The organism is Comamonas serinivorans (genome assembly GCF_002158865.1).
GTDB lineage: Bacteria > Pseudomonadota > Gammaproteobacteria > Burkholderiales > Burkholderiaceae_C > Comamonas_E > Comamonas_E serinivorans.
Map to the genome: position 1 here is coordinate 512,616 of NZ_CP021455.1, position 229,384 is coordinate 741,999.

Sequence of the window (229,384 nt, forward strand, 5' to 3'; positions counted from 1 at the left end):
CCACGGTGGGGGGAATCCAGCTCACGCCCACGAAGGCGGCCTGGTCGATGTTGATCACGTTGAACATCAAGGCAAGGTCGCGCCACTCGAAATTGCCGGCCACGTGGTTGTCGGACACATGCAGCGCGGTGGACACCGAGTACGAGCCCAGGCCGATGTTGGCCGGGAAGGACAACTCCAGCGTGACGCGCTCACCGGCACGCAGCCGTTCGATGGGCTGCCCCAGGTGGTGGGTGTTGGTGCCGAACACGGGCTGGCCCAGCCGGTCTTTGATCATGTAGCCAAAGACCAGCTCGGGCAGGTCGGCGTGCAGGCGGATGTCCACCTTCAGGCGCACCGGCTGGCCCACGTTCACGCAATCCACGGGCGCGCCGGCTTCGTCCAGCAAGGTGATGGCCTCCAGCCGCGCCTCGCCCGTGCCCGAGTGTGTCTGCGCGCGCCCATCGGCCAAGCGGTTGACGGTGACCGTGGCGTTTTCGCGTTCGGCGATCAGCGCGTTGTAGAAGTCCATCACCTCTTCGGGCGGGCCGTCCCGGATGACGAAGCCGCGTTCGAGCAGGATGGCGCGGTCACACAGGCTCTGGATGGCGCCGCGGTCGTGCGAGACGATGAGCAGCGTGGTGCCCTGCTCGCGAAAGGCGCGGATGCGGTTGAAGCTCTTGTGCTGGAAGTAGGCGTCGCCGACCGACAGCGCCTCGTCGACGATCAGCACATCGGGCCGCACGGCCGTGGCCACGCTGAAGGCCAGGCGCACCTGCATGCCGCTGGAGTAGGTGCGCACCGGCCGGTCGATGTAGTCGCCAATCTCGGCAAAGGCCTCGATGGCCGGCATGCAGGCGGCGATCTCGCCCTGGGCCAGGCCCAGCAGCTGCCCGGCCATGTAGGCATTCTGGCGCCCGGTGAAGTCGGGGTGGAAGCCCATGCCCAGCTCCAGCAGGGCCGCGATGCGCCCGCTTCGGGTCACTGCGCCCTGCGTGGGCTGGGTGGTGCCCGTGATGAGCTTGAGCAGGGTGCTCTTGCCCGCGCCATTGACCCCCACGATGCCCACGGCCTCGCCGGGCTGCACGGTGAAGTGGATGTCCCGCAGCACCCAGGTCTGGGTGTGCGTGGGGCGGCGGGTCAGCCATTCCCGGATGCGCGCCCATTTGCTGGGGTAGCGCTTGTAGGCCTTGCCGAGGTGGGAGACGGTCAGTGTGCTCACGGCGTCGCCCTCACAGCTCGTCCACCAGCTCGCCCACCCGGGCCAGGAAGAAGCTGCCGCCCAGCACCAGCACGACCAGCGTCAGCGCGGCCAGCGGCAGCAGCGGCCCCACGGCCGGCCAGCTCTGGTCGAGGAAGATCTGCTGGTACGCCGACACCAGGGGCTGCATGGGGTTGAAGGCCAGCAGGCTGCGCACGCGCTCGGGCAGGGCCTGCATCGTGTAGACGATGGGCGTGAGCCAGAACCAGAACTGCAGCGCCACGGTGGTCAGCTGACCCACATCGCGAAAGAACACGTTCAGCGTGCCCAGGAACACGCCCAGGCCCAGCGTGAACAGCAGCTGCAAGGCGAGCAGCGGCAGCACGGCAAGCAAGGGCCAGCCCGGCCAATGTCCGATGAGGGCCAGGAAGGCGAGGAACAGCCCGAGGACGATGCCGAAGTTGATCAGGGCCGACAGCGTGGCGATGGCGGGCAGGCACACGCGCGGAAAGCTGGCCTTCTTGATCAGGTTGCCATGCTGGATGAAGACCCCGTTGAGGCGGCTCAGCATGTCGGCGAACAGGTTCCAGCTCGTCACCCCGGCACACAGGTAAATGCTGAAGGCGAAAGGCGTCTGCTCGTGGCCCGGCAGGGTGTGGCGCATGAGCTGGCCGAACACCACCGTGTAGATCACGATCAGGGTCAGCGGGTTGGCCACCGACCAGCAGGCGCCCAGCAGCGACTCGCGGTACTTGCCGTGGAACTCGCGCAGGACACTGCTCCAGACAAAGCCGCGGTATGCCCACAGGGCGCGGATCATGGAAACACCAGGCATGAAAACAGAATGATGTATCCATCAATGCTCGTTTAAAAATAAACGGGCATTGATGGATACTGGTTGCTCAGAGGACTTGCGCGGACGTGCGGCCGTAGGTGTCTTCGAAGCGCACGATGTCGTCTTCGTGCAGGTAGCTGCCCGACTGCACCTCGATGATCTCCAGCGGCAGCTTGCCCGGGTTCGCCAGCCGGTGGACCTGGCCGACGGGGATGAAGGTGGACTCGTTCTCGCCCAGCAGGAAGGTCTCTTCGCCCCGGGTGACCTCGGCCGTGCCCCGCACGACCACCCAGTGTTCGGCACGGTGGTGGTGCATCTGCAGGCTCAGCGTGGCGCCGGGCTTGACCACGATGCGCTTGACCAGGAAGCGCTCGCCTTGGTCGAGGCAGTCGTACCAGCCCCAGGGGCGGTGGACCTTGCGCGGTGCCTCGGTCAGCGCGAGGTCGGAAGCCTTCAGCTCCTCCACCAGCTGCTTGACCTGCTGCGAAGCGTCCTTGTGGCTGACCAGCACGGCGTCGTCGGTTTCGACCACCACCACATCCTGCAGGCCCACGGCGGCGACGAGGCGGCCGCTGGAGTACAGCAGGCAGTTGCGGGAGCCGACCTGGCGGGTGATGCCCACCAGGGCGTTGCCGGCCTCGTCGGTGTCGTAGAGCTCGCCCACCGCGCTCCAGGCGCCCAGGTCGGACCAGCCCGCGTCCAGCGGCACCACGCGCGGCGGGATGCCCCAGGCCGGGTTGTTGCCCAGGTGCTCCATCACGGCGTAGTCGATGGAATCGGCGGGGCAGGCCTCGAACGTGTCGGTGTCGGGGCGGATGAAATCGGTGTCGGCCTGGCCCTGCGCCAGGGCGTCGCTGCAGGCCTGCAGCATGTCGGGGCGGCAGTGCCTCAGGGCGCGCAGCCAGGCCTCGGCACGCACCATGAACATGCCGCTGTTCCAGACGTGGCGGCCGCCGTCCAGGTAGGCCTGGGCGGTCGTGGCGTCCGGTTTTTCGGCAAAGCTGACCAGCTCATGGCTGCCGCTGGCTGTCGCGGTGCCCATCTCGATGTAGCCATAGCCGGTTTCAGGCCGGTCGGCGCGGATGCCGAAGGTCACCATCGCGCCCTGGCAGGCGTCTGCCCAGGCGATGGCGATGGCCGCGTGCAGGGCCGGCAGGTGCTGGATGACGTGGTCCGCGGGCATGACCAGCAGCACGTCGCCGGGTTCGGCCTGCAGGGCCGCCAGCGTGAGCGCCGGCGCCGTGTTGCGGCCGACCGGCTCGAGCACCACGCGCGGCGGCTGCGTGCACACCTCCTGCAACTGCTGCGCCACGATGAAGCGGTGCGCCACATTGGCCACGGCGATGGGTCGTGGGTGGATGGGCAGGTCGGCGTCCAGACCGTTCAGCCGCAAGGCGGTTTCCTGCAGCATGGTGTGCGCAGCCTGACCCAGGCGATGGAACTGCTTGGGGAAGGTTTCGCGCGACAAGGGCCACAGGCGAGAGCCCGTGCCGCCACAGAGGATGACCGGCTGAATGGGGTGTTTCATGGGGTTTCAGGCGGGGTCGTCGACGCCGCTCGGGCGTCTTCAAGGTGTTGCAAACGTTGCTCTTGCAGGGCAAGGCTCTGGTTCAGGCGGCGTAGATTGCGGCGCATGCGGGTGTTCACCAAATCGCTGTGCAGGGCCTTCACCAGCAGCACGAGCACGGCCAGCAGCAGCAGGAAGGCCGGCGGGTAGAACACCCCGGTCCACGTCGCCAGCCGATCGATGAGGCGGGGCCACAGCCCCAGCACCATCGCCGCCACGGCCACGGCGATCCAGAACAGGCCATGGCCCAGGTAGAGCTGATCGCGCCGGATCCACCGCAGGATCAACACCGCGAGGCCGAGGCCGAGGAGCGCGGTGGTGATGTGGAGGGCAGACATGTCGGCAAGGATGCGGAGGCAGGAAAAGGCCACACTGTAGGAAGGAATTGCGCGTCAGGTGTTACCAGCCATGACGCGCCAGCTCACGCGCGCCGGGCCATTGTGCGGGCGATGGGGGCGGCTGCGCCGGCGGGGCGGTCAGGTCGCGGCGATGTCCTGCATGGCCGTGGGCCACGGGATGCGGGCGCGGTGCGGCGGAGGTCTTGGCCTGCGGGATCTGGCCTGTTCATGTCCCGGTCCGCGGGTGTTCGCCACGATGCAGCGGGATCGGCCAGGCCGTGGCCACGGTGTGGCCGGCGTGTGCTGCGCCGTGGACTCGGTGAGTAGGTAGTATGGGGCGATGTCCGATGCCAATGAATCGGCTGCGGCGCAATACTGCTGTTGGATGGCGAGCCATGCTGCATGAAAGCGTTGCCGCAGTGCCGGGCGACTGCAGATCCTCGTGGGCAGGCGCCCAGCGCATGGCGTTCCAGGCCCGGTTCGCGTGCCGCGAATCAGCGGCTTTGCTTGGCGTCGATGAACGCGGCGTATTCGCGGATGTAGTCGCCCGCGTCGTAAGGGTGCGACGCGAACACCAGCAGGCAGGCCTGGGCCGAGTACTTGTACTGGATGCCCCAGGTCATGGGCGGCAGGTACAGGCCCAGGTCGGGCGAGTCGAGCAGGATCTCGCGCCGCGTCTGGCCGTCGTCCACCACCACGGCGCAGCTGCCGCTCACGCAGAGGAGGAACTGGTGGCACTCGCGGTGGGCGTGCTCGCCACGCGTTTCTTCGCTGGGCACGTTGAAGACCAGGAAGTAACGCTGCGGCGCAAACGGGATGTCGGCCGGGAATTCGCCGACCGACAGGTCGCCGCGCATGTCGCGCACGCATTTCATGCGGTGCAGCGTGACCGCGCCCACGCCGACGGGCACCACCGCGTCGTGCTGGGTGGCCGCCTGCGGCGCTGCGGCACGCTGGCCCTGGCTGTCCACATAGCCCACGATGCGCGCCGGTGAGCCGGCCACCACCGCATAGGGCGGCACCGACTGGGTGACCACCGCGCCGGCGCACACGCGGGCGCCGCGGCCCACGGTCAGGCCCGCGAGCAGCGTGGCGCCAGCGCCGAGCTGGGCCCCGTCCTCGACGCGCGTCGTGGCCGGTCCGGCGGCCGGGGCCTGGTCCTGGGTGGCTTCGGGGGCGAAGGTGACGTGGGGGCCCACCAGCACCTGCGCCCCCAGCACCACGCCGTGCGCCAGGTAGGCGCCGGCGCCCACGCTGCAGTGCGGGCCCAGCACGGCGCCGCGCTCCACGCAGGCGTGGGCGGCGATGCGCACGCCGACGCCGAGCTGCGCGCCCGGGTCCACCACGGCGGAGGGCGCGAGGGTGGCATGCACAGCGGGTTCGAGGGGGTTCACGGGGTCATGCCTTGTTACAGCAAAGGTGTAAATTTTGGCGCACTCAATGGGGCTGCGGCCAGGCATTGACGGCATCGATCACGGCCTGCACCTGGTCCGCCGTCATCTCGGGGTAGCACGGCAGCGTCAGCACCTGGGTGCACAGGCGCTCGGTGTGGGGCAGTTGCAAGGCGGCGAAGCGCGTGCCGAACACCGGTTGCCGGTGGTCGGGCACGGGGTAGTGCACGTCGCTGGCGATGCCCTGCTGGCGCAGGTGCTCGCGCAGGCTGTCGCGCGCCTCGGCGTGCTGGCAGCGCACGACGTACAGGTGGGCCACATCGTCCTCGCCGTGCCCGCCCGGCGCCGTCACGGCGGGGTGGGTGATGCCGGCGCCGTAGCGGCGGGCCACGTCGCGCCGGCGTGCGTTGTCGGCGTCCAGCCCGGGCAGCAGGGCCGAGAGCACGGCGGCCTGCAGCTCGTCAAGGCGGCTGTTGCGCGCCCCGGCCAGGCTCACGGTGTACTTGCTCGTCCAGCCGTACTGGCGCAGCCGCGTGACGGCCTCGGCCACGTCGGCATGGGGCGTGACCACGGCGCCGCCGTCGCCCAGCGCGCCCAGGTTCTTGGTGGGGTAGAAGCTGAAGCTCGCCGCGTCGCCAAAGCTGCCGACGCAGCGGCCATGCAGGCGCGCGCCATGGGCCTGGGCGCAGTCTTCGAGCAGGCGCACGCCCTGCGCCGCGCACAGGCGGGCGATGGCCTCGATGTCGGGGGCCGCCCGGCCGTACAGGTGGGTGATGACCACGGCGCGCGCGCCCTCGGCCACGGCGCGCTCCACCTCGGCCAGGGGCACGGTGTGGCTGGCCGGGTCCACGTCGAGGAACAGCGGTTGCGCGCCCAGGGGCGCCATGGCCGTGGCTGCATACAGGCTGGCGTTCGCCGCCGTGGCGACCGTGTCACCGGCCTGCACGCCCAGCGCGCGCAAGGCCAGCTCGATGGCGTCCGTGCCGTTGGCCACGCCCACGGCATGCGCCACGCCCACGTAGCCGGCAAAGGCGGCCTCGAAAGCGCGCACCTCCGGCCCCAGGATCAGCCAGCCGCTGGCGATCACGCGTTGCACGGCGGTGGCAATGGCGGCGTGTTTGGCCCGCACGTGGGCCTGGAGGTCATTGATCTGCATGGTGGGGCGGTGCGCGGGCCCGCGAAACAGCCTCGGGGACTCCGCTGGGCGGGATTCTAGCGAGCGGTCCCGCGCGGCCAGCGTGCGGCACGGATGCGTGGCATGGATGGCTGGCAGGGCACCGCAGGGCGGGGTCTTCCCCGGGATTGCGGTGTGATCGTGCAGGCATGGCCCGCGGGCAGACGGAACGTAGAACAAGGCGATCCGAAACGGGCCGAAGCCGCCCGCCATGCGGGAACATAGCGGACAGCGCAGCTTGCACCGGCGTGCACCCTGCGCGCGCCACATGCATGGCTGCGGACTGCGGCCAGCCGCGCCTGGGCCCCCGTCAGCGCAGGGCCTGCAGCAGTTGCGCCAGGGCGCTCAGCCGCTGCACGTCGCGGCCCCAGCGTCGGCCTTGCGGCAGGCCTTGCAACCAGTGCGTGCGCTGTGCGATGTCGGCCATGGCCTGGCGCGTGCCGGGGTCTGCCTGCTGCAGTTGGTCGGCCATCATCTGGCCGGCGGGGGCCAGGGCCTGGGCTTCGCGCAGCAGCTGGGCGGTGGCGTGCAGGTAGCTCAGCCAGTCGCGGGCCTGGCACTGGGGCAGGGGCAGCACGTCCTGCGGCCGGTCTTCGAAGTCCAGGCAGCCGATGCCGCCGTCGGGCCGGCGCACCATGTTGCGGGCGAAGGCCTGGCTCAGGCAGGTGCCCCGGGCGTGAAACCCGGCAATGGCCTGCAGGCCGTCCCGCCAGGCGGGCAGCAGCGCGTCGGCGCCCCGGGGCGCCAGCAGGGCCAGCTCATCGCCCAGGCTGCTGGCGGGCTCGCGGCCCTCGGTCAGGTCGGTCATCAGCAGGCCGGACGGGCTGTGCGCCAGCAGCTCGGGCACGGGCAGGCCCAGGGCGGTCAGCTCGCGCAGGCGACCGGCTTCGTGCGCAATGGCCTGCGTGCCGCCCCGGTTGGGCACGGGCGCCAGGGCGTCCAGGCCCAGGCTGCGGGTCAGCAAGCCCTGGATGCGGTAGCGCCAGATGCTGTGCGGCGCGTTGGCCTTTTTCAGCCAGACGAAGCGCCCATCGGGCAGGCGGTGACGCGCGACGTTGCTGGCCTGCAGCGGCAGCGTGTGGTTCAGGAACGCCAGGGCGTCCCCGGACTCGGGTGATGAGGACATGGGGTATGGGTTGCCTGTCGTTTTCAAGCCAACGGCAAGCAGTGGATACTGTCGAATGGGTGAGTGAGCGAGGCGTCACACCGCATGAATCGGGATGACGGGCCGCTGGTTCACCAGCGCCGTCTGCTCGGGGCCAGCGCGAAGGTGTCGGCGCTGGCGCGTTGCCAATAATTGTCCAGCACCGGCACGCCCGTGGAGCCGCCCTGCAGGATGCTGCCGGTGGGCACCTGCGGCACCAGACTGGAGAGCAGGCGCACGTCGTTTTCGCCCAGGCGGCGCACGATGTGGTCGGCTGTCATCTCGCTCGGGTGGTTCAGGCCGGCGGCTTGGATCAGGTCCTTGAACGCCTCCAGCGTGTGGCGGTGGAAGTTGTGCACGGCCTCGGCCTTGTCGGTGACGACCAGCGCCTTCTGCCGCAGCGGGTCCTGCGTGGCCACGCCGGTGGGGCAGGTGTCGTTGTGGCAGTTCTGCGACTGGATGCAGCCCAGCGCGAACATGAAGCCGCGTGCCGAATTGCACCAGTCGGCGCCCAGCGCCATGGCCTGGGCGATGTCGAAGGCGCTGATGATCTTGCCCGAGCAGCCCAGTTTGACGCGGTGGCGCAGGTTCACGCCCACCAGCGTGTTGTGCACCAGCAGCAGGCCTTCCTGCAGTGGCGTGCCCACGTGGTCGCAGAACTCGAGCGGCGCCGCGCCCGTGCCGCCTTCGCCGCCGTCGACGACGATGAAGTCGGGCGTGATGTCGGTCTCCAGCATGGCCTTGACCAGCCCGAACCATTCCCAGGGGTGGCCCACGCACAGCTTGAAGCCCACGGGCTTGCCGCCCGAGAGCTGGCGCAGGCGGGCGATGAAGGCCATCATCTCGCGCGGCGTGCGGAAGGCCGAGTGCGAAGACGGCGACACGCATTCCACGCCCACGGGCACACCGCGCGCGGCGGCGATCTCGGGCGACACCTTGGCGGCCGGCAGCACGCCGCCGTGGCCCGGCTTGGCGCCCTGGCTCAGCTTGAGCTCGATCATCTTGACCTGTGCGCTGTTGGCGTTCTCGACGAAGCGCGCCTCGCTGAAGGTGCCGTCGTCGTTGCGGCAGCCGAAATAGCCCGAGCCGATTTCCCAGATCAGGTCGCCGCCGTGCACGCGGTGGTGGGCCGAGATCGAGCCCTCGCCCGTGTCGTGCGCGAAGCCGCCGCGCTTGGCCCCGGCGTTGAGCGCCAGGATGGCGTTGGCCGACAGCGCGCCAAAGCTCATGGCCGACACGTTGAACACGCTGACGGCGTAGGGCTGGGTGCAGTCGTCAGCGCGGGCCGTGCGGCCCGGCACCGCCGCGCCCACGAGCACGCGGAAGTCGTGCGAGGGCAGCTGCGTGGGCATCAGCGAGTGGTTGATCCACTCGTAGCCTTCGGCGCCCACGTCCTGCGTGGTGCCGAACGGGCGGTTGCCCATGCCGCTGCTGGCGCGCGCGGCGACCAGCTGGCGCTGCGCATGCGAGAAGGGCACGGCGTCGTTCTCGCCCTCGATGAAGTACTGGCGGATCTGCGGCCGGATCGCCTCGAGCAGGAAGCGCAGGTGGCCCACGATGGGGTAGTTGCGCAGCACCGGCTTGTCCGCCATGCGCAGGTCGTACACGCCCAGCACCGTGAGCGCGGCGCACACCACGAACACCCAGAAGCCGGCACCGGCCGTGAGCAGCGTGATCAGCGACAGCGCCGTGCCGGCCACGGCCAGGCCGAACACGGTGTAGCGGATGGGGTAGAGGTGGTTGAGGCGGTCGATGGCGTGCATGGCGGTCCGGTCGTGGGATCAGTCGTGGGGCAATCGGGCACGGCGGGGCAGGGCCAGGGGGCCACCGGCCCGCCGCCTGCCCCCGGCGCGCCAAAGGCGCACCCCCAGCAGGGCGAGTGCGAATTCATCATACTGAGCGCCGCTGTGGGCGCCCGCCGCGGGGTGAATGGGCCGGCGCTACCATGGCGAACGTTCCAACGGCGCGGGCGCCGCGGGGCGCGAATCCGTCGCGCGCCTGCGGCCGCGCCGCGTCTGAGGTGGTTCATGGTGAAGATGATCGTGTTGGCCGTGGTGGCCGTGTTTCTGGCCTGCGGCATGGTCATGCACCTGCGCGGCAAGGTGCGCCACAAGCTGCTGCGCCAGCTGTTCGACCACTCCACCTTCATGGCGCCCATCAACGTGTTCATGTTGGCGTTCTCGAAGGTGCCGCGCACGCCTTACCTGCCGACCAGCACCTTTCCCGAGCTGGCGCCGCTGCAGGCCAACTGGCGCGAAATTCGCGAAGAAGCCATCCACCTGCAAAAGAACATGCAGATCAAGGCCGCCGCCAACAACGACGACGCCGGCTTCAACTCCTTCTTCAAGAGCGGCTGGAAGCGCTTCTACCTGAAGTGGTATGGCGATGCCCACCCGTCGGCCATGGAGCTCTGCCCCAAGACCACGGCGCTGGTGAAGTCCATCCCCAGCGTCAAGGCCGCCATGTTTGCCGAGCTGCCGCCCGGCGCCAAGCTCAACCTGCACCGCGACCCCTACGCCGGCTCGCTGCGCTACCACCTGGCCGTGCTGGCGCCCAACGACGACCGCTGCCTGATCGAGGTCGATGGCCAGCCCTACAGCTGGCGCGAGGGTGAGGGCGTGATCTTCGACGAGACCTACATGCACTGGGCCGAAAACCGCAGCGAGGGCAACCGCATCGTGCTGTTCTGCGACGTGGAGCGGCCCATGAAGGGCCGCCTGTCGCAGGCCGTGAACCACTGGCTGGGCGAGCACCTGGTGGCCGCCGCCAGCTCGCCCAACAACGCCGGCGACCCCACGGGCATCATCAGCAAGCTGTTCAAGGTGTCGTTCTACGCCGGCCAGTACCGCCGCCGGTTCAAGGCCTGGAACCCCACGGTCTACAAGCTGACCAAGTTTGGCCTGCTCGCGGCCGTGGTGGTGGCGTTCGTGGTCTGGTGACCGGGTCTGTTTCATGAATTGGGTAGTATGGGTGCGCCTCCGTTGATTGAGTGACGGCAATGGCTGCATACTGTATGTGATGTGGTTCGCATAACGCCAGGCTGGGATGAGGGCCAGCCAACCCGGCGTCGCGCACCGCGCGGCACGAACAGCTTTCACCGCAGGACCTGTCCGCCGGAACGGCTGCCCTGGCCTGGTCACCCGGTCACCCGGTCACCTGGCCCGCCTTGACGCCACGCCGGGGCCTTGGGATGCCCCGCCGATAACGCAGCCCACCCGCATCGCTGGCTGCGGGCCCCATCACAGCAGACAGCGCCCGTCCCCATGACCAGGCGGGGCGCCGGAGCCAAAGCCCCCGGCGGCGGCCCGAGTTCCTGGTTAACACGGGCGTCGAGCCCCCCGAGGCATGCTGACGCCTTGGTGCCCGCGCGGCGTCGGCGCCAGGGGCCACAATCGGCCGCATGCTCACCCCCACCCTTGCCAGGACCTGGCGCATGACGGAGGCCCGCCATGGCTGATGCGCCCCTGCCGGCCTCCGTGAACCCGGCCGCCAGCCGGGCCCCAGACCCCGTGGCCGGCGCCGAGCCCGCGAGCGCCGCCGAACAGAGCCGGCGCCGCACCCTGGCCATGCTGGTGGTCCTGCTGGGCCTGGGCGTGGTGGTGGTCGACTCCACGCTGCTCAACCTGGCGCTGCCCAGCATCGCCCGGCAGATGAACGCCACGGCCGCGCACTCCATCTGGGCCGTCAACGCCTACCAGCTGGCCACCCTGGTCTGCCTGCTGCCGTTTGCCAACCTGGGCGACCGCCTGGGCTACCGCCAGGTCTACCTGGGCGGCACCGTGGTGTTCGTCGCGGGTGCCGTGCTGGCGGCCTTTTCACAGAACCTGGCCATGCTGGTCTTCGCACGCGCGCTGCAGGGCGTGGGCGGCGGCGCCATGATGAGCGTGAACACCGCGTTGATCCGGCTCATCTACCCGCCCGACCGCATCGGTCGCGGCATCGCGCTCAACTCCATGGTGGTGGCCATGTCCTCGGTCGCGGGGCCGACGATCGCCGCCCTGGTGCTGGGCGTGGCCTCGTGGCGCTGGCTGTTCTTCATCAGCATCCCGCTGGCGGTCACCGTGCTGGTGCTGGGCCGCCGGGTGCTGCCGCTCAACCCGCACCGCCGGCCGGCCGAGGCCATGCACAAGCGCGACGTGGTCTTCAACGTGCTGATGTTCGTGCTGCTGTTCGTCGGCGCCGACCTGCTCGCCATGCGCGGCACCAGCGGCGAGGCCGACTGGCGCACCCTGGGCCTGGCCATGATGGCCGCCGCCGTGGTCGTGGGCGTGTTCTACATGCGGCGCCAGGCGCGCCTGAGCACGCCGCTGTTCCCGGTCGACCTGATGCGCATGCCCATCTTCGCGCTCTCCATGGGCGCCTCGGTCAGCGCCTTCGCGGCCATGTCGCTGGCCACGGTGTCCATGCCCTTTCTGTTGCAGGACGGGTTCGGCAAGACGCCGTTCCAGGCCGGCATCCTGCTCACGGCCTGGCCGGCGGCCATCGTCGTCATGGCGCCACTGGCGGGCCGGCTCATCGGCCGCGTGCACAGCGGCCTGCTGGGCGGCATCGGCATGACGCTGATGGCGCTGGGCATGCTGGCGCTGGCGCTGCTGCCGGCGCACCCGGGCGACTGGGACATCGCCTGGCGCCTGGCCCTGGCCGGCGCGGGCTTTGGCCTGTTCCAGTCGCCGAACAACCACACCATCGTCACCTCGCCGCCGCCGCACCGCGCCGGCGCGGCCAGCGGCATGCTGGGCACCGCACGCCTGACCGGCATGACGCTGGGGGCGGTGGTCGTGGCGCAGATCTTTGCCACCTGGCCACCCGCGCAAGGCGTAGGGCCGCACATCGCGCTGTGGGTGGGGCTGTGCGCCAGCATCGTCGCCGGCCTGTGCAGCGTGGCCCGCGTGCGCACGGCGGTTCAAACGGCATGATGGGCAGTATGGTGCAATTGTCGTTGATTTGAAATCGGCAGTGGCTTCATACTGCTGATGATCTGCGGCGAAGATGCGCCTGACTGCCTTGGATGCAGCCCATGGTCGCCAGGCCGCCGGCGCAGCGGTCCGGGGCCTGTTCACCGGGTTCATGCCATGTGCCATGACGTGTGCCTTGTCCTGCGCCTTGGCGTGGGGGCACGAGATCGGCCACCCTGCCTTCGGGCTTTGGTTGCCTTCGGCCCCTGTCAACCCGGTGATGTGCCCGCCCCGCATCGTTGGCGCCCGCTGTGGTTGGCAGCTCATCGCGTTCCGCCGCACAAGCGCCTCTCCGGCCGTGGCACAGTGATCGCCTGTCCACTTTGCAGGGAGCGTCCATGGCCGGCTGGCAAGCCCTCACCGACCGCGTGTTTCAGGTGCCCGGCGCCCTGACGGCCACCGACTGCGCTGCCCTGATGGCGCTGGCGCAGGCCCACGGCTTCGAGGCGGCCCAGGTGCGGGCCGAGGCGGGCACCCGGGCCATGCCCCAGGTGCGCAACAACCAGCGGGCCCAGCTGCCCGCGCCCGACTGGGTGGCCCGCCTGTGGCAGCTGCTGCAGACCTGGCCCTTGCCCACGCTGCAGGGGCAGCACCCCGTGGGCCTACCGCGCGACCTGCGCTTTTACGCCTATGCCCCGGGGCAGCGCTTCAAGATGCACAAGGACGGCCCCTGGCGCGAGGATGGCCGGGTCAGCCAGCTCACCCTGCTCGTGTACCTGAACGACGATTTCGAGGGCGGCGCCACCGACTTCCGCGACTTTGCGGTGGTGCCGCGCACGGGGGATGCGCTGCTCTTCGTGCACGACACCTGGCACGAAGGCCAGGCCGTGACGCGTGGCCACAAGTACGTGCTGCGTTCGGATGTGATGTACGGCTGAGGGCTGGGGGGCTTAGGGCTGGCCGGTCCGGTCTCAGGGGTGTCGGGTCCATGCCCACCCTCCGGCAAACGCTTCGGCGGCCAGGGCTGGCTCGGTGGTGGCGATGGGCACCGCTTGCACACCCTCAGCGGCCAGGCAAGCGGCTCGCGTAACGGGCAGGCACGGCTGACCTCGGAGCGTTCAGGTGTTGGCCGTGTTGGTGATGAGTATGTGCTCATGATCGATGATGAGTAATCGATAATGAGTGGGTACTGCGTCTAGGCGGCCTTGAAATATCGCCTGGCAAAGGGCCAGCCCGGGGTGACACCCGGCCTGCGCACGTCGGCCGGGCGGGGTGCACGTGCCCGATCTGGGCGCAGCGCGGCGCAACCCCCGCGCCCGCCGAGAGCACCACCCGCGCCGTCCAGGCGGTGTGGGTTCCGCGCGACGCCGCAGTTGTGCCGGGCACGGGGCGGCCATACACTCGCCATCCTTCTCGCATCCCGGCCCGTTGGCCGGTGCAAGGCCTGTTCCGAACGGCCCTGCTGCGATGCCTCCCACCGGGCCGCCCTGGCCCACCGCAAAGGAGAACCCCATGTCGACATCGACCCGTTCCTTTGCAGTCGTGTTCGCCTGAATCCTCCGCTGACACGCTGCCGGAATCACGCCGTCAAGCCCCTGTGGGGTGCTTGACGCGCCGGCATGCGCGCCCGTGTTCCACGGCAACCTGGAGCGGTCTGATCGAACAGCCGACTGCGTGCACACGCATTTCCCTGTTTTGATTCACAAGGCTAGAACCATGGGCCATTCCCTGTTGGACACCCGCGTTCGGGTGTTCGCCAACGACCGCGTCTGGATGGAGGACGCGGCCCTTCAACAACTGCACACCACCGCTGGCCTCGCGGGCATGCGGGCCGCCGTCGGCCTGCCTGACCTGCACCCCGGGCGCGGCTACCCGGTGGGCGCCGCCTTCTTTTCGGTCGGCCGGCTGTACCCGGCCCTGGTCGGTGGCGACATCGGCTGCGGCATGGCGCTGTACGAGACCGAGCTGAGGCCCCACAAGACCTCGGCATCCCGGCTGGCGCAGGCGCTGGGCTGCATCGATGGCCGCTTGCCCGACCACGCCGTCTCGCCCGAAGCGCGCGCGGCGTTGCACGACATCGCCCAGCGTGCGGAGCTGTTCACGGCCGACGAGCTGGTCGCCAGCCTGGGCACCATCGGCGGCGGCAACCACTTTGCCGAGTTGCAGGTGGTCGATCAGGTGCACGAGCCCGGCGTGGTGGACGCCAAGCGCGTGCACCTGCTGGTGCACAGCGGCTCGCGTGGCCTGGGCAGCGCCATCTTGCGCGCCCACATCGACGGCTACAACCACGGCGGTCTGGCGGCCGGCGACGAGGCAGCGCGGCAGTACCTGGCGCAGCACGATGCGGCGCTGGCCTTTGCCGAGCTGAACCGCGCCCACATCGCCCAGCGCATGGCGCAGGCGCTGCGCACAGACCTGCGGCCCGTGCTGGCGCTGTCGCACAACCACGTGCTGCCGCATGTCTGGGGTGGCGAGGCGGGCTTTCTGCACCGCAAGGGCGCCACGCCGGCCGACCAGGGCCTGGTGGTCATTCCCGGTTCGCGCGGCGACCACAGCCATGTGCTGCGGCCGGTGGCGGGCCGCCACGAGGCGCTGGATTCGCTGGCGCATGGCGCCGGCCGCAAATGGGCCCGAGCCGATTGCCGGGGACGGCTCAAGCCCCGCTTCTCGCTCACCGAGCTGCTGCAAACGCGGTTTGGCAGCGCCGTGGTCTGTGCCGACAAGGCGCTGGTCTACGAAGAAGCGCCCCAGGCCTACAAGGACGTGGACGCCGTGGTCGCCACGCTGATCGAGGCCGGGCTGGTGGTGCCCGTGGCCCGGCTGAGACCGCTGCTGACCTACAAAAAGGGCGCGCTGGATCAGCCCGACGCCGAAGACGAGGCCGGCCGCCGGCCGCGCGACGGACGCGGACGCCCGGGCAAGGCATCGAACCACGCGTCGGGCCAGGTGTCAGGCAAGACGCCGCGTGGAGGGCTGCCATGCTGCTGATCCAGATCACGGCCGCGCACGGCCCGGCGGAGTGCGAGCGTGCGGCGCAGCTCACGCTGCGCGCGCTGTTGCGCGAGGCCGCCGGGGCCGGCATCGCGTTCGACGTGCTGGCGTGCGTGGACACACCGGCTGGCTGCCAGTCGGCCCTGCTGCGCAGTGCGCACGAGGCGGCGCTGCCGTGGGTGACGCCCTGGTTGGGGACCATCCAGTGGACCTTCGCCAGCCCGTTTCGCCCCCACCACCGGCGCAAGAACTGGTTCGTGGCGGTGCAGCGCTGTGCGCTGCCCGAGGCCGTGCCCACCGAAGGCGAGATCCGCTTTCAGGCTTGCAAGGCCTCGGGCGCGGGTGGCCAGCACGTCAACACCACGGACTCGGCCGTGCACGCCACGCACGTCGCCAGCGGCTTGTCCGTGAAGGTGGGTACCGAGCGCAGCCAGCACGCCAACAAGCGGCTGGCTCGGGAACTGCTGGCCATCAAGCTGGCGCAACGCCAGGCGTCGCTGCTGGACCAGGCCCGCGAGGCCCGCGCCCGGCTGCACGGCCAGGTGGCGCGAGGCGACCCGGTCAAGGTGTTCCACGGGCCGCCGGGGCGATGAGCCGCGCGGGCGCGTCGATGCGCGATGCGGTGGGTGGGGGCCGGCTGGCCTGCTGGCCCGTGCGTCGTCGGTCGTGCCCGGCGCCCACCGCCAAGCTGGGTCGGGTGGTGCAGCGCCGCGGGGGTCCGCTGGCAGAGGCGCAAGTGCGAAGTACCAAGTGCCACGAGCGCGGCAGGGCGACGGGCGCGTCAAGGCGCGAAGGCAGGTCATGGTGCTGGGCGGTGTATGGGGGGGCGGTGCGCCGGGCACACGCCGCTGTGCAACACCCGGCGCGGGTGCGCCGAGGCGCTGCGCCACAATCGCCGCATGGTGCTCAACCTCATCTGGGTCGGTTTTTTCCTCGTCGCCATCCTCACGGCGCTGGTGCGGCTGCTGCAGGGCGATGCGGCGGTGTTCCCGGCGCTGATGGGCGCGATGTTCGATTCGGCCAAGACCGGCTTCGAGATCTCGCTGGGCCTGGTCGGCGTGATGGCGCTGTGGCTGGGCATCATGCGGGTGGGCGAGCAGGCCGGCGTCATCGACGCGTTCGCGCGCCTGGTCAACCCGCTGTTCTCGCTGCTGTTTCCGTCGGTGCCGCGTGGCCATGCCGCGCAGGGTGCGGTGATGATGAACGTCTCGGCCAACCTGCTGGGGCTGGACAACGCGGCCACGCCGCTGGGCCTCAAGGCCATGCGCGAGCTGCAGACGCTGAACGCCGTGCCCGCGCGTGCGAGCGATGCGCAGATCATGTTCATCGTGCTGAACACGGCCGGGCTGACGCTGATCCCCACCGCGGTCATCGCCATGCGGCAGACCATGGCAGCCAAGCAGGGGCTGACGCAGTTCAACGCGGCCGACATCTTCCTGCCGACGCTGATGGTGACCGCAATCGGTCTGCTCACCGCGCTGCTGGCGGTGGCCTGGGTGCAGAAGCTGCCGATCTGGCGGCCGCGCTTCGCGGCCTTCGTGCTGGGCCTGGCGGCGTTCGTCGGCACGGCGCTCTGGGGCCTGTCGCAGCTGCCCCCCGAGGTCGCGGCGCGCGTGGTCGGCACCGTGGGGGCGGTGGTGGTGATGGGCGTGGTGGCGCTGTTTTTGGCCGCCGGGCTGATCCGGCGCGAGAACTGCTACGAGGCCTTTGTGGAGGGCGCCAAAGAGGGCTTTGGCGTGGCCGTGCAGATCATCCCCTACCTGGTGGCCATGCTGGTGGCGATCGGCGTGTTCCGCGCCGCGGGCTGCATGGACGTGGTGCTGGACGCCATCGCGGTCGGGGTGCGCGCGCTGGGGCTGGACACGGCCTTTCTGCCCGCGCTGCCGGTGGGGCTGATGAAGATCCTGTCGGGGTCGGGCGCGCGCGGCCTCATGGTCGACGTGTTCGCCACCTATGGCGTGGCGTCGTTCCCGGCCAAGCTGGCCGCCATCATCCAGGGCTCGTCCGAAACCACCTTCTACGTGCTGGCGCTGTACTTCGGCAGCGTGGGCGTGAAGGACACGCGCCATGCCTTGCCCTGTGCGCTGCTGGCCGATGGGGTGGGCATCGTCGCGGCCATCCTCATCGCCTATGCGATGTTTTGATGGGGTATGAGGAAGTTGGCGATCATGCTCTATCGGCAGGCGATGCATACCCCGGGTGTGCTGTTCTCGCTTTGGCGCGCATCAGGCGTGTGTGCCGTGTTGTTGAGAAGGCGGTTCAGCGGGCTGTTCCGTGGGGTGCTGCGCCTGCCGCTGTGGCTGGCACTGGCCGGCCTGTGGGCCGGTGTGGCGCTGCCGGCGCTGGCTGTGCAGCCCGTGCCGGCGCTGAGTTCGCGCGTCATCGACCAGACCGGCACGCTGGCGGCCGACGAGGCGCAGGCCATCGCGGCCAGCATCGCGCGGCTGGAGCAGGACACCGGCACCCAGCTGGCCGTGCTCCTGGTCGCCAGCACAGCGCCCGAAGACATCTTTGCCTACAGCAACCGCGTGGCCAACACCTGGAAGCTGGGGCGCGCCGACGTGGGCGACGGCCTGCTGGTGGTAGTGGCCAAGGACGACCGGCGCATGCGCATCGAGGTGGCCAAGGCGCTGGAAGGCGCGGTGACCGACATCCAGGCCGGCCGATTGATCAACGAGGTGATGGCGCCGGCCTTCAAGCGCGGCGACTACGGCGGCGGCCTGTTGCAGGCGGTGCAGGCGCTGGGGCAGCTGGCGCGGGGCGAGGCCTTGCCGGCGCCGGCGCAGCAGGCCTTGGGCTGGGCGGACTGGAAGCAGCGCGCCCTGATCGCGATGTCGGTGTCCATGTCGGTGGGCAGCTGGGCCGGCCTGCTGTGGTTCGCGTTCGGGCCACGGCAGTGGTCGGGGGCGCGCAAGCTGGTGAGCTTTCTGCTGGCCAATGGGCTGCTGTCGGCGCTGGTGGCCTGGAGCGTGTGGAGCCCGGTGCTGTTCCTGATCGGCCTGGTGCTGGCCGTGCCCGTGGGCGTGTGCTGCTGGGGTGCGGTGGCGTTCTTCCGCGCCATCGGGTCGGGGCAGGACGTGACGTCTGTGGGCGGCACGACGCGGCGCAGGCGTTTCGAGGACTCGGGCTGGGGCAGCAGCCGGTCGAGCTCCAGCTCGTCCAGTTCGAGCTCGTCGTCGAGTTCCTCGAGTTCATCCAGCTCGGGCGGCGGGGGCAGTTTTGGCGGGGGTGGTGCCTCGGGAAGTTGGTGATCATTGGATGGGGTATGGGGCTGTTGCCGTTTCAATCAAAACGGCAATCGATGCATACCCAGCGCCATGAATGGGTTGGAGCTTCTGATCCGTGCCAGCCTGATCGGCCGTCACGGGGCCTCGACCAGCCAGCCGCCGTGCCGGGTCGGCCCTGAGCCCGCGGCGTGTCAGCGGTCTTGGACGAGCCAGCGCTGGGCCAGCTCGACCCAGTAGGCAGCGCCCAGCGGCAGCAGCGCGTCGTTGAAGTCGTAGCTGGCGTTGTGCAGCTCGCAGGGCCCGGCGCCATGGCCGTGGGCGCGGTGCGTGCCGTCGCCGTTGCCGATGAAGAGGTAGGCGCCGGGTTTGGCCAGCAGCATGAAGGCGAAGTCTTCGGCGCCCATGACGGGCTCCTGCGCCAGCGTCTGCGCGTCGCCGATCAGGTCGCGCATCACGCCCTGGGCGAATTCGGCCTCGGCCGCGCTGTTCACCGTGGGCGGGTAGTTGCGCTTGAACGTCAGCTCGCCCTCGCAGCCGAAGGCCAGTGGCAGCTGCTGCACCAGCTCGCGCATGCGCTGCTCCATCTGATCGAGCACGTCCAGCGTGAAGGTGCGCACCGTGCCCTCGATCGTCACCTGGCCCGGCACCACGTTGGTGGCCGTGCCGCCGTGGATCATGGTGACCGAGAGCACGGCCGGGTCGATGGGCTTGACGTTGCGGCTGACGATGGTCTGCAGCGCCAGCACCAGCTGGCAGGCCACGGGCATGGGGTCGAGGGTGGTGTGCGGCAAGGCCGCGTGCCCGCCCTTGCCGCGCAGGATGATCTCGAACTCGTTGCTTGAGGCCATCACCGGCCCCGCACTGACCGCCATGGTGCCTTGGGGGTACCCGGGCCAGTTGTGCATGCCGAAAACGGCCTCCATGGGGAACTGCTCAAACAGGCCGTCGTCGATCATGGCCTGGGCGCCGGCGCCGCCTTCCTCGGCGGGCTGGAAGATCAGGTAGACCGTGCCGTCGAAGTCGCCGTGTTTGGCCAGGTGTTCGGCCGCGCCCAGCAGCATGGCGGTGTGCCCGTCGTGTCCGCAGGCGTGCATGCGGCCAGGGTTCTGGCTGGCGTGGGCAAAGGTGTTGACCTCCTGCACGGGCAAGGCATCCATGTCGGCGCGGATGCCCACGGCGCGCGTGCTGCTGCCGCGTCGCAGGATGCCGACCACGCCGGTCTTGCCCAGGCCGCGCACCACGGGAATGCCCCAGTCGGTCAGCCGCTGGGCCACCAGGTCCGCGGTGCGGACTTCTTCATAGCGCAGCTCGGGGTGGGCGTGGATGTCGCGGCGCACGGCGGTCAGGTCGGCCGATTTGGCCTGTAAGGCCTGCACGGTGGGGTGGGGGGCAAGGGATGTGACCATGGCAGAAATCTCCTGGGAGGCAGTCTAGCCACGAATCGCGGGCGGGATGCGGCAGCAGGCTTTGGCCCGATCCACCGCCCCCGGCGCGTGCCGATTCGGCACGAGGGTGTCGGGCTGCTGGCACCATGTGGCCTGGGCCGCGCGCCGGCCAGACCATCATCCCCCACACCATGCGTCACCTTCGCCGACCACTCGCCCGCTTCCGCCGTGTCCTGCTGGGTGCGCTGGTGCTGGCCGCGCTGGCGGCGACAGGGTGTCAGTCCCTCGGGTATTACGCGCAGTCGGTCAACGGCCACCTCACGCTGATGAACGCGGCGCGTCCCGTGAACGACTGGCTGCAGGACGAGCGCACGCCGCCGGACCTGCAGGCCAGGCTGCAGCTGGCGCAGCAGCTGCGCGGCTTCGCCAGCCAGGCGCTGCACCTGCCCGACAACGCCAGCTACCGCCGTTATGCCGACCTGCGGCGGCGCGCCGTGGTGTGGAACGTGGCGGCCGCGCCACCCGATTCGCTCACGCTCAAGTCGTGGTGCTTCATGGTGGTGGGTTGCGTGTCCTACCGCGGCTACTTCGACGAGGCCGAGGCGCAGGCCCTGGGCCGGCAGCTGGCGCAACAGGGCTGGGAGGTCGACGTCTACCCGGTGCCCGCCTACTCCACCCTGGGCTGGCTCAACTGGCTGGGCGGCGACCCGCTGCTGTCCACCTTCATCGTCTATGGCGAGGGCGACCTGGCCGGCCTGCTGTTCCATGAGCTGGCCCATCAACAGGTGTACGTCGACCACGATTCGGCCTTCAACGAGTCCTACGCCACGGCCGTGGAACGCCTGGGCGTGCGCCAGTGGCTGGCAACGCGGCCGGCCGAGGTGCGCGAGGCCCATGCGCGCGGTCAGCGCCACCGGCGCGAGTTCCGCGCCCTGCAGCAGCGCACGCGCGAGGCGCTGGCGGCGCTGTATGCGCGGGGCGGTGGCGCGCCCCACGCTGCCGCAGCGTCAGCCGCTGAGCGAGGGGCCGGCCCGGAACCGGATGCCTCCAGACGCCAGGCGACAGCGTCCCAGGCATCCGCGCTGGGGGCGAACCGGACGAACGAGTCCGGCCTTGCCGGTGCGGATCGGCCCGCGCCGCCGCTGACAGCCGGCGATTTGAACCAAGCGCCGGGTGAGGGCGAGAACGGTCCGCTGGACCGGGCCGCGCTGTTGGCGCGCAAGACGCAGCTCATGCAGGACTTTGCCGCGCAGTACCGGGCGCTTCAGACCGATTGGGCGGCGCGTGGCGAACCCGATGCGCGCCACGACCGCTGGGTGGCCAAGGCCAACAACGCCAGCTTTGGGCTGCAGAGCGTGTACCAGGGCTGGGTGCCCGCGTTCGAGGCCTTGTTCGAGGGCCAGGGCTGCGACTGGCCGCGCTTCCACGCCGCCGTGGCCGAGCTGGCCCGGCAGCCGCGCCCGGCGCGCGATGCCGCCTTGTCCCGGTTGGCCGAGGGCGCCGCGCCGGCGGCGGTCCGGCAGCCGGCCTTGGCGGCCTGCCGGGTCTTTGGGTCGTCTGTGTTTTGATGTTGGGAGTATGGCGTCATCGTCGTTTCGGAATCAACGGCGATGTCTGCATACTGCATGTATGCTCAGCGCAAGGACTCGATGAGGTCGATGTAGGCCTGCATGGCCTCGTCGGCGGTGGTGCCTTCGAGCTTGGTCCAGGCGTCCCACTTGGCGCGGCCCACCAGGTCGGTGAAGCTGGGCTTGGGCGCGTCGTTGTCGCCTTCGGTCGCCTGCTTGTACAGCGCGTAGATTTTCAGCAGCGTGGGGTTGTCGGGGCGCTGGCTCAGGTCCTTGGCCGTGGCCACGGTGTGTTCAAACTGGGCTTGGAGGTCAGACATGGGATGCGGCAAAGGTCAAGCGAATGCGGTGGGCGACATGCCGCACCGTGGGTCATTGTCGGCGATGTGGGTACGCGCTGCGGTCGCCCGCCCTGCCAGACAGGCCATGGGTGACGCGGCGGAAACAGGGGAGTATGGGTTGGGTGGACGCCAGCCTCTTTGTGAATCAGCCATTCCTGACCCGCGCCGTGGGCTGATGGTTGCCAAGTTTGGGGAACCTTGAAGCCGCGGCGCGCCAAGACGTCCAGCACCGCTGCATCGCTGATCGGGCGGCCATGCAGGCCCAGCAATTCGTCGTGGATCCAGGTTGGGGGTTGTGCGTCGCACATGGGGATTCCCCGTGGCCAAGCAGGTGGCGCCGCGCGCCACGGGACGGCGATTGCTGCATCGCCGTGACGGCACTATAATGGCGGGCTTTGCAGCGAATTTGCCCCGCGGCAAAAGCAAGTCTTGTGGTGTGTTCGTTGGCCTTGGCCGACGCGTGCGGCACCGGACGAGATACCCCACCTAAGAGCGCGCTCAATGTATGAAGCGCGCCGACCGTGGAAAAGGGCAGCCTCAAACCCTCCTTTGTTAGGAAAACTCATGTCTACATTCAGCGCAAAGCCCGCTGAGGTCGTGCACGAGTGGTTTGTGATTGACGCGACCGACAAGGTCCTCGGACGGGTAGCCAGCGAAGTTGCCCTCCGTCTGCGCGGCAAGCACAAGGCCATTTACACGCCTCACGTCGACACCGGCGATTTCATCGTGATCATCAACGCTTCCAAGCTGAAGGTCACGGGCACGAAGTCGCTCGACAAGATCTACTACCGTCACTCGGGTTTCCCGGGTGGCATCACTGCCACCAACTTCCGCGATCTGCAAGCCAAGCATCCTGGCCGCGCACTCGAGAAGGCCGTCAAGGGCATGCTGCCCAAGGGTCCTCTGGGCTACGCCATGATCAAGAAGCTGAAGGTCTACGGCGGCGCTGAGCATCCGCACACCGCCCAGCAGCCCAAGACGCTGGACATCTGAAGGAGCCGCACATGATTGGTGATTGGAACAACGGCACGGGCCGTCGCAAATCCAGCGTTGCACGCGTCTTCCTGAAGAAGGGCAGCGGCAAGATCACGGTGAATGGCAAGGCCATCGAAGAGTACTTCGGTCGTCAAACCTCCATCATGATCGCCAAGCAACCCCTGGTGCTGACCGAGAACGTCGAAACCTTCGACATCCAGGTCAACGTGCACGGCGGTGGCGAATCGGGTCAGGCTGGCGCAACCCGCCACGGCATCACCCGCGCGCTGATCGACTACGACGCGAACCTGAAGCCCGCACTGAGCCAAGCCGGCTTCGTGACGCGCGACGCTCGCGAAGTGGAACGTAAGAAGGTCGGCCTGCATTCCGCACGCCGCGCCAAGCAGTTCTCCAAGCGTTAAACTGCCGCCATTCCCGATCCTGTTTGCCATCGGGCCAACATTTCGGGCATGCGCCACACAGGCCGCACCGGCACTGCCGGGGCGGCTTTGTTTCATCTGCTCAGCCCTTTCTTGGAGTTGCCATGTCTGCCATGACCTTGCCCACCCCATCGCAAGCGCCCCGAGGTTTGCTGCCCAAAGGCTCGCAACTGCGGGGCGAGCTGAACGTGGCCCAGGGTCTGCGCATCGAGGGCGAGCTGTATGGCAACGTGCGCGCCCTGGACAGCCAGGGCGCCACCGTGGTCGTGGCCGACGGCGCGACGGTGATCGGCGCCATCGAGGCCGCACACGTCATCGTGCAGGGCCAGGTGCAGGGGCCCATCGTCGCGACCCAGCAGCTGCAGGTGCTGGCCGGCGCGCAGATCGATGGCGAGTTGCATTATTTGCACCTGGATTTGCACCCGCAGGCCTTGGTGCGGGGCAGTTTGATCCCCATCTTGGGGGTGTCCGATGCGCAAGCGCTGCCGTCAACCACGGCCGGCGCCAGCGATGAGGGCGCGGCCGCCGATGCGGCGCCGGCCCAGGCGGACGACGAGGCCAAAGGCCCAACCGCCCGCGCGGTTAAGGGCGAGGCCGACCCTGAAGCCGAGGGCGGCGCCGTACCATCGACCCCAGCCCACGTTTGATTTGGAGAATTTCATGAGTGAAGTGGCAGAAGTGGCCGTGAGCGAAGTGCCCGCCATGCCCGAACCCATCGTCTTCACCGACAGCGCCGCCACCAAGGTGGCTGACCTGATCGCGGAAGAAGGCAACCCCGATCTGAAGCTGCGCGTCTTCGTGCAAGGCGGCGGCTGCTCGGGCTTTCAGTACGGTTTCACGTTCGACGAGATCACCAACGACGATGACACCGTGATGAGCAAGAACGGCGTGTCGCTGCTCATCGATCCCATGAGCTACCAGTACCTCGTGGGCGCAGAGATCGACTACAAGGAAGACCTGCAAGGCGCGCAGTTCGTCATCAAGAACCCGAACGCCTCCACCACCTGCGGTTGCGGGTCGTCGTTCTCGGTCTGATCATCGGCATGGGCCTCAGTGCCCATGAGTGTTTGGATGTAAGCAGTATGACCCTGTTGCCGTTCAACATTGAACGGCAACAGGGTCATACTGCCTTTGTCGTGGGGATGACGCAGCCGAGCGTCTGAACGGCAAGCCGGAAGGGTCCAGTATGACCGCCTGCCCCGGGCGATGTGGCTGAACGTGTCAGCGGCACAGGGCGCGACGGGGCATGGGTCACGCATCTGGGCCACAAGGGTGGCGCTTGGCGGCTGTTCAGCACTGTGGGTGGATAGGCCGGCCGCATTTGAGCTGCCTCACCGACCGCTGGGCTCCACGCCAGCGCGCCGCTTGCGCTCAAGCGGCTTTCTGTCCCCGCACCAGCGCCATGACCTCGTTCAGGTTGATCGTCTTGGCCTTCTCGCGCATGTCGGGCAGGTATTGCGTTTGCAACTGCTGGCCTTGGCCCAGGACGTTCTGGTAGGCGTCCTTGAGCATCTGGGTGGACAGCTGCCGGCCGCCTGCGTAGTACTGCAGCGCCACATGGCCCAGCGCGTAAGTGGTCGCGAAGCTCATGCCCGAGCTGATGGCCTGCTTGCCCACGCCCCCCAACACGCCGCCGATGGCCCCGCCGCCCACTTTGCGCAGCAGGCCGCCCAGCAGCTTGCGGCCCGCCTGCTCGAGGTATTGCGAGGTCAGGCCCACGCCCAGGGTGGCGAGGAAGTCCTTGATGTGCGAGCTGTCCAGCTCGTAGCCGTGCGCCTTGCCGATGGCATAGACCAGCCGCATCTGCAGCGGGATGATGGCCATGGTGGAGAGGGTCTCGGGCAGCAATTCCAGCGCGCCATTGGTGATGGCGGCGTTGCGGATCTGGCGCTCGAGCGCGGCCCGGTCCACCGACGCCTGCGGGGTTGCAGGGGCTGCGGTGCTGGCGGCTGCCGCCGCAACGAGGGGCACGGCTGCCGTGGCGGCTGGCACGGCGGGCGTGGCCGCGGCGGACAGGCCAGTGGCCTGGTCTTCAAACGCCTGGGCGGCGGCGCTGCCCAAGCCCAGCTGCTGGGCCAGCTGCTGCAGGAACGCGTGTTCCGCAGCGCTGGAGCTGCCGTCGGCATCGCACACGCAGACGGCCATTTCATACGCCAGCTGTCGGGCCTCGGCGCTGCTCAGCTCGCGGCTGGCCTGGGCCAGGTCCACGCGGCCCAGCATCACGTCCTGGTACAGCAGGGGCAGGTTCACGCCGGTCGAGGCCCCCAGGCCTTGCGCGATGTCGCGGATGGCGTCGCGCTCGCGCGCATGCTTGTCGCCATCGACGAACGCGGCGAGGAGGGCGATGCGCAGGATGTTCTGGGTGTCGCTGGTGCTCAGGCTCATGGGGGTCTTTCCTGTCAAACAAGGGAGAAGGCCGCTGTGCGAACAGCGACTGGCTGGGAGTGGGGGCCACCGGCGTTGGTTCCCGTCGATGGCCTCAGCGCGGTGCGGCGCCGGGTTGCTGCGTGGCGCAGCCGCGCGCGGTGCTGCGGTGTGCGATGCCGCTCGGCTGATGCCGCTGTCCGGCCGTCCAGCGCATCGGCGAGGCCGAGCCTGTGCTGAGGCCGACCGAGTCCCGCCCCAAGTCGAGCCAACGAAGAACGCCGTGCTCACGCCTGGTCGAACGGGATCAGGCGCGGTTGTCATCGCGTGAGTGCTGCCTGGGTCCAGCGCACGATGTCCACCAGCCCCATGGCGCCGGCCTGGCGCGTGACCTCCTGCCCGCCCTTGAACAGGGCCAGGGTGGGGATGCTGCGGATGCCGTAGCGGCTGCCCAGGCCCGGCTCGGCCTGGGTGTCCACCTTCAGCAGCCGCACGTGGGGCTCGAGCTGGGCGGCGGCCTGCGCGTAGGCCGGGGCCATCATGCGGCAGGGGCCGCACCAGGGGGCCCAGAAGTCGACCAGCAAGGGCAGGTCGCTTTTCGCCAGGTGGCGGTCGAAACGCGCCTCGGTCACGGCCAGCGGTTGGGCCTCGAACAGGGCCTGATGGCATTTGCCGCACGTGGGCGATTTGCTCAGGTCGGCGTGCTGGATGCGGTTGATCGCATCGCAGTGCGGGCACACCAGGTGCAGGGATTCGGACATGGACTCTCCAGGAAGCGAGGCGCGTGGCCTCCTTGATCCGGGGTAGATGTCGACGCCGGGCCGCAATTTCAAGCGCCGCACGCGTCTGGCGCATGGCAGGCGGCACTGCGCAGCTGCCCCCGGGTCGATCTCCGCCATCATCACCGGGGGCGTGACCCTGCACGATGGTCGCACCTCGTTCGGCATGACCAACGCCCCGAAACGCGTGTGCGCCCACTCTGGACAGGCGGCCTCGGCGCGGTGAACCGCGTGGACCGAGACCCGCAGCCCGGTGGGGCGCCGGCCGCCGTGTCACACTCCCGGTCATGAGTTTGTCGCCCACTCCGGGCATGCCCCCCGAGCCGCCCCGCGCGGCCCCCGCGCCTTCCCAAAGCGTCCGTGCCCAGGGCTGGCAGGCCCTGGCCTTGAGCGCCTTCGACGAGGTGGTGCAAGCCTCGTCGGGCTTCATGCCCCGTGCCGGCCAGCGCCAGATGGCCGAGCACATCGCCCACACCCTGAGCCTGGCCACGCTGCCCAGCGACCCCGCCGACAGCCTGAACCAGGGCGAACCGGTGGCCGAGCGCCGCGCCATCGCCGTCATCCAGGCCGGCACCGGCGTGGGCAAATCGCTGGCCTACAGCGCGACGGCCATCGCCATGGCGTTGGCGCGCGGCACGCGCGTGGTCATCTCGACCGCCACCGTCGCCCTGCAGGAGCAGCTGGTCAACAAAGACCTGCCCGCCCTGGCCGAGCGCCTGCCGGGCGGTTTTCGCTACGCGCTGGCCAAGGGCCGCGGGCGTTACGTCTGCAAGTTCAAGCTCGAACGCCTGGCCGCAGGCGCCGATGCCACCGAAGCCGAGGCCGACGCCGAGGCGGCCGATGACCTGTTCGGCGACGATCCGGCCTTTGGCACGCCGGTGGCCAGCCTGAGCACCGCCGAACGCCAGGCCCGCGTGCGCTTCTACAGCCGCATGGCCGATGTGCTGGCCGCCGGCCAGTGGGATGGCGACCGCGACAGCCTGGAGGTGCCGCCGGCCGGCGAGGTGTGGCAGCCCGTGGCCGCCGTGTCGCAGACCTGCACCGGCCGCCACTGCCCGGCCTTCGCCAGCTGCGTCTACTACGAACGGCGCAAGGCGCTGGTCAACGCCCAGGTCATCGTCGCCAACCACGACCTGCTGCTGTCGTCCATCGGCTCGCGCCTGCTGCCCGAACTGGGCCAGTGCCTGCTGATCTTCGACGAAGCGCATCACTTGCCTGCCACGGCGCTGGACCAGTTCGCCACCCGTGCCGACCTGAACCGCAGCGGCTGGGTGGACACCCTGGCCAGCCGCGCGCAGCGCGTGGGCGGCCTGCTGGGCGTGGGCGAGGTGACCGACGTCAGCACGCACGCCCAGGCCTTGACGCGCCACCTGCGCGACGCTGAACGCCTGGTCAGCGACCTGTTCGGGGCTCAGCTGACCAGCCAGGCCGGCGGCTGGGGCCCGCCGCGGGTGCGCCTGCCGCTGGGCGCGCTGCCCGAGGTGCTGGCCGAGCCGGTGCAGCGCATCGAGCACCACGCCAACGGCTTCCTCACCGCCTTGCGTGCCGTGGCCAAGGCGCTCAAGGCCGACATCAAGGACAAGCCCGACGAGGCGCGGCGCCTGTCCACGCTCTACGCCCAGATCGGCATGCTTGCGCCGCGCCTCGAAGAGTTGGCCGCCACCGCTTCGTCGCTGTTGCACTCGCCCGAAGAAGGGGCGCCGCCCATGGCCAAGTGGATCACGCTGAGCCAGCCGGCCGATGAGCGTGCGCCCGACGCCGGCAAGACCGGGCGCCGCGCCGCGGCCAGCGCGTTCACGCCCGTGCTCAGCCTGCATGCCAGCCCCATTCTGCCGTCAGTATCACTACACCACCGTTTGTGGAAAAACGTGAGCGGGGCCATACTCACGTCGGCCACCATGACCAGCCTGGGCAAATTCGATTTCTTCCTGCGCGATGCCGGGCTGGCGCAGGATGCCGCTGTCACCACGCTGGCCGTCGAGAGCCCGTTCGACTTCGCGCGCCAGGGCGAGCTGATCGCCGCCGCCACGCAGGCCGACCCGCGCCAGGCCGAGCGCTTCAACGCCGAAATGTGCACCCAGCTCATGCGCGACCTGCAGCAGGTCAAGGCCGGTGCGCTGGTGCTGTTCACCTCGCGCGCGCAGCTCACCCAGGCCGTGGCGGCGCTGCCGCCCACCCTGCGCAGCCGCACCCTGGTGCAGACCGAGCTGCCGCGCAGCCAGTTGCTCCAGCAGCACCGCGACGCCGTCGCCAAAGGCCAGCCCTCCATCATCTTCGGCATGCAGTCGTTCGGCGAGGGCCTGGACTTGCCCGGCGCGCTCTGCGAGTCGCTGTTCATCACCAAGCTGCCGTTTGCACCGCCCGACGAACCGGTGAGCGAGGCCCGCGCCGAGTGGCTGCGCAGCATCGCACGCGACCCCTTCATCGAGCTCGTCGTGCCCGCCACCGCCATCCGCCTGGCGCAGTGGATGGGCCGCGCCATCCGCACCGAAGCCGATCACGCCCAGGTCACGTGCTACGACAAGCGCCTGACCGGCACCAGCTACGGCCAGCAGCTGCTCAAAGGCGTGCCGCCATTCCGCCTGGTGCAGCGCGGGCCGGGTTGAGGGCGAGGGGGCGCCTTCGCGGCTGTGCTGAGGCGCATGCGGCGCGCCGCCCATGACCACCTTGGCGGAATGCTGTCGCGCTGGCGCCTGCACGCCGAGCGTGCCGCTCACGGCACCATGTTCGGCTACCCCTCGAAACGGACCTGCGCTTTGGCCGACCACATCGCCATCACATCGCGCCAGGTGTGTGGCTCGGCTGGAGACATGCCGCGCAGCGCATCCTCCATTGCCGCGCGCTCGTGGTTGGATGCGGTGCGCTGGTTGCTCCGAGTCATGTGCATCGGCTTCCCGCCACGAGGCTTGGCAGGTGCAGGCGGCAGATCGGATCTCAGCCCAGCGGCGCCAGCTGCACCTGCTTGAGTGCGCGCCGGTGCTGCGCGTAGTCGGGCATGACGCGCGCGACGATGGCCCAGAAGCGTGGGCTGTGGTTCATCTCGTGCAGGTGGGCCAGTTCGTGGACGATGACGTAATCGGCCAGCTCGGGCGGCAGCTGAATCAGCCGCCAGTGCAGGCGGATGCTGCCGTCGCTGCTGGCGCTGCCCCAGCGCGTGCGGGCGTTGGTCAGGCCCATGCGCTGCCAGCGCACGCCCACCAGCGGGGCGAAGTGGTCCAGGCGCGCGGCGAAGTGGCGGCGGGCCAGGCCTTGCAGCCAGCTCAGGACCGCGGCATGCCAGCGGGTGGCGTCGGCTTGAGCGGGCAGGCTGACGTGAAGTGTCAGATTGGATGGGGTGAGTATGGAGGCGTTGTCGTTGTTCGTGTCAACGGTGCTTGAGGGTACTCCGTGAGCAGAGCGTTCGCCTGCTGCCGTGCCTGACGCCGTGGCGTTCAACGCGGGCGCGCTGGATCCCGCCAGCAGGCGTGCGACAACGCGCATGCGCGCCGTGCCCGGGGATGCGCCCGGCATGCCCTGCACCTGCACGCGCCGGCCCAGCACGGCCAGCGTCTGCCCCGGATGGAACGCGGCGACCGCGGCCGGTGCGCTGGCGTGGTGCTGCAGCTTGTCCACGATCCACGCGGCCCGCGCCTGCAGGGCTTGCTGCACCTGGGCCTGGGTCGCCCAGCGCGGTGCCCGCACTTGCAGGCCCTGGGGGTTCACCGTCATGCCGATGGTGCGGCGGCGGCCGTGGGCGTAGTGGTAGGCCACGGGCAGGCCGGCCAGGGTGACCTGCCGGTTGGCTTGCGGATGACGGTGTTCGTGCAGGGCGGGGGCTGCGGCGGGTGCGGTGTCCGCAGCCAGGGGCGGGTCCACGGGCGTGGCGAGCAGCAGCGCGAGGTCGCCGGCCGGCCGTGGGGTGGGGGTGCCAAGGGCGAGGCCGGCCGCGCGGGGCGGGCCCGAGGGCGCGGGGTGTGGCGCGCGCGCTGTCGGGCCGAGGTCGTCCCCCCGATCGCCTGCTCGATCTGGGGCTGCCCCGGGTGTGGCGGCCGTGTGCGGGTTGCCCGGGGCCACGGTGTCGGGATGAGAGAGGGGGCTGAGCGCGGCGGGATCGGCCGTGGCGCCTGGCCAGGGCTCGGGGCTCAGCAGGTCGAGTTGGCGCATGGGCGAGGCCGCAGCTCGGCGGGGCTGGGGTTCAGGCCGATTCCTGCGCCGCCGCGGGCGCGTCTTCGCCGGCCTGGGCCTCGCGTTCGGCTTGACGTGCGGCGCGCAGCTCGGCCTTGCTCAGGCGCACATAGGGCGGCAGCGGCGGCTGGCCGACATAGGCCTCGGGGTCGAGCCGGCGCATCTCGGATTCGATCCAGTGCGCGACCTCTTTGTTGAGGTCGTCGGCACTGCGGCCGGCGGCCGCGATGGGCGGGCCGATGGAGATGTCGACGATGCCGGGCTTCTTCACGAAGGCGCCCTTGGGCCAGCATTTGGCGCTGGTCACGGCGATGGGGATGATCTGGGCGCCGCAGGCCACGGCCAGGCGCGCACCGCCGCTTTTGTAGTCGCCGGCTTCGCCGCGCCGCGTGCGGGTGCCTTCGGGGAACATGATGATCCACTTGCCCATGCGCAGCTGGCGCTTGCCGGCCGTCACCAGCTTGCGGAAGGCCTGCACGCCTTTGCTGCGGTCGATGTAGATCATGTCCATGGCGCCCATCACCCAGCCGAAGAAGGGGATGTAGAGCAGCTCGCGCTTGAACACGAACGCCAGCGGCCTGGGCATGACGGCCGCCATGGAGAAGGTCTCCCAGGTCGACTGGTGCTTGACCAGCAGCAGCGTGGGCGTGTCGTCGCCGGGCTGGGGCAGGTGCTCGGTGCCGCTGACGCGGTTGTGGATGCCCAGCAGCAGGGTGCCGCTGTCCACCGACAGCTTGAGCCAGCGCCGGCACGCGCCATACAGCTGGTCGCCGCGCACGAAGAGGCGGGCGATCAGCACGGCTGTGGCCCAGGGAATGAGGGTCACCACCATGAACAGCAGGTGCAGGACGGAGCGGATGAAAGCCATGGATGCGCGTGAACAGGAAGAGGGGCGAAGGGCGATCAGCCCAGGGACGGGCTGACGGCGGCCTGGCCGGTGGGCGGCGGGGCGCTGGGCGCTTGTGCGACCAGGGCCTGCGCCAGGGCGCCCAGGTCCGCGTGCACGTGCACGTCGTCGCCGAAGGCGGCCGGCAGGGGATCGGTGCTGTCCGGTCGGCCACGCCCGGTCAGCACCAGGTGCACGCGGCAACCGGCAGCGCGGGCGGCCTGCACGTCGGCCAGGCTGTTGCCCACGGCATGCACCTGGGCCAGGTCCACGCCGTAGCGCAGGCCGATCTGCGTGAACAGGCCGGGCTTGGGCTTGCGGCAATCGCACTGGTCTTCGGGCACGTGAGGGCAGAAGAACACCGAATCGATGCGGCCACCGGCGGCGGCCAGCTCTTTGTGCAGGCGGGCGTGGACCTCGTTGAGCGCCGCCATGTCGATCAGGCCGCGTCCCAGGCCGGGCACGTTGGCCGCGATCACCACGGTGTAGCCGGCCTGGTTCAGGCGGGCCACGGCCTCCAGCGCGCCGGGCAGGGCCTGCCATTGCTCGGGCCGGGCGATGAAGGCGTCGGTCTCGGCGTTGAGGGTGCCATCGCGGTCGAGGATGACGAGTTTCAGCATCGCGCCATTATCGGCCTGCATCCGCCGGCACAGCAGCCGCGCCACTCCAGGGCCGACGCCGGGCGGGCCGCGTGGCGGGCGCACGCGCGGCGGGGGCGCCCGGGTGTCGCGCTGCGGCCGGGGCGACGACGCGCGACCGGTCGCCTGGCCTGGGGTGTGGCGTGAATCATTTCAAAGGCAGTATGCCCCGCTTGTTGTTGGATTGAAAACGGGACGGGCTGCATACTGCCTGATGACCTCGTCAAGCCAGGCGGGACAGGTCGGCCACGCGGTTCATGGCCTGGTGCAGCTGCGACAGCAGCGCGAGGCGGTTGGCCTTGAGCGCGGGGTCGTCGGCGTTCACCATCACGCCGTCGAAGAAGGCGTCCACCGGCGCCTTCAGGGCCGCCAGCTGTTGCAGGTTGGCCGTGTAGTCGCCCTGCGCGAACGCGGCTTCGGCCTGGGGCGCCACGGCTTGCAGCGCCTCGAACAGGGCGTGCTCGGCGGCCTCGGCCAGCAGCGCGGGCGCGACCGTGCCGCTCACCTCGCCCTCGGCCTTCTTCAGGATGTTGCCCACGCGCTTGTTGGCCGCGGCCAGCGCGGGGGCCTCGGGCAGCTGGGCAAAGGCGCGCACGGCCTGCAGGCGCTGGGCCACGTCCACCAGACGCTCGGGGCGCAGCGCCAGCACGGCGTCCACTTCCTGGGCGCTGAAGCCGTCGTCGCGCAGGCCGCCGGCCAGGCGGTCGTAGATGAAGTCGGTGAGGGCGGCGGTGGCACCGTTGACCTTGGCGCCGAAGGCCGGCACGGCACCGGCCAGCAGCGCGCTCAGGTCCAGCGGCAACCGCTTCTCGACCAGCATGCGGATCACGCCCAGCGCGTGGCGGCGCAGCGCGAAGGGGTCGCGGTCGCCCGTGGGCAGGTTGCCGATGCCGAACATGCCGACCAGGGTTTCCAGCTTGTCGGCCAGGGCGACGACCACGCCGACCTCGCCGCGCGGCAGCGCATCGCCGGCGAAACGCGGCTTGTAGTGGTCCTCGATGGCGTTGGCCACGGCTTGCGGCAGGCCGTCGTTCAGGGCGTAGTAGCGGCCCATGGTGCCCTGCAGTTCGGGGAACTCGCCCACCATGTCGGTCACCAGGTCGGTTTTGGCCAACTGGGCGGCCTGGTCGACCTGCTGCAGCGTGTCGGCCGACAGGCCGAGCTGCGCGCCGATGGCCGCGGCAATCGCGCGCACCCGCGCCACGCGCTCGCCCTGCGTGCCCAGCTTGTTGTGGTAGACCACCTTGTCCAGCTGGGGCACGCGGCTGGCCAGCGACTTCTTGCGGTCCTGGTCGAAGAAGAACTTGGCATCGGCCAGGCGCGGGCGCACCACGCGCTCGTTGCCGCCGATCACGGCGCTGGCGTCCTGGGGGTTGATGTTGCTGACGACCAGGAACTGGTGGGTCAGCGTGCCGGCGGCGTCCAGCAGCGGGAAGTACTTCTGGTTGGCCTTCATGGTCAGGATCAGGCATTCCTGCGGCACGGCCAGAAACTCTTCTTCGAACGCGCAGGTCAGCACCTTGGGGCGCTCGACCAGGGCCGTGACCTCGTCCAGCAGCGCGTCGTCCTCGATCGGGCGCGCGCCCGCGCCCACGGCGAGGGCCGCCGCATCGAGCTGCTGGCGGATGTCGGCGCGACGCTCGCCAAAGCTGGCGATCACGGCGCCTTGCGTGCGCAGCTGCTCGGCGTAGCCGTCGGCGCTGGTCAGCACGATGGGGTCGGCGCTGGCCTCGAAGCGGTGGCCGTGCGTGGTGTTGCCGGCCGTCAGACCCAGCGCGCTGACGCCTTGCAGCACGGCGCTGCCGTGCAGGGCCACCAGGCCGTGCGCGGGGCGCACGAAGTTCACGCTGGACCAGCCCGGCAACTCGCAGCCCTGCTCGAGCTGGTAGGTCATCACCTTGGGGATGGGCAGCTTGGCGAGGGCGTCGCCCAGCGCTTTCTGCAGCCCGTCGGACAGCACGGCGCCCTGCAGCGTGGCGTCGTGGAACAGGCTTTCGGCCTTGCCCTCGCCCTCGCGCACCAGCTGGGGCACGGCCGAGGTATCGGCCCCCAGCGCGGCCAGCTTCTTGAGCAGCGCCGGCGTGGGCTGGCCGTTGGCGTCCAGGCCCACGGCCACGGGCATCAGCTTCTGGCGCACGGCGCGGTCGGGCGCCTGGGCCAGCACCTCGGTGATGTGCACGGCCAGGCGCCGCGGCGAGGCAAACGGCGTGGCGCGTGAGCCGGCGCAGGTCAGGCCCTGGGCCGCCAGGCCGTCGAACACGCCCTGGGCGAAGGCGTCGCCGAGTTTTTGCAGCGCCTTGGGCGGCAGCTCCTCGACGAACAGTTCAACCAGCAGATTGGGGGCAGCAGTCATTTTGAGATCCTGGTGTGACGCAGCGCGAAACCGCTCAAGCCGATGAGCAGCAGCGGCATCCAGATGTATTGAAATTCGCTCAGCAGCACCGCAGCGCCGCGCGAAGAAAGCAGTTGCGAGGCCGAGATGGGCGACACGCGCACGGGCCGCCAGGGCAGGAACTCGCGCGCATTCGACAGCGGCGCGAACAGCGCGATGCCGGCACCGCCGCTGGTCATCATGTCCAGCAGGGGGTGGCTGAGCGTGCAGGCCATGAGCCAGACGAAGCCTTGCCAGGGCTTGCCCTGCCACAGCCGACACAGCCACAGCCCCAGCACCCCCATCAGCACGGCAAAGCCCAGCGTGTGCGTGAAGCCGCGGTGGCCCCAGAACGAGCCATAGAGCGAGCTGGACAGCTGGGTCAGGTAGGCCAGGCCATCGAGGTCGGGCAGCACGGCCGCCAGCATGCCGACCAGCAGCATGCGGGGCGGCACGCGTGCACTGCCCAGCGCCAGTGCAGCGGCGATGGGCGGGGCAAGGTGCGTGAAGACCGTGGGCATGGCGAGGCTGAGGTATCAGGCTACTTCCGTTGTCATGTCAACGGGAATGGCGTGATACTGCGTATGAGTTAGCGGTGCCTCAGGCCTGCGCCTCGGTGGGCACGTCGAGCAGCTTGGCCTTGGCGAAATCGGCCATGGCCTGTTCGGTCCACGCCTTGGGCGCCAGCGGGAAGCCCAGGCGCGCCCGGCTGCCCAGGTAGCTGCGCGCCACGGCACGCGCCAGATCGCGGATGCGGCCGATGTAGGCTGCGCGCTCGGTCACGCTGATGGCGCCGCGCGCGTCCAACAGGTTGAAGGTGTGGGCAGCCTTCAGCACCTGTTCGTAGGCGGGCAGTGCAAGCTGCTTGTCCATCAGCAGCTTGGCTTCTCGTTCGTGGGCCGCGAAGGCCTGGAACAGGAAGTCGGCGTCCGAGTATTCGAAGTTGTAGGTCGACTGCTCCACCTCGTTCTGGTGGTAGACGTCGCCATAGGTCAGGCGGCTGCCGTCGGGCTGCTGGGTCCACACCAGGTTGTAGACGTTGTCCACGCCCTGCAGGTACATGGCCAGGCGCTCCAGGCCATAGGTGATCTCGCCCGTGGCGGGCTTGCAGTCGATGCCGCCAACCTGCTGGAAGTAGGTGAACTGCGTCACCTCCATGCCGTTGAGCCAGACCTCCCAGCCCAGGCCCCAGGCGCCCAGCGTGGGGTTCTCCCAGTCGTCCTCGACGAAGCGGATGTCGTTTTTCTTCAGGTCGAAGCCCAGCGCTTCGAGCGAGCCCAGGTACAGCTCCAGGATGTTGCTGGGCGCGGGCTTGAGCACCACCTGGTACTGGTAGTAGTGCTGCAGGCGGTTGGGGTTCTCGCCGTAGCGGCCGTCCTTGGGGCGGCGGCTGGGCTGCACGTAGGCCGCACGCCACGGCTCGGGACCGATCGCGCGCAGGAAGGTGGCCGTGTGCGAGGTGCCTGCGCCCACTTCCATGTCGTAAGGCTGCAGCAGCGCGCAGCCCTGGTCGGCCCAGTAGCGCTGGAGCGTGAGGATGATGTCTTGGAAGGTCAGCATGGTGTCGGTTGCGGCAGGTGGCCAACCCCGGGCAGCCACAGGCCGCCAGCAAGAGGGGCCGAAAGAAAGGCCGGGCGCCCACACGCACCCGCGGTGCAAGGGACGCAAACCGGCGATTTTAGCGGCGCGGGTCTGGGCGAAGGCGGCGATCCCGGTGCCCACCGGCCCGGCATCGGGCTGGCCCCAGAAAAAAGGCTGCCGAGGCAGCCAGGGGATGTGCGCGCGCGGCCTCAGGCGCGGCGGCGGCGGGCTGCTGCCGCGGCCGCGGCGGCCAGCAGGCCGCCCAGACCCAGCAGGGCCCAGGGGGCATCGACCGGCACCGGCGCGGGGGTCACCACGGGCGTCACCGGTGTGCGGCAGTCGTAGGTGAGGGTGAGCCGGGCATTCAGGCCCCACACCACGGCCCCCGTGTCGGCCACGTTCAGGTCGAGGACGTTGCTGCCCGCCACCAGCGTGGCTGCGACGGCGGGCACCGAACTGGCGCTCGAAAAGCCCCCGGCGTAGGGGCCACCCAGCGTGGTGCCATTGAGCACCAGGGACTGCAGCACGTCGTCCACCTTGAACTCGAGGGCGATCTGGGCGGAACCCAGCACCACGTTGGGGTCGGGCTGCAAGGTGGTCCGGAACACCTTGTTGACCGCGCCGCTGCTGGCGCCGGTGGCTGAGCTGCTGATCCACTGGGCCGGATAGCTGGGGTTGGTCCAGCCGGGGTTGGGGCTGGTGACGGCGGTTGCGGTCACGAAGGTGCCGGTGCCCGGGTCCACGTCCCACTCGGTGGTGTTGGTGCTGAGGACCACGGTGTTGGCGCCGTCAGGCACGGTGCAGCTCAAGGTGACCGGTGTGGCGGCCAGCGCCTGCGAGGCGCCTGCGAGCAAAGCCAGCAGCCCCAGGCCTTGTGAAATCTTGTGGCGTGACTGCATGCGTCCTCCAAACGATGAAGGGGTTGATTTTTTTCACGCGGGACGAACGGTCTGACAGAAGGGCTGAACGGGCGAATTCGGCGGGCAAACGGTTGGTTTGTGGATGAAAAGGATTGCAAATCAACCGCGCGCCTCGCGCATCCGGACCCTGCATCGCCGGCCGAGGGCACGTGTCAGCGGCGCGCCGACAGGCTGCTGGCAGCGGTGCAGGGTTTCACGGCTTGCCCGGCGCTCACAGTTCTGCGAACCCAAAGCGCTCGCACAGCGCCTCGAGGTCGTCTGGACGCAGGCAGCTGATGAACAGGTGCGCGTCGGTGTCGCCCGGGGCGGGGTCCAGCGACCACAGCATGGCCGCGCCCTGGCCGTTGAGGGTGAGGCCGTTGTGGCGCACCCACAGCGGCCAGCCCAGCTCGCGGGCGATGGCCTCGCGTTCGTCGGTCAGCTCGGCCGCGGGCAGCACGGTGTCGGCGCAGCACGGCCAGCCGCCTTGCGCCAGTTGGTAGGGCATGAGCACGGCGAGGAAGTCGTCCAGCCGCAGCGCTTCGGGGTGGACCGTGTCGTCCACCCCCATCCAGACCTGCCCGTCGGCGTCCACCTGCCACACGCAGACGCCCTGGTTTTCGTCGAGGAACACCAGCCGTCCCTGGTCCAGCTGCCAGTCTGCGGGTGCCAGAAACCGGTTGAAGTGCTGCATCAGGGGCGCGCAGCGGCCCAGGCGCAGGTGCAGTTGGCGCAAGGCCGGCGGCACGGCGAAGCCCTGTGCCGCCAGGCGGGCGACGGCTGCATCGACCTCGGCGGCCGGCAGGCCATCGCCCGGCTGCAGCGCGCGGCCCAGCCAATCGGGCACGTGGGACCACCAGTCGTTGAGGTGCACGGTGTCGCTCATGGGGCTCCCTGGGCCTGCATGGGGCAGGCAATTTCGGTTTGATGAAGTGCAGTATGCGGTCATTGCCGTTCAATTTTGAACGGAAAAGACTGCATACTCCTTTTGTTGTTCAAACGTCAGCTTGACGGCCCCACAGCTGCAGGCGCCAGAGGGCGCCTGCCAGCAAGCCCAGGCAGGCCAGCACCAGCGGCCACAGTCCCCAGGGGGCGACCCAGCGGGCGTACGGTGTGCGGCCGTCGCGGCCCTGCACGGTGACGTCGAGCACGCCGGCCGTCAGGCGCGGCAGGGCGCGCACGACGCGGCCGGTGTGATCGATGAGCGCGGTGGTGCCGGTGTTGGTCGCGCGCAGCATGGGGCGCTCGAACTCGAGCGCGCGCAGGCGGCTGATGGCCAGGTGCTGGTCGATGGCGATGCTGTCGCCGAACCAGGCGATGTTGCTCAGGTTGAGCAGCACCGTGGGCGCCGTGGCCGCATCGCCGAAGCCGGCGCCGATCTCCTCGCCAAACAGGTCTTCGTAGCAGATGTTGGGCGCGATGCGCTCGCCTTGCCAGGCCAGTGGCGGCTGCGGCAGCGCCCCGCGTTGAAAGTCGCCCAGGGGGATGTTCATCATCCGCACGAACCAGTGAAAGCCCGCGGGGATGAACTCGCCGAACGGCACGAGGTGGTGCTTGTCGTAGCGGTACTGGCCCGCTGGCCCCGCGGCAAACGTGCGCACGCTGTTGGTGTAGCCGGCTTCGATCGAGCCCAGCGGCACGGCCACGATGGCCGCACGCGCGCTGCCCGGCTGGGTGAACGGCGCCTGGATCGCCTGCCAGTAGCGGGTCGGCAGCTGCGTGGGCAGCAGCGGGATGGCGGTTTCGGCCGTCACCACCAGCGGGGCGGTGGACGACTGCAGGGCCTGGCCGTACCACGCCAGCGAGCGGTTGATGCCCGGGCCGAACTCGAACTTCTCATCCTGTGGGATGTTGCCTTGCAGCAGCTGCACCGACAGCTCACCCGTGGGCCGCGTGAACCCCCCATGCACCAGCCCCAGCACCGCGCACGCAGCCAGGCTGCCCGCCAGGGCCATGGTTTGCGAGGTGGTGAGGGCGAGGCCACGCAGGCCAGGCGCGGTGGGCCGCGTGCCGGACGCCAGGCGCACGAGCACCGCGGCCAGCAGGGCCGCCCACCAGGCGGCCACCCAGCCCATGCCATAGACGCCGACCCAGGGCGCCAGGCTGACCAGCGGCCCGTCGACATGGGCGTAGCCCGTGGCGCCCCACGGAAAACCGGTGAGCCAGGTGCCGCGTGCCCATTCCGCCAGGGTCCACAGCGCGGCAAACGCCAGGGGCAGCCACCAGGCGGCGCGGACGCGGTCCTGCAGGCCGCGCGCGCGCAGGGCCCGCAGCATGCGGTGGTACGCGGCAGCCGCCACGCCGTAATACAGCGCCAGGAAAGCGGCCAGGGCCAACACGGCCAGCGCGGCCAGGGGCGCCGCCAGGCCGCCATAGACGTGCATGGAGATGAACAGCCACCAGACGGTGGCGGTGAGCCAGGCCGTGGCATACAGCCAGCCCCAGCCAAAAGCCTGCAGGCTGCCGCTGCGGCGCAGGCCGAGCCAGGTGCGCCGCCAGCGCGAGGCAGCGGCCTGCTGCGGCCAAGTGTCAGGAGCCGGTTCGCGCAGGACCGTGTCGGCGTGGTGGTGCAGCAGCGCCACCAGGCCCGCCAGGCTGAGCAGCTGCAGCCACCAGACGGCCTGACCATGGCCCCACCAGGCGATGGAGGCCGCCTGGGCCACCCCCAGCCCCAGCGCCGCGATGAGCCGCAGGCCGCACGCCCGCCAACGGGGCATGGGGCTCAGAGGCCGGCCGCGATCTGCGTCGCGGTGTCGGCCGGCACGGCTGGCGACACCTTGAACCAGCGCACGGCGCCGGATTTGGTGTGCAGCACGAAGAAGTTGAGGTTGGCCAGCGTGATGAATTCGCCACGGCGCGGCACATGGCCCATGGCGTGGGAGACGAGGCCGCCGATGGTGTCGAAATCGGGCAGGTCTTCGTCGCCGTCCTGCGCGCGCACCGCCGCGGCCAGGTCCACGCCGAAGGCTTCGTTCACGCGCTCGATGGAGGTGTCACCGGCCACGCGGAAGGTCTTGTCGGTGAGGGCGAACACCTCGCCCTGGTCGCCGGCGTCTTCGTCGAATTCGTCTTCGATCTCGCCAACGATCTGTTCGAGCACGTCCTCGATGGTGATCAGGCCCGCCGTGCGGCCGAACTCATCGACCACGATGGCCAGGTGGTTGCGGCGCACCCGGAACTCGCGCAGCAGATCGTTCAGGCCCTTGGTTTCCGGCACGTAGACCACGGGGCGCAGCAGCGCGCGCAGGTTCAGCTCGGGCGAGCGCAGGAGCTTGAGCAGGTCCTTGGCCATGAGCACGCCGATGATGTTCTCGCGGTCCCCTTCGAACACCGGGAAGCGCGAGTGCGCGGTGCGGATGACCTCGTTCATCAAGGCCTTGAGCGGCGCCTCGATGTCCAGCAGGTCCATGCGTGGGGCCGCGACCATGGCGTCGCCAGCCGTCATGTCGGCCAGCTTGAGCACCCCTTCTAGCATGACCCGGCTTTCTGCGCCAATCACCGCCTTGTCTTCGGCTTCGGCCAGGGTGGCCATCAGCTCGTCGGTGGAATCCGGACCGGGTCGGATGAACTCGATCAGGCGTTGCAACAGGGTTCGGTTGTCATCGCGCTCGGCGCGCGCAGGGTGTGGGTCGGACACGGGTGTCGGTGGCTGGTGAAAGCCACAAGGATAGCCCATGCCCATGAAGGACCTGGCCACCCCCGGGCGCGCCCGTCCTCAGGCTGCGCTGCGGTGCCGGTTCGCGCGCAGCTCCACGCGGGTTTCCTGCACGATGGCCAGCAGGTCGCGCCATTGCTGGTGGTTGGCCTTCATGCCGTAGTCCAGGTGGGCCAGCTGGGCCTCGACCAGGTGCTGTACGCGCGTGTTCATGTCGGCCGGCGGCAGGCTCAGGTAGGCCTCGGCCTCCGAGCCCATGCGCTCGACCTTGGCGCCATGGCGGCGCGCAATGCGCAGCATGGCGGCGTTCTCGGTCAGGGCGTGGATGAACAGCTGATCCAGGCCATGCACGCGCGCGGAACGCACCGCATGCTCATACAGGCGCGAACCCAGGCGCTGGCCGCGCAGCTCGGTCTGCACCGAGACGCCGAATTCGGCGCAGCGGCCATGGGCCTCGCCGGGCAGGCCCAGCACGGCCTGGGCTTCACCCGGCAGCGGCAGCGCCAGGTGCGACACGGCCACGAGTTCGAGCCGGCGGTTGAAGATGCCGTGCAGCTCGTCGCGGTCGAAGTTCAGGCCGTTCACATAGCGCGTCATCTGCTCGTCGGTGGCCTGGTAGCCAAAGCGCAGGTAGCGGTCGCGGGCGGACAGGCGCATCAGGTGCGCCAGGATCTGCGGGCGGTGACGCTCGCTCAGGGGGCGGATGGCCACGAGCTCGAACAATCGACCCAGGCCAGTCTGTGCCGCGCCTTGTGGGCGCGGTGCGGCGGCCGGACGGGCCGCTGCAGGGGTGGGTGTAGCGATCATGGCGCTCATTATTGGTACAAACCCTAGGGTGTGCACCTCAATTCACGCCCTTGAAATGTGCGGGCGGTGCTCAGCGGTCGATCATGGGGCTCATGTCTTCGAGCCACAGCACCTTGTCGGCATAGGACTGCAGATCGGGCGAGAGGTTGGTCATCGAGCCGCAGAGCCAGATCTCCTTGCGTAGCTCGGACTTGACGTAGGAGATGGCGTCCTCGAAGTCGCCATCGCCGGCGCAGAGGATGAGCCGGTCGTAGGCGCCCTGGGCGGCCAGCTTGATGATGAGCGTGGCGATGCCCACGTCCACGCCTTTTTGCACCTGGCGGTCGAAGGTCTTGCCGCAGTCGGGGCAACGCAGGTGCATGGACTTGAGCTTGTAGAGCTGCACCCGGAACTTGGGGCCCTTGGGCGGCGCGCTCTTGAGCCAGTTGTAAAAGCCCTGCAGGTCGTCGCTCGAGGTGTCCTGGGCCGAGTTCAGGAAGTAGCTCTCGTACAGCGGTTCGCCGTTCAGCGTTTCCAGGTGGTTCTTCAGCTTCAGGTAGTCGAAGGGGCGCGACTTGCCGTGGTTGAACAGGTAGGCGGCGTCGATGATCCAGACGGTTCTCATGCCAGGCCTTTCTGGGTGGCCTGGGCCAGCGCCACGTACTCGGACACCGGCACTTCTTCGGCGCGGCGCTGTACGTCGAAGGTCCCGGCGAAGCCGCGCGCGTCCAGCCACGCGCCCAGGGTGTGGCGCAGCAGCTTGCGGCGCTGGCTGAAGGCGACCTGCACCAGGGCCTCGAGGTGGGGGCGGTCGATGGCCTCGAACGTGGTGCGCGGCACCATGCGCACCACGGCCGAATCGACCTTGGGCGGCGGGTCGAAGCTCTCGGGTGGCACGAAGAGGATGTTCTCCATCGCGTAGCGCCACTGCAGCACCACCGACAGGCGGCCGTAGTCGCTGGTGGCGGGCAGGGCCACCATGCGGTCGATCACCTCTTTTTGCAGCATGAAGTGCTGGTCCTGCACCGCGTCGACGAACTGCAGCAGGTGAAACAGCAGCGGCGTGGAGATGTTGTAGGGCAGGTTGCCGACGATGCGCAGCTTGTGAGATGGGGTATCAGCCGATTGCCGACTGTCTGACGTCGGTGATGGCTGAATACTGCTGTCAGGCGCTGCGGCCGAGGCGTGGGCGTGCGCGTCCTGGGCCAGGGTGGCGAAGTCCACCCGCAGCACATCGCTTTCCACCACGTACAGTCCCGCCTGCCGGCGCAGGCGCGCCGCCAGGTCGCGGTCGATTTCGACCACGGTCAGGCGGCCCAGGGCGTCGAGCAGGGGTTGCGTCAGCGCGGCGAGGCCGGGGCCGATTTCGACCATGGCCTGGCCGGGGCGCGGATCGATCTCGCGCACCATGGCGTGGATGATGGCTTCATCGGCCAGGAAGTGCTGGCCGAAGCGCTTGCGCGCGTGGTGGCCGCTGCCCATGGCGCCACGCGATGCGCCGGAGGGCGCGCCGTGCGAGGCGCCGCGGGGTCCGCGGGCGGGCGGTTTGGAAGGGCGCTGGGTGGACATGGGGGCTTTCTTCGGGGTTCGGCAAAACGAAACGCCACCGTCGGCGGGAACGGTGGCGTTCGTGGCTGGGGATGACCGCTTACTGCGGTGCTTCGCGCATCTCGACGAAGGCGCGGCCTCGCACCTCCTGGGCCCAGACGTCGTACTCCTCGGCCATCTTGCGCTCGCGCAGGATGTTGCGCGCCAGGGCACGTTGGTCGGTCTCGCTCAGCGGCTGTTCGCGGCGCTCGAGCACCTGGATCAGGTGCAGGCCAAAGCGCGAGCGCAGCGGCTCGCTGACCTGGCCCTGGGCCAGGCCGTTCATGACCTGCTCGAACTCGGGCACGAACTGGCCGGGGTTGGCCCAGCCCAGGTCGCCGCCGTCCTTGGCGCTGCCGTCTTTGGAGTACTGGCGCGCCATGTCGGCGAAGTCGGCCTGACCGGCGTCGACGCGGCGCTTGATGTCGCGCAGGCGCTCCAGCGCCGAGGCTTCGTCCGACGGCGAGCTGACGTTGAGCAGGATGTGCCGCGCATGCGTCTGGGGCACGGTCACCGTGGGCATGGCGCCCTTCTTGCGCTCGATCACCTTGAGGATGTGAAAGCCGGCGTCCGAACGCACCACATCGGTCACACCGCCCACGCCGAGCCGGCTGGTGGCGCTGACGAAGAGGGCGGGGTATTTGTCAACGGGCCGCAGGCCCAGCTCGCCCCCATCGCGGCCCTGGTTGGTGCTTTGGGAATACTCGGCCGCCAGCTTGGCGAAGTCTTCGCCGGCCTTGGCGCGCTTGTCGGCTTCGTCGGCGCGCTCGCGCAGCTTGGCCACCTCGGCGGGCGAGCTGTTTTCGGGCACGCGGATCAGGATCATGGCCAGGTTGACCTCGGGCACGGATTGCACGCCCTGCTGGACGGCCTGTTCGCGCAGGAAGCGGTCGATGTCGTTGTCCGTGACCTTGACGCGGGCTTCGACCGCGCGTTCGCGCAGGCGCTGCAGCAGGATCTGGCGCTGCAGGTCGGCGCGGAAATCCTGCACCGAGATGCCTTCGGCCCGGAGCGCCCGGTGCAGGGCCTGGGTCGAGGGCAGGTCGTTCTGCTGCGCCACCGAGGCCTCGGCCTGGTCCAGCGTCAGCTGATCCACCTGCAGCCCCATTTCCTTGGCCAGCTGCACCTGCGCACGCTCGGAGATGAACAGGTCCAGCACCTGCTTGCGCAGCACGTCTTCGGGCGGCATGGCCACGTTCCGCTGGCTCAGCTGCTGCTGCGCGCGCGCGATGCGGGCTCGCAGCTCGTTGTTGGTGATGGGTTCGCTGTTCACCAGGGCGACGATGTAGTCGGCCTGCCGTGGCTTGGCGCTGGGGGCTGCGGAGGCGCCGCTGGTGCCCGTGACGGTGGCGCTGGCTGCCGGCGCGGCCACCGCGGCTGCACCTGCTGCAGCGCCGGCGGCCTTGGCTTTGTCCGCTGTGCTGGCGCCGGTGGCTTTGCGGGCCGGCGCCTTGCGCGCCTGGGCCTTGGGTTTGGCGGCGGTCTTGGCTTTGGCCTGGGTCGGGGCCGGCTTGCTGGCCTGGTTGCCCGTCGATTGGGCCAGGGCGCCTGAGGCGCTCAGGCTGGCCAAGCCGGCCACCGCCAGCGCGACGGCATGCCGCACCAGCTTGCGTTGTAGGGAATCACTCATAGTTGCTGAAACGGCTTGGGGTTTCGACGGTCTCGCGCAGGTACTGGTAACGCGGCACGTTGTCCTTGAGGGTCTGCAGGGGGTTGGAGCCCACACGTGCAAAACCGACGAATTCGATCTGGAACAGCACCCGCTTGGTGGCGGTGACGGTGGTGCTCTGCAGGCGCTCGAACACCACGCGGCCAATCCAGCAGCAGGCGTCGTATTCAAAGCCGACCACGGCATCCACCAGGCGACTGTCGCGCAGACTGTAGTTCAAACGACCGACGCTGTACCACCGGTTGCTGCCTTGTCCGCGCCCTGCGCCCAGGTTTTCGCCCTTGTCGCCCCACAGGTCGTTGATGGGCCATTGCCAACCCACGTCGACCTGCTCGCTTTGGCCGCGCTGCAGGCGGTAGGCCATGCTCACGGTGCGGTAGGGGCTGGGCGAGTAGCGCGCACCAATGGTGCTGCGGATGGAGCGGTTGAGCTTGGGGTTGTACTGGACCACGGAGTCCACCGACCAGCGCGGGTTCCAGCTGACGCGGCCGCCCACGAGGATGTCCGACAGGCGTTCGCTGTAGGCGTCCACGCCGGGCATGGTCACGCGCTGGTCCTTGAAGCGGTAGCGCTGGGCGATGCCCACGGCCAGCTTCTCGGCGCCGGTTTCGGCGTCCAGCAGGCGCGACGTCACGCCGGTGGTCAACGAGTGGTTGTCGGCGATGCGGTCGTTGCCCACGAACGCGTTCTCGGTGTAGATGGTGGCGAAGTTGAAGTCGTAGGCGGCCGTGTCGTAGACGGGCAGCTGGCTTTGATCGCGGTATGGGGTATAGGTGTAGAACGACCGAGGCTCCAACGTCATCGTGTAGTTCTGCCCGCCAAACTTGGCTTCGCGTTCAAAGCGCAGCCCGCCGTCCAGGCTGAAGGTGGGCAGGCTGCGCGAGTAGCTGGTGCGGCCATCGGCCAAGGGCGCATCGAAGCGGTAGGTGCTGGCGTGGTACTGCATCTTGGGGGTGATGAACCAGCCCGGCTGCTCCCAGGGGCGGCTGATCTCGAAACGCGCGAACGATCGCTCGGCGTTGGGCTGGCCGGTGTAGGCGCGGTCGGCCCGGAACTTGGTGTAGTCCACGTCGACCGAGGCCTGCAGGCCGGGACCGAAGTCGGACTTGGCCCAGCGGCCGGCCAGCTGCGGCAGGCGGTCGTAGGGCGGCACGATGGGCGCGGACACGTCCTGCAGCGTCTGCCATTTCTGGGCCCGGGCCAGCAGCGAGAAGTCACCGCGGTTCCAGGTCAGTGTGCCTTCGCTGTTGAGCAGGCGCTGGGTCAGCACGCGCTGTGCGGCCGAGTTGTTCTCACGGGGAAAGTCGCGCCAATATTGGTCGTCGCTGACGCGGTTGAGGTTGAGGTTCAGCCCCAGGTTGCCGACCGCCTCGATCCCGGTCTGGATGTCGTGGCTGTGCTGCAGCGCATACGACCAGCGCGTGTCGTTGTTGGCCAGGCGGTCGCCGGGCAGCACGCTGGCGGTCAGCGAACCGCGGTAGTTGTCTTCCAGGTAGCGGAACTGGCCCCCGAGGTTGACGCCGCGCTTGCTCAGCAGGGTGGGGAACAGCATGGCATCGCGGTTGGGCGCGATGTTGAAGTAGTACGGCGCGGTCAGCTCGAAACCGCTGCGGTTGTTCAGGCCGAACGTGGGGGGCAGCCAGCCGGACTTGCGGTTGCTGGAGAGCGGAAAGCTCATGTTGGGCAGCGGCAGCACGGTCAGGCCGTAGAACTGCAGCTTGGCGCCCGAGGCGCGGCCCACCTGGGCTTCGGTGTCCAGCTCGATGTGATCGGCCGTCAACACCCATGGCGGGGGCGCGTTGGGGTCGGTCGGAATCGGGCAGGTGCTGTAGGTGGCGTTGTCGATCAGGGTGCGATCGCTGTCCAGGAACGTGGCCTGGCTGGCCACGCCGTGGGCGCCATTGGCGAGCAGCTTGTAGTTGACGTTGCTGAAGTCGCCCTGCGAGGCATTCAGGCGCAGGCGCAGGCGGTCGCCCGAAAACTCGTTGCCCTGCTGGTTGATGTGCACCTGGCCCGTGGCGGTGGCCTGGTCGCTGAACTGGTCGTAATGCAGCTCGTTGGCACGCACGCTCAGCCCTGGGCGGCGCAGCTGGGCGTTGCCGCGCACGCCCATCTCAAATTCGCTGCGGTTGGTCAGTTCGTCGCCCGTCACGATGAGCGCGCTTTGGCCTTCGGGCACCTGCTCCTGCAGGCTGGGCGTGGCACGCAGGCCCAGACCGCCAAAGGCCGGTTGTGCGCTGTCGGGCGCAGCCTGGGCGAAAACCGCTCCTGACACGCAGAGCAGCCAGCAGGCCAGGGCCGTTGGCGTCAGACACGAGGGGCGAGGTGGCGGGAGCGAGGCACGCATGTCAAGGCATAGGGAGGTTCGCATGGGTGACGAGGCAACGGGGCGTCCGGCGTCCCATGTGGGCGGCCAGGCCGCGGCAAGCCAAGGCATGGATTATCCATGAGGGTCCGGGGTTCCCAGGGATGGGCTCCAGGCAAGGCGTGACGAGGTGTTGTGGCGCGGGCCAGGCAGTTGGCTGGGCGCTTGTTGCGGACCAAACAGCGGGGTCGGCAGGCGACAATGCCGGGTGATGACGCGCGGCCACCGGCGCCGCTCCCTCAACCAACCATGGTGTGTTTCAACGTGTCCGCAGCAATTGACAAGCCCGTCTGGGACGATCCCGCGCGCCAGCAGGCGTTCGAGGTCTGGCTTCGTGCCATGACGGCGTCCTTTGACCTGAAGCCCGACAGCCTGCGGGTGGCGTCGGCCGATGCCAGCTTTCGCCGCTATTTCCGCATCGACTGCAGCGGGCAAACCGATGGCGCGATCACGCGCATCATCATGGATGCCCCGCCGGCCCGGGAGAACTCCGAACCCTTCGTGCGCATTGCCCGCCTGTTGGCCGACGCCGGCCTGAACGTGCCGACGATCCACGCCTGGGACGAAGCCCAAGGCTTCATGCTGCTGACGGACGTGGGCACGCAGACGCTGCTGCAAGCGGCAAACCTGGAGGACCCGGCGGCCAACCTGCCGCAGTTCCAGAATGCCCTGGACAGCCTGTTGCAGATGCAGCAGGCGTCGCGGCCCGGTGTGCTGCCTTCGTACGACGAGGCCATGCTGCGGCGCGAACTGCAGCTGTTCCCGGAGTGGTACATCGGCCGCCATCGGCAGGTGACCCTCGACGAGGCGCAGCAGCGCACGCTGGCGCAGGTGTTCGACACCCTGGTGGCCCAGAATCTGGCGGCCCCGCAGGTCTACGTGCACCGCGACTTCATGCCGCGCAACCTGATGCTGCCGCTGCGCGCCGACGAGCCCCGCCTGGCGGTACTGGACTTTCAGGATGCCGTCTATGGCCCCATCACCTACGACATCGCCAGCCTGATGCGCGATGCCTTTGCCAGCTGGGACGAGGAGTTCGTCATCGACGTGACCGTGCGCTACTGGGAGCGTGCGCGCAAGCTGGGCCTGATGGATTTCGAAGACTGGCACAGCGATTTCGGACGCTTTTTCCGGGCCGTCGAATGGATGGGGCTGCAGCGCCACCTCAAGGTGGCGGGCATCTTTGCACGCCTCACCATCCGCGATGGCAAGCCCAAGTACCTGGCCGACACGCCTCGTTTCCTGGCCTACATCCGCCATACCGCGGGCCGCTACCGCGAACTCAAGCCCTTGCTGCAGCTGGTTGACCAGATCGAAGGCACCGAGGCCGCCATGGGCTGGTCGTTTGGTCGCCTGTGACGGAGGGCGAGCCATGCCACGCATCCATTGCCCCAGCCCCCTGAGCGCCGGGGTCGAGCTGCGCCTGCCCGATGGGGCCGCGCGCCATGTGCAGGTGTTGCGCCACCAGCCTGGCGATGAACTCACCTTGTTCAACGGCGAGGGCGGGCAGTGGACGGCCCGCATCACGGCGATGGGCAAGTCCAGCGTGGACGTGCAGGTGCTGGCGCACGAGGCCGTCGAGCGCGAGTTGAGCCGCGCCGTGCACCTGTGGGTGGGGCTCACGGCCAATGAGCGCATGGACTGGCTGATCGAGAAAGCGACCGAGCTGGGTGTGGCGAGCATCACGCCGGTGATGGCCGAGCGCAGCGTGCTCAAGCTCAAGGGCGATCGCGCCCTCAAGCGGCTGGCGCACTGGCAAGGCATCGCGCAGGCGGCTTGCGAGCAGTGTGGCCGCAACCGGGTGCCCCCCATTCACGAGGCCGCCAGCCTGGCTGAGCTGTTGCAGCGCCCCGATGCGCTGAGCCGCGTGCCGGGGGTGCACAAAGCCGTGCTGTCTCTGGCGCCGCAACCGCAGGCGCTGGCCGACTGGTCGGGCCTTCAGGACACGGCGCCCGTGGTCTGCCTGTCCGGGCCTGAGGGCGGGCTCACCCCGAACGAAGATGCCCTGGCCCGTGCCCATGGGTTTGCGCCCATTCGCCTGGGCGCGCGCGTGCTGCGCGCCGAAACCGCACCGCTGGCCCTGTTGTCGGCGCTGGCGTTGTGGCATCCGTGATGCAGAGTATGGGTTCATTGCCGTTTTCCACGAAACGGGGAGGGCGCCATACTCCATTTTTTATGATGCGGATCACGCACCCTTTCAACCAAGTCCTCAGGAGCTGGACATGACAATCAAAACCGTGGTGGTGGCTGGCGTGCTGGCCGCGGCGGGCGTCTGGGGCGGTGCGCCGTACTACACGGCTCATCAGATCAAGCAGGCGGTGGAGCGCGGGGACGCGGCGGCTTTGGCCAAGCATGTGGATTTCGACCGCGTGCGCGCCAGCCTCAAGCGCCAGTTGACCGAGGGCGTCACCCGACACCTGCCCGAGGGGGCGCGGTCCGGGGTGATCGCCGACCTGGGCGGCCTGCTGGCCAGCCGGGCCACCGACGCGGCCCTGCAGGCCTTGATCACGCCCGAGGGGGTGACCGACCTGCTCGCGGGGCGCATGGTCAATCCCCTGGACCGGCCGAGCGCTGACCAGGGCGCGCCCGAGCCGGCACCAACGCGAGACGCCGACACTCCGCGGCCCTCCGCGGGCTATGTGGGCTGGGACCAGTTCCAGGTGCAGTTGCCGGCCAAGGGGCGCAACGTGAACCTGATGCTGACGCGAGAAGGGGTGCTGTCCTGGCGGTTGACGGACATCGAACTGCCGGATTTGTTGTGATTCAAGAGGTATGGTTGGCTTCTCGTTGTTCTAACAACGAGATTGACTGCATACCTCTCATTTGAATCGACATGATCTACAAAAAAAGCCGCTGGCAGGCCAGCGGCTTTTGTGCGTCTGAACGGGCGCCGTTCAGGTCAGCGGCCGCCCAGCAGCACCGAGGCGATGACGCCGGTCGCAATGCTGACCAGCAGGTAGTCACCGCCCACCTGCACCCAGTGCTGGCCGCGCGGGGGCGCTTTCAGGCCATGGGCGCGCCAGTTGTCCACCACGTAGTGGTGGCCGCGGTAGTCGTTGGGCAGGCGCTGGCCGCTGCGGAAGTCGTGGCGCTCGAAATGGGCCTGTGGGCCACGCGGGCCGGCGTCATGGCGTTGCTGCGGCGCAGCCGGACGATGGGCGGGCGCGCCGTGGGACTGCGACGGCCCGCGCTGCGCGTCGTGCTGGCTGTGGGGGTTGCGCTCCGCAGGGCGGGGCTGGGCTTGCACGGTGCCCGCCAACAGGGCGGCACTCAGGGCCACCAACAGGCTGTTTTTGATCCAGGTGTTCATCGATCTCTCTCCAACGTGGTTTGGCGATGAAGAGATGCTGCCCGGTCTGCGTGTCGCGCCGGTAAAGCCCGTGTAAATCCGCACAAGCAGGGGTGGCTGGCGCGGTACTTTGTCCCGGTTTGCGATCAGGCGAGGGCGTCCGCTTCGCGGGGGAAGCGCGCCGCGATGACCCCGCGCGGTGCCAGCGGCGCCACGGCCTGGCCGATGGCGGCGATGTGGTCCGGCGTGGTGCCGCAGCAGCCCCCCACGATGTTGACCAGCCCCTCTTGGGCGAACTGGTGCAGCAGCTTGCTGGTGTCGGCCGGCATTTCGTCGAAGCCGGTGTCGCTCATGGGTTGGGCAGGCCGGCGTTCGGGTAGCAGCTGATGAAGGTGTCCGGCGCGACCCGATTCAGCTCTTGGATGTAGGGCCGCATGAGGGCGGCGCCCAGGGCGCAGTTGAGACCGATGGCCAGGGGTTTGGCATGGCGCACGCTGTGCCAGAAGGCTGTCACGGTCTGTCCGCTCAGGATGCGGCCGGACGCATCGGTCACCGTGCCGCTGATGAGCAGGGGCAGCCGCTCGCCGGTCTGCTCGAACGCTTCTTCAACGGCGAACAGGGCCGCCTTGGCGTTGAGGGTGTCGAAAATGGTCTCGACCAGCAGCACGTCGGAGCCGCCTTCGATCAGCGCCACGGCCTGTTCGAGGTAGGCCGCGCGCAGGGCGTCGAACGTGACGTTGCGTGCGCCTGGGTCATTCACATCGGGGCTGATGCTGGCCGTCTTGGGTGTGGGGCCCAGCGCGCCGGCCACATAGCGGGGGTGATCGGGCGTGCTGTAGTGGTCGCAGGCCTGGCGGGCGAGCCGGGCCGAGGCCAGGTTCATCTCGCGGGCCAGCTCGGCCATGTCGTAGTCGGCCTGGGCCACCGACGTGGCGCCGAAGGTGTTCGTCTCGATGAGGTCGGCGCCCGCTGCCAGGTACTTGTCGTGGATGCTGCGGATCACGTCGGGGCGCGTGAGGCTGAGCAGCTCGTTGTTGCCCTTGACGTCCTTGTGCCAGTTCAGGAAACGCCCGGCGTAGGGGTCATCCGCAGGCAATGCGATGCCCCGATACTGATCTTCATCGAGCTTGAAACGCTGAATCATGGTGCCCATGGCGCCATCCAGGATCACCAGTCGACGGGTCAGGGTTTCCGGCAGTGCCTGCGCACGCGTGTATGCATGAGGGGTCATGGTCGAGATTGTAGGCAAGCTGTGGTGCGGAGGAGACAGCCGGGTTGGCGTGCTCTCCTGGGGCTGCAACCGTACACGCCGTTGTCAAGCCGGGAAATGCGTAGGTTTGGTGCAATTGCGTCAGCCGCGCGACAAAAGCACGCCTGTCCCATCCTATAATGAGGGGCTTTGCAGTCGTGACAGGTTGTGAGTGACGCGCTGACCCGCCGCGCGCTTTCATGGAAAGGCGCACGGTGATCCAACGGAGCTGTAGGCATGTCAACTGGGGATGAGGACTCGGAGTTCAAGCCCCTGACGGCAGAAGAAGCAGCGAGTTGGCGACAGCGGCAGCGACCGGTGTCGGTGATGCTGCCGTTGCTGTGGCAGCTGGCCCTGGGTGGGCTGGTGGTCCTGGTGGCCTGGGTCTGGTTTTCGGATCGGCCTGCGGTGGCGATGTCTGCCCTGTATGGCGCGTGCGCCGTGTGGGTGCCGGGGTGGGTGTTTGTGCGGGCCTTGAAGCGTCAGCAGCAGCGAGCTGCCCACGCGATGGCGGCCTTGTCGGCACTCATGCTGTGGGAAGGCATCAAGATCGTGTTGACGATTGCATTGCTCCTGGCTGCGCCGAGGGTGGTGAAGGATTTGAGCTGGCTGGCACTGCTGATTGCATTCGTGGTGACGGTCAAAGCGGCATGGCTTGGGTGGTGGTGGCAGATGCGACCGTCCAAGTCGGCAAAAGATTACTGAGAGAAATGGTGGCTTATGTCTGTTGAAACCGCTGGTCAAGCGCCGAGTGCTGGTGAGTACATTCAGCACCACTTGCATCATCTGCAAAAGAACTTCTCGTTCGAGAGCGTCACGCAAAAGAGCATCGTTGATTTCAGCGTGTTCAACCTGGACTCCGTGTTCTGGTCTGTGCTGCTGGGCGCCATCGGGTGCTACCTGCTGTGGGCGGGTGCACGCAAGGCCACCTCTGGCGTGCCGGGGCGCTTCCAGGCGGCGGTCGAGATCTTGTCGGAAATGGTCGAAAACCAGGCCAAGGGCGTGATCCACAACGCCAAGAGCCGCAAGTTGGTGTCGCCACTGGCGTTGACCGTGTTCGTGTGGATCTTTCTCATGAACGCGATGGACCTGCTGCCCGTGGACCTGCTGCCGCTGGCCTATCAGATGGCGGTGGGCGATCACCACGCCTATCAGCGGGTGGTGCCGACGGCTGACCTGTCAACCACGCTGGGCCTGTCGGTCAGCGTGCTGATCGTTTGCTTGGTCTACAACATCAAGATCAAGGGTGTGGGCGGTTGGTCGCATGAACTGGTGGCTGCACCGTTTGGCGACAAAGTGGCGCTGTACCCCATCAACTTCCTCATGCAGGTGATCGAATTCGTGGCGAAGACGGTCTCGCATGGCATGCGACTCTTCGGCAACATGTTCGCCGGTGAACTCGTCTTCATGCTCATCGCCCTGATGGGTGGTGTGTGGGCCTGGAACTTCAACCCGCTGTCGGGTGGTTTCTGGCTCGGTCTCGGGCACGTCGTGGCTGGTTCGGTGTGGGCCATCTTCCACATTCTGATCATTACGCTGCAAGCGTTCATCTTCATGATGCTGACGCTGATCTATGTGGGACAAGCCCACGATTCGCACTAAGTTTTGTTCTTTCCCTTCCTCTCATCTTTCTTCTAAGGAGTCATCATGGAAAACATTCTCGGCCTCGTCGCTCTGGCTTGTGGTTTGATCGTTGGTCTGGGTGCCATCGGCGCTTCGATCGGTATTGCACTCATGGGCGGTAAATTCCTGGAGTCGTCGGCTCGTCAGCCTGAGCTGATGAACGAACTGCAAACCAAGATGTTCGTGTTGGCTGGTCTGATCGACGCCGCATTCCTGATCGGTGTGGCCATTGCTCTGCTGTTCGCGTTTGCTAACCCCTTCACGCTGTAATTGAACGAACCCTTTCGGGGATGAAAGGAGTCGGAACGTGAATATCAACGCGACCCTGTTCCTGCAGGCCGTCGTCTTTGCGATCCTGGTGTGGTTCACGATGAAGTTCGTGTGGCCGCCGATCACAAAGGCCTTGGACGAGCGGGCTCAGAAAATCGCCGACGGTTTGGCTGCGGCTGACAAGGCCAAGACCGAACTGGCATCGGCCAACAAGCGCGTCGAGCAAGAGCTGGCTTCGTCGCGCAACGACGCGGCCACCCGCTTGGCTGAAGCCGAGCGTCGTGCGCAGGGCATTGTGGAAGAGGCCAAGGCTCGCGCCAACGAGGAAGGCAGCAAGATCATTGCTGCTGCCCGTGCGGAAGCCGAAAGCCAATTGGTGCAGGCCCGTGAAGCTTTGCGTGAGCAAGTGGCCGCCTTGGCGGTCAAGGGCGCTGAGCAGATCTTGCGCAAAGAGGTCAACGCATCGGTTCATGCCGATTTGTTGAACCGCTTGAAATCCGAGCTTTAACCAAGACGCGCGAGGTATCTAGACATCATGGCTGAACTTGCCACCATTGCCCGTCCCTACGCCGAGGCCTTGTTCAAGGCAGTTGGCGCTGGCACTGCACAAACTTGGCTTGATGCCTTGGCTCAAGTGGGCACCAACAGCGAGGTCATCCAGTTCGCGTCGGACCCCAAGGCCAATCGCGCGCAGGTGTTTCAAGTGATCTCCAGCGTGCTGCCCGAGGCTTTGCCGGAGCGCGGTGCCAACTTTTTGCGCACCATCATCGAGAACGACCGCTTGTCCGCTTTGGGTGAGATCGCGCAGCAGTATCGCGAACTCTCCAATGACCAACTGGGTGTTGCCGATGCCATGGTGGAAAGTGCTTTCCCGTTGGAAGCAAGCGCATTGGCCGATTTGAAGCCCATGTTGGAAGCTCGGTTCAAGCGTCGCCTGAATTTGCAGGTGGGCGTTGTGCCGGATCTGATTGGCGGCATCCGCGTGGTGGTGGGGGATGAGGTGTACGACACGTCCATCCAGGCCCAGCTTGAGCAGATGAAGATGGCCCTGACTGCCTGAGTGCGTTTGGTCTGAGTCCTAATTAAGAGAATTGGAAAGAGTCATGCAACTCAATCCCGCAGAAATTTCCGAGCTGATCAAAAGCCGCATTGAAGGTTTGGGTGCCAGCTCTGACATTCGCAATCAAGGCGCCGTGGTGTCCGTCACGGACGGCATCGTGCGCGTCCATGGTCTGTCTGACGCCATGCAGGGTGAAATGCTGGAATTTCCGGCAACGCCCGATGGTCAACCGACGTTCGGCCTCGCCCTGAACCTGGAGCGTGACTCCGTGGGCGCGGTGATCCTGGGTGCTTACGAGCACATCAAGGAAGGCGACACGGTCAAGTGCACGGGCCGCATTCTGGAAGTGCCCGTCGGCCCCGAGCTGATTGGCCGTGTGGTCAACGCCCTGGGTGAGCCGATTGATGGCAAGGGCCCGATCAATGCCAAGATGACGGACGTGATTGAAAAGGTCGCGCCTGGCGTGATCGCCCGTCAGTCTGTGGACCAACCGGTTCAGACCGGCCTGAAGTCCATCGACGCCATGGTGCCGGTGGGTCGTGGTCAGCGTGAATTGATCATTGGTGACCGCCAGACCGGTAAGACGGCCGTTGCAATTGATGCCATCATCAATCAAAAGGGCCAGGACATGATCTGCGTGTACGTGGCCATCGGTCAGAAGGCCTCGTCGATCAAGAACGTGGTCCGTGCCCTGGAAAAGGCCGGCGCCATGGCGTACACCATCGTCGTGGCCGCTTCGGCTGCCGAATCGGCTGCCATGCAATATGTGTCGGCCTACGCCGGCTGCACCATGGGTGAGTACTTCCGCGATCGCGGTCAAGATGCCCTGATCGTGTACGACGATCTGTCCAAGCAAGCGGTGGCCTATCGCCAAGTGTCGCTGCTGCTGCGTCGCCCGCCAGGCCGTGAAGCCTACCCCGGCGATGTGTTCTACCTGCACTCGCGCTTGCTCGAGCGTGCAGCCCGCGTGAATGCCGACTACGTCGAAGCCTTCACCAAGGGTGAAGTCAAGGGCAAGACCGGTTCGCTGACCGCGCTGCCCATCATTGAAACGCAGGCTGGTGACGTGTCGGCTTTCGTGCCCACGAACGTGATTTCGATCACCGACGGTCAGATCTTCCTCGAAACCAACCTGTTCAACGCCGGCATTCGTCCCGCCATCAACGCCGGTATCTCGGTGTCGCGCGTGGGGTCGTCGGCTCAGACCAAGCTGATCAAGGGCCTGTCGGGTGGTATCCGTACCGACTTGGCACAGTACCGCGAGCTGGCTGCGTTCGCGCAGTTCGCTTCGGACCTCGATGAAGCGACGCGCAAGCAGCTTGACCGCGGTGCCCGCGTGACTGAACTGCTCAAGCAGGCCCAGTACAACCCGCTGCCCATCAGCCTGATGGGGGCCAGCCTGTTTGCCGCCAACAAGGGTTACATGGATTCGCTGGACGTCAAGCAGGTGCTGCCGTTCGAAGCGGGTCTGCATGCCTACCTGAAGGACAAGCACGCCGCTCTGGTGTCCAAGCTCGAAAGCGAACGCGCATTGAGCAAGGACTCCGAAGCGGAATTGACCAGCGCCATCGAGTCGTTCAAGAAGAACTTCGCCTGATCGGCTGCGCAACACGAGGAGTGACGCATGGCAGTCGGAAAGGAAATTCGCGGCAAGATCCGCTCGGTGGAAAACACCAAGAAGATCACCAAGGCCATGGAAATGGTGGCCGCGAGCAAGATGCGCAAGGCGCAAGATCGCATGCGGGCGGCTCGCCCCTATGCGGAAAAAGTGCTGAGCATTGCGGCTCATTTGGCGGAGGCCAATCCTGAGTACGTCCACCCCTTCATGAAGGGCAACCCGGACGCCAAGCGTGCTGGTTTCATCGTGGTCACGACCGACAAAGGGTTGTGCGGCGGCATGAACACCAACCTGCTGCGTGCGGTGACGAATCAGATTCAGGACCTTCAAGCCAAGGGCGTGACGGTGGATGCCGTGGCCATTGGCAACAAGGGCCTGGGCTTCCTGAACCGCATCGGTGCTCGTGTGGTGGCCAGTGCCACCCAGCTGGGGGACACCCCCTCGCTGGACAAGCTGATCGGCCCCGTGCAGGTGCTGTTTGATGCCTACGCCAAGGGCGAGCTGAGCGCGGTGTACCTGTGCTATACGCGCTTCGTGAACACCATGAAGCAAGAGTCGATGGTGGCGCCCCTGCTGCCGTTGTCTGCTGCCAAGATGGCAATCGACGCCAAGGCCAACGGGTACACCCAGGATTGGGACTACCTGTACGAGCCGGATGCTCAGACGGTGATCGACGACCTGCTGACCCGCTACGTCGAGGCGCTGGTGTACCAGGCTGTGGCTGAGAACATGGCGTCCGAACAGTCGGCGCGCATGGTGGCCATGAAGGCCGCCACGGACAACGCCGGCAACGTCATTCACGAGCTCAAGCTCGTCTACAACAAGACGCGTCAGGCAGCGATCACGACCGAGTTGTCGGAAATCGTCGCAGGCGCCGCGGCCGTCTGACGGTTTTGATGAATTGAACAATTGGAGCGAATGAACATGGCTCAAGATATGGCTCAGCCGGGCGGCACGGGCAAGATCGTGCAGTGCATTGGCGCTGTGGTGGACGTTGAATTTCCGCGTGACAAGATCCCGCGCGTGTTCGATGCGCTGAAGATGAACGGCTCGGAGCTGACGCTGGAAGTTCAGCAGCAGCTGGGCGATGGCATCGTGCGCACGATTGCCCTGGGTTCGTCCGACGGCCTGCGTCGGGGTCTCGAGGTGTTCAACACGGGTGCGCCCATCACCGTGCCGGTGGGCCCGGCCACGCTGGGTCGCATCATGGACGTGTTGGGTCGCCCCATCGACGAACGCGGTCCCATCGACCAATCGAGCACGGCTGCGATTCACCGCAAGCCGCCCGCTTACGACGAGCTGTCGCCGTCGCAAGAGCTGCTGGAAACCGGCATCAAGGTGATCGACCTGGTGTGCCCGTTCGCCAAGGGCGGCAAGGTGGGTCTGTTCGGTGGCGCCGGTGTGGGCAAGACCGTGAACATGATGGAACTCATCAACAACATTGCCAAGGCCCACAGCGGTCTGTCGGTGTTCGCGGGGGTGGGTGAACGGACCCGTGAAGGCAACGACTTCTACCATGAAATGTCGGACGCCGGCGTGGTGAAGCAAGACAACCTGGCCGAATCGAAAGTGGCCATGGTGTATGGCCAGATGAACGAGCCGCCAGGCAACCGTCTGCGCGTGGCCTTGACCGGCCTGACCATGGCTGAAGCCTTCCGTGACGAAGGCCGTGACGTGCTGTTCTTCGTGGACAACATCTACCGCTACACGCTGGCCGGTACCGAAGTGTCCGCCCTGCTGGGCCGCATGCCGTCCGCCGTGGGTTACCAGCCGACGCTGGCTGAGGAAATGGGCCGCCTGCAAGAGCGCATCACCTCGACCAAGGTGGGCTCGATCACCTCGATCCAGGCCGTGTACGTGCCTGCCGATGACTTGACCGACCCGTCGCCTGCAACCACGTTCGCTCACTTGGATTCCACCGTGGTGCTGTCGCGTGACATCGCCGCACTGGGCATCTATCCCGCTGTGGACCCGCTGGACTCGACCAGCCGTCAGCTGGATCCGCTGGTGGTGGGTGAAGAGCATTACCAGGTGGCTCGCGCCGTGCAAGGCACGCTGCAGCGCTACAAGGAACTGCGCGACATCATCGCCATCCTGGGCATGGACGAACTGGCACCCGATGACAAGCTGGCCGTGGCCCGCGCTCGGAAGATCCAGCGTTTCCTGTCGCAGCCGTTCCACGTGGCCGAAGTGTTCACGGGTTCGCCTGGCAAGTACGTGTCCCTGAAAGAAACCATCCGTGGTTTCAAGATGATCACGGGCGGCGAGTGCGATCACCTGCCTGAGCAGGCGTTCTACATGGTTGGCACCATCGATGAAGCCTTTGAAAAGGCCAAGAACCTCTGAGGATGATCCTCAGGCTGGCGCTGTGTCGCATGCGGTTCGCGCCGGCCTTGCGTAACCCTGAGAGGAGATGAAATGAACACCATTCATGTGGATGTGGTCAGCGCCGAGGAGACGATCTTCTCCGGCGAGGCCCGCATGGTCGTGTTGCCTGGGGAATCGGGCGAACTCGGCGTCTATCCGCGTCACACGCCCCTGATCTCGCGCATTCGCCCGGGATCCGTGCGCATTCACCTGCCCGATGGCAAGGAAGAGTTTGTCTTCGTGGCGGGCGGCATCATCGAGGTGCAGCCCGATTGCGTGACGGTGCTGTCCGACACGGCCATTCGCGGCAAGGACCTGGACGAAGCGCGCGCCAACGAGGCGCGTGCGCTGGCCGAAGAGGCCTTGAAGAACGCGTCGTCCGAGGTGGACATTGCACGCGCCCAGAGCGAACTGGCCGTTTTGGCGGCAGAGTTGGCAGCTTTGCGCCGTTACCGCGGCAAGCGCTGAGCCCTTTCCAAGGCGGATGCGTCACAATGGCCCACATGCCCCAGCGGTATGTGGGCTTTGTTTTTTGCCTCGTCCAGCACGTGTGAGTGCCACACCTGAGAACCATGAACACCCAATTGGAGAACGCGCAAATCGCTCAGGCACGCGCCGCCGACATGCTGATCACCAAGGGTGCGCTGGTGGAGCTGAGCCATGAGGATGCGCGCGTGGTGGTCAACTACATGACGCCGCGTCGTTTTCCCGCGGGCACGGTGCTGATGCGCGAAGGGGACGAGGGCATCGACTTCATGCTGTTGGTGCTCGATGGCGAGGTGACCGTGGAGAACGCCGTGCACGGCGACGAAGAGGCCATGGTGGTGTCGGTGCTCAATGCCGGCAACCTCATTGGCGAGATGGGCCTGCTGGATGGTGGCAAGCGTTCGGCCACCTGCGTGGCCGCGTCCCATGTGAATGCCGCGGTGTTGTCACGGCAGCAGCTGACGGCGCTGATGGCGGACTCGCCTCAGGTGTCGGCTCGGCTGTTGTTGGCCATGGCCAAGCGGGTGGTCGAACACCTGCGTGAAACCAACCGCAAGCTGCTGACGTTTGCGCAGCTCAGCAAGGCGTTGCAACAGGAGCTCGATGGGGTGCACATCGCCAATCGACGCTTGCTTGAGGAGATCAACCGCCTCAAGGCCGTGCGCAACCTGGAAGACATGCCCAATCGCGCCATCTGGTAGGTATCGCTGTATCGCCGATGCCCCGCAATCGGCGGTTGGTCTATACATCTCCTGATTATCTGACAAACGGCGTAAGACGCAGGGGCTGAGTGCGCTCGCGTGATGGTGTCGCCAGCCCCTTTTCTGTCGGATATCCACTTTGCGGGGGGATGTCGCTTCGATCAATCGGTTTCACCATGCACAGGGTGCGGCTCGATGCAAGGCGTTGGCTACCGCACGCGCGGCCAGAAGACAAGCTTGTTGGGCGGGGGGAACGCTCGCCGCACTGTGAACGGACGACCTGCGCAGCGTCGTCCTTGTGCAGGTGGGGATGCCTCAGTCAGGTGGTTCGTTGATGCCGTTGAGTGCTTTGCATGAATGCAGTATCGCCCCAAATCCGTTTTATTTTGATCGGCTAAGAGATGATACTCTCGTATTTGACTGCATTCGCAGCTTGAGGCATTGGCGGTTGATGGGCGGTCATGGGCCCTGCCACAGGGACGACCCAGACCACTGCACCGTTCGCGCCGTGCTGGGCACCGCCACTCACAACACCAGGGGCGCGTCATCCAGTTCGTTGTGCAGGCTGCCGCCGGCGACGCGCGGGAAGGCTTGACGCAGCAGCTGGGTCAGGCCCGCGATGGCGTCTGCCATGCCTTGTTCAAACTGCCCTGCCCGAAAGGCGCGGGTCAGGCCCTGCGCCACCCCGTCCAACTCGTCCTGGCTCAGGTGAGCCACCACGCCGCGGTCGGCGACGATTTCGATGGCGTGCTCCACCAACAGCACATAGAGCAGAACGCCATTGCGCTGGTCGGTGTCCCAAAGGCGGAATTTGCCGAACAGGGTCAGTGCCCGGTCCCGGGCGGTGAGCCGGCGCCAGACGTAGCTGGTGGGCAGGCTGGCTTCGATGCAGATGCGCAGCTGGGCCGTGTGGGATTGCTCGGACGCCGCCACGGCCTGCGTGATGCGCTGCAAGGCTTCGGGCGGGAACAGGCGATGGACGTGGGCTTGATCGTGCCAGCGATGGCGCAGCAAGCGCGCCACGCGTCCGTGAGGGTTGGAAGAGGGCGCAGCCGTCATGATCCCACTGTACCAAGTCACCAGCTGCCCGAGGCGCCGCCGCCGCCAAAGCTGCCCCCGCCGCCGGAACGGAAGCCGCCCGAGCTGCTGTTGCTTCGGCTGCTGCCGCCAGAGCTCCAGCCGCCGCTGCCGCCCCCGTGCCAGCCGCCCGAGTTGGTGGCCACGGGCACCCGGGAGAACAAGCCCATGAAGGCCGCGACGAAGCCGGCCACGATGCCGATCAGCCACGACTGCATCAGCCAGCCGACCAGCAGGCCGGTGCTCACCCCCGTGGCGGCTGCCACCATGGCCGACCCTGTGACGCGGCGCAGCACCTGCATGGCCATGAACACGGCGAAAAAGACGAACGGCAGCAGCTCGCCCAGGCGCGTCTGGCCCGATTCGGGGGCAGTGGGAGCGGGCAGGGGCAGCGGTTCGTGGCGGATCAGGGCCGACACGGCGTCCACCGCGCCTTCGATGCCACCGGCGTAGTCGTTGGCCCGAAAGCGCGGTGCCATGATCTCGTTGACGATGCGGCCAGAGGCGATGTCGGTCACCGCGCCTTCCAGCGTTTTCGACACCTCGATGCGCATGCGTCGATCGGCCTTGGCCACCACGATGAGCAGGCCGTCACCCACGTCCTGGCGGCCGATCTTCCACGCATTGGCGACCCGGTTGCTGTAGCTGAAGATGTCCTCGGGCTGCGTGCTGGCCACCATGAGCACCACGACCTGGGAGCCCTTCTCGGCCTCGAGCGCCCTCAGCCGGGCGTCCAGCGTGGCCACGGCGGCGGGCGGCAGGCTGCCGGTCTGATCGATGACGCGTCCCGTCAGGACGGGAACGGGCTGGACCTGGGCCTGGGCGGCGGCCATCCACAGCACGAGCAGCAGCCCGCACAAGCCGCGCCACCAGGTGCAGGCCTGACGGCGCCGCGTTCGGCATGGAGGGCTGCGCATGGCACTCACTTGCTGAAGTCGACCTTGGGTGCGGTCTTGATCTGGGCTTCGTTGTCCACCGTGAAGCCGGGCTTGGGGGCGTAGCCGAAGACCTTGGCCGTCAGGTTGGAGGGGAAAGAGCGGGTCAGCACGTTGTACTGCTGCACCGCCTGGATGTAGGTGTCGCGGGCCACGGCGATGCGGTTTTCCGTGCCTTCCAGCGCCACGCGCAGATCGGCAAAGCCCTTGTTGGCTTGCAGGGTGGGGTACTGCTCCGCCACGACCAACAATCGTGACAGCGCACCGCTCAACTCCCCTTGGGCCTGCTGAAAGCGCTGCATTGCCGCAGGGTCGTTCAGCGTGTCCGGGGTCACCTGGATCGAGGTCGCCTTGGCGCGGGCCTCCACCACCCGCGTCAGGGTGTCTTGCTCGAATTGGGCCTCGCCCTTCACCGTGGCGACCAGGTTGTCCACCAGGTCTGCGCGCCGCTGGTATTGGTTGAGCACGTTTTGCCAGGCCGCGTTGCTGGCCTCGTCCAGCCGCTGGAAGTCGTTGTAGCCACAACCGCCGAGGCCCAAGGCCAGAACCAAGGCTCCCAAGAGCCAAACCAGTCGTTGCATGCGTGTGCTCCTCATCCAATGGAATGGGCTGACTATACGCAGCACGGCCATGGGGTGGGTAGGGGATTGTGACGCGGCCGGGCCAGCCTTCGGCAAGGCCAACTCTGGCAAGCGCAACCAGGGCACCGGGCCCAGAGGCAGGCACGAAGCCGACTACACTTTTTGGCCGGGCGGCAGGCGTTGTGCAACCGGTGCACAGGCGCCAGCCCGAAGGACTGCACATGAACCTCATCCCTTGGAGCCGACGGGGCTTGGCGGTTGCCGCATTGACCCTGTTCGCGGCCATGACCGCCGGCGCGCAGGCGCAGATCCTCACCGTGTCGGCCGCCGTCAGCCTGTCCGAGTCCTTCAAAGACCTGGCCAAGGTGTTCGAGGCCCAGAACCCGGGCGCCACCGTGCAGCTGAACTTCGGCGGCTCCGGGGCGCTGCTGCAGCAAATCCTCCGCGGCGCGCCCGTCGACGTGCTGGCAACGGCCGACGAGGCGACCATGGACCGCGCGCAACAGCACCAGGTGGTGCGCGCCGCGGATCGCCACGTGTTTGCGCAGAACAGCCTGGTGGCCATCGTGCCCGTTGGTGCGCGTTCTGCCGTGTCCAGCCTGGCGGATCTGCGGACGATGCAGCGCGTGGCCCTGGGCAACCCCGACAGCGTGCCGGCCGGGCGCTACGCGAGCGAGGCCGTGGCGCGGGCCGGGCTGGGTGACGTGCTCCTGGAGCGGCGCATCCTGGCGCAGAACGTGCGCCAGGTGTTGGACTACGTGGCCCGCGACGAGGTCGATCTGGGCTTCGTCTATGGCACCGATGCCGCCCTCATGCCCGACAAGGTGAAGGTGGCGTTCACGGTGGCCCTGCCCACGCCGGTGCGCTATCCGATTGCCGTGGTGCAGGCCAGCCCCGAGGCGCGGGTGGCTCAGCGCTTTGTCGACCTGGTGCTGTCGCCCCGCGGGCAGGCGCTGCTCGCGCGCCACGGCTTGCGGCCTGCGGCACCCCGATGAATCCTGCCTGGCAAGGCCCGTTCAGGGGAGCCCGGTGGTGAACGCCTGGGACGGGGTGTGGGTGCCCCTGATCCTGTCGCTCAAGGTGGCGTGCTGTGCGCTGGTGATCAGCGGCGTGACGGGCGTGATGCTGGGCTTTGCGCTGGCCCGCACCCGGCATTGGCTGGGCCATGTGCTCGACAGCCTGTGCACCCTGCCCATGGTACTGCCACCCACAGTATTGGGCTATTACCTACTGGTGGTGTTCGGCAGCAAGGGGATACTCGGTCAATGGTTGCAAGACGTGTGGGGCCTGAGCCTGGTGTTCAGCTGGCAGGGCGCCGTGCTGGCGGCGGCCGTCGTCAGCTTTCCCCTGGTGTTCAAGCCCGCGCGTGCCGCCTTCGAAGCGGTGGATGCGCGCCTGGAGCAGGCCGGCCGCGTGCTGGGCGTGGGCGAGCTGGGCATAGCCCTGCGCATCAGCCTGCCCCTCGCCTGGCGGGGCATCCTGGCCGGGCTGGTGCTGGGGTTCGTGCGGGCGCTCGGTGAGTTTGGCGCCACGCTCATGCTGGCGGGCAGCATTCCGGGCAAGACGCAGACCCTGTCGATCGCGATTTACGAGGCGGTGCAGGCCGGCCGCGATGGCCAGGCCCATGTGCTGGCGCTGGTCATCTCGGGCGTCTGCCTGGTGCTGCTGTGGTTCTCCACCTGGCTGTCTGCCGACCACCGCCGGAGGACCGGCACATGAGCGTGGCCTCGCCTGATGCGCTGTGGTGCGACCTCGACATCCGCAAGCGCTGGCAGTGGGCTGGGCGCGTGTTCGAGCTCGATGTGCAGTGGCAGACGGCCCATCGCCGCGTGCTGCTGATGGGCTCGTCCGGCATTGGCAAAACCATGGTGCTGCGGGCCATTGCAGGCCTGTTGGCGCCCGACGCGGGGCGCATCGCCATCGATGGGCAGGTGTACTTTGACCCCGCCCTGGGGGTGAACCTGCCGATCCGGCAGCGCAAGGCGGGCTACCTGTTCCAGGACCTGGCGCTGTTTCCCCATCTATCGGTGCTGGACAACGTGCTGTTCGGGCTGCGGCCGGGCCTGTGGTGGCGGCCGACGCGTGCCCACCGCGAGCTGGCCCTGCAGTGGCTGGATCGCCTGCAGGTGGCGCACCTCGCCCGCCATCGGCCTCACATGCTGTCCGGGGGCCAGCAGCAGCGTGTGGCCCTGGCTCGGCTGGCCGTGCTGCAGCCGCGCGTGCTGTTGCTGGACGAGCCTTTGTCGGCGCTCGACACGCCGTTGCGCCAGCACCTGCGCACCGAGATCCTGGCACTGGCCAGCGGGCTGAACGTGCCCTTGCTCATGATCTCGCACGACGCCCAGGACGAAGCGGCCTTCGATGCCCAGGTGGTGCGGCTGGCGACGCTGAACGGCAAGACCCGGGTGCAGGCCTGAGTGCCTGCGGCCTTGCGGGCGCTCATGGGGCGCGAAGGGCTTGGTCGGCCGCCTGCAGTGCCGCCAGGTCGTTGCAGTTGGCCAAGACGTCGGCATCGTCGAACAGCACGGCGCTGCTGCCCAGCGATGCCAGCCAGTGGCGCAGGCTGCGCGTGGCGGGCGACTGCAAGGCCCGCGGCAGCGACCAGGCCGCCAGCGGGCGGAACAGCGCAATGCCGGCGTGCTGGCCATCGGACGTGGTGGCCACCACGGCGGCGTGGCCCTCGGCTGCGAACAGCACCTGGGCCAGGCGGTGCACCAGGTCCGCGGGCAGAAACGGCGTGTCGCAAGGCACCGTCAGGATGGCATCCAGGTGGGCCGGGACATGCGGCAGGGCGCTGGCGATGCCGGCCAGCGGGCCCAGGCCGTGCCAGGGCGCTTCGTCGGGCACGACGGGGTGGCCCAGGGCGCGGTAGGCGGGCAGGTCCCGGTTGGCGCTGATCACCACCGCGTCGACCTGGGGCTGGATGGCCGCCAGCACGTGCTGGATCAAGGGCTGGCCCGCCAGGGGCTGCAGGCCTTTGTTGACGACGCCCATGCGCCGGCCGCGGCCGCCCGCCAGGATCACCGCGCCGATGCGGAGGTGGTCCAGGCGCAGCGGCGATGGCGCATCAGCGGCCCAGCGCTGCTGCGCCTGCTGGTCGCTGTCCCGGGGCTGGACCCAGGTGGCGCGGCCATCGACGAAGCCCTCCTGCTTCCAGAACGGGGCCTGCGTCTTGAGGTAATCCATGATGTAGGCGTTGGCCTCGTAGGCCGCGCGGCGGTGGGCGCTGGCCGTCTCCACGCGCACGACCTCCTCGCCCACCGCGATCCGGCCCACCCGGTGGATGACCACCACCCCGTGCAGGGCCCAGCGGTTGCACGCCTGGTTCACGATGCGCTCGATCTCCTGCTCGGTCACCCCGGGAAAATGCTCCAGCACCAGGTGGCTCAGGCTGTGGTCGGTGTTGGTGCGGGCGATGCCACTGAAGCGCACGCAGGCGCCGCTGAGTCCCGCCGCATCGACCGCCGGGCTGTGGTCGATGCGCTCGGTCTGAACGCGAATGCAGCGCATGGCTCAGCCCCCGGTGACCGGAGGGACCAGCCCCACTTCATCGCCCGGCCGGATCGGGGCGGCGGTGTGCAGCAACTGGCGGTTGAGGGCCAGGCGCAAGGCGCGCGGGTGCAGGGCCGCCGCCCATTCAGGGCCGCGTGCGCGCAGCAGCTGGAGCAGGTCGTCGGTGTCGCCGGCCGTCCACGGCAGGGCTTCGCTGCCGGATGGCACCAGGGTCTTGAGGGGGCCGAAAAAGAGGACGGTGATGGTGTCGGACATGGGGCGCTGCCGCCCGCGTCAAGCGCGGCGCCAGGGGGCAGGCCAACGGTGCGGGCGGGCGAAGTCCAGTGTAGCAAGCCCGGTCCGGCGGGACGGCGCGCAGCGCAGGAGACCAGGTGCCGCGTGCAGCACTGCCACAAGATGATGGCGCGGTGATGGGCCAGCGCCTTGGCACGCCGCGCGACGGGCGTCATCGTGTGCGTCAGGCGGGTGATGGCTGTGGGCAGTATGGCGTCATTGCCGTTCATCATGAATCGGGAGTGGCTGCATACTCCATTCTCAAAATTTGAGCGACTCCCGCGTGGAGCGCAAGGCCCAGGCGCTGACGCGTCGGCGTCCCCACGCCGAGCACGGCGGCCGAGGTGACGACGTCAGGCGCTGCAGGTTTGGGCGGCACGCTGATTCGGCGCGGGGCGCGCGTCGCCGCAGTCCAGGGTGGCCCGGATCTACGGGTCACTGGCCACGGGCCGGCCGCGCATGGCGCCCGGCCCGTTGCCCGAAGCGGGGCTCAGAACGCGATGCGCGCGACGCTTTCCGCACTGCCCTTGGGATCCTTCTCGCCGTTCTTGACGCTGACGTAGAGCACGTTGCGCTGCGTGTCGAGGGCCAGGCTGTTGGGGTGGCTGGGCAAGGGGATGGTCTGCAGCAAGGCCTGGCTGCGGCTGTCGTACACCGTCACGTTGCCGGCGGCGCGGTTGGTCACATACAGGCGCTGACGCGGTGCGTCGAGCAGCACGCCCATGGGGCCAGCGTCGGTGGCGATGCTGCCCAGCGGCTTGCCGGTCTGGGCGTCGAACACGGCGACGCGGTTGCCCGGGTGCTTGGAGGCGAAGCCCGGGATGCTCTTGGCCTGGTAGTTGCGGATGTTGTCGGCGCCCTGGTCGGTGACGAACAGGCGCTGCGAGGCCGGATCGAAGGCGATGTTCAGCGGCTGCTCGGCGTCGGTCTTCACGCGCTGGGCGATCTCGAGGGTGCGCGTGTTGATGGTGATCAGCTCGCCCAGCAGGTTGGTCACGAACAGGCGTTGGCCGGCGGCATCGAAGGCGAAGCCGGGCGCCTTGGCGTTGCCTAGGCCGGGCAGCACCTTGTCGACCTTGAGGGTCTCGGTGTTGACCACGTAGAGCACGCTGCCGTTCTCGCCGCCATGGCCGGTCAGGAACAGGCGCTTGTTGGCTGGGTCGACCGCCAGCTCGCGCAGGTCACGGGCGTAGCGCGCCACGTCCTTGCCGTCCTTGTCCTTGGACTGGACCTTCTCTTCCAGTTGCACCACGCCGACCACGCGGTTGCCCACGATGTCGACCACGGTCACCGACAGGTCGACCGTGTTGCCCACGTAGAGGCGGCCGGCGGCATCGTCCAGCGTGACGCCGAATGCCTTGCGCTCCAGCGCGATCTCGCCTTCCACGGCCAGCGTCTGCGGGTTCAGGCGCAGCACCTTGGCCCCATCGGCATCGGCCCCGAAGCCGCCGGACGACGCCACGAACACCGCGTTCTGACGGGGGCTGTAGGCCAGCTCATACAAGCCCTTGGCCAGGGCCTGGCGAGACACCTGCTGCGCGGGCTGACTGGCTGCTGCCTTGGATCCGGCATTGGCAGAGGTGCCCGGCTGGGCGCAGCCGGTGAGGGCCACCACCACGGCGACGGCAACGAGAGAAGACGGCTTGAGCAAGTTCATGCGAGGTTCCTGGGGGACAGACAAAGACAGCAGCGTGCAACCGCTGGCGGCGGTCCAACGACCGCGGGCCAGGGGGCCGCAGGGCGGCATCATATACGGATGAGAATTGTTCTTATTCAATGCTCAAGCGTCTGACCCCGACGGCGTCAGCGGACGCGCAGCAGCCGGGCCAGGTTCAGCAGTTCGCGGGGCAGGGCCTCCACGTCGCGGACCACGCGGTAGCTGTCGGGCTTGCACATGCGACGCAAATAGTCGTGGGCCGCACTGTCCACCGAGAGGTGGAAGGTGGCGATGCCGCCATGCTCGGCCTCGCGCAGGGCTTTGGCCGTGTCGGCCACGCCGTGGCTGGGGTCGTCGCGCCGCGGGCCGTAGTCGCGGTCCTGGGGGTAACCATCCGACAGCACCAGCAGCAGCTTGCGCCGCGTGGGTTCGCGGCTCAGGCGCAGGGCCGCGTGCCGCACGGCCGCCCCCATGCGCGTGGCGCCCCGCGGTGCGGCGGCCGCCAACGAAGCGGCCTGGGTGGCGGACCAGTCGGCCTCGAACGCCTTGATCTCCAGGAAATCGACCTGCTCGCGGCCGTCGCCGTTGAAGCCGAACACCGCAAAGCGGTGCCCCAGGCCCTGCAGGGCGTCGCACAGCAGGGCGACCGCGTCCTTGACCACGTCGATCACGCGGCGCGGCGCCTCGGTCGGGATCGGGGCGGGTGCGGCCACGCCCCACAGAGGTCCGGCGTCCAGGTCGGGCTCGGGGGCGGCTTCGGCGCTGCGCAGGACGAAGTTCATGCTGCCGCTCAGGTCCAGCAGCAGGGCCACGCTGACCTCGCGCCGCTGGCGGGCCTGGCTTTGGTAGACCCGGCCTTCGGGGCAGGTGCCGTGCCGGCGCTGCAGCCATTCGTCGAGGGCACTGTCGACGTCGATCTGCTCGCCCTCGGGGCGCCGTCGCTCGCGCAGCCAGGCATCGGCTTCGATGCCCTGGAAGCGGCGCCGGATCTGGCGGGCCAGGGCCGCATGCCGCTGGCGCACGCCGGTCAGGTACTGCAGGTCGTCTCCCACCACCGGCTGGGCGTGCACGGCGGCCCAGGCACGGCGATAGTGGCCCTGCTCGGCGTCCCATTCGTCGTGCCAGGTCACGTCGGCAAGCCGGGGCGCTCGGGGTCGGCTGGCTTGCAGCGGCGTGTCGTCATGCGTGGCGGCGGTGTCCGCCTCGGCCGCGTCCGCGCCGCCCGGCGGCACGGGTTGCGGGGGCGTGCCGTCGACGGGACCTTTGGCAAGGTGGTCGCCATCGCCGTCACCTGTGTCGGCCGGCGAGTGGCTTGCGGGCGCTGCGTGGTCCGCGGCATGGGCGTGGGCTCGCGCGGCGCCGGCCTGCGGGGACTGCAGGCCCGGGCTGGACGAGGCCGGCGCCTCGGCGTCGGTCGCGCTGCCGGGGCTGGCGCGGCCGGGCCGGGCCAGCAGCTGGTGGTGCAGCTGCAGCGTCAGGCGAAGGGCCGCTTCGGCATCGGGCAGCGGCGGCAGGGCTGGGAGGTCCAGGTGCGCCAGATGGGCGGGTTTGGGCGCGGGATCCAGGGGCAGGTCACGCCGTGCGCCTGCCCATCGCCGGGCCAGCGCCGCGTCCACGCGCTGGCCGTCCAGCCAGAGGAAGCTGCGCCGCAGCAGCACCGCTCGGGGCCAGCTGTTCAGGCACTCCGCCACGCCCAGCACCGGATCGCCGTCGCGCAGCCCGGGGCCCAGCAGGCCACGCGGGGCCGTGCGTTCGATGCGCAGCGACCACCGGCCCTCGGGCGCGTGATCGAGTGCGGCGCGCGCCACCTGCAGGCGATGCACGCGGTGCGCGGTGTCGGGCGCCAGCGTCAGCTGAAGGGCGCTGCCCAGCGGGCCGCGCCAGCGGCCTGCCGCCTGCGTGTCCCAGGCGATCGCCAGGCCGGGCGCACCGAGCGCCTGGGCCAGCCACACCAGCCGTGCCGTGTCCCCGTACGCCGGGAGCGGTGTCGGGCCAACGGGCGGGCGCGGGGTCATGGGAAGACCAGGTCCACCACGTCCAGGGCCGCTGCCCCTGCATCGGGCTCGTCGCCGAACACGCCCGCCAGCACCACCGCGCAGGCGCGCCGTGGCGGGATGCCGCGACGCATCAGCTGCCCGGCGTGCACCAGCGCCCGCGTGCTGACGTGGTCGCCCAGGCCGCCGTCCTGCATGGCGCGCAGGCGCTCACCCACCTGGGCCAGGGCCTGCGCCCAGGCCGGTTCGATGCCGGCTTCGTGGGCCACGATGGCCGCCTCCTGGGCGGGCGGCGGGTAGCCGAACGTGATCTCGACAAACCGCTGCCGGGTCGAGGGCTTGAGGGCCTTGAACGCGGCCTGGTAGCCGGGGTTGGTCGACGCCACGAGCAGAAAGTCCGGGTGCGCCTGCAGCAGCTCGCCCGTCTTCTCGATCGGCAGCAGTCGGCGGTGGTCGGTGAGCGAGTGCACGACGACCGTGGTGTCGCGCCGCGCCTCGGCCAGCTCGTCGAGGTAGCAGATGGCACCGCCGCGCGCCGCACGCGTCAGGGGGCCGTCGGTCCAGACGGTTTGCTCGTTCAGCAGCAGGTGCCGCCCCACCAGGTCATTGGCCGTCAGGTCGTCGTGGCAGGCGACGGTGACCAGCGCCACGCCCGGACCGGGATGGTGGCGGGGTTGCACCCGGGCCGCCATGTGCTCGATGAAGCGGGTCTTGCCGCAACCGGTGGGCCCCTGCAGCAGCACGGGCAGGCGTTCGGACCAGGCGGCTTCGAACAGGTCCATTTCGTCGCCAATGGGGTGGTACCAGGGAAGGCTCATGGTGTATCCATCGTCCGTCGTTGGTGGAGAAACGAGAAAACGATGTTACTGGGCAACTTCCTGTGCGGTGTGGCGAGCGCGGTCAGGGAGGCGACAGGTGGGTGATGGGCGCGCAGAGCGCGTCGGCAGGCGGTCGGGCGCATGGCCGCGGCCTGCGCTCACGGCGCCAGCCCGGGCTCAGGCTGGCCGCAGGCTTTCGGGCCACACCAGGGACCGATGCACCTGGGCGCCCGCCATGGCCCCGTGGCCCACGGCCAGCGACACCGAATGCGGGGCGCGTGCCACGTCCCCGCAGGCAAACACGCCGGGGACCGATGTTTTGTGCTCGGCATCGATCCGCACCTGCACGCCCATCGGCGAGTCCTCCAACGCGCAGCCCAGGGTGGCGGCAACCGGGCTGGCCGGCGAGGTGCGTGTTGCCGTGAACAGGCCGGCAAAGTACAGCCGGCGTCCATCGACCAGAACCACATCGGCGTGGCCATCGAGTTGCGCGATGAGGGTTTCTTCGAGCGTGACCCCACGCTGGGTCAGGTCGGCGCGCACGTCGGGCGTCAGCTCGCAGGCGCCGTTGGTGAACAGCGTCACCTCGCCCCAGTCGGTGAGGAGCGCCGCCTGATGGAGGGACAGCGGGCCGCTGCCGATGATGCCGATGCGGCCCTGGTTCAACTCGTAGCCATGGCAGTACGGGCAATGGAACACGGATGTGCCCCAGCGCTGGGCCAGGCCGGGGACGTCCGGCAGCTGATCGGTCACCCCCGTGGCGAGCAGGATGCGGCGCCCCTGTCGAGCGCCGCTGTCCGTGGTCACGCAGAACGCGTCCACCTCGCCGGTGATGGCCGTGGCCTGACCCTCCAGCCAGGTCAGCGTGGGGTAGGCCTCGAGCTGGCGACGCGCCAACTGCGCAATCTCGCCGGGCGGCACGCCATCCTGGCTCAGGAAGCCGTGTGCGTGGGCGGCGAAGCGATTGCGCCGCTCGCCGGCGTCGATCACCAGCACCGATCGGCGGGCTCGCACCAGTTGCAAGGTGGCGGCCATGCCGGCATAGCTGCCGCCCATGACGATGACGTCGTAGATCATGTTCGTGTCCGGGGGGGTTGGGCCGCCGCATGCCGGCGCGCAAAGTCAGCGGCCAGGTCGGCCAGGGTGATGGCTGAAAACCGCTGGATCAGCAAGGCCTCAGCCTCGGCCAAGGTGCCTGCCAACGCGGCGTTCACCGACTGCTCCACGAGGCAATCGGGTGATTCGTGGTGGTTGCCGATGGCGAACAGGGCGGGCTCGCCGAGGGCCTCGTGCAGTTGGCGCAGGGACACCATCGCCAGATCGGCACGGATGCGCCAACCCCCGGCATGCCCCCGATCCGAGGTGACGATGCCGGCGTTGCGCAGGTAGCCCATGGTGCGCCGAACGACGACCGGGTTGGTGCCCAGGCAGTGAGCCAAGGCTTCGGAGGTGATCGAGCCCTCGCGCTCGGCCATGTGCAGCAGCGCATGCAGGGCGGACGACAAACGGCTGTCTCTTTTCATGCAACTTATGTTGTTGCATGAAAAGAGACTTGTCAAGCGGCAGGATTAAGATTCGCCCGCCGGGTCAGCCCGGTGCCGGCAAGGCGTCTCGCCCGTTCAGCCCTGTTTGGCCGCGGAGTGGCCATGCAGGCGCCCTGCCAGAAAGCCAGCGGCGCCTGCAACACCATCACGTTGCCCTGCAGGATGCCCACGTTCCAGGCCGCGTGGCCGAAGCCCATGGCGCACCCAATCTGCAAAAAACGCCCCCTTGACCGATCACTGTCAAGTGGGCTGGGCGGTGGGGCAAAAAAAGAGCAGCCACCTTTCGGTCAGCTGCTCTGATGTGCAAGTTGCGGAATTGGTTGGCGCGGCTGGCGGGGATCGAACCCACGACCCTTGGCTTCGGAGGCCAATACTCTATCCACTGAGCTACAGCCGCATGTCAAGCGCGCATTATCGCTGATTCAGAACTGCCCCCAGGCCAGCGCCGCGCAGGAAGGCGTCCAGGCAGCAGCGGCTGGTTTCCTGCAGGTCAAACGTGGGGGTCAGCAGCCACTGGTACATCAGGCCAAACACCAGGCTGTGAAAGCCGTTGGCGATCTGCTCGGGCGTGGCATTCAGCGGATGAGCGCCGCACTGCGCCCACTCTCGCACGGCGTGCGCGATGCGCTGGATGTGGCGCTGGGAAGCCCACTCATGCCGTTCGCGAATCTGCAGGTGTTCAGGCACCAGTTCCACCATCATCATGGCCACGGTCAACACGCGCTGAAGCTGGGGGTCGTGGCTGAGTTGGTCCATGGTGAGCAGGGCATGATCGCGCATGGCCTGGATGGCGTCGGGTGAGCACATCATGGATTCGACCGCGGCCTCGAAGGGCAGGGTGATGCGATCCATCATGGCGTTGAAGAGATCGCCCTTGTCCTTGAAATGCCAATAGATGGCGCCGCGCGTGGTGCCGGCTGCTTGGGCGATTTGAGCCAGCGAAGTGCCGGAGACCCCTTGCTTCAGGAACAGGTGTTCCGCTGCATCGAGCAGCTTTGTCCGGGTCTCCTGTGCTTCTTCTTTTGTTCGCCGAGCCATCACCTAGCCTTTTGTCAGTCCGTAGCGCGTGAGCTCATACCAAGGCCTCGCTTCGCACGTATATTGATCGATTCATCGTGTCGGCAAACCCGCACGTTCGCGTAGGGATTTTAATACATACATTCTAGGATGTATGTAGAATGCCCGCTTCACTCGATTGACGTTGTTCCTCGACGCTGCAACTTCTCGGAAGAAGTGCGGCGTGTCTGTCGTTCCCCTTCAGGATGGGGCGACAGGTTGGGATTCACCTCTTCATTTGTGTCAGAGGAAACACATGACAAGACCAGATGCCTCGAATGTGCCTGTGGGCAAGCGTTCGCTTCAGTTGGCAATCCTGCCGTTGGCGCTTGCCATCGCCATGGGCCTGGCAGCTTGCGGACAAAAAGACGAAAAGCCACAAGGTCCGCCGCCGCCGCCCGAGGTGGGTGTGGTCACGGCCGAACCCACCACGGTGGGTTTGGTCAGCGACTTGCCCGGCCGCCTCGAATCTTCGCGCGTGGCGGAAGTCCGTGCGCGCGCCAGCGGCATCGTGCTCAAACGGGTGTTCCGTGAAGGCAGCGATGTGAAGGCTGGCCAGGTGCTGTACGAAATCGATCCCGCGCCCTACAAGGCTGCTCTGCAGAACGCCGAAGCCTCGCTGGCGCAGGCGCAGGCCACCTTGGCGCAGGCATCGTCGACTGCGGCGCGTTATCGCCCCTTGGTGCAGGCCAATGCCGTCAGCAAGCAGGAATACGACGTCGCCGTGGCCAACGAGAAGCAGGCGCGTGCGCAGGTGTCGGCAGGCAAGGCCGCCGTAGACACGGCCCGCATCAACCTGGGGTATGCCACGGTGACGGCGCCCATCTCGGGCCGCATTGGGCGCTCCCAGGTGACGGAAGGGGCGTTGGTGGGGCAGACCGATCAGACCCCGCTGGCAACCATCCAACAGGTCAACCCGCTGTACGTGAACCTCACGCAATCGGCCAGCGAGGTCTTGGCCTTGCGCAGCCAGTTGGCCGATGGGAAGCTGGCCAGCGCAGGGGCGGATGCGGCCAAGGTCAAGATCTTGGCCGAAGACGGCAAGCCTTACCCCCATGAAGGCAAGCTGCTGTTCTCCGACCTGACGGTGGACCCGGGGACGGGGCAGGTGAGCGTGCGCGCCGAGGTGGCCAACCCCGATGGCATGCTGTTGCCGGGCATGTATGTGCGGGTCCGCATCGAACAGGCCCAGATCGAGAACGCCATCCTGCTGCCGCAGCAGGCTGTCACGCGGGGTGCTCAGGACACCGTGATGATCATTGGCGACGACGGGTCGGTGACGCCTCGCACGGTCACCGTCAGTGGTCAAAAAGACGGGCAATGGATCGTGGTCGATGGCCTCAAGACCGGTGAAAAAGTCATGGTCGATGGCTTCATGAAGCTGCAAATGGGCACGAAGACGGTCAAGCCGGTGCCTTGGGCCAAGGGCGGTGGGGCGAATCCGGCGGCGTCGGGTGCCTCGGCCCCGGCCTCGGCGGCCAGCAAATAAAGGGCTCTCATGTCGAAGTTTTTCATCCACCGACCCATTTTTGCCTGGGTGATCGCGATCTTCGTGATCATCGCGGGCATCGTGTCGATCACGCAGCTACCGGTGGCGCAGTTCCCTTCGGTGGCGCCACCCACCATCAACGTGACGGCGACATACCCTGGCGCGACCTCGCAGGCCATGGATGAAACCGTCATCTCGCTCATCGAGCGGGAGATGAACGGTGCAGCCGGGTTGATGTACATGGAGTCCAAGTCGCCCGCAGGCGGCCAGGGCGAACTCACCATCACCTTCGAGCCCGGCACCAACCCGGACCTGGCTCAGGTGGACGTGCAAAACCGCCTCGCGCGCGTGTTGCCGCGGTTGCCCACGGTGGTGCAGGAGTTGGGCGTGCAAGTGGACAAGTCCATGAGCAACTTCCTGATGATCCTCACCTTCGAGACGCAATCGGAGCGGGTGACGCGCGATGACGTGGCGGACTACGTCAACCGCAACATCCTCCCCGAAGTCCAGCGCCTGGACGGTGTGGGCAAGGCCCAGCTGTTCGCCGCTGGGCGCGCGATGCGGGTCTGGGTCGACCCGGCCAAGCTGCAGGGCTATGGCATGTCGATCGCTTCGGTCAACGCTGCCATCCGTGCGCAGAACCAGCAAATTTCCGGGGGCGCCCTGGGCGATGTGCCCAGCATCCCGGGCACCGGGGTGACGGCCACCATCGTGGTGCCTGGCCAGCTCAGCACGCCCGAAGCGTTTGGCCAAGTGGTGCTGCGTGCGAATGCCGATGGTTCCACCGTGCGTCTCAAGGACGTTGCGCGCGTGGAACTGGGGACCGAAACCTACGCATTCAACTCGCGCTTGAATGGCAAGCCGGCGGTGGCGCTGGCGGTGATGCTGACCTCGACCGCCAATGCCATGGCAACGGCTGAACTCGTGCGCGATCGCATGGCCGAGCTGGAGCCGTTCCTGCCCGAGGGCGTGAAATGGGATGCCCCGTACGACACCTCCAAGTTCGTCAAGATCTCGATCGAGAAGGTGGTGCACACCCTGTTGGAAGCCATCGTGCTGGTGGTGATCGTGATGCTGCTGTTCTTGCAGAACCTGCGCTACACGCTGATTCCCACGTTGGTGGTGCCCATTGCCCTGCTTGGCACCTTTGCCGTCATGCTGGCGCTGGGCATGTCCATCAACATCCTGGCGATGTTCGCCATGGTCCTGGTGATCGGCATCGTGGTGGACGATGCCATCGTGGTGGTCGAGAACGTTGAGCGCATCATGGCCGAAGAAGGCCTGCCTCCCAAAGAGGCCACCATCAAGGCCATGGGCCAGATCTCGGGTGCCGTGGTGGGCATCACCGTGGTGCTGGTGTCGGTGTTCCTGCCGCTGGCCATGTTCTCGGGCGCAACCGGCAACATCTACCGCCAGTTCTCGTTGGTGATGGCGGTCTCGATCGCGTTCTCGGGCTTCTTCGCCCTGACGCTGACGCCGGCCCTGTGCGCCACGGTGCTCAAGCCCATTCCCAAGGGCCATGCCCACGACAAGAAGACCGGTCTGCTCGGCCCGTTCTACAACTGGTTCAACCGCAAGTTTGCTGCCGGCACCAAACGCTATGAAGGCGTGATGGTCAAGGTGATTCGCCGTTCGTTCCAGACCCTGGTGATTTACGCCTTGGTCATTGCCGGCGTGGTGTTCCTGTTCATGCGCATGCCCACGGGCTTCTTGCCCACAGAAGATCAGGGCTACGTCATCTCGCTGGTGCAGCTGCCACCCGGCGCAACCCAGGAGCGCACCAGCAACACCATGAAGGAAGTCGAAGACTACATGCTGGCGCAGCCTGAGGTGGCCAACATGGTCAGCATCATGGGCTTCAGCTTTGCGGGCACGGGACAGAACATGGGTCTGGCCTTCGTGATGTTCAAAGATTGGGCGGAACGGACGGCGCCGGGCTCGGATGCGCAGACGTTCTCGAACAAGGCCATTGGCGCCCTGATGAAGGTGCGCGACGGCTTCGTCTACACGCTGACGCCGCCGTCCATTCCCGAACTGGGCACCAGCAACGGTTTTTCGTTCCGCTTGCAGGACCGTGCCAGCAAGGGGCATGAAGCCCTGCTGGCGGCGCGCAATCAGCTGCTGGGCATGGCCATGCAAAGTCCCGTGCTGACCGACATCCGTCCTGACGGTGTGGAAGATGCGCCGCAATGGCAGATCGACATCAACCGTGACGCGGTGTACGCGCAGCAGGTCAACATGGGGGATCTTGCGACCACCCTGGCGACGGCGCTGGGTTCGTCCAATTCGAGCGATTTCCCCAACGACGGCTACATGCAGCGGGTCACCATCCAGGCCGATGCCAGCCGGCGCATGCAGCCCGAAGATGTGATGCGCCTGACGGTGCCCAACGCAAGCGGCCAGTTGGTCGAGCTGTCCACCATGGTCACGGCCAAGTGGATCACGGGGCCGATGCAGTTGACCCGCTACAACGGCTACCCGTCCATGAACATCACGGGCCAGGCCAAACCGGGCTACAGCTCGGGTGAAGCCATGGCCGAGATGGAACAGCTGGCGGCCAAGCTGCCCGAAGGTTTTGCCTTCGAATGGACGGGCCAGTCGCTGGATGAAAAGAAGGCGGGCTCCTCGGCCATGATCCTCTACGCCTTCTCGATCCTGGCGGTGTTCCTGTGCCTGGCGGCTTTGTACGAGAGCTGGAGCATCCCGCTGTCGGTGCTGCTGGTGTTGCCCCTGGGGGTGCTGGGCTCGCTGCTCGGCATGACCCTGCGCGGCATGCCCAACGACATCTACTTCCAGGTGGCTTTGATCACGGTGATTGGCTTGTCGGCCAAGAACGCCATCCTGATCGTGGAGTTTGCGAAGGACCTGCAAGCCGAGGGACACAGCATCGTGAAGTCGGCACTGACCGCCGCGCACCTGCGATTCCGTCCCATCCTCATGACATCCCTGGCCTTCATCCTGGGGGTGGTGCCGCTGTACATCGCGTCGGGGGCCAGTGCGGCCAGCCAGCGCGAGATCGGCACCGGGGTGTTCTGGGGCATGTTGATCGGCACCTTCCTCACGGTGTTCATGGTGCCGGTGTTCTTCGTGGTCGTGCGCAAGCTCTTTGCTGGCAAGTCCAGCACACAGACTGTGGACAACGATGACGACAATCTGGACGACAACCCACACAAAGGACCTTCGGAGGTCGCGATCCCATGAATTCCATGCGCATGAACCGTGAGGGGCTTCAGCCCTGGCGGTTGAAACCCGTGGTGGGCGCTGCGCTGACGGCGCTCGCACTCACCGGGTGCTCCCTGGCACCCAAGTACGAACGCCCTGCGGCGCCCGTGGCCACCCAGTGGCCCGCTTCGGCGGGCGCGGTGACGGCGTCGCAGGCTGCAGCGGCCGATCTGGCCTGGCAGGACTTCGTCACCGACCCGCAATTGCGCGAGTTGATTGGCAAGGCCCTGCACAACAACCGTGACCTGCGCATGGCGATTCAGTCCATCGAGCAGGCCCGTGCCCAGTACCAGATCACCCGTGCCAACCAGTTGCCCACCGTGGGTCTGAGCGGCAGCGGGACCCGGCAACGGCCCGGCAGCACGTACGCCCTGGGCGGGCCGCTGGTCGCAGACAGCTACTCCCTCGGGGTGGGCATCAGCGATTGGGAGATCGACTTCTTCGGCCGCCTGCAGTCCCTCAAGGATGCGGCGCTGGCGCAGTACCTGGCCACCGAAGAGGCGCGCAAGGCGGCTCAGATCAGCCTGGTGGCCAACATCGCCAGCACGTGGCTCACGCTCAAGACCGACACCGACCTGCTGGTGCTGGCCGAGCGCACCATGCTCACGCGCAAGCAGTCGTTCGACCTGACCAAGCTGCGTTTCGACAACGGCGTGTCGTCGGCCCTGGACATGCGCCAGGCCGAGTCGCTGCTCAGCACGGCCGAGGCGGCGCGTGCAGCCCAGACCCGGGCGCGCGCGCTGGACATCAACCTGCTGACGCTGTTGGTGGGGGAGCCCATTCCGGACACGCTGATCCCTGCGGTGCCAACGGTCGAGCCTTTGCCGGCCAGCGGCGACCTGACGCAGGCCAACGCGGCGCCCACGCTGCCCGACAACCGCGCGCAGTTCCTGCCGATCCCCGAGGGCCTGCCTTCCGATCTGCTGATTCGCCGACCCGACATCCGACAGGCCGAGCAGCAGCTGATCGCAGCGAACGCCAACATCGGTGCGGCGCGTGCGGCCTTTTTCCCGCGCATTTCGCTGACGGCCAGCCTGGGTCGCATCAGCAGCGATTTCGAAGGGCTGTTCGGCGGCGGCAGTTCGGGGCTGAAGTCCTGGAGTTTCGGGCCCACGATCAGCCTTCCGATCTTCGATGGGGGGCGCAACCGCGCCAACCTGGAGGTCAGCCAGGCCACGCGTGACATCGCCGTGTCCAGCTACGAGAAGGCCATCCAGACCGCCTTCCGCGAAGTGGCCGATGCCCTGGCCAGCCGCAGCGCCCTGGCCGATCAGGCCGCGGCCCTCCAGCGCCAGGCCGATGCCGAACGCGATCGCTTCCGGCTGGCCGACCTGCGCTACCGCAATGGCGTGGCCAACTACCTGGACATGCTCGACGCCCAACGCTCGTTGTTCGCCACCGAGCAGGAACTCGCCCAGGTGCAATTGGCTCGGCAGCAGAACGAGGTGTTGCTGTACAAGGCCCTCGGGGGCGGCTGGGGTCCGCAGGACGAAGCCGCTGCCCGCGAGGCAGCCGGTCAGCCGGTGTCGCGCGAGGCCACGGCCAACGCCCGCTAACCGCTTGTTTCCAGGCACAAAAAAGCGACTCCATGAGTCGCTTTTTCATTGGTGCGGAACAAGTCGCGCGCGTGCAAGCGTCCCCTTGGACGCTCCCTATAATCTCCCAATCTCCCCATAGCCATTGGGCCTTTTTGGTGGCGGGAGTCCACGATTGCAGTGATCTGACCCAGAGGATGACATGAGCGAAACCCCCGCAGTCAACGAGGAAGCCCACACAGGTCCCATTCACACCCCGCGGCAGATGCTGTGGGCCAGCGTTTTCGGCTTCGTCTTGCCTGTGCTCATCATCGTGGGCCTGGTGGCGTACGTCACATCGGCGCCGTCGCCGTCCAGCGTCGAGCGCAACGAGGACGCGCAGGTCAAGGCCCGCATCGCCAAAGTGGGCGAAGTCAAGCTCGGTGTCGATCCCGCCTTGCGGCCGCAGTTGAGCGGCGAAGAGGTCTACAAGGCCCAGTGCGCCACCTGCCATGCGGCCGGCTTGGCCGGCGCGCCCAAGTTCGGGGACGCGGCGGCCTGGAGTGCGCGCCTGGGACAGGCCTTCAACGTGTTGGTCGAGCATGCGGTGAAGGGCAAGGGCGCCATGGCGCCTCAGGGCGGCGGCGATTTCACCGATTACGAAATTGCGCGTGCCGTGGCCTACATGGCCAACCACGCGGGTGGCAAGTTCGACGAGCCCAAGCCGCCGGCAGCGCCCGCCAGTGGCGCGGCCAGCGGAGCGACCGCATCCGCCGCGGCCAGCGCACCTGCGACCACACCGGCTCCCGCCGCAGAGGCCGCGTCTGTCGCCGCCTCCGCGCCGCCTGCAGCCGCAGTGACCGAGCCCGCTGCCGCCGCGGCGCCGGCTGCGGCGGTCAGTGCCGATGCTGGCAAAAAGCTCTACGACCAGATCTGCGTGGCCTGCCACGTCGCGGGGGTGGCAGGCGCCCCCAAGCTGGGCGACAAGGCCGCTTGGCAGCCCCGCCTGGCCCAAGGCGTCGATGCGCTCACGGCCCACGTGATCGCGGGCAAGGGGGCCATGCCGCCCCGCGGTGGCGCCAATGCCTCGGATGCCGAAATCCATGCTGCGGTGGAGTACATGGTCAACGCGTCCAAGTGACCAACGCAGCCTGGCAGATACTGCCAGCACGTGAAGGACAAAGGCCGACATCGTCGGCCTTTGTCATGGTGCCGTCGGGGGACTGGTGTTGAAGGGCTTTGCTCGCCGGCCCGCGTGGGACCAGGCGGTTGATGGGGTGGATCGGTGACCAGCCGATCGCCATCGATGCCGAGCGGCTGCGCTGCCCGCCTGGCGATGAGCAGTGGGCTCCGGGCCGGCCTACTGTGCGCTTAAGGGTCTTGAGCGCAGAGTCCTTGATGTCCAGCCGATGATCCCGGGCGAAGCGGGCATGGCACACGGTGAGGTGTCGTCCGACCTGATGCGGTCAGGCCGCGTCTGAGGCCAGAGCCTGCGGGCTGGCCACAAAGCCGAAGCGTGGGCCCAGCTCGGCCTGGGTCAGGGCTTCGGGCTCGGGCCAATGGCCCGCTTCCAGTGCGTCGGCCAGCACGTGCATGTCCAGGGTGTGCACCAGGCCCAACCCGGCGTCGGTGTGGAGGTAGGCCTGGCCGTGCTCATCGATGAGGGGCGCCTGCGCCTGCACGGCACGACCGGTGTGGGTGTGCACCGTGAACCGGCCGGCCTCGTCGCGGCTCAGCCGCAGCACCCAGGGAGCGGCCTCGAGTTCGACGAACACGCGCTGCGGCCCGTTCTGGAACGACCAGCAGCCGCGCGCATCGCGGTCGTAATTGCGGCCGATGAACTCGATGAGCTTGGTCAGGCGAATCACGTCGCCCTTGGCGCCAGGGCGGCCGCTGGTGAAGGCGCCCTGAGCCTGGGCCTGCGCGTCACGCAGGTACCAGTCGCCGCGTGCATCCAGGCCCAGCCAGCCGTGGCAGTCGGGCACATTGGGCCACTTGGCCATGGCTTGTTTGACGATGTCATCCATGGCGGGATGATGCCTGAATCGCTGTGGCCCGGATCGGGCCTGCGGGCTGGCTCAATCGGCGTAGCTGGGGTCGATGCGGTCGAGCTTGCGCAGCAGGGCCGGCCAGGCCAGGTTGCCGCCGCCGCCACGCGTGGCGCCGCGGGCCTGCTCGGCGCTGGTGGCGATGATGTCGGGCGAGATGTGGATCAGCGGGCCGCCGCCGGCCTGCGCGCGGACCTGGATTTCGCAGGTGCGCTCGAAGGTGTAGAGCTGGCTGAAGGCATTGGCCACGGTGTTGGCCACGGTGAGCGTGCCGTGGTTGCGCAGCATCAGGAAGCGCTTGGTGCCCAGGTCGCGCACCAGGCGCGGCTTCTCGTCGTCGCGCAGGGCCACGCCCTCGTAGTCGTGGTAGGCCAGCTGCGGCAGCACGAAGATCGACTGCTGCGAAATCGGCAGCACGCCCCCAGCCTGGGCCGACACCGCAACACCGGCGGCCGTGTGCACGTGGAACACGGCTTGCGCGTCGTCGCGGGCGGCGTGGATGGCGCTGTGGATGGTGAAACCCGCGGGGTTGATGTCGTACTCGGAGGGCATCACCTTGTTGCCGTCCAGGTCGATTTTCACCAGGCTGGACGCCGTCACTTCCTCGAACAGCATGCCGTAGGGGTTGATGAGGAAGTGGTGCTCGGGGCCCGGAACGCGTGCCGACAGATGCGTGAACACCAGGTCGGACCAGCCGTGCAGGGCCACCAGGCGGTAGGCCGCCGCCAGGTTGACGCGCTGTTGCCATTCCTCGGCGCTGACCTGGGCGCGCACCGACGAGGTGCTGAGTTCGGTGTGGATGTCGCTGACGTGGTTCACGGTGTCTCCGGGCTCGTTGTGGGAGACGGCTAGCATGCCACCATCCCGGCCGCACGCCCAGCACCGCGTGCGACACGCCACGCGGGCCCGGGTGCTTTCCATGTGCAAGGCCTTCTGGGCCGGCTTCAAGCCAACAGGGCTTGGAGTATGTGGTCATCCCCGTTTGTGAGAAAAACGGGATGAGCTGATACTGCTGACACCACAGTTCGCCGGTGCGGCACCCAACGCACAGCGCCATGGGGGGCTTCTCAGCGTCTGGACCGGCCTTGCACCTGGATGCCTCGGATCGGCTCAGGTCGGCCGAGCGTCCCCTGGCGCGTTTGAGCTGCCTGACTGAGCACGGAGCGCCTGAGCCGGGCCCGCCTCAACCCATGCCCAGCAGGCGGCGGTAGCGGGGCGGCAGGTCGGCGATGTGCAGCAGGATGGGCAGATCGGCGGTGTTGAAGTGCGGATCCCAGGCCGGCGGGCCCAGCAGCCGGGCGCCCATGCGCAGGTAGCCGCGGATCAGGGCCGGCGCCTCGACGGCGGCCGCCAGAGCCGGATCCTGCAGCTCGTGCACCGGCAGGGGGTGGTGGGGTCGCACCCGGCGCTCGGGCGTGGTCAGGTGCTTGTCTTTCAGGCCATGCCAGATGGCCGCGGCGGCCGCGCCGTGTCGGGCCACGCCGGGCCAGTGCATGGGCACGCTGGCGCAGCCCAGCATCACGCGCAGCTGGTTGCGCGACATGAACGCCGCCAGCTCGGCCCATAGCGCCAGGATGACGGCACCGTTGCGCCAGTCGGCGTGGACGCAGCTGCGGCCCATTTCCACGGCCTGCGGCAGCCACTCGGCAATCGGGCTCAGGTCGAACTCGCCCTCGCTGTACAGGCCGCCCGCGCGCGCCGCCTGGGCCGGCGTCAGCACGCGGTAGGTGCCGATGACCTCGCCGCGCTCGGCGTCGCGCACCAGCAGGTGCTCGCAATAGTCGTCGAAGGCGTCGATGTCGTGGCCGGGCAGGGGGCTGTCGAGCGTGGCGCCCATCTCCTGCGCAAAGACGCGGTGGCGCAGGCGCTGGGCGGCCCGCAGCTCATCGAGGTGACGGGCCCAGCTCACCTGCAGCGGGACCGCGCCGTCCGGGCCGGCGGCAGGCGCTTGGGGAACGGGCTGCGGAGGCAGACCCGGCGTGATGGGCGCATGCCAGTCCATCACAGGGGTGGGGAGGACGTTGCTCATGCGGCCATGGTGCGAAGCGGGCATGACGGCCCTGTGACCGCGACATGACGCTTGTGTGTCCGGTGCCGTCGGTGCAGGTCGATCACACAGGCCGGCGCGCGTGGGTTGCGGGTGGCCGCACCGGGGCATGCCGTCACTGGCCGGCCATGCGTTCACTGCCGGCAGCGCGGTGCATGCCGAACATGATGCCGGCGCGGCGCGCGATGACCCGTCACGCCCCGGCCGGCACAATCGGCCCCATGACCTCTGTGACCCTGTACCACAACCCGCGCTGCAGCACCTCGCGCAATGCGCTGGCCTTGCTGCGCGAGCGCGGCATCGAGCCCACCATCGTCGAGTACCTGAAAACGCCGCTCACGCGGGCGCAATGGCAGGCCTTGGCGCAGGCCACGGGCGAGCCTGCGCACGCGCTGCTGCGCAGCAAAGAGCCGCTGTATGCCGAGCTGGGCCTGGACCGTGCGGACGTCAGCGAGGCGGCGGTGCTGGACGCGCTCGTGGCGCATCCGGCGCTGTTCAACCGCCCCGTCGTGCAGTCCGAGCGCGGGGCACGCGTGGCGCGGCCGATCGAGCGACTGCTCGAGGTGTTGCCCTGAAGGCGCTCAGCAACGCGCCTTGCGCTCAGCTCGGCAAGGAGAGCGGCTGCATGAGCGAGAGCTGAATGGCGTGACCCACAGCGCATCGCGCGCCTGGCACCAGCCCATGTCGACGCGCGGCGGTGTACCTCCTCGCGGCGATCTGGCGTGATGCGCGCTGTGTGGTGCGCCGCCGGGCTCGGACCGGTGAGCGATGGGGGGTATCGGTCAAGCTGTGGTGGCAGTACCCGGCCATGACCGTTCATGGCTGATCGGAAGTGGGGTGATACTGCGCCAATCTGCCTCGAATCCCATTGGCCGATCCGCCTCAGAGCCGATGAGGCATTCGCCACCCCGCCAAGCAGCATGCCACGCCGTGCCGGGCGTGTGAGGCTCAGGCCAGCTGCTCGCGCATGGCGTGGATGACCTGGCGGTAGTCGGCCTGGCCAAAGATGGCGCTGCCGGCGACGAAGGTGTCGGCGCCCGCGTCGGCCACGCGGCGGATGTTGTTCACCTTGATGCCGCCGTCCACCTCCAGGCGGATGTCGCGGCCGCTGGCCTCGATGCGCTTGCGGGCGGCTTCGACCTTGCGCAGCGCCGAGTCGATGAAGCTCTGGCCGCCGAAGCCCGGGTTCACGCTCATGATGAGGATGAGGTCGATGTCGTCGAGGGTCCAGTCCAGCACGTCCAGCGGCGTGGCCGGGTTGAACACCAGGCCGGCCTGACAGCCGGCGGCCTTGATGGCCTGCACGCTGCGGTGCACGTGGGGGCTGGCTTCGGGATGAAAGCTGATCAGGTCGGCGCCGGCCTTGGCGAAGGCCTGGGCCAGCTCGTCCACGGGCTGCACCATCATGTGCACATCCAGGGGCACGGGCGTGCCGTCGGGGCGCACGGCGTGGGGCTTGATGGCCTCGCAGATCATGGGGCCGAAGGTCAGGTTGGGCACGTAATGGTTGTCCATCACGTCGAAGTGGATCCAGTCGGCGCCAGCGGCGATGACGGTGCGGACCTCGTCGCCCAGGCGGGCAAAGTCGGCGGACAGGATGGAGGGGGCGATGCGGTAGGCCATGGCGATGCGGGATGGAGGCTGCGTGGGGCTGTGGAGGGGGCGCGCGGACCGACGGGGGGCTCGCGCCTCAGCGGCCGATTGTCGGCCATCTGCGCCGCCGGGCTCTGCAAGGGCAAGCCACGTGCTCCGGGACTGTGAACCGCGCGTGTCTGACGTCGGCCAGGATGGACGGCACCCGGACTCCGGCAGCCAGGGGCGTAGGGGCAGGCCATGAACCCCACGCACCTGGACCGGTCGGTGTTTTGCCACGGGGCCAAGGATTCGGCTGACCCCACGGGGTAGCCGGCTCAGCCGCGCTGCAGCCTTTCATTGACCGCTTCAACTGGCTGCGGCCACACTCCGCGCTCGGCCATCGGCCGCCCATCACACGCATCCCGGGTGCGAACAACCTGCTGAGAATCGACAGCTAAGCAGGGACCGCCGGCAGGTCGATGCTTGCGTGCCGCGTTGGGCCTGGCGCGCTGTGGGGCGCGGCGGTGACGGTGTGAAGCCTTGTTGCGCCCCCCGGCCACCTCATGATGCTGGCCGGGCTGCAACGGCTCACGCGCTCCGCTACCATTTGCGGCATGCCCAGCCATGCCTTTTCCGTCTCTGTTGAAGCGCGATTCCTGCCCGATCAATCGGATCTGGCGCAGAGCCAGTACAGCTTCGCCTACACCATCACCATCCAGAACGTGGGGCAGGTGCCGGCTCAGCTCATTGCGCGCCACTGGCTCATCACCCACGGCAGCGGGCTGGTCGAAGAGGTGAAAGGCCTGGGCGTGGTCGGGCAGCAACCGCTGCTGCAACCTGGCGAGTCGTTCGAATACACCAGCGGCTGCCGGCTGCGCACGCCCTCGGGCCGCATGGAGGGCAGCTACTTCTGCGTGGCCGAAGACGGCCACCGCTTCGAGGTCGACATCCCGGCCTTCAAGCTCGATGCCGACGACGGCGTGGTGGCTTCGGCATCCGGCCCGCGCGTGTTGCACTGACCATTTGAATTGAGCAGTATGCATCCATTGCTGTTGAAATTTCAACGGCGATGGGCTTATACCCCATGGCAATTGCGCGCAACCTTCAGCCCTGGAATCGGGCTGAGCCCCCGTGCCCACGCCTGAGTGCGTGCCGCTCAGCGCTGCGCTGGCGCCCCCGATGGGCGGCACTGATCTGCGCTGGGTGAACACAGCCTGCGCATGCTCGACGGCCGGTATCTGACGAGATGTGGTGCCAGGCCTGCGCGCGCTGAGATGGCGCGAAGGTGCTGCGCAGCCACGCCAGGTCACCGTCCGGCGTGACCGGGCAAAGGGGCATGCCGCCGCCCTCGGTGCTTCCATCAATAGACAGCGGCATACCCCCGTCCAGGTGTGGGCCTGGCTGCAGCGAATCAGGACTGCGCAGCTGCCTTGGCCTGGGCGATCCAGCCGTCGAACGTGGCCTGGTGCGCCTTGATCCAGGCGTTCACATGGCGCTCGATGTCGGCCGGCTTGTTCTGCCCGTCGTTGAGCAGGCGGTTCTGGGCGCTGATGTCGCCGATTGGCACGTGCATGAGCTCGAACAGCTTGGCGGCGGCCGGGTTTTTGCCGGCCCAGACCTTGTTCGCCACGATGTACTCGTTGTTGAGCGGGAAACCGTAGTTCTTGCCGTTGGGCAGCTTGGTGTCGGTGCCGGCCTGCACGCCGGGCATGGCGGAGTAGGGCACCTGCAGCCAGATCGAGTCCTTGCCGGGCACCAGCACGTTGCTCAGCCAGTGCGGCGTCCAGGCGTAGTACAGCACGGGCTTGCCGGCCTTGAAGCGCGCCAGGGTGTCCGAGATCAGGGCGGTGTAGTTGCCCTGGGTGTAGCGCACCGTGGCTTCCAGCTTGAACTCCTTGAGCTGGTGGTTGACCACGGCTTCGCCGCCCCAGCCGGCATTGGGGCCGATGAGGCTGGCCTTGCCGCTGCCGTTGGTGTCGAAAAGCCGGGCCAGCTTGGGGTCCTTGAGCTGGTCGATGTGGGTGATCTTGTGCTGATCGGCGGTCTTTTTGTCGATCATGTAGCCTTGCGCCGCGCCAGCGGTGAGCACGCCCTTGCGGTACAGCTTGGCGTCGCCGCCCGCGGCCTTGTAGAACTCGGCGTGGTGCGGGTTCCAGTGGTTGGCGATCAGCGTGGCATCGCCGTTGGCCACGGCCATGTGCGCCAGCGGGTAGTCCACTTCCTCGAACGGCTTGACCGTGTAGCCCAGGCGCTCCAGGGCCCGCATGACCAGCAGGGTCTGGAAGGTTTCTTCGGCCAGGTTGCTCTTGAGCGGCAGCACGGTGATGCCTGTGCCCGGCAGGTCGGCGGCCGTGGCCCAGCCGGGCAGGCCCAGGCCGAGGGCGCTGGCGCTCAAGGTCAGGAAGCGGCGACGCGAGGCGGCGAGGCGGGGAGTGGTGTGTGGGTCGAGGTGCAACGGTGCGGTCATGCGGGAAAGGTCTCCTGGTTGAAAGTCACGACAAACCCCCCGGACAGGACGCCCGGGGGGTGCGAAAGCGTGCAGCCGGCTGGTCTCGCCCGCGGGCGGGCCAGCGGCCACGCGTTCAAGGCTTGGCGGCGGCCCGGGCGGCAGCGATCCAGCCGTCGAAGGTGGCTTGGTGCGCCTTGATCCAGGCGTTGGTGTGGCGCTCGATGTCGGCCGGCTTGTTCTGCCCCTGGCTCATGAGGAAGTTCTGGCCGTTGATGTCGTTCACGCTGAGCTTCATGAGCTCGAACAGCTTGGCCGCGGCCGGGTTCTGGTCGGTCCAGGCCTTGTTGGCCACGATCTGCTGGTGGTTGGCGATGAAGCCGTAGTTCTTGCCGTTGGGCAGCTTCGTGTCGGTCTGGGCCTGCTCACCGGGCAGGGCCGAGAACGGCACCTGCAACCAGACCACGTCCTGGCCGGGCTTGAGCACGTTGCTCACCCAGTAGGGCGTCCAGGTGTAGTAGAGGACGGGCTTGCCGGCCTTGTAGCGCGTGATGGTGTCGGCCATCAGCGCCGAGTAGGTGCCCTGCTTGTGCGTGACGGTGTCGCGCAGCTTGTAGGCCGTGAGCTGGTGCTCGATGGCGGCCTCGCACCCCCAGCCCGGCGTGCAGCCGGTGAGGTCGGCCTTGCCGTCGCCATCGGCGTCGAAGAGCTTGGCGATGGCGGGGTCCTTGAGCTGCGCCAGGTTGGTGATCTGGTGGGCGTCGGCGGTCTTCTTGTCGATCAAGTAGCCCTGCGCAGCGTTGGCCGAGTACACGCCCTTGCGGTAGAGCTTGGCGTCGCCACCGGCGTTCTTGTAGTAGTCGGCATGCAGCGGGTTCCAGTGGTTGGCCATGAAGGTCGCGTCGCCGTTGGCGATGGCGATGTGGGCGGCTGGGTACTCCACCTCGCGCATGGGCTGCACGTCGTAGCCCAGCTTCTCGAGGGCTTTGGTGACCAGCAGGGTCTGGAAGCTCTCTTCGGCGATCGAGCTTTTGAGCGGCAAGACCTTCACGCCCTGACCGGGCAGGTCGGCCGCACCGGCGGCCAGGGCCGTGCCGGACAGGGGCAGCCAGGCGGCGCCGGCGATCAGGCAGGGGGCCAGGGCGAGGCGGAGGGTGCGTGCGAAAACAGGCATGGGGCGTCCTTTCCGTGTGGGGTGACGGCCGGCGTTCAAGCCTGACCTGCCAGGGTCTGGGGATGCGCGGGGCGCTGGGTGGGCGCGGCTGCGCCATCGGCGGCAGCCGTGCTCGTGTCCGACGCGACGCGGGCCGTGGCCGCCGCGGCGGATTTGCTGCGCAGGCGCAGCACCAGGCCGATGGGGCCGCTCTGCCACCAGTGCACGCCGCCACGCTGGGGCTCGCCCATGGCCTGGGTGATGCGGTCCAGCACGATGGCCAGCAGCACGATGCCCAGACCGCCGACGGTGGCCAGGCCCATGTCCAGGCGGCCGATGCCGCGCAGCACCATCTGGCCCAGACCGCCCACAGCGATCATGGAGGCGATGACGACCATGGACAGCGACAGCATCAGCGCCTGGTTGATGCCGGCCATGATGGACGGCATGGCCAGCGGCAGCTGCACCTTCCACAGCAGCTGGGCGGGCGAGGCGCCGTAGGCGCGGCTGGCCTCGATCAGGTCGGGGCGCACCTGGCGGATGCCGAGGTTGGTCAGGCGGATCAGCGGCGGCAGCGCGAACACGATGGTGACGATGACGCCGGGCACGTTGCCGATGCCGAACAGCATGACCACGGGCACCAGGTAGACGAAGGCCGGCGTGGTCTGCATCGCGTCGAGCAGCGGGCGCGTCAGGCGCTGGGCGCGGTCGCTGCTGGCCAGCACGATGCCTGCGGGCAGGCCGATCACCACGCAGAAGAACAGCGAGGTGAGCACCAGCGCCAGCGTGACCATGGCCTCGGACCAGATGCCGAGCAGGGCCACCAGCGTCAGCGACACCACGGTGCCGATGGCCAGTTTGCGGCCCGCGAACTGCCAGGCCAGCAGGGCAAACAGCGCGATCAGCACCGCGGCCGGTACGGTCTGCAGCACGTCGGTGACGCCGGTCAGCGTGGCGTCGATGGGGGTGCGCACGGCCTGGAAGAAGGGGCGGAAGTGCGCCACCACCCAGTTCAGGCCGTCGTTGATCGAGTCCTGCACGGGCAGGCCTTCGTGGGTGATCTGGTGCCAGAGCTGGGCCAGACCGTTGCTGGGGGCATCGGCCGCGTCGGGCGAGGTCGAGGTGCCCGAGGCGGCGTTGAGCCAGTCGGTGCCGGCATCGGGCGTCAGCGTGCCGGCGTCGCCGCCACTGGCCCAGGGGTCGGCGGTGGCCGCGTCGGCCATGCCCGTGGTCGGCGCGGTGTTGGCGGCTGCGCTGTCCGCCCAGGGGTCGACGCTGGCGGCGGCATCGGCGGTGGGGTTCAGGGTCGGGGCCGCATCGGCTCGGGGCGTGGTGGTCGCGCTCGCGCCCGCGCCCGCATCCGCCCAGGGATCGACAAACGTCTCGGTGGTGGGGGTGTCGTTCATGGGGGCCTCCTCAAGCGTGTGGGGTGGACAGGGCGGCCTGTGGGCTGCCGGCGGGGTATTGCGGGTTCAGCGTGACCGGGGGCACGTCCTGCTGCGGCGGCGGCACCGGCGGCGTGTCGCGGTCCAGGAACTTGAGCATGGTCGTTCGGCTGATCACCCCCAGGTATTGGCCGTTACCGTCGACCACGGGAAGTGGAAATGGTGGTACGGCCACCACGCCGAACAGGTCGGCAACCGGGGTGTCGCTGGCAATGGGCGCCACATCGGGGATGAAGGCGTGCTGCAGGCCCAGCGGGCCCTGGTGCCCGCGCAGGGCGTCGCGCAGCGACTGGGAGGACACCACGCCGAGGAAGCGCTTGCGCGCGTTCAGCACGTAGGCGTGGTCGCGGTCCGAGTCTTCGAGCAGGCGCAGCGCGGCGCGGCAGCCTCGGTCGCTGTGCTCGGACACGACCGTGAGCGCCTGGCGCGCGATGTCGGCGGCCTTGAAGACGGCGGCCGTGTCCACCCCGCGCACGAAGTGGCGGACGTAGTCGTTGGCCGGGTTGCGCAGGATCTCGTCGGGCGTGCCCACCTGCACCACCTCGCCGTCTTTCATGATGGCGATGTGGTCACCGATGCGCATGGCCTCGTCCAGGTCATGCGAGATGAAGACGATGGTGCGGCGCTTGACCTGCTGCAGGCGCAGCAACTCGCTCTGCATTTCGGTGCGGATGATGGGGTCCAGCGCCGAGAAGGCCTCGTCCATCAGCAGGATGGACGGGTCCGAGGCCAGGGCACGCGCCAGGCCCACGCGCTGCTGCATGCCGCCCGACAGCTCGTCGGGGTAGCTGGCGCCCCAGGCGCCCAGGCCGACCTGTTCCAGGGCATCCTGGGCCGCACGCTGGCGCTCGGCCCGGGGCACGCCGGCCAGCTCGAGGCCGAAGGCCGTGTTGTCCAGCACCGTCAGGTGCGGCATCAGGGCAAAGGACTGGAACACCATGGAGATGTCCTTGCGGCGCAGCGCGCGCAGGGCCTTGTCGTCCAGCTGGTTGATGTCGTCGCCATCCACGAGGATGCGGCCGCTGGTGGGCTCGATGAGGCGGTTGAGCATGCGCACCAGCGTCGATTTGCCCGAGCCCGACAGGCCCATGACGACGAAGATCTCGCCGGCTTCGATGTGGAAATGGGCGTCGAACACGCCGATGGATTGACCGGTCTGGGTCAGGATGTCCTGCTTGCTCACGCCTTGACGGGCGAGCTTGAGGGCGGTGTCGGGCTGGTCGCCGAACACCTTGAACACGTGGTCGATGTGAATCTGTTTGGCCACTGTGGCGCTCCTGGTGAGGGATGGAACACAGGCCAGCGCGCACGGCGGCGCGCTGGTACGCAAACCAAAGGCAGGCTTTGATGCGCCCCGATCGCCAGGGATGGGGCAGGGCGGGCATGGGTGCATGCCGGACGCCAGCCCGGATGGCGCACGGGGTGCGCGCAAGGGCTGAGCGGACGAGGGCTGCGCGTCGGGCAGCGTCTCCAGGCGGGCGGTTCCGGTGTCCCCGCAAGGGGACAACCGCCCAGACACCAAAGCCAAGATTGGCAAAGGGTGGCGAGGGCACGAGGCACGCCATCGGCGTGCAGCCCTCCGCCAGGATCACCCGTTGAACGGCGTGTAAGAACGCAGCGCCAGCGGATGATTACCTGCATCGCAGGTTGTAAAGACCTTTAAATTATAAGAAATCAGTTGCTAATTGTCAAAAGAAGGAAGGCGGAGCAACCTTCCTCCGGGGGACAAGCCCCGTAGACGCGTCCTCTGTTCCTGTGGCTGGGCACGGGGTGAGCGCGTCGCCGGATGCGCGTTGCACTGGACGCGGGTCTCGAGCGGGGGAGCCCGTGACGGCTGCGCACCTGGGGCTGAAGCGGCGTCGAAGTTGGTCAAGCGCTGACGTTCGGTGGACGTCAATCGGTGGGGTGCGTGCAGCACCAGGGGTCGCGCAGGTCGTGGCGTTGGCGTTAGGGCGTCGTCCGTCTTGAGCGCCAGCCCACAACGCGGATGGACAACACCCACATGGCGCAGAACGGCCCCCCGACGAGGACTGGATCGCACGGCCGTCACGCGAGGCGCCCGCTGTCACGCGGTGAGCATGAAATTTGAGGGTGCTGGAGTATCTGGTTGCTCCCGTTGTCGTTAAAACGGGAGTGAATCGATACTGCTGATCACTTCAGCGCGAACAGCAGCGTCATCACCACGCCCGTCACGATGACGATGGCGCGCACCCAGGCCATGGGCAGGCGCTTGGCCAGGCGGGCACCGGCCCAGCCGCCCAGCGTGGCCCAGACCATCATCCACAAGGCCTGGGGCCAGACGATGGCGCCCGCCACCGCAAACGCGACGACGGAGAGCACCGACAGCACCAGCGAATTCAGGTTCTTGAGCGCGTTGACGGTGTTCAGCTGGGTTTCGCCCAGCAGCAGGTACACGGCCATCAGCAGGATGCCCAGGCCGCCGTTGAAGTAGCCCCCATAGGTCGCCACCAGCAGGATGACGACGGCGCGCCACGGGCTCAGGTGGCCCGCATCGGGCGTGGACGGGTCGGTGGGGTGGCCGGGTTGGTGGCCCCGTGCCCAGGCCGTGAGCCGGGGGCCGAGCGCGAACAGCAGCGTGGCAAAGCCCAGCAGCCAGGGCACGATGCCGGAGAACACGTGGCTGGGGGTGACGAGCAGCAGCAGGGCGCCCAGCACCCCGCCCAGGGCGACGATGGCCATTTCGAGCCACAGCCGCCGGCGCGGCTGGGCCGCGATCTCGTCGCGAAAACCCAGGGTGCTGCCCAGGTAACCGGGCGCCACGGCCATGGCCGAGGTGGCATTGGCCACGATGGGGGGCACGCCCGTGGCCACCAGGGCCGGAAAGGTCAGGAAGCTGCCGCCGCCGGCCATGGCGTTGAGCACGCCGGCGCCCAGGGCGGCCACGGCCAGCAAGGCTAGGCTTAGGGTGTCCATGTCACGGCCTCACCGGGGGGCAAGAGGACGGGCGGGCGCGATCAAGGCCGAGGCGTCGGTGCAGAGCACGTCCAGCGCGTGGCGCCGGCCCGCCAGGTAATCCCGCACGCCGGCCATCACCATGGGGCTGCGGTGGCGGTCCGCGCTGGCGGCCAGTTCGTCGGCCGTGAGCCACAGCGTGCGCACGATGCCGGTGTCCAGCGCCCGCGTCGGGTCGGCATCGCCCACGCGGCCGCAGAAGGCAAAGCGCAGCCAGCTGGTCGGCGTGCCGTCCTTGTCGGGCGAGCTGGCCAGGTAGATGCCGACCAGGGCTTCGGGGGTGAAGGGGCGCGCGGTCTCTTCGAGCACCTCGCGCACCACGGCCTGCTGCAGCGACTCACCGGGTTCGAGGTGGCCGGCGGGCATGTTGAGCTTGAGGCCGGCCTCGGTTTCTTCTTCCACCACCAGAAAGCGGCCTTGGTGGACGGCGATGGCCGCGACGGTCACATGGGGCATCCAACGCGTGTTCATGGCCGGGATTATCTGGGCAAGCGCAGGCCAGGCCATTGGGGGCTGAGCACGGCGGGACACCGCTTCAGGCCGAGACATCCCCTCGGCGCTCGGGTGCTGCGTTGCCTTGGGCGACAATGCCCAGCATCGGCGATCCGCAACCCGAGCGGAGTCGCCCAGGAGATGTCATGCAGCCCTTTCGATTCGCCCAGACCCCCTGTCGCTCCACGCGCCCAACCTCGTCCGCCCGGCCCGGGCGCCTGGCGTGGGCGGGCTTGCTGGGGGTGGTGTGCCTGGGGCTGTGGGGCTGCGCCAGCCCCATGGTCCCGGGCGCGCCCACGGTGGGGCGGGTGAGCCTGGGGCTGCCGGCTGGCGACTGGGTGGACCTGGGCGGCGGGCAGGAATGGCTGCCTGCAGCGGGTCAGGGTGAGCCGGCCATTGCCCTGCAGTCGCGTGCCGTGGGCCTGCGCGGCAGCCAAGGCGAGGTGCAGGCCGTGGTGCTGGTGCTGGCCAACGTCAACAACAACGCGGCGCAGGTCACCCAGTGGGGCCAGGCCTGTGCGCAGGAGGCAGGCGTGCGTGTGGACGACGCGGCGCGCGGCAGCCCCGAGCGCGTGGATTGCCTGCGGCTGAAGCGGCGTGCCGAGGCGAGCGACTGGCTGGCCACGCGCGAGCCCAACGTGGATGCCTGGCTCAAGGCCCACCAGATCCCGCTGCCGTACGAGGCGACCTGGGTCAGCCACCAGTTCGCCAACAAGGCCGGCATGTACGTCGCCACCCATGTGTTGGCCGACGCGCGCCTGTTGGAGCCCCAGACGCGCAGCAGCAACGAGTTCCTGCAGGCCGGCTGGCCCGCGGTGAAGTGGTCGCGCGAGCTGGCCCAGGCCGTGCGCACTAGCACCGGCATGATCGACGGCCGCCTGAACATCCCGCCGTTTCCGCTGCCTCAACCCGAGGGGCCGGGCGGTGTGCCCGTCGAGGACGGCGACATCCCCGACAGCACCCAGGCCGAAACCACCCGACCGTTGCCACCGTTGCGCCAGCCGGCGCGCGAAGCCGAGCCGGAGCGCGCGCCCCGGCCGGTGCTGCAGGACCGCGGCTGATCGCCGGCAGTCGCTGCGCGGCTGCGGCTCCACGCCATGCCTTGATCTGCAGGGCATTGCTCTGTTGATGGCAGTATGAGGTGGTTGTCGTTAATTTCGTAACGAGGGTGGGGCCATACTCCTGACCGATGGGTCTGAAAACCCAAAGGGGCATGACGAGCCATCGGTGGGGTGCACGCGGGGCAGGGCGGCGGTGCGGGACTCGCGTGTGCCACAGCCGCGTGTTGGCTTGACGCATTGCCGATACCCGATGGCAAGGTCCATGCCGGCCTGAGCCCGTGGGTATCACCTCACGATGCTCAGGGAAAGACCTCGCGGCGCCGGGCACCTGGGCTTACATAATGCACCGCAGTATCAATCCAGCACCCAACACCATGAGCGATCGCATTTGGGAGGCCCACTATCCGGCCTCCGTTCCCAAGCACATCGACCTGTCGGCCTACACCAGCCTGGTGCACATGATCGACGAGCGCCTGAGCCAGTTCGCGTCGCGCACGGCCTATCGCTTCATGGGCGTGGACGTGAGCTTTGCCCGCGTGGATGCGGCCAGTCGCGCCATGGCGGCCTACCTGCAGAGCCTGGGCTGAAGAAGGGCGATCGCGTGGCCGTGATGATGCCCAACGTGCCCCAGTATGCGGTGGCGGCGGCGGCCATCCTGCGCGCGGGGCTGGTGCTGGTGAACGTGAACCCGCTTTACACGGCGCGCGAGCTGGAGCACCAGCTCAAGGATTCGGGCGCGCAGGCCATCGTCATCATCGAGAACTTCGCGAGCACCCTGCAGCAGTGCATCGCGCACACGCAGGTCAAGCACACCGTGCTGGTGTCCATCGGCGACGAGCTGGGCTGGCTCAAGGGCAGCCTGGTCAACTTCGTCGTGCGCAACGTCAAGAAGATGGTGCCGGCGTTCAGCCTGCCGTCCGCCGTGCGCTACAAGGACGCCCTCGCGGCCGGCGCGCGCGCCCCGTTCACCGCGCCACAGTTGGGCCTCGACGACGTTGCCGTGCTGCAGTACACCGGGGGCACCACGGGCGTGCCCAAGGGCGCCACGCTGCTGCACCGCAACCTGGTGGCCAACTGCCTGCAGGCTCACGCCTGGTACCAGCCCGTGCTGCAGCAGTTCAAGCCCGACGAGCAGATCACCATGGTGTGCGCGCTGCCGCTCTACCACATCTTCGCGTTCACCAGCAATTTCATGGTCGGGCTGTACGCGGGCGGGCGCAACATCCTGATCGTCAACCCCAAGGACCTGCCCGACACGCTGAAGACGCTCAGCAGCGAGACCTTCCACGTCTTCCCGGCCGTGAACACCTTGTTCAACGCCATGGCGCACCACGCCGACTTTGCGTCGGTGAACTGGTCCAACCTCAAGCTCTCGGTGGGCGGCGGCATGGCGGTGCAGGCGCCCGTGGCCAAGCTGTGGCTCGAGAAGACCGGCTGTGCGATCTGCGAGGGGTATGGCCTGTCGGAGACCTCGCCCGTGGTCAGCTGCAACCCGACCGACAGCAAGGCCTACACCGGCACCATCGGCCTGCCCATGCCCGACACCGACGTCGTGCTGCTGGACGACGCGGGCCAGGTCGTGGCCCAGGGGCAGCCGGGCGAGATCGCCGTGAAGGGCCCGCAGGTGATGGCCGGGTACTGGCAAAAGCCGGAGGAAACGGCCAAGGTCATGACGCCGGACGGCTACTTCAAGACCGGCGACGTCGGCATCATGGACGAGCGCGGCTATGTGCGCATCGTCGATCGCAAGAAAGACATGATCCTGGTCAGCGGGTTCAACGTCTACCCGAACGAGATCGAGGAGGTGGTGGCCTCGTGCCCCGGCGTGCTCGAGGTGGGCGCCGTGGGCGTGCCGGACGAGCACAGCGGCGAAATCGTGAAAGTCGTCATCGTGCGCAGCAACCCCGCGCTCACCGAAGGCGAGGTGCGGGACTTCCTCCAGGACAAGCTCACCGGCTACAAGCGGCCCCGCATCATCGAGTTCCGCAACGAGTTGCCCAAGACCAACGTGGGCAAGGTGCTGCGCCGCGAGTTGCGCGACGCGCCCAAGGCCTGAGCCGAACCTCACCGGCCAGACGTCATCCGCATCGGGATGCCAGGGGCTTGAGCGGCCCTGACCCCTCGGGCCACCGCAGCTCTTGGGCCGCGCCGAGGCGCGCGCCAGAACCTCTGGCAGCACCGTCGACCTTGGTTCGTGGAGTATGGACTTTGTTGCGATGATGTTTCATCGAGCGGCGCTGCATACTGTGCGCATGAGTGGTGCCGTGACGCGATGCCCCACCCGGTTCGAGTCCTGTTCGGGCTTGTGCTTGCCGACCCGCATCAGGCTCACGTGCACCCCCGGCTGCCGCCAGGACGGGCGCCGCGCCGCATCGCGTGCGAAGGAGGACACATCTTCTCGGCACGACTGGCGTTGGTTTGCGATGGCCGGGATGCGGCCGCCATCGGCTGGCGCAGCAGGCGCTGCTCGGCGACCGCTGCGCGCGGGCGACGCGGCGGCCGGCGCGGGCCTGCGAAGATCGCGGCCATGCTGTGCATGATGGAGTCGTGACGTGAGTAATCCCTTCAAGGCCGCGCTGGCGCGTGGCGAATCCCAGATTGGTTTCTGGCTCGGCCTGGGCCCGGGCCTGTGCACCGAGATTTGTGCCGGTGCCGGATTCGACTGGCTGCTGATCGACGGCGAACACGCGCCCAACGGCGTGGCCGAGATTGCGCGTCAGGCGCAGATCATCGCCGGGTATCCGGGCGTCAACGCCGTGGCACGGGTGCCGGTGGGCGAGACCTGGATCATCAAGCAGTTTCTGGACACCGGTGTGCAGACCCTGTTGGTGCCCATGGTCGACACCCCCGAACACGCGGCCGAGCTGGTGCGCGCCATGCGTTACCCGCAGGCTGACGGCCTGGGCGGTGTGCGCGGCATGGCCGGCGCGCGGGCCTCGCGCTGGGGGCGCCGCACCCAGTACGTGAGCGAAGCCAACGACGAGGTCTGCCTGCTGGTGCAGGCCGAAACGCGCGAGGCCATCGCCAACCTGGACGCCATCGCCCGCACACCGGGCGTGGACGGGGTGTTCATCGGTCCGGCCGACCTGTCGGCCTCCATGGGCTACCCCGGCCAACCCAACCACGCCGAGGTCCAGGCCATCATCGACGACGCCATCCGCCGCGTGCGTGCCGCCGGCAAGGCGCCCGGCATCTTGACCTCCGACATCGCGCAGGCCCGCCATTACCTGTCGTTGGGGGCCCAGTTCGTCGCGGTGGGCACGGACACCGGATTGCTCGCGCGCCAGACCAGCGCGCTGGCGCAGGCCTTCCAGGGTGAGGCGGTGCCGATCAAGGCGGCTGTGTACTGAGTGTGGCAGTATGGAGTGGTTGCCGTTCGTTGATGAACGAGAATCGGCAAATACTCCGTGCATGGAGGGGTGAGCGGTGCGTGCCGCTCGCCGGGGTGCCTGCCCTGCACCTGCCTTGAAGGCGGGCGCTCGGCGCCACGCTTGCCGGGTCGCGGCCGACACGTCGCGTGGGCAGGCGCTATGCTCTCGCGCCATGAACACCACCCCCCACGACGACGCAGCCTTGGCGCCCATGCAGCTGGACGATTTTGACCAGCTGGACGCCATCCTTGACGAGCTGCGCACGCGCTACGAACAGACCCCGCAATGGGAGTTCTGCGATGGCTTCCTGACCGCGCTGGTGTGCTGCCGGCGCGCGATTCCCGAAGCCGAATGGCTGCCCGTGCTGCTGTCCATGGGCGAAGCGCCCGACGAAGAAACCGGCGAACAGGCGAGCTGGGCCGATGCGGCGCAGCAAGCCACCTTCATGCGCCTGTGGCAGCAGCGCAGCGACGAGGTGCGCCAGGCCCTGGACATCGAGGTTGAAAGCCTGGAAGACGACCGCGCCTTCACACCCGAGGTGCTGGACGTGCGCGGCAACATCGCCGCCTTGCCGGAAGACGAGCGCCGCCAGTTCGACGGCGATGACCTGCCGTCGTTCGCGCAGGTCTGGGCGCTGGGGTTCATGTTCGCGGTCGAGAACTGGCCCGAGGAATGGCAGCCGCCGCGCGACCGCGAGATGGCCGAGGTGGTGGACGGCGCGCTGGGGGACATCGTGGTCCTGACCGAGGACGACGAGGAGGAGCCCACCTTGTCGGCCAGCAGCGAGGACGGCCCGCCCAGCGTCAGCCAGTCGCGCCTGGATGCGTATGCACTGGGCATCTGGGCCGTGTACGACCTGCGCGCCGTGTGGAAGCGCGTGGGCCCGCGCGTGGCGACGGTGCGGCACGAACAGCCGCTGCCGGGCCGCAACGACCCCTGCAGCTGCGGCAGCGGCAAGAAGTTCAAGAAGTGCTGCGGCGTGACCTGACCCGGGTGGCCTGAAGCGCCCTAAAAAAGCGCCCCGCGGGGCGCTTTTTGGATGGGCGTGTGGGGACTCAGTCGAGCACCACGCCGGTTTCCTTGGAGCTGCGCTTGATCACCTCGAAGTACTTCTCGAAGTGCGCCTGGGCCTGGTCCATGGGGTTGCCGGCCAGGTTGATGGCGACTTCCTTGGCGAAGGCCTGCATCTTGGGGGCCTGGGCGGCCTGTGCAAAGGCGGCGTTGAGCACCTGCAGGATCTCGACCGGCGTGGCCTGGGGCGCGAACACGGCAGTGGGGCCGTTCATGCTCCAGTACTCCTGCTTCAGGCCCTGCTCGGCCAGCGTGGGCAGGTCGGGGAAGGCGGCCGAACGCGTCGAGCCCATGATGGCGATGGGGCGCAGCTTGCCGCTCTTGACCTGCGGCTGCACGATCATGGCCGACAGCAGGGCCATGCTGACTTGGCCGCCGATCAGGTCGGTGACGATTTGCGACTCGCCCTTGTAGGGCACGTGCAGCACCTTGGCGCCATAGCGCGTTTCCAGCAGGTGCTGGGTCACGTGGCCCGCCGAGCCCGGGCCCCAGCTGCCGATGCTGAGCTTGCCGGGGTTGGCCTTGGCATAGGCGACCAGCTCGGTGGCGTTGTTGATCGGCAGGTCGCTGCTGACCGCCAGCACGGCATTGGACAGGTACAGCTCGGTGACGCACTTCAGGTCCTTGCCCGGGTCGTACTTCAGCTTGCTGTAGAGCGCGGCGCCCGTGGCGAGGCTGCCGCTCAGCATCACGGCGACGTTGTAGCCATCGGCGGGCGACTTGGCGACCAGCTCGGCACCCAGGTTGCCGCCCACGCCGGGCCGGTTTTCCACCACGACGGGCTGTTTGAGGATGGGCGAGGCGCCGTTGGCCGCATGGCGGGCCACGGTGTCGGTCAAACCGCCGGCCGGGTAAGGCACGACGATGCGAATCGGTTTGCTGGGGAAGGGGTCGGCCGCGGCAAACGCCGAGGGCAAGGCGGCGCCAGCCAACCCCAGGGCTGCCGATTGGCAGAACAAACGCCGTTGAAGCGTCATGCAAAGTCTCCTCAAGATGGAATGTGTCCGTCAGACCGCAACGGTGCCGCCCGCATTGGCGCATGAAGGCCCATGCCGGCGTATCGGGTCAATCCCAATGGCGGGCCGCACGGAGCGGTTTTTTGGCGCCCAGGTGACTGTGGGGGCGGTGGCGCAGGCGGCCACGAGCCTGGCATGCGTGAGGCGCGCAGCAAAAAGGGGCTGAATGCCTGGCATTCAGCCCCTGGGAATAAAAGCGGTTGGAAGCACCTCGGAGCCAAGGAGGAGGGAGGGAGGAGGATGAGTGCTCCGAAGCGTTCACGGGACGAATCCCTGGCTTCTCAACCGTAAGTCTTGGGTTAGTTGCGACTGTGCGCGGTAAGTTCAAGGGGGCTTACAAATCGAAACCAAGCCGGGCGCAACCCGGCCGTGCAGCCCAATGTAGCGGGGCCGCTCTGCCGTGGCTGTAAGCATTCGTCAGGGCGACCGGGCCGCGCGGCGCCAGCCCCCGCGTACCAGCAAAGCCAGGGCCAGGCCGGTCAGCGCGCCGCTCAGGTGCAGGGCGTACAGCACGCTGCTGTCCCAGCTCGGGCTGAAGAGCCGGGGCGTGGCCCAGCCGTGCTCGATGCCCAGTTTCAGCGCCAGCGCGAGCAGGGCGATCAGCGCCACGCCGCGGTGCCGGTCCAGCGCCCGCACGATGAGGATGGCGCCCGCCGCATGGGTCACGCCGGAGAGGCCCACCAGCCCGTTCAGCTCGGGCCACCAGCGCAGGCCCTGGGTGGCCAGCGGCCAGGCCAGCCACAGGCACAGCGCATCGCGTCGCTGGGCGCCCAGGCCGGCGCCGCAAACGGCCAGCAGCATGAGCAGCGCCAGGTTGGCGCACCACTGGCTTTTCGAGGCGTCGAACAGCGCGGCCGTCCACAGCGACCAGGGCTGTTGCAGTGCCTGGCCCCACTGCCAACCCAGCGTGCCGCGTTCGGGCGCGGGCACCAGGGCCATGGCGGCTGCGCTCAGCAGCGCCAGCATCAGGCAGCTGTGCGGCCAGGCGCGCGAGCCTGGCGGGCCGTCGGGGCACGCAGCGCTCATGCGCGGGCCAGGTCGTTGGTGCCGAAGACCGCCTGCCACAGGACGAGCACGGCGGCGTGTTCGCGGGCCACCCGGCTGGCCTCCACCGCCGTGCTGGTTTCGTCCAGGCGGGCCTTGTGTTGCAGCCGGCGCAGGTTGCGGTAGGCGTCGCCCGACTGCTGGCCCACGCCGGGCGGCAGCAGGCCCGCCTGTTCGGCCAGGCGCAGCAGGTGGATGTTGCCGAGGTTGGGCTGAAGCTCGGGGTGCACAGCAGAATGGGCCAGCACCAGGTACTGCACGGCGAACTCCACGTCCACCATGCCGCCAGGGCTGTGCTTGAAGTCGAACTGGCCGCCGCGCACCGGGTGGGCGCTGCGCACGCGTTCGCGCATGTCGAGGATCTCGCGCTGCAGGGCGTCGAGGTCGCGGGGCGCGGTGATGACGGCGCGGCGCACGGCCTCGAAACGTTCGGTGGACAGCGGGTGCGGCGTGTCGTCGGCCTCGCCAAAGCCCAGTTGCCAGCCATCCAGCACCCAGCGTGCGCGCGTCATGGCCTGGTGCTCCCAGGTCCAGGCCGTGTTGCTGCCGCGCTGGGTTTGGTAGAGCGCAAACGCGTCGAAGCTGGTCACCAGCAAACCGGAGTTGCCGTTGGGCCGCAGGGCCGTGTCGATTTCGTACAGGTCGCCTTCGGCGGTTTTGACCGTCAGCCAGTTGATGAGCCGGCGCACGTAGGCGGCGTAGACCTCGGGCGCCTCGGGCGCGTCGTCGTCGTAGACGAACACGATGTCCAGGTCCGAGCCATAGCCCAGCTCTTTGCCGCCCAGCTTGCCGTAGCCCACGATGCCGAACTGGGGCAGTTCGCGGTGGCGCTTGGCGAAGCGTTGCCAGCACCAGCGCGAGGTGATGCGCAGCACGGCGTCGGCCAGGGCCGAGAGGTCGTCGGCCACCTGCTCGACGCTGAGCAGGCCTTCGACATCGCGCGTCAGGGTGCGGAACTGCTCGGCGTGTTGAGCGCGGCGCAGCAGGTTGAGCAAGGTCTCGTCGTCGTCTTCACCCGTGATGGCCAGAGAGGTCCGCCTGGCTTCGACATCGCGTTCGAACTGCGCGCCCGAAAAACGCTCGTGCAGCAGGTTCGGCGAAGCCAGCTCGTCGATGACGCCGGGGTGCTGAATCAGGTAGCGGGCCGGCCACTTGGCGGCGCCCAGCAGGCGCAGCAGGCGCTCGTGCACGGCGGGCCGCTCCAGCAGCAGGGCCAGGTAGCTTTCACGGCGCAGCAGCGGCTCCAGCCAGTTCATCATGCGCAGCACGGCGGCCTCGTCGGTGTCGCCGTCCGACAACCACTGCAGCGAGCGCTGCATGAGCTGGTGCAGGCGCCGGCGCCCCTCGTCGCTCAGGCTTTGCACGCGCGGGCTGTCTTCCCACTGCTGCAGCTGCGCCTGCAGGCTGGCGGGCATGTCCTCGATCAGGGTGTCCAGCGACGCGCCGTCTTCCGGTTCGGGCACGTCGGCCTGGCCCAGCAGGGTGCCGAACTCGTGCGCGACCACGTCGCGGTGGGCGTCCAGCGCGCGCAGAAAGCCGGCCGTGTCGGCAAAGCCCAGGGTGCCGGCGATCCAGGCCAGGTCGTCGTCGCGCGTGGGCAGCGCGTGCGTCTGCTGGTCGTCCAGGTATTGGATGCGGTGCTCCACCCGGCGCAGGAAGTCGTAGGCCTGGGCCAGCTGATTGGCCGTGTCCTGCGGCATCAACCCGGCCTTGGCCACGCGTTGCAGCGCGGCCAGGGTGGGGCGCGTGCGCAGCTCGGGGAAATGGCCGCCACGCACCACCTGCAGCAGCTGCACGGTGAACTCGATCTCGCGGATGCCGCCGCGCCCCAGCTTCACGTCGTTGGCCCGCTCGGGGCGCGCCGCGCTGCGCCGGTTGGCCTGGTCGCGGATCTGGCGGTGCAGGTCGCGCAGGGATTCGAACACCGCGTAGTCGAGGTAGCGCCGGAACACGAACGGCAGCACCACGCCGCGCAAGGCCTGGGCCGAGCCGCTGGTGACGCTGCTGCGCGGCGCCACCACGCGGCTTTTCAGCCAGGCGAAGCGTTCCCACTCGCGGCCGTGTTGCAGCAGGTAGTGTTCCAGCGAATCGAGCGAGCAGACGCTGGGGCCGGAGTTGCCATTGGGGCGCAGCGCCAGGTCGACGCGGAACACGAAACCGTGCTCGGTCACGTCGCCGATGAGCTGGTAGATGCGCTTGACGACGCGGCTGAAGAATTCCTGGTTCGAGATGCGGCCGCGGCCATCGGCGGTGCCCGTGGTCTGGCCTTCGTCGTCGTAGAGGTAGATGAGGTCGATGTCGCTCGAGACGTTCAGCTCGCGCGCGCCGAACTTGCCCATGCCCACGATCCACAGCTGGGCCGGCTGGCCGGTCTGGTCGCCCAGTGGCTGCCCATGGCGCGCTTCAAGCTCCTGCTGCGCCTGGGTGCAGGCCACGTCCAGCGCCAGCTCGCCCAGCTCGGTCATGCCCAGGGTGACCACCTCCAACGGCGCGCCCTGTTCGCAGTCCAGCGTGGCCAGGCGTTCCATGACCAGCTGGCGCAACACGCGCAGCGCGCTGCCCGTGTCCAGCCCCTGGGCCTGCAGGGTGGCCAGTGTTTGCGCCATGGCGTCGCGCCGCGGGGCGCCTGGCGCCAAGCCAGGCAGTTGCTCGGCATACCGGCGGCGAATGCGCTGCACGTAGCGCGAATGGCCGGCGGTGCATGCCGGGGCAGGAAGGTGGGGAGAGGTCATGGGCTGAGCGAACGAAAAGCGCAATCGGGGACACGCGGTGGGCGTATCGAAACGTAGTTGCCGGCGGACCCCGAGGCGCCACGGATAATGCCCACACTGTGCCGCGGGCGCGGCCGGCTTGGACGGCAGCCCGGACAAGCGACACGGTGCCGCTTGTTCATGTCTGCTGCCATTTCCCCTCCTTATGTGCGCTGGTTGGCGCGCCTGTTGCGCTGGAGCCTGCGTGCGCTGGGCGTGGCAGCGGTGGTCACCGCGTTGGCCTGGGCGCTGCTGAGCGTCTGGATTGTGCCGCGAATCGACCAGTGGCGGCCTGAAATCGCCCACTGGGCCTCGCAACGTCTCGGGGTGCGTGTGGACATCGGCGCGATCTCGGGCAGCTCCAACGGCTGGCACTCGCGCTTCACGCTGCGCCAGGTGCAGCTCTTCAAACCCGGCAGCGAACCGACGGGCGCCTCCAGCGCGGCGCAGGCGGGCGCGGCCGCGCTGCAGTTTCGCGAGCTGCAGGTGGCCGTGACGCCGTGGTCGGCCTGGCAGCTGTCGTTCGATGAGTTGCGTGCGGTGCGGCCCGAGCTGGAGGTTCGCCGCGACACTGCTGGGCAGTATTGGGTCGGTGGGTTTGCATTGCCAACGACAAACCCCGATACCCCGAGTGACATGGCGTGGGCCGACCTGCTGCTCAAGCAGCGCCACCTGCAGATCCAGCAAGGGCAGGTGCGTTGGCTCGACGAGCGCCTGGGCGGCGAGCCGCTGCAGCTGCAGGCGGTGGACGTGAGCCTGGCCAACGAGCACCGACACCACCGCCTGGCTCTGGCGGCCACGCCGCCGCCGGCCTGGGGGCAGCGCTTCACCTGGCAGGCCGACCTGCGCACGCCGCTGTGGGCTTCGGCCGATGCGCGGCAGCTCAGCGGCCAGGTGTTTGCCGACTTTCCCAGCCTCGATGTCGCCGCGCTGCGCCGCCACGTCGACGCGGGCATCGACCTGCAGGCCGCCCAGGGCGCGGTGCGGGTCTGGTTCGATCTGAAGCGCAGCCTGCTGACGCAGGCCACGGTGGACCTCGATGTGCAGCGCGTGGCCGCCCGTTTCGCCAAGGATTTGTCGCCGCTGGACCTGCGCGACGTGGCGGGCCGCGTGGTCTGGCAGACGCAGGCCGAGGGCGAGGGTTTCGTGTTGCGTGGCGAGCAGCTGCGCTTTGCCACGGCGGATGGGCAGCGCTGGTCCGACGCCCGCGTTCGGCTGGCCACCCAGCGGTCGGACGGCAGCGTGGGTGAGCTGCAGGCCCAGCAGGTCAACCTGGCGGCCTTGCGGCAGGTGCTGAACGCGGTGCCGCTGGATGCCCAGGTGCGCGATGCCCTGCACGACCACCCCGTCAGCGGTCGCGTGCAGAACCTGCAGGCCCGTTGGCACCGGGAGGGCGGCCAGCCCCTGGCCTACAGCGCCCAGGGCAGCGTGCGCGCCCTGGCTGTGCCGGCGCTGCCGCCGGCTGTCGAGCACCACGCGGGCGTGCCCGGCCTGCGCGGTGCCGACGTGGACTTCGACCTGTCCGAACGCGGTGGTTCGGCGCAGTTGCGCATGCAAGGCGGCATGGCGAGCTTTCCGGGGGTGTTCGTCGAGCCGGACATCCCGCTCGACGCCCTGGCGGCCGATGTGAGCTGGACGCTGGCCGGTGACGACATCGCGCTCGAGGTCAAGGACTTGACGCTGCGCAACGCCGATGCGCAGGGGCGCTTCACCGCACGCTGGCGCACCAAGCCCAGCGCCAGCCTGGCGCCGGGTGAGTCGCGCTTTCCGGGCGAGCTGGACCTGTCGGGCGAGCTGAGCCAGGCCAACGGCGCCCGGGTGTACCGCTACCTGCCCAGCGCGGTGGGTGAGCACGCCTTGCGCTACGTGAAAGAGGCGGTGGTGGCGGGGCAGGCCCGCAAGGTGCAGGCCACGGTGCGCGGGGACCTGGCCCACTTCCCGTTTCCGGGCAGCAAGCAAGGGCTGTTCCGCATCGTCGCGCCGGTGGATCAGGTGGTGCTCAACTACGTGCCGCGCTACCTGCAGCATGCCCAGGAGCCGGCCTGGCCGGTGCTCGAACACCTGTCCGGCCACCTGGAGTTCGAAGGCGACAGCATGCGGGTGCGCGAGGCCAGCGGCCGCGTGCGGGGCTTTCCCAGCATCCGCTTCGCGCGCATCGAGGCCGGCATCGCCCAGCTGGAACACCCCGACGTGCGCGTGCAGGCCAAGGGCGAAAGCTCGGCGGGCGAGGGGCTGGCGTTCGTGCAGCAATCGCCCGTGGCGCAGTGGCTGCATGGCGCGCTGGAGGGCATGCAGGCCAGCGGCACCCTGGGGCTGGGCCTGGAGCTGGGCCTGCCGATTGCGCACATCGAACAGGCGACGGTGAAGGGCGAGGTCGGCCTGCGCGGCAACACCCTGCGCCTGCGCGACGACGTGCCCCTGCTCAGCCAGGCCCAGGGCCGGGTGCTGTTCACCGAGCACGGGTTCTCGCTGGATGGCGCCCAGGCCCAGGCCCTGGGCGGCGCGGTGGCGTTGACGGGCGGCACCCGGGCCCAGCCCGAGGGCACGCAAACCGTCATCGAGGCTCAGGGGCACGCCACGGCGGCTGGCCTTCGGGGCGACGACATGCTGCGGCCGCTGGCGCCGCTGCTGGCCCATGTCCAGGGCGACACCGACTACCGCGTGCGCTACGCCGTGCTGAACGGGCGCACCGAGGTCGATGTGAGCAGCAGCCTGCTCGGCATGGGCCTGGACCTGCCCGCGCCGCTGCACAAAGCGCCCGATGCGCGTTGGCCGCTGCACGTGGCCGTGACGCCGCGCGAAGGCGACGCCGATGAGCTGAACGTCACGCTGGCCGAGCTGGCCCACGCGCGCTACGCCCGCCACCACACGGCCACGGGCACCGAGGTGCGCGCGGGCCTCATCGGCCTGGGTGGGGCCGCGGCCGGCGTTGCCCAGGCCGACCTGCCACGCGCCGTGGGGGTGCGCGCCGAGCTGGACACGGTGGACCTGGACGCCTGGCAGCGCGTGCTGGGTCAGGCCACAGCACCCGCGGCCACGGCGGGGGCGACGGTGCCAGCGCCGCTGCCGGCCGCCTCGGCCCCCAGCCGCTTGGTGAGCGCGCCGGCGGCCGGTGGTTCAGCGCCCAGCACTCCAGCTGCTGGCGCAGCGTCTCTGGCCGGGCCGGCTCGCACCGAGGCCCCCAAGACCGGCTCAGACGCCACCCGTGCCACCGGACCGGCGCCACTCGGCGCCTCGCCCTATGCGCCCGTGGCGTTCGACGTGCAGGCCCGCCACCTGCAGCTCGAGGGCAAGTCGCTGGCCGACCTGCGCCTGCGCGGCACCCACCAGGGGCAGGAGTGGGCACTGATGCTCGATTCCGACGTGGTGGCCGGCCAGATCAGCTACCGCGATGACGGCGCGGGCCGCCTGCATGCACGCCTGAGCAAACTGCACGTGCCGGCCGGCAGCGCCGGCGCGTCGGAGGCGCTGGAGCCCGAGCCCGAGCTGCTGCGGCAGTCGCCCAGCCGCCTGCCGGGCATGGACTTGGTGGTGCAGGACCTGCGCATCGGCGACAAGCAACTGGGCCAGTTCACGTTCCGGGCCGCGAACCAGGGCAGCCAGTCCGGCCGCCACGTCTGGCAGATCGAGCGCATGAGCCTGGCCGGCCCCGGGGGCACCCTGCAGGCCAGCGGGGCCTGGCAGCCGGCCGATGTGCGCGGCCAGCGCCACACCGAACTCTCGTTCACGCTGCAGGTGGACGATGCCGGCCGCCTGCTGGGCCGCCTGGGCATGCCCGGCGTGCTCAGCCGCGGGCAGGGCGAAATCACTGGCGCGCTGTCGTGGGCCGGCTCGCCCTTGCAGCCCGATCCGGCCAGCCTGGACGGCCACCTCAAGGTCGACGTGGTGAAAGGGCAGTTCCTCAAGGCGGACCCGGGCCTGGCCAAGCTGCTCGGCGTGCTCAGCCTGCAATCGCTGCCGCGCCGCCTGTCGCTTGATTTTCGCGACGTGTTCAGCGACGGCTTCGCCTACGACTTCATCCGCGGCGACGCGCGCCTGGCCCGCGGCCAGGCCACGACCAACAACCTGCAGATGAAGGGCGTGAACGCGGCCGTGCTGCTCGAGGGCGAGGCCAACCTGGTCAAGGCCACGCAGAACCTGCGCGTGGTCGTGGCGCCCCGCATCGATGCCGGTGGCGCCGCGCTGGTGGCCACGGTGATCAACCCCGCCGTGGGCATTGGCGCCTTTCTGGCACAGCTGGTGCTGGGCAAACAGATCAACGAGGCGAACACGCGCGTGTTCCAGGTTACCGGCACCTGGGCCGAGCCGGAGGTGACGCGCCTGGCCACGCCGGCCGAGGTGGCCGCGCCGGGCGACGCGCGCCGGTGAGCGTCTGGCAGCCTGGACAGGCTTGGGCGCGGAACCTGTTGGCGACATTGGCCTGCTGGACGGCGGGCCGCGTCTCGCGTCGGGTGGTGTGTGTGAAGTCTGGATCGCGGGCGATGGGTGCTGCCCTCAACGGGCGATGTACCAGCTTGCAGCCATTTGGGTGACAACGAGAAGGACTTGATACCTCATGGTGAGGCGAGACGCCAGGTCGCCCGAAAACGCATTGCATCGCCACCCGGGATGCATGCTGGGCTTGGGCCAGCAGGTTGCCGTTGACATGCGCACGGCCCGCCGGTCTGGCTTGGTCCACCGCGCACGGTCCCGCCGTTCCCGCTGACCTGCGCGGCCGTGGGCCGCACGGGGCTGGCGCACAATTCGGCTTGCCGCTCCGGCCGTTGGGTCCAGGTGGTCCATGCATCCCGCCATGAAAGACGCGGGTCAGCGGGTGGCTGCCGTGGCCCTGTGTCGAAGCGTTGAATGAACATTCGTGGGGTATGGCCAATTTTCCGTTGTTAAAAAAACGAGGATGGCTTGATACCCCGTGGCATGAAGATGATCATGACGGAGTGGCCCGAGAGACCCGTTGCCGCCGACAGCCGGTGCCCTTGGCGCCCGAGCCATCGCCCCCAGAACCTGTTCACCTCCGTTCACCATGCGAGTTGCCGCCCTCCAAACCGTCTCCACGCCGCGTCTGACCGACAACCTGGCGCGTGCCGCCGAGCTGCTGGCCCTGGCGCGCGCCGCTGGCGCCGAGCTGGCGGTGCTGCCCGAGTACTTCGTGCTCATGGGATTGGCCGACACCGACAAGCTCGCGCTGGCCGAAGCGGATGGCGACGGCGGCCCCATGCAGACCTGGCTGGCGGCCCAGGCCCGCGAGCACGGGCTGTGGATCGTGGGCGGCACGGTGCCGCTGCGCGTCCCCGGCGACCCGCAGCGCGTGTTCAACAGCTGCCTGGTGCATGCGCCCGATGGCTCGCGGGTGGCGCGCTACGACAAGATCCACCTGTTCCGGTTCGCGACCGAGCACGAGGCCTACGACGAAGCGCGCGTGCTGCGCCGTGGGCAGCAACCGGTGTACTTCGACCTGCCCAGCCGCGATGGCCACCGCTGGCGTGTGGGCTTATCGGTCTGCTATGACCTGCGCTTTCCGGAGTTGTACCGGCAGTATGCCGATGCAGGCGTTGACCTGATCACGGTGCCGGCCGCATTCACCCACACCACGGGCCAGGCGCACTGGGAGTTGCTGCTGCGCGCCCGAGCGGTGGAAAACCTCAGCCCCGTGATCGCGGCCGCCCAGGGCGGTGTGCACGAATCGGGGCGCCGCACCTGGGGGCATGCCATGGTGGTGGGGCCCTGGGGCGAGGTGCTGGCCGTGCAGGCGCAAGGCTGGGGCATGGCCGTGGCCGAGCTGGACGCCACCGAGCTGGCGCGCTGCCGCAGCCAGCTGCCGGCGCTCAGCCACCGCACCGCGTTCTCGGCGCCGGTGAGGGGCGCGGCCGCATGAGCGAGTCGGTGAACCCCGTGGCGGCCATGTGGCGCTACGCGCGCCGCGTGGGGCGCCGCCTGGCCCGGGCCCTGACCGACGAGCGCTGGCGCCTGTGGCTGGTGCTGTCGGCCCTGGTGCTGACCATGATGGCGACCATGATCTGGCTGGCCCGCCTGCACGAAATCGACCAGGTGCAGGAAACCCTGGACCGCACGGCTGCCGATTCGGTGAGCAACCTGCGTGCGGCCCTGGCGCGCAACCTGCAGGCCGTGTACGCCTTGCCCACGCAGGACGCAGACCCCGATGACAACTGGCACGAGGCGGCCAACCAGCTGCTGCGCCGCCAGCGCGAGGTGGTGCGCCTGGAGTGGCGCGACCCGCGGCTGCGCCTGGTGCGCGCCGAAGACTCGCCCTACCGCAACCCCGTGTTCCGCGAAGACGCGCGCCAGGACGCCAGCAGCGAGCTGGCGCTGGCCTGCGCCTCGGCCGCGCGGCGTGGTTCGGCGGTCTACGGCAACAGCTATTTCCAGGCGCTGCAGGCCGGCTTCGGCCTGGAGCTGATGGACGTGTGCCAGCCGCACATGCTGTCGGGCCGGCTGATCGGCTATGCCGTGGCCACCTATTCGCTGCGCGGCCTGCTGCTGGAGACCGTGGACGAGCAGGTGCTGCGCCACCACGAGGTCGCGCTCAACGACCCCGACGGCACCCGGTTGTCGGCCGTGGGCGAGGTGCGGGCCGGGGCGCAGATGTTCGCCGCCCGCCACATGTTCGACGTGACCGGCGTGCCGCTGATGCTGCAGATCCACGGCTGGCGGCGTGCGCCCGATGTCATCCCCAACGTGATGACGGGCGTGGTGACCTTCATGTCGATTGCGCTGGTGACCGTGATGGTCATGCTCTCGCGCGACATCCGCCTGCGCGGCCGGGCCGAGCGGTCGCTGGAAGAGGCCTATGCCTTCCGCACCGCCATGGAGGATTCGCTGAGCACCGGCCTGCGCGCGCGCGACATGCAGGGACGCATCACCTACGCCAACCCGGCGTTTGCGCGCATGGTCGGGTTTTCGCCGGAAGAGCTTTTAGGTAAAGGGGATCCGGCGCCGTACTGGCCGCCGGACCAGTGGGCTGAATACGCGCGGCGGCTGAGCCTGCGACGCGATGGTCACCTGCCGCCGCGCGATGGCTTCGAAACCGAGTTCATGCGCAAGGGCGGTGAGCGCTTTCCGGTGCTGGTGATGGAGGCGCCGCTGATCAGCGGCACCGGCCGCCAGACGGGCTGGATGAGCGCCGTCATCGACCTGACCGAACAGCGCAAGGCCGAGGCCCTGTCGCGCGCCACGCAAGAGCGCCTGCAGGCCTCGGCGCGGCTGGCCAGCGTGGGCGAGATGGCGTCCATGCTCAGCCACGAGCTGAACCAGCCGCTGGCCGTCATCGCCAGCTACGCGAACGGCTCGGTGCACCTGCTCAAGTCGCGCCAGCACGACGAAACCGCCGACGAGCTGCGCCGCTTGCTGGCCGAGGTGCAGGTCGCCATGCAGCGCATCGCCGAACAGTCGGCGCGCGCCGGCAAGGTCATCAACACCGTGCGCGACTTCGTGCAGCGGCGCAGCCAGTCGCGCCGCGCCGTCACCCCGCGCACGCTGTACGAGGCCATCTCGTCGCTGGTGCTGATCCAGGCGCGCAACCTCGACGTGCGCATGGTGGCCAACGTGCCGGCGCACCTGCCGGCCGTGCTCTGCAACCGCACCATGGTCGAGCAGGTGCTGCTCAACCTCACGCGCAACGCCATGCAGGCCATGGAAGGCATGGAGCCGCGCGGCACCTGCACGCTGACGGCCAGCTACGTGGCGCCCCCCTGTGTGGCGGACGGCGGCGTGGGCGTGGGGCCGGCGGCGGGCCGCGGCTGGGTGGAGTTCTGCGTGGCCGACGAGGGGCCCGGCATTTCGCCCGAGCTGGCGGCCAAGCTGTTCACGCCGTTTTTCACCACCAAGCCCGAGGGCATGGGCATTGGCCTGGGCCTGTGCCGCACGGTGCTGGAGCAGCACGGCAGCGAACTGCAGCACCGGCCCAACAACCCGCGCGGCACGGTGTTCAGCTTCCGCCTGAGCGCGGTCTGACGACGGGTGTTGCCAGGCGGCGCCGGCGGGGTGCCTGCCCTGCACGGAGCGTTCACATCCCGACGGTCATCCGCAACGGGACGGCGCAGGCGCGCACCCCGACCTCAGCCTTGGCGCAGCCCCTGGTGGGTCGGGGCGGTGCCTGGGCGCCTTGAAGCATTGGGTCGACGGCCGGACACCGTGGCCGAAGCCTGCATGGCCTGATCCGGCGTGGGGCGATGCACAGCGGCTGTCCGCACGACGTGTTACTAAAATGACCGCATGGACTTCACACGGGCAACGGTTTACATCGTCGATGACGACGCGGCAGTGCGTGACGCGTTGGCGTGGCTGCTGCGCACGCGTCGCATCGTGAGTGAAGGCTTCGGCAGTGCCGCCGATTTCGACGCCATGCTGGCCGACCCGCAGCGCGGGCTCACGGCCACGGGCGAGCCACGCGACCCGGGCTGCATCCTGCTCGACGTGCGCATGCCCGGCGAAACCGGCCTGAGCCTGTTCCAGCGCCTGCAGCAGCGCGGCCTGACCACGCCCTGGCCGGTGATCTTCCTGACCGGCCATGCCGAGGTGGCCACCGCCGTCGAGGCCGTCAAGGCCGGCGCATTCGACTTTTGCGAGAAGCCGTTTTCAGACAACGAACTCGTCGAGCGCGTGGAGCAGGCGTTGCAGCTCTCGCTGGAGCGCTTTGCCGAGCACAAGGGCCGGCAAAGCCTGCGCGACAAGGTGGCCGCGCTGACCGAGCGCGAGCGTGCGGTGATGGGCCATGTGCTGGAGGGCATGCTGAACAAGCAGATCGCCGAGCAGCTTGACATCAGCGTGCGCACGGTCGAGGTGCATCGCGCCCGCGTGTTTGCCAAGATGGACGTCAAGTCAGCGGTTGAGCTGGCGCGGCTGTTGCATGGATTGTGAGGGGTATGGCCGTATCATCGTCATCCCCTCATCGGCATTCGGCTGATACCCCTAAATGGTTGAATGATGAGCGCGCGTGACTCAGTCACCGCCGCCGCCATCGCCGCCACCTCCACCGTCACCGCCGCCGTCTCCCCCTCCATCGCCACCCCCGTCGCCGCTTCCCGCATCCGATGCGCCGCCATCGGGGGCCGACGCGGCGTCCTGGGCGGCGCTGACCACACCCGCTGCGCCAACGGCCGCCACGGCTGCGCCGACGGCCGCGGCGGCCGTCCCGGCGGTGACACCGCTGTTGCTGCCCGGGCTGCTCGTCGTGCTGGACGACGATGGTGAGGGACCGTCGGCGCCGCTGTGCTGCGGCTCACGGCGCGGCGAGGCGGGCTGTCGGGACTTGGGCTCGCCCCGTTTTCGGCCCGAAAACATGGTCCACCACACGATCAGGACCAGCAGCAGCAGGGCCATCAAGGCTTCGAGGAAAATCAACCACATGAATCGTCGTTTTCGGATCGTCTTGGGAGCGCTCATTGTAGGAATGCTCGCCAGCTGTACCACGCGCCAGCCCGCACCCACGGGGCCGCGCGAGCCGCCACCCCTGACCACGCCGGGACCGGACACGGCGGTGCTCGGCCCACCGGTGAAAAAGACGGCCAGCCGCTGGACGCCGGTGCGCTGGTCCGACCTGCCCGGTTTCTCGCAGGACAACATGAGCGAGGCCTGGAACGCCTGGATCAAGAGTTGCGAGCGGCCCATGCCCACGGTGGGGCGGTTGTGCAACGACGTGCGCCGCCTGTCGCTGGCCACGGCCGACGAGCAGCGCGGCTGGATGCAGGCGCACCTGCAGCCCTACCGCGTCGAGCCGCTGGATGGCTCCAGCACCGAGGGCCTGCTGACCAGCTATTACGAGCCGCTGTACCAGGCCTCGCGCCTGCCCCTGTCGGGCATGAACGTGCCCTTGTACCGACCGCCGGCCGGGGTGGCGCCCAAGAAGCCCTGGTTCACGCGGCAGCAGATGGAGACGCTGCCCGAGGCGCGTGCGGCGCTGGCCGGCTCGGAGCTGATGTACCTGGCCGATCCGGTCGACGCCATGGTGCTGCAGATCCAAGGCTCGGGCCGCATGCTGGTGACCGAGCCCAGTGGCGCGCAGCGCCTGGTGCGCCTGGGCTTCGCGGCCACGAACGAGCAGCCGTACAAGAGCATCGGCAAGTGGCTGCTCGACCGCGGCGAGGTGCGCGACGCCACCTGGCCGGGCATCAAGGCCTGGATCTTCGCCAACCCCGACCGCACGCAGGAGCTGCTGTGGAGCAACCCGCGCGTGGTGTTCTTCCGCGAAGAGCCGCTGAGCGAGCTGGACGCCCAGTTCGGCCCCAAGGGCGCGCAAGGGGTGGCGCTCACGCCGGGGCGCTCCATCGCCGTCGATCCGGGCAGCATTCCGTATGGCGCGCCGGTGTGGCTCAGCACCACCGGACCGCAGGCCAACCTGCAGCGCCTGGTCATGGCGCAGGATACGGGCAGTGCGATCCGCGGCGCCGTGCGCGCCGACTATTTCGCGGGCTGGGGCGCCGAGGCCGGTGAGTTCGCCGGGCGCCTGAAGCAGAACCTGCGGCTGTGGGTGCTGTGGCCCAAGTGAGGGCAGGGCGAACCGAAGGCTTCACCGAGGTATGCATGCATTCCCGTTTCAGAGATAACGTGAATCGACTCATACTGCCTGTGTGGATGCTGGGGCTGCTGGCCGCCTGCACCACGCCGCGTGACATCGCGCCCTATGGCTATGCCTGCACGCATGGGCTGACCTTTCAGGCACGCCTGTACCAGGACATGGTGGCGCTGGATGGCGCGCGTGGCCATGACCTGCTGCCGCGCCTCAAGGACGGCAGCGATGGCAGTTTTCAGTTCGGCAACGACCGGGTGACGGCCGTGTTCGGCCTGGGGCTGGACCGCCGCCTGGCGACCTTGCGCTATGCGGACATCCCTCAGGCCATCCACTGTGAGCGCGCGCAGGTCCAGCTGGGCCATGCGCCTGTCGCCCTGAGCGGCGGCTTGGCCCCGGCGCTGTCGCCGGCCAGCGCAAGCGCCGGCGCCGGCAGCGCGCTGCCTCCGCTGGCGGTGTCGCCCGTGGCCGGACCCAAGGCCAAGGCGCCGCCGGAGCCGCCCGCCCCCGAGGACATGCAGTACACCAACATCCGGTTTGGTGGCGGCCCGGCCCCGAACTCGAACTGACGGTCGGTGCGGGACGTGGGCGCTTCGTGACGCTCGGCCGTGTGCGCCGGCAGCGCATGCCAATCCCACCTCACCTCGCGCGCCCGAACCCGCGCGGCGCCGTGTCAGGCGCCAGGCCGTGCCCGGTGGGCTGGGTCGCCACAAGTGGAAGGACGGCGAAAAGACGCTGGAGCCTTCGCTGAACCTGGTCGGCAAGGCCTAAGCACCCAAGACCCGAAACTGCCGGCGAGCCCGTCTCGCCCGACCCACTACGTGGCGCCGAATGCGGCGCCGCGTGCTCAAACCTCGTGCCAAGCCTGGCCAGTCGCCACCGGCGTGAGGCTGCTGGCGGCGCGGGGGCGTTCACTGATCGATCTTGGCGCCCGACAGCTCGGCCAGGTTTTTCCACTTGGGGGCCCATTCGCGGTACTCGGCCATGAGCTTGTCGGGGCTGGAGTCGGACACCGCGGCATAGCCCATCTTGGTGATGGACTCCTTCACGTCCGGCATGGCCATGACCTTGGACAGCTCGCGCGCCAGGCGGTCCTGCAGGGGCTTGGGCACGCCCTTGGGCGCGATGATGGCGAACCAGCTGGGCATGCGGAAGGCCTCGTCGGGAAAGCCTTGTTCCTGCAGCGTGGGCAGGTCGGGCATGGCTTCCAGGCGCTGCGGGGTGACGGTGCCGACCGCGCGCAGCTTGCCCAGCTCGATGTGCTGCTTTTGCACCGCCACGCTGCCATAGCCGATCTGAACCTGGTTGGCGAGCAGGTCCTGCACCATGGGCGCTTCGCCTTTGTAGGGCACGTGGTTCATGCGCATGTTCTGGGTCTTGCGCAGGTACTCGCACAGCATGTGCGGCGTGGAGCCCTGGCCAAAGGAGCCGAAGCTGTACTTGTCCGGGTTGGCCTTGACCAGGGCGACCAGCTCCTTGAAGTTGTTGACCGGCAGGGACGGGTGCACGGTGAAGATGCCGGACGAGTTCAGCACCTTGTAGACCAGGGCCAGGTCGCGTTCGACCACATAGGGCACCTTGGTGTAGATGTAGGGGTTGGTGTAGACCACGCCGCTGAGCACCAGGCCGAAGGTCTGGCCATCGGGGGTGGCCTTGGCCACCTGCTCGGTGCCGATCATGCCGGCCGCGCCGGGCTTGTTCTCGACGATGAAGGTGATGCCCATGGTCTTGGACAGCTTGTCGGCCAGCAGCCGGCCAACGGTGTCGGTGGCACCGCCCGGTGCAAAGGTCACGATGATGCGCACCGGGCCCTTGGGGAAGGCATCGGTGTTGGCCAGCACGGCGGGTGCCGCCAGGCCGGCGCCCAGGGCACCGGCGCCCTGCAGCACGTGGCGGCGCGACAGGGCGGTCGAGGTGGGGGGCGAACTGGGCTGGTGCATGAGGGGGGCTCCGGGATGGGGGTGGACAAGCGGCCGTGGGTCGCGTGTCGCACCACGCTGCACGGCCAGGGGCTGCTTCAGTATGGCCAGCGTGGCACGAGGTGCCCAGTTGGCAAACCCCAGGCCGGCCTTCGCGCCGACCTGTGCGGCGCGGCCGCGGTGGCCGGCGCGCGGGCCTTGCGGCACAAGGCTTTGCGGCGGGGCGGACGCCGGCCGCCGGCCGCGTGACGATTCGCCCAGGTGACACGGCCGGCTATGCCTATCGCAACCGGATGTGGCCTGCAGCGCGCGACGCGCGCCCACTTCTGCCCAGGCGACCGCAGCGCGCTGGCCGGGGCATGGATGGGCAGTCTGGCCGATTCGGCACCGGCTTTCCCTTGCCCGTGTGGTGGTGCTGGCAGTGCCGCGCCTTGGCGGTGCGAGTCAGGTGGTGGCCGACGTTTCGCGCCGTCGGGACATCTGGCCTCGGTTAGGCTTGGCGGCTTTGTGAATCGTTGGACGTCGTCATGAGCACTGCCGCGTTGTGGGTGGAAGGTATCCGTGCCTGCCTGTTAGATCTGGATGGCACCCTGGTCGATACCCTGGGTGATTTCGAGCTGGCCCTGACCGGCATGCTGCGCGAGCTGGGGCGTGAGCCGCTGACGCGGGCGCAGATCGAGCCGGTGGTGGGCAAGGGCACGGAGCACCTGGTCCGCACGGTGCTGCAGCGCACCGGGGCGTCGGCTGCGCCCCCGGACGACACCGAACTGGCCCGGGCCCTGGCCAGCTATCACGCGCACTACGCCCGCATCAACGGCCAGGCGAGCACGGTGTATGCCAGCGTGCCCGAAGGGCTGGCAGGGCTTCAGGCCTTGAACCTGCCCCTGGTCTGCGTGACCAACAAGCCGCAGGCCGCGGCGGATGCCTTGCTGCGCCACCTGGGGCTGCGGGACGCGGTGGTGCAGGTGTATGGCGGCGACAGCTTCGCACGTCGCAAGCCCGATCCCTTGCCGCTTCTCAAGGCCAGCGAGGCCCTGGGCCTGCCGCCGGCCCAGGTGCTCATGGTGGGCGATTCCAGCAACGACGCGCGCGCCGCGCGCGCCGCCGGCTGCCCCGTGGTGCTGATGAGCTACGGCTACAACCACGGCGACGACGTGCGCGAGGCCGGCGCAGATGCCGTCTTCGACCGTCTGGACGCGGTGGCGCAGGCCCTCGCGGCCGCAGGACAGCCGGGCGCGAGGGCAGCGGGCGAGACTTGTTAAACTGCGCGCCTATGTTCATTCACGCTGTTGTCAGCACAGGTTGCACCGACCGGGGAGCTTGGCCCTGGCGCAAGCCTGCACGTCTTTTTGCCTGACCGCAGCTGGGTGCATGCCCCAGCGTGCACCCGCAGGTGGCCTGAACCGCGTCATGCGCTCAGGGCATCATTGAAGAACCGAATCACGGGCACCCAAACCTCTCTCCGGGTGCCACAAGCTGGGGAAATCTGTCGTGATCACCGAACTCGAATACCAAAGCCTGGTCAGCCAGGGCTACAACCGCATCCCGCTCATGGCCGAGGCCTTTGCGGACCTGGAAACCCCGCTGTCGCTCTACGTCAAGCTGGCGCACAAGGCCGGCGACCGCCGCAACAGCTTCCTGCTTGAATCCGTCGTGGGGGGCGAGCGCTTTGGCCGCTACAGCTTCATCGGCCTGCCGGCCCGCACCGCGCTGCGGGCCACGGGCTTCGGCGCCGCCGCCAAGACCGAGGTCGTGACCGATGGCCAGGTGGTGGAAAGCCATGCCGGCAATCCGCTGGAGGTCATCGCCGCCTACCAGAAGCGTTTCAAGGTGGCGCTGAGCGCCGGCCTGCCGCGCTTTTGCGGCGGCCTGGCGGGCTACTTCGGCTACGACACCGTGCGTCACATCGAGCGCAAGCTCGAAGCCAGCTGCCCGCCGGACACCCTGGGCTGCCCGGACATCCTGCTGGTGCAGTGCGAAGAGCTGGCCGTCATCGACAACCTCTCGGGCAAGCTGTACCTGATCGTCTACGTGGACCCGACCACGCCCGAGGCCTACCAGCGCGGCAAGCGCCGCCTGCGCGAGCTGCGGGCGCAACTGGCCCAGCCGGTGTCGCTGCCCCCGGTGCAGGCCACCGGCAGCCACCCCGTCACGCGCGAGTTCCACAAAGACGACTACCTGAAGGCGGTGGCACGCGCCAAGGAGCTGATCGCCGCGGGTGACTTCATGCAGGTGCAGGTCGGCCAGCGCCTGCAAAAGCGCTACACCGAATCGCCGCTGTCGCTGTACCGCGCGCTGCGCTCGCTCAACCCCTCGCCCTACATGTACTTCTACGAGTTCGGCGAGTTCCAGGTCGTCGGGTCCAGCCCCGAGATCCTGGTGCGCCAGGAGCAGGTGAGCGCCGAGCAGACTGACCCAGACGGCACGGTCGGCACCAAGGTGACGATCCGGCCGCTGGCCGGCACGCGCCCGCGCGGCGCCACGCCCGAGGCCGACCGGGCCGCTGAGCAGGAGCTGGTGGCCGATCCGAAGGAGCGCGCCGAGCACGTCATGCTGATCGACCTGGCGCGCAACGACATCGGGCGCATCGCGCAGATCGGCAGCGTCAAGGTCACCGAGGCGTTTGCCGTGGAGCGCTACAGCCACGTCATGCACATCGTCTCGAACGTGGAGGGCATGCTCAACCCCGGCATGACCAACATGGACGTGCTCAAGGCCACCTTTCCGGCCGGCACGCTGACCGGCGCCCCCAAGGTGCACGCCATGGAGCTGATCGACGAGCTGGAGCCCACCAAGCGCGGGCTGTATGGCGGCGCCTGCGGCTACATCAGCTACGCCGGGGACATGGATGTGGCGATCGCGATCCGCACCGGCATCGTGAAGGACCAGACCCTGTACGTGCAGGCCGCAGCCGGCGTGGTGGCCGACTCGGTGCCCGAGATGGAGTGGCGCGAAACGGAAGTCAAGGCCCGCGCCTTGATCCGCGCCAGTGAACTGGTGGAAGAGGGCTTCGAATGAAGGCGTGGCCCGCGGGCGCCGGCGGCGCCGGGAACGTGGCCCGAGTTCACTGATGATTGCAGCCAGTATGGCTGAGCTTCCGTTTATAGATTGAGAGGTCTGACATGAAACTCCTCATGATCGACAATTACGATTCGTTCACCTTCAACCTGGTGCAGTACTTTGGCGAGCTGGAGGCCGAGGTGCTCACGCTGCGCAACGACGAGGTCACGCTCGACGAGCTGGACGCGCGCTTTCAGGCCGGCGGGTTTGATCGCCTGTGCATTTCGCCCGGCCCCTGCTCGCCCAAAGAGGCCGGCGTGTCCGTGGCCGCGATCCGGCACTTTGCCGGCAAGCTGCCCATCCTGGGCGTGTGCCTGGGCCACCAGGCCATCGGGGCCGCGCTGGGCGGCGACATCGTCCGGGCGCAGACGCAGATGCATGGCAAGACCAGCCTCATCACCACCGACGAGCAGGGCGTGTTCGCCGGCCTGCCCCGGCAGTTCACCGTCAACCGCTACCACTCGCTGGTGATCGACCGCAAGACCTTGCCGCACGAGCTCATCGTCACCGCGACCAGCGAGGACGGCGAGATCCAGGGTGTGCGCCACAAGACGCTGGCCATCGAGGGCGTGCAGTTCCACCCGGAGAGCATCCTGACCGAGCATGGCCACGCGATGCTCAAGAATTTTCTCGATCAGGCATGAGTGGCGCAGAGGCCCTGACCCCAAGCGCCCTTGAACCGGGTGCCGCCGGCGCACCCGCGGCAAACGCCATGCCATCTGCCGTGCAAACCTTGCCCAACGGCATGCAGGTCATGCGCTCGGCGCAACTGATGATGGCCGATGCGGCGTTGTCGGATGTGGGGCCGGTGCAGCAGCGGCGTTTTTATGGCGTGATGGCTGCGGTGGCGGTGGTGCTGCTGATCGCTGCGCAACCTGGCGCGGCTTACAACAACGGGGGCACGTCCACCTGGACCCCGACGTTTTGGGGCATTTGGTTTTCGGTGCTGGTGGTTGCCACCCTGGTCATGACCCGGTGGCAAAAGGCCCTGCACGATGCCTATGTGGAGGGGGGCATGGCGGTGCGCGATGCCGAAGCGCGCGTGCGCGCGTGGGGCGCCCGGCACCCCGAGTGGTCGCTGCAGTTGTACGACACCAAGTGGTCGCTGCGCGTGGTGGCCACGCAAGCCCCCATGCCCACCCATGACCCGCGTGTGGCGCAACTGGCGCGAGGCATTCGGGCCGCGCCGTTTTGGGCGGACCAGTGCCGCCGCAATGGCGTTTATGTGGCGGTGGTGCGACTGGCCGACGTGGATGCGCCGCACGCGCCACCGGTGAAACGCCTGGCGCCCGTGGGCAACGCCCCCACCCATCCGGCCTTGCTGGCCGAACTCCAACAACACGATGCCGCACTGGGCCTGGCCCCGGTGGCCCATCCCACTGAAAGCACGACATGACCATCACCGCACACGAAGCGCTGCAGCGCACCATCGAACACCGAGAGATCTTCCACGACGAGATGCTGTCGTTGATGCGCCAGATCATGCAGGGCGAGCTGTCGCCCGCGATGGCCGCCGCCATCATCACGGGCTTGCGCGTCAAGAAGGAAACCATCGGCGAGATTTCGGCTGCGGCCGAGGTGATGCGCGACTTCTCATTGCGCGTGGACGTGGCCGACCGCCGCCACCTCGTCGACATCGTGGGCACTGGCGGCGACGGGGCCAGCACCTTCAACATCTCGACCTGTGCCACCTTCGTCATCGCCGCGGCGGGGGGCAAGGTCAGCAAGCACGGCGGGCGCGGGGTGTCCAGCAAGTCCGGCAGCGCCGATGCGATGGAGGCGCTGGGCGTGAACATCAACCTGACGCCGGACCAGATCGCCCGCAGCATTGCCGAGGTCGGCATCGGCTTCATGTTCGCCCCCAACCACCACCCCGCCATGAAGAACGTGGCCCCGCTGCGCAAGGAGCTGGGCGTGCGCACCATCTTCAACATCCTGGGGCCGCTGACCAACCCGGCCGGCGCGCCCAACATCCTGATGGGGGTGTTCCACGAAGACCTGGTGGGCATCCAGGTCCGGGCGCTGCAGCGCCTGGGTGCCGAGCACGCCCTGGTGGTCTATGGCCGCGATGGCCTGGACGAGATCAGCCTGGGCGCGTCGACGCTGGTGGGCGAGCTCAAGGATGGCCAGGTGCGCGAGTACGAGATCCACCCCGAGGACTTCGGCATCGCCATGGTCGGCACGCGCGCCTTCCGCGTGAACGATCCCGAGCAATCGCGGCGCATCGTGCAGGCCGTGCTGACGGGCGAGGAGCAGGGCGCGGCGCGCGACATCGTCTGCCTGAACGCGGGGGCGGCGCTGTATGCCGCCAACGTGGTGGGCTCGATCGCCGAAGGCCTGGCCCGCGCCTATGCGGCGCTGGACAGCGGGGCCGCCAAGGCCAAGCTCGACGAGTTCGCCGCCTACACCCAGGCGCAGGCGGCCTGAAGCCGGCGGCGGCGCGGCCCCCCGGCATCCCGTGCCTGAAAGGCGGCATTTCCGCTGCGCAGTACTCTGGCTGGTGCGTGCGCGACTGGAAAGATTTGTTTGGGGTATCTGCTGGTTGCCGTTTCCTGATCAACGGCAATGGCACCATACTCGTGGATGGTGAGTGCTCGTCGGGCAACGGCCAGTGAGGCGCCAACCTGCACGCGGCCGTGTTGGGGCGGGACAGGGCCGGGCCCATCCCCTGGGCGTTACACAAGGAGATGCCTGGACCGGGGCAATCGCGTATCGTGGGGCCTCCTAGGCTGAGGAGCATCCATGCGCGATGGGCATTGGACAATCGACGATCTGCACCTGGAGGCCATCGACCACGCCGCCATCCGCGATGACGACACCCTGTTCTACCTGGCCTGCTCGGCCTCGTTCATCGAAAGCGGCTCGGACCTGTACACGCGCAACCTGGTGCAGTACTACGACGGCGACGCGGACGTCACGCGCTGGCTGGACGAGCAGTGGGAGCCCGAAGAACTGCAGCATGGCCGTGCGTTGCGCGCCTATGTGAACCACGTCTGGCCCGAGTTCGACTGGGACGCCGCGTACGCGAGCTTTTTGCGGGAGTACGCGGGCTACTGCAAGGTCGAGCTGCTGGCCGCCACGCGGGGGCTGGAGATGTCGGCCCGCTGCGTGGTGGAGATGGGCACCGCGACCTACTACTGGGCACTGGCCAAAGAGGCCAGAGAGCCAGTGTTCGTGGACCTGGCCCACCGCATCGCGAACGACGAGGTGAGCCACTACAAGCACTTCTACCGCTACTTTCGCGCCTACCGCGAACGGGAGCGGCTGAGCCGCTGGCGCGTGTTCGGCACGCTGGCTCGCCGCACCTGGGAGCTGCGCAGCGAGGACGCGGATTGCGCGGTGCGGCACATCGCGCGCTGGCGCAACCCGGCGCAGGCCGAGGACAAGGCGTACCTGAACGCGGTGAGCAGCCGGCTGCGCCGCGTGGTCAGCCGCCACATGAACGCCGGGACCACCTTGAAGATGCTGTTGCGCCCGCTGGATTTGCCGCCGCGTGTCGAGGCGCTGGTGCGCGCCCCGATCGAGGTGTTCATGAACCGCGTCTTCCTGCGTTGAGACGACGCCAACATGGGACTGCGGGGCGTGGGTGCATGGAATCCGGCTGACACCGCGTGTCACCGACTTGTGTTCAAGTGAGTCCAACCGCAACACGAAAGGATTCACTCAGCATGACGCCGTGGTGGACTGACTGGCTTCAGCCTTCAACCGGATTGCCGACCCTGGAATGGGCCCTGCTGCTGGCCGTGGTGGCGCTGGCGGGGCATGCGGTGTATCGCGGCCTGGGTCTGCCGCGCATGGTGGGCTACACGCTGGTCGGGGGGCTGGCGGGTTGGCTGGGGTTCTCGGGCGCGACCTGGCCCATGCACGGCGTCGGCCTGTTCCTGCTGCAGCTTGGCATGACCGTGGTGCTGTTCGAGGCCGGCACGCGGCTGCCGATCCGCTGGTTCCTGCACAACCCCATGGTGCTGGTGCAAAGCCTGCTCGAAGCGGTGCTCACCTTTGCCCTGACCTTTCTGTTGCTGCGCTGGTGGGGCGAGCCGGCTTCGGTCGCGCGCATGGTGGCCATGGTGGCGCTGGCGGCCTCGCCGGCCACCCTGCTGCGGCTGGTGCACGAGCTGCGCGCCGCCGGCCCGGTGACCGACCGCGCGCTGGTGCTGGCCAGCTTGAACAACCTGTACGCCCTGGTGCTGGGCGGGGCCATGGCGGCGCAATCGGCGCCCGACCTGGCCGGCTGGGCGGCGGTGTGGCCGCCCCTGCGCCTGCTGGGGACCTCCTTGCTGCTGGCGGTGGTGCTGGCGGCGGTCATTCACCTGGCGTGGCGCACCATGCGCCATGGCAGCGAGAGTGCTGCTGTGTTCATCGTTGCCATCCTGGCGGCCAGCGTGACGGTGGCCGACCAGCTGCATGGCTCGGCGCCGTTGGTGGCCTTGATGGCCGGCGCCATGCTGCGCTATGCGCCCGTGCGGCCCATGGTTTGGCAGCGGCACTTCGAGGGCGTCTCGGGGCTGTTGGTGATGCTGATGTTCGTGCTGGTGGCGACCACGGCCGCCCAGATGGCTTGGAGCGTGCCCATCCTGCTGATCGTGTTCAGCCTGGTGCTGGTGCGGGTGCTGTGCAAGGTGCTGGGCGTCGTCGCGGGCAGCTGGCGCAGCGGCATGGGGCCGGTCAAGTGCGTCTGGCTGGGTCTGGCCTTGATGCCGATGTCCGCCACGGCGCTGCTGCTCACGACCCAGTTCGCCAGCCAGCACCCGCAAGCGGCACGCATGAGCGCCATTGCGCTGCCCTTGATCCTGGTGTGCGAAGTGCTGGGGGCGGTGTGCGCGGCCTTTGCCCTGCGCGCCGCGCGTGAAACCGTGCAGGTGGCCAACACCCCGGCGATGGAGGGCCGCCACGATGCTTGAAACCTTCCACAACTCCAAACCGCTGACGCTGGGCGTCGAGCTCGAGCTGCAGCTCGTCAACACGCACAACTTCGACCTGGCGCCCTATGCCGAAGACATGCTGCAGCTGGTGCAGCGCGAGGCGCTGCCCGGCAGTGTGGTGCCCGAGATGACGAGCAGCATGATCGAGGTGGCCACGGGCGTGTGCACCGACGCGCAGGACGCGCTGACGCAGCTCGCCACCATCCGCGACGCCCTGGTGCGCGCGGCCGACAAGCTCAACATCACCGTGGTGGGGGGCGGCACGCACCCATTCCAGATGTGGCACCAGCAGCGCATCTACGACAAGCCCCGGTTTCGCGAGCTGACGGCCTTGTACGGCTACCTGACCAAGCAGTTCACCATCTTCGGCCAGCACGTGCACATCGGCTGCCCCGATGCCGACGCGGCGCTGCTGATGCTGCACCGGCTGTCGCGCTACATCCCGCACTGCATCGCCTTGTCCGCGTCGAGTCCGTATGTGCAAGGTCAGGACACGGCCTTCGATTCGGCCCGCTTGAACTCCGTCTTTGCGTTCCCGCTGTCGGGCCGTGCGCCGTTCGTGCTGACCTGGGACGACTTCGAGGCCTACTTCAACAAGATGACGGCCACCGGCGTGGTCAAGGGCATGAAGGACTTCTACTGGGACATCCGGCCCAAGCCCGAGTTCGGCACGGTCGAGATCCGGGTCTTCGACACGCCGCTGACCGTCGAACGCGCGGCCGCGCTGGCCGGTTTCGTGCAGGGGCTGGGCGCCTGGTTTCTGGACACCCAGCCCTTCATGCCGCAGGAAGACGACTACCTCGTCTACACCTTCAACCGCTTCCAGGCGTGCCGCTTCGGGCTGGAGGCGATGTACGTCGACCCCCAGACCAGCGAGCACATGCCGCTGCGCGAGCACCTGCTGGCAACCTTGCGCACCATCGCCCCCTACATGGTCCGCGCGCAGGCCGAGGCCTTCCACGAGCAGCTGCGCCAGAGCGCCAACGCGGGCCAGAACGACGCGCGCTGGCTGCGCGAGACGCAGGCCGAGTGCGCGCTGCTGTCCGAGGTGGTGCGGCGTGCGGCCGGGCGCTTCCGCCGCCCTGTGGGGGGCTGAAGGCTGGCGGCCCGCACGGCGCGTGGGCTGGGTGCCGCCCGACACGTTCATGCCGGCAGGCTGAGGTCAACGCGATCTGATGCCTTCAACAGGACGATGGAGAAGGTAGGCTGCTGTGCCCGTTGTCTTTAAAACGGGAAGAGGCTCATACTGCCTTTTATTTGCATGACCCGTGACGATCGGCCTTCGCGGTGAGTCACTGCCGCGTGACGGCCCGGGGCTCATGGGCCATGCGTGCGGCAGCGGCTGGCGGTCGCGTGAGGTCCTGTCGCGTGGGCCAAGCCGTGCAGGCGCGGTGATGAAGGCCGCGAGTCACGCTGACCACGGGCCAGCGATCACCTTGCTGTGCCGGAGCAGCGCACAGCCGGCATGGCCGCGATCAACCAGAGCGCCCAGGTGCCGTCAGTCGTCGCCAGTCGGTGTGTCGGTCACGGATTCCGAGAGCAAGCCGGCGTTTTCCATGGCCGCCAGGATGCCTTCTTTCTGGATCAGGAACTGCCGCGGGTCCTTGCCCTGCATCCAGCGCGGGGGCTTGCCGCGGCCGCTCCAGCTCTGGCCCGTGTCGGGGTCGTAGTACTTGGCGGGCAGCTTGTGCTTGAGTTCGAGCGGCTTGCGCGGGAACACCTCGAACGGCAGGAAGCCGAACTGCTCGATCAGCGACTGGATCTGCTGCAGCGCGGCCTGACGTTCATCGCGCTCCACCTGCTTGATGGCGGCATCCATCTCCTCACGCAGGGACTCCAGCTGCGCCAGGCTCATGCCGTCGTAGGACGAGGGAAATGCAGGGACGTTGGTGTTCATGCTGCGCTCGAGGGGAGGAACCGGCGAATTTTAGCGGCAGCCCTCTGAGGAGCCGGACTGAGGCTCGGGCGACGGGTGCCGACCGCTGTGGCAGGACCGACGGTCGCCAGCCCGATGGAGCCTCTGCCATGTGGCATGCGGAACGAGGCCGGCTTGAACCGGCGATCGGGCAACCCGCAGGTACTGGGGGCCGGTTGGGGCTGCAGGGCCGCTCGTGGCCTCGATCTGCCCCGTGCGTCTGGGCGCGTCGGTCCCTGCATTCGGGCGGCCCCGCCAACCAGCCCGACGCGTGCTCCGCGTCTCGGTGTTTTCCCTTGAAGCCCGGCACATTCGGGTTGGCCCGCGTTGACGGCGGGGTGCGGGGCTTCCTAATATGAACATGAATTCATATTCATGTTTTGCCGTGACCGATGTCCTGACGCCTGGGCTGCCTTCGCCCGATTCCACTGCCGGTGACGCCGCGCGCGTGTTGCCGTCCAAGCAGCTGCGGTCCGAGCAGGCGCGCGAACGCCTGCTGCAGACGGGCACGCGGCTGCTGGCCGCGGGCGGGTTCGATGCCGTGTCCATTGCCCAGATCGCGGCCGAGTCGGGCTGCTCGGTGGGCGCGTTCTACCAGCGCTTCAAGAACAAAGAGGCCTATTTCGAATTCCTGCTCGACCGCGTGATCGACACCGTGCGGGCCGAGGCCGAGCAGGCGCTCACGCCCGAACGCATCCGCGGGCTGAGCCTGGCGCAGACCATCCGCCTGTGTGTGGAGCACCACATCGGCGTGATCCACACGCACGCCGGACTGATCCGTGCGGCGCTGAGCTACAGCATGCACGGCAGCGACGACTGGCAGCCCATCGGCGCCATCGGGGCCTGGCTCAACACGCACTACATCGGCCTGATCCTGCAAAAGACCCGCCACCGCGACAAGGCGGTCGCGGCGCGGCAGCTGCGCATCGGCCTGCAGATCATCGCGGGCCACCTGGTCAATGCGGCCACGCACGAGAACGCCTTCATGCCGCTGAACCACCCCGATCTGCCGCATTGGCTCAGCCACGTGGTGGCCAGCTGCCTGGCCGCCAAGCCGCCGGCCGCCGCCCCAGCGCCGGCCGCCGCGCCGGCGCCCAGGCGCTGAAGCCGCCCCGCCGGTCCCGATTTCCCCACCCACGAAAGTCAGCACAACACCATGCCCACCATCCACTTCACCAGCTTCACCGGCCAGACCCAGAGCATCGATGCGCCAGAGAACGACGTGCTCATGCAGGCCGCCGTGCGCAACGGCGTGACCGGCATCGACGCCGATTGCGGCGGCCAATGCGCCTGCGCGACCTGCCACGTCTACATCGATTCGCCGTGGCTGGAGCAGCTGCCGGCCATGGAGGCGCACGAGGACCAGATGCTGGAGCTGGCGAACGAGCGCCGCGCCAATTCACGGCTGTCCTGCCAGATCAAGCTGACGGCAGCGCTTGACGGCATGCAGGTGCACACGCCCGAAGGCCAGCACTGACGGAGTTTTGCTGCACTGGGGTATGGCAGTGCAGGCGTTCAAACATGAACGGCAGTTTGACCATACTCGGTAACAACATTTCAGGAGACAGCGATGACCATCAACCAAGCCGTACAGGCCGCGGCGCGCGAGCGGGCGTATGCCATGCCCCTGGCCGACGTGGACCCGTGCAACGTGGACTACTTCGAAGACGACACCGTGGGCCACTACTTCGAGCGCCTGCGCCGCGAAGACCCCGTGCACATGGCTGTTCACCCGCTGCATGGGCCGTACTGGTCCATCACGCGCTACCAGGACATCATGAGCGTGGACACCAACCACCAGGTGTTCTCGTCGGACTGGTCGCTGGGCGGCATCACCATCACGGACGAGAAGATGGAGGAAGCCCGGCTGCAGATGTTCATCGCCATGGACCCGCCCAAGCACGACGTGCAGCGCAAGGCGGTCACGGGCATCGTGGCCCCCAGCAACCTGGCCAACATGGAGGCGCTGATCCGCGAGCGCACGATCAAGGTGCTGGAGAGCCTGCCGCGCGGCGAGGCCTTTGACTGGGTGGACAAGGTGTCCATCGAGCTGACCACGCTGATGCTGGCCACGCTGTTCGACTTTCCGCTGGAAGACCGGCGCCTGCTGACGCACTGGTCCAACGTGGCCACGTCCAGCAAGCTGGTCGACCCCGACGCCCCCACGCCGGAAGAGCGCCTGGCCGAGCTGCACAAGATGCTGGCTTACTTCACCCGGCTGTGGAACGAGCGCGTGAACGCCGAGCCCGGCCACGACCTGGTGTCGATGCTGGCGCACAACCCGGCCACGCGCAACATGGGGCCGGCCGAGTACATGGGCAACCTGGTGCTGCTCATCGTGGGCGGCAACGACACCACGCGCAACTCCATGACAGGCGGCCTGCTCGCCATGAGCCAGAACCCCGGCGAGTGGCAAAAATTCCGCGACAAGCCCGAACTGATCCCCAACATGGTGTCGGAGATCATCCGCTGGCAGACGCCGCTGGCCCACATGCGCCGCACCGCCACGCAGGACACGGAGCTGAACGGCAAGACCATCAAGAAGGGCGACAAGGTGGTCATGTGGTACCTGTCGGGCAACCGCGACGACTCGGCCATCGCCAACCCCGAGCAGTTCCTGATCGACCGCCCGCAGGCGCGTCAGCACCTCTCGTTCGGTTTCGGCATCCACCGCTGTGTGGGCAACCGCCTGGCCGAGATGCAGCTGCGCATCCTCTGGGAGGAGATCCACAAGCGCTTCCCCGTCATCGAGGTGCTGGCGCCGCCCAAGCGCGTGCGCTCCACCTTTGTGCGCGGCTACTCCGAGATGCAGGTGCGCATTCCGGTGTGATGGGGTATGAGCCTGTTTCCGATTCAAAGTAATCGGATATGGGCTCATACTGTCAAGGATTGAGGAAATAAGGCAAACCATGCAGGACCAGGACACATTGCTGGTGGTGGGCGCGGGCCATGCCGGTGCCGAGCTGGCGCTGGCCGCGCGTCAGGCGGGCTGGGCCGGCCCCATCCGCCTGTTGGGCGACGAGGCCGAGCTGCCCTACCACCGGCCGCCGCTGTCCAAGGCTTACCTGCATGGCGAGGCCAGCCGCGAATCGCTGCTGCTGCGCGCCCAGGCCGCCTACGAGGCGGCCCGCGTGCAGTTCGAACCCGGCGCCCGCGTGCAGGCGCTGGACACGGCGCGCCGCTGCGTGACCCTGGCCGACGGCCGCGAACTGGCCTACGCCGAACTCGCGCTGTGCACGGGGGGGCGGCCGCGCCGCCTCGTCGTGCCGGGGCTGGCGGCAGACGATGCGCCGCCCAACCTGCACCACCTGCGCACCCTGGCCGATGCCGACGGCATGCGCGCGCAGCTGCGGGCTGGCGTGCGCCTGGTCATCGTGGGCGGCGGCTATGTGGGGTTGGAGCTGGCGGCTTCGGCCAGCAAGCTGGGCGCCCAGGTCACGGTGCTCGAGGCCATGCCGCACGTGCTGGCCCGCGTGACCAGCGAGCGCGTGGCGCACTTTTACGAGGCCGTGCACCGCGAAGCCGGTGTGGCCGTGCTGACCGGCTTTGGCGTGGCGCGGGTTGAACGCGCGCCGGATGGCGGCGACGTCCGCACGGCCGCCATCACCGCCATCGTGGGCGCCGATGGCCGCGCGGTGCCGGCCGACGTGGTGGTCGTGGGCATCGGCATGCTGCCCAACGTGGAGCTGGCGCAGGCCGCCGGCCTGGCGGTGGATGGTGGCATCGTGGTCGACGAAGCGGGGCGCAGCTCTGCGCCGCACGTCTGGGCGGCCGGCGACTGCACGGCCCAGCACAGCGCGCTGTATGGCCGAACGCTGCGGCTGGAGTCGGTGCCCAACGCGCTGGAGCAGGCGCGCACCGTGGCGGCTGCCCTGGCCGGCAAACCCATGCCGGCGCGCGCGGCGCCGTGGTTCTGGTCGGACCAGTTCGACCTCAAGCTGCAGATGGTGGGCCTGTCGCAGGGGCACGATGCCTGCGTGATCCGTGGCGACCTGGCCCGCCGCCAGTTCATCGCTTTCTACCTGCGGGCCGGCGTGCTCATCGCCGCCGACGCCGTCAACCGGCCCGGTGACTTCGTGCTGGCCAAGCGGCTGGTTGCCCAGGCCGCGCGCGTCGATGCCGCGCAGCTGGTGGACGAAAGCGTGGCGCTCAAGTCGCTGGCCCTGGCGTGACGGGGCGCGGCCTGGGGGCTGTCCCCCGCGCAGGTGCCCGTCCCGATCCGCTGTGCAGTCCGTCATGCGGGCGCTGACACGCGCATGACTGGTTCGCCCTCGACTTGCTCCCCACAATGCACCTCCAGGCGCGCTGCGCCTTGTTGTCAGCCCCCCATTCCTCACGTGTCAGGAGACTTCATGCGCACGCGCATCACCGAACTGTTTGGCGTTGAATACCCCATCATCCAAGGCGGCATGCACTTCGTCGGCTTGGCCGAGCTGACGGCCGCCGTGGCCAATGCCGGCGGCCTGGGCTTTTTGACGGCGCTGACGCAGCCTTCGCCCGAGGCGCTGGCGGCCGAGATCCGCCGCTGCCGCGAAATGACCGACAAGCCCTTTGGCGTGAACGTCACCTTCCTGCCTTCGGTCAAGCCGCCCGACTACCCCGGCTACATCCAGGCCATCATCGACGGCGGCATCAAGGCCGTGGAGACCGCAGGCAACAACCCGCAGAAGTGGATGCCCTTGTTCAAGGAAAACGGCATCAAGGTCATCCACAAGTGCACCTCGGTGCGCCATGCGCTCAAGGCCGAGGCCATCGGCTGCGACGCCATCAGCGTCGACGGCTTTGAGTGCGGCGGCCACCCGGGCGAGGACGACGTGCCCAACTTCATCCTGCTGCCGCGCGCGGCCGAAGAGCTGAAGATCCCGTTCGTGGCTTCGGGCGGCATGGCCGACGCCCGGTCGCTCGTCGCCGCCATGGCGCTGGGCGCCGAGGGCATGAACATGGGCACGCGCTTCCTGGCGACGAAGGAAGCCCCCGTGCACGAGAACGTCAAGCAAGCCATCCTGAAGGCGAGCGAGCTGGACACCCGCCTGGTGATGCGTCCGCTGCGCAACACCGAGCGCGTGCTGAACAACCCCGGCGTGGAGCGCCTGCTGGCCAAGGAAAAAGAGCTGGGCGCCAACATCAGCTTTGCCGACATTGCGCCGGAAGTGGCCGGCATGTACCCGCGCGTGATGAAAGACGGCGACGTGGATGCAGGCGCCTGGTCCTGCGGCATGGTGGCCGGCCTGATCCACGACATCCCCAGCTGCCAGGAGCTGATCGAGCGCATCGTGCGCGAGAGCGAACAGCTCATCCATGCACGCCTGGCCGGCATGGTGAATCGCCCGGTGATGGCCTGAGGCCAGGGCGGACGCGTTCCGTCAGGTCCCGCGGCGGGTTGGCCGCCGCGGACCCGCGCCAGGACGGGTCTTGCCAGTCAGCCTGAGGCGCAGCATTTGAGCCGCGCCGTGGCGGCATTTCATTTGGATGGGTGGTATCGGGTTGCAGCCGTTCGTTTGAAAACGGCGTTCGCCTGATACTGCCCATATTTTTCATGCGGCATGCCTGCCTGCCATGCAGGGCCGATGGCCTGGCCCATGTGCCGTGGCGGGCTGTGAGTTGCCGGTCTGCAACCGCCGAGACCGCCGCAGCCGCACAGCCGCCTGGGCGGCTCAGCCCTTGCGCGCGCCCATGCCTTTCCAGATGCCGCTGAAGTCGGCCAGCGGCTGGCCGGCGACGCTGAACTGGCCGTCGACGAACACCAGGTCGCCCTGCACGTGGCGGGTCTGCGTCTCCAGGTCGACCCAGGCGCCGGCCGGCGCGCTGGCAAAGCGCCGCATCTGCAGGTTCACCGTGACGCACAGCTGGCCGCTGCTGGTGTTGGCCGTGCGGCTGCCCAGCGAGTCGGCCACGTACAGCGTCATGCCATCGTCGAGTTCAGCCGCGTCGGGCCGGCAGCGTCTGGCCGTCACCTCGAACTGCGTGCGCATGCGGCCCGCGGCGCGCTCGTGTTGGTAGATGGGGCCGATCGCCTCGCCCAGCAGGTTGCTGGGTTTGCGCAAGGCCACGTCGGGCGAGGGGTAGGCCTGTGGCGTGGCCGGCCACGCCAGCACCGCGCTCTGGCGCGGCACGATGGCGAAGGTCAAGGTGGCCGTGCACAGGGTGTCGCCATCGGCCAGCACCTGGGCGTTGAGGAACATCAGGGTGCGCGTGGCCCGCGCCATCTGAGCCTGGGCGATGACGTGCGAGCCGGGCTGCGCCGAGCGCACAAAGCCGAAGTCTGCGCACACCAGCTGAACGGTCTGGTCCGGGCCACGGCTGGGCAGCTCGGCCTTGGCCTTGCCTTCGGCGGCGGCGGTCAGCACGATCATCATCATGGCGCCGTGCATGCGGCCCGAGACGTTCAGGTGCTGCGGGGCCAGCGTGAGCTGGATCTGGCCGGGCGCGCTCTCGTGCAAAGGGCCCACGTGGTGGTTGAAACCGGCGGTGTCGAGCATGGTGCGGGAGGAAGGGGTGAAACGGCCCGCACTCTAAGCCGCCGGCGCCGCGGCGTCACGGCAGTGGGCGACAGGCGGGGCGTTCGCGGTGCGCGATGGGGTACGGCTGCACCGGTATGCGTCCCTTGGGCGGTGCTTGGCCCCTACTTCGCTGCCCGTTGCAGCGGCCCCCTGGGCGCAGGCCAGCCAAGTCTGGCCACGCTTGTCGCATCTTTTGATGCAATGCAGTATGGTGAAGCGGCCGATTCATTGTCATCGGCCATTGCGCCATACTGGATAAATCTTTGCGGCTGATGATCCACAGCCAGACAGCCTCCGCAGGCGCCACGCCGCGGCCTGGATGCCACGCGCCGCCAGCGCAACGAAGCGCGCCACCAGCGCGCGCTGGCCTGACCTGCCGAGCGCGATTGCCACATCGGCTGGCTGGATGCGGGCGCAGCGTCGCAGCCCGCCGCGCTTGCGGCAGGGCTTGGCGAAACGGCCTTTGTGGGGTCAGGGCGCCGCAGCGGGTGGATCAGAGCAGGTTCAGCGCTGCCCGGCCCCAGGGGCTGACGGCGACCAGGAACCCGGCGACGTTCAGCACCACCGTGACCCAGAACAGGGTCCGGAACTCGGCCTTGCTCGATTTGTGGCGCAGGCGCTGCTGCGCCACGATGGCCCCGGGCCAGCCGCCTGCCAGGCCCAGCCACAGCAGGTGTTTTTCGGCCACGCGCCAGGCGCCGGTCTGGGCCGCGCGCTTGTCGGCGGCGTACACCCCGTAGGCCACGGCGCTCATTCCCAGGTAGAAGCCCGCCACCCAGAGGGGCACGGCCCAGAGCAGGCTGCTCGCCAGGTAGACGACCGCGAAGCCGATCAGCACGGCGCGGTGGGTGTGCCAAAGAGACGCCTGCGCCCGGCCGGCGCCCGCCGCCGGACCCGCACCCGCCGGACGAGCGGCCGCGCGGGCCGGGTCTGCGCCCGCGCTGCGCGGCGTGCCCGAGCGTGGCGGCCTGGACGACCCGGCGCGGGTTCGGGGGGCCGTGGTCGACCCGTTGGCCGCCCCCGGCAACAGCTCGGCACAGCTGGCGCGCGGCTTGCGGTCGCGCGACAGCGTGCGCGTGTAGCGCAGGCGGTCCCCCACCTGAGGGCGTGGGCTGCCGGGTGGCAGGGCGCCGATGTGCAGGAACACGTCCTCGCCACCGCGGTCGGGCCGGACAAAGCCAAAGCCGCGCGCATCGTTCCAGGATCGAACGGTGCCGGTTTCCGCGGCGCTCATGGCGTGGCCGGACGATGGGCTGGCCGCACGGCGGCCGGTTGGCGGTGGCGCCAGAGCGGCGCGGGCGAAACCAGGTGGGTCATGAACAAGCGGGCAGGGCGTGATCGCAAAGCGGGCATGCTACCCGCAGCCGCAGCCGCAGCCGCAGCCGCAGCCGCAGCCGCAGCCCGCAGGCTGCAGGCTGCAGTCGCATCTCACAAGCTGCCAGCCTCGGCATGCACACATGCGTCCATGAACAGCCGGTCGCCCGCAGGGGCATGCGGCGCGCCGGGTTTCACGCGTGGCCAGCCTTCGATGCGCGTGTCGCGCACCGTGAGGGACCTGCCCTGCGAGGGGATGGGGGTGGCCAGCCCTCACCCTCGCAAGCCCCGGCACCGAGGTCCTGGTTGCCGTGTTGCGCGGCGTAGAACACCGGCACGCCCCGGGTGGGAGTCCAGTCCAGCAGCTGGCGGATGTGGGCGATCACGGCCAGATGGGGCTGAACGCATCGCCGAAGGCCGAGCCCTTGAGTCCTTGCCCAGGCCCAATGAGTGCCCCGCAGGATCTCGTCCTCGGCGAGGCTCGGCTGCGGCGCCCAAGCCTTGAACCGTGCAGGAACGAGGGCGCCGAGCACGCTCGTGCACGATCGCCATGTGCAGCCCCAAAAAAGCCACGGCGGAACTCGACCCCCAGCGAGTGGGATGCCTCGGGCCGCGGCGGATCCCCACGGCGGGCCAGGTTGATCGGGGGCGGCTGGGTGCCACGCTTCCGGTGCGAGGAACCGTGCGCGGGGCGTTGCCACTCGGCCGCAAGGCAGCCCGGGCTGCTCGCGTCAATCGAGGCCGGCTGGCGGCGCGGGTGCGGCCACCGGTGCGGTGGCCTGGGCTTCGCCCGGAAAGCGCACGCGCACCTCGTGCACGGGGCCACGCCCGCTGGTGGTCAGCCAGGTGCGCACGTACTCGGCCACGGTGCGGCGGGCGGCCTCGGTGGCCAGCTCGCGGTAGTGAGGTGACTGGGCCCGCTCGGCCAGCTGCGGACTCAGCGAGCGTTGCAGCGCCGCGAGGCTCTCGGCCTGGTTGAAGCGCGCCCAGCCGTTGCGGCCCCAGGTCTGCATCTGGGTGGTGTCCATGGCCACGGGCAGGCTGGGCGCAAAGGCGGGGGCGTCGACGGTGACCACGCCGCCCTCCAGCTGCACGGGCCATTGGCGTGCCAGCGGCAGCTGGTAGCGGTAGACGGCCGGCACGGTGACCTCGGTCACGGTTTCGCCCAGGTGGATGCCCCAGAACGATTGGGTGTCGCGGCGCGAAAAGCGTTCGGTGGCGCGGATGCTGGCCACCTCGAGCAAACCGCCCGAGGTGCGCAACACGAGCGGCACCTCGGGCGTGCTGACCTGCGTGGCCACCTGTTCGGTGCGTGCCGGCATGTGCTGCACGGCCCACCAGGCGCCGCCGACCAGCCCGGCCAGCGTGCCCGCCAGCGCCAGCCCGGCGGCCAGCGCCCACGGCCACGCCGACCGGCGCGGCGGGACCGGGGCGGGCGAGGCGGCAGCAGGCGAGGGGGTGACGGACATGCCTAGAGCAGAACGCGGTGGATGGCGGGGCTGGTGGGCGCCGTGGGCCCGGGCAGTGGCGGCAGCGGCTCAGGCTGGGGGCACGGCGCACTGCATGATGGCATGGCCAGCGCGCTGGGGCGCCGCGGCGGTCCGACGGCCTTGCCGGACCGTGGTCATGCGGATAAGGGGTAAATCTGTGGTGAGGATGAAGTCAGTATGGGCCAATTTGCGATGACATGCCATCGACAAGTGGATGATACTGCGTCAAACCGCGTTGCAGCACACGGCCTGAATTCCCGACGGCGCGAACCAGGCCGCCATGCGTGCCGTCGTGCGGCCGCCGCTGTTCAAAGCCGAAGCGACGCTGTCCGCTGGCCGACAGGTTCAGCGCCAGCAGCGCTGGCCTCGATGGTGCCGCTGCCGCAGCAGTCAGCTTGCGTCTCAACCCGGGGTTGCACAAGAGCCAACCGCGCCAAGACCGCACGCCCGTGCGTGACAGTGGCGGTGCGGCCCGCCTCGCGCCGCCGCGGTCCGGGCGATGGCGACACCGCATTCGGATTGGTGTGCGTCGGACCCACGCGATGCGATGGGGCGCGAGTCCGTCGTGAGCCAGATCGGCGGCCATCGGGTGCGCCATCAGCCCCCGGTTGGCGGCGGCCACCTGGGCCATCGTGTCCGACCTCGGCATCACGGAAATCAAGACGTGGGCGACAGGCCATCGCATCCAGTCAGGGGCGTCACTCACGTCGGCGCGAAGCGGGTGCCCAGCCGGGCGGGGGTGACGCGGACAAACGCATGCCTTGGGGCCGCCGTGACCCGCGAGCTAGGCCTTTGCACAACCCCGCCCTGCCTCAGGCACCGGTTGGGGCGCCGCCCAGGGCCTGGGTGCGCCACGCCGAGGGCGACAGCCCGGTCCATTGCGCAAAGGCGCGCGAAAACGCCTTGGCGTTGACGAAGCCGACGGCGGCCGCCACCTCGGCCACCGGCGTGGTGCCCCGCAGCAGCAGCTGCGCGCGCTCGCAGCGCACGCGGTCCTTCAGCGCCTGCAGCGACTGGCCATCGGCCTGCAGGTGCCGGTGCAGGCTGCGGGGCGACACGTGCAGCTGGCGCGCCAGGCTCTGGGCCGTGTGGGCCTGGTCGGCTTGGCTGCGCAGCAGGTGCAGCAAGCGGTCGACCAGCAGGCGGTCGCGCCGGTAGGGCACGACCATCAGCGGCAGGGCGCGGCGCAGCATGCGCTGCAGCGCGGCCTCGTCGCGCACCTGCGGCAGCTTCAGGTAGGCGGCGTCGAACACCAGCGCGGTGTGCGGGGCGCCGAATTCGGCCGGACCGGGGAACATGGCGCCATAGGCCGCCGCGTGGGCCGGCGCGGCGTGCGCAAAGCGGGCCGCGCGCAGCGGCAGGCGTGAATCGATCCACCAGCAGGCCAGGCCGTGCAGGTTGCGCAGCACCGACACGCGCGCGAACTCGGCATCGATGGTCAGCGGGCGGCGCTCGATCAGGCGGATTTCGGCCAGCGCGCCCTGGGTGACCAGCTGCAGCGTGATCGCCTGCGTCAACAGGCCGTGGTGCCGGCACCAGCGCGCCAGTGCCAGCCCCAGCGTGGCGGCGCCGTTCGAGGCGCGCGCCAGCATGCCGTAGCTGCCCCAGGGCAGGGGGCGCTCGAACCAGCCCAGGGCTTCGTCGTCCAGGGCGCGCATGGCGGCGTCGCACAGCTGTTCAAACTGCAGGGCCGACAGCCCGGTGCCCTGGGCCAGCTGGTCTGGCGCGATGTGTGCCGCTGCCAGCACCGGTGCCGCCAGCATGCCACGCGCGTCCAGCGCCGCGACCACGGCCCGCGCAAAGGCCATGGGCGTGCCCTGTGACCAGCGCCGGCCCGCGCCAGCCCCCGACAGGGCGGCGACAGGTGGGCGTGAACGGGCTGCGGGCATGTTGGCCATTATTGCAACCCGCGCGGCAGCATTGGCGCCTGCGGTGGCCGGGTGTCGGCGCTATGCTGCGGGACATGAGGCGGTGGCCGTTCGTGGGCCAGGCGTTGGCCCCCGACGGGCGACGCCGGCCGGGACCCTCGGCGGCACACCGACCCGCAGCCACCCGAACCGGCAGGAGACAAGGCCATGGCAGATTCGACGACCCGCCTCAGCGAGGCGGCCGGCGCCACGCACCCGCCGCTGATCGAGCAGACGATCGGCGCCTTTTTCACCGACATGGCGCAGCGCCAGGGCGAGCGCGAGGCGCTGGTGAGCCGCCACCAGGGCATTCGGCTGAGCTATGCGCAGCTGCTGGCCAAGTCGCGCCAGATGGCCAGCGCGCTGCTGCGCTCGGGTCTGCAGCCGGGCGACCGCGTCGGCATCTGGTCGCACAACAACGCCGAATGGGTCTACATGCAGCTGGGCACGGCGCTGGCCGGCCTGGTGTTGGTCAACATCAACCCCGCCTACCGCACGGCCGAGCTCGAATACGCGCTGAACAAGGTGGGGTGCAAGGCCCTGGTGACCCTGCCGCGCTTCAAGACCAGCGACTACCTGGGCATGCTGCGCGAGCTGGCCCCCGAGCTGAACACCGCGCCGTCCAGTGGGCAGTACGAACTCGCATCCGATAGGCTGCCATCGCTGAAGGCGGTTTACTGGATCGACTCGCCCGCAGACACGGCAGAAGAGCCGGGCATGACGCGCTTGTCGACGCTGCTGGCCCAGGGCGACGCGGCCGATGCGCGCCTTGATTCGCTGGCGCGCCTGCTGCACCCGCACGACGCGATCAACATCCAGTTCACCAGCGGCACCACGGGCTTTCCCAAGGGCGCGACGCTCACGCACCGCAACATCCTGAACAATGGCTTCTTCATCGGCGAGGCCATGCGGCTCACGCCCGAGGACCGGCTGTGCATCCCGGTGCCGCTCTACCACTGCTTCGGCATGGTGCTGGGTAACCTGGCCTGCCTCACGCATGGCAGCACCATCGTCTACCCGAACGACGCCTTCGAGCCCGTGAGCGTGATGGAGGCGGTGCAGGCCGAGCGCTGCACCGGCCTGCACGGTGTACCGACCATGTTCATCGCCGAGCTGGACCACCCGCGCTTCGCCGAGTTCGATTTCAGCACCCTGCGCACCGGCATCATGGCTGGCTCGCCATGCCCCATCGAGGTGATGAAGCGCGTGCAGCGCGACATGAACCTGCGCGAGATGACGATTGCCTACGGCATGACCGAGACCAGCCCCGTCAGCTGCCAGAGCGCCACCGACACGCCTCTGGACAAGCGCGTGTCCACCGTGGGCCTGGTGCAGCCGCACCTGGAGATCAAGATCGTGTCGCCCGAGACCGGCGCGGTGGTGCCGCGCGGCGAAACGGGCGAGTTCTGCACGCGCGGCTACTCGGTGATGCAGGGCTACTGGGAAGACCCGCAGCGCACGGCCGAGGCCATCGACGCGCAGGGCTGGATGCACACGGGCGACCTGGCGACCATGGACGATGAGGGCTACGTCAACATCGTGGGGCGCATCAAGGACATGGTGATCCGCGGTGGCGAGAACGTGTACCCGCGCGAGATCGAGGAGTTCCTCTACCGCCACCCCGCCATCCAAGACGTGCAGGTGGTGGGCGTGCCCGATGCGAAGTTCGGCGAGGAGCTGTGCGCCTGGATCATCGCCAAGCCCGGTCAGGCCCTCGACGAGGACAGCGTGCGGGCGTTCTGCAAGGGGCAGATCGCGCACTACAAGGTGCCGCGCTACCTGCGCTTCGTGAACGAGTTTCCGATGACGGTGACGGGCAAGATCCAGAAGTTCCGCATCCGCGAGGTGATGGTCGCGGAGCTTCAGCTGGCCGAACAGAAGACGGCCTGACGCATGCGGAGCCCCCACGCTCCCCTGCGCTTCGCGCATGGTCCGCTGCCCCCCGTGGGGGCTGGCCTTGCTTGGGGCGGCCCTGCGCTGCGGCCGGCGCGGCGCCCCCACGCTCCCCTGCGCTTCGCGCATGGTCCGCTGCCCCCCGTGGGGGCTGGCCTTGCTTGGGGCGGCCCTGCGCTGCGGCCGGCGCGGCGCCCCCACGCTCCCCTGCGCTTCGCGCATGGTCCGCTGCCCCCCGTGGGGGCTGGCCTTGCTTGGGGCGGCCCTGCGCTGCGGCCGGCACGGCGCCCCCACGCTCCCCTGTGCTGCGCGCATGGTCCGCTGCCCCCCGTGGGGGCTGGCCTTGCTTGGGGCGGCCCTGCGCTGCGGCCGGCACGGCGCCCCCACGCTCCCCTGCGCTGCGCGCAGGGTCCGCTGCTCCTGCCCGAGGGGGGCGGCCTGACTCGGGGTGGTCCGGTGCTGTGGTCGGCATGGCGGTACCACGTTCCTGCGCTGCGCGTCGTCCGCTGTCGCCCGAGGAGGAAAGGCTTGAGGCTCGGCGCCCCCGTGCGTCCCCACGCTGTGTGGGTTGCTCAGTGTTTTGTGGGTGGAGTATCGGGTGATTCTCTTTTCAATCGGATCGAAAATTGCTTGATACTGCCTGGTGTTGTCGTGTCGAAGGCCGCCGTCAGGCGACCGCTTCGGCTCGCGTCAGGGCAGGTCCAGCGGGGCATCGGGCTGCATGCCGGCGGCCAACTGGGCCACGTGCAGGCGTTTGCGGATGGTGATTTCGTTCAGATCCAGCTCGGCCACCAGGCTGCGCAGCGACTCATCGTTGATGCGGTGGGCGTGGCGCTCGGCATACAGCGCCGTGCGCTCCTGGCGCACACAGTGCAGGCGCAGCTCCAGCTCCATCACGTACTGCAGCTTGTGCTGCTGGGCCAGCGCGGCCTCTTCGTTGGCGGGCTCGGCCCCCACGGGGCCGCTGTCGCGCAGCACATCCATGCGCGAACGGTACTCGCGCGTGATCTGGCCCGCGGCATCCTGGTGCATGGCCAGCCAGTCTTGGCTGTGCTGCCGGATGTCGGCTTCGCTGACCACCAGGCTGGCCAGCGCGGCGTCGCAGGCCGCCAGGCGCGCCAGCCGCTCCTCGCGTCCGGTTTCCGACTCGGCCGGCTTGGGCAGGCGGCGCAGGATCAGCGGCAGGCCGATGCTGGCGAGCACCAGCGTGAACAAGATGGTGCCCGTGGCCAGGAAGATCACCAGCTCGCGCGCCGGGAAGGGTGTCTTGCCCTGCAGGGTCAGCGGGATGGACAGGGCGGCCGCCAGCGTCACGGCGCCACGGATGCCGGCCAGCGTGGTTGCCAGCGTCAGCAGCTGCGACGGGCGTTCGGCGAGCTTGCCGTGCCGGTGTGCCTTCATCAGGCTGGCGTGCACGCCGAACGTGATCCACAGCCAGCGCAGCAGCAGCAGCGCGGTGGACAGCACCACCACGTAGCCCACGAGCCGCCAGGCTTCGATGCCGTGGACCTGTACCAGGGTGTCGCCGATGATGGACGGCAACTGGATGCCCAGCAGCAGGAAGATGGCGCCGTTGAAGGACGACTCGACCAGGGTCCACACGCTCTCGGTCTGCAGGCGCTCGCGCACGAAGGCGTCGCGGTTGAGGTCGGCGAAGTTGGTGGCCACGCCGGCGGCCACCGCCGCCAGGATGCCCGAGACCGCGATCTTTTCGCCCACCAGGTAGGCGGCAAACGGCAGCAGCACCAGCAGCAGCACCAGTTGGGTCGAGGCCAGGTCGCCCAGGCGCCGGCTCACGGCTTCGCGCACCAGGGCGAACAGCCAGCCCAGCAGCGCCCCGACGGCGACGCCGCCGACCGCCATCCAGACGAAGTCCTTGGCCACGCTCTGCCAGGCCAGCGAGCCGGTCACCGTGGCCAGCACAGCGAACTTCAGCGCCACCAGGCCGGAGGCGTCGTTCAGCAGCGATTCGCCCTCGAGGATGTGCATGGTCTTGGGCGGCATGCCCAGGTTGCGCGTGATGGCCGACACCGCCACGGCGTCGGTGGGCGACACCACGGCGGCCAGGGCGAAGGCCACGGGCAGCGGGATGGCGGGAATCATCCAGTGCACGAAGTAGCCCAGGCCGATGACCGTGAACAGCACCAGGCCCAGCGCCAGCATCAGGATGGGGCGGGCCAGTGCAAAGAATTCGCGCTTAGGGATGCGCCAGCCATCGGCGAACAGCAGCGGCGGGATGAACAGCAACAGGAAGATGTTCGGATTGAACTGGATGTGCAGGCCGCGCTGGGGCCACGACAGCAGCGCCCCGATGGCGATCTGGATCAGCGGCAGGGGCACGGCGCGCACGTAGCGGGCCAGGATGCCCGACACGGCGCCCAGCATCAGCACCAGCAGGACGGTTTCAATGGTGTGCATGACAGGGTCAATCCGATGGCAGGCCGGCACGCGCCCCGGGGCGCGTGGGCCGTGGCTGCCCAGGGTGGACAGAATAGCAAGTGGGCCCGACAGTTCCCGCGCGGCCGCCGGTTTGGCACAGCGGCCTCGGTGTGCGCTGGTCGTTCGCGGGGTGCGGCGCCCGCGCCGGGTGTCCCGGCACCGGGCGTTTCTGTGCCGGGTGTTCGCCGGTGGGCCGCGCCTGCGGGCCGCTGCGGCTGGCCGGACCTGGCGCGACGCGGCCCGCTCCGGCGTGGTTTCTTTCCGTGTGGGGCGTCGCCCGTGGTGCGATCTGCCCGACCGTTCTTTCAGCAAGGCCTAATTCCATGAGCAAGCTTTCGTCACAGATCAACCCGCGCTCGGCCGACTTCCAGGCCAACGCGCAGCAGATGCGCCAACTGGTCGAGGAGCTGCGCGAGCGCCTGGCCGAGGTCCAGCAGGGCGGCGGCCAGGCCGCGCGCGACAAGCACACGGCGCGCGGCAAGCTGCTGCCCCGTGACCGGGTGCAGATGCTGCTCGACCCCGGCACGCCGTTCCTCGAGATCGCCCCGCTGGCCGCGCTGAACATGTACGACAACGCGGCGCCGGGCTCGGGCCTGATCGCCGGCATCGGCCGGGTCAGCGGCGTCGATTGCATGATCGTCTGCAACGACGCCACGGTGAAGGGCGGCACCTACTACCCCATCACCGTCAAAAAGCACCTGCGCGCGCAGGAGATCGCCGAGCAGAACCACCTGCCCTGCATCTACCTGGTTGATTCGGGCGGGGCCAACCTGCCCAACCAGGACGAGGTCTTCCCCGACCGCGAGCACTTCGGCCGCATCTTCTACAACCAGGCCAACCTCAGCGCGCGCGGCATCGCGCAGATCGCCGTGGTCATGGGCTCGTGCACGGCTGGCGGCGCCTACGTGCCGGCCATGAGCGACGAGTCCATCATCGTGGCCAACCAGGGCACCATCTTCCTGGGCGGCCCGCCGCTGGTGAAGGCGGCCACCGGCGAGGTGGTCAGCGCCGAGGACCTGGGCGGCGGCGACGTGCACACGCGGCTGTCCGGCGTGGCCGACCACCTGGCGCAGAACGACCTGCACGCCCTGCAGCTCGCGCGCCAGGCCGTGGCCAACCTCAACCGCCCGCGCACGCAAGCCGGCGACTACCGCGACGCGCAAACCCAGGCCCCGCAGCCGCCGGCCCATGACGCGAGCGAGCTGTACGGCGTGGTGCCCACCGATTCGCGCAAGCCCTTCGACGTGCGGGAAATCATCGCGCGCATCGTCGACGGCAGCGAGATGCACGAGTTCAAGGCCCGCTTCGGCGCCACGCTGGTGTGCGGCTTCGCCCACATCGAGGGCATGCCCGTGGGCATCATCGCGAACAACGGCATCTTGTTTTCAGAGAGCGCGCAAAAGGGCGCGCACTTCATCGAGCTGTGCTGCCAGCGCAAGGTGCCGCTGGTGTTCCTGCAGAACATCACCGGCTTCATGGTGGGCCGCAAGTACGAGAACGAGGGCATTGCCCGCCACGGCGCCAAGCTGGTGACGGCCGTGGCCACGGCCAACGTGCCCAAGTTCACCGTCATCATCGGCGGCAGCTTTGGCGCCGGCAACTACGGCATGTGTGGCCGGGCCTACAGCCCGCGCTTCCTGTGGATGTGGCCCAACGCGCGCATCAGCGTCATGGGCGGCGAGCAGGCCGCCAGCGTGCTCGCCACCGTCAAGCGCGATGGCATCGAGGCCAAGGGCGGCAGCTGGTCGGCCGATGAGGAGGAGGCCTTCAAGGCCCCCATCCGCGCGCAGTACGACGTGCAGGGCAACCCCTATTACGCCACCGCCCGCCTGTGGGATGACGGCATCATCGACCCGGTGGACACGCGCCGCGTGCTGGCGCTGGGCCTGGCCGCGGCCGCGCATGCGCCGATTCCCGAGCCGCGCTTCGGCGTCTTCCGCATGTGATGGTGCGCGCATGGGTATTGGTTGAATGCCGTTTTAATATGAACGCGAACCACCCCATACTGCTTGATCAATTCCAAGGAATCTTCCATGGCTGAAGCCCCGAACACGCCCCAGGCCGCCGTCGGCGTCCACCTCGATGCCGCCACGCGCATCGCCACCGTCACCCTGCAGCGCGAAGACGTGCGCAACGCCTTCAACGATGCCGTGATCGCCGAGCTGACCCAGGCCTTTCGCGCGTTGTCGGACCACGAGGGCGTGCGCGTCATCGTGCTCGCGGCGCGCGGCAAGGCCTTCTGCGCTGGCGCCGACCTGAACTGGATGCGCCGCATGGCCGACTACAGCCGCGACGAAAACCTGGCCGACGCCGCCGCGCTGGCCGAGATGCTGCGCGTGATCGCTACCTGCCCCAAACCCACCATCGCGCGCGTTCAGGGCGACGTCTATGCCGGCGGCCTGGGCCTGGTGGCCTGCTGCGACATGGCGGTGGCCGCGGACACGGCCCACTTCTGCGTCAGCGAGGTGAAGATCGGCCTGATTCCGGCCACCATCAGTCCCTACCTGGTGCGGGCCATGGGCGCGCGGGCGGCACAGCGCTATTTCTTGACGGCCGAACGCTTCTCGGCGGCCGAGGCGCATCGCCTGGGCCTGGTGCACGAGGTGGTCGGCAGCGACGACCTGGACGCCACGGTGGCCAGCCTGGCCGGCGCCCTGGCCACGGCCTCGCCCGATGCCGTGCGCAGCTGCAAGCGCCTCATCGATGCGGTGACCGACCAGCCCATCACGCCCGCGCTCATCGCCGACACCGTGGCCGGCATTGCCGACATCCGCGCCAGTGCGCAGGGCCGCGAGGGTGTGCAGGCTTTCCTGCAAAAGCGCCAGCCGAACTGGCTGTGATGGCCACGACCCACCCCGTCACCCGTGTTTGCGCCCATCATGGCCACCCGCCACGCACCGCAACGCTTGCCGCGTGCTGACGCGAGCGTGTGTCTGAACACGAGAAGGAGCAGGGCATGAGCGACACCTGGAATGGCTTGATTCAATGGCTGCACACCTTGGGCCTGCACCCGGACCCCAGCACGGTGGCCGCCGTGGGCGACACGGCCAACGCTGCCGTGGCCAAGCTGGACATGCCCACGCTGCTGGCCCTGGCCGCCGCGCTGGGCTGGGCCAGCGGTTTTCGGCTGTACGCGGTGACCTTCATCGTGGGCAGCCTGGGCGCGCTGGGTTGGCTGGCGCTGCCGGCCGGCTTGCAGGTGCTGAGCAGCCCCGCGGTGCTGCTCATCAGCGGCGTGTTGCTCGTGGTCGAGTTTTTCGCCGACAAGGTGCCTTGGCTGGACAGCGCTTGGGACGGCCTCAATGCCTTCATCCGCATCCCCGGTGGTGCGCTGCTGGCGGCGGGGGTATTCGGCCTGGACGATCCCACCATGGGCGTGATTGCCGGTTTACTGGGGGGCTCGCTGGCGGCGACCTCGTTTGCCACCAAGGCCACCACGCGCGCGGCCATCAACACCTCGCCCGAGCCCTTTTCCAACTGGGGCGCGTCCTTGCTTGAAGACGGTTTGGTGGTGGGCGCCGTGTGGCTGGCCACGCAGCACCCCTACACCTTTGGCGTGGTGCTGGTCGTCGTGCTGATCCTGTCGGTGATCCTGATGGTGGTGCTGGTCAAGTTCTTGAAAGCCGTCTGGCGGCGCGTGGCACGGCTGATGGGCAAAACCGTGGCCGAAGAACCGCAGCTGCTGGCCATGCCGCCGGCCAGGCGTGGGTGAATGCATGAGCAGCACATGGCCCCGCACGATGCATGTGGATGTGGACGACACGGCAGTTCGCTGCCTGGCTGAACAGGACGCGCCGCTGTACCTGCGCACCGGCGGTGCCGATCGCGGTCGCGACACGGCCGCCGGGCTGGGTTGGGCGGATTGCTGGGTGGGTGTGTTGACCAAGCCACAGGCCTGCGAGTGACGCGACTGCCGACACGCGTGGCCCGGCCATGCAGCGGAACCTGGATGGAATGATTTTTTGGAGACGCGAGATGTTCAAGAAGATGTTGATTGCCAACCGCGGCGAAATCGCCTGCCGCGTGGCGGCCACCGCGCGCCGCCTCGGGGTGCAGACCGTGGCCGTGTATTCGGACGCCGACGCCAACGCCAAGCACGTGGCGGCCTGTGACGAGGCCGTGCACATCGGCGGCAGCGCGCCCAAGGACAGCTACCTGCAGTGGCAGCGCATCCTCGACGCGGCCCAGGCCACCGGCGCGCAGGCCATTCACCCGGGCTACGGCTTCTTGAGCGAGAGCGAGGCGTTCGCGCGCGCCTGCGAGGCCGCCGGCCTGGTGTTCATCGGGCCGCCGGCCTCGGCCATCCTGGCGATGGGCCTGAAGGCCGAGTCCAAGCAGCTGATGGAGCGGGCGGGCGTGCCGCTGGTGCCGGGCTACCACGGCGCCGATCAGGACCCCGCCTTGCTGCAGCGCGAAGCCGACCGCATCGGCTACCCCGTGTTGATCAAGGCCAGCGCGGGCGGCGGCGGCAAGGGCATGCGCCTGGTCGAGCAGGCCGAGGACTTTGCCGCGGCACTGGCCAGCTGCAAGCGCGAGGCGATCAACAGCTTTGGCAACGACGCGGTGCTGATCGAGAAGTATGTGCAGCGGCCGCGCCACATCGAGATTCAGGTGTTTGGCGACACGCACGGCAACTGCGTGTACCTGTTCGAGCGCGACTGCTCGGTGCAGCGGCGCCACCAGAAGGTGCTGGAAGAAGCCCCGGCGCCCGGCATGACGGACGCCCTGCGCCGGCAGATGGGCGAGGCCGCCGTGGCCGCCGCCAAGGCCGTGAACTACGTGGGCGCCGGCACGGTCGAATTCATCGTCGAGCAGCCCGGGGGGTATGACCAGCCCGAGGCCATGCGCTTTTACTTCATGGAGATGAACACCCGCCTGCAGGTGGAGCATCCGGTGACCGAGGCCATCACGGGCGAAGACCTGGTGGCCTGGCAGTTGCAGGTGGCGGCCGGCCTGCCCCTGCCGCGGCAGCAGGGCGAGCTGCGCATCCACGGCCATGCGATCGAGGCGCGCATCTGCGCCGAAAACCCCGACAACCAGTTTCTGCCCGCCACGGGCACCCTGGCCGTGTACCGCAAGCCCGCCTGCAGCAGCTTTGCCGTGGGCGAGGTGCGCATGGACGACGGCGTGCGCGAGGGCGATGCCATCAGCCCGTTCTACGACTCCATGATCGCCAAGCTCATCGTGCACGGTGCCTCGCGCGAGCAGGCGCTGGCCCGGCTCGATGCGGCGCTGGCGCAGGTCCACATCGTGGGCGTGGCCAACAACGTGCAGTTCCTGCGCCACGTGCTGGCCACCGACTCGTTCGCCCAGGCCAGGCTGGACACGGCGCTCATCGAGCGCGAAGCCGCGCGCCTGTTCAAGCAGACCCCGCTGGCGGCCGAGCTGGCGGCAGCGGCGGCCGTGGCCTGGCGGTTGCAGCGCGACCAGCGCCTGGCCGCGTCGCCCCACAACCGCTACCGCGACCCCTTTGCCCAGGCCGACGGCTGGCAAAGCCATGCCGTGTCGGCGCGCCCGTTTGCGTTCGAGCAGGGCGAGCAGGCCTTGCCCGCCGTGCTGACCCACCTGCACGACGGTGCCCTGCGCCTGCAGGTGGGCCAAGCGCCGGCGCAGGCCTTCAGCTGGCGCCGTGCCGACGCGGGGGCGCAGGCCGGCCCCGGCGCACGCCGCGGCCCCGAGCAGCTCGACATCACGCTGGGCGCGCAGCGCCTGCGGGCCCAGGTCTACGTGCAAGCCGCGGGCGGCCACTCACCCGACACGCGCTTCAGCGTGTTCACGGCCCGTGGCATGGCCGAGCTGAGCCTGCAGGACGCCCTGGCACACGCTGGCGAAGGCGCGACCGAAGGCGGCCAGCTGACCGCGCCCATGCCGGGCAAGGTGCTGTCCTTTGCCGTTCAGGCCGGCGATGCCGTGAAGAAGGGCCAGGTGCTGGCGGTGCTGGAGGCCATGAAGATGGAACACACCATCGCCGCGCCGGCCGACGGCGTGGTGGGCGAGCTGCTGTTCGCCCCCGGCGATCAGGTCAGCGAAGGTGCCGCTTTGCTCAGCCTGTCCAGCAATTGAGGTGAGTATCTGGTTGTTGCCGTTCATTGCAAAACGGCAAGTGATGCATACTGCCTTGCATGAACGCGGGCATTCCTGGGCTCACGGTCCGGCGCTGGTCACAGCGCGTGCAGCTGCGTGACGACGAGGGCGCCGCCCTGGCGTTCGGCCTGGAAGCGCACCCGCTGACCGGGCTGCAGGTCGGCCGTGGCCTGCAAGCGGGGGTGCAGCTGGAACACCATGGTCATGGCCGGCATCGCCAGGTTCGCGATGGCGCCATGGCGCAGCGTGAGCTTGCCCGTGTGCGGGTCCCAGCGGCGCACTTCGCCGTCGACCCAGGGCTCGGCCGCATCGGGCGCCGTGGTGCCGGGTGTGGCTGGTGTGGCTGGTGTGGCCGTCGCGTTCGCGGGTGGCTCGTGCGAGGCGTGATCGTGCGTGGCCTGGGCCTGAGCGGTGCCCAGGGCCAGGCCCAACAGCAGGGCGACGGCGGCCACGCGGCGCGTGGCACGGCGCAAACTTGAAGGTGAAAACGGGGTCATCTGCGGGCTCCAAAACATGAGGTGAGGGCGATGAAGCGGCCTGGGGGCCGAGACTCAGGCTGCTCAGCGGTGGCTGCTGAACACGCGGGTGGTCACGTCCTGGCCCGGCGCTGGGCGTGTCACGAGCAGCACGTCGTAGGGGTCGCGGCGGTCGCCGTAGGCCGGGCCGTCCATGCCGGGGCTGCCCACGGGCATGCCGGGCACGGCCAGCCCCAAGGCCCGGGGCCGCTCCTTCAGCAGGCGGCGGATGTCGGCGGCCGGCACATGGCCTTCCACCACGTAGCCCCCGACCAACGCGGTGTGGCATGAACCCAGGCGCGACGGCAGCCCCAGCCTGGCGCGCATGGCGCTGTTGCCGGTGTCGTGCACGGTGATGGCGAAGCCGGCTTGCGCCATGCGGTCCACCCAGTCTTGGCAGCACCCGCAGTTCGGGTCTTTCCAGACCGTCATGGCGGTGCGGGTGGTGTCGGTGTTGGCCTGGCCGAGGGCGCTGGTCAGGGCGGCCAGGCCGCCCAGGGTCAGGGTCAGCCAGCGGCGGCGTGAGGTGGGCGGGGTCATCATGGGGTGCTCCGGGTGAGGTGAAATGAGGGGTTGCGGTGAGGTGGTCCGGCTGCGGGGCCGTCGCTGACGTGGGGCCTGGGCGGCGCCGGTGAACCGGCTGCCGCGTCGTCAACCGCCGGACGTGCGCAGGCCTTGGGCGGTCCTGCGTCAGTGGCCGTCGTGCGCGCCGGGTGATGGCGCGCCAGGGGCGGCGTGACCGGCATGACCGGGCTTGTGCACCTGGGCGGCCCCGGGTGCGGTGCCGGGCGCGGTCTGGCGTGGCGCTTGCGCATCCAGCGGTGCGCCCGTCCACTCGCGCGCCACGGTGCCCGCCGGGTGCCGGTACCAGCCCGGGTCGCGGTGGTCGTTGGCGCCGAGGTCGCGCCGCACCTTGAGCGTGGTGAACATGCCGCCCATCTCGAGGGGGCCGAAGGGCCCGGCGCCGGTCATCATGGGAAAGGTGTTGTCCGGCAGCGGCATCTCCATGCCGCCCATGTCGGCCATGCCGCGCTCGCCCATCCGCATGTAGTCCGGCACGATCTGCTGGATCTTCTCGACCAGCCCGCGGTGGTCCACGCCGATCAGCGTGGGCAGGTCGTGGCCCATGGCGCCCATGGTGTGGTGGCTTTTGTGGCAGTGGAAGGCCCAGTCGCCCGGTTCGTCGGCGATGAACTCGACCTGGCGCATTTGGCCCACGGCGACATCCGTGGTGACCTCGGGCCAGCGTGCGGCGCGCGGGGTGGGGCCGCCGTCGGTGCCGGTCACCTCGAACTCGTGCCCATGCAGGTGGATGGGGTGGTTGGTCATCGTCAGGTTGCCCACGCGGATGCGCACGCGGTCGTTCTGCCGGGCCACCAGGGGGCTGATGGCGGGAAACACGCGGCTGTTGAAGGTCCAGATGTTGAAGTCCGTCATCTCGGCCACGCGCGGCGTCTTGCTGCCCGGCTCCACGTCGTAGGCGGCCAGCAGCAAGGCGTAGTCGCGCTGGACCTCGGCGATCAGCGGGTGGGCGCCGCGCGGGTGGGTGATCCACAGGCCCATCATGCCCATGGCCATCTGCACCATCTCGTCGGCATGGGGGTGGTACATGAAGGTGCCGGGCCGGCGCGCCTCGAACTCATAGACGAAGGTCTTGCCCGGTGCGATGTGGGGCTGGGTTAGCCCGCCCACGCCGTCCATGCCGTTGGGCAGGCGCTGGCCGTGCCAGTGCACGGTGGTGTGTTCGGGCAGGCGGTTGGTGACGAAAAGGCGCACGCGATCGCCGTGCACGACCTCGATGGTGGGGCCGGGCGACTGGCCGTTGTAGCCCCACATGTTGACGAAGAAGCCGGGCGCGACCTCGCGCACCACGGGTTCGGCCACCAGGTGAAACTCCTTCACGCCGTTGTGCATGCGCCAGGGCAGGGTCCAGCCGTTGAGCGTGATCACGGGGCGGTACGGTCGGCCGTTCGGCGGCGCCAGGGGCGCCGCCGTGTCCGCCGAGGCCTGCGACACGGGCTCGGGCAGCGCGGCCAGGGCCGCACGGTTGACGGAGGCGGCGGCGACTGCGGTGGCCGCGCCAGCGAAAAAGTGACGGCGTTGCATGTCAGTGGCCTTCGCGGGTCGGGGTGGAAGTGGTCAGGGCGACGTCGCGGGGCGCCGAGGCGGCGCCGTCCGGCGAGGTGCCGGTCAGGGCCAGCTGCAGGTCGACCTCGGCCAGCCAGAAGTCGCGCACCGCGTCGGTGGCCTGGGCGACGGCCAGGGTGGTGCTGCGTGCCTGGGCCAGCAAGTCCCAGGTGCTGATGAACATGCCGTTGTAGCGCAGCACGGCTTCGTCCTGCATGAACTGCGCGGTGGGCAGCACCTCGGCGTGCTGCTGGTGCGCCAGGTCCCAGGCGGTGCGGTAGCGCAGCCAGTGGCTGCGCGCTTCGCTGCGGGCGCGCAGGGCGGTGTCGCGCAGCCGCGCCGCGCTGCGGTCCAGCTCGGCGCGCGCGGCGGCGCTGGCCGAGCCGCCCCAGTCGAACAGCGGCAGCGGCAGCGTCAGTTCCCAGCCGCGCGTCTGCTCTCGGTGGCCACTGTCGCGCTCGGTGCTGGTGTTGCGGCTGTGGCTGAGGCCCATGTCGCCAAACAGCGCGCCCACGCGGGCCACCCCCAGCCGATCGGCCGTGGTGTCGAGGTCGCGGCGCAGCGCCCGCACGTCCAGGCGTTCGCGCAAGGCCGTGGCCTCGGCGGCATCGCCCGGGCGCAGGTCCTCGGCCCGGGGCAGCGGCGGCAGTTGCGCCGGCAGGCGCAGGGCCATGGCTTGTGGACCCCACAGGCCCAAGGTGCGGGTCAGGTCTTCGCGCGCCAGGGCGGCGGCGAGCCGCGCCCGTGCCAGTTGGGCGGCGGCGTCCTGCTGCACGCGCAGCTCGCGGGCCTGCTGCAGCTGGCTGAAGTTGCCCACGGCGGCCATGCGGCGGGCCAGCTCACCGCCGGCGACCGCGGCGTCGTGCAGGCGCGCGTGGGCCTGCAGGGTTTGTTGGGCGGCGACGGCATTCAGCCAGGCACGGCGTGCGTCGGCGGCCAGGCGCAACACCGCTTGTGCGGTCTCCAGCGTGGCGCGTTCCATCTGCCAGCCCTGCCAGCGCGCGCGCCAGGGCAGGGTGATCAGGTCCACGATGCCGAGTCCGATCTCGCGCTCCAGCTCGCGTTCGTGGGCGTTGGTGAAGCGGCCCAGCGTGAGACTGGGGTTGATGAGCGTCAGCGATTGCGCGCGCGCCGCGTCCTGGGCGGCCAGCTGCGCCAGTTGCGCCTGCAGACCGGGGTTGTTCAGCACGGCGATGCGCACGGCCGTGTCGGCGTCCACGGGCTGGGCCAGCCAGGCATCGACCTGCGCGGCGTGGTGTGCCGGATGCGGGGACGCTGGATCAAGGGCGGCGGTGGCGGTTCCCGCAGGCGCGTCGGCCTGCGGACCGGCCGCGGTGGCCGGCGACGGCAGCTCGGTGCCGGCGGGCAGGCGGCCCTGCGTGTGTCGGGCCACGTCGCTGCGCAGGCCGTCGGGGGCCACGCTCGTGCAGCCCGCGAGGATCAGCACCGTGCACAGCGCACCGGTGAGGGCGGGCAGGCGGGTCATGGCTGGCCTTTCGCAGGGTGTGAATGCGGTATGGGTGATTTCTCGTCACCTGCTGAACGCGAATTAGGGGATACCGGATGGTGTTGATGTGCTGTGTTGTCGGCGGCGGCCACGGCGGCATTGGCGGCCCGCCAGTCCCCGGTGGCGGGGGTGAGGGCCGCGGTGGCGGGCAGCGGGGTGTGGTGCAGCGGTGCGGCGTGCGTGGTCAGCAGAGGGCCCTCTGACGGCGCGGAGCCGGTGGCGGGCGGCGCCGCCAGGGCCGCGGTGCCGGTGGTCAGCGCGAGGACCAGCGCGTTGACAAGCGTGTTGGTGAGGGCAAGGGCGCGCGTTTGGGCGAGCGCACAGACGAGCGCGACGGCGGTCGCGCGGGACGGCAAAGACATGGAAGCTCCTGAGCAAATGGCGGTCGACGCGCCCGCCCCGGCCCTGGACAGGGCCGGACGCTGGACGCACTTCGGGTGTCCAGGCTCAGGAAATGGGGGGTTTGGTGATGGGCGGCAGGGCCGCGCTCACGAAGCGGCTGGTGCGCTGCAGCGCATGGCGGTCCGCGGCCATGGGCAGGCCCAGCACCAGGGTGTGCGGTTGGGCCAGGGGGGAATGGCAGACCGCACACAGCGTGCAGTGCGTGTGGCCGGCGCCATCGCCATCGTGGGGGGCCTCGCTGGCGCAATGGGCCGTGGCATCGGGCGCCACAGTCGGCGTGTCAGCGCCGTGCAGGCTGGCCGGGCCGTGGCCGGCGTGGCTTGCCAGGGACGCGCTGCCCGCGGTCGGCACCACCGGGGTGTCCATGGTCGCCACGCCGCCCATGGCCATGGCGTCGCCCAGCAGGCCACGCAGGACCAGCAGGCAGACCAGGGCAAGGGAGACGAGGCGACGCATGCGCAACATGATAGCGAGGGTGGTCGGTGGGCGGGTGAGCAAGGGATTGAGGTGTGGCCAGGCCGGTCATGCGTGGCGGCGACGTCCAGCGACGTGCCTGGTGACGCAGAAGGAACAGGCGACGGGGCTGGTCGCCCCTCGCCCGGCACGCTGTAATCTGTCTGGAGATTGCATGGTGAATGAGTATGCGTCTATTGCCTATTTTAGGATATCGACAATCGGCTCATACTGCTTCAATATTTCCATCCGACCGCTTGAATGAGGCTGTTCGCCAGGTGAAGCACGGCCGCGTGCCGGCCTGTGGCGCGTGGCGCCTCACGCAGGCGTTTGCCTGCCCACGGCCCCGGTGGCCTGGTCATGCAGCCGGCACCCGGGGGATCGAGTGGCAGGGCCGGCTGCACGCGCTCGATACATGCGCTTCAGCCCCAGCGCCGCAGGCGCAAGCCATTGGCCACCACCAGCAGGCTGACGCCCATGTCGGCCGCCACGGCCATCCACAGGGTGGCCTGGCCGCTCAGGGCCAGCGCGAAGAAGAGGGCTTTGATGCCCAGCGCCAAGCTGATGTTCTGCCACAGCACGCGGTGCGCGTCGCGCGACAGGCGCACGGTCTCGGGCAGGCGCCGCAGGTCGTCGTTCATGAGCACGACCTGGGCGGTCTCCATGGCCATGGCGGTGCTGTGCGCACCGCCCATGGCAAAGCCCACGTCGGCCGCGGCCAGGGCGGGCGCGTCGTTGATGCCGTCGCCCGTCATGCCGGTGGGGCCGTACTGCTGGCGCAGCCGGCCCAGCAGGTCGAACTTGTCCTGGGGCAGCAGGCCGCCACGGGCATCGGCAATGCCGGCCTGGCTGGCGATGTGCTGCACCGTGGCGGGGTTGTCGCCGCTCAGCACCACGGGCGTCACGCCCAGGGCCTGCAGCGCACGCACGGCCTCGCTGGCGCTGTCGCGCAGCGGGTCGGCCACGGCAAACCAGGCCAGCACGGCGTGGTCGTCGGCCAGCAGGGTGACGCTGCGGCCCTGGGCTTCCTGCGCCTGCAGCGTGGCCAGCAAGGCCTCGTCGGCCAGGCCGCGTTCGCGCATCAGGCGCAGGTTGCCCAGCACGTGGGGCGTGCCGTTCACCAGGGCCTGCACACCCAGACCGGGCAGGGCCTGGACCTGGTCCACGGCGTGCGGCAGGGCCTCGCCTGGCCGGGCCTCCCCCGGCCGGGCTTGGCCGAGTGGGCGCAGTTCGGCCATCAGGCCGGCTGCCATCGCGCGCGACACGGGGTGGTCGGACCGGCTGGCCAGCTGCCAGGCGATGGTGGCGGCCTGGGCCGTCTGTTCGGCGTTGGCCTGCGGGGCAGCCTGCCAGGCGACGAGCCGCGGCTTGCCAGTGGTCAGCGTGCCGGTCTTGTCCAGGGCGATGGCCTTCAGCGTGCGGGCCTGTTCCAGGGCGCTGCCGCCTTTGATGAGCACGCCGCGCCGCGCCGCGGCCGTGAGGGCGCTGACCACGGTGACCGGCGTGGAGATGACCAGCGCACACGGGCAGGCGATGACCAGCAGGGCCAGTGCTTGGTAGACGGCTTGGTGCCATGGCCAGTCGGCCACGAACGGGGCCAGCACGGCCAGCAGCAGCGCCAGCACGAACACGATGGGGGTGTAGACCTGGGCAAAGCGGTCGACGAAGCGCTGCGTGGGCGCCCGCGTCGCCTGGGCACGCTCCACGAGCTCGACGATGCGGGCGAGCAGGCTGCCGCTGGGCGCCGCCGTCACGCGCATCAGCAGCTCGCCCTGCTGGTTCACGCTGCCGGCGTACAGCGGGTCGCCCGCAACCTTGTCGGCCAGCGCGCTTTCGCCGGTGATGGGGGCCTGGTCGACCGCGCTGCTGCCCTGAGTCACCACGCCGTCGAGCGGCACGCGCGCGCCCGGGGCGATGCGCACGCTAGCGCCCAGCGCCACCTGGTCCACAGGCTGGCGTTGCACCTGGCCGTCGGGCTGCAGCACGTCGGCGGTTTCGGGGGCCAGGCTCAGCAGGCCGCGAATCGCCTGGCGGGCGCGGTCCATGGCCTGGTCTTCGATGCGCTCGGCGGCGGCATACAGGGCCATCACCATGGCGGCTTCCGGCCACTGGCCGATCAGGAAGGCGCCGGTCACGGCCACCGCCATCAGCGCGTGAATGCCCAGGTGGCCGCGCGCCAGGCTCTTCAGGCCGGCGCGGTACACGCCCAGGCCAGACAGGCCAATCGCCAGCAGGGCGAAGGCCATGCCCAGGATGCTCAGCCAGCCCAGGCCCGATGGCGTGTCCTGGGCCAGCCAGTGGCAGACCTCGGCCAGCAGGGCCACCACCAGCGCCGCCGCGATGCGCGGCCAGCTTGGCAGCACGCCATGGTCGTGGCCGGCGTGCTCATCGTCGCCTGGCACGGTGCAGGCGCTGCAGCTCAGCGCATGAGGCTCGTGCGCGCCTGGCGGGTGAGCAGGATGGGCCTGAGCGGGCCCGGCGCTGGCTTGATGGGTCGCGTGATCGTGGGCATGACCCGCGTGCGTGTGGGGCCCGGAGGCCGCAGAGGAGGTGGGGTTGACGGAAGGCATGTCAGCATTGGAAACCTTGAAGACACTCGAAGGTCAACCACCATGCGCGAATCCCCCTTCCACCGCATCGGCGAAGCCGCGCGCCGCTCGGGCGTGCCGGCGGCCAGCATCCGTTTTTACGAGAAGCAGGGCCTGCTGCCCGAAGGGGCGCGGGCCGACAACCAGTACCGGCTGTACGACGAGGCGGACATCCATCGCCTGCGCTTTGTGCGGCTGTGCCGCGCCATGGACATGTCGCTGGACGAGGTCCGCACGCTGCTCGCGCTGGATGGGGCGCCGGGCCGCGACGACCACGCCGCCTGCGCCACGCTGGACGAGCACCTGCACCACGTGCGCGAGCGCCTGCACGAGTTGCAGGTGCTGGAGCAGGAGCTGATGGCGCTGCGCGGCCGCTGCGATGGCACGGGCAACGCCTGCCAGGTCATCGAGGCCCTGCACGCGCGGGCCGACGCCGAGGTCGATGCCGCCGCGCCGGTGCCCCATGCCAAGCGCCATGTCTGAGACCGCGCGCCCTGCCGGCCCGCCGGCGCCACGCCCGCTTGCTGCGGCCGGTAGCTTGGGAGCGGATGGCGCCCCGGGCTCGGGTGACGCCGAGCGGACGCGGCAGCTGCTGGCCGACGCGCTGCCAGCGGTCTGGCTGGTGCTGCTCGCGGCCCTGCTGGGGCCGCTGTGGCGCTGGCCGCCGCCGGACCTGCCGCCGCCACCGGTGACCTTCTTCAGCCCGCGCGCCTACCCCGAGGCGCTGGCCGCGCACACGCACCTGGGCATGGTCTACGTCACCAGCCCGGCGCAGCTGCGCGACAGCCTGGCGGTGGCCAGGCGCCACGGCAGCCGCTTGCAGCTGGACTTCAGCACGGTGCTGCTGCAGGACCGGGCGCCAGCCCGGATCGACCGGCGCTACCGCGACGCACTGGGCCAGTGGCACACCAAGTCGTTCGCGCCCCTGCCCGAAGGCAAACTCAAGGATGTGCCGGCAGACGATGCGCTGGCCTTGCGCATGGCGTCGTACTGGCCGGTGCTGCAGGCCTACCGCGCGCAGGTCGACACCCTGTTCCTCATCGACGAGCCCTACATGCATGGCGTCAGCCACGACGAGCTCGGCCGCGCGGCCTCGCGTGTGCGGTCCCTGATGCTGCAGCATGGCCTGCGCCGGGTGCAGCTGGGGGTGGTGTTTTCGGGCGCCATGTTCGACGCTGGCTTTGCGCGGCACGTGGCCGATGGGGCCCATGCGCTGGCGGACGAGGTCGAGCGCTACCACCAGCGTGCCCAGCGCGAGGCCGATCCCCAGCACGCCGCGTGGGCCGCGCGCTTTGCACGCGAGCGGCTCACCACCTACGACCTGGCCGGCAACCTGTACGCGGGCGGCGGCATTCCGCGCGAATTCGACGTCGTGGCTTACAACCTCTACACCGCCACCCTGTTGCAGGACGCCGTGCACCGCCGGACGCTGGCCTGGTTTGCCGAGCTGGGGGCCAGCCCTGCGTGCCAGCCGTTCAAGGGCAGCGACCTGCGCGACTGGCGCCAGCGCCTGAGCTTCTACCGCGACGGCCCCGTGCAGGCCGATCAGGCGGGCGACCGCCGGCTGCTGGCGGCGGTGTTCCGCTGCAAGACCGAATCGGTGCACGCCCTGCTGCAGGCCCAGCCAGCGCGCCCGGGGCGGCGGTTCCAGCTCTGGGGCGAGTCCAGCGCCAACGGCTTCCTCGAATTCGATGCCCGCGGCCACGTGGATGCCGAGCAACCCGAGCTGCTGGTCGCCGCGCGCGTGGACGACGAGGTGGCGCGCACGCTCGCCTTCCTCGGTCGCCATGCCGACTTCTACCGCGCCGGTCTGGTGTTTTTCGTCTACGACGACACCGTGGACCCCAGCATCGGCCTGCACATCCAGGGCGCCAGCCACATGCCCGCCGTCATGGCGCGCGTGTTCCGTGCCGCGGGCAAAGCGCCGCCCTGAGGGAGCGCAGCCCGCGCCGATCTGGTCGCTGGCCAGGATGGTGCACCTGGGGGCGCCTGGACGAGCGTGTTGACAGCGCCCCACTCGGCGCGCCTCGCTCTACGCGTTCTGCACCGTCCGTCCAGGTCCACCGCCGTGCCCACGACCGCCCGAGTCGGCGCCTGTTTCGCCAGCGGGCAAGGCCATGGAACGGCGCCGGGGCGGTGACGCGCCTAAGATGGCCCGTTCTCGGTTTTCGATCACGCACAACAGAGGAGACGACATGCGGCTTGCAGGCAAAAACATGCTGGTCACGGGCGGTGCCAGCGGCATCGGACTGGCCACGGTCACGCGGTGCCTGAAGGAGGGCGCGAACGTGGTGCTGTCCGACCTGGACAGCAGCGATGGCGCGGCGCGGGCCCAGGCGCTGAACGACGCAGCGGCCCCGCACGGCGGCCGCTGCCTGTTCGTGCCGTGCGACGTGGCGCACACGCAGCAGGTGGGCGAGCTGGTCGACGAAACCGTGGCCCAGCTGGGCCGACTGGATGCGGTGTTCAACAACGCCGGCGTGGCCGCGGGCGCACCCGCCCATGCCACCGATGACGCGACCTGGCTGCACGTCATCGACATCAACCTCAACGGCGTGTTCCGCGTGGCGCGCGCGGTGCTGCCGGTGCTCTACAAGCAGCGCAGCGGCAACATCGTCAACTGCGCCTCCATCCTCGGCGTGCTGGGCCAGTCGGGCACGGCGGCCTACGCCTCGGCCAAGGCCGGCGTGGTCAACCTCACGCGCACGCTGGCGCTCGAGGCCGCGCCCCTCGGCGTGCGCGTCAACGCCATCGGTCCGGGCTACATCGACACGCCCTTGATCAAGCACCTGGAGCCGGCCCAGCGCGAGGCCCTGATCCGCCTGCATCCCCTGGGCCGCCTGGGCCGCGACGAGGAGGTGGCCAACGCCGTGCTGTTCCTGGCCAGCGACGAGGCCAGCTTCGTGACCGGCACCTGCCTGCTGGTGGACGGCGGCTTCACCGCTGGCAAGTCGTGAGCGGGGTGAATGAATCAATAGGTAGTATAGCCGGCTGTCCGTTTTGAATGAAACGGGTGTGGCTGCATACCCTAGTTTTGTTGCGGCCAGGCCTGCGCCCGCAAGTGGTGCTGCGGCGACCCGGCCGGGGTGATCCAGGCGACTGGCTGCGCGCCCGGCCCTCCCTATGATGCCGGCGCGACACGCCGTGGCGCCGCCCCAGGGCTGCCCGAGCCCGCCGCGCCGACGGTGCGGCTTGGCCCACCCTGAACGTCCCGCGCGCACCCTTTCAAGATTCCCGACTTCAGGAGACAACGTGTTCAAGCAACCTTCGGTTTTTGCGCTGTCCGTGGCGCTGGCTGCCACTGGCCTGGCCGGCCTGGCCCAGGCCGACACCTGGCCGAGCAAGCCCATCAAGGTGGTGCTGCCCTACACCCCCGGCGGCTCGGTCGACACCTCGACCCGCATGGTGATGGAGCCCGTGGCCAAGGCGCTGGGCCAGCCCATCGTCATCGAGAACAAGCCCGGCGCCAACACCACCGTGGGCACGGCGCAGCTCGTGCGCTCGGCCGCCGACGGCTACACCTTCGGCATCGTGCCGGCCTCGTACGCGGCCAACTACACCCTGTTCAAGAACCTGCCGTACAAGCACAGCGACCTCGCCCCCGTGTCGCACCTGGTGGACATCCCCATGTACCTGTTCACGCGGGCGCAGACCCCGGCCAAAAACGTGAAGGAGCTGGTCGCCTGGGCCAAGACCAAGCCGGTCAGCTATGCCTCGACCGGCCCCGGGTCGACCGGCCATTTCCTGGGCGCGGCCTTCACCCTGAAAGAGGGCATCGACGGCACGCACGTGCCCTACAACGGCAGCGCCCCCATCCTGGCCGACCTGACCTCGGGCCAGATCGATTTCCTGTTCGACCCGGCCATGGTGCCCATGCCGCACGTGAAGGCCGGCACGCTCAAGGTGCTGGCCGTGAGCCTGCCCAAGCGCTGCCCCTGCACGCCCGACGTCCCCACCCTGGAAGAGGCCGGCGTGCCGGGCTTTGTGCAAAGCTCCTGGATCGGCCTGATGGCGCCTGCGGGCACGCCCAAGGCCATCGTCGATCGCCTGTCCACCGAAATCGGCAAGGCGCTGAAGAACCCCGAGCTGATCAAGAAGCTGGCCGACATGGGCATGAGCGCACAGGGCAGCACGCCGGCGCAGTTCCAGGCCTTGATCGAGCGCGACACCCAGAACTACGCCGCCATCGCCAAGCAGGCCAACATCTCGCTCGACCGCTGAGGCGTGCACCTGGCGCGCTGACGGGCGATCGCGTCGCCCGCGCTGGTCGGGGTGGCAACCGCCGGTGATCCGGGCCCGCGGGGCCTCTTCGCTGAAGCGGGTGGCATTGCCTGCCACCTCAGCACCGGTCTCCCGCTGCGCACGCCCTGCGTGGTTGGCCGGGCATCGTTTGCCGCGCTGTCTACCACTGGCGCGCCACCGACAGCGGCGCCCAGGCCTCGGTGGCGGGGTTGTGCCACTCGATCGGGGCACGCGGCTGCCCTTGGCGCCGTCATGACCGGGTGATGACGAGGTGACGCGAGCTGTCACGGTGGCACGGCCCTTTGGCTTGCATCTTCGTCGCCTGGGCCGGCCGCCCGGACCCGGACTCGCCTCAGGCCAGCCGGGTCCAGCGCCCGGTGGGCACGTCGAGCTGCCAGCGCTCGGGCCAGTCCTCGATGAGGCCTGAGGGTCCGGGGATGTGCTTGCCGCCCCAGACCTCGATGACGCCCGGCGCCGTGAGCCTGGCCTGGTGGCCGTGGATCCAGCCGGGCATGGGCCTGGCCTGGTTGGCCCCCTCCTGGCTGGGCCCTTCCTGGCCATCCCCCTCGCACACGATGCGGCGCATCTGCAGGCTGTGGATGTGCAGGGCGTAGACCGGCGTGTGGCCGGGCTGGCGCTGGTGGTCGTGGCCCAGGCAGCCGATGACGATGACCTCGTCGCCGCACAGGGTGGCGCTGTGGTGGTCGGTGGGCGGGAACACGTCCGCCGGGTAGGCGAACACGCGCCGGTCCCAGCGCGGGTCATCGCTGCCGGCGGCGGGCGGTGTGTGCACGATGACGTCGTTGTAGATGAAGAAGTCGGGGTCGTAGCCGTCTTCGTGCTCGCCGCCGATCTGGATGCAGCGGCCATCGGGCAGCACCGTCAGGCTCTGGCCAAAGCGGTCGGTGTTCCACACGTGGGCCCAGGCTTCATCGGCAAAGCTCTGTTCTAGACCGAAGGCTTGGGCCGCGCCATAGGCCGATTCGTTGGACTCGATCATGGCCACGTGAAAGGCGCTGGTGATGTCTTCGCCGTTGTGCGTGTCCAGGCGCGGCGTGTGCTGCGCGGCGAACTCGGTGGGCGTGCAGCCCAGCAGCCACTCAGCCTGGCGCGCGTGGTCAAAGGGGTCGCCATGCGGCAGGCCCAGCCACACACGCGCGCCATGGCGGTCCAGCGCATCGGGCGGTGCGCCATGCTGCATCAGCAGGCGCTGCATGGCGGGGCTGATGGCGGCCTCCAGGGGACTGGTCAGTTCACCGCGAATGTGCACACTGGCGCCGGCCGCCAGCAGCAGCACGGCCAGGCGCAGGTCGTCTCTCTCCACCGCCTCGATCAGCAGCGTGCTGCCCAGGCCGCCCACGACGGCGTCGACGTGCACACCGGGCTGCGCCAGCCACCAGCGCATGGCGTCCGGCTCGCGCGACTCGCCCACCCAGTACCCCAGCGTGTGGTCGCGCCACACCACCTGCACGTCGGCGCCCGCGCGCCGGAGGGCCTCGAGCTTGCGCACATCGCCTTGCTGGGCCGCATATGAAATGGGCGTTCGCCCCCAGCTCTGGCGGGCTTCGAGCTGGGTGCGCAGCGCGGCCTGGGCGGGGTCGGCCAGCGCCGCCTCCAGGTCTGACGCGCTGCCCATCACCACCAGGCGGTGCAGGGGCGACCAGCCCAGCGAGGCGAAGTCGGCGCCGTGCGCGGCCATGCGGGCCAGCAGGTCGGCGCGGCCGTCGCGGGCCATGCGGTCGATGGCACGCCCATCCCAGCGCCGGCAGCCGTCGGTGGGCGCGCCTTGCGTCAGCAGCGCGTCGAGCATGGCGACCGATTTCGCCGCCTGAACGGCGTTGCAACCGTCGTCGTCCTGATGCCGCACATCGGCCCCCTGGTCCTGCCACCAGCGCACGCGGGCCAGGTCGTCGCTGTGCACGGCAGCGCGCAGGCCCGCGTTCAGCCACTGCTGCGCACTGGGCGGGGTGACCGGGAAGGTGTTCTGCTCCCAAGGCGCTGGCGTGCGCGCCACGGCACGAGCCTGGGCATCGCTGGCCAGCCAGCCCCAGGTTTTCAGCGCATCCAGCGTGCGCGCGGTGGCGGCCGGGTCGCTGCTGGCCAGGTGCAGCAGCGCGGGCCGACCCGTGGGCAAGGCCAACGCCCGCGCCGTCGCCGGGCCCGAATCCGCCGCCACGGTCTGCAGGTAGGCCTCCAAGGCGGGCCAACGCCGCTGCGCCACGAGCAGCGACACGGCCAGCGCCTGGCGGGCGGGATCGCGTGCGGCCAGCTGCATGCAGGTGGCCGCCAGGGCCGCGTCGGTCTGCCGGGTGTCCAGGCGTTTCATGGTGGTCAGGAAATTGAATGGGCAGTATGCATGGATATTCGATGTCAATTCATCGGAAGGCTGTGCATACTCCTCATCAATCGTCGCCTGGCTTGGCCGCATCGGCCTCGCCCAGCTGGTCGATCTGCTGCTGCACGCGGGTCATTTCGGCGTGGTTGACCTGGCCCACGCCCAGGCGTTCCACGGCCGTGACCAGCGGCATGATGAGCTGCCGGTAGGTGACGGAGAGCGACAGCAGCGCGTCGATCATGCGTTGGCTTTCGGCCGCCTGGCTGTTGGCGGCCAGCGTCTGGGTGCTGGCCTCCAGCGTGTGCACGGCGCGCGCCGTGGCGTCCAGGCTGGCGCGCAGCTGCTGCTGCGACTGGGCCTGGCCGCTTTCCAGCTGGGTGGCCAGCTGGGCAATGGCGGCCAGCGGCGTCGCCAGTTGCTCGGTCAGCGCGTGCTGGCTCTGCTGCAGCGGCTGCAGCTGGCGCGTCTGTTGCTCGATGAGGCGCGTCATCTGCGCGGCCAATTGCGTCGAGAGTTGTTGGCCCAGGTGCTGGCCCAATTGCTCACCCAGGCGTTCACCGAATTGGCCACTCAACTCACCACCCAGCGCCTGCACGGTGTCGGCCAGGGGCTGCTTGGGCTGCAGCTCGGCCACGCTGCGCGCGATGTCGATGAGGCCGTTGGTGACGCGGATGCTGGGGTCGTCGCTGGCGCCGCCGATCTTCTTGTGGCGCTGGTAGTCGGCCACGATGGCCTGCCAGCGGGCCTGCTCGTCCTCGCTGGGGCGGCCCAGCAGGTGGGCCAGCTGCAGCAGGTTTTCCTCGGCGCCCGTGGTCAGCGTTTGCGCTTCGCCGCGGTAGTGGTCGCGCACGAGGTTGTCGAGCTCGTCGTCGCGCATCAATGCCGTCACCTGCGGCGCCAGGCGCGTCATGTTGCGGTAGCTGCCCTGCAGGCGGAACGGCGGCTTGGTGCGGTAGGCATCGTCCTGGGCGGCCGATTCGATGTAGCCCAGGTTGACCTTGAGCAGCACGTCGCGCACCTTGAACAGGCGCTGCAGCAGTGCCTTGAGCTCGTCGAGCTCGGCCGCGCTGTAGGGGTGCGAGAACGCGCCGGGCTCGATCACCTCGCCCTGCGCCAGGCGCACCAGCAGGTGCACGTCCTTGGGCTCGCGCGAGGCCAGCGGCAGCGTCACCGGGTTGGCCGTCAGCGCGTTCTCGATGTACGAGAGCGCGAACACGGCCTCGCGGCCCGAGAGCACGTCGCCCAGGTTGTAGATGTCGGCGCGGTTGGCCAGCATGTCCGGAATGCGGAACACGTCGCCCGATTCGGTGTAGGGGTTGCCCGCCATGACCACCGCGAAGCGCTTGCCGCGCATGTCCCAGGTACGCGGCTGGCCGTTCCACACGCCTTCGATGCGGCGTGTGCCGTCGGCCAGGGCGATGAACTTCTGCAGGAACTCGGGGTGGGTGTGCTGGATGTCGTCCAGGTACAGCATCACGTTCGAGCCCATGGCCAGGCCCAGGTTGAGCTTCTCCAGCTCCTGCCGCGCCGCGCTGTTGGGCGCGGTGCTGGGGTCGATGCTGGTGACGCTGTGGCCCAGCGCGGGGCAGTTGATGCGCACGAACACCAGCCCGAGGCGGTCGGCCACGTACTCCATGAGGGTGGTCTTGCCGTAGCCCGGGGGCGAGATCAGCAGCAGCATGCCCATGCGGTCGGTGCGGGCCTGCTCGCCCGAGGCGCCAATCTGCTTGGCCAGGTTGTGGCCAATGAGGGGCAGGTAGACCTCGTCGATGAGCCGGTTGCGCACGAAGGTGGAGAGCGGCTTGGCCTGGAACTGCGCCAGGTGCAGGCGCTTTTTTTCGTCGGCCAGCAGGTCGTGGCGCAGCGCCTGCAGGGCGTTGAACCCGGCCACGGCCCAGCTGCGGTGCTGGCGCACGCGGCGCCAGAAGTCGTTGAGGTTGACCGCCAGCTGGCCCTCGTGGATGCGCGGGTGTTCGCTGCGCAGGCCCGTGGCGAGGCCGTCCAGCTCGGCGGCCACGCGGTCGCGCGGCAGGTCAAAGGCGATGGCGGTGGCGGCGTCGTCGATCCACGCCGCATGGTTTGCGGGGGTGCCGTCGCCGGCCGTTGAGGCTGCCTGCTGTTTCTCGGCATACGCGGCCACCCAGTGGCGGGCGAGGCGCCAGCGCTCGATGGGGGCGGCGGCCGCCAGGTCGCGCTGCCAGGACTGGGCCAGGCCGCCCACATCCAATTGCCGGTGCAGGGCCTGGGCCAGGTCCTGGCCCGGCGCGCTGATGCGCCAGTGCACGCCGTCGGCTTGCTCGGGCTGTGCCAGCTCGCGCACCAGGTAGCCCGCGGCTTCGTGGCACAGGGTGGCGACCAGCGCGCTGCGCTGGCCGACGCGGCCGGCGTCGCTGTCCGACGCGCTGCGCGGCAGCTCGATGGCGAGCGACGCGGCGAGGTCGGGCAGCAGGGTCTGGCTGATTTCGGGCCGCTGGCCGGCAAACTGGATCAGCTGCTGCGCGAGCTCGTCCTCCAGGGCCTGCAGCGGGCCGGGCTGGCCAAAGGCCTTGCCGATCTGCACCGCGCTGCGCGCACGCCGCAGCAGCGACTGGCGGTTTTCCTCGCGCATGCCTTCCAGCCAGTAGAGCAGGGCGAAGGCGCGCTCGGCCGCGCCATGCACCAGCAGGCCGGCGGCGCCTTGCATGGGGGCGATCAGGCGCACCAGGGTGAGCGCGTCGTCGTCGTGGATGCCGCGCTGGTAGCCCTCCTGGTAGCGGCTGGCGGCAAACCGGCGCAGCGATTCGACGGCGGCTTCGGGCAGCTCGAGCTGCGTCGATCCGGTGGCCGTGGCGGCCTGTTGCAGCTGCAGCTGCAAGGCGTCCCACCTCAGCTCGAGGTCGCCGCGCTGCACGGCGGTGAACCACTCGCTGGCCAGGTATTCGGCGCGCGCGAGCTGCGCGTTTTCAGACACCAGCGCCTGCTGCCAGAAGGGGCGCAGCGCCTCCAGGCGGGTGTCGCTGACGGGGGCCAGGTAGTCGGTGCCGGTGATCTGCCAGGCCAGGCCATCGCCATGGCCCACCAGCGTGAGGTCCAGCGGCTGCCGGTTGACCGTGAAGGTGTGTGTGCCGAGTTTGATGCCTTCGCCGCCGGCCGACAGCTCGCGCTGGTCGCGCACCGCGCGCACGGCCTGGTCGCGGGCGGTTTTCAGCCGCGTGTCGATGTCGTCGGCGGCCACGTCGGCGCCGAGCTTGCGCAGCTCCACCAGCTGCTCGCGCAGCTTGCCCAGCATGGGGTCGGAGGCGAAGTAGCTGTGCACCTGCGCCAGGTCGGTGAAACTGGCGATGCGGCGCGGGATGCCGTCGAGCACGCGCGCGGCGGCATCGCCCAGCGCCTTGGCGCGGCGTTGCTGGGCTTCCACCAGGCTCTGGCGGCGTGCCGACAGGGCTTCGTAGACGGTTTCGCGTTGCGTCGCGATGTCGGCCAAGAAGTCTTCCTGCTCGGAAAAGCGCGCCTCGATTTCCTCGAGCTGGGCCAGCAGGCGCGTCAGCGCGTCGTCGCACTTTTCGGGCGTGTCGGCCAGCTCGAGGGCGTTTTCCACCGCCTGGGCAAACAGCTTGAACTGGGCGCCGAACTCGGCGCGTTGTTCGGCCGCGCCCAGGCTGCGCCGGCGCTGGCGCGCGTCGGCGCGCAGGCGGTTGATGTCGGCATAGAGCAGGGCGATGCGGTCGAGGATGGCCGTGCGCTGCACGGCGTCGCCGCCGGGCAGGCCGCCCAGCTGCTCGCTGAGCAGGTCCAGGCCGGCCGCCTCGCGGTCCAGCGCGTCGAGCTGCTCGCCGATCAGCGTGGCGGTCTGCGCGTTCGGCAAGGCCGCGGCCACGTCGGCCAGGGCTTTCTTCTGGCCGTCGAACGCCTTGTCGTCGGCCAGGAAGACCATGGCGCGTTCGCCCACCCGCTGCTGCTCGGTGGCGATCTGGGCCGCCATCTCGTCCAGGCGGGCGAGGTCCACGTAGCGCAGCTCGCGCAGCAGGTGCAGCTCGCCCTGGCGCTGGCGCAGCTTGTCCAGCGCCACGACGAAGTCGCTCGGCGAGCGCCACATCTGGCTGGCGATCTCCGTCATCAGCTGGCGCTGCTGGCCCTCGGCCTTTTGCAGCGCGCGCGCGGTCTCCTCACGGATGGTCTCGACCTTCTCGAACTCGGCCAGCGTGGCCTGCGCGGCCTGTTCGATGGCCTGCAGGTCGGCGGCCACGCGCTGGGCTTCGTCGGCGTCGAGCCAGAAGTAGGCGTCGCGTGCGCGCTGGCTCTGGCGGATCAGGTCTTCGTAGGCCGTGCGGGTGGGGGTCTGCTCGCGCACGGCGCGTGCGATGGCCATGAGGTCGGACACGCCGCGCACCAGGTCGGCATTGCCCACGCGGCCGAAGAAGCCGGTGCCGGTGGGCTGCCTGGCGGCGTACTCCTCGGTGGCAAACGGCGTTTGCCACAGCTGCATGGGGTGCACGCGCGTGGCCTCGCCGCGCGTGGCCTGAAACACCAGCAGGCGCCCATCGGGAAAGCGGCTGTAGCCGTCGGCCAGGATGGGTGTGGCCAGGGTCTTGTCGATCAGGTTGTAGGTGAAGATGGCGTAGCAACCGGCATCGAGCGTGGAGGGGCTGCCCTGCGGCGCCGGCACGGTGCCGTAGAAGATGTAGGCCACGTCTTCGCCATTGGGCGAGCGCAGCATGCGGGTGAAGCGCAGCTGGTCGGTCAGGTCCTCGGGCAGGTCAAAGCGCTTGAACTCGCCCGACTGCAGGTAGTAGCCGCCCGGAAAGATGATGCCGTGGTCCTCGGGCAGCTGCATGCACGAGGCGCCGATGGCGTCGATGCGCACGACCTGGCGCGTGCGCTCGTTGTAGACCAGGTAGCGCGACTCGGGCTCGCGGTAGGGGCGAATCTGCAGCAGGATGAGTCGGCCCAGCCGGGCGTAGGCGACCTCGGCGTCGCCCAGGGCCTGGTTGGGGTCATCCACAGGCTCCTCGTAGATGCCTTCGCCCAGCTCGGTGTTGTTCTCGACCTTGACGGTCAGCGTGCCGCCCGTGGTTTCGACGAAGACCGTGTCGAGGATGTTGATGTGCGGGTGGGCACCGCCCACGTGCTGCTCGCGCGTGACGGTGGTCCAGGTGAAGTCGTGGCTGGGCGGCGGCACGATGTCGCGCTCGCCGCGGTTGTCCACATACTTGAGCGAGCCGTCCGACTCGCGGCGCCAGCGGAAGACGCGGATGTCGCTGGCCGTCTGGCCGATCTGGAAGGCCGCCAGCACGAACTCGTTGGTGGGGCGCAGCAGCTGCAGCGTCGCCTGCTTGTAGTAGGTGTAGAGCTCGTTGAAGTCCGACAGGAAGCGCGCGTCGTTGAGGAAGGTCTGCTCCATGGGCACGCGGACCAGCTCGTCGGTCTCGCTGCCATCGGCGCTGTCGCTGTGGTGGTTCAGCTCGTAGACCGCGAACACGTCGTCCACGCTGGTCTCGCGCCGCAGCCCCATGAACACGTTGTAGCCGAAGAGCAGGCGGTTGCCCTTGAGGTAGACCAGGTCGCGCGGCACGCAGTTGTGCTCGGTGCGGGCGCGCAGGCGCGTGAGCAGGTGCTGCTCGCGCTGGCCAAACTGCTCGATGCGGGCGGCGTTGAGCTGCTGGGTCTTGGCCAGCAGCTGGTCGCCTTGTGCCATGAGGCGCTTTTTCAGCAGGTCGTAGCTGCTGGAATCGGCCACGCTGGCGTCAATGGCGTCGGCGGGCGGGGTGACGGCATCGGTCATGGTGGAAGACGTTCCTGTGGCGTGCGGGCACGCGGATCAAATGTGGGCAGTATGGTGGTGTTGCCGTTTTCTCTGAAACGACCATGAGTGGATACTGCTGGCAAGGAGGGGTTACTGCGGCCAACGAAACCGGTGGCACGAGATCGGCGACAGTGGCCTGTCCCAGCGCCTGCCGGTGCAGGCCACAGGGCCTGCACCGGGTTGGCGCCCCAGTGCGCTGCCTGTTGGACTGGCGGCGCGGGGGCGGGCTCGGATCACCTGGGGGGCAGGCCATGCACAGGCTGGACCGGTGCAGGGGCGCAGGGGTCATCCAGGTGCAGGGCCTGCAGACCAGGCCGTTGGCGTTCACGCGGCCCCATCGGGTGGCGTCAGCCGGGCTTGCGCAGCGAGTCCAGCAGGCTGCTCAAGGCCTGCTTCTGCTGCGGCGTGCCTTCGCGCATCAGCTTGGCCGCAAGCGCCGTCACGCCCAGGTTTTGGAACTCGCCAGCCGACTGGCCCGCGGCGCCCAGCAGCTGCGACAGGTCTTCGACCACGTCGCGCTTGCCTTCCAGCTGGTCCTTGAAGGCCACCTGCAGCGTGTTGCTCTTGGCCACGGCGCCGTCGATGCCCTTGCCGACCGACAGCGCACGCACGAAGGAGTCGAAGTAGTCGCCCTGGCCGCCCACGATGTCGATCTTGGCGTTCTTGAGCGCGGTGCCCAGCACCTCGGCCTGTTCCTTGGCGATGTGGGTCTGTGCGTCGATCTGCTTGAGGGTTTCCAGGTGCGCGTACTCCAGGCGCATGCGGTATTCCTCGTGCTCGCGCGTGTCAGCGCTCATGGCGGCCATGGCCTCGAACTTCTCCTTCAGGCCACGCGCTTCGGCGCTGAACTTGGCTTCGATGTTCTGCGCCTCGGCTTCGCCGGTCTTGCTCAGCGCCATGGCTTCGGCCGTGCGCACGTTCGCTTCGGCGTTGCCGACCTTTTCCTTGCCCTCGGCTTCGGCGTCCATGCGGGCGCGCAGGCCGGTGGCTTCGGCCACGGCCTGGGCCTCGATGACCTGGGCTTCGGCGCGGCCGACCTTCTCCTTGCCCGTGGCTTCGGCTTCCAGCGTGGCCAGCTTGGCGCTGGCGGCGGCCATGTCGATCTTGGCCTGGGCCAGGCCCGGTGCGGCGGTGATGGCTTCCAGGCCTTCGGCTTCGCGCTTCTTGGCCTCGGCGTCGCGCTCGGCCACCTTCAGGCGGGCATCGGCCAGCAGCTGCTCTTCGGCGGCCTTGTGGCGGGCCTTGCGCTCCTGCGTCTCGGCGGCCTTGATTTCCATGGCAGCCTTTTCCTCGGCCTCGGCGTTGGCGGCGATCACCACGGCCTTGCCGGTGCGGTCGGCTTCGGCGACGGTGCGCACTTCCTTGATGGCCTCTTCCTGCTCGGCGACGGTGCGCTCGACCACGATGCGCTCCCGGATGACGTCGGCAATGGCCTTCTTCTGCACTTCGACAGCCTTGTCCTTGTCGATCCGCTGCAGCGTCACTTCCTTCTCACGGGCCACCACCTCCAGGTCGCGGGCGCGCGTCACGCGCTCTTCCTCGATGGCCACGGCGCGCTTGCGGTTGTTCTCGGCCACTTCCTTTTCGCGCAGCACGTTCTCCTGCTGCACGGCCAGCTGCTGCTCGGACTGCAGGCGCGCCAGTTCGGCGCGCGTGTGTTCTTCGGCCTTGATCTTGGCGGTTTCGGCCTCTTCGCGGGCCACCGTGGACTCGACCTCGCGCTTTTGCTTGGCCGTGGCGTCGGCCTGTTGACGCTCCAGCTCCAGCAGGGCTTCCTGCGTTTCCACGTTCTTCTTCTTGATCTGCATCTCTTCGTTGCGACGCAGCTCGTTGGTGACCACGTTCTGCTGGGCGGTCAGCTCGGTGATCTTGCGGATGCCTTGCGAGTCGAGGATGTTGTTCGCATCCAGGCGCTGCAGCGGCGTCTGCTCCAGGTAGTCGATGGCGGCGTCTTCGAGCGCATAGCCCAGCAGGTTGTCGCCGATCTGGTTCACGATCATTTCGCGGAAGCGGTCGCGCGCCTGGTACAGCTCCTCAAAGTTGAGCGACTTGCCCACCGTTTTGAGGGCTTCGGAGAACTTGGCCGAGAACAGCTCTTCGAGCGTGTCGTGGTCCGAGGCACGCGCGCAGCCGATGTTCTGCGCCACCATCAGCACGTCTTCCTCGGTGTTGTTCACGCGCACGAAGAACTTCACCTTGATGTCGGCGCGGATGTTGTCGGCGCAGATCAGGCCCTGGTCGCCCGAGCGGTCGATCTCGATGGTCTTGACCGAGACGTCCATGTACTCGGCCTTGTCGATGATGGGCCAGACGATGCCACCCGAGAAGGTGACCTTGGTGGCGCCGCTGAACTTGTTGATGATCAGGGCCTGGCCTTGCTCGACCTTGCGGAAGAAGCGCGAGATGGCCCACATCGTGCCCATGAGCACGACGATGATGCAGGCCGCAACGGCGAGGACGACGTAAATGGAGCTGGACATGGCGGTCGTTCAGTGAAAGGTTGAAAAGGTGAAGAACGGAGTATGGGTTGGTTGCCGTTCAAAAATGAACGGCAGCAGGCGCATACTGCAGGTGTTGAAGGCGTGGCGGCGCCGGCTCATGCGTCCAGCGCTTCCACGCGGTAGCGCTTGGCGGCCGCGTCGTACTCGACGATCAAGGCCTTGTCGCCCCGCTTGAGGGGGTTGGGCGTGTCGGCCCAGATGCGGATGTTCAGCGGCGCACCGTGCTGGGACACCTCGGCGCGGCCGACAGTGGGGGTCACCTCGGAGGTCCAGATCACGCATTCTTGGCCCACGAGCGAGGCGTGCGTGGTGGCGTAGCGGGTGCGGAATACGCCGCGCAGCGGCCGCACCAGGCGGGCGGTGATGACCAGCGACAGCCCGCTGGCGGCGACGAGCACGCCGGCGCCGGCCACCCAGCGCAGCAGCTCGGTCGGCACCCAGCGCACGAACCAAATGCCCGACAGCGCGGAAATCGTCCAAGCCACCAGCACCAGCAGCGAGGCGACGACCGAGATCGGCACGCCGTTGAGGCCGAACGCCACGAGGTAGCCCGCGAGCGTGCCGAGGTCGTCGGTGTGGCCGTCGGCGTGCAGGTGGCCGTGGCCCACGTCACCGACATCGCCCGCGTCGCCCGACTCGCCCAGGTCGACGAGGCCGAACGTGGCCAGCACCCAATAGAACAGCACCACGATCAACAAGACCGTGAACACCGCAGTCGGGAAGCCGAAGATGACAGACAGGAATTCGGACATGACAACCCCGTGTTGTTGTTATGGGCGGCGCCTTGGCGGCCCTCCTCCAGGACGCTTTCGATGGTCAATCATGACATGGGACGTTGACGCGCCCGCTGCCAGGCACGCACCGCCCGCTCAGCGCGCCTTCTTGCGCGAGCGCACGGCCGAGCCATGGAAGGCCACCAGCTCCTGCGTGGCCGCCTCCTTGATGGCCAGCCGGTCTTCGGCATTCAGGCCGTAGCGGCTGGCCAGCAGCGCGTAGTCCTCGGCGCTCAGCGTCACCGTCAGACGCGGGCGCTTGGGCTTTTCACCAACGGGCAGGCCCAGCACCTTGCGGATTTCGGTCGAGGTCGAGACGTTGTCGTGAAAGGCCGCGACGCGCACGGCCTCCATGACGGCCTCGGACACGTCAAACGCCACCTGCACCGCGCGCAAGGCCGTGTCCGAGCCCTGCCAGCGCTCGGGCCGACGCGGTGCCGGGCTCATGATGCCGAGCTGCCCTGGCCGTTGGGCGTGGGCGCGGCCGCGGGGGCTGCCGGCGACGCGGCCTGGCCGCCCTCGCGCCTGGCCTTGAGGCGCGCCATGACGTCGGCGGCGCGCGCCTTGTCGCTGGGGCCGATGCCGGCCTCGGCCAGCTTGCGCTCGAGCGCCTTGTGGCCGAACTCCTGGTCGAGCTGCTCGGCGGCGGCCATGCGGTCGGCCAGGTCTTCGTGCCGCTTTTTGATGCGCTCCAGCGATTCGCGGGCCGACACCAGGTTGGAGCCGGTGGCGCCGATGCTGTCCGAAATGCTCTGCGTGGCGCGGTAGACGCTTTCGGTGGTGCGCGCGATGCCGATTTCGCGCTCGTGCTCGCGCACCTTGGCCTCGGCCGCGCGGATCAGGTCCTTCAGGCGCGCCACCTGCATGGCGAAGTTGGCGTGGGCTTCGGTCTGTGCCTGCAGCTCGGATTCGAGGCCGGCCACGCGTTCGGCCACTTCGAGGGCCAAGCCCTCGTTGGCCTTGTCCAGGGCCTGCACGGCCAGGTCTTCGTGGCGGCGGATCTCGCCGCGCAGGCGCTCCATGTCGCGGGCGGTCTGCATCTCCTTGGCCATGACGGTGGCCAGCTCGGACTTGGCTTCGGTGATGCTGTGCTTGGCGTCGACGATTTCCTGTTCGTAGATGCGCGTGGCGTTGCCGTCGACCACGCTTTGGCCGAGTTCGCGGGCGCTGCCGCGCAGCAGGGTCACGAGTTTCTTGATGATGGTCATGGGGGTGCTCCTAACGGAATCGTGGGGGTCAACGCAGGAAGTCTTTGAGCGCGTCGAGGGCGTCGAGCGCGTTGTCGCTGAGCACGGCCACCTCGTGCGCCACGTCTTCGGCGCGGGCGGTTCGGGCCAGTGCGCCGGTCAGCACGTAGCGGTTGCCGACGCGGCCGAAGGACGACAGCGGCACGGCGGGGTTGAGGTCGAGCAGGGCCTCGTGCAGCTGCACCCGCTGGTCGGGCTTGACCTCGTCTTCGGTCCACAGGTAGCACAGGCAGATCAGCTGGGTGCCCGAGCTGGTGACGAAGATGGGCAGCTCGTCGCGGCCCTCGATGCTGACCTGGATCACGGGGACCTCGCCCGAGATGGGCTGGAGCTGGACGGCCACGCCGCCCATGACGGCCGAGGTCAGCACATCGAGGTTGCCCAGTTGTTGATGCAGTTCGGTCATCGAGTCCTCCAGGGTGTTGAGGGGACGGTGTGTCCCGGGTTTTGACACATTATGTCGTTGTGCGACATTTCATGTCAATGAATCGGGGCGTCATCGCGTAACGGACTGTGCGTGGCCGTTGGGGGCTGACGCCTGGGAGCGATGGGGTGATGGTCCTGTTGCCACAGGCAAGCACCATGGGTTCAACGGCCAATGGGGTCTGTCTCGGCGTGCACCTGCGTCCTGCGCCTTGCAAGAGTCGGCTGGTCGAGCACGCGTGCGGGCGCCAGATCCGTCGCATGGCATTTGCCGATGGTGGCCGCACGCTCACGAGACGGGCCTGCAGCCGGCCGGCGCCTGGCCTCAGGCGCGCGCCTGGTAGCGCGACTCGATGCGTTGCACCGTGGCCAGCAACTGCGGGCGCACCTCGCGCATGAACTGCTCGGGCGAGATCACCACGGCGGCGGCCGCGGCGTTCACCACCATGAGCGGCAGGTTGTCGCTCACGCGCATGGGCACGGCGATGCCGTTGACGTCGGGGCGCCAGTCGCCGAACGAGGTGACGCAGCCATGGGCCGCGAGGTCGGCCTCGGCCTGGCGCAGACCGACTTCGTGCAGGCGCCAGCCGACGGGGTCGAGTGCGGCCAGGCGCGCCTCGAGCTTGCGCCGCGCGGCTTCGGGGGCGCCGGCCAGGTAGCCGCGGCCGGCGGCCGAGTTGGCCAGCGGCAGGCGCGAGCCGATGCCCAGCCGCAGCGTGAGCACCGCATCCTCGCTGCGGCAGTTTTCGATGTAGAGCATGGACAGGTCGTCGCGGATGGCGAGCGCCACCATGGTCCCGGTGTCGTTGGCCAGTTGCTGCAGCAGGTCGGTGCTGGCGGCTTTCACGTCCAGGTGGGTCAGCGTCGTGCCGCCCAGGGCGATGGTCTGCAGGCCCAGGCGGTAGCGGCCGGTTTCGGTCACGGCGTGCAGGTAGCCCAGCTGCGTCAGCGTGTAGGTCAGCCGCGTGACGGTGGACTTGGGCAGCTGGGTGCGCTCGGCCAGTTCGCGGTTGGACAGGCGCTCTTCGCCCGAGCGGAAGGCGCGCAGCACCGACAGCCCGCGGGCCAGTGCGGTGACGAAGTGGCGGTCGGACTTGGCGTTGGGGCTGACGGGCATGGCGGGGGACTCCCTGGCGGGCGAACTACTTCCAGGCGAACTGGGGCTGGTCGAAATGTGCCACGCGCGTGGCGCGTCCGTTCAGGCAGAGTTCGCGGAACTGGTACAGGAAGGCGGCCGTGGGGGCGGCGATCCAGCTGGTGCCCACCGGCATGCGCAGCACGGGGTGGGGCGAGTGTTCGGTGGCTTCCAGCATGGGCGCGTCGGCCCGCAGGAACTCGTGCACCGGGATGCGGTGCACGCTGGCGACCTCGTCGGCGTTGGGCGCCAGCGCCCGCGCCTCGCCGGCCCAGACCACGACCGGCGTGATGACGAAGCCCGAACGGGTGACGAAGTCATCCAGCCGGCCCAGCACGGCGTCCGGGGGCAGGGCCAAGCCGACTTCCTCGTGCAGCTCGCGCAGGGCCGCCTGCTCGGGCGTTTCGCCGGGCTCGATGCGCCCGCCCGGCAGCGCCCACTGGCCCGCGTGGTTCTTCAGGTGGCGCGCGCGGCGGGTGAGCAGCAGGGCCGCCTGGGTGCTCCAGTCCGCCGGCGCCGCCAGGCCCTCCAGATCGCCCCCCGTGCCTTCGTCGATCACGGCCAGCACCACGGCCGCCGCGCCTTGCCGCAGGGTGTGGGTGTCCTGGGCATGGTGCACCTCAAAGCCAGCCAGGTGCGTGGCCATCAGGGTGTGGAGCTGGTCGTCGCGTTGCATGGCGGCCAGCTTAGCAGCGGCCTGTGCGTCCGGCGCGGCCGCTTGTGACAGGTCGTCTGTGACCGAAGGGCCTGAGCGTGGCAGCCTGCGCGGCGGCTGGGCGAAGGCCGTCGCCCCGGCCCCGCGCGAGGCACACCTCAGCCTGTGGCGTGGGCCGGGTCGCCGCAGCGACGCAGCGCTCAGCACAAACCCGCGGGCAGGCATAGCATGCGGACCCTATGTCCAGATTTGCAAGCCTTCGTCCCGTGCTGCCCATCCTGCTGGGTGCGTCCGTGCTGCTGTCCGTCAGCATGGGGCTGCGGCAGAGCTTCGGCATCTTCATGCCGCCCATCACGCAGGACCTGCACGTGACCGTGGCCCAGTTCACGCTGGCCATCGCGGTGCAGAACCTGATGTGGGGCATCCTGCAGCCGCTGGCTGGGGCGCTGGTGGTCAAGGTGGGCTACCGTAGCCTCATGCTGACGGGGGCCATCCTGTACATGGTGGGCCTGGTGCTCATGGCCACGGCCCAGGGCATGCTGCCCATCGTGCTCGGCGCGGGCGTGCTGATCGGTGCGGCCATGGCTTGCACGGGCACGGCCATCACGCTGTCGGTGTCCACCCGCGTGGTGTCGCCGCAGGCGCGCTCCATGGCGCTGGGCGTGGTGTCGGCCGCGGGCTCGCTGGGTTCGCTGGTGGCGGCGCCCCTGGGGCAGTGGCTGCTGCAGGGCCATGGCTGGCGCATGGGCATGCTGGGCTTCATCGTGCTGGGCCTGCTGATGCTGCCCGCCGCCTGGAAGGCCGGCGGCGTGGACCGCTACGCCGCGGACAACCCGCGGCCGGCCGCGCTGGGCGACGACAGCACAGCGCGCCAGGCGCTGGCGCAGGCTTTCCGCAACGTGCCCTTCCTCATCACCGCCTGCGCCTTCTTCGTCTGCGGCATGCAGCTGCTGTTCCTCAGCACCCACCTGCCGGCTTACCTCGAGCTGTGCGGCATGGACCCCATGCTGAGCGCGCAGGCGCTGGGCGTGATCGGCGGCTTCAACGTGCTGGGCAGCCTGTTCTTCGGCTGGGCCGGCGGGCGCTGGAACAAGCTGGCCCTGCTGGGCCTGATCTACGTGCTGCGCTCCATCGTGGTGGCCTGGTACTTCATGCACGACCCCACAGCCAGCAGCACCCTGGTTTTTGCCGCCCTCATGGGTTTCCTCTGGCTGGGCGTGAGCCCGCTGATCGCCGGGGCCGTGGCCGAGATGTTCGGCCTGCGCTGGCAGCCCATGATCCAGGGCGTGGCCTTCTTCTGCCACCAGATCGGCAGCTTTGCCGGCGCCTTTGGCGGTGGCCTGATCTACGACGCGCTGGGCAACTACAACCTGGCGTGGCAGCTGGCCGTGCTCGTGGGCGCCATCGCCGGGGTCGTGCAGATCCTCACCGGCCTGTTGCGGCCATCATCGGGCGCTTCGGGGCCGCTGCTGAAGCCAGCTTGATGGGTATGGGGCTGTCCCCGTTCAACATCAAACGGGTTTGATTGCATACTGCCGTTGAGATCCATTCGCGACATCAACAGGCGATGTTGCCCTCGATCCTGGGCGGTGGCCCTGCGGTGCTCATCCGACTGCCCTTGGCCGGGGCTGCCCATGACCCGGTGACGAGGGGGCGCACCCCATTGGCCCTCGCCGCGCAGGGCGGTGCGAGGCCCGCTCAGGGCGGCGCGGTGGCTGCTTCCAGCTGCAGCAGGTAGCGGCGCGCGTGGCGTCCGCCATCGTCCTCGGCGCCGCACATCTCGGCGCTGGGCTGCAGGCCGCCGCACACACGGGGCCGCTCGGGGCGGCCGAACAGGCGGCAACCCCCGGCTGCATCGAGCTGCACGCAGGGCACGCCCGCGGGCTTGCCCTGGGGCATGCCGGGAATCGGCGAGCTGATGGACGGCGCGATGCAGCAGGCGGCGCAGCCGGGGCGGCAGTTCATGGCGGTGGGGGCGGCTGGGGATCGGGTTCGGGCTCGGCGGTGGACGCCGGCGTGGGCGGGCGCCGCTTCGGCGTGGGCGCCAGGTAGGGTACCAGGGTCAGCACGCAGAAGGCGAGCACGGCACTGAGGATGGCCGTGGACTCTTCGCCCAGCCCGATGGCGATGCCCACCGCGGCCGTGAACCAGATGCCGGCCGCCGTGGTCAGGCCTTGCACGGCCTCGCGGCCCCCGGCCTGGCGTTTGAGGATGGCGCCCGCGCCGAGGAACCCGATGCCGGCGATCACGCCCTGGATCACGCGCGAGGCCTCGTTCAGGTTGGCACCCAGCTGCTGCACCACGCTCACCGTCAGCGCCGCGCCCATGGCCGTCAGCATGTGGGTGCGCAGGCCCGCGGCCTTGCCCTCGGATTCGCGCTCCCAGCCCAGCAGGCCGCCGAGCAGCGCCGCCAGCAGCAGGCGCAGCACGGTGCGCGTGATCTGGCCGACGTCGTTGAGGTCGGAGAACTCTTGCGCGACGGCCGCTTGAACCTGCGGCCACCAGGCGGCGCGCGCGGGCAGGCTGGCCAGCAGCGCGGTGAGGGGAACGAGGACGTGCAAGGCGGTCATGGGCAGGCGAAACAGGCACGGGGATGCGGCCATTCTGGCCAGCGCGGCGGTGCCCGGGTGTCGGTTCAGTCCGATCCTGCTGTGCGCCTGCAGGCGGTGTGGCGGTGCGGCAGGCGTGTGGCGCGGGCCTGCCGAGCGGGCCCGACCTGCTTGGACCGCCGGCTGCCCCAAGGCCCACCGCGCCCAGGCGGCGACGAGGCCGCTTGACCGTCGGTGCGTCCAACAGGCTGCGTCGGAGGCCGGCAGCCGGGGGCAGGAGACAGGGGCAATCGGTGGGCTGATCGGCGGCCCGGCTGACGGCGGATCGCAACACGGAGACGGATGATGGTCAGCCCGGCGGTCGGGCCGTGGTGGCGGATGTCGACCACGTGCCGGGCGTCCCTGAGGCTGTGCACCGCTTGCGCGAAGTGGTGTCAGCTCGGCCACGCCTACTCGGCCCACCCCGAGGGCCTGTGCGGCCTTCCAGCTGCCTGCAGCCGGAACAGCTGGAGCAACACGCGATTTTTCAAACGGTGTTCAATGGGTATGGTGTCTTGGCCGATGTCAGGCCATCGAGAAGCCGCGTATACACCTGCAGCTGGTGCGCCGCCGGTCGACGAGGTTGCTTCGTCCTGCGCTACAGTGGCGCCCCATGCACACCGCTTACCTGTGGCTGCTCGTGGCCATCGTGGCCGAGGTCATCGCCACCTCCTGCCTCAAGCTGTCGGCCGGCTTCACCCGGCTGCTGCCCAGCCTCGTCACCGTCGTGGGCTACGGGGTGTCGTTCTATTGCCTGTCGCAAACCCTGCGCAGCATGACCATGGGCGTGGTCTACGCCATCTGGTCGGGTGTGGGCATCGTGCTGATTTCCATCGTCGGCTGGTGGATGGGGCAGAAGCTGGATGGCCCGGCCTTGGTGGGCCTGGGGCTGATCATCGCGGGCGTGCTGGTCATCAACCTGCTGTCCAAAACCGTGGGGCACTGAGCCGATGGGGGCGGTGCTGGCGGTCACGCTGCCGTTTTTCGTGCTGGTGGGCCTGGGCTATGTGGCCGCGCGCGGGCGCCTGCTGCCGCTGGAGGCGGTGCCCGGCCTGAACGCCTTCGTGCTGTATTTCGCGCTGCCCTGCATGCTGTTCCAGTTTGGCGCGCAGACGCCGGTGGCCCAGCTGTTCGATCCGCAGGTGATGGCGGTCTGGCTGTCGGTGGCGGCCATCCTGGTGGGCCTGGGTTGCCTGCTCGGGGCCTGGGCCGGCCGCAGCGGGCGCGATGCGGCCTTCGGCGCCCTGGTGGCCACCTTTCCCAACACCGGCTTCATGGGCGTGCCGCTGCTGCTGGGCCTGCTGGGCGCATCGGCCGCCGGGCCCACCATGGCGGCGGTGATGCTGGACATGGTGGTCACCAGCTCGGTGTGCGTGGCCCTGGCCCATGTGGGTGGCGGCGGCGGCGCGCAGGCCGTGCGGCAGGCCTTGCGAGGCGTCGCGCGCAACCCCATGCCCTGGGCGGTGCTGGCGGGGGCCCTGGCCAGTGCGCTGCAGTGGGCGCCGCCCCCACCCGTGGCCAGCGTGGTGGGGCTGCTGGCCGCCGCGGCCACGCCGGTGGCCTTGTTCAGCATCGGCGCCGTGCTGTGGCGGGCGCGCCAGGCCACGCAGTGGCCGGATGGCCCACCGGCTGCCGGCGCGCGTGCGCACCTGGACCTGTGGGGGCTGGTGCTGCTCAAGCTGGTGCTGCACCCGCTGCTGGTGGCGCTGGTGCTGTACCTGGCCATGCGGCTGGGCCTGGCCATGCCGCGCGAGGTGCAGGTCACGCTGCTGCTGATCGCGGCCCTGCCCAGCGCCGGCAACGTTTCGCTGCTGGCCGAGCGCTTTGGCGCCGACAACGGCCGCGTGGCACGCGTCATCCTCTGGACCACGCTGTGCGCGGTGCTGAGCTTCAACCTGGCGGTGTGGCTGGTGCTGCCGCACGGCGCCTGACCGCATGGCGGCCGGCCGCCAGGGCCGCCCGCCCGTCCGCGTTTCTGGCCGTCGCGCCCGGTCAGCCCGCAGCCCGCGAGAAGGCGGGACGGCGGCAGGGGCGCTGCGCAACCCGGCGCGTCATCTGTGGTGCAATGTCGCGCCTGATCCTCTGGAGCACTGTTTGCCTGACCCCCTCTTCATCCGGGGCGCACGCTGGGCGGCCCCGGTCCTGTTGCTGGCCGGGCTGTGCGCGTGCAGCCTCACGCCGCCACCGGCGCAGGTGGCCACCGCGGTGCCCGCACGCTGGCACCTGGACGACGCGACACCCCCATCGCCCGCCGCACCGGGCCAGCCCGCTGCCGCGCCCGTGGCTTCGTTGCATGACGCCTGGCAGCAGCTGAACGACCCGGTGCTGCTGCAGCTCATCGCGCAGGCGCTGGCCGTCAGCCCCGACGTGGCCAGCGCCCGCACCCGGGTGAGCGAGGCGCGCGCCGGCCTGATTGCCGCGGGCGCTGCGCGCCTGCCCACGCTCGATGGCCAGCTCTCGGCCACGCGCAGCAACGCCGGCACGACCACGGCCCAGGGCGGCACCGTGCCGGCCACGGTGTTGCAGGCCGGCCTGCAGTCGCAGTGGGAGATCGACCTGTTCGGGGGCCGGGGCGCCGCCCACGAGGCCGCCAGCCGCCGCGCCGAGGCCGCGCTGGCGCAACAGGCCGCAGCCCACGTGGCGCTCGCGGCCGAAGTGGCCAACGCCTATTTCAACGAACGCGCCTGCAGCCAACAGTGGGACGTGGCGCGCGCCGATGCCGAGTCGCGCGCCCACAGCGCGCAATTGACCGCGTTGTCGGCCCAGGCCGGCTTCACCGCCCCGGCCGATGCGGCCCTGGCGCGTGCCGCCGCGGCCGATGCCGCCGCCCGCACGCGCGACACGCAGACCCAGTGCGCCGTGGCGCGCAAGGCCCTGGTGGCGCTCACCGCCAGCGACGAGGCTGCGCTGGCCCAGCAGTTGCAGGACGTGCGGCTGCGCGAAGCGTGGCCGGTCATGGCTGCGGTGCCCAGCGTGCCGGCGCCCCTGCTGCTGCAGCGCCCCGACGTCTTCGCGGCCGAGCAGGCCGTGGCCGCCGCCAGCGCCGACGTGGGCGAGGCCCAGGCCCAGCGCTACCCGCGCCTCACGTTGACGGGCAGCATTGGCCGCATGCAGACGCGCGCCCTGGGCGTGCATGCCAGCGCCGACACCTGGAGCCTGGGGCCGCTGGCGCTGTCGGTGCCGCTGTTCGACGGCGGCGTGCGCCGCGCCAACGTGGCCACCAGCCAGGCCCGCTACGACGAGGCCGTGGTCGGCCTGCGCGCCACCGTGCGCGACGCCGTGCGTGAAGTCGAGGTGGCCTTGACGCAGCTGGCCGCCAGCCAGGCGCGCAAGACGCAGCTGCAGACCGCCGTGGCCGACTACCAGCGTTACCTGCGCGCCACGCAGGCGCGGCACGACAACGGTTTGGCCAGCCAGTTCGAGCTGGAGGACGCGCGCCGCACCTGGCTGGCGGCGCGCCTGTCGCTGGTGGGCGTGCAGCGCGACGAGGCCCTGGCCTGGGTCAGCCTGTACCGCGCGCTGGGCGGCGGCTGGCAGCGGGACGGTCAGGCGCTGGCCGACGCCGCATCCGCCACGCCGGCGTCACCGGCCTCACCGACCACGGCGTCGCCGTGACGGTGTTGATTTCCTTGCTGTATCACCGGGCAGCCGTTTGTTTGCAAACGTCTGCCGTGGCATACCCATTCACCTGTTCTTGATGGAAAGCGTTGGGGCCCGTTCATGACACCACGCCTGATTCCCTGGTTTGTTTCCACCCCTTCGGGGCCTGCGCCTGCGGCGCTGCCGGCCTCGCGCCGCGCCGCATCGACCCCGCCTGGTCGCCTTGCGGCCCGCCGTTCGACGCCCGCCTGGGCGGCCGGCGCCCTGGTGCTGGCGCTGACGCTGGCGGGCTGCGGCCGCTCGTCCGACGGGCCCGGCCAGGCGCGGCCTGACGAAGCCGCCAGCGCACCCGCGGCGGGGGCCTCGGCGGCCGAGGCGACCCGGCCGGCGCTCACGGTCAGCGTCGCCGCGCCCGAGCGGCAGGAGTGGCCCGTGACGCTGGACGCCAACGGCAACGTGGCCGCCTGGCAAGAGGCCAGCGTGGGCTCGGAAAGCAACGGCTTGCGCCTGGCCGAGGTGCGCGTCAACGTGGGCGACGTGGTGAAGCGGGGACAGGTGCTGGCCGTGTTCTCGGGCGACACCGTGCGCGCCGATGTGGCCCAGGCCCAGGCCAGCCTGGTCGAGGCGCAGGCCAATGCCGCCGATGCCCAGGGCAACGCCGAGCGCGCCCGCGCGCTGGCCGAAACCGGTGCGTTGAGCCAGCAGCAGATCAACCAGTACCAGACGGCGGCCAAGACCGCGCAGGCGCGCGTCGAGGCGGCCCGCGCCGTGCTGGCCGCGCAGCAGGTGCGCGGCCGCAACGTGCAGGTGCTGGCGCCCGACGACGGCATCATCTCGGCGCGCAGCGCCACCGTGGGCAGCGTGCTGAGCGCGGGCACCGAGCTGTTCCGCCTGATCCGGCAGGGCCGGCTCGAGTGGCGCGCCGAGGTGCCGGCGCATGAGCTCGAGAAGATCCAGCCCGGCCAGCGTGCCGAGCTGGTGCTGCCCAGCGGATCGAGCGTGCAGGGCACGGTGCGCGCGGTCGCACCCTCGCTGGACGACAAGACGCGCAACGCCCTGGTCTACGTCGACCTGGCGCCCCACGCGGGCGTGAAGGCCGGCATGTTCGCGCGCGGCCGGTTCGAGCTGGGCCGCCAGGCCGCGCTCACGGTGCCGCAGGTGGCCGTGGTGCCGCGCGACGGCTTCAACCACGTGCTCGTCGTGGCGGCCGACAACCGCGTGCGCCTGCACAAGGTGCAGCTGGGGCGCCGCCTGGGCGAGCGCGTCGAGCTGCTGGAGGCGCTGCCTGCCGACGCGCGGCTGGTGGTCGACGGCGCGGGCTTCCTGAACGACGGCGACCTGGTGCATGTGGTGCCGCCGCTGCCCGCCGCTGCGGCCTCGGCGCCGGCTTCCGGGCCGGCTCCGACCTCGGCGTCCGCCGCATCCGCGCCTGCGGCAGCCTCCTCAGGCATGGCGCCGGCTGCCTCCGCCTCGGCGCCACCGGCGACGGCGGCGTCCACGCCGGCGTCGGCGTCATCGAACTGAGGTGGCCATGCACACCCTTCACTGCATGTACCCCCGCGGCCCGGCACGGCGGCATCCGTGGCCGTGCCGGCCAGCCGGCCACCCGGCCGAGTCGGCTGGGCCGGCGCCTGTGGCGTTCCAGCCAGCGGTCCCCAGACCGTGCGGCCACACGGTCACGCCGCGCCCGGTTGCGGTGGCCCGTGCTGCCGCGCACCGTGCGTCATGGAGCCCCTCTGTCTTGATCCAATCGAACACGGCATTTCAGCACGCCATGATGGGTATGGTGCTGTTGCCGTTTGACATGAAACGGGCATGCGGGTGTACTGCCTTGCAGGGCCAAGTCGCGAAAGGAGGACTCGCATGAACGTGTCCGCCTGGTCCATCCGCAACCCCATCCCTGCGGTGATGCTGTTCGTGCTGCTGACCCTCGCGGGCTTGGTGGCGTTCAAGCAGATGAAGGTGCAGAACTTTCCGGACATGGACCTGCCCGTGGTCCTGGTCACGGCGGCCCTGCCCGGTGCCTCGCCCTCGCAGCTGGAGAGCGATGTCGCGCGCAAGATCGAGAACGCCATCGCCACGCTGCAGGGGCTCAAGCACGTCACCACCACGCTGACCGATGGCTCGGCCACCATCGCGGCCGAATTCATCCTGGAGAAGCCGATTCAGGAGGCCGTGGACGACGTGCGCTCAGCCGTGAGCCGCGTGCGCTCGGACATGCCGCAAGACCTGCGCGACCCCATCGTCACCAAGCTGGACCTGGCCTCGCAGCCCATCCTCGCGTTCGCGATCGCCTCGGACCGGCTGGACGACGAAGGCCTGTCCTGGTTCGTGGACGACACGGTGGCGCGGCGGCTGATGGCCGTGCCCGGTGTGGGTGCGGTCAACCGCGTGGGCGGGGTGACGCGCGAGGTGCGCGTGGCGCTCGACCCCGCGCGGCTGTTGGCCTTGGGCGCCACGGCGGCCGATGTCTCGCGCCAGCTGCGCCAGGTGCAGCAGGAGAGTGCCGGGGGCCGTGCCGACCTGGGCGGCAGCGAGCAGCCCGTGCGCCTGATCGCCACCGTGGCCTCGGCCGACGAGCTGCGCCGCCTGCAGATTCCGCTGGCCGACGGCCGCCGCATCGTGCTGTCCGACGTGGCCACCATCGAGGACACCGTGGCCGAGCCGCGCGCGGCCGCCGTGCTCAATGGCCAGCAGGTCGTGGGCTTCGAGGTGGCGCGCAGCCGCGGCGCCAGCGAGGTCGAGGTGGGCGGTGGGGTCGAGCAAGCGCTGGCCCAACTGCAGCAGGATTACCCGCACATCCACCTGACGCGCACGCTGGACTTCGTGAAGATCGCCTCGGAGGAGTACGACGCCTCGATGAAGCTGCTGGTGGAGGGCGCCTTCCTCGCGGTGCTGGTGGTGTGGCTGTTTTTGCGCGACTGGCGCGCCACCATCGTCTCGGCCGTGGCGCTGCCGCTGTCGGTGATCCCGGCCTTCATCGGCATGTACCTGCTGGGCTTCTCGATCAACATCATCACGCTGCTGGCGCTGTCGCTGGTGGTGGGCATCCTGGTCGACGACGCCATCGTCGAGGTCGAGAACATCGTGCGCCACCTGCGCATGGGCAAAAGCCCGTACCAGGCGGCGATGGAGGCGGCCGACGAAATCGGCCTGGCTGTGATCGCCACCACCTTCACGCTGATCGCGGTGTTCCTGCCCACGGCCTTCATGAGCGGCGTGGTCGGCAAGTTCTTCAAGCAGTTCGGCTGGACGGCCTCGCTGGCGGTGTTCGCCAGCCTGGTGGTGGCCCGCGTGCTCACGCCCATGATGGCGGCCTACATCCTCAAGCCGCTGGTGGCCACCGAGGAGAAAGACCCACGCTGGCTGGCGACCTACATGCGCTGGGTGCAGGCCTGCCTGCGCCACCGCCTGCTGACCATGGTGGGCGCGACGATCTTCTTCGTCGCCTCCATCGCCATGATCCCGCTGCTGCCCTCGGGCTTCATCCCGCCCGACGACAACGTGCAGACCCAGGTGCGCGTGGAACTGCCGCCCGGCACCAAGCTGGCGCAGACCCTGCAGATGGCCGAGACCGTGCGCCAGCGCCTCACGCAGATCGACCACATCGGCGACATCTACACCGCGGTGGGTGCCGGCAGCGCGGGCGCCGATCCGTTCTCGGGCAACTTCGTCGAAGCGCGCAAGGCCACGCTCACGCTGCAGCTGGCGCCGCGCGGTGAGCGGCCCAAGAAGCAGGTGATCGAGGCGCAGATTCGGGCGGCGCTGGCCGACCTGCCGGGCGCGCGGTTCGGCGTCGGCCTGGGCGGCTCGAACGACAAGTACGTGCTGGCGCTGTCCAGCCAGGACCCGCACGCGCTGAGCGAGGCGGCCACGGCGGTCGAGCGCGAGCTGCGCACGCTGCCGGGCATCGGCAACGTGACCTCGCTGGCCAGCCTGGTGCGGCCCGAGATCGTGGTGCGGCCCGACTTCGCGCGCGCCGCCGACCTCGGCATCACCAGCGCGGCCATCGCCGACACGCTGCGCGTGGCCACCATGGGCGACTACGACAACCAGATCGCCAAGCTGAACCTGGCCGAGCGCCAGGTGCCCATCCTCGTGCGCCTGAAGGACAGCGCGCGCGAGGACTTGGACCTGCTCGCCAGCTTGGCGGTGCCGGGCGCGCAAGGGCCGGTGCGCCTGGGCGAAGTGGCCGACCTGGCGCTGGCCGGCGGGCCGGCCGTCATCAGCCGCTACGACCGTGCGCGCAACGTCAACTTCGAGATCGAGCTGGGCGCACGCGGGCTCAGCGATCTGACCGAGGCCGTGCGCCAGTTGCCGGCGGTGAAGCACCTGCCGCCCAGCGTGCGCATCATCGACATCGGCGATGCCGAGGCCATGGGCGAGCTGTTCACGGGCTTTGGCCTGGCCATGCTCACGGGCATCGTCTGCATCTTCATCGTGCTGGTGCTGCTGTTCAAGGACTTCCTGCAGCCGGTCACCATCCTGGCGGCGCTGCCACTGTCGCTGGGCGGGGCCTTCGTCGCCTTGCTGATCGCGGGCAAGAGCTTCTCCATGCCCTCGCTGATCGGCCTCATCATGCTGATGGGCATCGCGACCAAGAACTCCATCCTGCTGGTGGAGTACGCCATCGTCGCGCGCCGCGGCCACGACGGCCACGATGGCCAGCCCGCCGTGGCGGGCCTGAGCCGCTGGGACGCGCTGATGGACGCCTGCCACAAGCGCGCGCGGCCCATCATCATGACCACGCTGGCCATGGGCGCGGGCATGCTGCCCATCGCCGTGGGCTGGGGGGCGGCCGATGCGAGCTTCCGCTCGCCCATGGCCACGGCCGTCATCGGCGGCCTCATCACCTCCACCGTGCTGAGCCTGCTGGTCGTGCCCGCCGTGTTCACCTACGTGGACGATTTCGCGCAGTGGCTGCTGCGCCGCTGGCGGCGCTGGCGCCACCCGGCGCAAGGGGCCGAATCGCCGGCTCGGGGTTGATGGAGTGGTGGCAGGCAGTATGAGGTGATCGCCGTTCATTGGTGAACGGGGTTGTTTGCATACTGTCAGATCATTTGCTTGGGCTGTCGACGGCAGAACGCCTCTGCTTCCGGGGCAGACGGGCGCCCGCTTCACGGGAACGCACCGTCTGTCCCAGCCGCGGGCCGGGGGCGTGAACGCACCCAACGGCGCAACAGGCCTCGCCGGTGCTCCGTGTTCCCTCGCAATGCGGGCCCGCGCCGTCCCGCTGAACCGGCTTGGCGCGCGTGCCTGGGCCGAAGCGTTGAACCACAGCCCCACCACGCGCGCATGCGCCCACTCGAACCGGTGCCGTGGAGGTGTCCATGGACGCCGGGGCGACGCGATTGCGCCACACGAGCCGCGCCGCGTGAGGGCCGGCAGCATTCACCCAGCCCCGCGAATCTGCGCGTTTGATGGCAGACGCCTGAGCCTTCGCGCGCCATGCCTCATGCCAGGCGTGGCCTGCGAACGGTGGCGCACGACATGGCCTGCGGGTCAGGCGCCGTTCTCATCCGTTGGGCGAGGGATTGGGTAAAACACCTAAATATTCCAATTCAGGTCTCAATAAAATAAAAAGTCTAAAAATGGAATAAATCAGGGGGTCGTCATGACAATCATCCTGCGCTGCTTGGCGCATCTGTTGGTGTGGGCGTGCGCATGCAACATGGCCTGGGCGACCCATGGCCGGTCGATGGACCTGCACTGGAGCGTGCCGGATGCGGCTGATCCGCTGACTGTGCAGTTCGAGCTGTCGTACGTGGTGCGTGCGAGTTTTTACGGTCCCAATCCGCCCGCCACGTTGACCCACAGCCTGGCCTTCGCGACCGACGCGGGAGCCGGCCTGGGTTCACGGCCCATCACCGTGCGCCGGGTGGGGCAGGGCATGGATGCGACAGGCGCCGATGGCCGTTACCTGGTGTACCGGGGGACGGTCACGTACCGGTTTTCGGCCATGGGCATCTACACGGCACGGTTCTCGCACTGCTGCCGTCCCAGCAACCTGGCCAATGGCAACAACGACAAGGACCAGCAGGTGATCGCCCGTGTCGTGCTGGACAACGCGCAGCGCAGCGGCCCGCTGATGGCGGTGCCGCCCGTCATCAACCTGACCGCGGGGGCGCTCAACACCCTGAGCTTTCCGATGCTGGACCCCGATGGGGATGCCACGCAGTGCCGCTTCGCCACCCCGCAGGAGGCCGGTGATGGAAGCATCGTGACGCAGCCCCGCCTGGGCAGCCAGTGGATGACCCTGACCAACAGCGACAACACCTGCACCTTGACCTGGGACTTGCGTGGCGTGGTGGGCAACAGCTTTCATGCCTTGCCGCTGGTGCTCGAGTCCACGCACAACGGCCAGGTCAGCGCTGCCGCTGTGGACCGCTACGTCATCGTGACCGATCGCCACTTCCCGATCTGCACAGGCGGCGGGCAGATCGCCCTGCAACCGAATCAGGTGTTCGCCACCCGTTTTGAGGCGAGCGGCAACTCCGACCTCGTGTTCTCCACCATCGGTGCGCCGGCGAGCGGCAGCTTCAGCCCCGCGGTGGGCAGCACGGGCAGCAGCCCCATGGCGGTGGATTTCGGCTGGACCCCCACCACGGCCGATGCCGGCAACAACTTCATCTTCCAGGCCGTGTTCCGCGACGCCACCAACATCGAGGGCTATTGCAACTACGTGATCAACGTGGACACGCGCAACCCCGACGTGTCCGTGCAGCCGGTCGCCGATGTGCTCATCGGCCGCAGCACCGTCATCCAGGGCCAGGCTGGCAACGTGGCGGCGAATCAGCCCGTCGACCTCACCTTGACCGACAGCCAGGGCCAGGTGGTGCCGCTCTCAGCCCTGGTCCAGGCCGATGGCCGCTGGCAGGTGACGGCGCCCGGTACGCTCGCGCCTGGCGTGGTGACGGTCCAGGTCCGCCTGCGGCATTTCAACGTCCTGCCGGCGTCCACCCAGTTCGAGGTGTTGGTGCCCGCCATCCAGATGGACCCCATCGCCGATGTGGTGCTGGGCTCGGCGGTGGCGCTGCACGGCACAGTCACCCCGGCATTCGACGGCACGATGGTGCTGACCTTCACCGACAGCGCGGGCCAGACGCATACCTTGACCACGCCCCTGAGCAACGGCGCATGGCAGGCCAGCGGTCCGGCTCAGCTGCCGGGCGGTCCAGTGAGCGTGCGCGCCACCGTGCAAGGCATGGCGGCTGTCCCGGCGGCCCAGGGCAGCTTTGAGGTGCGGGTGCCCATGCTGAGCCTGAACCCCGTGGCCGATGTGGATGCCGGGGTGGCGCCCCAGCTGTCCGGCAGCAGCACCGAGGTGCTCAGCGGCACGGTGGACGTGCAGCTGACCGATGCGCGCGGCCAGACGAGGACCGTGTCTGTGCCCTTGCAGGGCGGCGTGTGGTCGCTGGTGGGGCCGACCGACCTGCCGGTCGGGCCTGTGGACGTGCAGGTCAGCCTGCAGGGCATGGCAGGCGTGGTGCCGGCGACCGGGCAATTCAGGGTGCTGGCGATCGCGGCGCCGGCCCCCGTGCCCGTGAACGCGGGCTGGGCCCTGGGGCTGCTGGGTGCGGTGCTGGCCGCCTGGGGCGCCAGAAGGCGGCCGATCCACGCATGAGCATCTGTCCACCTGCGTTCTTCAGGAGCCGCAGGTGGCGGCATACCCATGACGGCTGGCGCTTGGCTGCTTCGGCGGATCGCGACGGCAGACAACGCACCCATGGCACGCTGTTGGCAACCGTCCAGGTGATCGCTGGCTGGGTACGTGCTTGAGAGCGCCTGGGGTCGGCCAGGTGCCAGACCGGGCCGGTCAGCGCAGGAAGGCTTCGATCTCGCGCGCCAGCAGCTCGGGCTGGTCGTGGTGCAGCATGTGGCCGCATTCCGGGATGGTGAGGCTGCGCAGCTGGGGCACCACGCCCAGGCGCTGGTCGAACTCTTCCATGGTGTAGCGGCGCTGCCACCAGCGCTCGAAGCTCTGGTCGGACGCCTTGATCATCAGCGTGGGCGCCTCGATGCAGCGCCACAGCGCCAGGATCTCATCCACGCGGTACTGCGTGGCGCTGGTGATCTTGTTGGCCGGGTTGCCCAGCAAGCGCCAGCGCTGCACGCCGTCCTCGTGCATGACGGGTTCGGCCCACTGGCTGGCCAGCCACAAGGCCTTGTCGGCCGTCAGGCGCGGGTTGGTCTTTTGCAGGCGCTTGGCCACCAGACTCAGGTGGTCGTAGTCGCGCAGGCCCATGCGGCCGTCGTGGTAGCGGGCCATCTCGTCCATCCAGCGGCGCAGGCGGGTGATGACCTCTTCGGGCTCGGCCGCCGGCTGGCCAAAGCCTTCGACGTTGATGAGGCGGCGGATGCGCTCGGGCCGCAGGCCGGCGTACTGCATCACCACGTTGCCGCCCATGCTGTGGCCCAGCAGGTCGATGGGTTCGGGCATCTCCAGCACGTCGAGCAGGCCGTCCAGATCGGCCAGGTAGTCGGGGAACCAAAAGTTGTCCTGCTCGTCGGCGCGCGTTTCGCCAAAGCCGCGCCAGTCGAGCGCGATGACGGGGCGGCCCACCAGGAACTCGTCGCTGAAGGCGTCGACCATGAACTGGAACGACGCGCCCACGTCCATCCAGCCGTGGCACAGCACCAGCGGCGGCGGCACGGCGTCTTCCGGAGCCATCTGCGTGGGCTGCCACACGCGGATGCGGTACTCGAGGTTGCGCACCGGCGCGGTCATCACCTCGGGGATGCGGCGCGGCTGGTAAGCGGCCACATCGGCCAGCGGGAAGGTGTCGGTGTCTTGGTCGAACATGGGGTCCGGTGGCGCAGGCGCCGTCGAGGAGTGCAGATGCGCGCCATTGTGCGCACGCCGCGCGTCACCGGGCGACGCCTGATCGACAGCGTGCCGCGGCGTGGGTGGTTGCGCGCGGGGTGGCCCGAGGCGATGGCGGTGGCGGGTGAGTGAGGGTGTTTGGGGTATGCGTCAATTCTCGATGTAAATAAATCGAGAATCTGCGTATACCCCACGAAAAATCAGGTCGCAGCAGGTTGCTCGGCCACCACCTGGGCGGCGACGCGGAAGGCGTCGATGGCGGCTGGCGCGCCACAGTACACCGCGGTCTGCAGCAGCACCTCCTTGATCTCGTCAACCGTGACGCCGTTGTTCAGCGCGCCCTGCACATGGGTTTTCAACTCGTGCGGGCGGTTCAGCGCGGTGAGCATGGCCAGGTTCAGCATGGAGCGGGTTTTGCGGTCCAGGCCGGGCCGGGTCCAGACCTCGCCCCAGGCGCACTGGGTGACCCACTCCTGCAGGTCGACGGTGAAGTCGGTGACGTTGCTCAGCGCGGCGTCGACGTACGCATCGCCCAGCACCTCGCGGCGCGTGGCCAGGCCACGTTCGAACATCTCGGGGTTGCTGGGGGCAAAGGGGCGGGTCATGGGGCTCTCCGGTGGTGGGGCGAGCGCAGAGCATAGGGGATGCCGCGAGCGGGTCCATGGGGTCCGAAAGACGCGCGCGTGCCGGGGAGCGGGGCGGATTGGGGGGCGGCGCACCGCCCAGGTGAAGCACGCTGACGGCGGAGGGCCCGCGGTGGCGGGGCGGCCTGGCCGTTGCAGCGGCTTGGGCGCTGCACCACAGCCTGACACGGCTTGGCCCGGCCCGGCCCGGCTCGGCTCGGCTCGACTCGACTCGACTCGACTCGACTCGACTTTGCCGCTGGGCGGGCCAGGTTCGGTCCCCACGGCTCAGGGCCGCGTTGCCGTACGGGTTCGACCATCAGCCAGTGCCGGGTCCGTCATGGCCCACCGCATCGACCGACGCGTCCTCCCCGGCTGGCACCGAGCGCCGATCCAGCAAAAAAAGGCCCGGTCCGGCGGCCGAAAGGCGACCGCGGGACCGGACCCATGCTTGACCTCAGGCGGTGATCGATGAGGAGGTAGTATGGTGGTGTGGTCGATTCATATGAATCGGAAGGCACGCCATACTGCGGCAATCGATCAGAGTCCGACGCGCCTCACTCCGAGATGCGCGTGGGTTGGCCGACGGCGCCTGCGGCGATCTCACCCTCGCTGAACGGCACCTTCAGCCACTGCTGCTTGCTGTAGCGCGCGCTGTAGTCGCCGTAGTGGGGCGAGGCCGGGTCGTCGGACAGCGAGAAGGTGAGGAAGCTGTACGCCTCGACGCCGCCGCTCGGGAAGCTGACGACCTGCATGTACGAGTTGCCGTGCGGCTGGTCGTCCATGGGGTAGCCCTGGCTGGTCAGGCGGTACTCCGAGCAGTTGATGGTGAAGTAGCCCACGCCACCGCAGCCGCCGTACAGCGGCAGCCGCGAGCCGTCGCGGGTCAGGTAGACCACGCTGCCCCGGGCGGCATCGAAGGCGATGCCCGAGCGCTGCACGGCTTGCACCGCCTGGTCGAAGGCGGTGGCCAGCGTGCTGCGCGCGGCGGGGTTGATGTCGCGCGGCGTGTTCAGCGGATCGGCCGGGTCAAAGGCGGTGAGGTACAGCGCCGACTCGGTGAGGCTGCTGGCCGAGAGGTTCATCCAGAACTCATCCCAGAGGTGCGATCCGCGCGAGCTGGCGGTGCCGCGTCCGTCCCAGGCCTGCAGGGTGGCGCAGGCCGTCTGGCGCGCATCGGCGCCGTCGCCCTGGCACAGCAGGGCCAGCACCTCGTCCTTGAAGCGGGCCGATTCGATGCGGCTGTCCAGCACCATCTGGCGCACGATCTCGCTGGTGGCGAGCTTGCCGGCGTAGCCATCGGTGCCGGCCAGGCGCTGCACGGCCATGCGGTGGCCCAGGCGGGTGCGCAGGCTTTGGGCCTGGGTGCCCGCGGGGCCGAAGATGGCCGGGTAACCGGTCAGCGGGGCGTTCACGTTGGTCAGCCAGTAGCTGTCGTTCATGTTGCCCACGTAGTCGGTGCGGCGCTGGCTGGGCATGCGGCTGACGCCCACGGTGCCGGGCTGCACGGAATCGGCGTCGCTCTGCCAGTCACACGCGCTGCGCGAACCGTCGAGCACGGGCACACGCGGCAGGGCCACGGCGGCCGCGGCCGAGAAGGGCGTGGCGCAACTGACCAGCTGCGCATCGGGCACGTTGGGCACGGTGCCGATGTCGGCGTACCAGACCTCGGCCGAATTTCGGCCGGCGGCGATGGTGTTGACCCAGGGGATGGCTGCCTCTTCGCGCTGGATGCGGGCGAACTCGTCGAGCGAGCCGGCGCGGCTCCAGCGCATCCAGTTGCGCACCGTGCGGTAGTTCAGTGCGTTCACGTCGCGGATGACCACGGCGCTCTGGGCCGTCCAGCCCAGCGCGGGGTGCAGGCCGCTGAGGTTGATGACCGGGCCCTGGTCGGTGGCGTACATCGTGCGGGTGACGGTTTCCTGGCCCGAGCCGTTGCGCACGCTGACGCTGATCTCGCGTGCCTTGAAGGCCGTGGACTGGCCGTCGCGCAGGTAGCGCGTGGGGTTGGCGGGGTCCAGCGTCATCACGAAGAAGCCGAAGCGCCGCGCGGTCGACACGGTGTGGCTCCAGGCCACGTTCTGGTTGAAGCCGATCTGCGGCACCGGGAAGCCCAGGAACGACACGCCGCTGACGTTGACCTGACCGTCGATGGTGAGTTGCATCTGGTAGAAGCGGTCGGCGCCCTTCCAGTACCAGTGCGGGTTGCCGAACAGCAGCGCGCTGCCGCCCGTGGCCTGCTGGCCAAAGCCGTACATGTTGCTGCCCACGCCGGCTTCGCCGCCCACCTGCAGCTTGGGCGCCTTCATGCTGCCCGGCGCCAGCGTGGGCAGGCCGCCGGCGCCGGTCTGGCCGCTCTTGGCGTCGCCGGCATCGGCTGCCTTGGCCGGGGGCTGGGCGTTGGCGATCATGGCCACGAAGTTGCTGTGTCCGCCGGCCAGGTTGGCGGCCAGGGCGCGGCGCCACAGGTCCTTGGCGGTGATGGGCTGCACCCACTCCGCGCTGCGGCAGGCGGCGTTGCCCGTGGCCTGGCCGCCGCGGGCTTCCTTCACGTAGCGGTTGTAGCCGGCGGCAAAGCCAGCCATCACCTTCAGCGCGTCCTCGGGCTGCGCGTCCATCATGGCCTGCACGGCGTCGTCGTTCACCACGTGCTTGAAGAAGAAGTCCGAATCGAGGTTGCGCGGCTGGTCGATGGTGGTGGCGTACACCGCGTTGGCCTCAGCGCCCAGGTAGCGCGAACGCTCGCCGCGGTAGGTCAGGAAGCTGTCGGCCAGCGTGCAGAGATTGTCCTGCGCCTGCGCATAGCCCACGCCATAGCCCAGGCCGGCCCAGTTGCTGGCCTTGATGTGCGGGATGCCCATGGCCGTGCGGCGGATTTCGGCGCTGAAGTCCTTGCCCGTCGGCGGGGTGGGGTCGTCGTCATCGCCCGAGCCGCCACAGGCGGTCAAGGCCGCGATGGCAACCAGCGACAGGCCCCAGCGCAGAGGGTGGCTGGCGCTGGGAGGACGCGCGCGGCGCGCGCCAAGGTCAAAACCATGCATGCAAGTGTCTCCGAGTGTTGTTGTCGTCCGCCTGGTCACGGCGTGCAGCACCCCACAGCGGTGCTGGCGGAGCAGGCGGGGCTCAGCGTAGGAGACTGCGGCCGTCCGCACATGCGCGTTTACCCGCGTACCGTGGCCCCATGCGGGAATGCGGCGTGCGGGGCCTGGCGCGTCCGGGTCGTTCGGCTGCGAGCGCCTGCCGCTTGTCCTGCCCAGCGCTTCCCGTGCGCCCCGGGCGGGGTCAGCACCGTGGGCTGGTGTGGCCTGTGCATGGGGGGCCGATGCAGGGCGCGTGCTGGAACGGGTGGAGGTGTGCGGAGGCGCATGGCCAGGCGGTGCGAGCTTCACGCGCTGAGTGATCAGGCACCGTTGCGAAAGGCGCTGGCCTCACGCTGAATCGAGGTGGCCGGGCAGTTGCAGACGGCACAGGCGGCGGCGCACGGGTCAGTTCGGCTGGCGCCCAGATCGTCGCCGACATGGGCCACACGGCGGTGCTGGTGAGCCGGAGCTTCCAGATGGGCGAGGGGGCGTGGGGCCTCTCGGTGCAACGCGGTGGATGCGTGCCGCTGCTCGATTGGAATTCTATTGAACGATGCAGTATGGCGTTATTGCCGTTTGTGCTGCATCGGAAAAAAGTTGATACCCTATGCGGATGTCTTGATGCCTGCCCATGACCCTGACCCTAGCCCGCGTGAAGCGGGCCAGGGTCTGGTCAGCGCGAGCGCGCGTCAGAAGAAGCCCAGCTTGTTCGGGCTGTAGCTGACGAGCAGGCACTTGGTCTGCTGGTAGTTGCCCAGTGCCACCTTGTGCGTTTCACGGCCGATGCCCGAGGCCTTGTAGCCGCCGAAGGTGGCGTGGGCCGGGTAGGCGTGGTAGCAATTGGTCCAGATGCGGCCGGCCTTGATGGCCCGGCCCATCTTGTAGGCCGTGCTGCCGTCGCGGCTCCACACGCCGGCGCCCAGGCCGTAGATGGTGTCGTTGGCGATGGCGATGGCCTCGTCCATGTCCTTGAAGGTGGTCAGCGCCGCCACGGGGCCGAAGATCTCCTCCTGGAACACGCGCATGTCGTTGCGGCCCTGCAGGATGGTGGGCTGGATGAAAAAGCCGGTGTCCAGGTCCTGGCCCATGAGGTTGCGTTCGCCGCCGATGATGGCGCGCGCCCCTTCCTGCTGCCCGATCTGGATGTAGTTCAGGATCTTGTCCATCTGCACCTTGGACACCTGGGCACCCACCATGGTCGAGACATCCAGCGGGTGGCCGGTCTTGATCTTGGCCACGCGCTCGCGGGCACGCTCGATGAAGCGCTCGGCGATCGACTCCTGCACCAGGATGCGCGAGGGGCAGGTGCAGACCTCGCCCTGGTTCAGCGCGAACATGGCCAGCCCTTCCATCGCCTTGTCGAAGAAGGCGTCGTCCTGGTCCATCACGTCGGCGAAGAAGATGTTGGGGCTCTTGCCGCCCAGCTCCACGGTCGAGGGGATGAGGTTGTCGGCCGCGGCGTGCAGGATGCGCTGGCCCACGGGGGTCGAGCCTGTGAAGGCGATCTTGGCGATGCGCTTGCTGGTGGCCAGGGCCTCGCCGGCCTCTTTGCCGAAGCCGTTCACGATGTTGACCACGCCCGGCGGGATCAGGTCGCCGATCAGCTCCATCAGCACCAGGATGGAGGCGGGCGTCTGTTCGGCCGGCTTCATGACCACCGAACAGCCGGCGGCCAGCGCGGGGGCCAGCTTCCAGGCCGCCATCAGCAGCGGGAAGTTCCAGGGGATGATCTGGCCGACCACGCCGATGGGCTCCCGGAAGTGGTAGGCCACGGTGTGCTCGTCGATCTCGGAGATGGCGCCTTCCTCGGCCCGCAGGCAGCCCGCGAAGTAGCGGAAGTGGTCTACCGCCAGCGGCAGGTCGGCCGCCATGGTTTCGCGCAGCGGCTTGCCGTTGTCGATGGTTTCGGCCACGGCCAGGGTGTGCAGGTTCTGCTCGATGCGGTCGGCGATCTTCAGCAGCAGGTTGGAGCGCTCGGTCACCGAGGTGCGGCCCCAGGCGTCCTGCGCGGCATGGGCGGCGTCCAGCGCGCGGTTCACGTCCTCGGCATCGGACTGCGCCACGGTGCAGAACACCTTGCCCGTGATCGGCGACACGTTCTCGAAGTAGCGCCCGGCCGAGGGCTTGACCCATTTGCCGCCAATGAAGTTGTCGTACTGCTGCTTGTAGGGGTAGGCGACGTCGATCTGGAATTGCTTGAGGTCGAACATGTTCATGGCGTTTGTCTCCTGTTGGGTTTGGGCTCAGCCGGTGGCTGGCGCCCGGTCACATACAAGCTTCATGCCAGCTCGGGGCTGCCGGCGCACAGGCCGCCAGGCTGCGTGTCTGCAGGCATCGAGTGGGCCGGGCCGAGCTGGCCGCCTGTGACAGGTTCTGTTCCAAACTGGAACAGGACCTGTCACAGCCCGGACGCAGGCCATGTCGTGATCTGTCACACCCGCCGTGGCGGCCTTTGGCTATAGTGGCCCGCACACCCCGATGTCCGCACACGGACACACCCGGCCCGGCCGCCCGGGCCGCGCGCTCAGGAGACAAGCATGCGCAACGAAGACGGCCTGCAGCAGGCCAGGCGTCACCTGCTGGAACAAGGCGTGGTGCTGCCCAGCGCGCTGGATGACCGCCTGGCGCGGTCCTGGCAGCGAAGCTGGAATGCCGGCCTGGCCCCCGACTCGCGCGGCGAAGGCCAGGGGCCGGTCACCGGCCCGTCGTTCGCGCGCCTGCTGCAGCGCAACGCCCAGCTGCTGGCCTTTGCCCGGCCCGTGATGGACTTCATCTACCGCCAGGTGCGCGGCCACCACAGCATGCTGGTGCTGGCCGACGCGCACAGCACGCTGATGCACACCGTGGGCGACGACGGCTTTCTGGACCAGGCGCAACGCGTGGCCTTGCGCTGCGGCGAGTCCTGGCACGAGCGCGAGCGCGGCACCAACGCCATCGGCACCGCGGTGGCCGAGCGCACGGCGCTGCAGGTGCGGGCCGGCGAGCACTACCTGGCGCAGAACGGCTTTCTGCATTGCTCGGCGGCGCCCGTGTTCACGGCCCAGGGCGAGGTGGCGGGCGTGATCGACATCTCGGGTGACGCCTTTGCCTCGCAGCCGCATGCGCTGGTGCTGGCCAACAGCGCGGCGCGCATGGTCGAAAACAGCTGGCTCAAGTCGCGCTACCCGGAGCATGTGCGTATCCACCTTCATCCGCAAGCGGAGGGCCTGGATACACCGGCTGAAGGCATCGTGGTGTTGACGACAGAGGGCGTCCTGGTCGGTGGCAACCCCGAAGGCATGCGCATGCTGGGGCTGTCGACCGGCGATTGCTTTTCGCTGCGGCTGGAGGATCGCCTGCAGCACCGCTTGGCCAAGCTGCTGGCGCAGGCCGGCAAGCTGCCCCAGGCGCTGTACCTGCCCGACGGCGAGCGCCTGCACATGCGCGTGCACCGGCCCGAGCCCCGGGTGCTGCGCCCGGCCCCGCGCGCGCGGCCGAACCAGCCTGCGTCGGCACCGTCCAGGCCGGCAACGGGTGCGTCACCGGTTGCGGCCCCTGAGGGCCCTGACGCCCTGGCCCGCTGCGACACGGGAGATTCGCTGTGGCAGCGCGCGGCGCGACAGGCCAGGCGACTGTTGCACACCCCGGTGCCGCTGCTCATCCTCGGCGAATCGGGCGTGGGCAAGGAGGTGTTTGCACGCGCTTGCCACGACAGCGGCCCGCGGGCCGGCCAGCCCTTCGTCGCCATCAACTGCGCAGCGATCCCCGAGTCCCTGATCGAGGCCGAGCTGTTTGGCTACGCGCCGGGCGCCTACACGGGCGCGCAGCGCAGCGGCAGCCCCGGCCGCATTCGCGAGGCGGACGGCGGCACCCTGTTCCTCGACGAGATCGGCCACATGCCGGTGCTGCTGCAAACCCGGCTGCTGCGCGTGCTGCAGGAGCGGCAGGTCACGCCACTGGGCGGCGGCCCCCCCGCAGGCGTGGACTTCGCCTTGATGAGCGCCACCCACGCGGCGCTGGACGAGGCCGTGGCCGACGGCCGCTTTCGCCGCGACCTCTACTACCGCATCAACGGCTTTGCGCTGCGCCTGCCGGCCCTGCGCGAGCGCAGCGACTTCGACGCGCTGGCGCTGCGCATCCTGCGCGGCTTCATGGGGCCGGGCGAGGCGGATGAAGCGCAGGGGCCGGCCGATGCCCCCGGCGCCGGCAAGGCGTGCGAGGGCGCTGGCGCCTTGCCGGTGGCGCCCGACCTGCTGGCGGCCCTGCGCCGCTACGACTGGCCGGGCAATGTGCGCCAGCTGAGCAGCGTGCTGCAAACGGCCTGTGCGCTGCGCGAGCCCCACGAGGCGTTCATCGGGTGGCAGCACCTGGCCGACGACGTGCGCGAGGCCTTGCGCCGCCACGAACCCGGCCTGGCCGGTGCTGGCGTCGAGGGCGTGGGGTACGACACCGCGGCCGCGGCGACGACTCACCCCGTGGCCAAGGAGCGTGCTGCTGCCGGTGCGTGGCAACCAGGACCGGACACGGGCAGCCTCAAGCAGCTGTCGCACCAGGTCCTGCAACGCACGCTGCAGACGGTGAATGGCAACGTCAGCGAAGCCGCGCGCCGCCTGGGCATCAGCCGGCAGACGGTGTACCGGCGCTTGCGCTCGGCGAGTTGATGCCGCGCCGGCCTGCGGCGCAGGCCATTGCCATGCCGGGGTGTCGCTCCGGTTCAGCCGGTGTGTCCGGGCTCACGGCGCATCCTCGGTCCTCAGGGCCGATCGCTGCCAGGCGCACCACGTCAGTACATCGGCGGCCTGGGCATCGCATTCGGGCCATCCCTTTACCGCGGGGCGTGGGATGGCGCCTGCCAACCGGCATCAACCCCGTGCGAAAGCGTGTGCCTCTGCGAGTCAAGGTGAGCATTGTTTGAGATCATTCAGGCAAGGCAGTATGGCGGTGATGTCGATTCAATGACATCGGTGATGCGTTGATACTGCCTGGTACCATCGAGTCACATCAAAACCTGTCCCCGCATGGCGCTTGGCCTCCAGACAGGGCGCCGGTGAACGATCAGGATTCGCCGCCGGCGTTATGCGGGTTTGACGCGTGCAGGGCTTGAAGCTTGGCCAGCGGCACCCAACCCGACGTCGGTGTGCGGGCGCTGTCGCACCAAACCCAGCCATTCAAGACGCGGGAGCCCCAAAGCACATCGCCTTGTTGCACCTCCAACTCTCTGGCGGTGTAGCTTTCTCGGGCGCGCGCCAGGGTGTCCTGGGACATTTCCAGGATCTGCCGTGGCACCCAGCCACCTGGCTGGCCGGGTGTTTCGCAAAACAACCAGTTGTCCCAGCCCTCTGGACCTTGGTAGGTCTCGCCCACGGTCAGCAGTGCGCCTGCTTCAAAGGTGATGGGCTCGGGGTACTCGCTGACGTGGCCCTCGATGACGAGGTAGGGCTGGGGCGCCATGGTCGTGCGGGCAGGCCGTCACTGGCCAAAAACCGGGCGAAAGAAGCTGCGCTCATAACTCACGATGCAGCGCGTGTCTTCGGCGTACTTGAAGGCGGCCTGGCATTCGGGGTCATCGAGCGACTGGGTGCGGTAGGCCTCGTAGAGCGCCAGACTGGGAAAGGTGAACAGGGCCAGCGCCACGTTGTTGGCGCCCTCAGACGGCAGGAAATAACCGTGGTGCGTGCCGCCGAACTTCTCCACCAGGGGTATCCAGACTTTGCCGTAATGCTCGAATTCTTTGACCTTGTATGGGTCGATGATGTAGCGCAGGTAGCAGGTGATCATGGGGGAAATGGGGTGATGTCGGATGGATGTTCGCCCCATCGGCATGATGGCTTGAACGGGTATCAGAGGGTAAGGCATGCGGATGCGCGCCAAATCGACAGCATGCGCACGGGTGCCAGCCCTCGGCATTGCGGCATGGCCCCAGGCCGACGGCCTGGCAGGCATCCAGGCTCACCAATCTCGCGGCGCCATGAGTTCTTCCACGTCGGCCTCGGCAAACCCGTAGGCCTTGGCGATGGCGTCGAAGTCTTGGGCAATCGCCTCGCGGGCGGCGGTTTCGATCTCGCTGCCCCGCTCCTCGAAGGCTTCCTGCAGGTCGTTGAAGCGCTCGGTGGCAGCGTGCGTCAGCGCATACAGCCCAGCCAGGTCAGCGGGTGGGTTGCGTTCTAGGGCCAGGCACACATCGACCAGGATGGCCTCGCCCTGTTTCACCAGGTCGTTGGGGAAGTACGGATCGCGGTACATGTCCTTGAGAAAGGCGTAGTTCGCCATGGTGGCGTTGTTCAGCGTCATGAGGTCTCCCTGAAAGTCGTCAAAGGCCGTGATGGCCGCCAAATGGTCGATGCCGACACGCCCGCACGGGTCCGCAGCAGCGCAGGTTGCTCAGCGTGTCAGGATGCTGGCTTCGGCACCCAAGGTGCCACATCCTGGCTCGGCCTGAACGAATTGTCAGGTGGCGCCCGCAACAGCCCAATCCGACAGCAGAGGAACGGACGCGCAGAACGGCCCGCCATCCTTGGCACGGCCATGCACGCGTGCCTGCAGCACTTGGCCAGAAGCGATGGCCTCTTGGCCAATGCAGCGGGGATGCCCGTGATGGGCACCTTGGCGCGACGTGACCACGAGGTGCCCGACTCGCCGGCATAGGTGCCTGAGTTGACGTACACAAACCGCTTGGCCGGCGGGCCTTGTGTGAACTCGCCGGTGAGGCTTATGGGGTCCTTGGACAGGTCCACTTGGACGGCAAACTCGAACACCAGGGCGTCCGATGAAGCGACTGGCGGGTGTAGACCTGACTGTCCCCGTTGCATGGCGCATTGAACGCCAGGAAGCGGGTCGGTGACGATCAGTCGGAGGTTGAGGGCTTGTTTCATGTCGTCCAACGAATAAGCTCAGCGGGCGGCGAAGCCGTCCGCTGGAGCGACCTGTTGGGCAGCAATTGCCAGCGCTGCATTGAGCACACAAATAATGCGCCCAGTACCAATATTACGGCCCTCCCAAATACTGAATTCGAACCCCGGCTCGAAGCGCCCGTAATTTCTGTCTGGAGCAAGCAACCACACAAATGCCCGCTGTGATGCACCGGGCGCTGGGGGTTCGCCAGTGAACTCGTAAAGGCCATCATTCATTTCGCCTGGAAGGCCAAAGTCATGCGGCACACGATACCCCTGCAGAGGAGCCTCCGCACGTCCTCCGCTTTCCGTCGGAAGTAGATGCAACTCAACTTCAAGATCGGGCTCTCGTGGTGGCCTGCTGAACTCAAGCATTTCTTGCTGCCCAACGCCTGAATTAAGCCGCGCCGCGAAGCGGCGTCGGCTTGAATGAATTGTTAGGCATCAGTATTCCCATGTATAAGTGACTCAAGAGCTGCAGGGAGCCACTCTGGCTTGAATACTGCGTCATCTTGGATCTTCATGTCTTCCAGGCTCCACCATTTCCAATCTCGAATTGTGCCCCTCTCTTCATCAGTCCATCCATCTTGATTTATGGGTAGATATGACTTGCAGCGGACAAGAAAGTACCTCTCAAGCCAACGCGCAGGCGTGGATCTAGCAACCGCATATATTTCGTCTCTTTCCCGCACGAGAGGGCCTATTTTTGCGTCAATCCCAGTTTCTTCCGAAAGCTCTCTTCGGGCTGTATCCAGATAGGTCTCCCCGGGCTTTAGTTCTCCTCCGACAGTAGCCCAGAATGGATCGCGGTGTTCATCGTGATACTTGAACAAAAGTAGGTTGTCATCACTGTCGACGATAATTAAGCGAGCCGATCTTCGAATTTCCAGTGCCAATTTCACTTTCCTGATGCCTAACGCCTGAATTAAGCCGACCCGCGAAGCGGGTTCGGCTTGAATGAATTGTTATGCCCCATTTGCGGCGGACCTTTCTGAGCGCCATGCAGCCAAGGCTTGAATGACGTGCTGCAGCCTAGCGACCTGCTCCTGGGAGAGGGGCGCACGCTTGGCCCTGCGGAGTATGGACTCAAACATGTAGCCAGACCGAAAGAAATAGGGGCGAACCTCGAGGAAGCAGATGGCAGCCTCCATAGATTCGGGGTCACCAGCCACGATGCGGTCCAGTGCCCCCTCAAAGCCACCGGGAAATGCCAGTTCGTTGTATCTAGAGTGGAAGATCTCGCAGGCGCGCTCCCACTCGTAGCGCTTGTCAGGGCTTCGATCGCGATGCGCGAATGTCTCGTGCACGCGCGCACGCAACCGCGCGACCTCCTCGGCATTTGATTGAATCAGCAGCTTGAGGCGGTCTGATGGATGGGGCATAACAAACAAGCTAAGCCGACCGCCGCAGGCGGGTCGGCTTGAGCGCTGGGTTAGACAAGCGACCTCTCATAGTTCACATTCCCTCTTTTCGTAATCCCAGCGGCCTCCGCGATCAAGGCAACTGTCGATAGCAAAGAACCGAGATACAAACAGGACGGATGCCAAAACGGCAGCAAGCAAAACGGCCACCCCGAAAAGGCGCCAGTATTTTGTTTCCATCTTGACTAACGAAAAAGCTAAGCCGACCGCCGAAGGCGGGTCGGCTTGGGCGCCGGGTTAGGATTTCGCGTCATTCCAGACTCCACCTCCAAACCCCTTTCGGGCATACACCTTAATTGGCTGTATTTCTTCAAATTTTCTTCCTTGCAAATCCCGGTATTTAATTTTAATTTCTATCTCAGATCCATATCTGAGCCATGCATCGTCGTTGGAATTTTTGCTGAAGGCACCAAACGATGTTACTAACTCTTCCCCATTTCTAAGCAAAGGAATTTCGCTTGACTTAAGAAAATTTGACTCAATCATTTGAGCTTTTTCCCTGGAGGCATTCGGTTCAAGAAGTTTTTTTATTTCTTCCGGTTTTGCATGCATTTGAACTCGAACGGCAGGCCTATTTCCTGTGTTTGCAATGACCAAGTTAAATGTGGCAGCCATATTTCCGGAGCTATGTTCCGTAACGAATGCCGTAACTATTGGCCGGTTAGATTGAATCCAGTTCACCCTCGTAAAGTAAAGAGATACCAAAGATATTATTAAAGCGGGAACTGCCATAAATATCTTTATATCTTCGAAGGATATTGACATGGAAAATTCTTTCTCCTAACGGCCAAGGTAAGACGCCCGCCGTAGGCGGGTCGGCTTGAGCGCCGGGTTAGACCCGAAGGCCAAAATGAAGCGCCCGGACTTGGACAAGGGCGCAGCCCACCAAAAAGCGCTGGGCCACGAAAGCGGCGCAGCGCTCCAAGAATGATAGCTGGTGGCGCTTGCTGCACAAGCGCTGGAGGCCAAAAATGCTAGAAAGTCTTTGGAACAGGGCCGAGCGCTGAAATAAGTGGCTGCGCGCATAGAGCGGGTGATGGGACTAACGTTCAAGCTCAGCGGGCGGCGAAGCCGTCCGCTGGAGCGAAGGGTTGGACAGCACGCCGTATTTCCCGCGCAACGCTTGCCCGCATTTAGACACGTGCCGCGGATCTCGGCGCAAGGCTTGTGGCAGCAGCCCGCTGGCAAAACCAACCGAGGCAAGTCCTGTTGCGACGGTTCCGCACCTCAGATCAATAGCCACTGACATTTGCCTCCCGACTGCCGCCCCGCAGTACGCAATTGCGGCGACGGAATTTCCAGCACAACGGTTCTGCAACTTGACCATTCCCGCGACCTTCGTGCGCTTGCTGTTCAACGTGCAAGCTCAGCGGGCGGCGAAGCCGTCCGCTGGAGCGAAAGGTTGGGCCGCTTCGGCGAGGAATTGGCTGATTGCAACGGCGGAGTCATGTGGTTGGAACGGTGCAGTCGATACAGAGAGGCTGCCGACCTCGCTACACGAGACAAATAGAGAACCGTTGATTGGAAGTAGAAAGCAGACATGACCATCTGTGGTTGGTCCCCAGTTGGCGAACCTTAGTTCACTGTGGAGATCGTCGAACGTCGAATTCGGATCTAGAAGCGACCAATGAGCATCCTCAACGGAGAGCCCCGAAAGCAACTGTTCATGCTTACCAACGTTCAGGCCACTCGCGAGGCGCCGATGCGTTCCGCGCAGTGCAGTCAAAAAGGCTGGCCAATACGGCCTGTCATCGAACTCGGTCAGATGAATGCCCGCCACATAGAGGCTCAGCGTCTCGCCATCACGGCCGAGCGCGAAAGAATCTCTGACGCCGAACTCACTCAGGGTCATAGTGTGTCTGCCCAACGCCTGAATTAAGCCGCCGCCACTTGTGGCGGTCGGCTTGAATGAATTGTTAGGCGGCTGCCCCACGCTCTATGAGCACGAAATCCTCAGCCGTCTCCGTCGTGTAATGCACAAGTCCTGCAAAGTCTGTGTTGACCATGATGCCCGAGCCAAGGTACGCCCAACAATCCTCGCCTGGCAGGTACTCGCTTGTGTCCATTGATGCAATGACACGACCACGGTAGTCGCCATCAATCTGGATGACGTCGCCGGGCTTTATGTCTGTGCCATCCGCGTACTTCACGCTGCCGCCTAACGTTTGAGCTCAGCGGGCGGCGTAGCCGTCCGCTGGAGCGAATGGTTAGGCAAGCCTCGTCGCGGACCGCTGTGGGCGAAGTGATTCGTCATATGGTCGTGTGAACTTGATTCCGTTGAACGTGTGGGTACAGCACGGGCACTGCGGTACGAGACTTCCCGGGCCAACTGAAGGGTTTACAACGCGAAGAACACCAGCTTCGTCTACTTTCAAACCGCTGAAGTAGCTTGCTTCACCAGACCGGAAGTACTCCTGTGCGTCCGCCTCTCGTAGCGCGACCATCCAGAAGATTGGATCATTCCGATCCAATCGGGCAACCGCCTCCGAATAGACTTCATCCCAATTTTTTCCAACTCGGGAGAGCAAGAACCTGAATAGAGGGGTGTAGTCCAGCCCTCGGCGCACTCCCTTCTTCATAGAAATGGCATCAAGCTCCATTTCTCCAGCGTTGACGCTCCTACGCGTGGTGCTGAAGTCGGCTCCGAACCGATGAAACACGCCGCGGGCGGTCGTGTTCACCTTGCGATAAAGAGGCTCCTTCTCCATGGCCTGCCTAACTAGATTTAGACGACCCGATGCTACGGTGACGCGTCCGCCAAGGCAAGCGCGGTTGATCACTCATGAGGGAAAACGCCGTTGGCGTGCTTTTAGGCAAACCTAAAAATTCGCGGATGGACGCCGCTCCTCAACCGCCTCGCCTGCTCACACGCTTGCGCGAGCATTTGCGGGCGCGGCATTACAGCATCCGCACCGAGGCGGCCTATGTGGACTGGGTGCGCCGCTTCATCCTCTTTCATGGCAAACGGCACCCGCAGGAGATGGGGGCAGTCGAGGTCGAAGCGTTCCTCACCCATTTGGCGGTGGCGCGGCAGGTGTCGGCTTCGACGCAGAACCAGGCCAAGGCGGCCATCCTGTACCTGTACAAGCAGGTGTTGCAGATTGAGTTGCCCTGGCTGGACGAGGTGGTGCAGGCCAAACAGCCCCGGCGGTTGCCCGTGGTACTGACGCCCACCGAGGTGCGCGAGTTGCTGCTGCACATGGAGGGAACCCCCGCGCTGGTGGCCCAGTTGCTCTATGGCACAGGCATGCGCCTGCTGGAAGCCTTGCGCCTGCGCGTGAAGGACATCGAGTTCGAGCGGCGCGAAATCGTGGTGCGCGAGGGCAAGGGCAACAAGGACCGGGTGACCGTGCTGCCCGAGAACCTGATCGCGCCACTGCAGGCCCAGTTGAACAAAGCGCGGGCCCTGCACGACAAGGATGTGCTGGCCGGCCTTGGCCGTGTGCACTTGCCCCATGCGCTGGCCGTGAAATACCCCGATGCCGATCGCAGTTGGGCGTGGCAGTGGGTGTTTCCTTCGCCGGTGCGCTCGACCGACCCTCGGCCCGATGCACGCACGGGTGAGCTGCTGGAGCGGCGGCACCACGTCTACCCCGAGTCGGTACAGCGCGGTGTGCGCGAAGCCGCCAGGCGTGCGCAGCTGAGCAAGCCGGTGTCGCCCCATGTGCTGCGGCACTCGTTTGCCACGCACCTGCTGCAGGCGGGCTACGACATCCGCACCGTGCAGGAGCTGCTGGGTCATGCGGATGTGAGCACCACCATGATCTACACCCACGTGATGAACAAGGGCGGGCGCGGCATCCTCAGCCCGCTGGATACCTTGTGACCAAGCGAAAGGCGGCCTGTGCCGACACTGGCGAGGCCATTGCCACCTGCCGCGTGCGGCCCGCTCAGGCTGCACACCCTGAATGTGACGGGTCACGCATCGCCAGCCGGTGGGCGTCATCTCACCTCATGGCCGTGGCGATGTGATTCAAATTGGGTGGTATTGGCCTGCATTTTCCATTTTTATATCGCCTGCAAGTGCATACCCTAATCCCATTGGGCACCCCAAGGCAGCCCAAGCCTCACACCACCCCCAGCTGCCGCGCGGCCAGCTCTTTCATGATTTCCTCGGTGCCGCCGCCGATGGTGAGCACCTTGACCTCGCGATAGAGCCGCTCGACCACGGTGCCGCGCATGAAGCCCATGCCGCCCAGGATCTGCACACCGGCGTCGGCGCAGAACTGGAAGGTTTGCGTGGCCTGGTTTTTCAGCATGCAGACGGACGCCACCCAGGCGGCGTCGTTGATCCCGGCATCGGCCTGCGCGACCACGTGGTCCAGCCAGGCGCCGGTGGCCTGGATGCGCTGCTGCATGTCGACCAGCTTGTGGCGGATCACCTGGTGCTCGACCAGCGCACTGCCGAAGGCCTGGCGCTGTTGCGCCCAGGCCAGCGCCTCATCGTAGCAGGCTTCGGCATACCCCAGGGCCGAGCTGGCGATGCCGTAACGCTCGCTGTTGAAGTTGCCCATGATGGCGCGGAAGCCCTTGTGCTCTTCGCCCAGCAGGTAGCGCGCGGGCACGCGCACCTCGTCAAAGCGCAGGTGTGCCGTGTCCGACGCCAGCCAGCCCATTTTGTCGAGCCGGGTGCGCGACAGGCCGCGGCTGTCGCCTGGCACCAGCAGCAGGCTGATGCCGCCGGCGCCCTTGCTGGCGGGGTCGGTGCGCACCGCCAGCGTGATCCAGTCGGCCCGCATGCCCGAGGTGATGAAGATTTTCTCGCCGTTGACCACGTAGTCGTCGCCCTCGCGGCGGGCGTGGGTCTTGAGTGCGGCCACGTCCGAGCCGCCGCCCGGTTCGGTGATGGCGAGCGCCGAGATGCGTTCGCCCGCCAGCACTTCGGGCACCACCTCGCGCTTGAGGGCCTCGCTGCCCAGCGCGATGACCGGCGGCAGGCCGATGCCGTGCGACATCAGGCTGGACAAGGTGCCGCCCGCGGCGGCGTGGCGCGCCAGCGTGCGCGACAAGGCCACGCGCAGGGCGCGCGGCGCGGGGGTGCCGCCGTACGCCTCGGGGTAGCCCAGGCCGAGAAAGCCCAGCTCGGCCGCACGCTTGTACAGCGCGCGCGGAAACTCGCCGGCCGCATCCCAGGCCGAGGCATGGGGCGCGATTTCGGTGCGTGCAAAGCGCTGGGCCGCGGTGACGAGGGCGTCGCGGGCTTCGGCCAATTCAGAGGGGGTCATGCAGGGTCCGGGTTGAGGCGCGCGAGGCGCGGCCCCCTCAGGCGATGGGGCCGGCCACGCGGGTGGCAGAGGACGCTGGTGCCCGGTTGGGGCGGTGGCGTTCGCGGGCCGCCCGGGTCCGGCGCGGACCAGCACGAAACGGAACCACTCTAGCAACGGGACCGGCCCGTGGCCGTTGTGTCGGCGACACGGTGCTTACACCAATGTTGGGCAGTATGGATGATCTTCCGTTTGTCAATCAACGGATATGCTTGCATACTACGCATGATTGGCGCGGCCACCTGTGCGCCATGGCGTGTGGCGGCAGGTGGCCGGGTGCTGCCGACCTCGATCAGCGCCGGCCAGATCGGCTGGATCGCCGCGCGCTGACCCGGCGTGGCCACCCGGGCCGGCGCGGGTGACAGGGCAGGCATCCTGGCGGCGGCACAATCGACCGCTTCACAAAGGAGTCCCTGCATGAAAGTCGTCACCCTGGGCCAGAGCGACCTGCGCGTGCCCCACATCTGCCTGGGCACCATGACCTTCGGCGAACAGGTGCCGCAGGCCGAGGCTCACGCCATCCTCAGCCGCTCGCTCGAACTGGGCGTGAACTTCTTCGACACGGCCGAGATGTATGCCGTGCCCGCGCGCGCCGAAACCTATGGCGCGACCGAGACCATCCTCGGCAACTGGTTCGCCGCCAACCCCGGCAAGCGCCAGCAGGTGGTGCTGGCCACCAAGGTGGCCGGCCCCTCGCGCGGCATGCCGTGGATCCGCGACGGCCTGGGGATGACGCCGCAAGACATCGCCCGCTCGTGCGAGGGCAGCCTGCGCCGCCTGCAGACCGACGTCATCGACCTCTACCAGATCCACTGGCCCGAGCGCCATGTGCCGGCCTTCGGCGCCATCGCCTACCAGCCCGAGAAGGAAACCAGCCAGACGCCCATCCACGACCAGCTGGAAGCGCTGGGCAAACTGGTGAAGGCCGGCAAGGTCCGCCACATCGGCCTGTCGAACGAAACGCCCTACGGCGTGCACGAGTTCGTGCGGCTGGCCGAGCAGCATGGCCTGCCGCGCGTGGTCAGCACCCAGAACGCCTACTGCCTGGTCAACCGCCAGTACGAAAACGCACTGGACGAGACCAACCACCGCCTGGGCGTGAGCCTGCTGGCCTATTCGCCGCTGGCCTTTGGCCTGCTGACCGGCAAGTACGACGAAACCGGCACCGGCGATGGCCTGGACCCGGCGCTGGGCCGCATCGCCCGCTTTGCCAGCGTGCGCAAGCAGCGCTGGGGCCGCCAGCCCGCGCTGGATGCCGCGCGGCTGTACAACCAGCTCGCGCGCGACCACGGCCTGACGCCCACGCAGTTGGCCCTGGCGTTCTGTGCCCACAAGTGGCAGGTGGCCAGCACCATCATCGGCGTCACCTCGCTGGCGCAACTCGAAGAAGACGTCAAGGCGTTCGAGCTGCCCCTGTCGCCCGAGCTGATGAAGGCCATCGACGCCATTCGCCAGGTGCACCGCGACCCGGCGGCGTGAGGGTGTCGCCAGCGGTACCGCTCCTTGTCTGTTTTCAGGTCGAGAAGAAGCTAAAGGACAGAGGTCAGATCTCTGTTGCTAAAGCAGGCGGCTAACCATTCCATCGAGAGGACGCTGTCCGGCAAGCCGGCCAGCGCCTCTCATGTCAAACGTTAGCCGTCTCGTATCCCGCGTCATGCAGGCACGCATTCATTCCAGCGCTTCGCCTTTCTCCCAGGTTTCTTCTCGCGGGTTTTGGCGCTGCGCTGGGCTTCGCTTGCGTTGGTTGGATCGATTTCAAGTCTTTTTGGCCGCTGGCGCCCGTTTATCCAGCGCCGCCTGCTATCTTTCTTGCAGCGCTGCTCCGCTTCCGTGGCCCAGCGCTTTTCCGTGGGCTGCGCACGTCTGCACATCGCGGCGCTCCCTCTTTGCCTTCTGGCCTAACCATTCGGTCAAGCCGATCCGCCTTCGGCGGCCGGCTTACTTCCGCCGTTAGCCACAACACAACGCATGTCAGAAGAAAAAAACTTAGAGCTTCTTAAAATTCGAATCTCCATATGGGAGAAAGTTGTTGATGTACAAATGCATTTCAATGATTTATGTTTGAGAATTAGAAGTTTCTCAATATCGATACTTGGCGTATTGCTTGGAGCCGCAGCAATCGCCTACAGATTTGCCGGCCATGTCAGCATCTTTGATTATAAAATACCTACCGCATCAATATTTATTGCTATTTCAGTAGTTGTTTGGCTTGCTTTTTATCTCATGGATAGATTTTGGTATCATGAATTGCTTAAAGGCGCTGTTCACCATGCGCAGAAAATTGAAGAATCACTAAAGCAATTTACTCCTGAAATTGAGCTTGCAAATTCCATCAGAGAGCAAAGTCATAAATCTCTAAAAATGAATGCCGCAAAAAAGTTGAACATTTTTTATTTGAGTATTTTATTTGTTCAGTTGCTCGCACTTGCTTTTCTTTCCACAGACATTGTCAAAGTTTCTGGCTAACATAGCGCTCAAGCGGACCGGCCTTCGGCCGGCTCGCTTAGCTACTTCGTTAGGCCTCAGAACCCACTACTCCCGCATGCGAAGACTACTTGCAACCGACCTTGGCATCTGGCCGATGATCCAAAGTCAAGAGCGCGCCTCGGACATGATGGTGAACAGTTCGGCTTATTGGGCGCGACTGGCCGACTACCTTCTCATGTACGACCAGATCGTAATCCCGACCGGGAATCTGCAGATCCTGTCTGTGCTCAGGTTTATGCTGGGCGACGATGTCCTTCTCGAACTTCTAGAGACAAGAACAATCGTCTTCGCCCGATTCGATCAGTGGTTCGGATACGTCGGTACTGCCGGCGTCATCTTCTTCAAGGTCGGAGACGGACCCGAGAATCAACGATCGACTCCCAATTTGGCTACGGGCCACTTCTTGCCACTCGATAAGGCAGTCGATGCCGTGTTCTTAGCCATGAACCCGCCATCGACGACCGAAACTAGGCAGAGGTACAAGACACTCCTGCTGGACCGCACGGCGCAGCTTGCAACGGAATCACTTCTAGAGGGAGTTCGCGCTGAGGCCTATCGCGATATCAGGGACAGTCCGTACCTGCAGGCGTTGTTGTCTGTGCGTAATGGCGGTCGTGCCATTGAGAACTTGAAAGGAAGCAAGGCAGATACGGTTACCGTCTTCAACCCTCACGTCCCAGCCGAGAAGAATGATCCGCCTGAAATCAGAGCAGTCCTCCGTGTCGTGTTTGAAAACTTCCTTCTTGGTATAGGCGGCAAGACGGAGGTGAACGAACTCACAGGTGACTCGTCATCTCTTTCTGTTCTGCAAGCAAAGGGGCAGAGGCTTGGCTTCTCACCGCATGGTCGTGAAGCCTTCGCCCAAATTCAGCAAGTCTCAGGCGTACCTGACATTGGGCTGGCCTTTGGCAGCAAACAGTTGACGGCTCGCCAAGTCATGAACTTACGGCAGTCGAAGCATGGTCAGGCCTTCCGAGACTGGCTTGCAGCGGGGAGCCCATCGGCAAGCGCCCAAGAAACCCTGCGACGTTACGTCGAGAGCGTCGGAAAGCCCAGTTTCTTTGAGTCGCTCCCCGCAAAGCTTCTTCGCTTCACTACTACAACTACCTGGGGGGCTCTGGAGCCGATTTCTGGAGCTGCAGTTGCTGGAGCGGACTCGTTCCTTCTGAGCAAGTGGTTTCCTGGCACGAGCCCACGCCTGTTCATGCGACAAGCGAAGGTCGTATCTACTAACTCGCCGGTTATCAAAGCTCCGCAGCAGAAGGGGCGAGATCGCAACGCGCCTTGCTCATGCGGTAGTGGGAAAAAGTACAAGCAATGTTGCGGTAAGCTGAACTGAGGCCTAACCCATCATTCCAGCGGACTGCCCTCGGCAGCCGCTGAATTCAAACTGTTAGTCCGCTCCAAAATCGCGCTCATCCCGCATCCAAGCCACGCCACTGCCGCATATCCACCCCGCTGGGCGACTGGTACAGGCGCAGCCCGAATTCGGGGAGGATGGCGATGAGGTGGTCGAACAGATCGCTTTGCACGCGCTCGTACTCCACCCAGGCCACGGACCGGGTGAAGCAGTAGATCTCCATGGGGATGCCCTCGGCCGCCATGGCCAGCTGGCGCACCATCAGCGTTTTGTCGCTGTGGATGTCGGGGTTGGCGCGCAGGTGCGCCAACACGTAGGCGCGGAAGGTGCCCAGGTTGGTCAGGCGGCGCTGGTTGGTGGCCACCTCGGCCAGCTCGCCCAGGCGGGCGCGGCGTTCGGCGTTGGTGGCCTGCACGGCCTCGCGCTTGTCGCCCAGGTAGTCGCTGATCAGCTGCACCTGGCTCAGGCGGGTGATCTCTTGTGCATCGAGGAAGCGCACGCTGGCCGCGTCGATGAACAGGCTGCGCTTGATGCGGCGCCCGCCGCCCTCCTGCATGCCGCGCCAGTTCTTGAAACTCTCAGACATGAAGCGCCAGGTGGGGATGGTGGTGATGGTCAAGTCCCAGTTCTGCACGCGGATGGTGTTGAGGGCGATGTCGATCACCGCGCCGTCGGCGCCGGCCTGGGGCATCTCGATCCAGTCGCCCAGGCGCACCAGGTCGTTCGAGGTGATCTGCACCCCGGCCGTGAAGGACAGCAGCGTGTCCTTGAACACCAGCATCAGCACGGCCGACATCGCGCCCATGCCCGAGAGCACGATGAGCGGTGAGCGGTCGATCAGGCTGGCGACGATGACCACCAGCCCGATGGCCGCCAGCAGCAGCTGCGCCAGCTGGATGTAGCTTTTGATGGAGCGCTGCTGCTGGCCCGTGACGCCGGCATGGGACAGGGTGCTGTGCAGGTACACGTCCAGCAGCTTGATGACGCCGCGCGTGAGGTGCAGCACCGTCAGCGCCAGGGCCACGTTGCGCACCACGGTGTTCATCTGGCTGGTGGGGCCCGCGAACAGCGGCAGGCCAGCCTGCACCAGCAGCGAGGGCAGGGCCTGGGTGAAGCGCTTCACCACGTCCACGTGCAGCAGGTGGGCGGCCCAGCCGCTCAGCCGCTGGCGCAGCAGGGCGGCCATGCGCCGGGCCATCCAGGCCAGCAGCCCGCCCAGCGCACCGCTGGCCAGCACCAGCGAGCTCAGTTGCAACAGGGTTTGCCAGTGGGGATCCAGGGCGTCAAACCAGGCCATGTCCATGGGCCAGAACTCCTTTCAGGAAGCGGCGCGCGCGGCGCGCAAAAAACCGTCGATTCTGCAGGCGCGGGAATGCCGGCACGCAAGCCAGGCGTTTGCGGCGGCCTTGGCAGGCGCTGGCTGGCGCATGGGCCTGCGTCTCGGCGCGGCGCATCGGCCGGCTGCCAAGCCCTGACAATCGACGCTTTCTTCACCGGCCTGGACCGCTTCCATGGGCAAGAAACACGTTTCCGAAACCCCCGCCACGGCCTTGCTCAAGGCCAGGGCCGTGGCCTTCACCGAACACACCTACGACTACGTTGAGCATGGCGGCGCCCAGCACAGCGCGGCCGTGCTGGGCTGGGACCCGCACCACGTGGTCAAGACGCTGGTCATGCAGGACGAGGCGGCCAAGCCGCTCATCGTCCTCATGCACGGCGACCGCAGCGTGTCGACCAAGAACCTGGCCCGCCAGATCGGGGCCAAGCACGTCGAGCCCTGCAAGCCCGAGGTGGCGCAGCGCCACAGCGGCTACATGGTGGGCGGCACCTCGCCGTTCGGCACCAAGCGCGACATGCCGGTCTACGTCGAAGCCGGCATCCTGGCGCTGCCGCGCATCCTCATCAACGGCGGCCGGCGTGGCTACCTCATCGAGATCGATCCGCAGGCCTGCGTGCAGGTGCTGGCCGCCCAGCCCGTCGAGTGCGCGCTGCCGCTGTGAAGGGGCGGCCTCGCCCGACGGAGCTATTGCGCCGAGGGTCAGAGCACGGACTGCCGTGCCGTGCACAACCGCTGGGGTGGTGGGCCTGACGGGCTTCATCGCGCAGGCGGTCATCCGGGTGCGCGGTGTGCGGGGGCCGTGACGCACAATCGCAGCCGATCAGTTTTCCGGAGATTCGCGTGAACCCAACCCTGCTGTCCCTGCTGGCCATCGTGGCGGCCTACCTGATGGGCTCGCTGAGCTTTGCCGTGATCGTCAGCCGCGCCTTCGGCGTTGCCGATCCGCGTACCTTTGGCAGCGGCAACCCCGGCGCGACCAACGTGCTGCGCTCGGGCAACAAGAAGGCGGCGGCCGTCACGCTGCTGCTCGACGCCGTCAAAGGCTGGCTGCCGGTGGTGCTGGTGAAGGCGTTCGGCCCCGCCTACGGCCTGGGCGAGGGCACGCTGGCGCTGGTGGGCCTGGCGGCGTTCATCGGTCACCTGTACCCGGTGTTCTTCCGCTTCAAGGGCGGCAAGGGCGTGGCCACGGCAGCCGGCGTGCTGCTGGGCATCAGCGGCTGGCTGGGGGCGCTGGTGCTGGCCGTGTGGATCGCCACGGTGCTGATCTCGCGCTACTCGTCGCTGGGTGCGTTGCTGGCCGCGCTGGCGGCGCCGCTGCTCTACATCCTGGGCGACGGCCACCTGTGGGACATGCACCGCCCGGTGCTGGGCGCCGTGGGCGCCATGAGCCTGCTGCTGATCTGGCGTCACCACGAGAACATCAACCGGCTGATCGCGGGCCAGGAATCCAAGGTCGGCAAGAAGAAAAAATGAATGGGGTATGACATGCTTGCCGTTGTATAGGCAACAGTAAAGGCTACATACTGTGAAACGCATGAAAGCAAAGAGAGGGCGCCATGGCCGTGCGTGAGATCCTGAAGATGGGCGATGCCCGCCTGCTGCGCGTGGCCCAGCCCGTGCAGGCGTTCGACACGCCCGAGCTGCACGCCTTGGTCGCCGACCTGCAGGACACCATGGCGGCGGCCAACGGCGCCGGCATCGCGGCACCACAGATCGGCGTCGACCTGCAGGTGGTCATCTTTGGCAGCGGCCGCGTGAACCCCCGCTACCCCGACGCGCCGCCGGTGCCGTTCACCGTGCTCATCAACCCCACCATCACGCCGCTGAGCGAGGCCATGGCCAGCGATTGGGAAGGCTGTCTGTCGGTGCCCGGCCTGCGCGGCCAGGTGCCGCGTTTCGAGCGCGTGCGCTACCAGGGTGTGGATGTCCTGGGCCAGCCCCTGGACCGCGAGGTGAGCGCCTTTCACGCGCGCGTGGTGCAGCACGAATGCGATCACCTCTGGGGCAAGCTCTACCCCATGCGCATCACCGATTTCACGCAGTTCGGGTTCACCGAGGTGCTGTTCCCCGAGCTGGCCGGCCAGCCGCCCAGCGACGACTGACGCGACGCGTGCCACCTTCCCGGCCTGCTGCTCGCCGGGTTGGCCGATGCCGTCCACGGACTGACGCGCGGCCGCTGCGGTGATGGCAAGCCGCCTGATGTTTCAGGCGGCTTGTGTGTGTGTCGACCGGCCATGCCCGCTTCCAGGCGCCGGCCTGCGCGAACCCAGGCAGGCTGGGTGGTTAGTCGGTGCCGCCAAGGTCCGGCCAGTTGGCATGAGCACGAGGTGCGCGGTGCTTGGGTTTTGAAATGCTGTATCGCCGGGGTTACCAGGAAAATTCAACGGGTGTTTCGGTGTACCCCTTGCGGTCAGGGACGCCTGAAAAGCAACCATTTGAGCGCCGCGGGCTGTTGCCCGTGCACCACGTTGCCGGCAGGGGCATGCAGCCGCCCCTTGCAATGGCGCGCCAACGGCCCAGAATAGCGCCCCATGTTCGCAATCCAAACCCCCCGTCGCGTGCTGAAGGTGTCGACCTTCGGCTAGTTGCGCCTGTTCGATTGTGATCGGAAGGCGCTGGCCTTCCGGTGCCCCCAGACCCCGGCAGGCTCGCTCCTCCCGGGGTTTTTCGTTGTGGGCCTTGCCCGCTGGCCTGAAGGCCGGCTTCCCGTTGTCAGGACTTCTCTCATGCGCACGTACGACAAGTTGATCGCCACGATTTCCGCTCGCCGGAGCGTGGCTTGCGTGCGCCCGTGCTTCGGCCAGCACCTGTCGTTGCGGCGGTAGCCGTCCCGGTTCGATGAGTCGGGGCGGGTGACCGCCCCCGGTTTCCCGGCCTGTCCACCGCGTCTGCGCTCGAGCGAGCGCGTCGCACGCCGCGGTGGCCCGCCCAGAGAAAGATTCATCATGACCAACCGTCGCCATTCCCTTCGCAACATCGGCATCATCGCCCACGTCGACGCGGGCAAGACCACGCTGTCCGAACGCATCCTGTTCTACACGGGCGAAAGCCACCGCATGGGTGAGACCCATGCCGGCACCAGCCACCTCGACTTCGACCCGCAGGAGCGCGCGCGTGGCATCACCATCCAGAGCGCGGCCACGACCGTGCACTGGCGCGATGTGCAGATCAACCTCATCGACACCCCCGGCCACATCGATTTCAACCTCGAGGTGGGCCGTGCCCTGCGCGTGCTCGACGGCGCCGTGGTCGTGCTCGATGGCGTGGCCGGCGTCGAGCCGCAGACCGAGACCAACTGGCGCCTGGCCGACCGCCACGGCGTGCCGCGCCTGGCGCTGGTCAACAAGCTCGACCGCGTCGGGGCCGACTTCGGCCGTGTGGTCGACATGCTGCAAACGCGCTTGCAGGCGCCGGCCTGGCCGGTGCAGCTGCCCATCGGGGCCGAAGCCGGCTTCGTCGGCGTGGTCGACCTGCTGCAGATGCAGGCCCGGGTGTGGGACGCCGACGACGCGTCGGCGCCCGCCCGCGTGACGGCGATTCCGCCGGCGCTGCAGGCGGCCGCCGAGGCCGCGCGTGCGCGCCTGGTCGAAGCCGTGGCCGAACACGACGACGCCATCCTGGCGGCCTGGCTCGCGGGCGAGGCCGTGGCGGCAGAGCGCCTGCGCGCGGCCATCCGCGTGGCGGTGCGTGAACGGGCGCTGGTGCCCGTGCTCGCCGCCTCGGCGTTCCGCAACCGCGGCATCGAGCCGCTGCTGGACGCCGTGGCCGACTGGCTGCCGGCGCCCGAGGACCTGCCGCTGCCCGAGGGCGTGCCGGCCGAAGGCGATGCCGCCGACGCGCCGTTCGCCGGGCTGGTGTTCAAGCTGGTGGCCGATGGCCACGGCAGCAGCGCATTCGTGCGTGTGTACGCGGGCCGCCTGCAGGCGGGTGACGTGGTGCTGAACGCCGTGACCGGCCAGCGCGAGCGTGTGGCGCGCCTGTACGAGGTGCATGCCGATCGGCGTGTGGCGGTGACGCAGGCCCAGGCCGGCGACATCGTCGCCATCGCCGGGCTCAAGGACAGCCTGACGGGCCACACCTTGTGTGACCCGCGCCATGTGCTGCTGCTCGAAACCATCGAGGTGCCGCTGCCGGTGATCGACCTGGCCATCGAGCCCAAGGCGCGCGCCGACCAGGCCGCGCTGGCCAAGGCCTTGCAGCTCATGCAGCGGCAAGACCCCAGCCTGCGCGTGCGGCAGGACCCGGAATCGGGCCAGACGCTGCTGTCCGGCATGGGCGAGCTGCAGCTGGAGGTGGCCATCGAAGCGCTGCGCGCCGAGCACGGCGTGTCGCTGAACGTGGGGCGCCCGCAGGTGGCCTACCGCGAGACGGTGGCCGGCACGGCCGAGCTGACGCATGTGCACAAAAAGCAGAGCGGCGGCCCGGGCCAGTTCGCGCAGCTCACGCTGGCGGTGCGGCCGCTGTCGCGCGGCGACGGGGTGCGGTTCGAGAGCCGCATCACGGGTGGTGCGGTGCCGCGCGAGTTCATCCCGGCCGTGGAGGCCGGGGTGCGCCGCGCTGCGCAGGCCGGCGTGCTCGCGGGCTACCCGGTGGTGGACTTCGAGGTCGTGCTGAGCGATGGCGCGTTCCACGAACGCGACTCGTCGGCCATGGTGTTCGAGCTGGCGGCGGCCAGCGCGACCCGGGCCTTGCTGACCAAAGCCGAGCCGCGGCTGCTGGAGCCCGTGATGGCGGTCGAGGTGGTGTCGCCGCCCGAGTACCTGGGCGCGGTCATCGGTGACCTGAACCGGCGCCGCGGCCTCGTCACCGGGCAGGCGCAGCGCGGGGCGGCCAGCGTGGTGAACGCGCAGGTGCCGCTGGCGGAGATGTTCGGCTACATCGGTCAGCTGCGCGCGCTCAGTTCGGGCCGGGCCAGCTACACCATGCAGCTGGACGGCTACCAGGTGGCGCCCGACCGCGTGGTGGCGGCGCTGCGCGAAGGCGACGCCGCCGTGGCGCATTGAGCGCTGGGCGCACGTTGCGCCAGATGTGCAAAGGGGCAGGCCCGGTGGGCCTGCCCTTTTTTTGCCGCCAGTGGGAAGGGTTAAATTCGACCCATTCAAAATATCATGGAGTATCGGTTGATTGCCGTTTATTTGAAAACGGCAATGTCCTCATACTCCATGAAAATTGACAGCGTCTGGCACCGCTGAGCCCGGGCTCAGAACTCGAAGTTGGCCGAGACCCAGAGCGTGCGGCCCGACGGCGCCGTGCCCTTGACCGACTGCGCCGTGCGGTAGTAGGGGCTGCCCACCACGGTTTCGCCCGCGGTGTTGATCCAGGTGCGGTAGCCGCTGAAGTCCTTGTCGAACAGGTTGTAGATGCTGGCGTTGATCGTCGCGTTGCGCGACACCTTGTAGCCGCCGCCCAGGTGGAACAGCGCGTAGCCCTTGAGGTCGCCCAGCGCCTGCTGCTCGAGGCGGCTGTTGCCGGTCAGCGCGCCCGGGTCGCCGTCGAAGCGGCGGCTCTTGCCGCGGTACTCGCCGCGCAGCCAGACGTTGGCGCGCTCGTTCACGGCCCAGTTCAGCTGCAGGTTGGCCACGTGCTTGGCGGTGTCGCTGAGCTTGCCGCTCTTGATGCCATCGACCACGGCCTCGCTGTCGGTCCAGGTGTAGTTCAGGTTGAGCGTCAGGTCCTTGGACAGCGGCACGCGCGTGCCCAGCTCCAGGCCCCAGGTCTTGCCCTCGTCGATGTTGACGGCGTAGTCGGCCGTGGGGTTGGCCGCGCAGCTGGAGATCCACACCGTGCCGCAGTTGCCGCCGCTGCTGATGCGGTTCTTGATCTTGTTGTGGAACAGCGTGGCCGAGCTGGTCCAGCCGGCCTGGTTGTCGTAGAGCACGCCCAGCTCGGTGCTGGTGCTGGTCTCGGGCTTGAGCGTGGGGTTGCCGATGCTGATGACCGTGCCCTGGCCCGTGACCCCGCTGGCGCCGTCGATGAGCTGGTTCAGGCGCGGGGCGCGGAAGCCGCGGCTCACGCCGCCCTTGACCGTGAGGGTGGGGCTGGCGTTCCAGACGGCATAGGCGCGCGGGCTGAATTCGCCGCCAAAGGTTTCGTGGCGGTTGTAGCGCGCGCCAAAGGTGGCGGTCACGCTCTCGGCCAGGCGCCATTCGTCTTCGGCGAACACGGCCCACATCTTCTGGCCGTATTTGCCAGGCAGCAGACCGTCCTTGAACGAGGCATCCCACCATTGCGCGCCCGTGGTCAGCACGTGGGCATCGCCAATCGGGCTCACCAGCTTGGTGTCGACCACGGTGTTCACGGTCTTGAGCTGGCGGTGCTGGCCGACCGAGGGGTCACCCACGGGCACAGCCGCCGACGGGATGGTGCGGCCCAGCGTTTCGGTGGTGCTGCGCATGACGCTGGACTCCAAGCGGCCGAAGGCGAAGCGGCTGTTGTGGCCGAGCGAGAACTGCTCGCGGTTGAAGCGCATGTGGTCGCGGTAGCCCGGCACCGCCGTGGCGGGTGCACCCGTGGTGCAGTTGACGTAGTCGACGTTGCCCAGGCGGCAGTCGCTGTTGTCGTACCAGGTGTGGCCGCTTTCGCCGTCGAGCCAGAACTGGTGGTCGCGGTGGGGGGTGAACGAGAGCTTGGCGCCCAGCGTGTGCTGGCGGCTCTTGGCCGGGCGGGCGTCGCGCCCCACGCCTTCCCAGATGCGGTCCGAGTCGCCGCGGTTGGCCACGTTGCCGCGAATGGCCAGGCCCAGGGTGTCCTGCACGATGGGCCCGCTCAGGTAGAAGTTGAGCTTTTGCTGGCTGCTTTCGCCGCTGTGTTCGGGCACGCCGAACTGGACGCTGGCCGAGCCGCCCCAGGTCTTGGCCACCTTGCGCGTGATGATGTTGACCACGCCGCCCATGGCGTCCGAGCCATACAGGGTGGACATCGGGCCGCGGATCACCTCGATGCGCTCGATCGCCGACATGGGCGGCAGCAGGCTGTTCAGCGCGGCGCCAAAGCCGTTGGGCGTCACATCGCCCGCCACGTTCTGGCGGCGGCCGTCGATCAGCACCAGCGTGTAGTCGCTGGGCATGCCGCGGATGCTGATGTCCAGCCCGCCGGTCTTGCCGGTGCTGCCGCGCACGTCCACGCCTTCCACCGACTGCAGGGCTTCGGCCAGGTCGCGGTAGGGCGTGGTCTCGAGCTGCTGGCGCGTGATCACGGCGATCGAGGCCGGCGCCTGCTTGAGTTCCTGCTCAAACCCCGACGCGGTGATCACCACTTCTTCCAGGGTGGCATTCGAAGCCTCTTGGGCACAGGCAAAGCCAGACGACAGGGCGGCCGCAAGGGCGGCGGCCTGGGTGCGTGACGGACGGGAAGCGGCGGCAGGGTGCATGGGGGAAAGCGGGTGGGTTGAGGTTAAAAGTTACATTTTAATGAGAATTGTTTGTATTTCCTGTCAATTCCCTGCAGATCAAGGCCTTTTGGCGGAATTGGGTGAATGTGACAAGTTGTGTTAGTTGCGAGGCAATCGGCCGCCTGGCGCCATCGCTCGTTCAGGGGCCCCGAATGGCACCGCGTGCGCCGCCCTGAGGGCAGGCGGGTGTCGGAGTCGTGGGGGCCGAGCCGCGCCAAGCCGGCATCTGGCAGGGCGCCCCGAAAACACCAGCGGGCCCGTCCGCGCCTGCTTGGCCCTTGGCAACCCGGGGACGCCCTGCGTTGTGTTCAGGCCTGGCCGGTGTCACAACCCGCGCCGCCCAGTGCCCGCCGCAAGGCAGGCCCGGATCAGGCCCGCCGGCGGCCGCCGCGGTACATGCCGCTGGCTTTGCGGTCCAGCGCGCCTTGTGACTTGAGCAGGGCCAGCCCGGTGCTGGCGTGGGCGTGGGCGATGGCCAGCCCCAGGGCGTCGGCGGCGTCGGCGCGCGGGGCCTTGGGCAGCTTGAGCAGGCGCTGCACCATGGCCTGCACCTGGGCCTTGGCGGCGCGGCCGTGGCCGGCCACGGCCAGCTTCATCTGCAGCGCGGTGTATTCGGCCACGGGCAGGTCGCAGCTGACGAGGGCGGTGAGGCAGGCGCCACGCGCCTGGCCCAGCAGCAGCGTGGCCTGGGGGTCGACGTTGACGAAGACGATTTCGACCGAGGCCACCTCGGGCTGGTAGCGCGCATGCACCTCGCGGATGCCGTCGTACAACACGCGCAGGCGACCGGGCAGGTTGCCCAGCTCCACCTCCAGCGTGGAGATGACGCCGCTGGCCACGTAGGTGAGCCGGGGGCCGTCGGTGTCGATGACGCCGAAGCCGGTGTTGCGCAGGCCGGGGTCAATGCCAAGGATGCGCATGCGGGTTTTGAGGCAAAATGGATGCAGTATCCATGGATGGTCGTTTGAATGAGAACGAGGATGGCTGGATACTGCGTGTCGTCAAAAGGAGATTCACGGCGGCGTCACCTGCTGCATGCGCGCGGCGATGCGGGCGCTCTGGCGCTGCACATAGGCCGAGTTGGGGCGTTGCTCGAAGAACTTGGGGCGCGGCAGCATCACGGCCAGGCGGGCCGCCTCGGCGCGCGTCAGCGCGCTGGCGGGCTTGTTGAAGTAGCGCCGCGCGGCGGCTTCGGCGCCGAACACGCCTTCGCCCCACTCGACGTTGTTGAGGTAGACCTCGAGGATGCGGCGCTTGGACAGCACGGTTTCCAGCTCCTTGGTCAGCACCAGCTCCTGGGCCTTGCGCGGGTAGCTGCGCTCGCTCGACAGCCAGAGGTTCTTGGCCAGCTGCTGGGTGATGGTCGAGCCGCCGCGGATTTTCACGTTGCCCACGGGCTGATCGGCCTCGGCGCGCTTTTCAGCGGCCTCCATCGCCTTGGCGTTGCGGTCCCAGGCCTTTTCGATGGCCTCCCATTCCACGCCCGAATGCTCGGTGAAGCGCGCGTCTTCCGAGGCCATCACGGCGCGCTTGAGGTGGTCGGAGATCTGGCCATACGGCACCCACTGCTGGCGCCACGGGCGCGGCTGATCGCCGATGGCCAGGCGCCAGATCTCGCTGCGCTGAAAGGCCGTGGATTCGGGCGCGACGACGGTGGCCAGGCCCACCCGCAGCGCGAAATACAGCTGCAGGCCGATGGCGGCCAGCACCAGCAGCACGAGGAGGCGGCCCACGTCCGCCCGGCGGCTGCCCGAAGGCGCCGATGCCGCGTCGCGCGCTGCGCCGCGGCCCGTGGCGGCGAGGCTGAACACGCCGCCCGTCTGGCGCAGCCGCTCGCACCAGGGGCAGCGCTTGCGGACCGCCGGTGCCGGGCGCGCACTCGCGCGGGGGGGCTGGCTGGGGCCAGTCTGGCCGGGCAGCCGGGTTCGCAGGGGAGAGGCCAACATGGTCAAACGGTGGGAGGGCAAGCGGTGGCGAGCCCCGGAGTGTGCCAGCTTGCGGGGGCGTTGCCCGGCTCGGCCGCCGGGCGCAGGCGTGTGTCACGCGGTGGGCCGGGCTGCCCTGCGCCAGGCTGCGCGGCCAGTCGCGCGGGCTGGCGCTGAACGGCGCGCTGGCGGTTGCGGATCGACGACCCGCGCAAGCGCCTGGGGCCCCGGCTCAGGCCGCTGCGGCGCGCGTGGCCTCGTAGGCCTTGGCGTTGGTGTAGGCCAGCTTCAGCAGCGGCACGGCGATGCCGGCCTGCTCGGCGTGGGCCACCATGTCGCCGATGATGGCGTCGGCCTCGATGCGCTGGCCGGCCTGCATGTCGCGCAGCATGGAGGCCGTGAGCGCGCTGTCTCGGTCGTTCAGCAGGGCCAGGCGTGACGCGAACCCCGGGCCGGGCGCATGCCCGTGGGCCGCGGCCACGGCCAGGCATTCGGCCACCAGGGCCTGGATGAAGTCGGCGCCGCCGGGCGCCTGCAGGATGGGGCCGACGGCCGTGCGCATCAGCGTGGTGGGCGCGGCCAGGGCCGTGATGAACACCCACTTTTCCCACATGTCCTGCAGCACCTGGGTCGAGGCGCGGGCGTCGACGTCCACCGACCGCAGCAGCTGGACGAAGGCCTCGGCCGTGGCCTGGCCGGCGGCATCGCGCGCGCCCACCACCATGGCCTGGCCTGGGTGCAGCTGCACGATGTCGCGCTGCGCGTTCAGCGTGGACGAGATCTGGCACAGGCCGCCGAACACGCGGGCTGGGCCGAATTCGGCGTCCAGCACGGCCAGGTGCTGCAGGCCGTTGAGCAGCGGCACGATGACCGTGGCCGGGCCGACGGCGGGGCGGATGCTGGCGATGCAGCTCGCCAGGTCGTAGGCCTTGCAGCTCAGCAAGATGAGGTCGAAGGGCGTGTTCAGGGTGTCGGCGCGCACCGTGGGCGGCTGGGGCAGCGTCACGTCGCCGCGCGGGCTGACGATGACCAGGCCACGCGTGGCCAGCTCCTGCGCGCGCTGCTCGCGCACCAGGAAGGTGATGTCATGGCCGGCCTGCAGCAGCCGGCCGCCGAAATACCCGCCGACCGCGCCGGCCCCCACCACCAGAATCTTCATGCTGCACTCCATGTTGTTGGGCAATGGGCGGAGTATGTGCCGATTGCCGTTCGATGATCATTGGAAGCGGTTGGATACTGCTTGATATCCGTATCCGTATCCGTATCCGTATCCGTATCCGTATCCGTATCCGTATCCGTATCCGTATCCGTATCCTCAGCCGGCCTGGGCACGCAGCGCCTGCAGCACCGGGGCCGTGGGCGGGCGCACGCCGCGCCACAGGGCAAAGGCCTCGGCGGCCTGCTCGACCAGCATGCCCAGCCCGTCGCGGGTGTGCGCGCCGTGGGCGGCGGCCCAGTCGAGGAACGCGCGGGCGGCCTGGCCGTACATCAGGTCGACGACCAGGGTGCGCGGGCCGATGACGCTGGCCGCCACCGGGCTGGCCGCGCCGGCCAGGCTGCTGGACGAGGCGTTGAGCACCACGTCGAAGGCCTGCGCCAGCGGCGCGCCCGCCAGGCCGCAGGCGCCGAGTGGCACGCCCAGGCGCGCGGACAGCGGGCCGTGGCGGGCCACCAGGTCCTCGGCCGTGGCCACGGTGCGGTTGGCCACCACCACCTCGGCCGGCCGCTCGGCCAGCAGCGGGCCCAGCACGCCGGCGCCGGCGCCGCCCGCGCCGATCAGCAGCACGCGCTGGCCGGCCAGGGCCCAGCCGGCGCCCTGGGTGATGTCGGCCATCAGGCCCAGGCCGTCGGTGTTGTCGCCAAACAGCCGGCCGTCGGCGCGCCGCACCAGCGTGTTGCAGGCCCCGGCCAGCTGCACGCGTTCGCTGGTCTCGTCGGCCAGGCGGGCGGCCTCGAGCTTGAAGGGCACCGTGATGTTGCAGCCCCGACCGCCCTCGGCGAAGAAGGCCTGCGCGGTGGCTGCAAACCCGTCCAGCGGGGCCAGCAGCCGGTCGTAGGCCATGGCCTGGCCGGTGAGCTGCGCAAACTGGGTGTGGATGTGCGGCGACAGGCTGTGGGCAATCGGGTTGCCCATCACGCAGTAGCAGTCGGGTGAGGCGGTGGTCATGTCGGTGTGATGGGGTATCTGGCGATCACCGTTTCATGGTCAACGGCAGTGCCTGCATACTGCTGAATGAGGTGGCAAGCGTCAGCTGTCGCCCATGAGCTGCGTCTGCAGCGTCTGGTCGCGCGTGAAGGTGAAGCGGGAGACGACGACGATCTGGTCGGCGCGCTTGCGCATGGCGGGCTCAAAGCCCTCGAACGGGCCGGCACTGCGCGCGATGGCCATGGCGCGGCGGTCCAGCGTGGGGTTGCCGCTGGACTCGGCCACGTCCACGGCCAGCACGCGGCCATCGTGGTTCACGGTCATCATCATGGTGAGCGAGCCGTAGAGCTTCTGGCCGCCGACCTCGGGGAAGTTGGCCGTGCCCTGGGTCTCGATCTTGCGGCGCAGCGCGTCGTAGTACTGCGCGTAGACCACCTCGCGCGTGGCGGGGCTGATGAAGCGCTTCTTGGGGCGGGCGTTTTCCTCGGCCACGCGGCGCTCGATCTCGGCCAGCAGCTTGAACAGCTGCTGGCGCTTGTCCTCGCGCGCCAGGCGTTCGGCGTCTTGACCGGGCTGGCTGGGGTCGGGCGCGTGCATGCCGGCCAGCTGGCTGCGCACCTGGTCCAGCATCAGGTTCTGCTGCTGCAGCATCTCGTCGATCTGGCGCTGCGTTTCCTCGTTGATGACGTCGCCCATCTGCGTGACGGCCGAGGGCGGCAGGGGCGAGGTGGCGCGCTTGTTCGGGTCGGCGTCGTCGCCGCCGCCGGCCAGGTTGGCCTGGGCCAGCGCCTGGGCCCGCTCGGGCACCTCGTCGGACTGGCTGTTGACCAGGATCACGTCGAGCGGCGCCTCGTCGAACAGGCGCTCGAAGTCCACGGTCTGCGCAAAGCGCGTGGTCAGCACCACGGCGTGCACGGCCAGGGACGCCAGCAGGCAGAGCTGGAAAACCGACAGTTTCTTGAGCGAGGGGATGTTCACGGCGGACGATTATCCCGTGTGTGCCGGCCCGCGCCGCGCCGCCCGGCCGCGGTGTGCGCCCAGGCCCGGCCGCGGGCCGGCCGGCAGTGCGGAACGGCGGCGCCGGGCCATGGCTCAGGACGGCGTGGGGGCCGGGGTGTCCGCGCCTTCGGCCTCGTTCACGTCCATGGCGATGTGCAGCGGGCCGGCCTGGGGCGCGTCCTCGTCCTCGTCCTCGTCGGCCGAGGTGACGACGTCGTCCAGGCGTTCGAGCACGGTGCCGTTCACGTCCAGGCTGATCAGGTCGACCTGGCCCAGGGCCACGCGCACGTGCGCGCCGCGCGCCAGCAGCTGGCTGCCCATGACGGGGAAGACCAGTGGCAGGTCATCGGCACGCACCAGCCAGGCGCCGCCGGGCAGGTCTTTGATGACGGCGCCCGTCAGCTCCGTGAGGCCGGCCTGCTGCAGGTGGCGCAGCGTCCAGAAGCGCTCCATCTGCGCCTGGTTGCCGTTGTAGGCGCTGTAGGCGGTGTCGAAGCTGCTGACGATGGAGAACAGGCTGGCGTCCTTGGGCTTGAAGGGCGCGGCCAGCGCGGCGGTGGCCCCGTGGCGCGCGGCGGCAATCAGCTGCCACTGGTTGACCAGGTCGACGTAGCGGCGCAGGGGCGAGGTGCTCCAGGCATAGCTCTTCACGCCGATGCCGGCATGCGGCAGTGCCTTGGTGCCCATGCGGACCTTGACGCCGGGCGCCATGCTGGCCTGGCTGCGGTAGATGCCGGGCACGCCCAGCTCACCCAACCAGGTGCCCCAGGTGCTGTTGGCCAGGATCATGGCTTCGGAGACGATCAGGTCCAGCGCTTCGCCACGCGGGCGTACGCTGATCTGCACCGTCTCGTCGCCGGTCGGCACCGCGTCGTCGGCGTCGGGGTTCTGGCCGACCAGCTTGAAGCTGTAGTCGGGCCGGTTGAAGTTCTCGGGCTTGCCACGCACCTGTTCGCGCTGGGCCTTGAGGTGGCGCGCCAGCCGGTGCAGGAACGACAACTCGGGACGCAAATGGGTCAGGCGCGCCAGCGTCGCCTCGTCCAGGTGGGGGGCCACCGTGGGGCTGTCGGTTTCCAGCCACTCGGGCGTGACCACGCCGCCGAGCTTGTCGTGGCGCAGGTTGGCGTAGATGGGCACCTGCTCGAGCAGCGTGCGCTGGCCGGTGATGGCCAGGCTGGCCTCGTCGAAGGTGACGTAGAGCGAAATGGCCGGGCGCGGCACGCCTTCGCCCAGCGTGTAGGCCTCCACGACCTCGTCGGGCAGCATGGTGATCTTGTAGCCCGGCATGTAGACCGTGGACAGGCGCTGGCGCGCCACGGCGTCCAGCGGGCTGTCGGGCCCGAAGGCCAGGCCGGGCGCGGCGATGTGCACGCCCACCGTGACCGTGCCCGAACCCAGGCCCTGCACCGAGAGCGCATCGTCGATTTCCGTTGTCGAGGAGTCGTCGATGGAGTAGGCCTGCACGCTGGCCAACGGCAGCGTGTCGGTGATGGCCGGGGCCGAGAGCGGCGGGAAGCCCGTGCCCTTGGGGAAGTGTTCGAACAGGAAGCGCTGCCAGTGGAACTGGTAGGGCGAGCTGATGGCGCCGGCCGCCTGCAGCAGCGTCAGCGGCGGCTTTTGCGTGGCCTTGGCGGCCTGCACCACGGCCTTGTACTCGGGCGCGTTCTTGTCGGGCCGGAACAGGATCTTGTAGAGCTGCGTGGCCACGGGTTCGGGGCACTGCCCTTGCGCCAGCTGTTGGGCCCAGGTGTCGATCTCGGCCTGGATGCGGGCTTTCTTCTCGATGGCCGCCAGGGCCTGCTGCACGATCTCGGCCGGCGCCTTCTTGAAGCGGCCCTTGCCCGCGCGGCGGAAGTAATGCGGGGCCTCGTGCAGCGCGAACAGCGCCGCCACCTGCTGTGCCAGGCTGGGCGCGTCGCCGAAGTAGTCGGCCGCGAGGTCGGCAAAGCCGAATTCGTCGTCGGGGGCAAATTCCCAGGCCAGCGCCAGCTCGATGCTGGGCACCAGCTGCTGGGCCTGCGCGATCAGCTCGCCGGGGCCGGGCTTGTCGAAGCGCAGCAGTTGGTTGGCGCTTTTGACCTTGACGCGCTTGCCCGAGTCGAGCTCGACCTGGGCGGATGCCTCGGCTTCGGAAAGGATGCGGCCGGCCAGGAACTTGCCGGCTTCGTCGAATAAAACATTCATGAGGGGATGGATTGTCCCATCACTGATGGCCGGGACCGCGGCCGCAGGCCCGGTGCCCCCACGGCCTGTCCCAGGTCCAGGCCGATGCGCACCATGCGCAGGGCATCGGCGGCGGCGCGCTCCAGCCAGTGCGGCGAGCGGGCCATGGCCTCGTCCAGCGAGCAGGGGCCTGGCACGATGCTGGCGCAGGCGTCGATGCCGTGCGCCAGGTTGAGGTCGGCGCCCGGGCCCAGGGTGCCGGCCAGCGCGATCACCGGCAGGCCGCGCAGCTTGGCGCGGCGCGCGACCTCGGCCGGCACCTTGCCGTAGGGCGTTTGTGCGTCCAGGCTGCCCTCGGCCGTGATGACGAGGTCGGCCCGGTCGAGCAGCTCGTCCAGCTGCAGGTCGTTCATGACGATGTCAAAGCGCGGGTGCAGGCGGCCGCCCAGCAGGGCCGCCACGCCGGCGCCCAGCCCGCCCGAGGCGCCAGCGCCCGGGGCCTGGCCGATGGCTTGGCCCAGGTCGCGGTGGATGACCTCGGCCCAGCGCGTCATGGCCAGGTCCAGCTGGTCGACCTGCGCGGGCGTGGCGCCTTTTTGCGGGCCGAAGACCCGGGCCACGCCGCGCGGGCCCAGCAGCACGTTGTGCCAGTTGACGGCGGCGTCGAGCTGCACCTGCTGCAGGCGCGGATCCAGCCCCGACAGGTCGATGCGGTGCAGGCGCGCCAGCTCGCCGCCGCCGGGACCCAGCTCGCGCCCCTGGGCGTCGAGCAGCCGCGCGCCCAGGGCCTGCGCCATGCCGGCGCCGCCGTCGTTCACGCCCGAGTCGCCGCAGCCGAGCAGGATGCGCTCGGCACCCGCGTCGAGTGCCGCACGGATCAGCTCGCCCACGCCGCGGCTGGTGGTCAGCATGGGGTTGCGGCGCTCGCGCGGCACCAGGCGCAGGCCGGCCGCGGCGGCCATTTCGATGACGGCGGTGCGGTGGCGGTTGCCCAGCAGGCCGAAGAACGACGGCAGGCTGTCGCCCAGTGGGCCGGTCACGCGCACCGGGATCAGCCGCCCCTGGGTGGCCTGCACCAGCGCCTGGGTGAAGCCTTCGCCGCCATCGGCCAGGGGCGCGGTCAGCACCTCGGCGTCGGGCATGGCCTGCTGCACGCCCCGGGCGAGGTGGCAGGCCACCGATTCGGCCGACAGGTTTTCCTTGAAGCCCGACGGGGCAACCAGCACGGTCAGGGCAGGGCGGCGGGACATGGCGTTCTCCTGAGGTGGGCGGCGACGCGCTGCCCATGTCCTCACCAACGCCCCCGGGCCGGCTTTATTCCTGCAGATGCAAAGTGTTGCAAATGCAGGTCGGCTTTGAGGAAGGTGCTGGAGGGGTATTCCCCGTTTTCGATGAGCAATTGATCGAGGGTGGCGAATACTGCCTGTCTTGTAGGCAGGCTTGTTCGCTGGATACGCGACCTGTTCGCCGCGTGGTTCGGCGCGCGACCGGCAGCCTCGGTTCCTTCGCGCGCCGGGGTGAGGCACGCCCCCTCAGCGCAGCCCCAGCGCCGGCCACACCCATAGCGCGTGCACCAGCAGCCACAGCACCAGGGCCGGGGCCAGCACGCTGGCCAGGCGCAGCAGGTCGGCCGGTGTGAACCCGCCCGGCACGCGCGCGAACACCGCCACCGGTTTGGCGCTGGCGCTCAGGGTCTGGCAAAAGCCCGTGCCCTGCACCACCAGCATGGCCAGCAGCGCCGGGTTCAGGCCGGTGGCTGCGAGCGGCAGCACCACGGTGGGCAGCAGCACCACGGCGCGGGCCGTGCGCGAGGGCACGACCCCATGCGCCAGCACGGCCACCACGGCCGCCAGCGCATACAGCGTGCCGGGCGCGGCCTGCGACAAGGCCAGCCCGTTCAGCGCCTGCGCGGCCAGGGCGGATGCGGCGCCGCTGGTCAGCAGCGCCTCGCCCAGCACCTGGCTGGCGGCCATGAACAGCAACAGCCGCCACTCGACCTGGCGCAACACGCGCCCCGGCTGCAGCCCGGTGCCGCCGGTGAGGACGGCCAGCGCCGCGATCACGGCCACCGCGGCCGGCTGCAGCCCCAGCGTGGCGCCGGTGGCCCAGCCCAGCACCGCCAGCGCGGCGATGGCGGCCACGGGCCGCTGCGCGTGCGTCCAGGGCGTGGGTGCGGCGGGGGCGGCCAGCGGTGTGGCGACGGTCACGCGTTGCCGGCGCTCGGCGGGTGGCACGGCCCGCAGGATGACGGCCGTGGCCAGCGCGCAGCTGCCCAGCGCAAACGGGCCGGCCAGCCGCAGCCAGTCCAGCCAGTGCCATGCGGGGCCGCCCTGGGTGCGCACGAAGTCCAGCGTGACCAGGTGGGCGCCGGCGCCCGTCAGCACACCGCCGGCCGACAGCAGGATGACCGTGGGGCACAGCAGCGCCAGGGCACGCGCCTGGGCGGGCGACAGGTGGGGCATCAGCCCCAGGCACAGCGGCAGCAGCAGGGCCGCCCGGGCCGAGGTCGAGGGGATGACGAAGGCCGTGGCCGCGATGAGCAGCGTCAGCCGCCCACACAGACTGTCAAAGCGCTGGCCGTCGGCGCCCAGGCCCAGGCGCAGCAGCCGCTCGGCCACGCCGCTGAGGCGCAG

At 68.7% G+C, this 229,384-nt stretch carries 187 protein-coding genes, 1 tRNA gene and 4 pseudogenes (2 of these 192 only partly in view); 87 read left to right on the forward strand and 105 right to left on the reverse strand.

The window, feature by feature from the left end; translation table 11 throughout:
* From CCO03_RS02150 to CCO03_RS02185, 8 genes are all read right to left on the reverse strand, one after another.
* Positions 1-1,201: the 5' portion of an ABC transporter ATP-binding protein gene (locus tag CCO03_RS02150; protein WP_087276650.1), read on the reverse strand. 14 nt of this gene lie to the left of the window's left edge; 1,201 of the gene's 1,215 nt are visible here — the first part of the coding sequence; it begins with the start codon at positions 1,199-1,201; its stop codon lies beyond the left edge, outside the window.
* 10 nt (positions 1,202-1,211) lie between these two features.
* Positions 1,212-2,015, reverse strand: coding sequence for an ABC transporter permease (locus tag CCO03_RS02155; protein ID WP_087276654.1), 804 nt, complete (start codon positions 2,013-2,015; stop codon positions 1,212-1,214).
* A 67-nt stretch (positions 2,016-2,082) separates the two neighbouring features.
* Positions 2,083-3,543, reverse strand: coding sequence for a mannose-1-phosphate guanylyltransferase/mannose-6-phosphate isomerase (locus CCO03_RS02160; RefSeq protein WP_087276657.1), 1,461 nt, complete (start codon positions 3,541-3,543; stop codon positions 2,083-2,085).
* A complete protein-coding gene (locus CCO03_RS02165; protein ID WP_335583027.1) occupies positions 3,540-3,953 on the reverse strand; it encodes a DUF2304 domain-containing protein in 414 nt (137 codons plus the stop codon). The genes CCO03_RS02160 and CCO03_RS02165 overlap by 4 nt, the downstream gene beginning before the upstream one ends.
* A gap of 461 nt (positions 3,954-4,414) precedes the next feature.
* Positions 4,415-5,314: a WxcM-like domain-containing protein gene (locus CCO03_RS02170; RefSeq protein WP_236903995.1), complete on the reverse strand. Its 900-nt coding sequence runs from the start codon at positions 5,312-5,314 to the stop codon at positions 4,415-4,417.
* A 43-nt stretch (positions 5,315-5,357) separates the two neighbouring features.
* Positions 5,358-6,467 carry a DegT/DnrJ/EryC1/StrS family aminotransferase gene (locus tag CCO03_RS02175; protein ID WP_087276664.1) on the reverse strand — a complete coding sequence of 370 codons (1,110 nt, stop codon included), beginning with the start codon at positions 6,465-6,467 and terminating at the stop codon, positions 5,358-5,360.
* A gap of 328 nt (positions 6,468-6,795) precedes the next feature.
* A complete protein-coding gene (locus CCO03_RS02180; protein WP_087276667.1) occupies positions 6,796-7,611 on the reverse strand; it encodes a BUD32 family EKC/KEOPS complex subunit in 816 nt (271 codons plus the stop codon).
* A 110-nt stretch (positions 7,612-7,721) separates the two neighbouring features.
* Positions 7,722-9,392, reverse strand: a complete 1,671-nt coding sequence (locus tag CCO03_RS02185) for an FMN-binding glutamate synthase family protein (RefSeq protein ID WP_087276670.1) — start codon at positions 9,390-9,392, stop codon at positions 7,722-7,724.
* 273 nt (positions 9,393-9,665) lie between these two features.
* Between CCO03_RS02185 and CCO03_RS02190 the strand changes: the two genes are divergently transcribed.
* The 7 genes from CCO03_RS02190 to CCO03_RS02225 all read left to right on the forward strand — a co-directional run bounded on the left by CCO03_RS02190 (position 9,666) and on the right by CCO03_RS02225 (position 18,766).
* On the forward strand, positions 9,666-10,568 hold the full coding sequence (locus tag CCO03_RS02190) for an aspartyl/asparaginyl beta-hydroxylase domain-containing protein (protein WP_205690390.1): 903 nt from the start codon (positions 9,666-9,668) through the stop codon (positions 10,566-10,568).
* A 510-nt stretch (positions 10,569-11,078) separates the two neighbouring features.
* On the forward strand, positions 11,079-12,545 hold the full coding sequence (locus CCO03_RS02195) for an MFS transporter (RefSeq protein WP_087276676.1): 1,467 nt from the start codon (positions 11,079-11,081) through the stop codon (positions 12,543-12,545).
* A gap of 377 nt (positions 12,546-12,922) precedes the next feature.
* Positions 12,923-13,462 (forward strand): prolyl hydroxylase family protein, encoded by a 540-nt coding sequence (locus tag CCO03_RS02205; protein ID WP_236903997.1) that lies wholly within the window; start codon positions 12,923-12,925, stop codon positions 13,460-13,462.
* A gap of 778 nt (positions 13,463-14,240) precedes the next feature.
* Positions 14,241-15,512 (forward strand): RNA ligase RtcB family protein, encoded by a 1,272-nt coding sequence (locus CCO03_RS02210; protein WP_087276682.1) that lies wholly within the window; start codon positions 14,241-14,243, stop codon positions 15,510-15,512.
* A complete protein-coding gene (prfH, locus tag CCO03_RS02215) occupies positions 15,503-16,108 on the forward strand; it encodes a peptide chain release factor H (RefSeq protein WP_087276686.1) in 606 nt (201 codons plus the stop codon). The genes CCO03_RS02210 and prfH overlap by 10 nt, the downstream gene beginning before the upstream one ends.
* A gap of 306 nt (positions 16,109-16,414) precedes the next feature.
* Positions 16,415-17,659 carry a nucleoside recognition domain-containing protein gene (locus CCO03_RS02220; protein WP_087276688.1) on the forward strand — a complete coding sequence of 415 codons (1,245 nt, stop codon included), beginning with the start codon at positions 16,415-16,417 and terminating at the stop codon, positions 17,657-17,659.
* Positions 17,660-17,755: 96 nt separating this feature from the next.
* Positions 17,756-18,766 carry a TPM domain-containing protein gene (locus tag CCO03_RS02225; RefSeq protein WP_157667449.1) on the forward strand — a complete coding sequence of 337 codons (1,011 nt, stop codon included), beginning with the start codon at positions 17,756-17,758 and terminating at the stop codon, positions 18,764-18,766.
* Positions 18,767-18,933: 167 nt separating this feature from the next.
* Here the strand turns inward: CCO03_RS02225 and CCO03_RS02230 are convergent, their stop codons facing one another.
* A complete protein-coding gene (locus CCO03_RS02230; protein ID WP_087276694.1) occupies positions 18,934-20,148 on the reverse strand; it encodes a M20 aminoacylase family protein in 1,215 nt (404 codons plus the stop codon).
* A gap of 170 nt (positions 20,149-20,318) precedes the next feature.
* Here CCO03_RS02230 and CCO03_RS02235 point away from each other — a divergent pair, with 170 nt between their 5' ends.
* Positions 20,319-21,695: an aminopeptidase gene (locus tag CCO03_RS02235; RefSeq protein WP_157667450.1), complete on the forward strand. Its 1,377-nt coding sequence runs from the start codon at positions 20,319-20,321 to the stop codon at positions 21,693-21,695.
* 65 nt (positions 21,696-21,760) lie between these two features.
* Here the strand turns inward: CCO03_RS02235 and CCO03_RS02240 are convergent, their stop codons facing one another.
* Positions 21,761-22,015 carry an acyl-CoA-binding protein gene (locus tag CCO03_RS02240; protein WP_087276699.1) on the reverse strand — a complete coding sequence of 85 codons (255 nt, stop codon included), beginning with the start codon at positions 22,013-22,015 and terminating at the stop codon, positions 21,761-21,763.
* A 585-nt stretch (positions 22,016-22,600) separates the two neighbouring features.
* On the opposite strand from CCO03_RS02240, the gene rplM reads away from it, so the two are divergent.
* The 4 genes from rplM to erpA all read left to right on the forward strand — a co-directional run bounded on the left by rplM (position 22,601) and on the right by erpA (position 24,486).
* Entirely contained in the window at positions 22,601-23,029 is a 429-nt protein-coding gene (rplM, locus tag CCO03_RS02245) for a 50S ribosomal protein L13 (protein ID WP_087276703.1), read from the forward strand.
* Between the two features lie 11 nt (positions 23,030-23,040).
* Positions 23,041-23,433, forward strand: coding sequence for a 30S ribosomal protein S9 (gene rpsI / locus CCO03_RS02250; protein ID WP_087276706.1), 393 nt, complete (start codon positions 23,041-23,043; stop codon positions 23,431-23,433).
* Between the two features lie 122 nt (positions 23,434-23,555).
* Positions 23,556-24,098, forward strand: coding sequence for a bactofilin family protein (locus CCO03_RS02255; protein WP_087276709.1), 543 nt, complete (start codon positions 23,556-23,558; stop codon positions 24,096-24,098).
* Between the two features lie 13 nt (positions 24,099-24,111).
* Positions 24,112-24,486, forward strand: a complete 375-nt coding sequence (gene erpA, locus CCO03_RS02260) for an iron-sulfur cluster insertion protein ErpA (protein WP_087283990.1) — start codon at positions 24,112-24,114, stop codon at positions 24,484-24,486.
* A gap of 336 nt (positions 24,487-24,822) precedes the next feature.
* Here the strand turns inward: erpA and CCO03_RS02265 are convergent, their stop codons facing one another.
* Complete coding sequence (locus CCO03_RS02265) at positions 24,823-25,830, reverse strand: YcjF family protein (RefSeq protein ID WP_087283993.1); 1,008 nt, start codon at positions 25,828-25,830, stop codon at positions 24,823-24,825.
* Between the two features lie 305 nt (positions 25,831-26,135).
* Complete coding sequence (trxC, locus tag CCO03_RS02270) at positions 26,136-26,576, reverse strand: thioredoxin TrxC (protein WP_087276712.1); 441 nt, start codon at positions 26,574-26,576, stop codon at positions 26,136-26,138.
* Positions 26,577-26,905: 329 nt separating this feature from the next.
* Here trxC and dinG point away from each other — a divergent pair, with 329 nt between their 5' ends.
* Complete coding sequence (dinG, locus tag CCO03_RS02280) at positions 26,906-29,200, forward strand: ATP-dependent DNA helicase DinG (protein WP_087276718.1); 2,295 nt, start codon at positions 26,906-26,908, stop codon at positions 29,198-29,200.
* A gap of 328 nt (positions 29,201-29,528) precedes the next feature.
* Here the strand turns inward: dinG and CCO03_RS20030 are convergent, their stop codons facing one another.
* The 15 genes from CCO03_RS20030 to CCO03_RS02355 form a co-directional block, all read right to left on the reverse strand.
* Positions 29,529-30,737, reverse strand: a complete 1,209-nt coding sequence (locus CCO03_RS20030) for a M48 family metallopeptidase (protein ID WP_169717443.1) — start codon at positions 30,735-30,737, stop codon at positions 29,529-29,531.
* A gap of 31 nt (positions 30,738-30,768) precedes the next feature.
* On the reverse strand, positions 30,769-31,626 hold the full coding sequence (locus CCO03_RS02290) for a lysophospholipid acyltransferase family protein (protein WP_087276721.1): 858 nt from the start codon (positions 31,624-31,626) through the stop codon (positions 30,769-30,771).
* 35 nt (positions 31,627-31,661) lie between these two features.
* On the reverse strand, positions 31,662-32,264 hold the full coding sequence (gmhB, locus tag CCO03_RS02295; protein WP_087284000.1) for a D-glycero-beta-D-manno-heptose 1,7-bisphosphate 7-phosphatase: 603 nt from the start codon (positions 32,262-32,264) through the stop codon (positions 31,662-31,664).
* Positions 32,265-32,505: 241 nt separating this feature from the next.
* A complete protein-coding gene (glyS, locus tag CCO03_RS02300; RefSeq protein WP_087276724.1) occupies positions 32,506-34,635 on the reverse strand; it encodes a glycine--tRNA ligase subunit beta in 2,130 nt (709 codons plus the stop codon).
* Positions 34,632-35,174, reverse strand: a complete 543-nt coding sequence (locus CCO03_RS02305; protein WP_087276727.1) for a metal-dependent hydrolase — start codon at positions 35,172-35,174, stop codon at positions 34,632-34,634. The genes glyS and CCO03_RS02305 overlap by 4 nt, the downstream gene beginning before the upstream one ends.
* 79 nt (positions 35,175-35,253) lie before the next feature.
* Entirely contained in the window at positions 35,254-36,213 is a 960-nt protein-coding gene (gene glyQ / locus CCO03_RS02310; RefSeq protein ID WP_087276730.1) for a glycine--tRNA ligase subunit alpha, read from the reverse strand.
* A 230-nt stretch (positions 36,214-36,443) separates the two neighbouring features.
* Complete coding sequence (locus tag CCO03_RS02315) at positions 36,444-37,133, reverse strand: hypothetical protein (RefSeq protein WP_087276732.1); 690 nt, start codon at positions 37,131-37,133, stop codon at positions 36,444-36,446.
* Positions 37,134-37,365: 232 nt separating this feature from the next.
* Positions 37,366-38,019, reverse strand: coding sequence for a hypothetical protein (locus CCO03_RS02320; protein ID WP_087276735.1), 654 nt, complete (start codon positions 38,017-38,019; stop codon positions 37,366-37,368).
* Between the two features lie 109 nt (positions 38,020-38,128).
* Entirely contained in the window at positions 38,129-39,850 is a 1,722-nt protein-coding gene (gene lnt, locus CCO03_RS02325) for an apolipoprotein N-acyltransferase (RefSeq protein WP_087276738.1), read from the reverse strand.
* A gap of 5 nt (positions 39,851-39,855) precedes the next feature.
* Positions 39,856-40,770 carry an HlyC/CorC family transporter gene (locus CCO03_RS02330; RefSeq protein WP_087276741.1) on the reverse strand — a complete coding sequence of 305 codons (915 nt, stop codon included), beginning with the start codon at positions 40,768-40,770 and terminating at the stop codon, positions 39,856-39,858.
* Between the two features lie 78 nt (positions 40,771-40,848).
* Positions 40,849-41,595, reverse strand: a complete 747-nt coding sequence (locus CCO03_RS02335) for a GNAT family N-acetyltransferase (protein WP_157667451.1) — start codon at positions 41,593-41,595, stop codon at positions 40,849-40,851.
* Positions 41,596-41,665: 70 nt separating this feature from the next.
* The gene (locus CCO03_RS02340) at positions 41,666-42,199 is read right to left on the reverse strand and encodes an NYN domain-containing protein (RefSeq protein ID WP_087276744.1); all 534 of its coding nucleotides are present in this window, start codon (positions 42,197-42,199) and stop codon (positions 41,666-41,668) included.
* On the reverse strand, positions 42,196-43,056 hold the full coding sequence (gene rsmA, locus CCO03_RS02345; protein ID WP_087276747.1) for a 16S rRNA (adenine(1518)-N(6)/adenine(1519)-N(6))-dimethyltransferase RsmA: 861 nt from the start codon (positions 43,054-43,056) through the stop codon (positions 42,196-42,198). Before rsmA ends, CCO03_RS02340 begins: the two co-directional genes overlap by 4 nt.
* A 166-nt stretch (positions 43,057-43,222) precedes the next feature.
* The gene (locus CCO03_RS02350) at positions 43,223-44,791 is read right to left on the reverse strand and encodes a peptidylprolyl isomerase (protein ID WP_087276750.1); all 1,569 of its coding nucleotides are present in this window, start codon (positions 44,789-44,791) and stop codon (positions 43,223-43,225) included.
* On the reverse strand, positions 44,784-47,177 hold the full coding sequence (locus CCO03_RS02355; RefSeq protein WP_418236036.1) for an LPS-assembly protein LptD: 2,394 nt from the start codon (positions 47,175-47,177) through the stop codon (positions 44,784-44,786). The genes CCO03_RS02350 and CCO03_RS02355 overlap by 8 nt, the downstream gene beginning before the upstream one ends.
* 267 nt (positions 47,178-47,444) lie before the next feature.
* On the opposite strand from CCO03_RS02355, the gene CCO03_RS02360 reads away from it, so the two are divergent.
* The 3 genes from CCO03_RS02360 to CCO03_RS02370 all read left to right on the forward strand — a co-directional run bounded on the left by CCO03_RS02360 (position 47,445) and on the right by CCO03_RS02370 (position 49,957).
* The gene (locus tag CCO03_RS02360) at positions 47,445-48,554 is read left to right on the forward strand and encodes an aminoglycoside phosphotransferase family protein (protein WP_087276754.1); all 1,110 of its coding nucleotides are present in this window, start codon (positions 47,445-47,447) and stop codon (positions 48,552-48,554) included.
* 13 nt (positions 48,555-48,567) lie between these two features.
* The gene (locus CCO03_RS02365) at positions 48,568-49,308 is read left to right on the forward strand and encodes a 16S rRNA (uracil(1498)-N(3))-methyltransferase (RefSeq protein ID WP_087276757.1); all 741 of its coding nucleotides are present in this window, start codon (positions 48,568-48,570) and stop codon (positions 49,306-49,308) included.
* A 109-nt stretch (positions 49,309-49,417) separates the two neighbouring features.
* Entirely contained in the window at positions 49,418-49,957 is a 540-nt protein-coding gene (locus CCO03_RS02370; protein WP_157667452.1) for a DUF2939 domain-containing protein, read from the forward strand.
* 137 nt (positions 49,958-50,094) lie between these two features.
* On the opposite strand, the gene CCO03_RS02375 is transcribed toward CCO03_RS02370, so the two are convergent.
* A complete protein-coding gene (locus CCO03_RS02375) occupies positions 50,095-50,505 on the reverse strand; it encodes an RcnB family protein (RefSeq protein ID WP_087276763.1) in 411 nt (136 codons plus the stop codon).
* Between the two features lie 125 nt (positions 50,506-50,630).
* Positions 50,631-51,715: pseudogene (locus CCO03_RS02380) on the reverse strand (homocysteine S-methyltransferase family protein).
* Between the two features lie 345 nt (positions 51,716-52,060).
* Between CCO03_RS02380 and CCO03_RS02385 the strand changes: the two are divergent.
* The 10 genes from CCO03_RS02385 (at position 52,061) to CCO03_RS02430 (ending at position 59,858) form a co-directional block, all read left to right on the forward strand.
* Positions 52,061-52,438: an ATP synthase subunit I gene (locus CCO03_RS02385; protein ID WP_236904001.1), complete on the forward strand. Its 378-nt coding sequence runs from the start codon at positions 52,061-52,063 to the stop codon at positions 52,436-52,438.
* Positions 52,439-52,453: 15 nt separating this feature from the next.
* On the forward strand, positions 52,454-53,335 hold the full coding sequence (atpB, locus tag CCO03_RS02390; protein WP_087276770.1) for a F0F1 ATP synthase subunit A: 882 nt from the start codon (positions 52,454-52,456) through the stop codon (positions 53,333-53,335).
* Positions 53,336-53,380: 45 nt separating this feature from the next.
* A complete protein-coding gene (atpE, locus tag CCO03_RS02395; protein ID WP_087276774.1) occupies positions 53,381-53,626 on the forward strand; it encodes a F0F1 ATP synthase subunit C in 246 nt (81 codons plus the stop codon).
* Between the two features lie 37 nt (positions 53,627-53,663).
* The gene (locus tag CCO03_RS02400) at positions 53,664-54,134 is read left to right on the forward strand and encodes a F0F1 ATP synthase subunit B (protein ID WP_087276777.1); all 471 of its coding nucleotides are present in this window, start codon (positions 53,664-53,666) and stop codon (positions 54,132-54,134) included.
* Between the two features lie 27 nt (positions 54,135-54,161).
* Positions 54,162-54,686, forward strand: coding sequence for a F0F1 ATP synthase subunit delta (locus CCO03_RS02405; protein WP_087276780.1), 525 nt, complete (start codon positions 54,162-54,164; stop codon positions 54,684-54,686).
* A gap of 43 nt (positions 54,687-54,729) precedes the next feature.
* Positions 54,730-56,283, forward strand: coding sequence for a F0F1 ATP synthase subunit alpha (gene atpA, locus CCO03_RS02410; protein ID WP_087276783.1), 1,554 nt, complete (start codon positions 54,730-54,732; stop codon positions 56,281-56,283).
* 27 nt (positions 56,284-56,310) lie between these two features.
* Positions 56,311-57,192 (forward strand): F0F1 ATP synthase subunit gamma, encoded by an 882-nt coding sequence (gene atpG, locus CCO03_RS02415; RefSeq protein WP_087276786.1) that lies wholly within the window; start codon positions 56,311-56,313, stop codon positions 57,190-57,192.
* Between the two features lie 48 nt (positions 57,193-57,240).
* Positions 57,241-58,650, forward strand: a complete 1,410-nt coding sequence (gene atpD / locus CCO03_RS02420) for a F0F1 ATP synthase subunit beta (protein ID WP_087276789.1) — start codon at positions 57,241-57,243, stop codon at positions 58,648-58,650.
* A gap of 72 nt (positions 58,651-58,722) precedes the next feature.
* Positions 58,723-59,139: a F0F1 ATP synthase subunit epsilon gene (locus CCO03_RS02425; RefSeq protein ID WP_087276792.1), complete on the forward strand. Its 417-nt coding sequence runs from the start codon at positions 58,723-58,725 to the stop codon at positions 59,137-59,139.
* A 104-nt stretch (positions 59,140-59,243) separates the two neighbouring features.
* Entirely contained in the window at positions 59,244-59,858 is a 615-nt protein-coding gene (locus CCO03_RS02430) for a cyclic nucleotide-binding domain-containing protein (protein ID WP_087276794.1), read from the forward strand.
* 525 nt (positions 59,859-60,383) lie between these two features.
* On the opposite strand, the gene CCO03_RS02435 is transcribed toward CCO03_RS02430, so the two are convergent.
* Genes CCO03_RS02435 through CCO03_RS02445 form a run of 3 tightly spaced genes read right to left on the reverse strand, consistent with a single transcriptional unit; the run spans position 60,384 to position 62,451 of the window.
* Positions 60,384-60,917: a TPM domain-containing protein gene (locus CCO03_RS02435; RefSeq protein WP_087276797.1), complete on the reverse strand. Its 534-nt coding sequence runs from the start codon at positions 60,915-60,917 to the stop codon at positions 60,384-60,386.
* Between the two features lie 17 nt (positions 60,918-60,934).
* Positions 60,935-61,852 (reverse strand): TPM domain-containing protein, encoded by a 918-nt coding sequence (locus CCO03_RS02440; RefSeq protein ID WP_087276800.1) that lies wholly within the window; start codon positions 61,850-61,852, stop codon positions 60,935-60,937.
* A gap of 5 nt (positions 61,853-61,857) precedes the next feature.
* Entirely contained in the window at positions 61,858-62,451 is a 594-nt protein-coding gene (locus CCO03_RS02445; RefSeq protein ID WP_087276802.1) for a LemA family protein, read from the reverse strand.
* Positions 62,452-62,672: 221 nt separating this feature from the next.
* On the opposite strand from CCO03_RS02445, the gene modA reads away from it, so the two are divergent.
* The 3 genes from modA to CCO03_RS02460 are packed head-to-tail and all read left to right on the forward strand — an operon-like array spanning position 62,673 to position 64,868.
* Positions 62,673-63,446, forward strand: coding sequence for a molybdate ABC transporter substrate-binding protein (gene modA, locus CCO03_RS02450; RefSeq protein ID WP_087276805.1), 774 nt, complete (start codon positions 62,673-62,675; stop codon positions 63,444-63,446).
* Positions 63,447-63,483: 37 nt separating this feature from the next.
* Positions 63,484-64,170 (forward strand): molybdate ABC transporter permease subunit, encoded by a 687-nt coding sequence (gene modB / locus CCO03_RS02455; RefSeq protein WP_236904003.1) that lies wholly within the window; start codon positions 63,484-63,486, stop codon positions 64,168-64,170.
* Positions 64,167-64,868 (forward strand): ABC transporter ATP-binding protein, encoded by a 702-nt coding sequence (locus tag CCO03_RS02460; RefSeq protein WP_205690351.1) that lies wholly within the window; start codon positions 64,167-64,169, stop codon positions 64,866-64,868. The genes modB and CCO03_RS02460 overlap by 4 nt, the downstream gene beginning before the upstream one ends.
* Positions 64,869-64,890: 22 nt before the next feature.
* Here CCO03_RS02460 and mobA read toward each other — a convergent pair whose 3' ends face one another.
* The 9 genes from mobA to CCO03_RS20625 all read right to left on the reverse strand — a co-directional run bounded on the left by mobA (position 64,891) and on the right by CCO03_RS20625 (position 73,288).
* Positions 64,891-65,961 (reverse strand): molybdenum cofactor guanylyltransferase MobA, encoded by a 1,071-nt coding sequence (gene mobA / locus CCO03_RS02465; RefSeq protein ID WP_205690352.1) that lies wholly within the window; start codon positions 65,959-65,961, stop codon positions 64,891-64,893.
* A gap of 3 nt (positions 65,962-65,964) precedes the next feature.
* The gene (locus CCO03_RS02470) at positions 65,965-66,219 is read right to left on the reverse strand and encodes a MoaD/ThiS family protein (RefSeq protein WP_087276808.1); all 255 of its coding nucleotides are present in this window, start codon (positions 66,217-66,219) and stop codon (positions 65,965-65,967) included.
* Between the two features lie 508 nt (positions 66,220-66,727).
* On the reverse strand, positions 66,728-67,894 hold the full coding sequence (locus CCO03_RS02475) for a YncE family protein (RefSeq protein WP_157667453.1): 1,167 nt from the start codon (positions 67,892-67,894) through the stop codon (positions 66,728-66,730).
* Between the two features lie 146 nt (positions 67,895-68,040).
* Positions 68,041-69,909, reverse strand: a complete 1,869-nt coding sequence (locus CCO03_RS02480) for a nitric oxide reductase activation protein NorD (protein WP_087276811.1) — start codon at positions 69,907-69,909, stop codon at positions 68,041-68,043.
* Positions 69,906-70,706, reverse strand: coding sequence for a CbbQ/NirQ/NorQ/GpvN family protein (locus CCO03_RS02485; protein ID WP_087276814.1), 801 nt, complete (start codon positions 70,704-70,706; stop codon positions 69,906-69,908). Before CCO03_RS02485 ends, CCO03_RS02480 begins: the two co-directional genes overlap by 4 nt.
* A 177-nt stretch (positions 70,707-70,883) precedes the next feature.
* On the reverse strand, positions 70,884-71,783 hold the full coding sequence (locus tag CCO03_RS02490; protein WP_087276817.1) for an NAD(P)/FAD-dependent oxidoreductase: 900 nt from the start codon (positions 71,781-71,783) through the stop codon (positions 70,884-70,886).
* A complete protein-coding gene (locus CCO03_RS02495) occupies positions 71,780-72,229 on the reverse strand; it encodes an RrF2 family transcriptional regulator (RefSeq protein WP_087276820.1) in 450 nt (149 codons plus the stop codon). Before CCO03_RS02495 ends, CCO03_RS02490 begins: the two co-directional genes overlap by 4 nt.
* A gap of 342 nt (positions 72,230-72,571) precedes the next feature.
* Positions 72,572-72,647 (reverse strand) — tRNA-Arg (locus CCO03_RS02505).
* A gap of 14 nt (positions 72,648-72,661) precedes the next feature.
* Positions 72,662-73,288: a TetR family transcriptional regulator gene (locus tag CCO03_RS20625; RefSeq protein ID WP_087276826.1), complete on the reverse strand. Its 627-nt coding sequence runs from the start codon at positions 73,286-73,288 to the stop codon at positions 72,662-72,664.
* 274 nt (positions 73,289-73,562) lie between these two features.
* On the opposite strand from CCO03_RS20625, the gene CCO03_RS02515 reads away from it, so the two are divergent.
* The 4 genes from CCO03_RS02515 to CCO03_RS02530 all read left to right on the forward strand — a co-directional run bounded on the left by CCO03_RS02515 (position 73,563) and on the right by CCO03_RS02530 (position 80,672).
* Positions 73,563-74,795: an efflux RND transporter periplasmic adaptor subunit gene (locus CCO03_RS02515; RefSeq protein WP_087276829.1), complete on the forward strand. Its 1,233-nt coding sequence runs from the start codon at positions 73,563-73,565 to the stop codon at positions 74,793-74,795.
* 9 nt (positions 74,796-74,804) lie between these two features.
* Positions 74,805-77,996 (forward strand): efflux RND transporter permease subunit, encoded by a 3,192-nt coding sequence (locus tag CCO03_RS02520; RefSeq protein ID WP_087276832.1) that lies wholly within the window; start codon positions 74,805-74,807, stop codon positions 77,994-77,996.
* Between the two features lie 5 nt (positions 77,997-78,001).
* The gene (locus tag CCO03_RS02525; protein ID WP_418236068.1) at positions 78,002-79,573 is read left to right on the forward strand and encodes an efflux transporter outer membrane subunit; all 1,572 of its coding nucleotides are present in this window, start codon (positions 78,002-78,004) and stop codon (positions 79,571-79,573) included.
* A 181-nt stretch (positions 79,574-79,754) separates the two neighbouring features.
* Entirely contained in the window at positions 79,755-80,672 is a 918-nt protein-coding gene (locus CCO03_RS02530) for a c-type cytochrome (RefSeq protein ID WP_087276838.1), read from the forward strand.
* Positions 80,673-80,997: 325 nt separating this feature from the next.
* On the opposite strand, the gene CCO03_RS02535 is transcribed toward CCO03_RS02530, so the two are convergent.
* The 3 genes from CCO03_RS02535 to CCO03_RS02545 form a co-directional block, all read right to left on the reverse strand.
* The gene (locus CCO03_RS02535; RefSeq protein ID WP_087276841.1) at positions 80,998-81,558 is read right to left on the reverse strand and encodes a DUF2946 family protein; all 561 of its coding nucleotides are present in this window, start codon (positions 81,556-81,558) and stop codon (positions 80,998-81,000) included.
* A 51-nt stretch (positions 81,559-81,609) separates the two neighbouring features.
* Positions 81,610-82,380 carry a class II aldolase/adducin family protein gene (locus tag CCO03_RS02540; protein ID WP_236904178.1) on the reverse strand — a complete coding sequence of 257 codons (771 nt, stop codon included), beginning with the start codon at positions 82,378-82,380 and terminating at the stop codon, positions 81,610-81,612.
* A gap of 382 nt (positions 82,381-82,762) precedes the next feature.
* Positions 82,763-83,608: a GNAT family N-acetyltransferase gene (locus tag CCO03_RS02545; RefSeq protein WP_087276844.1), complete on the reverse strand. Its 846-nt coding sequence runs from the start codon at positions 83,606-83,608 to the stop codon at positions 82,763-82,765.
* A gap of 239 nt (positions 83,609-83,847) precedes the next feature.
* Here CCO03_RS02545 and arsC point away from each other — a divergent pair, with 239 nt between their 5' ends.
* Positions 83,848-84,201: an arsenate reductase (glutaredoxin) gene (arsC, locus tag CCO03_RS02550; RefSeq protein WP_087276847.1), complete on the forward strand. Its 354-nt coding sequence runs from the start codon at positions 83,848-83,850 to the stop codon at positions 84,199-84,201.
* A gap of 373 nt (positions 84,202-84,574) precedes the next feature.
* Here the strand turns inward: arsC and rpe are convergent, their stop codons facing one another.
* Positions 84,575-85,255 carry a ribulose-phosphate 3-epimerase gene (gene rpe, locus CCO03_RS02555; RefSeq protein WP_087284019.1) on the reverse strand — a complete coding sequence of 227 codons (681 nt, stop codon included), beginning with the start codon at positions 85,253-85,255 and terminating at the stop codon, positions 84,575-84,577.
* Between the two features lie 281 nt (positions 85,256-85,536).
* Between rpe and CCO03_RS19385 the strand changes: the two are divergent.
* Both CCO03_RS19385 and apaG read left to right on the forward strand, forming a co-directional pair.
* Positions 85,537-85,659 (forward strand): annotated as a pseudogene (locus CCO03_RS19385) (IS481 family transposase); the annotation flags it as partial.
* 156 nt (positions 85,660-85,815) lie between these two features.
* Entirely contained in the window at positions 85,816-86,220 is a 405-nt protein-coding gene (gene apaG / locus CCO03_RS02560; protein ID WP_087284021.1) for a Co2+/Mg2+ efflux protein ApaG, read from the forward strand.
* A gap of 392 nt (positions 86,221-86,612) precedes the next feature.
* Here apaG and proX (CCO03_RS02565) read toward each other — a convergent pair whose 3' ends face one another.
* The 6 genes from proX (CCO03_RS02565) to CCO03_RS02590 all read right to left on the reverse strand — a co-directional run bounded on the left by proX (CCO03_RS02565) (position 86,613) and on the right by CCO03_RS02590 (position 93,689).
* The gene (gene proX, locus CCO03_RS02565; RefSeq protein ID WP_087276851.1) at positions 86,613-87,668 is read right to left on the reverse strand and encodes a glycine betaine/L-proline ABC transporter substrate-binding protein ProX; all 1,056 of its coding nucleotides are present in this window, start codon (positions 87,666-87,668) and stop codon (positions 86,613-86,615) included.
* Between the two features lie 115 nt (positions 87,669-87,783).
* The gene (gene proX, locus CCO03_RS02570) at positions 87,784-88,821 is read right to left on the reverse strand and encodes a glycine betaine/L-proline ABC transporter substrate-binding protein ProX (protein ID WP_087276854.1); all 1,038 of its coding nucleotides are present in this window, start codon (positions 88,819-88,821) and stop codon (positions 87,784-87,786) included.
* 35 nt (positions 88,822-88,856) lie between these two features.
* A complete protein-coding gene (proW, locus tag CCO03_RS02575) occupies positions 88,857-90,206 on the reverse strand; it encodes a glycine betaine/L-proline ABC transporter permease ProW (RefSeq protein WP_087276857.1) in 1,350 nt (449 codons plus the stop codon).
* Positions 90,207-90,216: 10 nt separating this feature from the next.
* The gene (gene proV, locus CCO03_RS02580; protein ID WP_157667454.1) at positions 90,217-91,512 is read right to left on the reverse strand and encodes a glycine betaine/L-proline ABC transporter ATP-binding protein ProV; all 1,296 of its coding nucleotides are present in this window, start codon (positions 91,510-91,512) and stop codon (positions 90,217-90,219) included.
* Positions 91,513-92,396: 884 nt separating this feature from the next.
* On the reverse strand, positions 92,397-93,179 hold the full coding sequence (locus CCO03_RS02585; RefSeq protein ID WP_087276863.1) for a sulfite exporter TauE/SafE family protein: 783 nt from the start codon (positions 93,177-93,179) through the stop codon (positions 92,397-92,399).
* Positions 93,180-93,188: 9 nt separating this feature from the next.
* Positions 93,189-93,689, reverse strand: coding sequence for an NUDIX hydrolase (locus tag CCO03_RS02590; RefSeq protein WP_087276866.1), 501 nt, complete (start codon positions 93,687-93,689; stop codon positions 93,189-93,191).
* Positions 93,690-93,856: 167 nt separating this feature from the next.
* On the opposite strand from CCO03_RS02590, the gene CCO03_RS02595 reads away from it, so the two are divergent.
* The 4 genes and pseudogenes from CCO03_RS02595 (at position 93,857) to CCO03_RS02610 (ending at position 99,130) form a co-directional block, all read left to right on the forward strand.
* Entirely contained in the window at positions 93,857-94,771 is a 915-nt protein-coding gene (locus CCO03_RS02595) for a hypothetical protein (protein ID WP_157667455.1), read from the forward strand.
* Positions 94,772-95,145: 374 nt separating this feature from the next.
* Positions 95,146-96,827, forward strand: a pseudogene (locus CCO03_RS02600) (long-chain-fatty-acid--CoA ligase).
* Positions 96,828-97,323: 496 nt separating this feature from the next.
* Positions 97,324-98,121, forward strand: coding sequence for an aldolase/citrate lyase family protein (locus CCO03_RS02605; protein ID WP_087276872.1), 798 nt, complete (start codon positions 97,324-97,326; stop codon positions 98,119-98,121).
* Between the two features lie 193 nt (positions 98,122-98,314).
* On the forward strand, positions 98,315-99,130 hold the full coding sequence (locus tag CCO03_RS02610; protein ID WP_087276875.1) for a UPF0149 family protein: 816 nt from the start codon (positions 98,315-98,317) through the stop codon (positions 99,128-99,130).
* A gap of 67 nt (positions 99,131-99,197) precedes the next feature.
* Here CCO03_RS02610 and CCO03_RS02615 read toward each other — a convergent pair whose 3' ends face one another.
* The 3 genes from CCO03_RS02615 to glnE all read right to left on the reverse strand — a co-directional run bounded on the left by CCO03_RS02615 (position 99,198) and on the right by glnE (position 104,005).
* Positions 99,198-100,190, reverse strand: coding sequence for a Bug family tripartite tricarboxylate transporter substrate binding protein (locus tag CCO03_RS02615; protein ID WP_087276878.1), 993 nt, complete (start codon positions 100,188-100,190; stop codon positions 99,198-99,200).
* 456 nt (positions 100,191-100,646) lie between these two features.
* Positions 100,647-101,255: a hypothetical protein gene (locus CCO03_RS02620; protein ID WP_087276881.1), complete on the reverse strand. Its 609-nt coding sequence runs from the start codon at positions 101,253-101,255 to the stop codon at positions 100,647-100,649.
* Positions 101,252-104,005, reverse strand: coding sequence for a bifunctional [glutamate--ammonia ligase]-adenylyl-L-tyrosine phosphorylase/[glutamate--ammonia-ligase] adenylyltransferase (gene glnE / locus CCO03_RS02625; protein ID WP_087276884.1), 2,754 nt, complete (start codon positions 104,003-104,005; stop codon positions 101,252-101,254). Before glnE ends, CCO03_RS02620 begins: the two co-directional genes overlap by 4 nt.
* Before the next feature lie 159 nt (positions 104,006-104,164).
* On the opposite strand from glnE, the gene CCO03_RS02630 reads away from it, so the two are divergent.
* From CCO03_RS02630 to CCO03_RS02645, 4 genes are all read left to right on the forward strand, one after another.
* Positions 104,165-108,391 (forward strand): YhdP family protein, encoded by a 4,227-nt coding sequence (locus CCO03_RS02630; protein WP_157667456.1) that lies wholly within the window; start codon positions 104,165-104,167, stop codon positions 108,389-108,391.
* Between the two features lie 652 nt (positions 108,392-109,043).
* Positions 109,044-109,895 (forward strand): carbon-nitrogen hydrolase family protein, encoded by an 852-nt coding sequence (locus CCO03_RS02635; RefSeq protein WP_087276889.1) that lies wholly within the window; start codon positions 109,044-109,046, stop codon positions 109,893-109,895.
* Positions 109,892-111,991: a two-component system sensor histidine kinase NtrB gene (locus CCO03_RS02640; RefSeq protein ID WP_087276892.1), complete on the forward strand. Its 2,100-nt coding sequence runs from the start codon at positions 109,892-109,894 to the stop codon at positions 111,989-111,991. The genes CCO03_RS02635 and CCO03_RS02640 overlap by 4 nt, the downstream gene beginning before the upstream one ends.
* A 261-nt stretch (positions 111,992-112,252) precedes the next feature.
* On the forward strand, positions 112,253-112,897 hold the full coding sequence (locus CCO03_RS02645) for a response regulator transcription factor (protein WP_087276895.1): 645 nt from the start codon (positions 112,253-112,255) through the stop codon (positions 112,895-112,897).
* A gap of 81 nt (positions 112,898-112,978) precedes the next feature.
* Here CCO03_RS02645 and CCO03_RS20140 read toward each other — a convergent pair whose 3' ends face one another.
* Positions 112,979-113,386 carry a hypothetical protein gene (locus CCO03_RS20140; RefSeq protein WP_157667457.1) on the reverse strand — a complete coding sequence of 136 codons (408 nt, stop codon included), beginning with the start codon at positions 113,384-113,386 and terminating at the stop codon, positions 112,979-112,981.
* Between CCO03_RS20140 and mltA the strand changes: the two genes are divergently transcribed.
* Both mltA and CCO03_RS02655 read left to right on the forward strand, forming a co-directional pair.
* On the forward strand, positions 113,319-114,524 hold the full coding sequence (gene mltA, locus CCO03_RS02650) for a murein transglycosylase A (protein WP_087284025.1): 1,206 nt from the start codon (positions 113,319-113,321) through the stop codon (positions 114,522-114,524). The two genes, CCO03_RS20140 and mltA, sit on opposite strands and share 68 nt — an antisense overlap.
* Before the next feature lie 59 nt (positions 114,525-114,583).
* Positions 114,584-115,114: a hypothetical protein gene (locus CCO03_RS02655; RefSeq protein ID WP_157667458.1), complete on the forward strand. Its 531-nt coding sequence runs from the start codon at positions 114,584-114,586 to the stop codon at positions 115,112-115,114.
* A 342-nt stretch (positions 115,115-115,456) separates the two neighbouring features.
* Here CCO03_RS02655 and CCO03_RS02660 read toward each other — a convergent pair whose 3' ends face one another.
* Positions 115,457-116,485, reverse strand: coding sequence for a Bug family tripartite tricarboxylate transporter substrate binding protein (locus CCO03_RS02660; RefSeq protein ID WP_087276902.1), 1,029 nt, complete (start codon positions 116,483-116,485; stop codon positions 115,457-115,459).
* A gap of 506 nt (positions 116,486-116,991) precedes the next feature.
* Here CCO03_RS02660 and gph point away from each other — a divergent pair.
* The 8 genes from gph (at position 116,992) to CCO03_RS02700 (ending at position 125,542) form a co-directional block, all read left to right on the forward strand.
* The gene (gene gph / locus CCO03_RS02665) at positions 116,992-117,726 is read left to right on the forward strand and encodes a phosphoglycolate phosphatase (protein WP_087276905.1); all 735 of its coding nucleotides are present in this window, start codon (positions 116,992-116,994) and stop codon (positions 117,724-117,726) included.
* Between the two features lie 229 nt (positions 117,727-117,955).
* Complete coding sequence (gene trpE, locus CCO03_RS02670) at positions 117,956-119,482, forward strand: anthranilate synthase component I (protein WP_087276909.1); 1,527 nt, start codon at positions 117,956-117,958, stop codon at positions 119,480-119,482.
* A 104-nt stretch (positions 119,483-119,586) separates the two neighbouring features.
* Positions 119,587-120,168 carry an anthranilate synthase component II gene (locus tag CCO03_RS02675; protein ID WP_087276912.1) on the forward strand — a complete coding sequence of 194 codons (582 nt, stop codon included), beginning with the start codon at positions 119,587-119,589 and terminating at the stop codon, positions 120,166-120,168.
* A 68-nt stretch (positions 120,169-120,236) separates the two neighbouring features.
* A complete protein-coding gene (locus tag CCO03_RS02680; RefSeq protein WP_087276915.1) occupies positions 120,237-120,920 on the forward strand; it encodes a hypothetical protein in 684 nt (227 codons plus the stop codon).
* Positions 120,917-121,951: an anthranilate phosphoribosyltransferase gene (gene trpD / locus CCO03_RS02685; protein ID WP_087276918.1), complete on the forward strand. Its 1,035-nt coding sequence runs from the start codon at positions 120,917-120,919 to the stop codon at positions 121,949-121,951. Before CCO03_RS02680 ends, trpD begins: the two co-directional genes overlap by 4 nt.
* Before the next feature lie 315 nt (positions 121,952-122,266).
* Complete coding sequence (locus CCO03_RS02690) at positions 122,267-123,079, forward strand: ferritin-like domain-containing protein (RefSeq protein WP_087276921.1); 813 nt, start codon at positions 122,267-122,269, stop codon at positions 123,077-123,079.
* A gap of 155 nt (positions 123,080-123,234) precedes the next feature.
* Positions 123,235-124,425, forward strand: coding sequence for a cation:proton antiporter (locus CCO03_RS02695; protein ID WP_236904005.1), 1,191 nt, complete (start codon positions 123,235-123,237; stop codon positions 124,423-124,425).
* The gene (locus CCO03_RS02700; protein ID WP_087276927.1) at positions 124,418-125,542 is read left to right on the forward strand and encodes a YbdK family carboxylate-amine ligase; all 1,125 of its coding nucleotides are present in this window, start codon (positions 124,418-124,420) and stop codon (positions 125,540-125,542) included. Before CCO03_RS02695 ends, CCO03_RS02700 begins: the two co-directional genes overlap by 8 nt.
* Before the next feature lie 402 nt (positions 125,543-125,944).
* On the opposite strand, the gene CCO03_RS02705 is transcribed toward CCO03_RS02700, so the two are convergent.
* A complete protein-coding gene (locus CCO03_RS02705) occupies positions 125,945-126,343 on the reverse strand; it encodes an H-NS histone family protein (protein WP_157667459.1) in 399 nt (132 codons plus the stop codon).
* Between the two features lie 403 nt (positions 126,344-126,746).
* On the opposite strand from CCO03_RS02705, the gene CCO03_RS02710 reads away from it, so the two are divergent.
* The 5 genes from CCO03_RS02710 (at position 126,747) to CCO03_RS02730 (ending at position 131,703) form a co-directional block, all read left to right on the forward strand.
* Positions 126,747-127,466 carry a TetR/AcrR family transcriptional regulator gene (locus CCO03_RS02710; RefSeq protein WP_157667460.1) on the forward strand — a complete coding sequence of 240 codons (720 nt, stop codon included), beginning with the start codon at positions 126,747-126,749 and terminating at the stop codon, positions 127,464-127,466.
* A 51-nt stretch (positions 127,467-127,517) separates the two neighbouring features.
* Positions 127,518-127,838 carry a 2Fe-2S iron-sulfur cluster-binding protein gene (locus CCO03_RS02715; RefSeq protein ID WP_087276933.1) on the forward strand — a complete coding sequence of 107 codons (321 nt, stop codon included), beginning with the start codon at positions 127,518-127,520 and terminating at the stop codon, positions 127,836-127,838.
* 93 nt (positions 127,839-127,931) lie between these two features.
* Positions 127,932-129,191 carry a cytochrome P450 gene (locus CCO03_RS02720; protein ID WP_087276936.1) on the forward strand — a complete coding sequence of 420 codons (1,260 nt, stop codon included), beginning with the start codon at positions 127,932-127,934 and terminating at the stop codon, positions 129,189-129,191.
* A gap of 79 nt (positions 129,192-129,270) precedes the next feature.
* Positions 129,271-130,533 (forward strand): NAD(P)/FAD-dependent oxidoreductase, encoded by a 1,263-nt coding sequence (locus CCO03_RS02725; RefSeq protein WP_087276939.1) that lies wholly within the window; start codon positions 129,271-129,273, stop codon positions 130,531-130,533.
* A gap of 180 nt (positions 130,534-130,713) precedes the next feature.
* Positions 130,714-131,703 carry an NAD(P)H-dependent flavin oxidoreductase gene (locus CCO03_RS02730; RefSeq protein ID WP_087276942.1) on the forward strand — a complete coding sequence of 330 codons (990 nt, stop codon included), beginning with the start codon at positions 130,714-130,716 and terminating at the stop codon, positions 131,701-131,703.
* A 312-nt stretch (positions 131,704-132,015) separates the two neighbouring features.
* Here the strand turns inward: CCO03_RS02730 and CCO03_RS02735 are convergent, their stop codons facing one another.
* The 4 genes from CCO03_RS02735 to CCO03_RS02750 all read right to left on the reverse strand — a co-directional run bounded on the left by CCO03_RS02735 (position 132,016) and on the right by CCO03_RS02750 (position 137,554).
* Positions 132,016-132,840, reverse strand: coding sequence for a hotdog domain-containing protein (locus CCO03_RS02735; RefSeq protein ID WP_087276945.1), 825 nt, complete (start codon positions 132,838-132,840; stop codon positions 132,016-132,018).
* Positions 132,841-133,354: 514 nt separating this feature from the next.
* Positions 133,355-134,095, reverse strand: coding sequence for a DUF1294 domain-containing protein (locus CCO03_RS02740; protein WP_087276948.1), 741 nt, complete (start codon positions 134,093-134,095; stop codon positions 133,355-133,357).
* 811 nt (positions 134,096-134,906) lie between these two features.
* Complete coding sequence (locus CCO03_RS02745) at positions 134,907-135,644, reverse strand: hypothetical protein (protein WP_087276951.1); 738 nt, start codon at positions 135,642-135,644, stop codon at positions 134,907-134,909.
* Between the two features lie 833 nt (positions 135,645-136,477).
* Complete coding sequence (locus CCO03_RS02750; RefSeq protein WP_087284031.1) at positions 136,478-137,554, reverse strand: AraC family transcriptional regulator; 1,077 nt, start codon at positions 137,552-137,554, stop codon at positions 136,478-136,480.
* Positions 137,555-137,740: 186 nt separating this feature from the next.
* Here CCO03_RS02750 and CCO03_RS02755 point away from each other — a divergent pair, with 186 nt between their 5' ends.
* A complete protein-coding gene (locus CCO03_RS02755) occupies positions 137,741-139,462 on the forward strand; it encodes an AMP-binding protein (RefSeq protein WP_087276954.1) in 1,722 nt (573 codons plus the stop codon).
* 693 nt (positions 139,463-140,155) lie between these two features.
* On the opposite strand, the gene CCO03_RS02760 is transcribed toward CCO03_RS02755, so the two are convergent.
* Positions 140,156-141,883: a Na+/H+ antiporter gene (locus tag CCO03_RS02760; protein WP_087276957.1), complete on the reverse strand. Its 1,728-nt coding sequence runs from the start codon at positions 141,881-141,883 to the stop codon at positions 140,156-140,158.
* 344 nt (positions 141,884-142,227) lie between these two features.
* Here CCO03_RS02760 and CCO03_RS02765 point away from each other — a divergent pair, with 344 nt between their 5' ends.
* From CCO03_RS02765 to CCO03_RS02780, 5 genes are all read left to right on the forward strand, one after another.
* Positions 142,228-143,850: a carboxyl transferase domain-containing protein gene (locus tag CCO03_RS02765; protein ID WP_087276959.1), complete on the forward strand. Its 1,623-nt coding sequence runs from the start codon at positions 142,228-142,230 to the stop codon at positions 143,848-143,850.
* 87 nt (positions 143,851-143,937) lie between these two features.
* The gene (locus tag CCO03_RS02770) at positions 143,938-144,744 is read left to right on the forward strand and encodes an enoyl-CoA hydratase/isomerase family protein (protein ID WP_087276962.1); all 807 of its coding nucleotides are present in this window, start codon (positions 143,938-143,940) and stop codon (positions 144,742-144,744) included.
* 116 nt (positions 144,745-144,860) lie between these two features.
* Positions 144,861-145,616: a DUF4126 domain-containing protein gene (locus CCO03_RS02775; RefSeq protein WP_087284034.1), complete on the forward strand. Its 756-nt coding sequence runs from the start codon at positions 144,861-144,863 to the stop codon at positions 145,614-145,616.
* Positions 145,617-145,620: 4 nt separating this feature from the next.
* Positions 145,621-145,809: a hypothetical protein gene (locus tag CCO03_RS19395; protein WP_157667461.1), complete on the forward strand. Its 189-nt coding sequence runs from the start codon at positions 145,621-145,623 to the stop codon at positions 145,807-145,809.
* Between the two features lie 70 nt (positions 145,810-145,879).
* Positions 145,880-147,967 (forward strand): acetyl-CoA carboxylase biotin carboxylase subunit, encoded by a 2,088-nt coding sequence (locus CCO03_RS02780; protein WP_087276965.1) that lies wholly within the window; start codon positions 145,880-145,882, stop codon positions 147,965-147,967.
* A gap of 98 nt (positions 147,968-148,065) precedes the next feature.
* Here the strand turns inward: CCO03_RS02780 and CCO03_RS02785 are convergent, their stop codons facing one another.
* The 7 genes from CCO03_RS02785 to CCO03_RS02810 form a co-directional block, all read right to left on the reverse strand.
* Complete coding sequence (locus tag CCO03_RS02785; RefSeq protein ID WP_087284035.1) at positions 148,066-148,485, reverse strand: copper-binding protein; 420 nt, start codon at positions 148,483-148,485, stop codon at positions 148,066-148,068.
* 63 nt (positions 148,486-148,548) lie between these two features.
* Complete coding sequence (locus tag CCO03_RS02790; RefSeq protein WP_169717445.1) at positions 148,549-149,046, reverse strand: DUF411 domain-containing protein; 498 nt, start codon at positions 149,044-149,046, stop codon at positions 148,549-148,551.
* A 147-nt stretch (positions 149,047-149,193) separates the two neighbouring features.
* Positions 149,194-150,609: a multicopper oxidase family protein gene (locus tag CCO03_RS02795; protein ID WP_087276968.1), complete on the reverse strand. Its 1,416-nt coding sequence runs from the start codon at positions 150,607-150,609 to the stop codon at positions 149,194-149,196.
* Position 150,610: 1 nt separating this feature from the next.
* The gene (locus CCO03_RS02800; RefSeq protein WP_087276971.1) at positions 150,611-152,116 is read right to left on the reverse strand and encodes a TolC family protein; all 1,506 of its coding nucleotides are present in this window, start codon (positions 152,114-152,116) and stop codon (positions 150,611-150,613) included.
* The gene (locus CCO03_RS19400) at positions 152,113-152,499 is read right to left on the reverse strand and encodes a hypothetical protein (protein WP_157667462.1); all 387 of its coding nucleotides are present in this window, start codon (positions 152,497-152,499) and stop codon (positions 152,113-152,115) included. The genes CCO03_RS02800 and CCO03_RS19400 overlap by 4 nt, the downstream gene beginning before the upstream one ends.
* An 85-nt stretch (positions 152,500-152,584) precedes the next feature.
* Entirely contained in the window at positions 152,585-152,995 is a 411-nt protein-coding gene (locus CCO03_RS02805) for a hypothetical protein (protein ID WP_157667463.1), read from the reverse strand.
* Positions 152,996-153,414: 419 nt separating this feature from the next.
* Complete coding sequence (locus CCO03_RS02810; RefSeq protein WP_087276977.1) at positions 153,415-155,562, reverse strand: heavy metal translocating P-type ATPase; 2,148 nt, start codon at positions 155,560-155,562, stop codon at positions 153,415-153,417.
* Positions 155,563-155,604: 42 nt separating this feature from the next.
* Here CCO03_RS02810 and CCO03_RS02815 point away from each other — a divergent pair, with 42 nt between their 5' ends.
* From CCO03_RS02815 to CCO03_RS02830, 4 genes are all read left to right on the forward strand, one after another.
* Entirely contained in the window at positions 155,605-156,063 is a 459-nt protein-coding gene (locus CCO03_RS02815) for a Cd(II)/Pb(II)-responsive transcriptional regulator (RefSeq protein WP_087276980.1), read from the forward strand.
* Positions 156,056-157,513: a hypothetical protein gene (locus tag CCO03_RS02820; RefSeq protein ID WP_157667464.1), complete on the forward strand. Its 1,458-nt coding sequence runs from the start codon at positions 156,056-156,058 to the stop codon at positions 157,511-157,513. The genes CCO03_RS02815 and CCO03_RS02820 overlap by 8 nt, the downstream gene beginning before the upstream one ends.
* Positions 157,514-157,775: 262 nt before the next feature.
* Positions 157,776-158,537, forward strand: coding sequence for an SDR family NAD(P)-dependent oxidoreductase (locus CCO03_RS02825; protein ID WP_087276986.1), 762 nt, complete (start codon positions 157,776-157,778; stop codon positions 158,535-158,537).
* Positions 158,538-158,832: 295 nt separating this feature from the next.
* Entirely contained in the window at positions 158,833-159,801 is a 969-nt protein-coding gene (locus tag CCO03_RS02830; RefSeq protein ID WP_236904007.1) for a Bug family tripartite tricarboxylate transporter substrate binding protein, read from the forward strand.
* Between the two features lie 373 nt (positions 159,802-160,174).
* Here the strand turns inward: CCO03_RS02830 and CCO03_RS02835 are convergent, their stop codons facing one another.
* The 9 genes from CCO03_RS02835 to CCO03_RS02875 all read right to left on the reverse strand — a co-directional run bounded on the left by CCO03_RS02835 (position 160,175) and on the right by CCO03_RS02875 (position 174,694).
* Positions 160,175-162,148 (reverse strand): ankyrin repeat domain-containing protein, encoded by a 1,974-nt coding sequence (locus CCO03_RS02835; protein WP_087276989.1) that lies wholly within the window; start codon positions 162,146-162,148, stop codon positions 160,175-160,177.
* A 76-nt stretch (positions 162,149-162,224) separates the two neighbouring features.
* Positions 162,225-167,918, reverse strand: coding sequence for a DNA repair ATPase (locus CCO03_RS02840; RefSeq protein ID WP_205690353.1), 5,694 nt, complete (start codon positions 167,916-167,918; stop codon positions 162,225-162,227).
* A 368-nt stretch (positions 167,919-168,286) separates the two neighbouring features.
* The gene (locus tag CCO03_RS02845; protein WP_087276992.1) at positions 168,287-170,419 is read right to left on the reverse strand and encodes a flotillin family protein; all 2,133 of its coding nucleotides are present in this window, start codon (positions 170,417-170,419) and stop codon (positions 168,287-168,289) included.
* Between the two features lie 116 nt (positions 170,420-170,535).
* Positions 170,536-171,192 (reverse strand): ubiquinone biosynthesis protein, encoded by a 657-nt coding sequence (locus CCO03_RS02850; RefSeq protein WP_087276995.1) that lies wholly within the window; start codon positions 171,190-171,192, stop codon positions 170,536-170,538.
* Between the two features lie 117 nt (positions 171,193-171,309).
* Positions 171,310-171,660: a hypothetical protein gene (locus tag CCO03_RS02855; RefSeq protein ID WP_087276999.1), complete on the reverse strand. Its 351-nt coding sequence runs from the start codon at positions 171,658-171,660 to the stop codon at positions 171,310-171,312.
* Positions 171,657-172,421 (reverse strand): PspA/IM30 family protein, encoded by a 765-nt coding sequence (locus tag CCO03_RS02860; protein WP_087277001.1) that lies wholly within the window; start codon positions 172,419-172,421, stop codon positions 171,657-171,659. The genes CCO03_RS02855 and CCO03_RS02860 overlap by 4 nt, the downstream gene beginning before the upstream one ends.
* Before the next feature lie 28 nt (positions 172,422-172,449).
* Positions 172,450-172,866 carry a YjfI family protein gene (locus CCO03_RS02865; RefSeq protein WP_087277004.1) on the reverse strand — a complete coding sequence of 139 codons (417 nt, stop codon included), beginning with the start codon at positions 172,864-172,866 and terminating at the stop codon, positions 172,450-172,452.
* A 342-nt stretch (positions 172,867-173,208) separates the two neighbouring features.
* Positions 173,209-174,000: an IclR family transcriptional regulator gene (locus CCO03_RS02870; RefSeq protein WP_087277007.1), complete on the reverse strand. Its 792-nt coding sequence runs from the start codon at positions 173,998-174,000 to the stop codon at positions 173,209-173,211.
* A 25-nt stretch (positions 174,001-174,025) separates the two neighbouring features.
* Positions 174,026-174,694, reverse strand: coding sequence for an NUDIX hydrolase (locus CCO03_RS02875; RefSeq protein WP_087277010.1), 669 nt, complete (start codon positions 174,692-174,694; stop codon positions 174,026-174,028).
* A 218-nt stretch (positions 174,695-174,912) separates the two neighbouring features.
* Here CCO03_RS02875 and CCO03_RS02880 point away from each other — a divergent pair, with 218 nt between their 5' ends.
* Positions 174,913-176,157: an MFS transporter gene (locus tag CCO03_RS02880; protein WP_087277013.1), complete on the forward strand. Its 1,245-nt coding sequence runs from the start codon at positions 174,913-174,915 to the stop codon at positions 176,155-176,157.
* Between the two features lie 214 nt (positions 176,158-176,371).
* Here CCO03_RS02880 and CCO03_RS02885 read toward each other — a convergent pair whose 3' ends face one another.
* Entirely contained in the window at positions 176,372-176,638 is a 267-nt protein-coding gene (locus CCO03_RS02885) for a YkgJ family cysteine cluster protein (protein ID WP_087277016.1), read from the reverse strand.
* Positions 176,635-177,243, reverse strand: coding sequence for an MgtC/SapB family protein (locus CCO03_RS02890; protein WP_087284046.1), 609 nt, complete (start codon positions 177,241-177,243; stop codon positions 176,635-176,637). The genes CCO03_RS02885 and CCO03_RS02890 overlap by 4 nt, the downstream gene beginning before the upstream one ends.
* A gap of 631 nt (positions 177,244-177,874) precedes the next feature.
* Here CCO03_RS02890 and CCO03_RS02895 point away from each other — a divergent pair.
* From CCO03_RS02895 to CCO03_RS02920, 6 genes are all read left to right on the forward strand, one after another.
* On the forward strand, positions 177,875-178,207 hold the full coding sequence (locus CCO03_RS02895) for a DMT family transporter (protein ID WP_087277019.1): 333 nt from the start codon (positions 177,875-177,877) through the stop codon (positions 178,205-178,207).
* A 4-nt stretch (positions 178,208-178,211) separates the two neighbouring features.
* A complete protein-coding gene (locus CCO03_RS02900; RefSeq protein ID WP_087277022.1) occupies positions 178,212-179,192 on the forward strand; it encodes an AEC family transporter in 981 nt (326 codons plus the stop codon).
* Between the two features lie 163 nt (positions 179,193-179,355).
* A complete protein-coding gene (locus CCO03_RS02905; protein ID WP_236904008.1) occupies positions 179,356-180,876 on the forward strand; it encodes an efflux transporter outer membrane subunit in 1,521 nt (506 codons plus the stop codon).
* Positions 180,877-180,981: 105 nt separating this feature from the next.
* The gene (locus tag CCO03_RS02910) at positions 180,982-182,385 is read left to right on the forward strand and encodes an efflux RND transporter periplasmic adaptor subunit (RefSeq protein WP_087277028.1); all 1,404 of its coding nucleotides are present in this window, start codon (positions 180,982-180,984) and stop codon (positions 182,383-182,385) included.
* Between the two features lie 339 nt (positions 182,386-182,724).
* Positions 182,725-185,847: an efflux RND transporter permease subunit gene (locus CCO03_RS02915; RefSeq protein ID WP_087277031.1), complete on the forward strand. Its 3,123-nt coding sequence runs from the start codon at positions 182,725-182,727 to the stop codon at positions 185,845-185,847.
* Positions 185,848-186,532: 685 nt separating this feature from the next.
* Positions 186,533-188,485, forward strand: coding sequence for a hypothetical protein (locus CCO03_RS02920; RefSeq protein ID WP_157667465.1), 1,953 nt, complete (start codon positions 186,533-186,535; stop codon positions 188,483-188,485).
* A gap of 192 nt (positions 188,486-188,677) precedes the next feature.
* Here CCO03_RS02920 and CCO03_RS02925 read toward each other — a convergent pair whose 3' ends face one another.
* The 4 genes from CCO03_RS02925 to exaC form a co-directional block, all read right to left on the reverse strand.
* Positions 188,678-189,664: an alpha/beta fold hydrolase gene (locus tag CCO03_RS02925; RefSeq protein WP_335583029.1), complete on the reverse strand. Its 987-nt coding sequence runs from the start codon at positions 189,662-189,664 to the stop codon at positions 188,678-188,680.
* 221 nt (positions 189,665-189,885) lie between these two features.
* Positions 189,886-190,290: a carboxymuconolactone decarboxylase family protein gene (locus tag CCO03_RS02930; RefSeq protein ID WP_087277037.1), complete on the reverse strand. Its 405-nt coding sequence runs from the start codon at positions 190,288-190,290 to the stop codon at positions 189,886-189,888.
* Between the two features lie 575 nt (positions 190,291-190,865).
* Positions 190,866-193,349 (reverse strand): penicillin acylase family protein, encoded by a 2,484-nt coding sequence (locus CCO03_RS02935; protein ID WP_087277040.1) that lies wholly within the window; start codon positions 193,347-193,349, stop codon positions 190,866-190,868.
* A 728-nt stretch (positions 193,350-194,077) separates the two neighbouring features.
* Positions 194,078-195,604 carry an acetaldehyde dehydrogenase ExaC gene (exaC, locus tag CCO03_RS02940; RefSeq protein ID WP_087277043.1) on the reverse strand — a complete coding sequence of 509 codons (1,527 nt, stop codon included), beginning with the start codon at positions 195,602-195,604 and terminating at the stop codon, positions 194,078-194,080.
* A gap of 321 nt (positions 195,605-195,925) precedes the next feature.
* On the opposite strand from exaC, the gene CCO03_RS02945 reads away from it, so the two are divergent.
* On the forward strand, positions 195,926-198,028 hold the full coding sequence (locus CCO03_RS02945) for a sigma-54-dependent Fis family transcriptional regulator (RefSeq protein ID WP_169717446.1): 2,103 nt from the start codon (positions 195,926-195,928) through the stop codon (positions 198,026-198,028).
* Positions 198,029-198,422: 394 nt separating this feature from the next.
* On the opposite strand, the gene CCO03_RS02950 is transcribed toward CCO03_RS02945, so the two are convergent.
* The 10 genes and pseudogenes from CCO03_RS02950 to CCO03_RS19415 all read right to left on the reverse strand — a co-directional run bounded on the left by CCO03_RS02950 (position 198,423) and on the right by CCO03_RS19415 (position 203,530).
* Positions 198,423-198,818 (reverse strand): SH3 domain-containing protein, encoded by a 396-nt coding sequence (locus CCO03_RS02950; protein ID WP_087277046.1) that lies wholly within the window; start codon positions 198,816-198,818, stop codon positions 198,423-198,425.
* 18 nt (positions 198,819-198,836) lie between these two features.
* Complete coding sequence (locus CCO03_RS02955) at positions 198,837-199,145, reverse strand: NIPSNAP family protein (RefSeq protein WP_087277049.1); 309 nt, start codon at positions 199,143-199,145, stop codon at positions 198,837-198,839.
* A gap of 171 nt (positions 199,146-199,316) precedes the next feature.
* Positions 199,317-199,658 (reverse strand): DUF5713 family protein, encoded by a 342-nt coding sequence (locus tag CCO03_RS02960; protein WP_087284057.1) that lies wholly within the window; start codon positions 199,656-199,658, stop codon positions 199,317-199,319.
* A 156-nt stretch (positions 199,659-199,814) separates the two neighbouring features.
* Entirely contained in the window at positions 199,815-199,988 is a 174-nt protein-coding gene (locus CCO03_RS20795) for a DUF5990 family protein (protein WP_472299120.1), read from the reverse strand.
* Between the two features lie 2 nt (positions 199,989-199,990).
* Positions 199,991-200,239, reverse strand: a pseudogene (locus CCO03_RS20800) (DUF5990 family protein); the annotation flags it as partial.
* 18 nt (positions 200,240-200,257) lie between these two features.
* Positions 200,258-200,632, reverse strand: a complete 375-nt coding sequence (locus CCO03_RS19405; RefSeq protein ID WP_157667466.1) for a hypothetical protein — start codon at positions 200,630-200,632, stop codon at positions 200,258-200,260.
* A 62-nt stretch (positions 200,633-200,694) separates the two neighbouring features.
* Positions 200,695-201,159, reverse strand: coding sequence for an NUDIX hydrolase (locus CCO03_RS02965; protein WP_205690354.1), 465 nt, complete (start codon positions 201,157-201,159; stop codon positions 200,695-200,697).
* Positions 201,160-201,915: 756 nt separating this feature from the next.
* Positions 201,916-202,443 (reverse strand): hypothetical protein, encoded by a 528-nt coding sequence (locus CCO03_RS19410; RefSeq protein ID WP_157667467.1) that lies wholly within the window; start codon positions 202,441-202,443, stop codon positions 201,916-201,918.
* Positions 202,444-202,458: 15 nt separating this feature from the next.
* Positions 202,459-202,704 (reverse strand): DUF1010 domain-containing protein, encoded by a 246-nt coding sequence (locus CCO03_RS02975; protein ID WP_087277055.1) that lies wholly within the window; start codon positions 202,702-202,704, stop codon positions 202,459-202,461.
* Between the two features lie 340 nt (positions 202,705-203,044).
* Entirely contained in the window at positions 203,045-203,530 is a 486-nt protein-coding gene (locus CCO03_RS19415; RefSeq protein WP_157667468.1) for a hypothetical protein, read from the reverse strand.
* A 981-nt stretch (positions 203,531-204,511) separates the two neighbouring features.
* Here CCO03_RS19415 and CCO03_RS02990 point away from each other — a divergent pair.
* Entirely contained in the window at positions 204,512-205,504 is a 993-nt protein-coding gene (locus CCO03_RS02990; protein WP_087277065.1) for an integron integrase, read from the forward strand.
* A gap of 241 nt (positions 205,505-205,745) precedes the next feature.
* Here CCO03_RS02990 and CCO03_RS02995 read toward each other — a convergent pair whose 3' ends face one another.
* On the reverse strand, positions 205,746-206,903 hold the full coding sequence (locus CCO03_RS02995; RefSeq protein WP_087277068.1) for an acyl-CoA dehydrogenase family protein: 1,158 nt from the start codon (positions 206,901-206,903) through the stop codon (positions 205,746-205,748).
* 456 nt (positions 206,904-207,359) lie between these two features.
* On the opposite strand from CCO03_RS02995, the gene CCO03_RS03000 reads away from it, so the two are divergent.
* The 4 genes from CCO03_RS03000 to CCO03_RS03010 all read left to right on the forward strand — a co-directional run bounded on the left by CCO03_RS03000 (position 207,360) and on the right by CCO03_RS03010 (position 210,768).
* The gene (locus CCO03_RS03000; RefSeq protein WP_087277071.1) at positions 207,360-208,421 is read left to right on the forward strand and encodes an aldo/keto reductase; all 1,062 of its coding nucleotides are present in this window, start codon (positions 207,360-207,362) and stop codon (positions 208,419-208,421) included.
* A gap of 175 nt (positions 208,422-208,596) precedes the next feature.
* Complete coding sequence (locus CCO03_RS03005) at positions 208,597-208,896, forward strand: DUF1010 domain-containing protein (RefSeq protein WP_087277075.1); 300 nt, start codon at positions 208,597-208,599, stop codon at positions 208,894-208,896.
* Between the two features lie 14 nt (positions 208,897-208,910).
* Positions 208,911-209,408 (forward strand): hypothetical protein, encoded by a 498-nt coding sequence (locus tag CCO03_RS19420; protein WP_157667469.1) that lies wholly within the window; start codon positions 208,911-208,913, stop codon positions 209,406-209,408.
* Between the two features lie 76 nt (positions 209,409-209,484).
* The gene (locus tag CCO03_RS03010) at positions 209,485-210,768 is read left to right on the forward strand and encodes a YecA family protein (protein WP_087277078.1); all 1,284 of its coding nucleotides are present in this window, start codon (positions 209,485-209,487) and stop codon (positions 210,766-210,768) included.
* Between the two features lie 76 nt (positions 210,769-210,844).
* Here the strand turns inward: CCO03_RS03010 and CCO03_RS03015 are convergent, their stop codons facing one another.
* Positions 210,845-212,092 carry a mechanosensitive ion channel family protein gene (locus tag CCO03_RS03015; RefSeq protein WP_087277081.1) on the reverse strand — a complete coding sequence of 416 codons (1,248 nt, stop codon included), beginning with the start codon at positions 212,090-212,092 and terminating at the stop codon, positions 210,845-210,847.
* Between CCO03_RS03015 and CCO03_RS19425 the strand changes: the two genes are divergently transcribed.
* The 5 genes from CCO03_RS19425 to fusA all read left to right on the forward strand — a co-directional run bounded on the left by CCO03_RS19425 (position 212,091) and on the right by fusA (position 217,131).
* A complete protein-coding gene (locus CCO03_RS19425; RefSeq protein WP_157667470.1) occupies positions 212,091-212,264 on the forward strand; it encodes a hypothetical protein in 174 nt (57 codons plus the stop codon). The genes CCO03_RS03015 and CCO03_RS19425 overlap by 2 nt on opposite strands.
* Before the next feature lie 36 nt (positions 212,265-212,300).
* Positions 212,301-212,789 (forward strand): Cys-tRNA(Pro) deacylase, encoded by a 489-nt coding sequence (ybaK, locus tag CCO03_RS03020; protein ID WP_087277084.1) that lies wholly within the window; start codon positions 212,301-212,303, stop codon positions 212,787-212,789.
* A gap of 179 nt (positions 212,790-212,968) precedes the next feature.
* Positions 212,969-213,601, forward strand: coding sequence for a glycerol-3-phosphate 1-O-acyltransferase PlsY (plsY, locus tag CCO03_RS03025; RefSeq protein WP_418236038.1), 633 nt, complete (start codon positions 212,969-212,971; stop codon positions 213,599-213,601).
* Positions 213,602-213,684: 83 nt separating this feature from the next.
* On the forward strand, positions 213,685-214,230 hold the full coding sequence (def, locus tag CCO03_RS03030; RefSeq protein WP_087277087.1) for a peptide deformylase: 546 nt from the start codon (positions 213,685-213,687) through the stop codon (positions 214,228-214,230).
* Between the two features lie 843 nt (positions 214,231-215,073).
* On the forward strand, positions 215,074-217,131 hold the full coding sequence (gene fusA, locus CCO03_RS03040) for an elongation factor G (protein WP_087277092.1): 2,058 nt from the start codon (positions 215,074-215,076) through the stop codon (positions 217,129-217,131).
* A gap of 197 nt (positions 217,132-217,328) precedes the next feature.
* Here the strand turns inward: fusA and CCO03_RS03045 are convergent, their stop codons facing one another.
* The 9 genes from CCO03_RS03045 to CCO03_RS03085 all read right to left on the reverse strand — a co-directional run.
* Complete coding sequence (locus tag CCO03_RS03045; protein ID WP_087277095.1) at positions 217,329-219,497, reverse strand: TonB-dependent receptor domain-containing protein; 2,169 nt, start codon at positions 219,495-219,497, stop codon at positions 217,329-217,331.
* A 389-nt stretch (positions 219,498-219,886) separates the two neighbouring features.
* Entirely contained in the window at positions 219,887-220,438 is a 552-nt protein-coding gene (gene ruvC / locus CCO03_RS03050) for a crossover junction endodeoxyribonuclease RuvC (protein ID WP_087277098.1), read from the reverse strand.
* A gap of 93 nt (positions 220,439-220,531) precedes the next feature.
* The gene (gene mtgA / locus CCO03_RS03055) at positions 220,532-221,251 is read right to left on the reverse strand and encodes a monofunctional biosynthetic peptidoglycan transglycosylase (RefSeq protein ID WP_236904181.1); all 720 of its coding nucleotides are present in this window, start codon (positions 221,249-221,251) and stop codon (positions 220,532-220,534) included.
* 424 nt (positions 221,252-221,675) lie between these two features.
* A complete protein-coding gene (panE, locus tag CCO03_RS03060) occupies positions 221,676-222,602 on the reverse strand; it encodes a 2-dehydropantoate 2-reductase (protein WP_087284065.1) in 927 nt (308 codons plus the stop codon).
* 156 nt (positions 222,603-222,758) lie between these two features.
* Positions 222,759-223,610: a shikimate dehydrogenase gene (aroE, locus tag CCO03_RS03065; RefSeq protein ID WP_087277106.1), complete on the reverse strand. Its 852-nt coding sequence runs from the start codon at positions 223,608-223,610 to the stop codon at positions 222,759-222,761.
* Positions 223,611-223,691: 81 nt separating this feature from the next.
* Positions 223,692-224,567, reverse strand: coding sequence for an energy transducer TonB (locus CCO03_RS03070; RefSeq protein WP_087277109.1), 876 nt, complete (start codon positions 224,565-224,567; stop codon positions 223,692-223,694).
* A gap of 114 nt (positions 224,568-224,681) precedes the next feature.
* Positions 224,682-226,772, reverse strand: coding sequence for a ribonuclease catalytic domain-containing protein (locus CCO03_RS03075; RefSeq protein WP_087277111.1), 2,091 nt, complete (start codon positions 226,770-226,772; stop codon positions 224,682-224,684).
* Positions 226,769-228,001, reverse strand: coding sequence for a glycerate kinase family protein (locus CCO03_RS03080; RefSeq protein WP_087277114.1), 1,233 nt, complete (start codon positions 227,999-228,001; stop codon positions 226,769-226,771). The genes CCO03_RS03075 and CCO03_RS03080 overlap by 4 nt, the downstream gene beginning before the upstream one ends.
* A gap of 282 nt (positions 228,002-228,283) precedes the next feature.
* Positions 228,284-229,384, reverse strand: the 3' portion of a protein-coding gene (locus tag CCO03_RS03085) for an SLC13 family permease (protein WP_157667471.1). The gene runs 504 nt beyond the window's last position; 1,101 of the gene's 1,605 nt are visible here — the last part of the coding sequence; its start codon lies off the right edge, out of view — the gene reads right to left on this strand; it ends in the stop codon at positions 228,284-228,286.

What these genes read in the sequence shown, in the direction of transcription:
- CCO03_RS02155 (WP_087276654.1), bottom strand. Translation starts at nt 2,015, where the DNA reads ATGCCTGGTGTTTCCATGATCCGCGCCCTGTGGGCATACCGCGGCTTT.
- CCO03_RS02160 (WP_087276657.1), bottom strand. Translation starts at nt 3,543, where the DNA reads ATGAAACACCCCATTCAGCCGGTCATCCTCTGTGGCGGCACGGGCTCT.
- CCO03_RS02175 (WP_087276664.1), bottom strand. Translation starts at nt 6,467, where the DNA reads ATGCAGATCAATGACCTCCAGGCCCACGTGCGGGCCAAACACGCCGCC.
- CCO03_RS02180 (WP_087276667.1), bottom strand. Translation starts at nt 7,611, where the DNA reads ATGTCCTCATCACCCGAGTCCGGGGACGCCCTGGCGTTCCTGAACCAC.
- CCO03_RS02185 (WP_087276670.1), bottom strand. Translation starts at nt 9,392, where the DNA reads ATGCACGCCATCGACCGCCTCAACCACCTCTACCCCATCCGCTACACC.
- CCO03_RS02190 (WP_205690390.1), top strand. Translation starts at nt 9,666, where the DNA reads ATGATCGTGTTGGCCGTGGTGGCCGTGTTTCTGGCCTGCGGCATGGTC.
- CCO03_RS02195 (WP_087276676.1), top strand. Translation starts at nt 11,079, where the DNA reads ATGGCTGATGCGCCCCTGCCGGCCTCCGTGAACCCGGCCGCCAGCCGG.
- CCO03_RS02205 (WP_236903997.1), top strand. Translation starts at nt 12,923, where the DNA reads ATGGCCGGCTGGCAAGCCCTCACCGACCGCGTGTTTCAGGTGCCCGGC.
- CCO03_RS02210 (WP_087276682.1), top strand. Translation starts at nt 14,241, where the DNA reads ATGGGCCATTCCCTGTTGGACACCCGCGTTCGGGTGTTCGCCAACGAC.
- prfH (WP_087276686.1), top strand. Translation starts at nt 15,503, where the DNA reads ATGCTGCTGATCCAGATCACGGCCGCGCACGGCCCGGCGGAGTGCGAG.
- CCO03_RS02220 (WP_087276688.1), top strand. Translation starts at nt 16,415, where the DNA reads ATGGTGCTCAACCTCATCTGGGTCGGTTTTTTCCTCGTCGCCATCCTC.
- CCO03_RS02230 (WP_087276694.1), bottom strand. Translation starts at nt 20,148, where the DNA reads ATGGTCACATCCCTTGCCCCCCACCCCACCGTGCAGGCCTTACAGGCC.
- CCO03_RS02235 (WP_157667450.1), top strand. Translation starts at nt 20,319, where the DNA reads ATGCGTCACCTTCGCCGACCACTCGCCCGCTTCCGCCGTGTCCTGCTG.
- CCO03_RS02240 (WP_087276699.1), bottom strand. Translation starts at nt 22,015, where the DNA reads ATGTCTGACCTCCAAGCCCAGTTTGAACACACCGTGGCCACGGCCAAG.
- rplM (WP_087276703.1), top strand. Translation starts at nt 22,601, where the DNA reads ATGTCTACATTCAGCGCAAAGCCCGCTGAGGTCGTGCACGAGTGGTTT.
- rpsI (WP_087276706.1), top strand. Translation starts at nt 23,041, where the DNA reads ATGATTGGTGATTGGAACAACGGCACGGGCCGTCGCAAATCCAGCGTT.
- CCO03_RS02255 (WP_087276709.1), top strand. Translation starts at nt 23,556, where the DNA reads ATGTCTGCCATGACCTTGCCCACCCCATCGCAAGCGCCCCGAGGTTTG.
- erpA (WP_087283990.1), top strand. Translation starts at nt 24,112, where the DNA reads ATGAGTGAAGTGGCAGAAGTGGCCGTGAGCGAAGTGCCCGCCATGCCC.
- trxC (WP_087276712.1), bottom strand. Translation starts at nt 26,576, where the DNA reads ATGTCCGAATCCCTGCACCTGGTGTGCCCGCACTGCGATGCGATCAAC.
- dinG (WP_087276718.1), top strand. Translation starts at nt 26,906, where the DNA reads ATGCCCCCCGAGCCGCCCCGCGCGGCCCCCGCGCCTTCCCAAAGCGTC.
- CCO03_RS20030 (WP_169717443.1), bottom strand. Translation starts at nt 30,737, where the DNA reads ATGCGCCAACTCGACCTGCTGAGCCCCGAGCCCTGGCCAGGCGCCACG.
- CCO03_RS02290 (WP_087276721.1), bottom strand. Translation starts at nt 31,626, where the DNA reads ATGGCTTTCATCCGCTCCGTCCTGCACCTGCTGTTCATGGTGGTGACC.
- gmhB (WP_087284000.1), bottom strand. Translation starts at nt 32,264, where the DNA reads ATGCTGAAACTCGTCATCCTCGACCGCGATGGCACCCTCAACGCCGAG.
- glyS (WP_087276724.1), bottom strand. Translation starts at nt 34,635, where the DNA reads ATGACTGCTGCCCCCAATCTGCTGGTTGAACTGTTCGTCGAGGAGCTG.
- CCO03_RS02305 (WP_087276727.1), bottom strand. Translation starts at nt 35,174, where the DNA reads ATGCCCACGGTCTTCACGCACCTTGCCCCGCCCATCGCCGCTGCACTG.
- glyQ (WP_087276730.1), bottom strand. Translation starts at nt 36,213, where the DNA reads ATGCTGACCTTCCAAGACATCATCCTCACGCTCCAGCGCTACTGGGCC.
- CCO03_RS02315 (WP_087276732.1), bottom strand. Translation starts at nt 37,133, where the DNA reads ATGCAGTCACGCCACAAGATTTCACAAGGCCTGGGGCTGCTGGCTTTG.
- CCO03_RS02320 (WP_087276735.1), bottom strand. Translation starts at nt 38,019, where the DNA reads ATGAGCGACACCGTGCACCTCAACGACTGGTGGTCCCACGTGCCCGAT.
- lnt (WP_087276738.1), bottom strand. Translation starts at nt 39,850, where the DNA reads ATGCCCCGTTGGCGGGCGTGCGGCCTGCGGCTCATCGCGGCGCTGGGG.
- CCO03_RS02335 (WP_157667451.1), bottom strand. Translation starts at nt 41,595, where the DNA reads ATGATCGCTACACCCACCCCTGCAGCGGCCCGTCCGGCCGCCGCACCG.
- CCO03_RS02340 (WP_087276744.1), bottom strand. Translation starts at nt 42,199, where the DNA reads ATGAGAACCGTCTGGATCATCGACGCCGCCTACCTGTTCAACCACGGC.
- rsmA (WP_087276747.1), bottom strand. Translation starts at nt 43,056, where the DNA reads ATGGGCAGCGGCCACCACGCGCGCAAGCGCTTCGGCCAGCACTTCCTG.
- CCO03_RS02350 (WP_087276750.1), bottom strand. Translation starts at nt 44,791, where the DNA reads ATGAGTGATTCCCTACAACGCAAGCTGGTGCGGCATGCCGTCGCGCTG.
- CCO03_RS02355 (WP_418236036.1), bottom strand. Translation starts at nt 47,177, where the DNA reads ATGCGTGCCTCGCTCCCGCCACCTCGCCCCTCGTGTCTGACGCCAACG.
- CCO03_RS02360 (WP_087276754.1), top strand. Translation starts at nt 47,445, where the DNA reads ATGGTGTGTTTCAACGTGTCCGCAGCAATTGACAAGCCCGTCTGGGAC.
- CCO03_RS02365 (WP_087276757.1), top strand. Translation starts at nt 48,568, where the DNA reads ATGCCACGCATCCATTGCCCCAGCCCCCTGAGCGCCGGGGTCGAGCTG.
- CCO03_RS02370 (WP_157667452.1), top strand. Translation starts at nt 49,418, where the DNA reads ATGACAATCAAAACCGTGGTGGTGGCTGGCGTGCTGGCCGCGGCGGGC.
- CCO03_RS02375 (WP_087276763.1), bottom strand. Translation starts at nt 50,505, where the DNA reads ATGAACACCTGGATCAAAAACAGCCTGTTGGTGGCCCTGAGTGCCGCC.
- CCO03_RS02385 (WP_236904001.1), top strand. Translation starts at nt 52,061, where the DNA reads ATGCTGCCGTTGCTGTGGCAGCTGGCCCTGGGTGGGCTGGTGGTCCTG.
- atpB (WP_087276770.1), top strand. Translation starts at nt 52,454, where the DNA reads ATGTCTGTTGAAACCGCTGGTCAAGCGCCGAGTGCTGGTGAGTACATT.
- atpE (WP_087276774.1), top strand. Translation starts at nt 53,381, where the DNA reads ATGGAAAACATTCTCGGCCTCGTCGCTCTGGCTTGTGGTTTGATCGTT.
- CCO03_RS02405 (WP_087276780.1), top strand. Translation starts at nt 54,162, where the DNA reads ATGGCTGAACTTGCCACCATTGCCCGTCCCTACGCCGAGGCCTTGTTC.
- atpA (WP_087276783.1), top strand. Translation starts at nt 54,730, where the DNA reads ATGCAACTCAATCCCGCAGAAATTTCCGAGCTGATCAAAAGCCGCATT.
- atpG (WP_087276786.1), top strand. Translation starts at nt 56,311, where the DNA reads ATGGCAGTCGGAAAGGAAATTCGCGGCAAGATCCGCTCGGTGGAAAAC.
- atpD (WP_087276789.1), top strand. Translation starts at nt 57,241, where the DNA reads ATGGCTCAGCCGGGCGGCACGGGCAAGATCGTGCAGTGCATTGGCGCT.
- CCO03_RS02425 (WP_087276792.1), top strand. Translation starts at nt 58,723, where the DNA reads ATGAACACCATTCATGTGGATGTGGTCAGCGCCGAGGAGACGATCTTC.
- CCO03_RS02430 (WP_087276794.1), top strand. Translation starts at nt 59,244, where the DNA reads ATGAACACCCAATTGGAGAACGCGCAAATCGCTCAGGCACGCGCCGCC.
- CCO03_RS02435 (WP_087276797.1), bottom strand. Translation starts at nt 60,917, where the DNA reads ATGACGGCTGCGCCCTCTTCCAACCCTCACGGACGCGTGGCGCGCTTG.
- CCO03_RS02440 (WP_087276800.1), bottom strand. Translation starts at nt 61,852, where the DNA reads ATGCGCAGCCCTCCATGCCGAACGCGGCGCCGTCAGGCCTGCACCTGG.
- CCO03_RS02445 (WP_087276802.1), bottom strand. Translation starts at nt 62,451, where the DNA reads ATGCAACGACTGGTTTGGCTCTTGGGAGCCTTGGTTCTGGCCTTGGGC.
- modA (WP_087276805.1), top strand. Translation starts at nt 62,673, where the DNA reads ATGAACCTCATCCCTTGGAGCCGACGGGGCTTGGCGGTTGCCGCATTG.
- CCO03_RS02460 (WP_205690351.1), top strand. Translation starts at nt 64,167, where the DNA reads ATGAGCGTGGCCTCGCCTGATGCGCTGTGGTGCGACCTCGACATCCGC.
- mobA (WP_205690352.1), bottom strand. Translation starts at nt 65,961, where the DNA reads ATGCGCTGCATTCGCGTTCAGACCGAGCGCATCGACCACAGCCCGGCG.
- CCO03_RS02470 (WP_087276808.1), bottom strand. Translation starts at nt 66,219, where the DNA reads ATGTCCGACACCATCACCGTCCTCTTTTTCGGCCCCCTCAAGACCCTG.
- CCO03_RS02475 (WP_157667453.1), bottom strand. Translation starts at nt 67,894, where the DNA reads ATGAACTTGCTCAAGCCGTCTTCTCTCGTTGCCGTCGCCGTGGTGGTG.
- CCO03_RS02480 (WP_087276811.1), bottom strand. Translation starts at nt 69,909, where the DNA reads ATGACCCCGCGCCCGCCCGTTGGCCCGACACCGCTCCCGGCGTACGGG.
- CCO03_RS02485 (WP_087276814.1), bottom strand. Translation starts at nt 70,706, where the DNA reads ATGAGCCTTCCCTGGTACCACCCCATTGGCGACGAAATGGACCTGTTC.
- CCO03_RS02490 (WP_087276817.1), bottom strand. Translation starts at nt 71,783, where the DNA reads ATGATCTACGACGTCATCGTCATGGGCGGCAGCTATGCCGGCATGGCC.
- CCO03_RS02495 (WP_087276820.1), bottom strand. Translation starts at nt 72,229, where the DNA reads ATGAAAAGAGACAGCCGTTTGTCGTCCGCCCTGCATGCGCTGCTGCAC.
- CCO03_RS20625 (WP_087276826.1), bottom strand. Translation starts at nt 73,288, where the DNA reads ATGGCTCGGCGAACAAAAGAAGAAGCACAGGAGACCCGGACAAAGCTG.
- CCO03_RS02515 (WP_087276829.1), top strand. Translation starts at nt 73,563, where the DNA reads ATGACAAGACCAGATGCCTCGAATGTGCCTGTGGGCAAGCGTTCGCTT.
- CCO03_RS02520 (WP_087276832.1), top strand. Translation starts at nt 74,805, where the DNA reads ATGTCGAAGTTTTTCATCCACCGACCCATTTTTGCCTGGGTGATCGCG.
- CCO03_RS02525 (WP_418236068.1), top strand. Translation starts at nt 78,002, where the DNA reads ATGCGCATGAACCGTGAGGGGCTTCAGCCCTGGCGGTTGAAACCCGTG.
- CCO03_RS02530 (WP_087276838.1), top strand. Translation starts at nt 79,755, where the DNA reads ATGAGCGAAACCCCCGCAGTCAACGAGGAAGCCCACACAGGTCCCATT.
- CCO03_RS02535 (WP_087276841.1), bottom strand. Translation starts at nt 81,558, where the DNA reads ATGGATGACATCGTCAAACAAGCCATGGCCAAGTGGCCCAATGTGCCC.
- CCO03_RS02545 (WP_087276844.1), bottom strand. Translation starts at nt 83,608, where the DNA reads ATGAGCAACGTCCTCCCCACCCCTGTGATGGACTGGCATGCGCCCATC.
- arsC (WP_087276847.1), top strand. Translation starts at nt 83,848, where the DNA reads ATGACCTCTGTGACCCTGTACCACAACCCGCGCTGCAGCACCTCGCGC.
- apaG (WP_087284021.1), top strand. Translation starts at nt 85,816, where the DNA reads ATGCCCAGCCATGCCTTTTCCGTCTCTGTTGAAGCGCGATTCCTGCCC.
- proX (WP_087276851.1), bottom strand. Translation starts at nt 87,668, where the DNA reads ATGACCGCACCGTTGCACCTCGACCCACACACCACTCCCCGCCTCGCC.
- proX (WP_087276854.1), bottom strand. Translation starts at nt 88,821, where the DNA reads ATGCCTGTTTTCGCACGCACCCTCCGCCTCGCCCTGGCCCCCTGCCTG.
- proW (WP_087276857.1), bottom strand. Translation starts at nt 90,206, where the DNA reads ATGAACGACACCCCCACCACCGAGACGTTTGTCGATCCCTGGGCGGAT.
- CCO03_RS02585 (WP_087276863.1), bottom strand. Translation starts at nt 93,179, where the DNA reads ATGGACACCCTAAGCCTAGCCTTGCTGGCCGTGGCCGCCCTGGGCGCC.
- CCO03_RS02590 (WP_087276866.1), bottom strand. Translation starts at nt 93,689, where the DNA reads ATGAACACGCGTTGGATGCCCCATGTGACCGTCGCGGCCATCGCCGTC.
- CCO03_RS02595 (WP_157667455.1), top strand. Translation starts at nt 93,857, where the DNA reads ATGCAGCCCTTTCGATTCGCCCAGACCCCCTGTCGCTCCACGCGCCCA.
- CCO03_RS02610 (WP_087276875.1), top strand. Translation starts at nt 98,315, where the DNA reads ATGAACACCACCCCCCACGACGACGCAGCCTTGGCGCCCATGCAGCTG.
- CCO03_RS02615 (WP_087276878.1), bottom strand. Translation starts at nt 100,190, where the DNA reads ATGACGCTTCAACGGCGTTTGTTCTGCCAATCGGCAGCCCTGGGGTTG.
- CCO03_RS02620 (WP_087276881.1), bottom strand. Translation starts at nt 101,255, where the DNA reads ATGAGCGCTGCGTGCCCCGACGGCCCGCCAGGCTCGCGCGCCTGGCCG.
- glnE (WP_087276884.1), bottom strand. Translation starts at nt 104,005, where the DNA reads ATGACCTCTCCCCACCTTCCTGCCCCGGCATGCACCGCCGGCCATTCG.
- CCO03_RS02630 (WP_157667456.1), top strand. Translation starts at nt 104,165, where the DNA reads ATGTCTGCTGCCATTTCCCCTCCTTATGTGCGCTGGTTGGCGCGCCTG.
- CCO03_RS02635 (WP_087276889.1), top strand. Translation starts at nt 109,044, where the DNA reads ATGCGAGTTGCCGCCCTCCAAACCGTCTCCACGCCGCGTCTGACCGAC.
- CCO03_RS02640 (WP_087276892.1), top strand. Translation starts at nt 109,892, where the DNA reads ATGAGCGAGTCGGTGAACCCCGTGGCGGCCATGTGGCGCTACGCGCGC.
- CCO03_RS02645 (WP_087276895.1), top strand. Translation starts at nt 112,253, where the DNA reads ATGGACTTCACACGGGCAACGGTTTACATCGTCGATGACGACGCGGCA.
- mltA (WP_087284025.1), top strand. Translation starts at nt 113,319, where the DNA reads ATGGTCCACCACACGATCAGGACCAGCAGCAGCAGGGCCATCAAGGCT.
- CCO03_RS20140 (WP_157667457.1), bottom strand. Translation starts at nt 113,386, where the DNA reads ATGTGGTTGATTTTCCTCGAAGCCTTGATGGCCCTGCTGCTGCTGGTC.
- CCO03_RS02660 (WP_087276902.1), bottom strand. Translation starts at nt 116,485, where the DNA reads ATGCACCAGCCCAGTTCGCCCCCCACCTCGACCGCCCTGTCGCGCCGC.
- gph (WP_087276905.1), top strand. Translation starts at nt 116,992, where the DNA reads ATGAGCACTGCCGCGTTGTGGGTGGAAGGTATCCGTGCCTGCCTGTTA.
- CCO03_RS02675 (WP_087276912.1), top strand. Translation starts at nt 119,587, where the DNA reads ATGAAACTCCTCATGATCGACAATTACGATTCGTTCACCTTCAACCTG.
- CCO03_RS02680 (WP_087276915.1), top strand. Translation starts at nt 120,237, where the DNA reads ATGCCATCTGCCGTGCAAACCTTGCCCAACGGCATGCAGGTCATGCGC.
- trpD (WP_087276918.1), top strand. Translation starts at nt 120,917, where the DNA reads ATGACCATCACCGCACACGAAGCGCTGCAGCGCACCATCGAACACCGA.
- CCO03_RS02690 (WP_087276921.1), top strand. Translation starts at nt 122,267, where the DNA reads ATGCGCGATGGGCATTGGACAATCGACGATCTGCACCTGGAGGCCATC.
- CCO03_RS02700 (WP_087276927.1), top strand. Translation starts at nt 124,418, where the DNA reads ATGCTTGAAACCTTCCACAACTCCAAACCGCTGACGCTGGGCGTCGAG.
- CCO03_RS02705 (WP_157667459.1), bottom strand. Translation starts at nt 126,343, where the DNA reads ATGAACACCAACGTCCCTGCATTTCCCTCGTCCTACGACGGCATGAGC.
- CCO03_RS02715 (WP_087276933.1), top strand. Translation starts at nt 127,518, where the DNA reads ATGCCCACCATCCACTTCACCAGCTTCACCGGCCAGACCCAGAGCATC.
- CCO03_RS02720 (WP_087276936.1), top strand. Translation starts at nt 127,932, where the DNA reads ATGACCATCAACCAAGCCGTACAGGCCGCGGCGCGCGAGCGGGCGTAT.
- CCO03_RS02725 (WP_087276939.1), top strand. Translation starts at nt 129,271, where the DNA reads ATGCAGGACCAGGACACATTGCTGGTGGTGGGCGCGGGCCATGCCGGT.
- CCO03_RS02730 (WP_087276942.1), top strand. Translation starts at nt 130,714, where the DNA reads ATGCGCACGCGCATCACCGAACTGTTTGGCGTTGAATACCCCATCATC.
- CCO03_RS02735 (WP_087276945.1), bottom strand. Translation starts at nt 132,840, where the DNA reads ATGCTCGACACCGCCGGTTTCAACCACCACGTGGGCCCTTTGCACGAG.
- CCO03_RS02740 (WP_087276948.1), bottom strand. Translation starts at nt 134,095, where the DNA reads ATGAGCGCCGCGGAAACCGGCACCGTTCGATCCTGGAACGATGCGCGC.
- CCO03_RS02745 (WP_087276951.1), bottom strand. Translation starts at nt 135,644, where the DNA reads ATGTCCGTCACCCCCTCGCCTGCTGCCGCCTCGCCCGCCCCGGTCCCG.
- CCO03_RS02750 (WP_087284031.1), bottom strand. Translation starts at nt 137,554, where the DNA reads ATGCCCGCAGCCCGTTCACGCCCACCTGTCGCCGCCCTGTCGGGGGCT.
- CCO03_RS02755 (WP_087276954.1), top strand. Translation starts at nt 137,741, where the DNA reads ATGGCAGATTCGACGACCCGCCTCAGCGAGGCGGCCGGCGCCACGCAC.
- CCO03_RS02760 (WP_087276957.1), bottom strand. Translation starts at nt 141,883, where the DNA reads ATGCACACCATTGAAACCGTCCTGCTGGTGCTGATGCTGGGCGCCGTG.
- CCO03_RS02765 (WP_087276959.1), top strand. Translation starts at nt 142,228, where the DNA reads ATGAGCAAGCTTTCGTCACAGATCAACCCGCGCTCGGCCGACTTCCAG.
- CCO03_RS02770 (WP_087276962.1), top strand. Translation starts at nt 143,938, where the DNA reads ATGGCTGAAGCCCCGAACACGCCCCAGGCCGCCGTCGGCGTCCACCTC.
- CCO03_RS02775 (WP_087284034.1), top strand. Translation starts at nt 144,861, where the DNA reads ATGAGCGACACCTGGAATGGCTTGATTCAATGGCTGCACACCTTGGGC.
- CCO03_RS19395 (WP_157667461.1), top strand. Translation starts at nt 145,621, where the DNA reads ATGAGCAGCACATGGCCCCGCACGATGCATGTGGATGTGGACGACACG.
- CCO03_RS02780 (WP_087276965.1), top strand. Translation starts at nt 145,880, where the DNA reads ATGTTCAAGAAGATGTTGATTGCCAACCGCGGCGAAATCGCCTGCCGC.
- CCO03_RS02785 (WP_087284035.1), bottom strand. Translation starts at nt 148,485, where the DNA reads ATGACCCCGTTTTCACCTTCAAGTTTGCGCCGTGCCACGCGCCGCGTG.
- CCO03_RS02790 (WP_169717445.1), bottom strand. Translation starts at nt 149,046, where the DNA reads ATGATGACCCCGCCCACCTCACGCCGCCGCTGGCTGACCCTGACCCTG.
- CCO03_RS02795 (WP_087276968.1), bottom strand. Translation starts at nt 150,609, where the DNA reads ATGCAACGCCGTCACTTTTTCGCTGGCGCGGCCACCGCAGTCGCCGCC.
- CCO03_RS02800 (WP_087276971.1), bottom strand. Translation starts at nt 152,116, where the DNA reads ATGACCCGCCTGCCCGCCCTCACCGGTGCGCTGTGCACGGTGCTGATC.
- CCO03_RS19400 (WP_157667462.1), bottom strand. Translation starts at nt 152,499, where the DNA reads ATGTCTTTGCCGTCCCGCGCGACCGCCGTCGCGCTCGTCTGTGCGCTC.
- CCO03_RS02805 (WP_157667463.1), bottom strand. Translation starts at nt 152,995, where the DNA reads ATGCGTCGCCTCGTCTCCCTTGCCCTGGTCTGCCTGCTGGTCCTGCGT.
- CCO03_RS02810 (WP_087276977.1), bottom strand. Translation starts at nt 155,562, where the DNA reads ATGCCTTCCGTCAACCCCACCTCCTCTGCGGCCTCCGGGCCCCACACG.
- CCO03_RS02815 (WP_087276980.1), top strand. Translation starts at nt 155,605, where the DNA reads ATGCGCGAATCCCCCTTCCACCGCATCGGCGAAGCCGCGCGCCGCTCG.
- CCO03_RS02820 (WP_157667464.1), top strand. Translation starts at nt 156,056, where the DNA reads ATGTCTGAGACCGCGCGCCCTGCCGGCCCGCCGGCGCCACGCCCGCTT.
- CCO03_RS02825 (WP_087276986.1), top strand. Translation starts at nt 157,776, where the DNA reads ATGCGGCTTGCAGGCAAAAACATGCTGGTCACGGGCGGTGCCAGCGGC.
- CCO03_RS02835 (WP_087276989.1), bottom strand. Translation starts at nt 162,148, where the DNA reads ATGAAACGCCTGGACACCCGGCAGACCGACGCGGCCCTGGCGGCCACC.
- CCO03_RS02840 (WP_205690353.1), bottom strand. Translation starts at nt 167,918, where the DNA reads ATGACCGATGCCGTCACCCCGCCCGCCGACGCCATTGACGCCAGCGTG.
- CCO03_RS02845 (WP_087276992.1), bottom strand. Translation starts at nt 170,419, where the DNA reads ATGTCCAGCTCCATTTACGTCGTCCTCGCCGTTGCGGCCTGCATCATC.
- CCO03_RS02850 (WP_087276995.1), bottom strand. Translation starts at nt 171,192, where the DNA reads ATGTCCGAATTCCTGTCTGTCATCTTCGGCTTCCCGACTGCGGTGTTC.
- CCO03_RS02855 (WP_087276999.1), bottom strand. Translation starts at nt 171,660, where the DNA reads ATGAGCCCGGCACCGCGTCGGCCCGAGCGCTGGCAGGGCTCGGACACG.
- CCO03_RS02860 (WP_087277001.1), bottom strand. Translation starts at nt 172,421, where the DNA reads ATGACCATCATCAAGAAACTCGTGACCCTGCTGCGCGGCAGCGCCCGC.
- CCO03_RS02865 (WP_087277004.1), bottom strand. Translation starts at nt 172,866, where the DNA reads ATGACCGAACTGCATCAACAACTGGGCAACCTCGATGTGCTGACCTCG.
- CCO03_RS02870 (WP_087277007.1), bottom strand. Translation starts at nt 174,000, where the DNA reads ATGCCCGTCAGCCCCAACGCCAAGTCCGACCGCCACTTCGTCACCGCA.
- CCO03_RS02875 (WP_087277010.1), bottom strand. Translation starts at nt 174,694, where the DNA reads ATGCAACGCGACGACCAGCTCCACACCCTGATGGCCACGCACCTGGCT.
- CCO03_RS02880 (WP_087277013.1), top strand. Translation starts at nt 174,913, where the DNA reads ATGTCCAGATTTGCAAGCCTTCGTCCCGTGCTGCCCATCCTGCTGGGT.
- CCO03_RS02885 (WP_087277016.1), bottom strand. Translation starts at nt 176,638, where the DNA reads ATGAACTGCCGCCCCGGCTGCGCCGCCTGCTGCATCGCGCCGTCCATC.
- CCO03_RS02890 (WP_087284046.1), bottom strand. Translation starts at nt 177,243, where the DNA reads ATGACCGCCTTGCACGTCCTCGTTCCCCTCACCGCGCTGCTGGCCAGC.
- CCO03_RS02895 (WP_087277019.1), top strand. Translation starts at nt 177,875, where the DNA reads ATGCACACCGCTTACCTGTGGCTGCTCGTGGCCATCGTGGCCGAGGTC.
- CCO03_RS02900 (WP_087277022.1), top strand. Translation starts at nt 178,212, where the DNA reads ATGGGGGCGGTGCTGGCGGTCACGCTGCCGTTTTTCGTGCTGGTGGGC.
- CCO03_RS02910 (WP_087277028.1), top strand. Translation starts at nt 180,982, where the DNA reads ATGACACCACGCCTGATTCCCTGGTTTGTTTCCACCCCTTCGGGGCCT.
- CCO03_RS02915 (WP_087277031.1), top strand. Translation starts at nt 182,725, where the DNA reads ATGAACGTGTCCGCCTGGTCCATCCGCAACCCCATCCCTGCGGTGATG.
- CCO03_RS02920 (WP_157667465.1), top strand. Translation starts at nt 186,533, where the DNA reads ATGGCCTGGGCGACCCATGGCCGGTCGATGGACCTGCACTGGAGCGTG.
- CCO03_RS02925 (WP_335583029.1), bottom strand. Translation starts at nt 189,664, where the DNA reads ATGTTCGACCAAGACACCGACACCTTCCCGCTGGCCGATGTGGCCGCT.
- CCO03_RS02930 (WP_087277037.1), bottom strand. Translation starts at nt 190,290, where the DNA reads ATGACCCGCCCCTTTGCCCCCAGCAACCCCGAGATGTTCGAACGTGGC.
- CCO03_RS02935 (WP_087277040.1), bottom strand. Translation starts at nt 193,349, where the DNA reads ATGCATGGTTTTGACCTTGGCGCGCGCCGCGCGCGTCCTCCCAGCGCC.
- exaC (WP_087277043.1), bottom strand. Translation starts at nt 195,604, where the DNA reads ATGAACATGTTCGACCTCAAGCAATTCCAGATCGACGTCGCCTACCCC.
- CCO03_RS02945 (WP_169717446.1), top strand. Translation starts at nt 195,926, where the DNA reads ATGCGCAACGAAGACGGCCTGCAGCAGGCCAGGCGTCACCTGCTGGAA.
- CCO03_RS02950 (WP_087277046.1), bottom strand. Translation starts at nt 198,818, where the DNA reads ATGGCGCCCCAGCCCTACCTCGTCATCGAGGGCCACGTCAGCGAGTAC.
- CCO03_RS02955 (WP_087277049.1), bottom strand. Translation starts at nt 199,145, where the DNA reads ATGATCACCTGCTACCTGCGCTACATCATCGACCCATACAAGGTCAAA.
- CCO03_RS02960 (WP_087284057.1), bottom strand. Translation starts at nt 199,658, where the DNA reads ATGACGCTGAACAACGCCACCATGGCGAACTACGCCTTTCTCAAGGAC.
- CCO03_RS19405 (WP_157667466.1), bottom strand. Translation starts at nt 200,632, where the DNA reads ATGCTTGAGTTCAGCAGGCCACCACGAGAGCCCGATCTTGAAGTTGAG.
- CCO03_RS19410 (WP_157667467.1), bottom strand. Translation starts at nt 202,443, where the DNA reads ATGTCAATATCCTTCGAAGATATAAAGATATTTATGGCAGTTCCCGCT.
- CCO03_RS02975 (WP_087277055.1), bottom strand. Translation starts at nt 202,704, where the DNA reads ATGCGCGCAGCCACTTATTTCAGCGCTCGGCCCTGTTCCAAAGACTTT.
- CCO03_RS19415 (WP_157667468.1), bottom strand. Translation starts at nt 203,530, where the DNA reads ATGACCCTGAGTGAGTTCGGCGTCAGAGATTCTTTCGCGCTCGGCCGT.
- CCO03_RS02990 (WP_087277065.1), top strand. Translation starts at nt 204,512, where the DNA reads ATGGACGCCGCTCCTCAACCGCCTCGCCTGCTCACACGCTTGCGCGAG.
- CCO03_RS02995 (WP_087277068.1), bottom strand. Translation starts at nt 206,903, where the DNA reads ATGACCCCCTCTGAATTGGCCGAAGCCCGCGACGCCCTCGTCACCGCG.
- CCO03_RS03000 (WP_087277071.1), top strand. Translation starts at nt 207,360, where the DNA reads ATGAAAGTCGTCACCCTGGGCCAGAGCGACCTGCGCGTGCCCCACATC.
- CCO03_RS03005 (WP_087277075.1), top strand. Translation starts at nt 208,597, where the DNA reads ATGCAGGCACGCATTCATTCCAGCGCTTCGCCTTTCTCCCAGGTTTCT.
- CCO03_RS19420 (WP_157667469.1), top strand. Translation starts at nt 208,911, where the DNA reads ATGTCAGAAGAAAAAAACTTAGAGCTTCTTAAAATTCGAATCTCCATA.
- CCO03_RS03010 (WP_087277078.1), top strand. Translation starts at nt 209,485, where the DNA reads ATGCGAAGACTACTTGCAACCGACCTTGGCATCTGGCCGATGATCCAA.
- CCO03_RS19425 (WP_157667470.1), top strand. Translation starts at nt 212,091, where the DNA reads ATGGGCCAGAACTCCTTTCAGGAAGCGGCGCGCGCGGCGCGCAAAAAA.
- CCO03_RS03015 (WP_087277081.1), bottom strand. Translation starts at nt 212,092, where the DNA reads ATGGACATGGCCTGGTTTGACGCCCTGGATCCCCACTGGCAAACCCTG.
- ybaK (WP_087277084.1), top strand. Translation starts at nt 212,301, where the DNA reads ATGGGCAAGAAACACGTTTCCGAAACCCCCGCCACGGCCTTGCTCAAG.
- def (WP_087277087.1), top strand. Translation starts at nt 213,685, where the DNA reads ATGGCCGTGCGTGAGATCCTGAAGATGGGCGATGCCCGCCTGCTGCGC.
- fusA (WP_087277092.1), top strand. Translation starts at nt 215,074, where the DNA reads ATGACCAACCGTCGCCATTCCCTTCGCAACATCGGCATCATCGCCCAC.
- CCO03_RS03045 (WP_087277095.1), bottom strand. Translation starts at nt 219,497, where the DNA reads ATGCACCCTGCCGCCGCTTCCCGTCCGTCACGCACCCAGGCCGCCGCC.
- ruvC (WP_087277098.1), bottom strand. Translation starts at nt 220,438, where the DNA reads ATGCGCATCCTTGGCATTGACCCCGGCCTGCGCAACACCGGCTTCGGC.
- panE (WP_087284065.1), bottom strand. Translation starts at nt 222,602, where the DNA reads ATGAAGATTCTGGTGGTGGGGGCCGGCGCGGTCGGCGGGTATTTCGGC.
- aroE (WP_087277106.1), bottom strand. Translation starts at nt 223,610, where the DNA reads ATGACCACCGCCTCACCCGACTGCTACTGCGTGATGGGCAACCCGATT.
- CCO03_RS03075 (WP_087277111.1), bottom strand. Translation starts at nt 226,772, where the DNA reads ATGAATGTTTTATTCGACGAAGCCGGCAAGTTCCTGGCCGGCCGCATC.
- CCO03_RS03080 (WP_087277114.1), bottom strand. Translation starts at nt 228,001, where the DNA reads ATGTCCCGCCGCCCTGCCCTGACCGTGCTGGTTGCCCCGTCGGGCTTC.